The sequence below is a fragment of the Exiguobacterium sp. SH0S2 genome, assembly GCF_004337185.1.
GTDB classification, from domain to species: domain Bacteria; phylum Bacillota; class Bacilli; order Exiguobacteriales; family Exiguobacteriaceae; genus Exiguobacterium; species Exiguobacterium aurantiacum_A.
This window is the reverse complement of sequence record NZ_SJVB01000001.1, coordinates 56936-287621: the sequence shown is the minus strand read 5'-3', so window position 1 is coordinate 287621 and position 230686 is coordinate 56936. Positions and strand designations below refer to the sequence as shown.

The following is a 230686-nucleotide window of genomic DNA, read 5'->3' as shown; positions in this document are numbered from 1 at the left end:
AGCGCTTATTGCGTGCCGGGTACCGGGAGACACAGGCGCTACGGGCCATCGGCTATAAAGAAGTCGTGCCGTACTTAGACGGGAAACTGACGCGAGAGCGGATGACCGAGACGTTGAAACAACATACACGCCAGTTTGCAAAACGGCAATTAACGTGGTTCCGTCATCAATTTGATGGGATTTGGGTAGATATGGGAAAGAAATCATTTGAACTATCGTATAAAAATATCTATGATGAGGTTGAGGAGTTTTTTCGAAAATTCCGATTATTTGAACGAGACATAGACTAGGGGGAATGCAACATGAAGGCAAGCTATAACATCCAAGATCATTTTCTGAACCAATTGCGCAAAGAGATGGTTCCGACGACCGTGTTTTTAGTCAGTGGCTTCCAAATTCGCGGAGTCATCAAATCATTTGACAACTTCACAGTGATCGTCGAGTCGGAAGGGCGCCAACAGTTGATTTATAAACATGCGATTTCGACGTTCTCGCCAGCACGGAACGTCACGTTGTTCGAACCGGAAGCGGTCGAGATGACGGAAGGTTAATTGAAGCATAAGGAAAGAGCGGCCCGGGGACCGCTCTTTTCTTATGCCGTTTTTATGTTGCGGTCATCATGGAGCGCCTCGAGGACGCGATGGATGGCGCAGCCACCGAGCAACGAGTCGAGTTGCTCGCACATTTGGGCGGGACTCGACCGATACAAGTGCGTATACGTCCGTTTCCACGAGCGGTCGGCCGACTGGATGCGGACGAGCAGGTCGGCGTGACCGAGCTCTTTCAGCTTATCGATATTCATCCGGTTCGTCCGGGCGAAGGCAGATAAGACGACCGCTTTCGCGAGCGGTGTTTGCACCGGATACCCTGAGACGATTAAAGCGGCCATCGCTCCTTTCATCTCATGCGCGACGACCGAGTCGATGAGGTCGTCGTGCGTATATGGATTTCCAGCGTGACCGGCGACTGCCTGCTCAAGCTCATTGTCTGATACGGGACAGACCGCCCCTTCGAGGATACCGTCAATCGTTGGATGGACATCTGCATAACGTGCCGCTTCCCCTGTCGCGATCAACCGTTCATACGTGTCTAGTAGTGAAATCATCATCATTCCCCCTTTTTGTAACTACTTATATCGTAACAATATAGGTAAGCGCTTTCAATATATTCCTCACAAGTTTCTGACCAGTAACGAAAGTATGTTCGCCTCGAACGATAAAACACGATACAATGGGCAAAGAGAAGAAAAAGGGGGTCATATCATGAATTATTATCAACAGATCGACGCGGTCGCAGGTGGTGGTACGTTCGACCGGGCCAGGTTTCAAGTTCCGAAAGTCGAGAAGTCGACGCTTCGGCTAACGGATTTGTCGGACGGGACACCGATTCAGACGAATGCGCTCGTCAGTTCGGTCGAGGTGCGGGAAGGGAAGTCTGGCGCCAAATGGTTGCAACTTAATTTGACGACGTCTGGCGGGCTGATCCGGGCCAAACATTGGCTGCGGGGCAACGAAGATCAACTGCTACCGATTTACGAATCGGGCGTGATCGCCTTAGAAGGAAAGATTGACGTCTATCCGAAGCCGGACGGCGCCAAATCGATCACGATCGATCGTGTCCAACCGATGTCCCGGGACGAGGCGGTGTCGCTCTTACCTGGACTTCCAGGCGACGAGACGTTCGATCAGTATGCCGAAGAGCTGTTCGCGATTTTGTCGACGCTGTCTCCGGACTATGAGGCGATCGCGTTGGCGCTCCTCGATCAATATTGGGACGATTTCGTATTGGCCCCGGCTGCTCTCTACCATCACCACAACTACGTCGGTGGACTGTTAAAACATACGGTCTGCATGTTGCGACTCGGTTACCGCATCCAAGAGCAAGACGATTATTTGGCGACTGCGTTCCGGATCATCAAAGAAGCCGAGCAGTTGCACAAAGTAGACGTATGGAATACGATGAACGGTGTTAAAGTCGAGCAGGCGTTCCGTGGGACGTTTGAGTCGCTCTATACGGCGTGTGAGGCGATGGCAGAACTGAAAGAACCGCTCCGCTGGGACGAACTCGCGCTCGGTATCTTGTTCCATGACATCGGCAAGTTGTTCGAATACAGTCATCTGTTGTCGTCACCGAGACGGTTCGAGCAGCTGTTTTACGTCACCGGCACGAGTGAGACGACAGGGATCGCCATCAATCCGATGGGGAGTCTGGTCGGTCACATGCCATACGGAGGGCTGTTGTTCGAGAAGAGTCAACAAGCCGCCGGCATCACGTTGCCGCTTGACGTCCACCACCGGATTTGGCATATGATCTTGTCCCACCACGGAAAACGGGAATGGGGTTCTAGCGTCCTGCCGGCCACGACCGAAGGGTGGCTGCTTCATTTGATCGACTTGTTGGACGCTCGCTACGAGAAGTGGGCACGGGTCCACGAAAATTTATAAAGTGAGGTGCAAGGCATGATTCCCGTGCAATTAGTGACCGGCTTTTTAGGCGCCGGAAAAACGACATATATGAACCGTCTTTTAGAAGCGACGGACGAACGATTGCTCTTGATCGTCAACGAGCTCGGCTCGGTCAACATTGACGAACAATTGATCGTCAACATGGATCAAGAACAGATCGAACTGTCGAACGGTTGTATTTGTTGTTCAATCCAAAATGATTTGAGTAAGACGTTTTATCAACTCGCCTCGCGAGGCGAGTCGTTCGATCGCATCGTCATCGAGACGACAGGTGTTGCCGACCCGGCCCCAATCATCCAGACGATTTATTACGACGATTACTTACGATCGCGCTTTAAACTGACGGCGATTTTGACCGTCGTCGATGCGAGCCAGATGGACCGCGAACTGTTCATCGAAGGTATCCATCAAATCGCCTATGCCGATGTGATCTTGCTCAACAAAGTCGATCTCGTCAGCGAGGCCGAGCTCGAGCGTGCCCACGGCCGGATTCGTGAATTGAACCCGACCGTACGTGTCATCGAGACCGAGCAGACGGTCGGAGCGTATGAGTTACTCGAGAACACGTTCCAGCTCTCCCGCATCGATGAACGTCTGCTCGGCGAGCTGACAGCCGGACATACGTCCGTCTCGACGCTGCGGGCTATCACGATCACGACCGACGTGCCGTTAAACCGCGAGCGGGTCACGCGTTACGTCAGAGAAGTGCTCATGCACTATGAACAAGACGTCTATCGTCTCAAAGCGATTGTCCGTATTGAAGGCGAGTCTTCAAAATTTGTCGTCCAGGCGACGAACCAGTTGATGGGCGCGACGTTCGCCAATGAACCGAGCGACGATACCCGGTCTGTTTTTGTCTGGATCGGCAAAGAACTTGACCGGGAAGCGCTTGAACGCGGGATGAAAGCTTGTGAGGTGAATGAACGATGAGGTTGATGCTAGTAGATGGATTTAACTTATTATCGCGTTATTATTTTGCGACCGAACGGCGCCGGGCGCTCGACCCCGAAGTGACGTTGAAAGGTTTGCTCCGTAAAGTCGACGGCTGGACGAACGAGTTTACCCATATCGCTTTCTTTTGGGACGGACCAAGAGAGACGACCCATCGGTTCGCCTTGTTTCCCGACTATAAGGCGACCCGGACCGGTCTGCCGGAACCGTTGTTTCATGATTACGTCAAACTGCGGGCCGCGCTCACGGAACGCGGCATCTTTCAGTCCGAGCTGGCCGGGTACGAGGCGGACGATTTGATAGGGGCCGTCGCGACGGCGTTCCCCGGGGAATCGTACATGTACTCGTCCGACCGGGACTTGCATCAACTGTTATCTTCGAACGTGTTTCAAATTGTCCCTAAAAAAGGCGAGGAACTGTTGATGAGCCGGGAATTGTTCGAAGCGACGTACGGGGTGAGACCGTTACAGTTCGTCGATGTGAAGGCGCTCCAAGGCGATGCGTCGGACAACATTCCGGGCGTCAAAGGGATCGGTCCGAAGACGGCGACGATCCTCGTGCAGTCATACGATACCGTCGAACAATTATACGAGCTGTTGCGAACGGAACAGTTGCTTGAAGCACACCAAAAGTATGCGAAAAAATTGGACGGTCACGAAGAAGTCGCGTTGCTGTCGAAGCGTCTGTCACAAATCGATATCGACGCTCCGATCGAGACCGACTGGGAGGCGTACCGCTTTGGTTCACTTTTATTTTGACGCGGCCACGAATCAACAGACCGGGGAGAACGGGCTCGGTGTCTGGCTAAAGGCGTCCGATGGGACGGTCGTTACGTTCACAGAGAAGCGGACCGGGCTATCGAGCGTTCAAGCCGAGCTCGCGGCACTCGTCTTCGCGCTCAAACAAGCTGAAGCGCTCGAAGGGGAGTCGACGTTCCTGTTTTATTCAGACGCCGAGACAATCGTGCGTGCGCTCGAGCAACGCTTTATGAAAGACAAATCGGTCAAACCGCTATTTCTTGAGGCGTTGATCGCCTACGACGAACTGCCGGTCACGTTCATCAAGTGGATCCCACGGGCAGACAACCGGGCTGACTCGGTCGCAAAGGCAGCGCTGCTTGGCAGATGAAGAAGTCGAGACGTGTCTCGACTTTTTTTCGATTCTCATAAGCGCACGTTTCTTTTTTGCAAAAATTTCGCTAAAATGAAAGCGTAGTCAAAAAAAGAGGGGGAATTTTCATGGATTATCGGATCGAACGGGACACGATGGGGGAAATCAACGTCCCAGCTTCAGCAAAATGGGGAGCACAAACACAACGAAGCTTAGAGAACTTTAAAATCGGGACGGAGAAAATGCCGCTCGAAGTCGTTCATGCGTTCGCGATTCTGAAAAAAGGCGCGGCCTTGGCCAACGCTGAATTAGGGGTCCTCGAGCAGGGCAAGGCGGACATTATCGCCGAGGTCGCAGATGAGATTGTGGCGGGTGATCATGACGCCGAGTTCCCACTCGTCGTCTGGCAGACAGGATCAGGCACACAATCCAATATGAACGTCAACGAAGTGATCGCCCACTTGGCGAACGACAAGTTAAAAGCACGCGGGCAGACGCTGACGATTCATCCGAACGATGACGTCAACAAGTCACAAAGTTCAAACGACACGTATCCGACTGCGATGCATATCGCCGCCATCCTTGCCGTCGAGGATAAAGTCATTCCGGCGATTGAAGCGCTCCATGCGACGCTCGACAAGAAGGCCGAAACGTATATGGACGTCGTGAAGATCGGGCGCACCCACTTGCAGGACGCGACGCCGGTCACGCTCGGGCAAGAGATCAGCGGCTGGGTCCGCATGCTTGAACTATCGAAACAGATGATTGAACGGACGCTTGAACCGTTAACAGAACTCGCGCTCGGTGGGACAGCGGTCGGGACAGGCATCAACGCGCATCCGGATTTCGGTGAAGTTGTCGCTGCCAAAATTTCGACTGAGACCGGTAAACGTTTCGTGACGGCCGTGAACAAGTTCCACGCGCTCACGAGTCACGATCAACTCGTCTTCACGCACGGGGCGTTGAAGGCGCTCGCAATGGACGCGATGAAGATCGCCAACGACGTCCGCTGGCTCGCTTCTGGTCCTCGTGCCGGGATTGGCGAGATCACGATTCCTGAAAATGAACCGGGTAGCTCGATCATGCCTGGAAAAGTGAACCCGACGCAAAGTGAGGCGTTGACGATGGTCGCGGCCCAAGTTCTCGGCAACGATACGACGATCGGGTTCGGTGCGAGCCAAGGGAACTTCGAATTGAACGTCTTTAAGCCGGTCATCATGTACAACTTTTTACAGACGTGCCGTTTATTGACAGACAGCCTTCATTCGTTCGATGTGCACTGTGCCGTCGGGATTGAGCCGGATTTAGATGTGATCGCCCATAACGTCGAGCGCTCGCTTATGCTCGTCACGGCGTTGAATCCGCACATCGGCTATGAAAATGCTGCGAAGATTGCCAAGCATGCCCATAAAAAAGGCATCTCATTGAAAGAGTCAGCGCTCGAGACAGGTCTATTGACTGAAGAGCAGTTCGACCAGTGGATTCGTCCGGAAGAGATGACATCACCTAATCTAAAAGTTGGAAAATAACAGGAAGAGCGGTCGTTGAACCGCTTTTTTTTGATTTTATAGGACGTTTGAACTAGATTAATGTCAAACAATAGGAATTAAATGAGGAAATAGTTGTATTTTCGTGGGTGAAGTCGCATAATCAGAGACAGAAGCGAATATCGGGGAGAACGAAACTGGGGGGTCGGGCATGGAGCAACATCAACTCACAGATCGCGTATATGGAATTTTGGCGAAAATCACGGAAGCTAGACAGATTCAAAAAACCGAAATCGAATTTTTATTAGATTGGATGAAAACGGAAGTCAAAAACCGTCGACTCATGCATCTGCTTGAGATTTTTAGTCGGGTCGAGTCTGACGTGCGTGAACTACCGCCCGTCTTGACGCAGTCAGAAGCGATTGCGTTGATTGCGCCGGTCAAACGTTATATTCATACGGTTTTGGGAATCGAACAAGAAGATGAAGACTTAGTATTGATTTTATCGGGTAGTTTCTCTACGTTTAGTCGCTACAAACCGAGAGTTGAAAAATTAGGGGCGAGGCCGGTGTTTCTGCAGACGATCGCAGAAGCGGTCGAGTACGATTATGAAGACGTCCCGAAAGCGATCGTCATGGATGTCGAACTATGGTCTCACTTCCCAGAGCGAGACATTCAGTCGTTCGTCAGCAAAATGAAGAAACTCTATGTGCCGCTCATCGTCATCGGGACGAATGAGCATTATCGCTTGGCCGCTTATTCATACGGCTTTGATGATTACTGGGAATCGTGGATCCCGATGGAAGAACGGCTCGTCCGGCTCGGCTTACATATTGAAAAGGCACGGCTCGTCTCGAACGCGCTTCTCGTCGATGAATTGACGGGCGCTTTTAACCGTAAATACTTAAAAGCGACGTTCAGCCGGTTCGTCTCCCGCTTAGAACGTTCCGGAGAGAGCTTCACGCTCGCGCTTTTAGACATCGATCACTTTAAGCAGTTAAATGACACGTTTGGCCATGCGTATGGCGACGAAGTGTTGCATCGCATCGCCGAAGAGATCCGTCTAGCCATCCGCTCGAGCGATGAGTTGATTCGGTACGGCGGCGAAGAGTTTTTGGTCATCCTTAACGTTTCCGACCGGACCGTCGTCGACGCGGTACTTGAACGGGTCAGGACGCGGATCGAGCAGATGGAGTTTCCTTATGAGCACCATGTCACTGTGTCGATCGGTTATACGCGTGTCTGCCAGACCGGGATGACGCTCGGAGAGTGGTGCGCCTATGCCGACGAGGCCTTGTATAAAGCGAAGCGTGACGGGCGTAACCGCATCATCCGTTATTCGTCTGCAGTTCGAGAAGAGAAGCGTCTCGCTTATGTGACGATGAGCCCGCAAAAATACGCCTCACTAGCCGAACAGCTGCCGAAACAACATCGGCGCTACGAGGTCGTCTATCGACCGTACGACTTATACGCCTGTAACGATAACGTCGAGATGTTCATCTTAGACGAGTCGGGGTCGACCGCGACGAAAGGGACGCTATCGGCCGTGAAAGAACAACGCGGCAAGTATAGCCATATCCTTGCCGTCACGAAGCGAACGGCGACCGAGCTCGGGACGCTGTACGATGATTTGGCGGAGCAAGACCGTAACGACGTCATCACAGAAAAAATTGAGCAATGGCTTGAAAAATTACCGGATTGAAAAAGACATCGATCTCATTCGATGTCTTTTTTGTCGTATTGGCGGAACGTGAAACTATAATCATGCCGCTCATCTTTCGGATGGAACTGTTCGTCCGTGACGATGAGATTTTGCGGCGTGAGCGGGTAATACGTGTCCGCCTCGAACGTCCCGTCGACTTCGGTAATATAGAAGCGTTCGGTGACTGGCATCGTCTGTTCATAAAGCGTCGCCCCGCCGATGACCAAGAAGTCCTCGGTGTCGCGCGCGGTGAGGATGCGATCGAGGTCGTGCCAGACTTCGACGTCGGGTGCTGAAAATTCACGGTTCGACGTGACGACGATGTTGCGCCGGTTCGGAAGCGCCCGGCCGATCGATTCAAACGTCTTTCGACCCATGACGACCGTCTGACCCGTGGTGACGGCTTTGAAGTATTTCAAGTCGTCAGGCAGGCGCCAGAGCAAAGCGTTGTCTTTCCCGATTTCACGATTTGATCCACAAGCGACGACATGGATGATCATACGCTGACCGCTCCTTTAATGTGCGGGTGCGGGTCGTAACCGACGAGTTCAAAGTCCTCGAACCGGAAGTCCTCGATCGATGATACGTCACGCAAGATGTTCAGTTTCGGAAGCGGGCGCGTGTCACGCGTCAGCTGCAGCTTCACTTGCTCGAGGTGATTATGATAGATGTGCGCGTCACCGAGCGTGTGGACGAAATCGCCGACCTCAAGACCGGTCACGTGGGCGACCATGTGCGTCAGCAAGGCGTATGACGCGATATTGAACGGCACACCGAGGAACGTGTCGGCGCTGCGTTGATACAACTGGCATGATAGTTTGCCGTCGGCGACGTAAAACTGGAACAACAGATGGCACGGCGGGAGCGCCATGTCCTCGAGTTGACCAGGGTTCCAAGCAGACACGACGAGTCGACGAGAGTCGGGATTCGTCTTGATCTGTTCGATCACTTGGGCGAGTTGATCGACACTCGAGCCGTCTGGTTTCGGGAACGAGCGCCACTGGGCACCGTATACCGGGCCAAGATTGCCGTCCTCATCCGCCCATTCGTTCCAGATACGGACACCGTTGTCTTGCAGGTAACGGACGTTCGTGTCGCCAGAGATGAACCAAAGCAGTTCATGGATGATCGAGCGCGTATGTAATTTCTTTGTCGTGATGAGCGGGAACCCGTCCTGCAGGTTGAAGCGCATCTGATAGCCGAAAACGCTCGTCGTTCCGGTACCGGTCCGGTCTTCTTTGACGACGCCGTGGTCGAGAATATGGTTACATAAGTCGTGGTATTGTTTCATGGTAGGTGTTCCCCCTTTTCAATCATTCATTTCTAACGTTATCACATCTACCACAAGATGTAGATGATTTCTTGACTGTAAAATCGATATACAGCTACGAGACAGTGATTATTCGTTTTCGGGATGTCCGATTTCGGGTATACTAGGGAAAGACAATTAAAGGGAGGGATTCGATGAAATTACAAGGTATGAATATTTTGCAGATCGTCAGTGACGACTTTGAAGATTTAGAACTCTGGTATCCGGTCCACCGGTTACGTGAAGAAGGGGCGAACGTCATCCTCGCCGGCGAGAAAGCCGATCACGCTTATATTGGGAAGTATGGCGTCCCGGCCAAGTCGGACGTGGCGTTCGACGACGTCGACATCTCGTCGTATGATGCGTTGCTCGTCCCGGGTGGTTGGTCGCCCGACTTGTTGCGCCGTTTCGACTCGGTGAAAGGGTTCGTCCGCTACATGGATGAGCAAAAACGGCCGATCGGTCAAATCTGTCACGCGGGCTGGGTATTGATTTCAGCCAACATCCTTCAAGGCGTCAACGTGACGAGTACACCGGGCATTAAAGACGACATGGAAAACGCGGGCGCGATCTGGCACGATGAGCCGGTCGTCGTCGATGGCCATATCGTCTCGAGCCGTCGTCCGCCAGATCTGCCCGACTATATGCGTGAGTTTATCAAGGTCATGGCCAAAAACTGAAAAAAGAATAAAGGAGATTTCTACAGTTGAACTTAAAATCTAACCCAATTCTCCGTAAATCGATGGAGTCGACTGCTTATAGCACGGAGCCGATGACGAAAGCCGGTACGTGGTCGAAAGTGTTCACGTTGCTCTTGCTCGTGACGGCCGCGGCTGGTACGACATGGCTGCTCGTTCCGACGATCGGGGAAGCGCTCTTGTTCCCACTCATGATCGGCTCGCTCATTCTTGGCTTGATCATGGCGCTCATCATCACCTTCAAACCGAACACGGCGCCTGTCGTCGCACCACTCTACGGCATCGTCGAAGGGGTGTTCGTCGGTTCGATTTCGTACTTCTTTGAAGCGATGGCACCGGGCATCGTCGGTCGCGCCGTCTTGACGACGTTTATCGTCGCGTTCGCGATGTGGTTCGTCTATTCGACCGGGCTCGTCAAAGTGACGCAAAAGTTCCGGGCCGGTGTCACGGCCGCGATCTTCACGGTCATGCTATTGTATCTCGTCCAGATCGGCATGAGTTTCTTCGGTTCCGGACTTCCGTTCATGACGGGGTCGTCACCGCTCGCGATCGGTGTCCAGTTCGTCATCGTCATCATCGCCTCACTCGCGCTCGTCCTCGACTTCGACTATATCGCACGTCAAGTCGAAGCCCGGGCACCGAAGCAGTTGGAATGGGTGGCGGCGTTCGGATTGATTGTGACGCTCGTCTGGCTCTATATCGAATTGCTCGACTTATTGTACCGCCTCGCGATGCGAGACTGATCATCGGCCTTGGGCCGATGATTTTTTTAGGAAGACAGGAAAGGATGTGACCGCCCTCGCGATTAAAGGGGGCGAAACTTATGAAAAAAATTATTATCATCGGTTCGGGCATCGTCGGCATCTCGGCTGCCTATCATTTGGCCGGGAAAGCCGACGTCACCGTCATCGATCGAAAAGAAGTGGGCCGGGCGACCGACGCGGCCGCAGGCATCGTCTGTCCGTGGATCGCCCAACGCCGCAATAAAGCCTGGTACGCGCTCGCCAAAGGCGGTGCCCGCTATTATAGAGACGTCGTCGCCGAGTTAATGAATGAGGGTGAGCGTGATACCGGCTATAAACGCGTCGGGACGCTCGCGTTGCATGAAGACAAGAAGTTGAACGAGATGCTTGAGCGGACGACGCTGCGCCGGGAAGAGGCACCAGAGATCGGTGAGTTGACTCGACTGTCGGCTGAAGAGGCGAAAGTTCTTTTCCCACCGCTGTCAGATGAATACGATGCGCTCCTCGTCGAGGGCGGGGCCCGCGTCGATGGCGAGAAGTTGCGCGCGGCGCTCGAACGTGTCGCCGTCAAACGTGGCGTGAAACTTATCGACGGCTCTGCCGTTCTCGTCGAAGAAGACGGCTATCACGTCGAATGTGACGGCGTCCGCTACGACGCGGACGAAATCATTTTGGCGTGTGGGGCCTGGTTGCCTGAACTGCTCGAGCCGATCGGTTATACGGCACGCGTCTCGGGGGAGAAAGCGCAAATCGTCCACGTCCAGTTACCAAACGTCGATGCGTCAGATTGGCCGGTCGTCATGCCGCCGCGACGCCGGTATTTGCTCGGGTTCGAAGGGGGTCGGGTCGTCATCGGTTCGACGCATGAGCGGGGTAAGGCGTTCGACGCACGCCCGACGGCGGTCGGTGTCCATGAAGTGCTCGCAAAAGGTCTAGAGTCGGCGCCTGGCTTAGCAGAAGCCGAATTGATCGAGACGCGTGTCGGTTTCCGTCCGGTCACACCGAACTCGATCCCGATTCTCGGTCGTGTGCCGGGGGCAGAGAAATTACTCGTCGCCAACGGTCTCGGTTCATCGGGCTTGACGGTCGGCCCGTTTATCGGCAAAGTACTTGCAGACTTGGTGCTGACGGGAGACTGCGAACTTGATCTGTCGCTTTATCCGATAGAAGACCATGTCTACCGACAACTGCAGTGAACAAAACAGGCGACAATCCGCGGATTGTCGCCTGTTTTAACGGCTTCGTCGCATGATCCCGTGCAAGAAAAAATGAAAATACTCCTGCATCGTCTCGGTCATTTCGTGCGAAGTGAAATCTGGATCTGATAAAACTGCCTGTTGCATCAAGCGAACGTAACGAAGGTAAGCATCGGTCGATACGTCTGGGTCGATCGCCCCGGTCGTCTTGCCGTACTCGATCAAGCTTCGAAACGCGGCATAGCCACGGGCCGCGAGTTGTTGCCATGACGGGTCGGCCGTGACGATTGATAACACCGCGTCATCGAACAATGCCGCCGATTCAATTTTCCGTCTTAATATCTCAATCAGTAACTCCTCGAACGGGATGTGTTCCCCGATGCGCTCCTCGATCCAGCCCATCTCATCTTCGGTCAGACGCGTGAGCACTTGAAGGACGACTTGTTCCTTCGAGCCGAAGTAATTGTAAATTGAGACAGGTGAGACTGAGGCAGAGCGGGCAAGTTCACTGATCGTGAAGCGTGACTGCTTCTCGCTCATCAGCGACTTGGCGGCGTCAAGTATGGCCCGTTGTTTCGTCTCCGTCCGTTTCGTAAAACCGTCCACCTTCATCCCTCTTCTCCATTGTTTTGTAATCAATATACCATTTCCATTTCAAAAAATAACGTGATATACTAGTTTTGTAATCATATCATGTTTATATTTCAAAAAGGAGAGGGCGAAATGATCCAAATTGAGAAGTTGACGAAACGGTTTGACCAGACGCACGGTATTTTCGACGTCTCGTTCCGTGTCGAGCCCGGCACCGTTTTCGGCTTCATCGGTCCGAACGGGGCCGGGAAGTCGACGACGATTCGTCATTTGATGGGACTGCTCCACGCCGACTCAGGGAAAGCGACCGTGATGGGGCATGACTGCTGGAAGGAGACCGAGACGGTGAAGGCGCTCGTCGGCTATTTGCCAGGTGAGATCAACTATCCGCAAGACATGACCGGGGAAGAAGTCATTCGTCTGACGAGACGCCTTCACGTGACGAGTGCGGAGCGGGAGCGTCAATTGCTCGACGTGTTCGCTTTCGATACGGGTTTGAAAGTCCGGAAGATGTCGAAAGGGATGAAGCAAAAACTCGCCATCGTCACGTGTTTCATGAAAGACGTTCCTGTGTATGTCCTCGACGAGCCGACGAGCGGGCTCGACCCGCTCATGCAAGAGCGTCTCGTCGACTGGGTGCTCGCTGAAAAAGCAGCCGGGAAAGCGATTTTGATGAGCTCGCACCACTTCCCGGAAATGGAGAAGACGTGTGACCGGGCCGCCCTCATCCGCGACGGCCGGATGATCATCGAAGAAGAGATGGCGGAACTGAAACGGCGAAGCAAAAAGACGTATCGCATCGGCATGAAAGACGAGGCGGCGGCGATCAAATTGAGCGAACAGATCGGGACACGTGAACAGACATTCGTCACGGTATCGTTATCGACGTCAGAAGAGTTGAACGGCTTGATCGAGCTACTCGCCCGTCACGACATCGCGTCTTTGACGAGCGGCACCGACGAACTCGAGCACATGTTCATGCAATATTACGGGGAGGCGACTTAAATGGTACTCGTATCGTCACTGTTCAAGCAAAATCGGGGTTGGATATTAGGTTACGCGCTCGGGACGAGTGTGTACTTGTTCTTCTTGGCGGCCATCTTCCCATCGATTCAAGAGACCGGCCTGATCGAAGGGAAGCTCGATTCACTACCGCCAGAGCTGCTCGACGTGTTCAAGATCGACCCGAATCTCGCGATGGACAACGTCATCAACCTGCTCGCCGGGAACTATTATGGGCTCATCTTCTACGTGCTCGCCATCTTGTTCGCGTTGACGTTCGCGTCAAGGCTCATGGCCAAACCGGTCGACTCGGGCGAGGTCATGCTCTACATGGCGGCCCCGATCTCAAGAAGCGGCTACGTGACGGCGAGTATCGCCTTGCTGGTCATCGCGACCGTCTTGTTCGTCGGGTTGAACGGGCTCAGCCTCATGCTCGCGAACGTGTTGTTCGACTTAAACATCGATAGCGGTCTGTTGTGGACGTTGCAACTCAACGCCGGTCTCATCTTGCTCGTCCTCGGGTCGCTCGCTTACGTGCTCGCGAGCCTGTTCGATGACAGCACCCGGTCGTACATGGTCACAGGCGGCATCTTTTCAATCTTCTTGATTGCCAACATCTTCTCAGGCTTCAGCGATCAACTCGACTGGTTGCGAAACCTGTCGATCTTCTCTCTATTTGACGCAAACGCATTGATTCAAGGCGATTCGGTTTGGTTGTCGTTGTTTTGGCTGACAGCGCTGAACGTGTTGATCATCGTCTCCTGCTATGGCTGGTTCACACGGAAAGACTTGACGATTTAGTTTTTCGGAATAAGATGTCGGGTATGTTACAATCAGCTCGACAGATTAGAAAGGGGAATGATTTATGCAACTCGCAACGTTACGAAACGGCGTTCAAATCCCGATGATCGGATTTGGCGTCTGGCAAGTAGACAATGAGACCGAGGCGCCGCAAGCTGTCGCCGAGGCGTTGAAAGTCGGGTACCGTCACATCGATACGGCGGCCGTCTATAAAAACGAAGAAGGCGTCGCCAAAGGGATTATGACTTCAGGCGTCAACCGCGCCGACATCTTTTTGACGTCGAAGATTTGGAACGAGGACATCCGTCAAGGACGGACGAAGGATGCGTTCGACGAGTCGCTCGCTCGCCTCGAGACCGACTATTTGGACTTGTGCCTGCTTCACTGGCCGGTCGACGGTTTCGTCGCCGCTTGGAAAGATCTTGTCGACTTGTATGAGGCCGGAAAAATCAAAGCGATCGGCGTCTCGAACTTCAAAGAGCATCATCTTGAAGCGTTGAAAGAAGCGGGTCTGATGACGCCACTCATCAACCAAGTCGAACTTCATCCGCAACTCCCGCAACCGGACCTCGTCGAGTACTGCCAAGATGAAGGTATTCAAATCGAGGCGTGGAGCCCGCTCATGCAAGGAAAATTCCTCGATGTCCCGGTGTTTGCCGAAATCGCTGACAAGTATGGGAAGACACCGGCTCAAGTCGTCCTCCGTTGGCACTTAGAGACAGGGAACGTCGCCTTGCCGAAATCGGTCACACCACACCGGATCGAAGAAAACTTCAACGTCTTCGACTTCACACTCGATGCTGACGATATGGCGAAAATCGATGCGGTCGCGACACATGAACGCATCGGTCCAGACCCTGACACTATTGAATTTTAAACCGATTGAGACTCATTATTTGAGTCTCTTTTTCATTTCGCTTGTGTATGAGCAGAGACACACGGGTATAGAATACTATGTTAATAAAGGAGGTGTCAGGTCTTCTTCGGAAGATCCTATTTATGGACTTGTCAAAATGGCCTTTAGTCAACTGGCTGGCGTTTTTAGCGACAGTCGTCATCAACTACTTCGCGAGCGGTGATAACGCTGCCGTGTCAGACCGGATCGATATTTATTTCAAACCGGCTGGATACGCTTTCTCGATTTGGGGACTCATTTACGTCGCGCTCGCAGTATGGCTCGTACTCCAATTGAAGAAAGGGTCGGTCGCGAACCGACAGGCTAACCGGATGAAGGCAGGCTTCCTCGTGTCGTGTATTTTGAACGGTCTTTGGCTGCTCGCGTTCACAAACGAGTGGTTCATCGCCTCGCTCGTCGTCATGGCGGCGTTTTTAGCGACGCTCGCTTGGTTGTATTACATCGCCTTCCGCACGTCGACGAGCTGGCTTGACCGTTTCCCATTCTCGGTTTACCTCGGTTGGGTGTCGGTCGCGACGATCGTTAACGTCTTCATCGTCATGAAGACGGAACGGATTACGACGTTGCTCGGCTTAGATGAGTTGGCATGGACGTCACTCATGCTCATGGTCGGGGTCGTCCTCGCTTTGGTGTTTATGTGGTGGCACCGCGACTTCATCTACCCGCTCGTCTTCGCCTGGGCGTATGTGGGCATCTTCGCCCGAATCGACAACGGGACGCTTTACGTCGTCCTCGTGAGCGCGCTCATCGTGCTCGCGCTCGGTTACGTCGGCTTGATCATTTGGAAACGGCCGCGTTCGTTTTTGCATCACTCCAGAAAAACAGTATGACAAGCAAAAAGATAGCCTAAACGGGCTATCTTTTTCTTTGGGAATAACAAGTTCTGATGAACCTATACATAAATATATTTGATGGATAAATATTCATTATGGATTATAAGTTGTTTTTAAAAATCCCTTGATATCAAATATGTATCCGCTTTCAAAAAATATTCATTCCGTTACCGTTATGCAAAAATTCATTCAACATACTTGATTTTTCAGAATATTTAGAACAAAATAAAATTTACGAACAAGATGGATAGAGAGGGGCTGATTCGATGGAGCGAACAAGTTTGTACGATCCACGATTCGAAAAAGATGCATGCGGTATTGGGTTATATGTCAATTTAATGGGAGAAACAAAGCACGATATCGTCAGCAAATCGCTATCGATGCTCTGTAAGCTCGAACATAGAGGTGGGCAAGGCGTCATCGACGCTGGTGACGGGGCCGGCATCATGACCGAGCTGCCCCACGAGTTATTCACTCAGACGATGAACTTGCCAGCGCCGGGGGGCTATGCGGTCGGCATGGTGTTCTTCCAACCGAACGAGACAAAGCTGCGCGACAAGCAACAACAAATGGAGCGACTCGCCGATGAACTCGATTTCGCGACAATCGCCTGGCGGGAAGTACCGGTCGACAGTTTGGCGATCGGTGAACACGCTCGGGTGACACAACCGACGATTTATCAATGGTTCGTGTCGTGCCCGTTCGCGGACTACGATTCAAACGAACGCTCGCTCTATCAGCTTCGCCGGATGATCGAGAAAACAGACGAATTAAACCTTTATCTTCCGAGCCTGTCGACGAAGACGATCGTTTATAAAGGGATGTTGACGCCGATCCAGATTGAGCGGTTTTATCTCGATCTGCAATCGCCGGCTTATAAGAGCACGTTCGGGATCGTCCATTCACGGTTCTCGACGAACACGTTCCCGTCATGGGAGCGGGCCCATCCGAACCGGATGATCGTGCATAACGGTGAGATCAACACGTTACGCGGGAACATCGATGCGATGCGTGCCCGCGAAGGTGTGACCTCGACCGACCTGTTCGATGATGTGAACGAACTGTTCCCCGTGCTCCAAGAAACGGGCAGTGACTCCTCGATGCTCGACAACGCGTTCGAGTTCTTCACTCGGACCGGTCGTTCGATCGCACACACGGCGATGATGCTCATCCCTGAGCCGTTCGCCGAAGTATCGATGGATCCGTTCAAAAAAGACTTTTATCAGTACCATTCGTCGATTATGGAGCCGTGGGACGGACCGACGGGCGTCGTCTTCACGGACGGGCGTCAAATCGGGGCAATCTTGGACCGGAACGGCTTGCGGCCGATGCGTTATATCGAGACGATGGACGGGGAACTCATCCTGTCGTCTGAGAGCGGGGTCATCCCGGTCCATGCGGAGAACGTCAAGACGAAGCAGCGTCTCCGTCCCGGGCAGCTCCTCCTCATCGACTTGGAATCGAAACGTCTCATTCCAGACGCAGAGATCAAACAGACGATCGCCCGGGCCGAACCGTACGGGAAATGGTTGAAGCAGATGACGACGATTGCGGACCAGCCTGTGAATGAACCGGTCGTCGAACAGGTGCACCGTAAACAACGGGCGTTCGGATACACGAAAGAGGATATCGAGCAATATCTCGTGCCGCTCATCCTCGAGAAAAAAGATCCGATCGGCTCGATGGGCCATGACCAACCGGTCGCGGTCTTGTCAGAGCGACCGCGGTCGCTGTTCCATTACTTTAAGCAACACTTCGCCCAAGTGACAAACCCTCCGATCGACGCGTTGCGCGAGAAAATCGTCACGGCGACGTTCACTTGGCTCGGTCCTCAAGCGAATCCGGTTCATACCGGTCGGGGACACGCCCGCCGCGTCTGGCTCGAACATCCGATCATTGACGCGGCGACAGTCGAGGCGGTGAAGTTGAAAATGAACGTCGTCCGCATCACGACAACGTATGAAACAGACCTCGAACGTTCACTCGAGTCATTGTTTGAACGTGTCGATGCGGCCGTCCGAGATGGGGCTGAAGTCATCGTCTTGTCTGACCGTGACATGTCCGAGTCATCGCTCGCGATGCCGGCCCTGCTCGTCATGAGCGCGGTCCATCAACATTTGATTCGGTCGAACTTACGGGCGTCATGCAGTCTCATCGCTGAAAGCGGAGAAGTGAGAGAAGTGCACCAAGCCGCCGCTTTGATCGGATACGGGGCCGATGCGGTCTATCCGTATTTAGTGTACGCGACGATCGCCGAAGCGGTAGAAGCCGGATTGATTTCGTTCTCGGTCGAAGAAGCGATCCGCCGCTATCAAACGGCTGCAGTCGATGGAATCGTCAAAATTATGTCGAAGATGGGGATCTCGACCGTGCAAAGTTACCGGGGAGCACAAATTTTTGAGGCGGTCGGCATCGACCGCGCATTGATCGACCGTCATTTCCGCGGGACGACGTCACAACTGTCCGGGATCGGGTTCAAGGAGCTCGAAGCAGAATCACGGCGTCAGCACGAATCGGCATTTAGCCGTGACCGTCCGCTTGAAGCGGGAGCAGATTTCCAGTGGCGAGCCGACGGAGAAGAGCACGCCTTTAACCCTAAGTCGATTCACTTGTTGCAACGGGCATGCCGCGAGAACGAACGTCGTTACTATGACGCTTACGTCAAACAGCACGAAGCATCCGGTCAATTTTTAAGACAGTTGTTCGACTTTAAATCGCAAGAGCCTATCCCGATCGACGAGGTCGAATCGGTCGCCTCGATCGTCAGCCGTTTCAAGACGGGCGCGATGTCGTTCGGCTCCCTGTCGAAAGAGGCACATGAGACGCTCGCCATCGCCATGAACCGGATCGGCGGGAAGAGCAACTCAGGTGAAGGCGGCGAAAACCGTAACCGCTTCACTCCTGACGCGGACGGGAACGAGCGCATCAGTCGGATCAAACAAGTGGCAAGTGGACGATTTGGTGTCACGGCCGAATATTTGTATCATGCCGATGAGATCCAAATCAAGATGGCGCAAGGTGCGAAACCAGGGGAAGGTGGGCAGTTGCCGGGCAATAAAGTCTACCCGTGGGTCGCCGAAGTGCGCGGCTCAGTCCCAGGTGTCGGGCTCATCTCGCCGCCACCGCACCATGACATCTACTCGATCGAAGACTTGGCCCAGTTGATCTTTGACTTGAAGCACGTCAATCCGAAAGCAAAAGTGAGCGTCAAGCTCGTCTCGAAATCCGGTGTCGGAACGATTGCGGCCGGCGTCGCCAAAGCGAACGCCGACACGATCGTCATCAGCGGCTACGATGGCGGGACAGGGGCTTCGCCTCGGACGTCGATTAAGCATACGGGTCTTCCTTGGGAACTCGGATTGCTTGAGACACACCAGACGCTCGCATTGAACGGACTTCGCGGTCGCGTCACGCTCGAGACGGACGGCAAGCTCATGACCGGACGCGATATCGTCCTCGCCGCCATCTTTGGGGCGGAGGAATACGCGTTCGCGACGGCACCGCTCGTCGTGCTCGGCTGTATCATGATGCGGGCCTGTCATCTGGACACGTGTCCGGTCGGCGTCGCGACACAAGACCCGGCGCTTCGCCAAAAGTTCATGGGTAAACCGGAACACGTCGTCAATCTTATGACGTTCCTCGCCGAAGAAGTGCGCGAAATACTCGCCTCGCTCGGCGCGAAGACGATCGGTGAGGTCATCGGCCGAACGGACTTGCTAGAAGAGAGCGCCTGGAAACAGGAGCACACGAAAGCGAAAATGCTCGATTTGACACCGATGTTATCGGTCCCGACAGCGTTACCGGGGAAGGAAGAGTTAGCTCATCCGGCTTTTCAGTCGTACGACCATCGAAAATTGATCCCAGCCGTATCGCGTTCGATCAAATCGCTTCAACCGACGTTCTTCGTCGGGCGGGTCCGCAATACGGACCGGGCCGTCGGGACGATGCTCGGCTACGAAGTGACGAAAGTTCACGGTAACATCGGTTTGGCTGAAGATACGATCTCACTCCGACTGAGCGGATCGGCCGGACAAAGTTTAGGCGCATTTCTTCCTCATGGCATCACGATCTCTGTGATCGGGGATGCGAACGATTATGTCGGAAAAGGGTTGAGCGGCGGGAAACTCGCGGTCATCGCTGAGAAACATGCTCCGTTCGACGAGAGCGAACAAATCATCGCCGGCAACGTCTGCTTGTACGGGGCGACATCGGGGATGGCATTTTTCAACGGACACACGGGGGAACGGTTCGCGGTCCGAAACTCAGGTGCCGTCACCGTCACTGAAGGCGTCGGGGATCACGGGTGTGAATATATGACCGGTGGGACGGTCGTCGTCCTAGGAACGGTCGGCCGCAACTTCGCGGCCGGGATGTCCGGAGGTGTCGCCTTCCTATACGGCGACCAAGACTATGACCAACTCGTCAACACGGAACTCGTAGCGGTCGAACGCGAGTTGACCGATGAGGACACAGAACAGATTTACACGCTGCTCGAGATGCATCAATTCCACACGGATAGTGTGAAAGCGAGTCGTATCCTCGAGTCGTTCGATGACGAGCGGAAGCGCTTCGTCAAAATCGTACCTCGCGATTATGCGAACGTACTTGACGTCATGCGTCAAATTGAAGCCACTCGTCCGGAACTGAACGAGGCAGACCGTGCCCTCGAACTGTTCCGGGTCGTGACTGAAGGAGGCGTAGTATGAGACATAAATTTATCGATATCCCACGTGAGACGCTCCCTGAGCGTACAGTGCTCGAGCGGATACGTGACTATGATGAATATGCATCCCGGATGGACGATGAACCGATCGTCAAGCAGGCCGAGCGCTGCATGGATTGCGGGACCCCGTTTTGCCACGTTGGCGATATGATCGGGCAAGAGACGATCGGGTGCCCGATCCACAACTTGATTCCGGAATGGAACAAGCTCGTCTCGGACCAAGACTGGTATCGTGCTTACGAGCGGTTGATGGAAACGAACAACTTCCCAGAGTTCACGGGCCGCGTTTGTCCGGCCCCATGTGAAGGGTCGTGTACGCTCGGCATCAGCGAAGACCCGGTCGCCATCAAATCGATCGAACGGACGATCATCGACCGCGCGTTCGAAGAAGGGTGGGTCCAGCCGCGCCTCGTCCAGATGCGGACCGGACGCTCGGTCGCCATCATCGGCAGCGGTCCAGCGGGTCTCGCTGCGGCGGACCAGTTGAATCAAATCGGTCATCACGTCACTGTGTATGAAAAAGCTGACGAGGCGGGCGGGTTGTTGTTTTACGGGATCCCAAACATGAAGCTTGATAAAGACGTCGTCCGGCGCCGGATTCACTTGCTCGCGGCGGAAGGAATCCGCTTTAAGACAGGTGTCAACGTCGGTGTTGATGTGACGGTCGAGTCACTCCGCCACAAGTTTGATGCCGTCATCCTCGCGACGGGGGCACAGAAACAGCGGACGCTCGGGATCGAAGGGGACGACGCGACCGGCGTCGAACCGGCGATGGACTATTTGACCGAGTCGACACGGGTGCTCGGCGGAAAAATGATCGACGCACAGTATGACGCGGCCGGGAAAGACGTCATCGTCATCGGTGGCGGTGACACCGGGGCCGATTGTGTCGCCACAGCGATCCGGCAAGGTGCGAAATCGGTCACACAGTTCGGCAAACACCCGGAAAAAGGCATGTTCCGGGCGCCAGAACGTCCGTGGCCACTTCAACCAGACACGCTTTCGGTCGATTATGCTTACGCCGAGGCGATCGAACGTTATGAGCATGACCCGAGAACGTATTTGATCCGCTCAAACCGAGTTATTAGCCAAGACGGTCGCGTCGCCGGCATCGAGACGGAACGGATGGAAAAGATCGTCAAGCCGGACGGTCACGCGACGTTCTTCGTCGTCGAAGATTCAGTTAAGACGTATCCGGCCGACCTCGTCCTCGTCGCCATCGGTTTTGAACGTCCTGAATCCGAATTGCGCAAGCTCGGCGTCGAAGCGAAGCAAGACTACGTTTCGAACGTAGACGGCGTCTTCGTCGCCGGGGATGCGAGACGCGGACAAAGCTTGATCGTCTGGGCGATCCGCGAAGGGCGAGAAGTCGCCGAAACGGTCGACGCTTACTTGGAGGCTTGTCAATCTCGTCTAAAAACTTCATCATAAAAAGGAGCGACGATTTCGTCGCTCCTTTTTAGATTGATCAATAGGAGGAGTCAGAGATGCTAACAGAAGTCCTCATGTATACGGGTTTTTGGTTTTTACTCGTGCTCGTCTTGCTCGGCACGATTTACGCGCGGCGTAACCGGAAGTGATTATAATACCATCGCGGCAATCAAACCGAAGACGATGAGCGGGATGTTGTAGTGGAGGAACGTCGGCCAGACCGTCTCGCGCAAGTGGTCGTGTTGCCCGTCCGCGTTCAAACCGCTCGTCGGTCCGAGCGTCGAATCACTCGCCGGGCTACCGGCGTCACCGAGCGCTCCGGCCGTTCCGATGATGGCGATCGTCGCCTCGACCGAGAAACCGTACTGGATACATAACGGCACGAAGATGGCGGCGATGATCGGTATGGTCGAAAAGCTCGAGCCGATACCGAGTGTGATGACGAGACCGACGAGGAGCATGACGAGGGCGGCGAGGAACTGCGAGTCACCCATCAAGTTGCTTGCTCCGCTCACGAGCGGTTCAATCGCACCCGTTTCACGGATGACGGCGGCGAATCCGCTCGCAGCGATCATGACGAAACCGATGAAGGCCATCATGCGCATGCCGCTCGTAAAGATATCGTCCGCTTCTGACCAAGGGATGAGACGGAAGAGCGTCAACAGGATCAAACCAGTCACGGCCGAAGCGATCATCGATTCGGTCTGTAATTGAACGACCAAGACGACCAAGACGACGATCGCCGTCAACCAAATCTTCATGTTGCTCAACGTGCGGACCTCATAGTCGCTCGGACCGAGTTGGATCGTTTCATACGACCGCGGTTTCCGGTAGTGGAAGAAAGCGGTGATGAGTCCGACGAGCATCCCGAGTGCCGGGATGGCCATGATGCTGACGATATTGACGTCACCGACGGCCATCCCGTTCGTCTCGACGTTCGGGAGCAAAATCTCGTTCAAGTAGATGCCGCCGAAGCCGACCGGTAGCAACATGTACGGTGTGACAAGCCCGAACGTGAGGATCGTCGCGACGAGCCGGCGATCGAGTTTCAACTCATTGAACAAGACAAGTAACGGCGGTACGACGATCGGGATGAAGGCGATGTGGATCGGTAAGACGTTCTGTGAGCTGATAGCGAGTAAGAGCAGCAGCGACAGCAGTAACGCTTTGACGCGACCGACACTCTTGCCGGTCACATCACGGCCAGACATGCTGATCAACCGTTCAGCCAGGACATCAGGCAGGCCGGTCTTTGACAAGCCGACAGCGAACGCACCGAGCAGGGCGTAGCTGAGGGCGATCGTGGCACCGCCACCAAGCCCGTCGCTGAAAGCGGTCAACGTGTCGTTGAAACCGAGTCCTCCGACAAGTCCACCGACGATGGCGGCGAGGATGAGCGATAAGACGATATGGACACGACTGATCGCGAGAGCAAATAAGACAATGACAGCTAATAATACAGCATTCATGAGTTCCAACACCTTTCGAATCATAAGTTCTTTCTCTTGTTATCACTTTAATACGATAAAGACTTTTGAAATTTAACATACGTTTTATGACTTGTCAAATCATGAAAACAAAAAAAGCGACAACTTCGAAAAGTTATCGCTTCTTCATCATAGTTCGACGTTATGGTACACCTGACGAACGTCTTCTAAGTCTTCGAGTACGTCGAGTAGTTTCTCGAATTGCTCTTTCGACGCTTCGTCGAGTTCGACTTCGTTTTGCGGTAGCATCGTCAGCTCGGCGACTTCGAACGTCTCCACACCCGCCGCTTTGAACGCGGTCTGGACGGCATGGAATTCTTCCGGCTCGGCATAGACGATGACCGTCTCGTCTTCTTCGATGACGTCACGGACATCGAGGTCGTGCTCCATCATGAGTTCGAGCACGTCGTCTGCTGTCATCCCGCCGACACCGATGACGGCCGTCGCATCGAACATATACGCGACCGACCCGCTGACGCCCATGTTACCACCGTTCTTGCCGAACGCGGCCCGAACTTCAGAGGCGGTCCGGTTGACGTTGTTCGTGAGCGTGTCGACGATGAGCATCGACCCGCTCGGCCCAAAGCCCTCATAGCGGAGTTCGTCGAAGTTCTCTTCGTCGCCGCCTTTCGCTTTGTCGATGGCCCGGTCGATGATCGCTTTCGGGACGTTATACGTCTTCGCGCGCTCGACGACGAACTTGAGCGATTGGTTCAATTCCGGATCAGGTTCACCTTGGCGGGCGACGATGTAGATCTCGCGGCCGAACTTCGCGTAGATACGACTCGTATTGGCGTCTTTAGACGCCTTTTTCTCTTTAATGTTGTTCCATTTACGACCCATTACGTGTCATCTCACTTTCCATTGTTCGATAGATTCACTGTCGATTATATAAGAAGAAGCGAGCGTTGACGAGAGAAAATCATCCCTCGCTCTTGTCCATCTTCTCAACGATCTCGGTCAGCGTCTTTAAACTGTCGATCAAGCGGTCGGTCTCATCCTCATCGAGGAACGCTAACCGATCCTCGAACAGGCGCCGAAACGAGTCGCGCCGCTCGAGGAGCACGCGCTCTCCTTGGTCGGTCAATTGGTTCCAGATGACACGGCGGTCGCGCTCGTCAGGGACACGTGTAATATATCCTTCGTCGACGAGCTTCGTGATGAGCGGCGTCACGTTCGGCGGGGCAATCGATAACGTCTCACTAATTTGTCCGTTCGTGACCGCGCCTTCATCCTCGATCAACATCAATAGATGAAAGTGAGAGAAATTCAAGTTCGGGATTTGCGGGAGGTCGGAGCGGCGGAGCAGTTTTCTTCTGATTAACGGGATCAGTTTCACAAACTGATCGGCTGCATCTTGTCTTGGCATAGTCATAGTCACTTCCTAGTCAGGTTCTTTCTTCATTATACACGACCACAGGCGAGGTGGACGAGCAATCATCGGACTGTGAGCATTTACACACCGATTCCGCCAAACTAATGACACAAACAATGTAAGCGTTTACATATGGGTTTGTCCTTGTTTTCATGAAAACGCATACGATTTTACTGAGCTGATCTGTAAAAATCAAGACCTATCCTCAAACAGCAAAAAAATATTGTGAAAGAGTTCACATTGTTGTCACGCACAAATTGAATGAAACGGTGTATTCTATGAATGTGAAGGAAAGCACAAACTCTTATCAGGCAAACCGATTATCCCGTGCTCTCCATCAAGTCAGAAGATCAGCTCTCATTCATGAGGAGGAAACCAACATGGCAGTTAAAGAGAAAGCAGTAGTGGAAACATCAGCAGAACAGATGGTCGACACGCTCGTCAAGCAAGCGCACACGGCACTCGACACGTTGATGACGTTTGACCAAGAGAAAATCGACACGATCGTCCAAGCGATGGCGTTAGCCGGGCTCGAGCAACACGTCGTACTCGCTAAACATGCATATGAAGAAACAGGTCGCGGTGTGTTTGAAGACAAGATGATCAAAAACATCTTTGCGACAGAATATATTTTCAACTCACTTCGCGGTGAGAAAACAGTCGGCGTCATCGAAGACGATGAGCAAAACGGCATCACATACATCGCCGAGCCGGTCGGTGTCGTCGCCGGGGTCACACCGGTCACGAACCCGACATCAACGACGATGTTCAAAGCGATCATCGCCATCAAAACACGTAACCCGATCATTTTCGGCTTCCATCCGTCAGCACAACAATGTTCAAGTGCAGCGGCCCGTGTCCTTCGTGACGCAGCAATCGCAGCAGGTGCACCGGAACATTTGATCCAATGGGTCGAAAAACCGTCACTCGACGCGACGAAAGCACTCATGAACCACCCAGGCGTGGCCATGGTACTCGCAACAGGCGGCGCGGCAATGGTGAAGTCGGCTTACTCGACAGGTAAACCAGCGCTCGGCGTCGGACCTGGTAACGTCCCGGCTTATATCGACAAGACAGCGAAAGTAAAACGCGCCATCTCGGACGTCATCTTATCGAAAACGTTTGATAACGGCATGATCTGTGCGTCAGAACAAGCGATCATCGTCGACCAAGAAGTATATGAAGACGTGAAGCGTGAAATGACAGCGCTTGGCTGCTACTTCTGCTCACCTGAAGAAAAAGCTAAACTCGAAACACTCGTCATCAAGACAGACACATGTGCGGTCAACCCTGAGATCGTCGGGAAACCGGCAGCATGGATCGCCGAGAAAGCTGGACTCAGCGTCCCGGCCGACACGAAAATCTTGATCGCTGAACTCGAGACAGTCGGTGCAACAGAACTGCTCTCACACGAGAAGCTCAGCCCGGTGCTCGGCGCTTATAAAGTTCAATCACGAGAAGAAGGCTTCGCCATCGCTGAGAAAATGCTTGAAATCGGTGGTCTCGGCCATACGGCCGCAATCCACTCGACAGACGACGACGCGATCCTCGCGTTCGGACTTCGCATGAAAGCTTGCCGCATCATCGTCAACTCGCCAACGGCACACGGCGGTATCGGTGACCTTTACAACGAAATGACACCATCACTCACACTCGGTTGTGGGTCGTACGGTAAAAACTCCGTCTCTGAGAACGTGACGGCGAAACATCTACTCAACGTGAAAAAGGTGGCGAGACGTCGCGTGAATATGCAATGGTTTAAAGTCCCTGAAAAAATTTACTTCGAGAAAAACTCGGTTCAATACTTGCAGTCGCTCACGTCGAAAAAACGGGCAATGATCGTCACGGACGAAATGATGGTCAAACTCGGATTTGCTGACAAAGTCATCAAAAACTTGCCGGCTGGTGTTGACTACCGCATCTTCGACCAAGTCGAACCAGATCCATCGGTCGAGACGGTCATGGCAGGTGCTGAAGCGATGCGCCAATTCCAACCGGATATGATCATCGCGCTCGGTGGTGGATCACCGATGGATGCTGCGAAAGGAATGTGGCTCTTCTACGAACGTCCAGAAGAGAAGTTCTCAAACCTTCGCCAGAAGTTCATGGATATTCGCAAACGGACGTACAAGTTCCCGACGCTCGGCAACAAGTCGATGTTCGTCGCGATCCCGACAACGTCAGGTACAGGTTCAGAAGTGACACCGTTCACGGTCATCACTGATAAAAAACGGAACGTCAAATACCCGATCGCCGACTACGCGATCACACCAGACGTCGCCATCATCGACCCTGAGTTCGTTATGACGGTACCGGCTTCAATCACGGCTGACACAGGAATGGACGTCTTGACACACGCCATCGAAGCGTACGTATCGGTCATGGCGAACGACTATACAGACGGACTGGCCCTCCGTTCGATGAAGATGATCTTCGACTACCTCCCGAAAGCTTACGAAAACGGAAGCGACGCTGAAGCTCGTCAAAAAGTGCACAACGCCTCAACAATGGCCGGTATGGCATTCGCGAACGCGTTCCTCGGAATCAACCACTCGATCGCGCACAAAATCGGTGGCGAGTTCCACGTGCCGCACGGTCGGACGAACGCGATCCTCATGCCGCACGTCATCCGCTACAACGCGACACGCCCATCGAAACTTGCGGCGTTCCCGAAATATGAGTCATTCATCGCTGACGAGCGCTACGCTGAAATCGCACGCTTCCTCGGACTCCCGGCGAAGACGACTGAAGAAGGCGTCGAGTCACTCGTCCAAGCGATCATCGAGCTCGGACAGCGCTTGAACATCAAACTCTCGTTCAAAGCACAAGGCATCAAGAAAGCGGACCTCGATGCGAAGATCGACAAAATGGCGGTCGACGCGTTCGAAGACCAATGTACGACGGCGAACCCGAAAATGCCGCTCGTCGAAGAATTGAAAGAAATCATGTACGCGGCGTACGAAGGCGTATAATCAAAAAAAGGCGATCACTCCAACGAGTGGTCGCCTTTTGTCATGCAATTAAGGAAAGTCCCATGAACAGGAGGATGACGGATAAAGCGATGACGTTGAACCAGACGACAAACTTGATCGCGATCTCAGCCCACGCTTTATTTCTCAGCCCAAAATAAAGCAAGAATGCATAAAAAACTAGACCGCCGACGAGTCGGTACGGAGAAGATGCGTCAAAACCAATGTCGTATGCATGTTGTACTGTATTGAGCAAGGCGAGGAGGAGGAAAGCGCACAGGTAGCGCTTTTTCTTTATTTGTTGATTCGGATTGTAAACATTATTCATAGATTGCACCAACCGTCTTTGGGTTTTCGTATTTCTATCTTTCGACTTTGTAATATCTTTTCACTATACCATTTTTATGAAAGGTGAGATGGCGAAAACAGACAATTTCGTCTCCTGCGTTCATTCATCGCCAACGAGAGCGACCGTGTGAGACTGAAGCAAAGAAAAGCTAACCAAACCCCATGATTCCCGATGGAGGGGACGAGCAAGAAGGCCACAATCGTAAACACGATAAACGCATAGATGAGTGAGTTACGGACGGGCCGAGCGTCTCCGATGCCGGCAAAGACACCTTCATACAACATGGCCAAACCACCGATGAACGGATACAAAATAATCCACATATAATACGTCTCAATCGTCGAGCGGAGCGCTATATCTTCCGTGAAGAGGTGAATGATTCCATCCTGTGCCACTGACAGTAGTACGGTGATAATAACCGTTGACCACAAAATAAACCGAGAGCCGATCTGAACCGTGAGTCGATAGGTTTCATTCGATTTTTGCCCGATTGCGCGCCCAATCAATACGGTGGAAGCTTGACCGATGCCGCTGAACCAATAAGCGATCACATACTGCAATTGAAACAAGATGGCATTCGCACTCAATGCCTCGACGCCTTGTTTGGCTCCAAGTGCAGTGAACGAGCCCGTCATGAGAAGTAAGAAGACGGTACGGATGAACAAGTCACGGTTGACGGTCAAATAAGTAATATAAGCGCCCGTGTTCATCAAATCGCGGCTTATCTGTGCGGAAAACGTGATACGGCTTTGTACGAACAGCCAACCCAATCCAAACGTCATCACTTCTGACAAACTCGTCGCAAAAGCAATCCCGGCAACCGGATCGTAAAACACGTGGATAAACCAAACGTCTAAGATGATGTTCATCAGGTTGCCACCGACTTGGATGACTAAGGCGGTGCGCACGCTCCCATGCCCAATCAGCCAGCCGAGTAGGACGTACGTACCAAGCGCGAATGGAGCGGCGTAAAGTCGCGTCGTAATATAAGTCCGAACGGAGTCGGCCATGGATGCATCCGTTACAAGTAGATGAATGGCGGTTTCGCGAATCGGGATCAGGAACAAGAGAAAACTTGTTCCAAAAACAAACGCGATGACGAGCGGCCGGAACAAACTCATTTGAACGCGTGTTGCATCTTGTTTCCCGAGTGCTTGCGCTGTGAATCCGCTCGTACTAATCTTTAGAAAGCCGAACAGCCAATAAAGGGTGTTAAAGACGACCGCACCGACGGCGACTGCACCAATCGCGGTCAATTCGTCCGTGTTCGCGATTACAATCGTATCGACGACACCAAGCAGCGGCGTTGAGAAACCGGCGAGCACGAGCGGGTAAGCGATGAGCCAAAATGATTTAGTCGACACCATGCAAGAACCGACCCTTCTCGACGAAGGCGTCGCGCAATGCAATCGTGTACGGATGGCGCGAGTCATCAAACAATTCATTGCCGTTGAAAGAGTCCACGATCGTCCCTTCGGACAAGACAAGGATACGGTCACACAGTTTCGATACGACCGATAAATCGTGGGAGATGATTAAAAATGCCATCGACTGGTCGCGATGATAGGACTTTAGCATGTCGACGATGTGATGTTGCGTGATGGTGTCCAGTGCTGTCGTTGCCTCATCGAGAAGAATGAGTTGAGGATTCAGGCTAAGAGACCTGGCGATGGCGGCACGTTGTTTTTGCCCTCCGCTCAATTCACGAGGATACGAGGCCATGCATGTGTGCGGAAGTTGAACGATGTCAAACAAGTGTTCTAACTTGGCCCGTTCATCGTACGGTTCAATCAAACGAAAATGACGAAGCGGCTCCAAGATGGAATCTGCGAGCGTCCATCTCGGGTTGAACGATTCGGCGCTGTCTTGAAACACAGCTTGAATGCGTTGCCTCATCTGTGTGACTTCCCGACATGAAGCGGTCTGCCAAGACAGATTACATAGCTGAATCTGTCCTGCGTCAACCAGCTCAAGTCCGAGTATACAGCGAGACAAGGTGCTCTTTCCGCTACCGCTCGTCCCAATCAAGCCGACCGATTCGCCAGCCTGAACCGTGAACGTGACGTCACATAATACAGAGTGGCTACCATAGTTTTTCGAGACTTTTTCAACGTGTAATAACATGTTCGAGTCGTTCCTCTCGTTTTAAAATCGGTGCCGCTTGAAGCAAAGACTTGGTATACGGGTTCTCCGAGGCGATCAGGTGCTCACGATTTCCCGCGTCAACGATGCGCCCATCTTTCATGACGAGGATGTGATCGGCATAGGTCATCGCTTCGGCTAAATCGTGAGTGACCCACAGCATGCTCGATGTTTGACCGATCATCGACTTCAACCATTCGGTCACTTGCCGAGCCGTCAGCACGTCGAGCGCATTCGTGATCTCGTCCGCGATGATGAGTGTTGGTTGAAGAATGCTCGCAAGTAATAAGCAAAACCGCTGAAGTTGACCACCGCTCAGTTCGAGTGGATAGCGATTGAGGAGTTCTTCCGATAAATGAATCTCGGCCATGGCGGAGCGGATACGGTCTTTGTCGTATGCCTCGTCATGACTTTCGAACAAGTCCCGAATATGCTCATCCATCGTCAAAAATGGTGCGAACGACGTCGTGTAATGTTGTGGGATGTATCCAATCTCGCACCCATAAATGGAACACGTTTTACTCGCATCCCCAATCTCTTGGTCGTTCCAATAAATTGTACCTGTCGTCTGAAGCGTGTTGGGAAGCATCTGCAAAATCGATTTGACGAGAAGTGATTTGCCGCTTCCGCTCGCGCCGACGAGACAGACCCACTCATTTCGTTCGATGGCGAATGAGACGTCTTGTAAAAGTGGACGTTCGTCATGCTTGATAGAAAGTTGATCAATGACTAACATTACGTTGCCTCCTAACGCTTAAACTTGAAAATGACGTGTCAGTTTTGTCGAGAGTCTCGTCGACCCGATAATGGTTAACACGATACAGAACGCCGGCCAAAAAACGAGCGCCGGATTCGTTGCAAGGTAATGTCGTCCTTCACTGATCATCCCCCCCCATTCTGGTAACGGTAATTGAACACCTAGTCCAATGAAGGAGAAGGCGGAAATCAAGAGAATGACTTTTCCAAGGTCAAGACTCATGACGACAAGAATGTGCGGACAGACGGCAGGAAGGACGTGCCGGAGTGCGATTTTCGGTTTCGAAAGACCGTTCACGCGCGCAGCGAGGACGTGTCCCTTCGTGCTCTCTTGCAGGACGAGCGTGTGTACGAGGCGTGTATAGGACGTCCACTTAATCAAACTGATGGCGAGCACAAGGCTTTGAATGCTCGGACCTAGGACTCCAGCGAGGACGATGGCGAGCACCGTATCCGGAAAGATGATGGTCGCATCTGTCACTTTTGTGACGATTCGCTCCAATTTGCGATAGACGAACCCGCTGATCGTCCCAAGAATGATGCCGACCGTCGCTGTGATGAGAATGATGACGGTACTTAAACCGACCGTGATCCCGCCTGCAAGAAGGAGTCGTGACAAGACGTCTCGCCCTAGATGATCGGTGCCGAGCAGATGATGCAGCGATGGTGAGGCAAGTCGATTCGTCACGTTCGTCGCGAACGGGTCGACCATCGATGTCAATGCATACATCACGACGAAGATTGCCAAACCGCTTATGATGAATCGGCGCTGTTTCATCGGGACACATCCTTTCGATAGAGGTGAGGCTGCAGTAAACGTAACATCACGTTGGTCACGAGATTGATACTGACGACTAAACAAGTCGTAAAGACGAGATACCCTTGCAAGACGGGGAAATCACGGCGTAAAACAGAATCCACCATCAGTTTGCCGACCCCGGGATAAGCGAATAATACTTCGAGCACGACGACTCCTCCCATGAGGCTCGCCACGCTCACGCCGAACATCGAGATGACAGGGGGCAAGGCGGCCCGGGCGATATAGCGCGTCAGTAACTTTTTTGAACGGATTCCCCGAACTTTTGCTATCACGACGTAATCAGCCGCCATCACGTCGAGTAATGTCGAGCGGATGAGCCGGATATAGACGCCGCCAACGGCAATGCCTAACGTCAAAGACGGTAAGACGAGGCTGTCCCAGCCGTTTCGTCCCATTACAGGGAACCATTGGAGTGACACGGCGAATACATACATCAAAAACAAGCCGATTAAAAAACTAGGGACCGATGACCCGACAATCGACAATCCGGTTGCTAGCTTGGAAAAGACAGACATTGGTCGGAAAGCGCTGATGGTACCGAGCGGGACGGCGAGCACAATCGCCACGAGGAGACCTCCGGCCGCGAGTTCGAACGTCGCGGCATAGTTGTTTTTAAACAATTGTGTCACAGGCTGACCGGTGATGAGTGAATCGCCTAAGTTTAATCGAACGATTTCAGAGAGCCAATTCACGTATTGGACCCATACCGGATCCGTGAAGCCAAGCTCCTCGCGGAGGCGGTCAATCTCGGCGACATCGACTTGCAGTTCGTCGACCTTCAATAAGTATAGGACGGGATCTCCCGGGACGAGTCGGAGAAGCAAAAAACTGAAAAAAGTGAAGACTAGAAAAGCTAGTCCCCACTCAAGCGATTTACGTGCCACGAATCGCGTCATATCACAACACATCCAAATCTTTTGTGATCATATAGTATTCGCTCTTTTCAGTGACCCACCCATGCACGTTGTCTTTCAAAGCAACATTCGTCGAAGGGTGGACTAAAAATGAGTTGATGACACGTTCATCGACATATTGCGCAATTTCTTCGGTCATTCGGTCGCGTTCAGCACGGTCGACCGTCTGATTCAAGCGGTCGATTTTCTGCGTCAATGTCGCATCTTCTACGCCACTGAAATTCAACGCGCCGTTCGGATGGAACGTGGCGTTCAAGTAGTAGCCGCCGTCCCCACGTGGTGCGGTCAAATTGCTATACGTCGCAAGGTCCCAGTCTCGTTCGGCGGCCATATATTCTTCCGGTGTGTCAATCATTTGAATATCGATTTCTATCCCGACTTGCTTCGCATCCGATTGAATCAACTGTGCGATGAGTGGTAAGTCAGGTCGTGAGCTATACGTCAACAGATTGAGCCGAACCGGCTCACCGTCTTTCATCAACACGCCGTTGACTTGCTCGTAACCGTCTTGTTTGACCAGGTCCAGGACATCTTGTCCCTCGTCAGAAGGGTAGGACGGGGCGAACGGGAAAGACGGTAAGAATGGACCGACAGCAGGTGTGGCATAGCCATTCAAAATGCCGTCCACGATTTGTTCGCGATTGATGAGCGAGTCAATCAGGCGGCGCATCGCGAGTGACTGCATATGTTCACGTTCAAGGTTCATCGTCAACTGATGGACACGGAACGTCTCCGCCTTGTCGACGACGAACCCGTCCTGCTCCAACGTGTCGATCATCTCGATTTCTGGACGATAGACGATGTCTGCTTCGCCAGACCGGAGCGCCATCGTGCGCGACCCCGGGTCTTCGTTGAACGTGAACGTGACCGTATCGAGTTTCGGTTGACCGTCCCAGTATGCATCATGCCGTTCAAGTTGGATGTTCGAGCCGGGTTGGAACGACGTCACTTGATAAGGGCCGGTCCCGACAGGTATTTGATCGATGGCATCATCTGCAGTGACGTCAATGATGGATGTGTTCGGATGGACGAGTTCATTGACGAGTTCTGGATAAGGGACGGTCGTCTCGATTAGGAGGCTCGATGCTTCCGCTGTAATCGATTCGATACGCAATGCGCTGCGGATCCCTGTATTCTCTTCGAGAGAACGGTCGAGTGAACGTTTGACGGCCTGCGTGTCGAGCGGTTTCCCGTTATGGAACGTCACATCTTCTCGTATGTAAACGCGCCACGTCGTTTCGTTCACTTGTTCGAACGATTGTGCGAGCCATGGGTCGACCGATAACGTCTCATCGTTCAATTTAAAAAGCGTCTCTGTCACACCGGCCCGGAGCGGAACGTAACTTGAATCGCGGTGGGGGTCTAGCGACTGAGTTGAGAAGTTATAGACGAAATGTAAATGCCGATCGTCTTGATTGGAATCGTTGCAAGCCGTTAAAAAAAATAGAGCGATAGTACATATGAGCGGAACTACATATTTCATAGAGATGACATCCTTCTTTCAAATTGTAATGATTACGAATTACATCATAGCGTAATCATTACAATGTATCAACTGGTGAATTTTATGTTTAAATTAACAGGTAACACTGGTGGTGATTGAATGGTTATGTGTTGTTAAATATATTTAAACCTATAAAAAATTAAATGCAAAAGTACTAAAAGCCATTTATAATAATAATTTCCAAGTTATCCATTCTATCTTGATCATTGGTTGAAATTATTACTTAGTTATTGGAGACAACTCGTATGAACATTATGTTTAGCTTACTATCGGTACTATATGTCGTCTTTTTGTACGTCAGTCCGTTCACAAACGCCACCCCGTATGAGACGGCCGAATACTTTGCGTCGTTCGACCGAGACGTTAACAGTTGGGAGAACGTCGAGCTGTTCGAGTCGCTCGGGACCGAGCTCGATCTTGAGATGAACCGTTTCGTCCATTATGCCTCCGTACCGAGCCATTGGACGACGTTGACCATTGAAGATGACGAACGATTCGATGGTGTATCTCATTTCATCTTAGAAGCTGGATTTGACGGTGAAGTGATTCAAACGGATTGGAACGAACCGATTGATGATGTAGAAGGAAAAGTCGTCGTTTTGCCGATGACGGTCAAATCACTCGAGCTTGACGGGAGGGACACGTCGGCTGATCCATATGGAGAGGTCCTCATTGATGATGAGGCGAATCGCCACTTGCTCAACCTGTTGGAGGCAGGAGCCGAAGGGTACATTGTCACGCCCGATGAACAAGAAGAGGCTTATTACGGAACCATTTATACTTCGCCACGGACGCGGCTGCCCGGCATCGGCGTCGACGTTGTGACAGCAGATCGTTTGACGGACGGGACGCATGTCTCAGTCGAACCGTTCGTCGACGACGAGGTGCCGTATGTCGAATTTATTCAACCTGGTAAAACAGACGAGGAGATTGTGATCTTGGCTAGGCTTGACGGCACGAGTTACGGGGACCATGCGTTATGGAGCCTTGGTGGTTCATCGATATTGTACGCGCTCATCGAACAAATGGATGGCATTGATACGGATGCGACGATCCGATATGTCTTCTTGAACGGAAGTGGGGGTGGCTACGAGACCGCCATGGATTATTTAGAAACAGCGAAACAGGCTGAAACTTTGCCGTCTTTAGTACTGTCATTAGATATTCTTGGTACCGGGGAAGATGCACGTTTTGTAAGGACAAAAGGGATGACAAGACTGCCGGTCCTTGAGCAAGGAAGCTGGTCAACACTTGATGTGAAGCCACTCGGGACGTCGTATTTAGATGAATTTCATGCGGAAGGCGTACCGGTCATGTCATTAAGCGATTCATTGACGGCTGAGTTTGATGCTTTAACTGAAGCCGATACAATCGACCGTTTGTCGAACGAGGCGATGGAAGACCACGTCGCTTGGCTAACAGATTGGCTCGCCACACAATGATGTCTTGAACCGTCCCCGTGTGAGGGCGGTTCTTTCTTTTTGACTGAAACACTCGTCCTCTCTCGAATTGTTCGGTATGATGAAAGAGGAGGCGATACAATGGAACGAAACATGAACATTACAAGACATTACGGTGAACTGGCCGGTACGCTTTTATGGCATGACACGCCGCGGAAAACGGTCGTCATCTTGAGCGGGAGCGGGCCGAGTGACCGGAACGGCAATGTCGGACCTGTCCAGTTCAATACGTATAAAAAACTAGCCGACGCGCTATATGGCATGGGCGTCAACGTATTTCGGTACGACAAACAAGGGATTGGGGAGTCGGACGGTGACTTTAATAAAGTCGGACTCCATGACTTGGTCAACGATGCGATCGAAGTCGTGAAAACGATCCAACGGTTGCCTGAAACGGGCGATGTCTACGTGCTTGGCCATAGCGAAGGGGCGGTCATCGCCCCGGCCGTTCAACTCGAGACGAATGCGGCCGGATTGATCCTCCTCGCCGGATTCAACGACTCGTCGAAACAGATGTTCTTACATCAAGCCGACGCACTCGCGAGCGAGATCGGGCGCGTGAAAGGGTTGAAAGGGATGTTTTATCGGTTGACCGGCGTCCCGAAAAAAGTCAGACAACGACAAGACGATCTGCTCGAGCGCTCGCTCCGGACGAACGTCGCTGCGTTCAAATACCGAGGCCAAGTCGTCAACGCCAAATGGATTCGTGAACATGCGTCGTATGACGTCCGGGAACGGCTCGAGCTCGTGCGCGTCCCGCTGCTTGCCATCACCGGTGACCGTGACGTCCAAGTCCCGCCTGAACACGTCCATTCACTGCGGACGAAAGGCGATGTCGACAGCTATATCATTAAAGATATGAACCACCTGCTCGTCGAACGGACGAGCCCGCATTCACTTTTAACGTTGCACAAAGAATATCGTGAGGCGATCGAGGCCCCGCTTCATCCACAGCTGTTACAGAAATTGAACGATTGGTTAATCAAATAGTCAAAAACAGTCGAAAACGGTCACTAGTTGACCGTTTTTTATGTTATAATTGTGACAATAAGATAAAAAGTGAATGAATTTGAATGTTTTTGATTGTTTTTTTAATGTAAACGCTTTATATTAGAGATACGGAGGGAATACGATGTTAACGAAACAACGACATCAGATGATTTTGCAACGGTTGTCGGAACAAAAGATCGTCAAGCTGAAAGAGTTGGTCGAATGGATGGGGGCGTCAGAGTCGACGATCCGCCGTGATTTGACGGACCTTGAGGCCGAAGGCTACCTTGAACGGGTTCATGGCGGGGCGACGCTCGTCGTTCGCGCTGAAGACGAACCGACGTTCGAGGAAAAACGGGATCGGCACGTCGATGAGAAAGTCGCGATCGCACGGAAGGCCGCGACGTTCATCGAAGACGGGATGTCCGTCTATCTCGATGCCGGGACGACGACACAGGCGATGGTCCCTTACTTGACAGGTAAGAAAGTCATCGTCGTCACGAACAGCCTCCCGATTGCCAACGACTTGTTCGATCTCGATATTAAAACGTTCGTGATCGGCGGCGAGTTGAAACGTTCGACACAAGCGCTCGTCGGCTACAACGCTCGCGAGAGCATGATGAACTATCGGGTCGATGTCGCTTTTCTCGGTATCAACGGGGTCGACCTAGAAGCGGGCTATACGACGCCTGACCCAGAAGAAGCCCTCGTCAAAAAAACAGCGATTGAACTGGCTCGGGACGCCTACATCTTGGCGGACGATTCAAAATTCGGGAAACGTTCGTTCAGCCGAGTGGCGCCCCTCGAGGCGGCGACACTCATCACGATGAGCGGTGCACCGTACGTCAGTTCAGTCGAAACATTAACAAAGGTGGTGAACGCCCAATGATTTACACGTTAACACTTAACCCATCAATCGATTATTACGTCACATTGCCAGAAGTCGTCTTAGGTGAGGTCAACCGCATCCAAGAGACGACGCAACGGGCCGGAGGAAAAGGTATCAACGTCTCGTTCGTCTTACGTGAGTTTGACGCCGATACGGTCGCCCTAGGATTCATAGGCGGAACGACAGGTGAATTTATTAAGAAAGCGTTGACGGACAAGGGTGTCGAGACCGATTTCATCGAAGTCGATGGCGAGACCCGAATCAACGTCAAGATCCGGGCGAAAGAAGAGACGGAATTGAACGCGAGTGGTCCTGTCATCTCGGACACGGAACTTGAACAGTTGACAGCACAGTTCGAACACGTCCAAGCAGGTGATATCGTCGTCTTGGCCGGAAGTATCCCTGGCAATCTGCCGAGCACACTTTACCGGACGCTCGCTGAGAAAGTTCGAGCGAACGGAGCCGACTTCGTCGTCGATACAACAAAAGAGGCGATGCTCGAGGTGCTCTCGCTCGAACCACTCATGATCAAACCGAACCATCACGAACTCGGTGAACTGTTTGATGTCGATATCGAGACGTTTGACCAGGCGCTCCCTTACGCGGAACAGTTAGTCGAGCGTGGCGCCAAAAACGTCATCGTCTCGTTCGCAGGAGACGGCGCGATGCTCGTCAACGGTTCAGGCGCCTATACGGCTAACACGCCGAGCGGGAAACTCGTCAACTCGGTCGGAGCGGGTGATTCACTCGTCGCCGGCTTTGTCGCTAACATTTTAGACCACGACGCAACCAAGGCGTTCCGCTATGCGGTCACGACCGGCAGCGCGTCTGCTTATACGTTTGGCCTCTGTACGAAACAAGACGTGGACCGCTTGGTCGGCGAAGTCGACGTCACCCCACTATCCCGATTGGAGGAAACAACATGAACATCACGGACCTACTCAAAAAGGACACGATCCAACTGAATCTCCGCAGTCGTTCAAAAGCAGATGTCATCGATGAGCTCGTCGACGTGCTCGACCGGGCCGGTAAGCTATCGGACCGGAACGGTTATCGCGACGCCATCTTGGCCCGCGAAGCGCAAAGCACGACCGGACTCGGTGAAGGGATTGCCATCCCGCACGCGAAGACGAAAGCTGTCAAAGCACCCGCGATCGCCTTTGGTCGCTCGAGCGGGATCGACTATGAAGCGCTCGACGGCCAAGACAGCCGCCTGTTCTTCATGATCGCAGCAGGCGAACACGCCGACAACGAGCACTTAGAAACACTCTCGAAATTATCCGTCTTCCTTATGGATCCAAAATTCCAGGAACGTCTCTATGCGGCAACGTCAGAAGATGACGTCATTCGCGCGATCGAAGAGAAAGAAGCGGCCGAAGCGGCACCGGTTGCTGAAAAAACGGTCAAAAAGGATGCACCTTATATCCTTGCCGTCACAGCTTGCCCGACCGGCATCGCGCACACGTATATGGCAGCAGACAGCCTGAAACAAAAAGCAGAAGCGATGGGTGTCGACATCAAGGTCGAGACGAACGGTTCGACTGGCGTCAAAAACGAATTGACGGCAGCTGATATCGCCAAAGCGACAGCTATCATCGTCGCGGCCGATAAAGCCGTCGACATGGAGCGGTTCGCCGGGAAACACGTGATCGAAGTACCGGTCGCGCAAGGCATCCGCAAACCGGAAGAGTTGATCAACCGGGCTGTGAAACAAGATGCACCGGTTTACCGTTCGACAGGGACGTCAGGCGCTCCTAAAGAACAGCGCACCGGCATTTACAAACACTTGATGAGCGGGGTATCAGCCATGCTGCCACTCGTCGTCGCCGGTGGTCTGTTGATTGCCCTCAGCTTCTTCTGGGGCATCAACTCGGCAAACCCAGATGACCCGTCTTACAATGAATTTGCGGCTCAGCTCATGACGATCGGTGGCGCGGCGTTCGGTTTCCTCGTCCCAATCCTTGCCGGTTTCATCGCGATGTCGATCGCCGATCGTCCGGGTCTCGCACCTGGTCTCGTCGCCGGTGTGCTCGCGAGCGAAGGGAATGCCGGATTCCTCGGTGGACTCATCGCCGGTTTCTTAGCTGGTTACGTCGTCCTGTTCTTGAAAAAAGCACTCGCGAAATTGCCAGCGACGCTTGAAGGAATTAAACCAGTCCTCCTGTATCCGTTGCTCGGCTCGTTCATCTCAGGGATGATCATGCTACTTGTCGTCAACGAACCGATCGCAGCGTTCATGACATGGTTGATGGATACGCTCAACAGCATGAGTGGTGCTAACGCCATCTTGCTCGGTGTCATCGTCGGTGGCATGATGGCCGTCGATATGGGTGGCCCGATCAACAAAACGGCGTACGTGTTCGGTACGGCGGCACTCACAGCCGGTAACCAAGAAGTCATGGCGGCCGTCATGGCAGGTGGAATGGTGCCACCGCTTCTCGTCGCGCTCGCGTCAACCGTGTTCGCTCGTCAGAAGTTCTCGAAACAAGAACGTGAAGCTGGTAAGACGGCGTACATCATGGGCGCCTCGTTCATCACAGAAGCAGCCATCCCGTTCGCTGCGGCCGACCCGATCCGGGTATTACCGTCAGCGATCCTCGGGTCAGCACTCGCCGGTGGATTATCTGCCTTCTTCGCGATTCAATTGCCGGCGCCGCACGGTGGGATCTTCGTCTTCCCATTACTTGAAGGAGCTGGAAACGTCGCGATGAGCATGGGTCTCTACGCACTTGCGATTCTCGTAGGGGCACTCGTCGGAGCACTCCTCCTCTCGTTCTTGAAAAAACCGCTTACGACAGCGACGGCAGAGCCAACGCGTGATGTCGCTTAACAAACTCGACCGTAGGGATTCCTACGGTCGTTTTTTGTAAAATGATTGTCAGTCGTTTCTGGAAGAAGTGTGATTTCGATTCGGTGATTTGTGGTAAACTACTTGTAAAACTTAGGGTAGGAGGGGGTACGGATGCAAATACGGAAAGCTGAGCCGAAAGACGCTTACGGGATCGCGCGCGTCAGGGTCAACGGTTGGCGAACGACTTATCGGGGAATCGTTCCGACCGAGTTTTTATTAAAGCTTTCTTCTGGGTCGATCGAGTGGTCGGAAAAAGTCCGAAGTGCCCTTTCTAACCGCGAAGTCAGCGGATTCGTCGCCATAGTCGATGAGGAAATCGTTGGTTTCGTATTGTATGGGGACGAGCGGACGGGTGACTATCCGGACCATCCGAACGAGATTTACGCGATTTACATTTTAGAAAACCATCAACGGAACGGAATCGGCTCACTCTTACTCGAACGCGCGGTCCAAACGATGTCTAGCCGTGGTGTTCTCATCTGGGCGCTCGAGCTGAACCCGCATCGGGCGTTTTATGAACAGCGCCAAGGACGAGTCGTCGATGCGAAAGAGCGCTTGTTCGGCGAACTCGCGTTGCGCGAAGTCGCCTATGGCTGGACGGAAGCGACCCATGATGCGATCATCGGGGCATGAACGGACGCGACGAAACTGTCGCGTCCGTTTTATTTAGACAACACACAAATATATAGCAAAATAGGTGACTACATGAACATGTATAACATAACCAAATATCATCCTGAAACGAGAGGGAAGATTGACGAGTGGACGGAAATCTCGGACATCGATCAAACGTTTGAAGGTGTCGTCTTCACGTTGGAGGAATATCTCCGCATGGAGTCTAATTACGTTAAAGCGATTGAGCGAATCATGGGCTATTTAGGAGTGAAGACATTGACCGTCTCCTATCTTGAGCGACGTGACTATGCGTATCGAGCCTCTTCGAAATGCGCGTTCAATGCGCTCTATCCGATCCGGATGAGAGACCTTCGCAAAAAAGTGAAGCTAGGGAAGGTGCTGTCACGAGACCAAATCCCGAACATGCTTCGCCTCATGTTAAGGAATACGCTTTACGCCGAGTTAGAGTATAAAGTGAATGAGTCAGACGAAGAATATAGGTTCAAAGTGTTCTTTGGGTACGACTATATGATGGGCGTCCATTCGTTGAACGATTTGTCGCCGCTGCGAGACGAGTTGTTGCATTTGGATATGTATCTCGAAGATTGATGCAGAGGTGACACCTAAAAAACGATTACAAGGTAAGGGGAGGACGATGTTTATCTTTTCTCCTTATCCATTCCGTTAATAGGGTTTAAATGGTAAAATTTATAAAAATAAGAGTCGGAAGATTCCTGATTTTATAACGATATCTTACAAAAAGGTGCTGGCTAAATGCATAACTACACTCTACTGGAGAGAGCCCTATTTTTATCGCCTTCCCTCAATTTCGAGAAGATGAAAAAAGAGATGGATGGAAAGACTGTCCTGATTACTGGAGCGAGTTCAGGAATCGGCAAGGAGTTCGCCTATCTATTAGCGAATACAACTGCGCATCTGATTCTGGTGGCCCGCAGAGAAGCAAGCATGAACGTCATGAAAGTCGAAATCGAAAAGGCTACAGCCAGTGTAACGGTATTCCCGGCAGATTTGCGCAATGAAGAGGAACTAAAAGGATTGCTGGCATTTCTTCATCAATTAACGGACGGAGTGGATGTTGTCGTCAGCAATGCCGGAATCTCCATCAACCGTCCAATTGCCCAGTCGCTGGATCGTTACCATGACTTCACACGTACCATGGCGCTTAATTATTTTGCTCCGGTACAGTTGTTGCTATCGCTCATTCCGGTGCTTGAGAAAAAGAACGGGCACATCATCAATGTCTCCACCATAAATGCTTTGCTATTCCCTATACCTCACTGGGCTGCCTACCAGGCGTCGAAAACCGCTTTTGATACGTGGTTGCGCTCGGCGGAGCCGGAACTGAAAATCAAAAACATTTCCACCACTTCTATTTATCTGCCGCTCGTGAAAACACCCATGATAAAACCAACTATTGCTTATCAGACTTCCCCTGCCATGTCACCGGTTCACGTGGCGGAAATTATAGGACACGTCTTGTATACGAAAAGAAAAGTTTATAAACCCTGGTGGCTGATTCTAGGTCAATGGGCTTCAGTTATTTTCAGATCACCGTTATCGTTTATCGTCCTCAGGTTATTAAGAAAAAAGGAGCGTGAAAGAGGCAATGTTTAATTTGCTGAAAATATTGTCGCAACTCAATTTTCTTTCCCCATCAAACTTAGGACGTCTTTGCTTCGCTATCCATCAAAACGGTGTAAACCTTATGCTTCTTTTTTCATTGACGGAAAAGACGGGAGGCCAAAAAACTGCTTTGGTGGATAGTCGGGAAACACTCAATTATCTGGAGCTGCAGAAGCACTGTGAAAATCTCGCTCATCTTCTAGCGGAGAGGTATGGGATTTGTAAAGGGCATAAAGTGGCGTTCTTCTGTAAAAACCACGCGTCCTTCGTGCAGGGCATTTTTGCTGCTTCGCGGCTCGGCACAGATATATACTTGCTCAATTGTTCCATGAGTCAACTACAGTTCGATCGACTAGTGCAAGAACATCATTTCGACTTGCTGATTTACGACGAAGAGTTTAGCGGATTGATTGAAAAATCGTCTTACAAACATTCAAAAATCGTCAGTTATCATGAAAAAATTGAATCCATCAACAGTTTGTCGGATTCGGCTCTACATAGAAAAGAAAAATTGACGGCCTCTGCCAGCGGAAAGATTGTGCTGTTGACCGGTGGCACCACTGGAAAGCCTAAACAAGTGATTCACCGCCCATCCCTCTTTAATTTCCTGGATCCTTTTGCTGCTTTACTGAACCGACTGCAGCTGCCAACATACAGCACTGCCTATATTGCAACGCCGATTTACCATGGCTACGGCATCGCAGTACTGTTATCATTTCTTGCTTTGGGAAAGAAAGTTGTCATTCAGGAGAGCTTTGATGCGAAAGGAGCATGCGCCCTTATTCGGCAGCATCAAGTAGAAGTTGTCACGGTAGTTCCTTTGATGATTCATAAAATGTTGAAGCACGATAAAGAAGCGCTCAGTTCCCTAGCTTGCATTGCGTCTGGAGGTGCAAAACTAAATCCGGTTTTAGTGAATGAAGTAAACAATCATCTGGGGAATGTCTTATACAATCTATACGGAACTTCGGAAGCTGGCTTGAACATCATTGCTACACCCGAAGATTTAAATTTTCATGCAAACACGCTTGGAAAAGCAATTTCGGGAAGTCAATTGCAGGTAGTCGTGGACGGGAAAAAAGTTGAACCTGGCAGTATTGGACAATTTTGTATTCGGAATAAATGGACCATGAAAAACAGCCCAAGCCACTGGATTCAAACTGGCGATATGGGTTACCGGGACGAGAACGGCTATTATTTCCTGTGTGGACGAACAGACGACTTGATCATTTCAGCCGGCAACAATATCTATCCTTCGGAAATAGAAGTTGCTTTGTGCAATCATCCGAGTGTCGAAGACGTCGCTGTAATCGGTGTAGAGGATATCTACGCTGGCAACATTCTGAAGGCATTCGTACAGCTGTATTCTGATAAAAGAATGACTGAAGAAGCACTTTTGAGCTGGTTACGCACACGAGTGGCAGCATACCAAATCCCCCGAGAAATCGCTTTTGTTGAGGAGTTGCCTTATACACCTGTTGGAAAGCTGGACAGAAAACGAGTTCAAACAATTACCCGTATCGAGGGCTAAGTAATTTACGAATAGAGCTATAAAAGATGTTGAGAGTACTTTGATTGTGGGGTGAGGAAGTGGAATTGAACGAGGCAATCATCGAGTGGATGAAGTGTTGCGCTTAATTTGACAAACCGCCGAATGAAAAGGTTTTCAATTGACAAGAATAGAAAAACGGTGACGATTTTTTGTCTAGGTCATCAAAAAAGCCCCGATTCTAGCCGATACATAGGTTAACGTAGCGAGAGTTATTCTCGGGAATAGGGGTTATTTATGAAACGGACGAAACAACGAACCATCAGCATTAAACAAAAGTTGATCACGATGTCATTGCTCTTATTATTGATTCCATCGTTATTGATCGGCTTTGTCGCTTACTATCAGGCGAAACAAAAAATTACGGATCAAATCATGCAGTCGGCACACGCGGGTGTGGAGCGGATGAATGACGAGATCACGAATCTGATTGAACCGATTGAGCGCGACGTCGCCTTTTTTGCGGGGCGGATCGATGAGTCGCTCTACGAAGAAGGAGAAGACAACCTTGGGTTAGAGGAGAAGTTCGTCGAATATTTGGCGACCCATCCGAAAGTGACGAACATCTATTATGCGTCCACTGAAGGCACGATGACGATCTATCCGGTCCAAACGATGCCGGACGACTATGATCCCCGGACGCGTCCGTGGTATGAAGCGGCAGATGGTGCCGAAGGAAACGTCGTCATCACAGACCCTTACGTCGATGCGGCCTCGAACAAGATGATGGTCACGTTATCGCAGACAACGGATGACGGTCGTGGCGTCATCGCGGTCGACGTCGACGTTGATGATATCGCCGAAGTCGCGACTAGCATTCAAATCGGGAAAGAAGGCTACGTCACGATCCTTGATGCGAACCAGCAGTTCGTGACCCATCCGACGTTAGCCGCAGGCGAGAAGGCATCAGGCGATTGGGTCGAATCGCTTTACGACGGCAAAGACGGCAGCTTTTCATATGTGTTCGAAAATGAAGACAAACAAATGGACTTCATGACGAACGACTTGACGGGCTGGAAAGTGGCCGGGACGTTGTATGATAAAGAAATTACAGATGAGACGGTCGGTATCCTGTGGACGACATTAAGTGTCATCGCCGGGATGAGTTTGCTTGCTGCCGTCATCTTATACTTCATCTTACGCTCAATCATTCGACCGTTGAACCGTTTGACGACGGGCGCGGAACGGATTCAGGCGGGAGATTTGACGGAAGAAATCATCATCGATTCGAACGATGAGATCGGCCGGGTCGCTGAAAGTTTCAACGGCATGACGGCGTCACTCCGTTCGATCATCATCAACCTCGATCAATCGATCGGGCAAGTCGCCGCATCGTCGCAAGAACTGATGGCCAACTCGGCGCAAAATACAGCATCTTCAGAACAAATTGCCGGGGCGGTTCAACAAATGGCGGCCGGCGCCGACGATTCGAAACGTCAGCTCGACGACAACGCCGTCTCGCTCCAAGCAATCACGGCAGGCATCATGCGCATCGCTGAAAGCTCGACGGACGTATCGGAACTGTCTCGCGAGACGGCGATCGAAGCGGAAGACGGGACAGCTGCCGTCACCCATAACGTGACGCAAATGAAAGCGATCGACACATCGGTCGAGACGTTCGGCGCAGTCATCGAGTCGCTCGCAAAGCGTTCGAACGAAATTGGAAACATTGTCGATGTGATCAACGGGATCGCGACGCAGACGAACTTACTCGCTTTGAACGCTGCGATTGAAGCTGCCCGCGCCGGTGAGAACGGGAAAGGGTTTGCCGTCGTCGCGAGTGAGGTCCGGAAGCTAGCCGAACAGTCACAGGACTCGACGAAGCAAATTTCGCAGTTGATTGAGAACATCAAGCAAGAGACGGAGCGGTCTGTCACGTTGATGAAAGAAGTGTCGGCCCATACGAAAGCGGGTCTTGAGACGACCGAGAACACGGCGGAGCGCTTCAAGAAGATTATGTTACGGACGCAGGAGATGACGCCACGGATCGAGGACGTGACGGCCACTGTCGAAGAGATCGCGGCGAACGTCGAAGAAGTTTCAGCATCAGCGACGCAAATCGCTCACATCGCCGACGAGAATTCGAACGCCTCGAGACAAGTCGCGGCAACGACAGAAGACCAGCTCGGTTCGATGGAGGAAGTCTCGCAATCCGCGAAAGCACTCGCCGATATGGCGGAGGAGTTGCAAGAACTCGTATCACGATTCAATGTATAAACGAAAGGCAGAGCGGATCCGCTCTGCCTTTTTGGTACATTTCGATTCTTCTTAGAGTTCATATCATCGTTTGCTCGACACTTGGTTGCGGCCTGAGTTTTTTGCCACGTACAGCGCCTCGTCCGCGTCTTGAAGTGCTTGTTCGACGGTCTTTCCGCCATCAAGCGAACTGACGCCGAACGAACATGTGACGTGCGGGACCGGACCGAACGGTTCGTCGTTGATCTTTTGACGTAACTTGTCGGCCAACTGGATGCCATCAGTAAGTGTCGACTGCGGGGCGACGATTAAAAACTCCTCGCCGCCCCAGCGGCCGATCGAATCGGTCTTCCTTATATTTCGGCGGAGCAATTGAGCGATCGAACGTAACACGAGATCACCGGTCGGGTGACCGAACGTGTCGTTGACGAGCTTGAAGTAGTCGATATCGAGCATGATGACGGCGGCAGGTGCTTTCGTGTCGACCGTATCTTGGACAGCCGAGGTCAGGACGTCGCCGACTTTTTTACGGTTGAATAACTCGGTCAACGGGTCGAGTGACGACAGATGCTCCATCCGTTCTTCATAACGTCGCTGTTCGGTCATGTCTTCGATGACGCCGACCCCGCCGTCGATTCGGCCGTCAGCCTGAAAGCTGGGCGACATCGTCGTCCGGACGAAACGGGGATGTCGATTCGGAGGGGTATACCAACCGGCTAAGCGGACGGTCTCGCCTGCCAATACACGGGCGACGGCACCGTATAAGTCAAACGTTGAGGTCGTGCACTGTTCAAACGTCGAGCTTGTCATCGGGACGACCCCGAGTAAGTCGACGAATGAATCGTTGTAACTGATGATGCGTCCGAACGTATCGAATGCAAAGAGACCGATCGGTAACTGGTCCCACGAGGAAGGATCGGGTTTCATGGTGTGGGTGTCTTGGTGAATTCGTTCTTGATCAGCCATAGAATGACATATGCGCGAACGCATACTTCCTCCTTTCTTTAACGAAACGAGAGTTTAGGACGTTCGTACTGATACTTTATACCCTTATTTGGAAGAATATTAGCTAAAACATGATAAAAATAAGCTGAAATCTAGAATCTGTCGGCTGATGGACATAAAAAAGAGACCGCTGGCGCGATCTCACAACAGTCATAAGATTGGGCTGAGCAACCGTGACACACCTTCGCGCATCCGGACGCTCCACTTCCGGACCGCATAGTCGTCGACCGTATAGCGCCGACTGACGGCGACGTCCGACTCGAACAACGAGGCGAGCTCAAGAGCGACCCGCTCATCGTAGATGATGGCGTTCACTTCGAAGTTCAAGCGGAAGCTGCGGGCGTCCAAATTCGTCGTGCCGACGGTCGAAATTTCGTCATCGACGACGAGCGTCTTCGCGTGCAGGAAGCCTTCATCGTACATATAGACGTTCGCCCCGTAATCGAGCAGCTCACCGAGGAACGACAGTGACGCCCACATGACGAACGGATGGTCCGGTTTTCCAGGGATCATGATGTCCATCTCGACACCGGAGAGGAGCGCCATCTTGCAGGCGTCCATGAAGCTCGTATCCGGGATGAAGTAAGGCGTTTGGATGATGACTCGCTGCTTGGCCGACGCGATCATTTTGATCATCATATTTTTCAAGTGCTCGGTGTCCGAGTTCGGTCCGCTCGTCACGATCTGCATCGGTGACTGCTCTTTAATATCGTGGCGCGCGAAGCAGAACGAGTTTTCAGGGTCGTGATGCTTGCTCCCCGAAAAGTTCCAGTCCAAGATGAACCGGTGCTGCAGGTGATAGACGACGTCCCCCTCGACCCGGAGATGGGTGTCGCGCCAGTAACCGAACTTCTCGACGAGACCGAGATACTCGGTACCGACGTTGAAGCCGCCGACGTAGCCGATCTTGCCATCGATGATGACGACTTTCCGGTGGTTCCGGTTGTTCAACTTGAAGTTGATCAAGCCGAGCGTCGGCGGGAAAAAGACACGGACTTCGCCGTTATGCGCGATCAACTCCTTGAAGTCTGAATCGCGGAGGCTGCGCGATCCGACCGCGTCATACAACAGCCGGACTTTGACGCCCGCTTTGGCGCGCTCGATCAGTTCGTGGATCAAGGCCTTCCCGAGGGCATCACGTTGGATGATGTAATACTGGATGTTGATCTCGGTCTCGGCGCTACGGATATCGTCCATCAGCGCCTTGAACTTCTGTTCCCCGTCATGCATGATGGTCGACTTGTTGTGGACGCTGATGAGTGACTTCGATGAGCGCAAGTTCATCTCGAGCAACTGCTCGTACTTCTCAAATAGCGGTTGGGCGAGCATCGTCTCTTTACGGTGAATCTGCTCGATTTGACTCTCGACTTGCAACGAATGAAATGAGCGTTCCTCAACACTCAAGTTAAAGAAGTTATCTTTTTTCAGCTGTCTACCGAGGAACAAGTAGATGATAAATCCGAGGATCGGTAGGAAAAACAAGACGAGCAGCCAGGCCCAGGTGGCACCGACATCGCGGCGTTCCGCGAAGATAACGGCTAAAGCGAACAATAAATTTAACCCGAGGACGATATACAGCCCCCAACTGATCATGACCGACCACTCCATGCGACCCACTCCTAAACGACAAATTGTGCAACTAGCTTTATAATACCTCAATCGAGGGAATAGTATGCTAGTGAAAAAATAAGGGGGAGACTGAGATGAACTTGAAAGTGGATTGGCAACAAGGGATGGCGTTTCAAACAACGACTCCTTCCGGTCATAGCGTGACACTCGATGCGGCGCCGGATGTCGGGGGATTGGATACGGGGCCACGGCCGACCGAGATGTTGCTGCACGCCACGGCGGCCTGTACGGGCATCGATATCGTTTCGATTTTGCACAAGATGCGCCTGCCGCTCGAACGGTTCGGGATGGAAGTCGACGCGGTGCGGGCGACCGAGCACCCGATGCGGTTCACGACGATCCATATTTTATATGTACTCGAAGGGGAGATGCCGGAGGAACGGGTCCGCCGTGCCATCGAACTGTCCGTCGATCGCTATTGCTCAGTATCGCATAGCTTGAACGCGACTTTGACGTATAGTTATCAATTGAACGGGGGCGACGTCATCCCGTTCCGATGACATCGCTCAGGCAAGATGGTTGAAATCGGTCGAACGTCTCCGTTATATTGGTATTTCAAATACTGCATAAATAAAGGAGGACGTTATGATTCGACTCGCGACGAAACGCGATGCTAAACACATCGCGCACCTAATCGAACAACGAGCCGTAGCGCTTAATGAAACAGGAAGTGATCAGTGGACGGAATATTTGGAGCTAGATTTGTTAGAACGCGTGCGAACCGACATTGCGACGGGAAGTGTGTACGTGTATGAACAACATGGCTTTGTCTTGGCCTCGATCGCCTTGCTTCCTCCGGATGAATGGGATCACAATTTATGGGAAGATGGCGAGCGCGGTCAATACATCCATCGCATCGTCGTCAGTGAGCAATTGAAAGGCCGTGGCGTCGGTCAACAGCTGATGCAACATGTACTCCGCGAAGCCGATGGTAACGAGCCGATCCGTCTCGACTGTGTCGCCGACAACGAGTTTTTGAACGAGTATTATCCACGTTTTGGTTTCGTTTACGTCGATTCACGTAACGGATACAACACGTTTGAATATGGTTTGGATGAAAGTGTCAGTGCGTGAGGGGTCAATGTACCCCTTTTTTTGTTACAATGAATCATGAAGAAACAAAGGAGGAATAGATATGATCAACACTATATTGGTCGGTTTCGGCTTCTCGGCGACGACGTTCCACCTGCCATTTTTGACGACGCTCGAGGAATTCAACATCACTGGGGTCGTCTCCTCTAGACCGGATGACGTCCGTGCCGTGCTCCCTGATGTGGACGTATACGCGACGCTCGAAGAAGCGATCGCGACCGATGCGACGCTGTTCGTGATCACGACACCGTCGAACTTACATAAAGACATGGTAACGACGTGTCTCGACGCAAACAAAGACGTCCTCGTCGAGAAGCCTGCGTTCCTAACGTCTGAGGAAGGGGAGACGCTTATCGCCCTCGAGAAGACGCGTGACGGGATCGTCAACGTGTTCCACAACCGACGCATGGATGGAGATTTCTTGACGGTGGCGTCACTGCTCGAATCAAACCGAATCGGAGACTGGAAAGTGTATGAATCACGCTTTGACCGGTTCCGTCCGCATGTCCGGGACAGATGGCGTGAGAACGCAGGTCCTGGGTCTGGTATTTTGTTCGACCTCGGCAGTCATTTGATCGATCAGGCGCTCGTGTTGTTCGGCGAACCGGACCACGTCTCAGCAGACGTCATGGTCCAACGAGACGGCGGACAGTCCGACGACGGCTTCAACGTGACGCTGCACTACGGTGAGAAGCGCGTCTATTTACGATCGAACCCGTTCGTCGCCGTTGAAGCGCCTCGCTTTGAAGTCCACGGTACGGCAGGCAGCTTTATGAAATACGGTCTCGACCCGCAAGAAGCCGCGCTCCGAGACGGCACGATCGAAGCGGGTGTCAGTGAGACGGGGACGCTCGTTGTAAATGAGCCGCAAACGATTGAAATCGAACCGGGGCGTTATTTGGCATTTTATCGCCAGCTCGCTGACAGTTATTCGACGAGACGGCCGGTCGTTCCCCTCGAGGACGCTTTGTTGACTACGCGTGTGATCGAACTTGCACGGCAATCGTCTCGAACGCAAACAACATTATCGTTTGAATAACGAAAAAGCAGGAAGTCCGCGAATTGGACTTCCTGCTTTTTCATGCGGCTTCCTCTTCCGGATTTGCCATCTTTTCCGTATGCCGAACGATCGGGAAATTGCTGAACAGTTTGCTGCCGATGAGACCGGCGATGATGCCGACGGCGAACACGATGATTGCCGTCACCGTCACCGTCTGCCAGTCATTAAAGCCATACATGACGAGCAGTCCCGGGATACCGGCGGCAGACCCAGGTGCGTTGTTCACCATTCCGGTCATCGCGACGATGAGTCCGGCGATGGCACCACCGACAAAGTTGACGCTATAGATTGGGATCGGATTCGCCGAGATGAGGTCGGCTTGTGTGAGCGGTTCGATCGCGACCGAAAGTTGGTCTTTCTTCGAGCCGATGTTCAATCGCTTAAAGAGTAAATAGTTCATCGAAATCGACGCCGTCAAGGCAAGGGCAGCGATTGCCATCGGGACACCGGTCAGACCGAGCATCGCCGTGAGCGCCATCGAACTGAGCGGTGATGTCGAGACGACCGTGACGATTCCGCCAAGGACGAGTCCCATCACAATCGGATTTTGCGTCGCTGCGAGCTCGATGACCGCCCCGATTTGAGCGAGCGTGTTCGAGACGAGCGGATCGACACCGATGGCGACGAGACGGGCGAGCGGTGCCATGACGATGACGTAAAAAATCATGTCGACACCGGCCGGGAGGTGCCGGTCGAGCTTGCCGCCGAGTAAGGCGAGGACGTACCCTGCGAAAAAGCCGGGGAGAATCCCGAAGCCTGACACGGACAAACCGAGCATCAACGCGTAGACCGGGTTCATGCCGAGCGCAATCGCGACAAGTGCTGCTGCCGCAGGTCCCGACAGCGCACCGGCAGCTTGGCCGACTTCTTCATATAAAGGGAGCGGCAGTAACCCACCGATCGCGTAGGCGTTGAACGCTTCGACGAGGAAGCTCGCGATTGCGGCGCCGGCGAGTGCTCCCATCGCTTTCATCCCGAACGGTGCTTTGTAACTGAATAACGTGAACAAGGCGAGAATCAACAGCAACAGGGCGATCCCTTGAATAATGACCATACGTGTACCTCTTTCTCTCTGTTTTATTTTCTCTATAGTTAACCATTCAGACCGTTATGTAAAGCCATTTCATCCATCTGACACGACTTTTTTGGATGGGAGCGTTTCCAAATGAAAAACGAGGCAAATGTGAACGGTTTTTTTGAAAAAGTTGTGAAAATGTGTCGTCTGATGTGTCAGGAAGCCGTGGAGTGGGAACATAAAAGAGATAGATTTTCATATAGGATCGACCAAGGAGGAGTAGAGATGCAAATGGAGAACAAAAATTGGCACGCACTCGAACCGGAAGAGGTGAGGAGTAGTCTTGAGACAGACGTAGACAACGGGCTGTCGAAGCAAGAAGTGTCGAGTCGGCAAGAACAGTTCGGGAAGAACGTTCTGCCGGAAAAGGAAAAGACACCTGAAATCATAAAATTTTTGAGACAGTTCAATGACATTCTTGTGTACGTCCTGATCGGTGCGGCCGTCGTCACTGGCTTTTTAGGTGAGTATATCGATACGATCGTCATCGCGCTCGTCGTCACGATCATTGCCGTCGTCGGCTATTTGCAAGAAAACAAGGCTGAACAGGCGCTTGAAGGGATTAAAAAACTGCTCGAGACGAAAGCAAGCGTTATCCGAGACGGCAAACAGATTCAAATCGAATCGAGCGAACTCGTCGTCGGAGACCTTTTGGTGCTCGCCGCCGGTGACAAAGTGCCGGCCGATGCGCGAGTCATTCTAGCCGAGAAGTTCAAAGTCGAAGAATCGGCTTTGACAGGTGAAGCGACGACGGTCGAGAAGAAAATTCAAGTCGTGGCGGAAGATGCTGTCCTCGGTGACCGGAAAAACATGATTTATTCAGGAACGAGTATAGCGACGGGCAGCGCGAAAGCGATCGTCACGTCGATCGGTGAAGGGACGGAGCTCGGTCAAATCAACGCATCGATCGCTGAAGTCGAGACGGTGAAGACACCGCTCATCCGTCAGACGACGAAATTCGGTCAAACGGTCTCGATTGCGATCCTTGTGATCTCGGTCATCATTTACGCGTTCGGCTACTTTGTACGTGATTTCGATCCAATCGAACTGATGCTGACAACGATCGGGTTAGCGGTCGCAGCGATTCCGGAAGGTCTCCCTGCCGTCATCTCGATTATTCTCGCACTTGGTGTTCGTAACATGGCCGAGAAGAAAGCGATCGTTCGTAGTCTACCGTCCGTCGAGACGTTAGGGGCGGTCTCTGTCATCTGTACCGATAAGACAGGTACGCTGACGAAAAACGAGATGACCGTCAAGCAAGTCGTCACGGCGAAGCACGATATCGAAGTGTCAGGCGGCGGATACGCTCCAGATGGTGACCTCGAACAAAACGGTCAACCGTTCGACCTCGATGACGACGAGTCGATGATCGATCTGCTCACGGTCGGGAAGACGTGTAATGATGCCCAATTGTATGAAGAAAACGGCGAATGGGTCATCAATGGCGACCCGACAGAAGCTTGCTTGCTCACGCTCGCCGAAAAAGCGGAGCGACCGATTGAACGGCTGAAAGTCATCTCGAAAATCCCGTTCGATTCGGAGTATAAGTACATGGCGACGCTCGTCGACTATAAAGATGAGCGGATGATCTTCATCAAAGGGGCGCCAGACCGCCTGTTCGATATGGCTGAAGATACGGAATTTGACCGCACCTATTGGGATGAGAAACGTAAAGAGATCGCCGACCGCGGACAACGTGTCCTCGGTGGCGGATTCAAACGGGTCGATCGCTCGAAAGAGACGGTCGACCATGAGGACGTCCAATCCGGTATCACGTTCCTTGGTTTGTACGGAATCGTCGATCCACCACGTCCAGAGGCGATTGAAGCCGTCGCGGCGTGCCGTGACGCCGGTATCCGCATCAAGATGATCACGGGTGACCATAAAGACACAGCCGTCGCCATCGCCCGTGAACTCGGCATGGAAGTCGAAGGCGCACTTGAAGGGAAAGAATTGACGAACATGTCGGACGAGGAGATCAAAGAAGCGTCGGTTCATAACGATGTGTTCGCACGGACGAGCCCAAATGATAAGCTGCGTCTCGTCAAAGGATTGCAGCAAAACGGGCTCATCACATCGATGACCGGTGACGGTGTCAACGATGCCCCGGCCTTGAAACGGGCCGACATCGGTGTCGCGATGGGTATCAAAGGGACCGAAGTCGCAAAAGAGGCGTCGCAGATGGTCCTCGTCGACGACAACTTCAAAACGATTTACAACGCGGTGCGTGAAGGCCGCCGTGTATACGACAACTTGAAGAAGACGATCTTGTTCTTGCTCCCGACGAACGGTGGACAAGCGCTCCTCGTCGCGATGAGCATCTTGCTCGGTGCCGCGGCACCGCTCAGCCCGGTCCAAATCCTTTGGGTCAACATGGTCGTTGCCATCACGCTGTCGCTCGCGATCGCCTTCGAACCGCTCGAAGAGAGCACGATGAAACGTCCGCCGCGTCCGGCGAACGTCCCGCTGTTGAGTCGCTATTACGTGTTTCGGATCATCTTCGTCTCGATCTTGATCGGGGGAGGCAGCTTGATCATCAACTACATGTTAGCCGACTTTGATTTCTCGACTGCGAAGCTGCAGACGATCACACTCAATACGATCGTCATGGCCCAGTTGTTCCACTTGTATAACTGTCGGACCGAACTCGCTCCGGCGTTTAACCGCCACTTTTTCGATAACAAGATTGCGTTTATCGTATCGGCACTATTGATTGCACTTCAACTGTTCATCACGTACGTGCCGTTTATGCACACGTTGTTCGGGACAGCGGCACTTGATTTGAATGATTGGATCTATCCGGTCGTCTTCGGTGCCATCGTCTTCGTCATCGTCGAGATTGAAAAAGCGATCTCACGTCGTGTCATCGGCAATAAAGACATACACTGATGTTTCGACTCTTGATCGATGTGGAATTAGTCCACTATGACAGAGGAGGGATGCTCAATGAAACGTGACGAATCGCAACCTGGGGTTCACCCAGACCCGATGCCAGACGATGAGTCTGATCCGGCGAAAAAACCGGCTCCGACGCAACATCCAGATCCGGACCCGGAAGAAGATAACGAGGAGTCATAACGCACGTCGATGACTCGAACGATAAAAAGGCGACTTTCCCATTCAATCGGGAAGGTCGCCTTTGCTGTGGGTCACTTTTTCGGTGCGACCACACGATACTCGTTCATTTTATCAAACTCTTTTTCATTGAAGTATTCGACGACGACGAAGTCACCGACCGGGCATTCCCACCGGTCTTTCGCGACTTGGCACTCTTTGAGCGTCACTTTCTCGTCGAACATGTCGAGCTCTAACGTATCTTTGAGGAATTGTTCAGCCTGTTTGTCGGCGATTTTGAAATACTCGCTTAGGATGACGTCTTCTCCCTTGTCGTTCGTGTGTGTCATTACTTTAAAAAATCTCATTGGATTTGACCCTTCTTTCTCTAGATAAACTCTCGCTCTAGTATAAAGGAAAGAGTAGGTTTTGGGAAACCCACTCTCAAGTACAACATCAAACCACTTTCGGCCGTCGCGGCGGCGCCTCGTTGAACGGTTGCTTATGACGAATGATGAGCCAAAACAATAGACCGAATAACGGGATGTACGGGAGCGGCCACAAGCTCATCTTATAGCGCTTCGCATCCCGGGTCATCAATGTCATTTGGACGAAGGCGAGCAAAAAGAAATCGACCGTCATCGTGCGGACGAATTGATTCTGTTCGACGTATGACCAATACTGTGCGACATTCCCAGTCATCGCGGCAGCGATGAATAAACCGATCGTGACGAGGAGCAACACGACCCCGAGCAGTCTCGTCGGCAACGGCTTGATTGGCGTCGGGTAGGGCGACTGCCGTGCGAACGCGAGATACGGAGCGATGATGAATCCTCCGACGACGAAACCGGTTGCTGCCGGTAGGAGTGGATTCGGCCGCAGTTGGTTCACTTCCGACCAAAGCAGCGGGAACAGCGCGAGCGGGTAGACGCCTAGCACGCTAAAGAGGGATAAAGAATATCCTTCATAGGCATCGGTATTGTACGTCAGGAAGTCGAGCAAGAACCGGCTCGAGAACGGGGTGTTGGGACCAAGTAGCGCGATCGCGATCGCGGCGGCCCAAGGAATCAATAAAAATTTTCTAGTCATGGCTACACCTCTAATCTGTCTCTGTTGTCATTAGTATACCCTGTTATCGGACGAACAAAAAATGAGAAGTGTCTGACGACACGTTCTCATTGGTTCTCTCTTGCATAAGCTTTGATCATCGTCACGAGCTGTTGGGCTTCTTCTGAATTCGCTTCAAGACGGATCCCGTAATCGTACATGCTTCCTATTTGACTGCGGTGACGGACGTGACCAGTCAACTCGATTGACTGGATGAGCGGGACGAGGTCGAGCACGACCTGAACTTTCAGCCCTTCCGACAGCGGGAACAAGTAGTCGCAGCGCAACTTCAAGCCGTGGGCACTAATGTTGAGCAGCATGCCTTCACCGTCATGCAACTCCTTATCTTCCCATACGAGGCGGTAGGGGATGAAACGGGGGTTCGGTAAAATGTAGCGGAACGTTTCTTGTCGGCGATAACGCATCGGTTCACCTCATTTCTCTTCTAGATTATCGGTTCGATTCCACCATTTTTGAAGCGTTGGACCGCCAAATTTTCGGGAAGCACGGTTTACAGAATCGTAAGCGCTTTCTATAATGAGGATAAAGGTTTGGTTTAAGGAGGGGATCGCGTGAACGTGTCTGATTTACTCCGACGTTACTCGATTGACGAACCAATCATCTATGTGAAGAACCTGCACGGGCAGTGGGTCAAGCTCGAACATCTGCCGCCCTACACCATACTTGAGGTCGAGACGACGGACGAGACCATCGAAGCGCTCGCTATCGACGCTTACATGGCGCTCACTGTTTGTCGGGAGACGTCGTCGCTCGAAGATGCGCGGCCTTACGCGGTGCGTCTGCAAATTCGAGAAAAAACCGCAACCTGTTGAGGTTGCGGTTTTTTTATTAGGCTGCTTTTTCCGTCTCGTCGTCTTGTGGTTCGGTCCGTTTCGCATAATACATAAAAGGCGTGGCCATCCAAGCGATGATGAACTTGGCGACATACGTCGTGACGAAGATGTTCCACCAGATGTCCCATTCCATTCCCCAAAAGGCGATCGTGCAGAACGTGAGCGTATCGATCAACTGTGAGACGACCGTCGAACCAGTCGTCCGGAGCCACAGTTTCTTCTCACCCGTTTTCGCCCGAATCTTCGAATAGATGAAGACGTCGAACAGTTGCGAGACGAGGTACGCCGCGAGACTGCCGAGCGTGATGAGCGGGAGCATCGAGAACAACGCCTTGAAGCTCTCATGCATGTAGAGCGCTTCTTCGAACGGTTCGTAAAGCAAGGCGAACTGCATGAGTACCGTCGAGACGATCAAGATGAAGAAGCCGAGCCAGACGCCTTTGCGGGCGGCGTGACGGCCATGTTTCTCGTTCAAGATGTCTGTCGCTAAATAAAGGGAACCGTAGACGATGTTCCCGAGTGTGAAGATGAAACCACCAATCACAATCTGCTGCGTCACTTGGATGTTGGCGACGACCGAGGCCATCGCGATCCAGGCGTACAGTCCGACCCGTCCGAACAGTTTATAGCTGAGGACGAGCAGACCGAGCGTGAGCAGGGCAGAAGGGATCCATAACCATTCATTCAGCATCTGTCATGCTCCTTCCAAAAAAATCATTCAATTCAACTTTTCAAGTTTATAGAGGAACCGGAGACGTGTCAAGACAGTTTCCATGACTGTAAGAAAAAAGCCCTCACCCGAGTTTGGATGAGAGCAGCCTATGTAGTTGATATAATGTCACACACCACTTAGATAAATAGCGATGCCTTTTATGGTCGATGACATGCTATTCAATTGGGTCCGGGCTTCTTCCCAAAATGACCAATCGTCAGCTTCTAAAAAATGCGTCAACGCCTCACTCACGGATGTGAATTCGTTCAATACGTTGGTCAGTCCTTCACGGTCGATTCCTGATACGTCAGATGACACAAGGTGGTCAAGCGCCGGAAGAATTTCATCAATATCGGCACGGATTGATTCAAGCTCTTCCCGGTTACTGTCGATTTGAGTAGAGATTTCTTCGAGCGGACGGTCTTCACAAGACGTCCCACAGGCGAAGGTGGATTGCTCGGATTGACGCAGCGCACCGAGCGTATCACTGCTCAATGACTGGAGATAGCCTAAAAATATCGAGACTTCTTTTTCGGTCGGGACAGGTTCAGAGAAGGGTTGCGTCTCGGATACATCGATTACGACATTTTCATTCTTTGGTGGTGAGTCAATCGGACGATCCGTTGTCTCTTGGGTACAAGAGGCCAACAAGGCGACGGCAGCTAGTAGTGTGATGAAACGTTTCATATCTAGTCTCCTTTAGGTATGTATCTGCTCATTATACCATTTATTGGAATATCAAATCGGATTAGATACAATAAAAAGCACTTTCTCTATTTTTCGAGAAAGTGCTTTTTATCGCTCCGTAAAACGGATTCAGTTGATGCCTCCGACGAGAATCGAACTCGTGCTGCAGCATTACCATTGCTGAGGTCTGCCACTAACCTACAGAGGCGTTACAACTAGTATGTTACACAGTCTCGATTGAAAATTCAAGCTTTTTTAGAATAATAAGACCCCCGTTCTTCTCTTGATGAGAAGAGCGAGGGTCAAACAAATCATGCTTACTTCGTCCGGACCCAAACAGCTCCAGCCGAATTGTCTTTCGCTTCGCCGACGACGTCGACGACGAGTCCGTATTGTGGAAGCTTACGGCCCGCATCCGGGATGAGCGAGTTGATGTACGTATTGGCGTCATTGAACTGTTTCACGCCAGATTGCGCCTTGTAGTCGTAAATTCCGCGGCTCGGAGAATCGAGGTACCAAGCGAGCGTTTTGTCTAAACTGAACGCGGCGTCCGCGATTTGGTAACGCGTGCTGCCTGAAACCGTTTCTTTGCCGTTCAAGTTACCGACAATTGCCTCTGGATGTGAGTCGACGACTCCGAGGAAACCTTCGCCCGGGTGGATACCGACCCAGTTGTCCGAGAACGAGTCGTCGGCATACCAGACAACGAGACCGGTGTTGTACTTGACGCCACGGCCGTTCAAGAGACCCGTGTCAGCGCCTGCGTGGTTACGCCATTCGAGGTAGTAGTAGTGCGGTTTCGTGTCATAACCGTCCGACTTGACGAAGCCGTCGAGCGTGACCGCCTCAGCACCTTCCGCGTCATCTGCGAGAAGCGTCTGTCCGCCTGACGTGATCGCCAAGTTGTCGAGGGCGAATCCTTCAAGGGCGAGACCGCCGTCTGTCACGTATTCGAACACGATCTGGACGTCTTGACCGGCGAACTGTGACAAGTCGTACGATTTGTTCACCCAAGCGCCGTTTGTTGACTCGGCGTCATTTCCGGTGTTGTCGTCACCGTAGACGTCAAGGGCGACTTCTTTGCCGCCGCTCAGTGCTTTGACGTACAAGTAGTCGTAATCATATTCGATCTCGAACCGTGTATCGAAGGCGAGTGTGCCGTCAGCACCGAGCTTGACGCTTGGTGTCACGAGTTCAGTGTGCAAGTTATCACCTTTTGTCGAGTAGTAGTAGTACTGTCCGAACTCAGGTTCAATACCTTTCACTTTCTTGTCCGGAAGGTTCACTTTCAACAACCCTGGGTTGTTCGATTTCGTCACCGATTGATCGAGTTTCGAGACGAAACCTTGCTGGGTGATGTCTTCAAGATCGACTTCCGTGATGTTGGCCCAGTTGCCGCCCATCAATTTTTGGAAGTATTCCTTGTTTTGTGGCGAGAAGCTCGTCGGCTCCGTTCCTGCCACTTTACCAGCCCAGCTGCCGCCGCTCATGATCGACCATGATTGGACCGGCTCGCCTTGGCCTGTGTACTGCGTGTCATATTCGTCAGGAAGACCGAGGTCATGACCGAATTCGTGGGCGAATACGCCGACCGCTCCGTCTTCAGGTTGGATCGTGTAATCGTATGCGGCCATTTTACCGCCCCAATATGGGACGTCAGCCGTCGTGTTCTCCACGCCATATACGCCATCTAGTACCCAACGGTGTGACCAGACCGCGTCGTCACCGAGGACACCGCCGCCCGCTTCTTGGCCGGTACCAGCATGAATGATCATCAAGTGATCGACCAAGCCGTCCGGTTCGTTGAAGTCGCCGTCGCCGTCGAGGTCATACAAGTCATACTCATCGTATTCGGCGAGGTCCATTCCTGAAGCGACCGCCGCATTCAACGTGTCTTTGACGAGTTGACGGGGACCTGGACCAATGTTGTCATTCCCGCCGGCCGGATTGTCACCGCCGTAGTCTTTCGCCGTACCTGGTACGGTCAACCATTCAGAGACGGTACCGTCGACCGTGTAGCTGCCGCCAGACTGTTCTTCATAATACTGTTTGAACGTCTGAACTTTCTCACCGTTGAACAGTTCGAACGACTTATCACCGAACATATACTGCTCGTAGTGTTCTTTGCTGAAATTGTCGCTATACATATAACCGGGATCTTGGACAATGTTGTTATGTTTGAAGTCGCTGTACTCGACGAGGAGGACGAGCACTTTGTCTTCACGAACCGCACCGTTATAGCCCGTTGCTTTGGCCGGATCAACTTTGATTTGGCCATTCGGTTTGCCTTTTCGATAATTGCCTTGACCTTTTTTCGCTTTGTCGAGGAGACGTTTCGATTCTTTTTCGAATTGGTTATGTATCTTCTCTTTCGCTTTCGCCGCTTTGTCATTCAATTTGTCATCATGTTTGTGATCGTGGGCATCTTGCGCTGTACCTTGCTTCTTTTTAATATACGCGTCGACGGCTTTCTGTCGCTCTTTCGTTGAAAGCCCTTTTTTGATGACGCCACGCTTTTCGAGCGCTTTGGCGAGTCGATCCTCATCGATGATGTTGTGATCGAATGGGGCAGTATTTGTTGCGGTTGGTAACGGTGAAGCGGCAAGTGGAGCGGCACCGACGGCCGGGATCGCACTGACGCTCATGACCGATGTCAGCGCGACGGCGAGCGTCGTACGACGGATGGAACGTTTTTTCATTTGGACTGACCTCCTGTAAAAATAATGGGAAATTGTGTGAGCTTGATGTAAACGTTAAACTTGTGTCTGATTAATGTCAATATTCAGAAAATAATAATTATGAAAAATAAGAAAAAAGAGACTTTCGTCCCGATTAAGTCAAAATACCTAATCCGAACGAGTCTCTCAGTCGATATATCCATAATGGAACTTCGAAGTTTTGCGTGAAAGTCGCTTAAATCCATACTTTTCGAATGCCGGGCTCTCAAAATGTGCTTTTAGGACAATTCTGTTTTTCGCAACGCGTTTGGCTTCTGAAATCAGTTCATCTGACAACTGCGCTTCGTTTGCCAACGCTCGTAACGGGTTCAGATGAACTGATTCTGAAATCGTTTTTTCGAACATCGGATCGAAATAGACGACCTCAAATTCGTCATCCGCACAATTTTTCAAATAAGTGAGGGCGTCGGTCCAAACGACCTCGATGCGTCGCATCGCTTCATTCAAAGCGTTCTCTTTCTCTTCCCAGACCGACATGCCTTCTTTGACGAGTGTCGCTGTGATGAATTCGCTCTCGAGGCCGACGACGCGACCGCTCGGGCCGACGGCGTGGCTCATGACGATACTGTCGGAACCGAGTCCGAGTGTACAATCGAGCACGCGGTCTCCGAGTTGAAGGTCGGCCGCATCGATCAGTGGGTCGTTGCCATCACGAAGCAGTTGCTTGACACGGAAGACCGAGCTTGATGGATGGAAGAAGAACGGCTCTTTGGCGCCGAGCGGCGTATACTCAACGCGGCGCTTATCGAAAACGAGGACGGCGGCACCGTGCCGGCTCATCAACGTCTCGATTGAATGCTTTCGCCGCGAGACGAACGGCACATCGTGTAGCAATGAGTGCTCGTTTGCTTTATGAATGATTGCTTCAGTCGGCCGTAGACAAGTTGTGACGATATACATCATTTAATCTCCTTACTTAAAAAATGAGACGCGGTGGCGTCTCATTTTTTCTTACTGAGTAGATCTGACAACTCGTCGATGAGCGCCTTGTTCGAGGCGAGTTCTTTCTTTTTCTCATCGTTCGGGTTGATCGGGCGTTTCGAGCGGGTTTGGAGCGCTTCGAGCGTCTCATCGATCGACGTTTTGAGCGTATCACGATCTTCTGGCTTAAGTGACGCTTCTTGTGGGCTCTCACCACTCGCATCAAGTTCGCGTAAGCGTACCATCAATTGTTTCGCTTCACGATTCAAATCGGATAACAATCTGTCAATTTGTTCCAAACGAAGTTTAATACCATCACGTTCTGTGAACATATCTTTCACCTCTTTTACGGTTTAACCACAAGGGTCTCTTCTTGTTTACTTTACCATAATTTTCGGAAGACGAAACTACCGGGAATATATTCCATTTATTTTGACTTCGGGAAACACTGTTTCTCTATGCCCACACGAAGAACAACTGGTATACTAACTTAGCTAAAAAGGAGGTGGGCGGATGCATTCGACAAATCATCCACCAAAAGCGCTCAAAGGAGCCATTTTATCAATCACGACTTATTTGATTTTATCTGTTCTCAAAGTCGTCTTCGGCTATATTTACAATTCGGAAGCCGTGCTCGCCGACGGTTTCAACAATACGACCGACGTCATCGCATCAATTGCCGTCTATATCGGGATTCGTGTGGCGGCAACGCCGCGGGATGCTGAACATAAGTATGGCCATGCGAAGATGGAGACGATTGCCGCGCTCGTCGCTTCGCTCATCATGGTCGCGGTCGGGTTGTTCGTGTTATTGAACAGCATCGCCAATCTGCTCGCCGGTGTCTACGTCGAGCCGAACCCGCTCGCCGCCGTCGTCGCGTTCTTTAGTGCGATCGTCATGTACGGTGTCCATCGCTACAATTTGAACTTGGCGAAACAGACCAAATCACTCGCGCTGAAAGCGGCCGCGAAAGACAATTTGGCCGACGCCTTGATCTCGATCGGTGCGACGCTCGGCGTCTTGTTCGCTTACTTTAAGCTGCCGTGGATGGATACAGTGCTCGCGGTCGTCATCGCGGGGCTCATCATCCGGACGGCCATCCAAATCTTTCTCGATGCGACGCATCAACTGTCTGACGGGTTCCCGCCTGATCTCGTCGAGTCTTATGAAGAGACGATCCAACATTTTGATACCGTCAAAGAAGTTCGAGAGATCAAAGGCCGGCATCTCGGTAACCACGTCATGCTCGACGTGACGATCGCCGTTGACGGTGGTTTGACCGTCGACGAGGCTCATGTGCTTTGTGACGATATCGAACGGGAACTCGATAAACACCACGCCGTCGATTCGGTCCACATTCATATCGAACCGGTCTGATTTAGGTTATCTTTTGCGCTTCATGATGCGCTTCGTATATAATGAGTTTGGAAAGACGTTGGAATAACTGTTAAGGAGGGCACGGGATGAAAATCGTGCGTCAACCTATTCGCCAGATCGATGAGATCGAATATGAACATTTTCAGAAATATGGTCAAAGCTCATACGGCATGTCGGCCGAAGAACTAAAAGGTATTTTTGTCGAGATGGGGGCCGAGCATGTGTACATGGCTGACGAACATAGTTATGGCGAGGATTTTTACTACGACCTCGTTCAAGACGGACAAATCGTCGGTAAAGTACTGCTTTTCAAGCTAGCTCGCGTCTATCAGCTCGATTTGATGGTGTTTGACCCGTATAAAGATAAAGGCTATGCGACAGAAGGATTACGCCTTGCACTCGAACAGTCCGATTTAAAAGACGGTCACACCGTCCGCGCCGGCATCCCGCCGACGAGTCCGCATCAAGAAGCGATGCGTCGCGTCCTCGAACAGAACGGCTTCGAGAAACGCAACGGACTTTACTATTTAAACTTTAAAAAACGATATGTGATGAACCACTGAACTGACGGCGTCTAGCGCGTCAGTTTTTTCGTATGGAGGGTTTTTGGATGAAACAAGTGACGATCAACGACATCGCTAAACTCGCCGGTGTTGCCAAAAGTACTGTCTCCCGTTATTTGAATGGGGGATCGGTCGGGAAGGCGACTCGTGAGAAAATCGAGCGAGTCATCCGTGAGACGAAATATGAACCGAACCAGTTCGCCCAAAGTTTGAAGTCGAAGCAGACGAAGATGATCGGCGTCATCGTCCCACGTCTCGATTCGTATGCGGCTTCAAGGACGATGATGGGGATTGATGAACGCTTGACCGAGCATGGTTATCAGATGCTCGTCGTCAACACGGCCCAACAGACCGAGCGTGAGATCGAGCAACTGTATAACTTGGCCAAGCAAAAAGTGGCCGGCATCATTTGGCTCGGGACGACCGTGACGCCAGCGCATCTACAGGCGATCGAAGCGATTCAAATCCCGGTCCTGTTGATTGGTCAGCAGCACGATGATGTGCATAGCCTCGTCTACCCGGACAATGAGTCGGCTTATGCGCTCGGGCGACAGTTCATGGAGTGGGGGCACCGGGACATCATCTATGTCGGGGTGGCAGAGGATGATATCGCCGTCGGACAAGCCCGTCGTGACGGATTTTTGAGAGCGTTCAATGAAGCTGGCGCCATCGTCCGTTCGATGACGACGACGTTCAGAATCGACGACGCCATCCCGATCGGTGAGCAGCTCGCGACCGACGTGACGGACGCGACGCTCGTCGTTTGTGCGACTGACAACATCGCGCTCGGTGTCTTGAAAGGGTTAGCGAACGGCGGCAAACGAGTGCCGGACGACATCTCGGTCAGCGGTTTCGGTGGGTACGATTTCACAGAAGTATTGCATCCATCGCTGACGACGGTCCACCTTCCATATCGGCGGACTGGTTCTCGTGCGGCTGACATGATCCTCCAGTTGCTGACAGGTGAAGCCACCCCGATGAAAACGTTCACAAATTTCGAATTAAAATTGCGAGAAAGCGTTGACATGTTGAATTAAATCGTTTACATTTGTGTTGCGGAACCGGTTCCGCAACATTTTTTATTCGCTTTTGGAACCGGTTCGATAAATGATACGAAGCAATACATTCAAACATGGAGGTGGACGGATGAACACCGTACATTGCATTGGTGAACTATTGATTGATTGGGTTTGTGAAGACGCGTCGAGCGATCTCGTCAATGGGACGACGTTCGTGAAGAAAGCAGGCGGCGCACCGGCGAACGTGGCCGCCGTCGTCAGCAAGCATGGGGGACGCTCAAGTTTTCTCGGGCAGGTCGGAGCCGACCCGTTCGGACAATTTTTAAAACAGACGCTCGTCGACAACGGCGTCGGCGTCGAGAATCTAGTCGAACAGGGCGACACGACGTTCGCCTTCGTCTCGATCCAAGCGGACGGGGAGCGCGACTTCACGTTCCGGCGCGGAAGTGACGGCGACTATGCGTTCGAAGCGATCGACTTGACCGCGTTCAAGCCAGGTGACATCGTTCATTTCGGTTCAGCGACGGCATTGCTCGACGGTGAGTTGAAAAATGCTTACTTCAAACTGTTACAGTTCGCCAAGCGTGACGGCCTGTTCGTCTCGTTCGACCCGAACTACCGGGACGCGCTCGTCACAGACATCGACGCGTTCAAACAAGACTCGCTTCACTTTATCGCAGAAGCCGATTTTGTGAAGTTGAGCGAAGAGGAAGCGCAACTTTTGACCGGGCATGACGATTTAAATCAAGCGGTCGCGTCACTTCTCGAAACGGGTGCGTCACGGATTGCCATCACGCTCGGCTCGCGCGGGACGTTGATCGCCACGAAAGACGGCAACAATGTGATTTCGTCGGTGAAAATTGACAGCGTCGATTCGACGGGAGCTGGTGACGCCTTCGTCGGTGCTTACTTGTATCGATTAGCGACACTCGGGGTCGATGACGCTCGTTTACTAAAGGATATCGAATATGCGAACGTGACCGGCGCGCTTACGTGCACCGCTTACGGCGCGATTCCAGCCATACCATCACAACAACGTGTGCTTGAAGCACTAGGAGGGAAACCAGTATGAACTACAGACAAGAAGCAGAAGCGATTTTAGAGGCGGTCGGCGGGAAAGACAACGTTGCAGCAGCGGCCCACTGTGCGACCCGGCTCCGCCTCGTCTTGAACGACGAATCGAAAGTCGACGAGAAGAAACTCGACGCACTTGACGTCGTCAAAGGGACGTTCTCAACGGGCGGGCAGTATCAGGTCATCATCGGTCAAGGTACAGTCAACAAAGTGTACGCCGAATTCGCCGAATTGACAGGTCTCGGTGACATGTCGACGACCGACGTCAAGTCGGCCGGTGCGAAGAAAGGTAACCCGCTCCAACAGTTCGTGAAGATGCTATCTGATATTTTCGTACCGATCATCCCGGCCATCGTCGCCGGTGGTCTCTTGATGGGGATCAACAACTTGCTCACAGCACCTGATTTGTTCTTCGACGGCAGCTCGCTGATCGACCAGTACCCTGGTATCGCCGATCTTGCCGCGATGATCAACACGTTCGCCAACGCCGCCTTCGTCTTCCTACCCGTCCTGATCGGGTTCTCCGCCGCCAAGCGGTTTGGGGGTAATCCATACCTCGGCGCCGCGCTCGGGATGATCATGGTCCACCCGGATCTCGTCAACGCCTACGCACAAGCGACGGTCGGCGACATCCCGGTTTGGAACATTCTCGGCTTTGAGATTGAGAAGCTCGGTTACCAAGGACAAGTGTTACCGGTCCTCGTATCCGCCTATATCTTATCGAAACTTGAAATCAACATCCGTAAGTTCATGCCAGCATCACTCGACATCTTGCTCACACCGTTGCTCTCGCTCCTCATCACGGCGTTCGTCACGTTCGCCTTCGTCGGACCGATCACGCGTGAAGCAGGTAACTTGATCATCGATTCGCTCGTTTGGACGTATGATTCGCTCGGATTCTTCGGTGGTCTCGTCATGGGTCTCTTGTACGCCCCGATCGTCATCACAGGGATGCACCACAGCTTCATCGCCATCGAGACGCAACTTCTCGCAGACATCGCGCGCACAGGTGGTTCGTTCATCTTCCCGATCGCGGCCATGTCAAACGTCGCCCAAGGTGCGGCTACGCTTGCCGTCTTCTTCTTGACACGCGATAAGAAGATGAAAGGTGTCGCTTCGGCATCTGGTATCTCGGCACTACTCGGTATCACTGAGCCCGCCATGTTCGGGGTCAACTTGAAACTACGCTATCCGTTCATCGCGGCCATCATCGGTTCAGGGATCGCCTCGGCGTTCATCGTCGGTCGTGAAGTCCTCGCTGTCGCCCTCGGCGCGGCAGGTCTTCCAGGGATCATCTCGATTGCACCGGCATCAATTGTCTCGTATATCATCGGTATGGCCATCGCCTTCGCGGTCGCCTTCGGATTGACGTTCGTCCTTGCGAAACGCCAAACGAAAAAAGAAGCAGTTAAACAAGCAGCATAAGAAAGAAAAAGGAAGTGATTGTATGAGTTGGACGAAGGCAGAGCGTTACCGCTCGTTAAGTGACGTGAGTGCCCTCGAGATGGAGACGCTCCGTGCGAAGACGGCGGCTTCCCCGTGGCGGTTCGGATACCATATCCAACCGCCGACGGGCCTCCTGAACGACCCGAACGGATTCACGTATTACAACGGGGAGTATCACATGTTTTATCAATGGTTCCCGCTCGGACCGGTACACGGTCTGAAGCATTGGTACCATGTCACATCACCCGATCTCGTCACGTGGACGGACCGCGGGGTGGCGTTAGTCCCGGAGACGACCGAAGACTCACACGGTGCCTATTCGGGCAGCGGCTTCGTGAAGGACGGTGAACTCCACGTCATGTACACCGGCAACCACCGGACGGACGACTGGACGCGTCACGCCTCGCAAATCATCGGCGTGCTACGAGACGGAAAAATCGAACGCCGGAACGTCGCCATCCCGGACGTACCGGCCGGGTACACGGAACATTTCCGTGACCCGAAAGTGTGGCTCGAGAACGATGTCTATTACGCCATCGTCGGAGCGCAGCGTGATAATGATACGGGCTGTGTCGTCTTGTATCGGTCGACTGATTTGAACGACTGGACGTTTATCGGTGAAGTCAAAACGGGTCTCGACCCGTTCGGCTACATGTGGGAATGCCCAGACGTGTTCGAACTGAACGGTCAACACGTCCTCGTCTTCTCGCCACAAGGCATCGAGCCGGAAGGCCACCGTTATCACAACATCTATCAGTCTGGATTCTTGATCGGCAAACTCGACGTCGAGACGTTGACGTTCACACACGGCGCGTTCGAAGAGCTCGATTTCGGGTTCGACTTCTACGCACCACAGACGACCGAACATGAAGGCCGCCGTGTACTTGTCGGTTGGATGGGTTTGCCGGAGATTGACTACCCGACGGACCGCTACGGCTGGGCCCACGCCTTGACGTTGCCGCGTGAACTCTCGCTCGAGGACGGATTGCTTAAACAGCGTCCGGTGCAAGCGATGACGAAGCTGCGCCAAGACGAATTCGTCAACGCATCCGGTACGGTGATTGAAACTTCGACACCGGACCGTTACGAGCTTGAGCTGAAAACGGACGGATCTGACTTCACGCTCGACCTGCTTCAAGTCGGGAATGAGTCACTCGTCATTCGTTATGATGCAGCGACGCATGAATTGACGATCGACCGGACGAACGCCGGTGAGCCGTTCGCGACCGAGTTCGGAACGACCCGGACGAAAACGATCACCGTCGAATCACTTCACGTGTTCGTCGACTCGTCGAGCGTCGAATGTTTCGTCAATGACGGCGAGGCCGTCGCCACGCTCCGCGTGTTCCCGAGCGAGCTCGAGAAGCAGTTGCGCTACGTGGGTGCGGTCGCAAGTCTGACAGGTTGGACGTATCAATAAGGAAGAGCTGGGCTTCGGCCCGGCTTTTTTGTTGTCCGAAAAATCCGACTGTTTCATTCCTTGCGTGTGTTATTCTGGGAATAGGTAATAACTTACATATCGAAAAATAGGAGACGATAGGACAATGTGGATGATTTTTGGAATATTGGCGATTGGGGCGACGTTATTTAATTTATATACGTTCAGTGTCGGGAGAGACTACAAGCTGCCGATGGCGATTGCTTTATCGCTGACCGCGTTAACGGTGTGCGCGGATTATAGCTATTTATCTGTCTGGGTCGAAGCGGAGGATTGGAGTGCGTTGGCAGATGTCGTACCGGGCATGGGACGAGCGTGGTGGGTGCTGACGAGCATTTCGATTGGATTGAACATGTTGCCAATCTTTTTAGAACGAAGCATGAAGAAACGAAGATTATAATTCCGAAATGCAAGTGAAACCAAGCGCTCACTTTTTGCGTATGAAAGGATAATCATAAACTTGGGAGTGATGTAATTGTGGACCGACTGTTTGATTTTATGAAAGAAGTAAGGCGGATCACGTTGCCATATGGATATGGCAGAGAAGGACTCAAGGCGATTGACGCTGAAGAGATGGATCAGGTGAAAATCGCTGAGTCCTCAGGGCGGACGCGATTCAGTGAACAATTTTTAGTCGAGTTGAATCGATTAAATGACATTAAAGTATTCGCGGACATGCTTCGAAATGCTGATGAGTTTACGGGCGAAACGATTCACAATGAACCGGATTTTGATCTCGAAATCCGTTACAAGGGCGATGACGTGGAACGCTATCATCTTTGGCTCGGTCGAGTCGGGTCACCGAGTGTACTGATGAACGTCTCGCAAACGCATCTCGTATACAAAGTGCCGGCTGACGTCACAGACCGTTTGATTCGTACGCTCGGGATTGACGACTAAAGAAGTTAATTGTGTTCATCCTTGAAACCAATCACAAGCGTCTCTCGTATAGATACAAGACAACATGTGGAGGTGGGACTAGATGAAACGTCGGGATAAATGGATGACAGGTATAGCTGCACTGACCGTAGGGTTAATGGGAGGATGCGAGACGAGCGAGCTCGTCGCGGAAGACATCGTGCAAGTCCGTATCGCTGAATCGGTCGACTTTGGTCGGTTCCAGGAGCGAGAAGTCGTCACATACGACAGACTCGAAGACGTCAAAGTATTTGCGGACATGATTCGAAATGCTGACGAACAACCAGGAATCGTGAATATGGCGACACCTGAATACGATGTGGAAGTTCGATTTAAGAGTGACGAGACAGACCGCTATTACGTCTGGATTGGGGAATCCGGTAAACCGACTAGCCTGATGAACGTGAATGATACGAACACGGTGTACCTCGTCCCGGCTGACGTGACGGACGAGTTGATTGAACTGCTTGAGACGGATTGAAAAAAGACACCTGACTAAAGGTGTCTCACGAGTTGAAGCGGATGAAGCGTTCGATCTGTTGTTCGCTCTTCCGGGCGTGGCGGCCGATCCAAATCAAGTGGCCGGGGCTGTTCAAGATGATAAGTTGAGCGTGCGAGATGAGCCGCTTCGCATAATAGGCGTGACGGATCGGGACGGCCTTGTCGTTTTTAGAGTGTACGATGTACGTCGGACAAGTCACCCCGAGCAACGCCTCGGCGGCGACACGTTGCCTAAGATCGAACTGGGCGCCAAGCCCGAACGTCATCTGACTCGCGACCCGCTTCAATAAGAAGATATCGTACGGCGTCACTTCGTCGCGAACGGCGTCTAGTGCGAGCAGACTCGTCGATTCGATCATCCGTGCCGTCGCCTCGAACGGTTGTTTTTGAATCGCTTTAAAGACGAAGTACTTCATCGCATATTGTGCCAGGATGAACGCGGGCTGAGCGACGTTTCGGCTGACGTAGTCTCGGTACGGGAAGTCGACCGCGCTCGTCACGGCGGCGGCGAGCGTCAAACTCGACGCCCGCTCATTGTCAGAAGCGAGCTCGATCGCCGTCGGTCCACCTGCCGAGATGCCGTAGATGTGATAGCGATCGATGGCCATGACTTCCATCAAGCGCTGTAAGTGTCCTGCGAACTGTTGGGGCGTGGCCGAAAATGAGTACGGAGTCTCACCGTATCCAGGTCGCGATGGGACAATGACCCGGAATCCGGACAAGACGAGACGGTCCACATGGTACGGTTCTAGACTCGACGATTGGGTCCCATGAATCAAGATGACGACCGGACCATGACCGCGGTCCATATATTCGATTTTCGTGCCGTTGACATGGGCATAGTGTTTCACAGCGGCGTGCGCCTCCTTAAATGAATTGTAATGGAAAATAACTTTATTTCATGGAAATTACATGATAATGTCTGTTTATACATCATACATATAGAGAACTGAAAGGGGATTAAACCGTGAACAACCGAGAACGGTTACTCGAGGTGAGACGGTTTTTCGAACGCCACACAGATGACAATCATCCAAAGACGTTAGAAGACTTGCTCGAATATTTATCGACAATTGGAGATACTTCTAAGTTAGCAAAAAAATCGGTGAAAGACGACATTCAAGCATTGACCGATTCGGGGTTCGAGGTGCAGGATGAGCTTGAAAAGAACGGTCTCGCCAAAAAATACTGGCATTCGGCCCGTCTATTTGAAATTCACGAGCTTCGCATGATGGTCGATGCGATCGTCGCGGCCAAGTTCATCTCGGAAGATGTGACGGAAAGTATCGTCGAGAAGCTCCAGAAGCTGACGAGCATCCCGGAAGCGGAGACGCTCCAGTCGATCATCAAGACACCGAAGAAAAAGCATGGACAGATCCCGTACCATATCGACCGCATCCAACGGGCGATCCAAGAACAGAAGGCGATCTCGTTCCAATACACGGACGTCGTCGGCTTTGACGTCACGAAACGCACGTTCCCGCTCCGCCGTGACGGCGAGCGCTACGTCGTCAATCCGATCGACCTGCACTGGAACCATGAGCAGTACTATTTGATCGGCATCGACGAATCGATCGGGGAGATTCGCAACTATCGTGTCGACCGCATCGTCAATTCGGAAATCGTCGAGGACGACACGCCGCGCCTGAAGCATCATCTGGCGGACGATTACTTCCAAAAATCGTTTAACATGTATAACGGGCTCGATGAGGAGATCATTCTTGCCGTCGATGAGCGGGTGCTCCCGGTCATCTTCGACAAGCTCGGGGAAGATGTATCGATCACACGTGAAGAGGAACGCTTCCTCATCCGCTTCGACGCGGCCGTATCAGACGGTTTCGTCTTCTGGCTCCTGTCGCTCGGCACGCAAGTCGAGGTGCTCGAACCGGTCACGCTGCGCGACCATATGCGTGAAACGATTGAGTCGATGGCAGGCCGTTACGCCAAGGCGAGCATCCACTAAAACGATTGATTTGAAACTGTGATATACTGCTTGCGACACTTGTAGAAGGGGGACAGGCGGATGTTGAATTGGATGCCTTTGATCATTCCGATTGTCGCTGTCATTTTTGTCGCCGTCGTCGCAAGACGCGCCATGAAAATGGACCAAGAGAAATAAAGCACGGACGGACATCCGCCTCGCGATGAGGGGGATGTCTTTTCAAAACAGAAAGAAGGTGTTGCATGGATACGATCACACATACGTTGTTCGGTTTGACGTTGTACGGGGCGGCCGACAAACGTGAACTACAAAAAAATGAAAAGCGGGCGCTGTTCGTGACGACGCTTGTCGGGAGTCAAATCCCGGACAGTGACGTCATCTCGCGGTTATGGGACACGGAAGGGATGTATCAGATGTGGCATCGCGGCATCACCCACTCGATTTTCCTCGTGCCGCTGTTCGCGTTACTGATTTACATACTCGTCCGCGTGCTGTTCAACGTGACCGATATCCGCTATTTCTGGTGGGCGCTCTTATCTGTGTTCATCCACAATACGGCCGATTTGTTCAACGCCTGGGGGACCGGTTATTTCGAACCGTTGTCCGACGTCCGGGTCACGTTCGGCGTCATCCCGATCGTCGACTTCGTCTATTGGGGGATTTTCCTCGTCGCTTGGCTCGTCGCGCGTCGGGCGGACGTCCGGCACACGGTGTACCGCTACGCCTGGGCCGCCATCGTTGTCCACGTCTTGATTCAAAGTGCGCAGGGTGCGTACTTGTATCAGACGTACGCCGCCGAGCACGATGAAGTGGCACTATCGGCCTCGTTCATCCCGACCCAGTTCACGGTCGTTACGAAAACGGACGAAAGCGTCTCGATCTTCAGTGACTCGATCTATCAGACACCTGAGCTCGAATACGAGCTGACGAGCGCGGACGATGCCGACTTGACGCCGCTGTTTGATGAGAATAAAGAAGCGATCACGCTCAAACAGTGGTCCCCGTTCGTTGTCGTCGTCGAAGAGGATGAACGTCTCGGTCTATACGATCCGCGTTTCTTTGACGGCGAGTCGTCATTCCTCTATGAATACATCGAATTGTAGGTGACATCATGCGACGGCTACGTTATTTGTTCATTTTCGGTTACGAGCAGGCGCTCAGTTGCATCTTCCCGGTTGCGATCTTCGGCGCGCTCGCGCTGACGAAATGGCTCGACTTTCCGCTGCCACGCTATGACGTGCTGCTCATTTGGTGTCTGCTCGTCCAAGTCGTGCTCGTCAAGACAGGGCTCGAGACGATGGAAGAACTGAAAGTCATCAGTTGGTTCCACGTCATCGGTCTCGGCCTCGAACTGTTCAAAGTACAGATGGGGTCGTGGAGCTATCCCGACGAGGCGCTGACGAAACTTTTTGGCGTCCCACTTTACGCCGGCTTCATGTATGCGAGCGTCGGCAGTTACGTCGTCCAGTCGTGGCGCCGGCTCGACCTCGAGTTTTTGAAGATGCCCCCACCGCTGATCGCTTTCGGGCTCGGTATTGCCATCTACTTCAACTTCTTTTGGCACCATATTTGGCTCGATCTACGTTGGGTGTTGATCGGACTCGTCTTTCTCACGTTCGGTCGGGCCATCGTCACGTACCGGCTTGACGACCGCCGTTTCACGATGCCGGTCGTCGTCGCTTTCTTTTTGATCGCCTGCTTCATCTGGTTCGCCGAGAATATCGTCACGTTCTATAACGGTTGGGCGTATCCGAATCAGTTGAGCGGCTGGGCACTCGTCGACCTCGGCAAGTTGTCATCGTGGTTCTTGCTCGTCATCATCAGCATCTTGCTCGTGGCGTGGCAGAAGCGACGCCAGGAACTCTCGTAAAAAACGTGTGCAACCGGAATCGGTCGCGCACGTTTTTTTTAGGTCGTTTGTTGTTTGGAGCGGGCCCACATATGGATGATGAATATATATAGTGGGAACGTGAGCGTGAGGGCGATGATCAATAGCCCGAAGGCGGGACTCGGCCAGGCTGCTTCGTTAGGAGGAGGGATGATACGCGTCCAGCCGTATGTGAACAGCGCCAAATAAGGGAGCCACAGGACATAGAGGAACAGGTTAAATGGTGAAGGTGCAAGGTGCTTTAAGCGTTTGATGATCAGACGTGCGAACAAAATGAGTGAAGCGAGACCAGTAATCGCTATGATAATCAAAGAAGCGTCACCCATAAGTAGGGATACTCGTCCGCTATTGGCGAGCAGTTGGATATTTATAAGTGAGGTGAGTGCCAGTAAGATTGATATTGATTGTAACTTGAGGAAGTGGGTCATAAAATACTCCTTAATCTGATAGGATGATGAAACATTGTTCAGCAGTGCTCGTATAATTATGAAAGAGGTGATCAAATTGGCGCAATTAATTGCGGCTTGGTTTGTCGGGTTTATGTGTGTGCTCTCGACGTTTGTATATGTATCAAAATGGCGGAGCGAGCGTAAACTAATGAAATTGTTAGGTGCCGTATTCAGTGTTTTTTTAGCCGTCGTTTGTTTTATGATTGCCGTACCAGATACATACGATCGGGCCTTCGACCGTTATGAAACGGCGAGCGGAAATTGCTACGTCGTCGACAATCAGTCAAAACAAGGTGGCGTGACGCTCTGGTTCGAAGAGGAGTCCTACGATTTTCCAGAGATACCGGAAGACGTCGCATATGGCCCAGGCACGTTGTTTGCTTGCAACGTCACGTTGACGAAAGTGAACTCGACTGGAGTTGACTATATGTTAAAATCTGAAGATGGCAAAACTCTCTTTTCAACATACTAAAGTATTCTTCTGATGAGAAGGATACTTTTTTTAAACGATTTTCTGCCATTCATCTTACTAAATTCAATTATCATCTGGAATCTATTTTTCCAATAAAGATATAGTGGGAATGGAATGGATGTCGCTGAGTTATAAAGAGCATTTATTTAATGCGAAAACTGTCGAATCAAATGACTAGTTAAATTCCTGAAATTTTCCGAATATTGTTTTTATTCATAAATAATTATGATAAAATCATAACAGTGTAAATGGAGAATTTTTACTTTAAGGTGAGTGATATGCTCTATTTTGGAATTGGTTCTTAAATCTATATGTAAAATCGAAACGGTTATGAGATTGTACTTTTTTTGAAAGGAGAGAATCGGATGAATTTGCTTGCTCGAAAATCGGCTCAGTTTTTCATCACACTGTTTGTGTTGATTGCGATCAGTGCTTTGCCGTCACTCGTCGTGCAGCTCGAGTTCGTGCCATCGAATTACTGGAACGGGCTGCAACAACAATTTAGTCAGTTGGCGAAACTTGATGAGATTACATACTTCAACGTAACCGCGCAACGAGAATTACCGTTATTGCCTGCACTCGGTCCGCTCATGAAAGAGACGGTCATCATCTTTATGACGTCGCTTGTCGTTTCGGTCGGGTTCGCTCTTCTGTACGCTTATTTCTTTTATCGAAGCGGGAAGCGCGTGCGCACGGTGCTCCAACAATCGAGCCAGACGCTCGAGATGATCCCGGATTTATTTTGGCTCATCTTCTCGCAATACCTCGCCATCACGATTTACAAGAAGACGGGGTTTGATCGGATTGAAGTCGCAGGCGGGTTTGCCGAATACATACGCTTTTTGCCGATTGTGACGTTGACGCTCACCATCCTGTTCTTCTTTCTCAAATGGTTGACGAAACACATCCTTGAGGAGGAAGCGACGCTGTTTCTCGAGCTAGTGCGGGCCAAAGGCGTCCGACCGGCCGCCCTGTTCTGGAGACACTTGCTCCCGAATTTGGTGTATCGCTTCTATCTCTTTTTCCGCTCGAACCTAATTACGGTATTATCAAGTCTTTTAATCATCGAATATTTATTTAACGTTCAAGGGATTTTCCGTTTCGTCGTCTATAATCCTGTCATGCCGATCCTACTTGTCATTTTGTTGGTCGTCTATATCCCGATCTTTATATTGGATTTACTGGCGGAATGGCTCATCCCGAACGCCTGGAAAGGAGGTATTTGATGCGTCGTACGCTACTGCGTGACCCGATTTTCATCATAGGGTTCGTGATTTTTGCCAGCTTGCTGTTACTCAGTATCGGCAATACCGTATTCCGCGATGGCCAAGTCGATCAATTCCTGAACCGTTACTCCGACGAAGGTCGATTGATTGGCATCCCGCCACTCGAACCGTCGAAAGATCAATGGCTCGGAACCGACCGGGCCGGGAACGACTTGTTCCAGATGATGATTGAAGGCTTTAAATGGACGGTCGGCATTTGTGCGACCGTCGCACTCGTACGGATGGCGCTCGGCCTATTGGTCGGGATCCCACTCGCATTTCGCGGGGCACGCTTGAACCGAATCTTCAAAATGGTGTTAGATGGATTCTTGATTCTGCCTATCTCGTTGTTGGCCATGATGATGTTATTCCCGTCCTTTTTCTTCGCGGACTCGACGATGGTGCCGCCGTTATTAGACCGCGTAACCCTACAGTTGACGGTGTTCGTGTTGCTCGGTTTGCCTGCCGTCACGCTTTATCTGATAACAGAAGTCCGGCAGTTGCTCAAACAAGAGTTTATGATCGTCGCTGAGACGTTAGGAGGCAGCGTCTGGCATCGGACGAGGCGGCACCTGTGGCCGCACCTCGTCCCGACGTTGGTCATTGTCTTCATGCAGCAATTCGTGCAAACACTGATGTTGCTCATTCATCTATCCTTATTCGGTGTCTTTTTCGGGGGAACCGTCTTCCTGTTTGAAGGGGTCAGACCGACACTGTTTGAATGGTCGTCGATGTTCGGTTTCTATTTCACGCAGTTCACGGCAATGACTTGGATGACGAACCATATGTTCCTCGTTCCAGCCCTCGGGCTGTCCATGCTCGTCTTTCTCAGTAACTTGTTGACGAGTCGACTCGAGCGGGCATTCCGATTACGACGTCAAAAATCAGTCGTCACCGATGACACGACGTCTCAAGCCGAGGCGGCAGCAGCAACGCTTGCGGATCCGTTCACGCTCGTTCATGCGAATGCCTCGTTTCAACAGATGAATCAAAAGAAAGCGGATGACATCAAGTACTGATGCCATCCGCTTTCTTAATTAATGTCTGATTATCGTAAGAAAACATAGGGAGGTTGAAGATGATGAGCACGAAATCGCTTACGCTCATTTTTATCTCAGTGTACATACTAATGAGCCTTCCTGCCATGTTAGGGATTGGCTATGTGATTGATTGGATTCCAGAAACAACGCTATTAGAAAAAATAAAGGGACACGTGATTGAAGGTCTTGTGAATAACTATCTTTTCAAAATGGTTGTTTCAGGAGTTGTCAGTGTATACAGCCACTCCCACTTCTATATAGGTTGTGAACGGTGAGGATATACGATTCACAATGAAGTATTGTATTTGATTAAAGAGTAGAAACGATCGAATTCAAAAACGGTCTTCCGCTAGAAAAGATTTATCTTTCGGGACCACCAACAGATTTTGTTTTGCCATCCCAAAAATCATTTAAATGATTCCACCATTTGAGTGATTCTCGGTGCAAATAGGGATGAAAAACACTCGTATCTCTTCCACTGTATAATAATTTATTTTGTAAATCTTCTAATAACCCAATTGTCACAGCTTCCTTAACGTAAGCATCGCCAGTTGTATGCAGCAATTCAATTACATCAAACACAGCTGATAACTCATTCAACTCATTTCGTTTGTACAAGTCAACGACGTGCGTAGCGAAATCAGCAAAATCGATATATAGTAATTGTTCATCTCCAGTCTCGTAATTGTCCTGAATATACGAATCCCATCGTTTTTTATAAGAAGGACATGCTTGGAGAAACAGTTCCATGACTTCGCCTTTAGACACTTCTTCTTTCATTTTCACACCCTCCTTTTTAAGACACAATTAAAACAGACATTGTCGATGCGTCATCACCCTCACAGGTGATTGTCACAATGATTGTTTACTCATCATAATGCGTTTTAAATTGTGCCATCCATTTATCGAGTGTGTCATAGTCTATGTTTCCTGACTTTGCCGTGTGAAAGAAACCGTGGTACCTGAGCGTCGTCTCGCTATTGATGATGAATTCATCGAGCTCGTCCCCGTCCTCATCGTATAATGTGACACGGTACGAGTACCCCATATAGCCGAAGCTAGGTTTTCCTTTTTGAAACGTGATGTCATTCAGATTACGCATGATGGAGTCGATGTCACGCCGCTCGCTTAGTGAGACCTCATAGCCGCTCTGACCGTCAAACACATGGATACGGGACACATCCGACGGGGACGTCGTGATGACCCGCTGCGGGATATACGTCGTCGCGTACAGCAGCCCGAGTACGAGACAAGCGATTGCAAGGCGTTGGCGTTTCGTGTGTGGTTTCTTTAAAGGATTTTCCCACATGTTCAATCGTCAATCACATCTTCTCCAGCTTGCCGCAGTTTCTCAAGCGAGACGAGCATATGCGCGATCACTTCGTCAGGATGTCGCTCCCAAGCACCGAGTTCGGCAACGACTTTGAGCGGGGCGCTCGAGCGGTACGACCGTGTCGGGTTTCCTGAAAAGCGCTTGTCGGTCAGGTTCGGGTCGTTCTCGAAGTCACCGGTCGGTTCGACGAGATAAATGCGCTCACGGGCATCTCCGCTCGCCAGCTCGGCTCCCCATTTGGCGGCATCGAGCGTCGCCGTGAAATAGATATAGTTCGACTGTTTGTCTTGATAGTTCGAATCGCGTCGGGGCTCAAGTACCTCCCCAAGCTTCAGTTCGGCTTTTGTCCCGTGGAAGAACGGGCCCGTATCGGGCGGTTTTGATTCATTCGTCATGAGGCATCTCTCCTTTTGTCATGTATCCAAAGTATAGTGGTTGAAATTAGGAGAAGGTAGTCTGTTTTTGGTTACGGAATCACGATACAATGAGGCTAGGAAGAGCGGATCGCTCTTCCCTTTTCCATATCTACAATTGTTTCCGGAACGAATAGCTGGTGATGGCGTAGCCCATCTTGTCCGTATAAAAGCGGTGCGCATCGGTCCGGGCGAGCCCAGACTCGAGCGCGACACATGTCGCGCCACAATCATGAGCGTACTCGTGAACGAAATGAAGCAACATCTCGCCGTATCCGTTTGAACGATGCGCGGCACTCGTGACGAGGTCATATATGTAGACGTGCTTCCCGAGATACAGGTTGACGCGTACCTCGATGCCGGCTAATGACACGATGTCGTCGTCAGCATATAATGCATGCAACTCATACCCTTGTGGCCGCATTTTGGCGACGAGGTCTCGATACGACGCGAGGGTCAGGTCGGGCCGGAGCTGGTTCATGACAGCGAACGATTGGTCGAGTGCGAACGGCGTCTCGATCGGTTTGATCGAATAGATGGTAGATTGAATTGGAATCAGTCCTCCTTGACTTGAGGTGAGTGCTATCGTTCAGTTCGCTTTTATAATCCACTATTCCTGTTCGAACGTGGAAAACGAAATGAATCGAGAGGAAGGGAAACAATGAAGCATGCGTTGGTTATTGGCGGCAGTGGGATGCTAAGAGAGACGGTCCTTTGGTTAGCTGACGTTGGGTACCACGTGTCGGTGATCGGCAGGGATGAGGCGAAGATGGGGCAATTGATTCCTCGCCGCCCTGACCGCTTGTCCGCCATATATGTGGATTACCATGACAGCGTCCAAATGGCAGATTCGGTGCGACAAGCGATTGCCGAACGAGGGGCGATCGACCTCGTCGTCGCCTGGATTCATTCGGACGCGCCTGACGCCTTGCCATGTGTCTTGAGAGAAGTTAGACATGATGCACAGCTGTTCCACGTCCTCGGAAGTCGAGCCCATCTTGAGGACGTGAAGAGCCGTTTGGTGCTACCGGACAAACTCCGCTACCACCAAGTGCAGCTCGGTCACATTACCGAGCATGGCGCAAGACGTTGGTTGACGCACGAGGAGATTGCCGGTGGCGTGATCATGGCGATTCAGGAGAACAAGTTGTGTCACATTGTAGGAGTTGTAGACTAACAAAACGAGTTATTCGTCATTTGATACAGCTAGGGATGTGGCAATATGGAAATTCTTATTGGTCAACCGAAGCTTGAACAACATCTACAGCAATTCATTCACCTCAAATGAATAGAACGTGCGATTACATATAAAAAACCTTGAATGACCACTTGTACCCAGTGATGATCATTCAAGGTCTTATAGTCTTATACGTCTAGGCTAGTTGCTGATGCTTTAGAGAGGATTTGCTCAACGACCGCATTGCAATTCTCTCGGCTCACTTCATAAAATGTATCCTCATACGTCAATCCAACGTGTTCGCCGCTCTGCAGTTCATATTGTTCAAGCAGCGGACGGATACGGTCATGGACGACTTGTGCCGCCGCAGGTGACGTATACGGGAAAATGATGGCGAACGTATCGTGTGCGACCCGGTATTTTTGATCGGTTCGTCTTGTCGCCATGTGGAGCTCATCACTGAAGTAATTCAAAAACCATTCATATTCGGTCCGTCCATAACGTTCCTCGAAATGCGTGAACTCGTGCAGCTGGATAAACGAGACCGCGAAAGATCCACCGTGGCGGATGAGACGGTCTCGTTCTGAGTTGACGTCCATCCGAAACCGTTCGGCGTTGTCGAGCCACGTCTCGGGATCGACGGCGATCAGTTGCCGGGCCCGTTCTTCTAGCTCATGTCGTGACAACTGGACCTTCTTCACGAGTTGATGAATGAGGCCGGACAAGATAGACATGGTGAGGAGGAGAGCTGTATAGCTAAGCCCTTTCCAGTTGAAAAACTGAACTTCTCCTTCTTGATAGATAGGAGCGAACCACAAGAAGTAGACAAACAAGAATGCCAGCAAGGCGACAGAAAACGTCAATCCTGCCCGCATCCCAAAGGCGAGAGAGGCAATGACGATGATTGGTAAGATGACTAATCCGATGACTCCGACGTCACTCATCAAGAGTAGCGACACGTATAGGATGGTGCCGATGATGAGGCAAGAGATGAGCCCGAATAGTTTAATTGATTCTTGAGTCCATTGATTCATGATCATTCCTCTTTCTGTGTTCGTGTTGTCCCCAATTTTACATGAAGTATCAAGTATAGACTATACAGTTCGTTTTTGAGTGAACAACAGAAGCAGACAGACGATATTTCGAAATGGAGCGAGTGTGTTATTCGGCAGTTTTTAGACTTGATTGAGACGTTTAGGGCAAACCTGCTTAAACACCCGGTGACGCAAAGCTTGTCCTCGGATGTTTTGTCGTTTATTCCACGAAGACGGTGAGTCCGTCGTGGATTAGCGTACCAATCTTCTCACCCAAGCAGATTCGCTTCATCGCGTCCGTCTCTTTAAAATCGAAGACGTGCACCGGGAGTTGATTGTCTCGAGCAAGTAAGAGCGCCGATTGATCCATCACTTTCAAGTCATGGCGCCACACATCGTTGTAGTGCAGCGACGCATATTGTTTTGCCTCGCTCGTTTGATTCGGGTCTTGGTTGTAGACTCCGGAGATCCCATTCTTGGCGACGAAGATGGCGTCACAATTCATCTCGATTGCGCGTTGCACGGCCGGATAATCGGTCGACACGAACGGCTGTCCGTTCCCACCTGCAAAAATGAGAACGTAACCTTTCTGCAGATGGTTGAGTGCCTTCAGACGAATATACGGTTCGGCCATACTCGGAATCGGCATGGCCGTCATCACGCGAACTTCACGATTTGTCTTACTTTTTAAGACGCCTCGCAACATCAAACTGTTGATGACGGTCCCGAGTGTACCGATGTTGTCTGCCTCGACATGGTCGATGCCCCATACGTCCGCCTGGTTACCACGAAAGATGTTGCCGCCACCAATCATGAGCGAGACGTTGATGCCGAGATCGACCAACGACAGGACTTCGACCGCAATCTGGTCTAGCTTATGTTGATTGAAATTCGAGTTATCCTCGCCCGCTATTGCGGCTCCGCTTAACTTGATCAAAACATTTTGATAGTTGTTCATCTAGACACTCCCTTTCTGAATCCAAATCTTCAAAATTGTATAGTGTTTTCAATTATTTAGCAATACTTTTCGCTAATGAATGCTGTAAAGTTGATGGAAGGGTACTGAGTGGTGAATACGGTTTTGGGGGAGGGGACAGATGAGAACATGGATCGGGGCTGCGGCGATTTGTTTTGATCATCAAAAAGTGTTGCTCGTGAGAAATAAGGATGTGTTGGGATGGAGCGTTCCTTCCGGCGGCTTGGAGACAGGGGAAACACTCGACGAATGCTGTATCCGAGAGGTAAAAGAAGAAACGGGCTATTCGGTAGACACGGTAAAGAAATTATTGGTGAAAGAAAAAGAAAGTGACGGCTATCAAATTCAAACTCACTATTATCTTGTCGGACTTACAGATACGTTGGCGTCGAGCCAGATTGATCAAGATATTTCAGCTGTGCAGTGGGTGTCGATTGATTCAATGCATACAATCAGTCACCTCTACCAAGAAGATGTTCAAATTATTTTGGATACGTATGAGCGATTTCAAAATAAACTTGAAATCTATAAAATAAAAGCGAGGTGACTGATGAAGCGATTCGTAAACGTGTTCGGGAAGGAACTTGAAGTGATGACAAAAGGTGAGCACGGGTTTCCGATTGTCATCTTAACTGGGATGGGGTGCGCATTTGACGAATGGCACGAGGTCTCGGAAAAATTGAGTAAGGCGAACCGAGTGATTCTATATCATCGACCAGGAATCGGAAGAAGTGAGCTGAACGAAGGCAAACGTAACACGGAAGCAACCGTACGAGAACTAAGGGAACTTTTGGACGTCTTACAAATTACTGAGCCCTTCGTTTTATTGGGACATTCATATGGCGGATTGTGTGCGCAGCATTTCGCAAAACGTTATCCAAATGATGTGGCTGCACTTATTCTCATTGATTCCACATCACATGACCTGGACAGACTCGACACGTTAGATTTACCTGTCATGAACGATTTATCTTCAGACGAAGATTGGCTGAAACAATGCCAGGATTATGCGGAACGAACCGAAACCGAATTGACCGAATTGATACAGCCAACGCTAGCACCGAACCAATCAAAGTTGCCAGTGGACGTCCAAGCCGAATTAAAGGGATTTGTCTGTCGACCAAACTTGTACAAAGCGATGCTGGCCGAAGTCGAGAGTTGGTATGACGATGCCCGTCTGATCAAACGATTAGGTAACCTGTCAACTACACCTCTTTACGTGATTGGGCGCGACGCTGACTTCGAGGTAGACAGAGGGAAGGCGGACGGTCTGCCTGAATCAGAGTTACGAATTTTAGAAGGAACTTGGGGTCAACTCATTCGCGAACAGACGATTCTCTCTGCGGACAGCCGACTCGTGATTGCGGAGCAGGCGTCACACGCAATCCATTTAGATCGTCCAGACGTCATCATTTCGGTCGTGGAGGAATGCTTGTCTCGTTTGAAACCGAGTAGACAGTTTGAATAAGGACTTATTCAGTATAATTTGAGATTCAAATAAAAACCGGGTGATCGAGAAACAACTATCGATCACCCGGTTTTTCTATTCTAAATGTAAACGAAGTACGATTCTTGCAAACCCGTTTCATAAAATCTCACGATACTTTTTTTTCATCTGTGTTCATTACATACAGCGCACGTTTAGACCGTTCCCGGACAACGCGAATGGTGATGAAGCCGACGAGTAAGAAAGCGAGCGAGAAGGTGATATACGTCGAACGAATCCCGACATATTCAGCGAGTAGACCGATGCCGAACGTCAACCCGATAATCAAGATCGATTCCGCTACATTGATCACTCCGGAGAAACGGCCCATCAGGTCGGTCGGGACGTTGTTTTGATAAAACGTCAAGAAACCGGTGTTCGCGAACGACAGGGCAAACGTGAGCAAGAAGAATCCAACAGCTGCGAGCACGAACGATTCGGAGAAGGCGAAGACGAGATAGCCGACGGGTGTCATGATGGCACCGAAACTGATTAAGAACGGTAACGTCATCCGAGCACTGAACGTCGCATTGATAATGGAGCCGGCGATAATCCCGGCTCCGGCGACACTGACGAGAAAGCCATAACGACTCTCCGAGAAGTCGAGCATTTGCGTCGCGAACGACGCCTCGAGCGAGTCGAGTCCAGACATGAAAATCGTCATGACGCAGAACAGACTGTAGACGAGCGTGACGTAACGCCGCGTCGACGCAAAACGGACGACTGCTTTCCAGTCCTCGATAATCATGCGAAGACTGAACACTCCGACTTCATCTTTCGGGGTGAATAATGTCGGCAGGAGGGACAAGATACCGACAGAAACGAGGAGCGCTGCTGCATTCAACTGAATGGCGAGCGTCGGTGTGCCGATCATGAACAGGATTCCGGCGATGGCCGGTCCTAAAATGAAGCCTGCCGACTGGACGAAGTTTTTCAAAGCGTTGAACCGTTGGCGGTCGCCGCTCGACACGAGCTTCGTCATATAGACGAGTGAAGCCGATTCAAAGATTGAACTCGCAACGTTCAACGCGAAGACGAGCACGTAGATGATTGCGAGCGAGTCGATGAAGGCGAGGCTGAACACGACTGCTGCGCGGAGTGTGTCGAGCAAAATCATCAAGCGGCGCGTGTCGGCACGGTCAATGACCGTACCTGACCAAAAGTTCGCGCAAAGGGCCGCGAGCGGGACGAGGATGTATAACACAGACACGGCGAACGGTGACTGCGTCATGTCGAGGACGATCAAATTGAGGGCGATGAAATACACCCAAGCGCCCAAATTCGAGATGCCGACGCCGGTCAGTAAGAGTAGCGGATGTTTCCAAGTGTGCATACAGATCGTCCCCGTTCAAATAAGATTTTGAACAGTATGTCACAAAAATGATTGTCATGCTAGAAAAATCAAATATTTTCTTTTTAATGGTTTGTATACTTTTGAATGCGTTGCATTAATTTTGGTTGTTGAGTAATTCGATTTTAAATACGCTCGTCATCCCCGATCGATCTTTCATCAGGATGACTGAGATTAAATCCTCTTCAGACAAGTCAGAGAGTTGGATGATTTTATCCTGTCGATAGATGCTTACGTGCTCTTTCACAATTTCATATCGAATCGTGCCTTGATCAGTTGCGTCATCGAACGACATCTTTTGCACTTCAATGGCATCGTCTTCAACTTCTCGTACCTCAGCATAAAATGTTTCAATGTCAGACGGTGAAAGGACCCAGACATCTTGTTCATACGCTTTGTAGGCGTCGGTGTATCCTGCAACATAACTAATCAAGACACTCACGACTATAGTGACGATGAATAAGACAATCGCAAGTTTATCAGGCGGTGCGATGGCGGCACCTTGGCCTGAATTTGATTGTACAGCGTCAGTTCGACGTCGTTTGTACACTTTGATATAAATAGTGGTAGCAGTTGCGACCAGAACCAAAATGACAAACCCTGTGACTAAATAAATCGGGAACATCATAAACTATCCTGCTTTACATATGACGTTACGTAATGGGCGGCGATACATGAAGGAATGTCCTCGAGCGGTCCCGTCAACTTGATGACGTGGGGGAGATGATAAAACGTGCTCGTCGTCTCGAAGTCATCGAAACGATTTGCTGCGTCATGGATGAACAGTGGTACGTCCGCGCCGAGGGCGATCCCGAGTTCGACGTGGCTGCTCTTCCCGGCCGGTAGCAAGATGACGACAAAATCAGATGTACGAATCGCTTCGTATTCTTTGGCGCCGATGTCTCGCAAGTCCTCGATTGTCGCTGCTCGTTCATTCATGGTCCAATCGTATGTATGGGTGTGGCCTTGTTCGATGAAATGGTCCCGCAATTGCCGGACGTGATCGACGTTGTAAAAACCGGACCCGATGTAAAACTTCATAAGTAGCCTCCTAAATCGTGTTCATGTTGTATGCGACGACTCGCCATAATAGAAATAGAAACGCGAGAGCATAGGCTGTAAGCAAGCCGATCCCGAAAGTAATGCCTTGTCGTCGCGTCCACTTTCGACTGTGAAGCATGTGAAAGCTGAAACCGATGGCCGAAATGATGAGCAAGATGACTGTACCGCCTATCCAGACGAATTCAGCATGCGTCCAGTTCGGAGCGAGTAGAAAGTAGGGAATGGCAATCAGCAGGCTTGAAGATCCGATGAGTTGCGCTCTTGTCATAGCCGTTCGCGTGAAGCCGTGATTGCGACCTCGTGGATGATGAGTAACAGAATCGCGATGAAGAAAGTGATCAATGAGACGTATTCCGCTCCGACGTTCAAAAAGAAGTTGAGGCCGAACAACGGAGACACGAATAGAATGTAGAGCGGATATTGGATTGAAAACAAAGCGTCCAAAAGAAGGATGTCACGCATATATGTCTCGAAGCTGTTCAATGTAAAAACGGTGACACTCGCGAACAGGAGTGCCGTGATATATAGCTTGGCAACCTGGTTTCGTAATAAACAAGTTCCTAGTAGACAGAACAGGAGCGCGACCGAGGCTGCGGCATGCAGGGGACGAATCGTTGCGTCGGGGAAGGTGGCCGACGGGATAATGTTCACTATCAACGCGATGACATAAACGACTGACAACGTCACGATGCATCTTTTATTAGTTTTCACGATCTGACTCCTTTCATACGTCTTGCGCTAGTTTGGCCAACACGAGTGTGGCTTCTTCTACGTCGAACGAGCTGTGCCAGCGGACGTTTTGACGATCTGAAATCCGGTAATGCCCGCTGATCAGGTTTTGTTGCAACACATAATCTCCTTCTGTTGCGGTTTGCTTCCACCATACACGACCACCGAGTGTCTTTGACTTCGGTTCGTACGAGACGTCTTTGGCGATCAGTCTGACGAACTCGACTGGGTCGTCCCCGATTTCGCTCAAAAGAATCTCGCTGTCATTAAACAGGGCGCACAATGTGACGACCGTGCTCCAGTTGGCGATGGTCCGCTCTTTTTCGATTTGAATGAGCGTCTTTTTGGATAATCCTAAGATGTCAGCCATCTCTTCTTGAGAATATTGTCGTTCCAGACGAACCGTTTTTACTTGTTTCGATACGAGTTGGATGAAATCCGATTTGTTCATCGAGCACCTCTTTGCTTGAAAGCATTAACCCTTTTCTAGGTGTTTTATTTACAATTAGTTACAAGTGTAATTTTACACTAAGCATGAACAGTGTCAATGTGATTTCTCATTTTATGTATATAATTCGGAATCATCCTTGCTATAAAATAGATGAAGTTGGAAAGGGGAATGAGTATGACGAAAGAACAGGTGATGGCGCTGTTGCCGACTTCCGAGATAGAAATTAAACTTGAGGATGCAGAAGGGCTAAAGCGTTTCGCATTTTTAAATGAACGCGATCGCTTCGACGAGGTTCAATTAGAGGTTTTCGACGAGGAAGAGCCGTGGCCAAACCATCTCCCTATCATCGGGTACGAAGACTTCCTCGGTGACCTCGTCTGTGTCGACTTGAAGACGAACGAAGTCGTCATTGTCGACCATGAGACGTTTGAAGTAGAGGAGACATTGTCGACCTCAGTCAATGATTGGTTACGGTAAGGTGGGCGGGTGGTTGTTAGAGAAACGAGTCATCTTATCGTCCTTGCGTGACGAGGAAATTGAACGTCATCTGTTTACGACAGACGAAGTCTGAAAAAAGCCAGGCTGTTGACGAGGGATGACGCCGCGCAACTTCGTGTTTTACAAGCAAACAACTTAAGATACATCCGGATTGGTTACCATAGGGAAGGGAATTGGCTGGCTGTCGACTTAACCAATGTGGAGCTTATTTCGTGTGACGACGAATTTAATCCGATTGATGTGAGTCGGACACCATTCGAAACGGTTTTGAACTGGGTAACGACGTCAGAGAGATTACTGCTCTTGACGCAACGTTTAATTCGCGGGGTGCTGTCTAAGGAAGAACTTCCTGGAAAGCGCAATACTCCTACGTTAGAAGAGATGATCGAATGGATTTTGTACATGAAGGCGGGCATTGTGACACGAGAGAACGTTTCTGATTGAACAGGACGTGCGCTTTGGCAATCGGAGGACGAGATGACTGAAGGACCGATGATTGATGCACTAAATTTATTGAGCGTGATGGATATACCAGATCAGAAGGGTTCATACTTCTGTAATGAAGAGGACTGGGATGAATGGATCGAGCAATGGCAGAGAAAACCGCATGAATTTGTCACATCACTCTCCACGTCCTATCGCTTGTCTCTTCAATTGTACCGACAGCGCTGGGAGACGCTGTATACAGTAGGTGTCATCGGAAGGTTTGGTGATTGTTTTCGGTATCATATCTATCCAAAACAAGATGGTCGTTGGAATTCCATGCTGATCAGCTCGAGCAAAGACGGTCAGAGCGCTAAAATCGTTTCATTGCTATATCGCGGTACGGTTAACCGGAGATAAAGGACCAAATGTACCAACATAAATGAATCGTCGTAATCGAATAGAGCGCAGTGAGTGAAACGAGCAGGCGAGGGTTGTCTCGTTTTTTGAAGTAGCGAATCGTATATTCTGAAATAATCGCGCTACACAGTGGGATCACGGACATCATCATGAGGAATGGCAAAAATAAAAAGGTCTCAAATCCGATCAGCTCAATGATGAAATGGTCTTGATCGATTAAGACACCTTCTACATAAAAGTACTGACGACCGAGAATGTAATTCCATGCGACAAAAGATAAGATGCCAAGTATTCGGATATACAAATGACAATCTCCTTTGCTATAAAATGGATACGGATTACAATTATTATAATTCAAGATGAATCGATTAACAATTTGAATCAAACGTTATTCTGTATAGGATGTATCGCTGAAGGTATGCGGATGATTTGGCGATTTATCACTTTGTTTGCGACCTGATCCAAAGTGAAGAGACTGCTGAATGGGAAGAGATTGCCTCATTATTATTGAGCCAACCATTCTGTCACTATCCTCACGTCTATGAACGGGCCTTCGAACACGCGAAACGCGCTGCTGAGCTTGATGCTAGTAGTATAGATGTAAAGGAATACTTGCTGTTTTTCAATACGATTCCAGACAAATTGATGACGGATGCCGATGCGGACGAATTAGCGGTCGAGATTTTGAAACTGCGACCGACAAGTCAGGTGGCAAAGATGCATCTTCTATGAACGATGGTTATGCCAAATCTAAGGGTCCGGTGATGAAATAAGAACTAAGAACATAGAGGCGGCGGCGATATGTGTTGGATGATTCGGTTTGGATTGACAGCAGCACTGGCGCTGTCCTCATCACCTTCAATCACGCATTGCCGCTGAGGCAGAAATGGCTGCCGACGGGGACTGTATTGCAGTGGGCTCGGCGTATCGGCTTGAAGAATATCGATTCAAATTATACATGGACATACGCTATAGAACGGTAGTCACGATGACACCGAAAGAGGTTGACCGGTTCCGTGAGACGTTTGAGCAGTATCGAAACCGTCTAACTCGTTGAGCAAACTAACAAACGATTCAGCGCATCCTGTTTAGCAACAAGACGGATATGAATATAGGAGGTGAAATCAGATGGAAGTATATGTTGAGTCATTGTTTCAAACGGACGGGTCTAGCATATTTGATGCCGATTTATTAGGTGACGAACTGATTATTCTAGTCGACAAGGAATTTCCCGTCGTCTATTGGAACGAGCGGACGCTAAGACTGCCGGTTCAATTGAGTTCTCCCTTTATCCGTCTCCTTAATTCAGAAACGTTTCTCCTCGTCGATGTGACAATGGAGGAGACTCCCGTCAACGCCTGGGTCATCGATGAGCGAGGAACGTTTCTTCATGCGTTCCATGCGGGAAACGCCATCGGAGCGGTCGCCGTCAACGAGTCTGGTATTTGGATTGGCTATGTCGACGAGGGGGTGTTCGGGGAAGGCATCTCCACCGAGGCACTCGTCTGTTTCTCACGGACAGGCGAAGTTTTACAGCGCTATCAGTCCGATTTTGTACGTCCGCCGACCATTGTCGACTGTGAATTGTTGCAAGCGGATCGAACCGGGGTCTGGCTCTGTCCGTCGATTTGGTATGAGTTAATTCATATCGATGTGACCGGTCGACTCAAAAAGTATAAAACGCCGAAGAGGCTTCACGACAGTTCGGCGCTGACGATTCAAGGACAAGTTGGCTATTTCGTGAAGGATGGATTGCTTTACAGCTGGCCGTTCGGCGAGCGGAAACGCCCTGACGTCGTGACTGAGTTTTCGGGAAGAGTTAGAGGTTTAGGGGAGGGCGAGAGGTTCCACTTCATTTTAATCGGTGACCATGAAGTGAGCGGCATTCAGCTGGTCGACGAGTAATGACAATTCTTTAGTTCATCATAGGATTGAAAAATGGGAGCGTAACAGATGAAGCTAGATTTACCGAAGCAAATCAAGACGTTCTATTGGCATGTTTTTTCATTCCCTTTTGTATTGATTGCCTATCATCATCTCGTTCACGAATGGCAATTGGAGCAGTACGGTTTTGATGAGCTCGAAGATGTCGGGACATTGTTCTTTATTTTTGGGTTCAGCGCATGCGAGGTTACGTTAGTGACAGTGTTCCTTTGGTCCGTAGTCGACTCAGTAACGAAGTTGCTGCATTTATCCAAATAATTACTCAATTCGATGGACCTGGTGTACAGGTTCTTTTTTACGTTTTTGAACGTCTGGTCATACAAAATCGTATTGATCATTGAATCAACTTGTCAGAATCAATTCCCTCTTTTTTGTAAATTCAGTATACTCATGTTATTGATATGAGAAAGAGGGCGATAATATGAGACTTGAGACGAATCTTCCAGGGTTTACGGTTGAAGCGATTGTACAGGTCGAGCAAAAGTTTGGGGCACGCTTCCCGGATGGATTGCGTGACGCTCTCAACGAATGAAACTGGTGACGAGTTCGGTTTTTTAAAAGACGATCGGGAGACGATTTATGTCTGGTGGCACGAGATGAATGAACTCGAGGTGGCGGCATCGTTTGAGGCGTTCGTCGAAGTGAAACAGATGGAAGGTGATGTGATTGAGGCGTTTTGTGAACGAGTCGAGGCAAACGGTCTCGTCTTCGGTCTATCTGCGAAACAAGACGAAGGGTGGGCGTACGCACCATCGCACGTCGAAGCGACAGACGTCTTGTTATTCTTTTCGTCCAGAAAGTTTGCGCTCGCTTGCCGGACTGAAGAATGGACCGACTATCATGTGATTGAGTTGCCGGTCGAGCTGTTTCTTAAACGCTGGCTGCCGAACGTGTCGGAAGATGAACTGCTGTGCGGCCTCGATTGGTCGAGCGGACTGGTTGGGTTGGAGGATGATTCAGAAACCATGCTAGAGTTTCTAGAGTGATTATATTTCACATACCATATATATAATTTCCAAAAATAAAAGAAAGTAGCGAATATGATAAATCCTCTTTCTCAAAAACGAGATCATATCGACAATTGTTTATGTTCTGTCTGCCACCAGGAACTCGGAACCCCACTCTGTCATGCCAGCAAGCATTGAAGGCTACACGAAGAAACAGTTGAAGCGCCGCGTTCAATTTGAAGACGAATGTCCATATCCGAGAGGTCGGGATGCGGCCGTTTATCGAATTAGAGCCGACTGATCATCCGCTCGCCGCCGAGCAGCGGGAAGGCATCACACGTGAACGGATTGAAGAACTAGCGCGTATTGTGGAAAGCGACGTGTGAGAGGAGAGCCCAATTTGAATGATTACACGGTAGGGAATATTTTTGAGCTGTACTCAGGAAACGAGGTTCTTTCGGCGGAGCAACAAGCGATGATGGATTGCATCAATGCATACGTTGAGGCAAAACAGTTCAAACAGCTCGAGTATTACCTTCAACAGACCCGCGGCATCGAACAGCTGTTGATTGACCACGTGATGATGGACCCGACCGATAAAAGCCGATGGGACTGGCTCATTGGGTATGAGTTAATTGATACAATCGAAGATTTTGCACGGGTGAACAGCTTTGGTCTCACCGCCTATACATATCATCCGAATGATACGTTCTATTATGCGCTCGCCTTATATTGGACGGGATGGAATGACTTTGTCATCACGGATGAGGACGTCGCCTTGGCAGAGTCGCTCATCGAACAAGGACCGGAAGAAGTGAGTGGCTTGCTTTGCATTGCGTTGGCGAAAGAGTTCAGTCATCTGAAGCAGCACTATTATCAACTCGCCATCGAACGCTGTCCTTGGACACCAGAACCTTACTTATGGCTCGGGAAGCGCCACCTTTATTTTAATTCTGCAGAAGGAAAGATGCTCATCCAGCAAGGACTTGACCGAGTGAAGGATACATGGGGATTCGATCAAAAGGGGCGCTGGTTCAATACGGGATCACAATATTTCAATCCCACCACGTGGCGACAAGACACCATCGCTGAGCTACTCGGTCTAAGCATGTCCCATGACGAGTATAAAAAATATGAGCGGATGATCAATAAAAAATAGTCACTTTTAAGAATGGAGCATTGGAATGACCACAATCTCTTTAGCCAAACCATCAGATGTGAATGCAATCGAACAACTGTATCTCGCCTGTAAAGACGATTTGCTCCACAGACAGATTTTCCAATGGGACGACACGTACCCGAACCGCGCCTATTTCGAGGATTGTATCAAAGAAGGCTCTGTCTATATCATGAAAGACGGTGAGCAGTTGCTCGGAGTCGTCGTAATCGATGAATGGCAGTCGCCGGAATGGAGAGAAATCGACTGGCGTCACGATAACCCGCTTGTCATCCATTCCTTGATGGTACATCCTGAGGGGCAAGGCAAAGGTCTCGGAAGAAACGTGCTCGAGTTCTCGGAACGATTGGCTGTCGAGCGAGGCTATGCCAGTATCCGGCTCGACAGCTTCACAGGGAATGAAGCAGCTTGCAACTTTTATAAGCGGCACGGTTACGTCGAATGCGGAAACGTCCATTTTGATTCGAAACCGAAAGGGCATGAACGGTATGTCTGTTTTGAAAAGGAGCTTGTCTAAATCAGGCAATGGTCTGCCGTCACGGTTTGGCTTGAACGAAGTCCAAAATATGTTTCTATGAAAAGGAAATGGGCTACTATACCGATGTAAGAGAACTGAGCCGGAGCAACTCAAAGGGGCTACATACACGAGGGGACGTCGAACAGTCATCAACATGACAAGAAGGGGAGATTCAACGATGTGGGATCAAACAACGAAGTTACTGATGAAAAAGGCAAAGAAACATAAAAAATGGACCGAAGGCGTTTTTGTCAATCCAGTCTATTGGATGGTAAACGGAACGCCATACTACATGGCAGGCTTTACGCGAAACAATCAATCGGTGGCAAGCGCCTACTTTACAATCGGGGATGAGAAAGTAGACGAAGTACTGATTGCGCAGCCAAACCTGTCTTATTTTGCCGATTTAAGCGGCAACCTATCTCAGATGGCGACGGAACGCTTAAACATTCCGATTACTTTTTACACGAAACCGTTAAGCATACCGGTTGTTAATGCGAGTCCACAAGTTCAGCAGGGGAGAGACGCATTTGAAGATTTTTGGGAGGTTCAACAAGCGTATAACCAGGTGCTTCGTGACTATACGGCGTACTATAACGATGACGTATTGATCCGAAAACACATTACGGACACGGATTTGACTAAGATTAAAGAATTCGCCGTGCTAGCAGACATCTATCAACATCAAACGTTGAAGATTTTAACGAGCCAGGGTGAAGCCATTCAAGCGTTCGCGGCGTTTCTTGAAAACACACAAGAGTGGTCAAGCCTGTCTCGAGAAGAAAAGAAATTCATCAAAGGGATTGCGGTCGGCAAAGAAAATATGCAGAAGAACATGGACGCTTTAAACGTGCTCGAAGCCAATGATTTTGACCAAATGGTTAAGTTGAATTATGACCACTTAATTAATAAAAATAAAGCAATCATCGAGGGGCAACGACAGTATATCCGTTATCCGAAAGGGATTTCTTAAGGGGGATTTGAGGTGAAACAACTTGAAGTAGCTACATACCACATGACAATTGACGCACCAATCGACCATGTTTTCTCCTGCCTCGCAGAAGATGAACATATCGTCAAATGGAACGACCATTTGATTGAAAACATTTATGAGGATGGGGACGCGTCACTCGTGACGGGGAAACGGTTCATCTCGGTCCAACAGTTCGAGAAGAAAGAGATTCGGGTCGAATCCGAATTGACGTATGTGAATCGCCCTTATGAGTGTGAAGTGCTAGCGATGACGAATCAGGGAATATCGACGTCTACTTATGTGCTGACCGAGACACCGAATGGGACGGACGTAATAATTCGCCTCACACTCATCCCATCATCATGGCTGTACTCCTTGTACGTGAAAGGCTTTGCTTGGGCGATTCGGCTCATTTACGACGATCAGTTCAAACAATTTCGGATCTATACGGAAGCGAGCGCACCGAAGCAGCCTTCCGTTCAGGGGGCGGAGTGACAATGATTCGACCTATTATTCCGACGCTACGTGAGCCGGTGCGTGACGTCTTTATCGCTGAGTGGGGATCACCTCAAATGGTCATCTCGACCGGGACGTATGACTGCGCTACGCTCGACGGTTTCGTCGCGATGGAAGAAGCGACAATCATCGGGCTGATCACGTATGTCATTAGAGAAGAGGAACTTGAAATCATCTCGCTCGATAGCTTACGAGAAAACCGCGGCATCGGGTCGTCACTACTCGATGAAGTGGAGCGCTTGGCCCGACTTCATCGAATCAAGCGTATGTCGCTCATCACGACGAACGATAACTTACGAGCGCTCGCTTTTTATCAAAAGCGGGGTTGGCGCCTCGCAGGCATCATCCCTGGTGCGGTTGATGCGGCCCGCCTACAAAAACCGTCGATTCCAATGATCGGCGAGCACGGCATCCCGCTCCATGACGAGATCATCCTACGCAAAGCCATCACCAACTAAAGAAACGAGGTACATCCTTATGATTCGATTCGGTATCATCGGCACGAACTTTATCACCCATTCATTTTTAGAAGCCGTCCACGAAGTCGAAGGTGCGACCGTTGCGGCCGTCTATTCACGGACAGCGGAGCGGGCGACCGATTTCGCAAAAGAGTATGGGATCGTCCATACGTTCACATCGCTTGACGATATGGCGACGAGCGACGTCATCGACGCAGTCTATATCGCAAGCCCGAACTCGCTCCATGCCGAGCAGGGCATCTTGTTCATGCGACATGGCAAACACGTCCTCTGCGAGAAACCGTTCGCCTCGAACGTCGACGAGGTCAAGCTGATGCTCGAGACGGCGCGCGAGCACGACGTCGTCCTCCTTGAGGCGCTCCGCAACATGTTCATGCCGAACTTCCGAATATTGCGTCAAACGCTGCCTCGCGTCGGTCCCGTCCGGCGCGTCATCTTGAACAAGTCGCAATATTCGTCGCGCTACGACTTGTATAAGCGCGGGGACAACCCGAATACGTTCAATCCCGCTTTCTCTAATGGTTCGCTCATGGACCTCGGCGTCTATTGCCTCGGTCCCGCCTTGAAACTGTTCGGTCGACCGGACGCCGTGCAAGCGAACGCCGTCAAACTCGAGTCGGGCGTCGACGGGAGTGGTTCGGCCATCTTGTCGTATGACGGCATGGACATCATCGTGCTTCATTCGAAGATTCACGGCACGGACGCACCGTCCGAAATCATCGGGGAAGCGGGGCGTATCGTCATCGACGATATCGCCTCACTCGACCGCTTGACGTTCGTCGGGCGCGACGGGACGACCGAGGAACTCGCCACGGAACAGACGACACACATGAAGTACGAGATTGAAGCGTTCGTGCTTATGATTCTAGCAGGCGAGAGGGAGACCGAGATCCACTCATTTGACGACATGCAGTTGCTTGCTGACGTCATGACCGATATCCGGCGCCGCATCGACGTCCGTTATCCGGCAGATGTATAAAAACAAGCCTCGAGCGCGCGCTCGAGGCTTGTTTTATGATTCTTTATTGAGATACAAATGGCGGATAAACAAACCTAGTGCGACCGTCATGATGACGGCCGGGATCAGGCCGACGAGCAGTAATGAACCCATGCGTTCAATCCTTTCTGAGCGCATCGAGGCGCTGTTTCATGTCATCGAACGACTGCCCGTCCGTCAGTACGCTCAGCTCACCGGCGACGAGGTCGTTCACTTCACGGTTCCAAGCAGTGCTGAGCGTCGTCTCGAGCAATTGTAAGTGCGAAGCGGTCCGTTCGGCTTGAGCGGCACCGACTGCTTCGAGCTGTTCCCGGACGGCGGCTTTTAAGCGCGCGCTCAAGTCGTCGCGCAGCTTCGTCCGACCGTCGGCTTCGAAGAATTGATTCGCGTTCTTATAGTGCTTCAACACGGGACGGAACGGGTCCGCTTCGAACGTGACCGGATCGACGGCGTCGCGGAGCCAGTCGATGTCGATGTCTTCTTCGTATGATAACGTCGGCAAGACGGGGCGCAGTTTGAGCGTCTCACGCTCGATCAACCGTTCTGTCTCTTGCTTCAAGAAGCGCTCGAGCCGATATTGGAACACTTGCAGCTCTTGGTGAATGTCATACGCATACTTGTCGAGCGTGCGTGTCAGGGCGCGCTCGAGACTCGCCTTCGAGCCGTCGACTTCGACCGGATGGAACGTCTCCTTGACGAAGTCCGAGAGCCGGAAGAGGGAGCGCGTCTCGAGGTGGGCGAGCAGTTCGTTCACTTCGCGCGTGAACGGGTCGACGAGCGTCGTGACGCTTAATCGGTTGTCGGACTCACGCAACTGTTCGAGTTGTGTGCGATGTGTTTCTTTAACAGTCGCATCTGCTTCGGCTTCGCGTAAGACGTCCTCGAACGCGGTGACGAGAGCGCTCGTCTCGTCTTTGATGCGGACGGCGTTCGCTTGGCGCAGGTCATGGTCGACGAACTGCTCGAGCTTGGCCGAGAAGCGGTCGAAACCATTGTCTCTGCCTTGGATGGCGTTCCGGCTTGAGATTGGCAGGACGGTCGGATTGCGGACGCCGAGCTTCGTCAACTGGTTCGACACGTAATCGGTCACGGCATCGCGTTCCGCGTCATCGGTCGCCAAATCGGACGCGTTGACGAGGAAGAACATGTCATGGCCGCCCGTCCCTTGGACCCGCCCGAGCTGGATGACGAGCTCGCGGTCGGCCTCGGTGAAGGCATGGTTGTAGTACGTCACGAACAGGACGGCGTCGGCGTCGCGCATATAGCCGAACTGTACCTCGCTGTGGCGGTTGAACTGGGAGTCGGCGCCCGGCGTGTCGACGAAGATGATACCGCGCTCGGCCCAAGGGGAGTCGACATATAGCTCGATCTCCTTGACGATGCAACTCTTCTCTTCCTCGGTGACGAACGAGCAGAACGTGTCGTAGTCGACCGACTGCTCACTGCCGAGATAGGACAGGGGAGCGTTCTTGACGGCGTTGACGAACGGGTGGTCGATGCTGAGCGCTTCAAGCGAAGCGCCGTAGCCGTTCAGTTCCGCCTCGAGCTCGTCGCGTGTCTTGAACGTGATCGAGGCGCTCTTATGGGCTTGACCGTTCGGGGGCACGATCTTTGTGATCGAGGCCGTCAACGGGTTCGGCGACGTCGGGAGCACCGTTTCGCCGAGCAACGCGTTCAGCGTCGACGACTTTCCGGACGAGAACGCACCAAAGATGGCGAGCGTGTAACGCTCGGACTCGGCCCGGGCCAACTTATGACGCAACGACTTCACGCGTGACTTGAATAACGGATGTTTCTCTAATATTTCACATACCGCATATTCATACAAAAAATCAAATGAAAAAGCTGTTACATCATCGCCCAAAAGCGAGGTCGACGCAACTTCTTGTTGCTGGTGTTCGACTTGTTTTTTCGGTAACTGGCCGGCCTCTACGTAATGGCGGGTCTCGAGGTCGCCCAATCGGTCTTCCGAGATGTCACGTATGGCGTAAGTAGAGAGCAGCGCTTGCTTTTCAGCAAGCCGGCGTTGGAGCGCCCGCGTATCGAGCATGTCATATAAGTCGTCTTGCTCGGCCTTGATTTGGTCGATCCGTTTTTTTCCTTCAGCCTCGAGATACGTCTCGACTGAGGTGACCCACGGGTCGGACACTTTCGTCACCCAAGCGGCGAGGGCAGACTCGATGTCACGGCTGAACTGGAGGACCGTGTCGCCACTGAGTGACGCCCCGGCCTTCACTTGCTCGCTGATGAGCGTCTTCGGTGCGGACGGCAATGTGTCGGGACGAGACAAGATCGCTTCTGGCAGCTTCAAGTCACGGACGATGTCCTCGGCGTATTTGATCAAGTGGGGCCGCAAGTTCGTATCAATCAATCGGTTGAACTCTTTGGCGGCGACGTCTTCACGCCGCACACGTTCCTGGCGCGTCTTTTCTTTTGAGAAGAACAGGCCGACTTTGAACTCAGGTGCACAACTCTCCAGATAATCCCGCAACAGTTCACGGAACTCATAGTTCATGATCGGCGCACTGGCGACGATCGGGGACTGGTGTTTAAAGAACTCACGACGGAACAACTGCAGCCACGTCGATTTCTTCTCGAGTCGCTGGAGCCGGGATTGGATCTCCGCCGTCTGCTTCTCGACGACCGGAAGCTGTTCGAGCGCTGTCTCGATTGACCGCACAGACCGGTCGAGCAACGTGTCGACGAGGAGACTTGCTCGCGCCTCACTCTGCTCTCGGGCCGTCTCGATGACGGCTTGGACGTGGGTCCGGAGCCGTTCGACCTCGTTCTCTGGGTGATCGAATTCACGGAGCGAGATGTAGAACATATCGTCCGGATTGATGGCATGACGCATAAACGCCGTCTCGAGCGAGCGTTTGAACGCGTCAAACGGAAGTTCCGTCTCATCGTGCTTGTCGATCTGATTGATGATGATCGAGTAGGGGCGGGCTTCAGCGCTGAACTGTTTCATCAACTGGATGTTCTGTTCCGATTGGACGTGATTGTAGTCCATCATGAAGAACAAATGGTCGGCGAGGAAGAGCGAACGTTCCGTCGCTTGGCGGTGACGCTCATCGGTCGAGTCGATACCGGGGGTGTCCATCAAGACGACGTCACTTCCGAACGGGAAGCGCGGTAGCGCGTATTCGACTTCTTTGATCTCTTCGATTTTGCAGTAGTCGCCTAAATGTTCGAGCTCATCGGTCCCGAGTCGGATCCAGTCCGTGTCATTGATGGCGACCGAGGCACTTGCGTCACCGTTACGGAGCGTGACGATGTTCGCGCTCGTCGGGATCGGGCTCGTCGGTAATACCCCGTCGCCGAGCCAGTTGTTGAGCAGCGTCGATTTACCGGCCGAGAAGTGACCGCAGACGGCGATCCAAATCTCGTCACGCGTCACTTTCCGGAGTGCGGTCCGGGCGAGCCGAGCCGACTCGGTCTCGTCTTGTGTTTCAAATACGTCAGTCAATTGCGCCAGGCGCATGCGTTGTTCGTTCATAATCCCCATCCCCTAATCATGATTCCGTCGTGATCCCGACGCGGTGTCTGATGTATGTTCTGTCTTTCCAGGCGCGAAGCACGAGCTCGGCGACGTCATCCCGTGCGATCGGACCTGAGTTCACCGTGCCCAACACGTCGGCCGTGATGACAATCTCACCGACAGATTCGCCTTCGATCAATTGCGTCGGACAGACGATCGTGTAGTCGAGGTCGGATGCTTCGAACAGCTCATAGGCTCGGGCGTGGTCCTCGGCTGCGGTCGTCATCGACCGTTTCGACTCACGCGTCTCGAAGCGATAGTTGTCCGAGTCGTGTGCCCGTAAAATGCCGGCTGTGCCGACGATCAAGATGCGTTTGAGTCCTGCCTGTTGCATCGCCGCGATGACGAGCGGGGTGAAGCGCGACAAGACGTTTTGTTTGTCGGTGCCGAGCGCTGACATGACGACGTCAGCACGTTGTATCGTTTCAATGACAGCTTCCTGGTCGGTGGCGTCGCCGATGATGACGTCAAGACCGTCCCTCGGTTGAAGCGGTCGTCTCGTTAATAGGCGGACGTGATGTCCGTCCTCCAGTAATCGTTCAAGCATCCGCATCCCCGTGCGGCCGCTTCCTCCAAATAAAGCAATGGTTGACAAGTAAACCCCTCCCCATCAAGATTAAAGAAAATATCCAACGCCATCATACCACGGAAGCGCTCTCGAATCGGGCAAAATGACCTGACTTCGACCGGTTCGAAGGGCAAATGTTTCACGCACGCCGAAGTCGGCTAAAAAAATTGCATGACGTGTACAAAGGGGGAAGACACTCCGGTGTCGAGAACGCATGAGATTTGGAGCTAGAACGATCAAAACCGGGATTTCTGTCGCCCTGGTGTTACTTATTGCCGAAGCGTTTCAATTTGAACAAATCGTCGTCCCGGCACTCGCGGCCTCACTCGCCTTACTGCCGTCGGTGTATCAGACGGGTGTCCGGCTTTTAGAGGAGATGAAAGGGAACTTGATCGGTGCCTTACTGGCCGTGTTCTCGTTGATGCTGACACCGAACCCGACACCGATCGCGATCGGCGTCGTCATCATCATCGCCATCTCGATCCTGCTCTTCTTGAACCTCGAGTCGACGACGCGGACCGTCATCTTGACGACGATCTTGATCATGGAAGGGGCGAGCCAGTCCGACTTGTCGATTTGGATGTTCGCCGGCGAACGTTACTTGCTCATCATGATGGGGATCACCGTCGCGCTGCTCGTCAACGCGTTATTGTTCCCGCCGCGCTATGAACGGAAGCTCGAAGATGAGATCACTACCGTCTTTCAAATGGCGGTCCGAATCGCTCGCTTGTTCTCCGAGACGGAAGGCGGCCGCTCGTCGTTCGAATCGCTCGACGAGACGAAAAAGAAACATCGCGGTTCGAAGACGACGTATGATTACTTCGAAGAAGAGATCAAAGCCAACCGCTGGCTCGAGAAGAAGACGCCGATCTACCGTCGGGCCGTCCTCAAGTCGAAGATGATCGACACGAACAGTGCCGCCATCCACGTGCTCGACAAGTTGTACGACGATTATTTGACGGTCGAACATCTGCCGCCACAACTCGAAGAAGAACTGTTGCGCCATATGCGGCACTTGCTGCGTCGGCATGAGCGTTTGTTCTCGGCGTATGAACTCGAGAACGAACACATCATCGACCGCGAGGAAGACTTGATCCACGAGAACTTCGACTTCGCCAAGCTGATGATCGAGAAGATGCGCGACGAAGAGGAAGAACTCATCTTGACCGTCGTCCCGCTCGTCGCGGCGATGACGAACTGGGTCAAGGCGATGAACGAACTCGAACGCTACCTCATCACCGAGATGAAGAAGCATAGCGACAATTTGAAAGTGGAACCGCGCAAGAAGTGGTTCTTTGAAGACTAAAAACCGCTCTCGTGAACTGAACCAAAAAGTTAGACACTAAATAATTTGTCAGGCGACTTCGAGAACCTGGGTCCGGTATTCCACCGGGCTCAGTTTTTTTGTCGTTTTTTGATGCGGCGGTGATAGTAGGAGTCGACATAACGCTCGATCTCTTGTTTGAAATGAGTCATGTCATAAAGAAAGCGTTAGTGAAGTTACAGATGTACCATAATCAGCTGGTAGAACTGCTTTTTGAATAAAAAAAAGCATCAGCTAACTTGGCTTTTAAAAAGTCAGTTAGTTGATGCGATTTTTATGAGCTGAGCTTGTTTATTTTTTATTTTCGTCACGTAAGGGGAGAAACGGGTTGAACCCATATAGTAATCTTGTTCCGATAGACTAGAGAGTAAGGCAAGGATGTTTTTAAGCTGCTTCGCCCCTTCTTGGATGCTCAAGTGATTGACGTGCCCCTTTTGATCTAATCGGTTCACAAACAGCTCGACCTTCCCGCCGCTTTCAATCAATTCCCGACTGACCAATGCCGTATCCTCTATCAGTTCCTCAAACTTATGATGTAGGCCGATCCCGTTCGAAGCCGACAAGTCGAGGTACACCGTGAACATGTCTTGATTGACCGGCTGGTACAGTTTCGTTTGCAGAGTAGATTTCTTCGCCGTCGCATACCAGTCGATTTGTCTGGACGGTTCATCCTCATAGGGCTTCGAGGAGATTTGTAATAACCGATCTTTAATTGGAGAATATTTAGAGACGCGCTCACCAAGCTTCAGGTGTGACCGGATACGTTGCGCATGAGTACTTGAAATCGATGGATAGACCGTCCAACGTAAAGGGGGAGCCAAATAGAGTGTCAGCGTCCCTAACGATAGAGGCAAGCTAATCGTGATAGAGATTTCAGCTACTTCGATGGGTCCCCTTCGATTACCTGTAAGTTCGAAGACGAAATCAGACGGCAGCTCGTCCAATTCGATGATGGATTCCGTATGCCCCTCTAAGTTCACGACATAATGTCCATCCTTCGGCGTACGTATATATGTTTTCGTGCTCATTTCGTTTAACAGGTGCACGTTCGTCAGGTCGAGGGTGAACTTACACCTGTCGTCTTTGAACAGAATCGAGTCGAACTGTCTCCAGGTGACGTCCATTTGTGAAGTCAATCGTTTCGTGTAACGCTCGATGTAAAGACTTGCCGCCAAAAAAACAGCGAGAACGAATGAAAGGATCGAGAGGTACGGCACGAACAATAAGATGAGCATCACTGAAAACAAGACGATTTGGATGCGCTTCTCAAGCAAGAAGAATACATTGGTTGAGATGTTCATCCCGGTCACATGCCCATCTCGACCGGGACCGGGACGGACTCCAAGATTTCTTCCACAACCATTGCCTTCGAGGACTTGATCTCGCCTTCGAGCGTCAGTGTCAACCGATGAGCGAAAACGTATGGGGCCAAGAACTTGATGTCCTCTGGTGTGACATAGTCACGATTGTGGATATAGGCATAACTTTGCGCGGCTTTCGAGAGCGCAATCGTCGCACGGGGGCTGATTCCCGTCTGAACGTTCCGGTGACTGCGTGACGCGGTCGCGATCGAGACGATATAACGTAACACGTCTTTCGAGATGTGAATTTTCATGGCATCTGCTCGATATTGTAAGAGTTGCTCGAAGTCGACATTCGCTAAAACCGTCTTACGGGTCTCGGTGACGGATTCCTCTAGCAATTGAAGTTCGAATTCCTCAGTCGGATACCCTGTATGTAGACACATCATGAAGCGGTCAAGCTGCGCATCAGGCAAAGAGAATGTGCCGGATGATTCAATCGGATTTTGCGTCGCGATGACGAAGAAAGGGGTAGGTAGATGATATGTCTTGCCCCCGACCGTCACCTGTCGTTCTTCCATCGCTTCGAGCAACGCGGACTGCGTACGTGGGACGGCCCGGTTGATTTCATCGATGAGCACGATGTTGGAGAAGATCGGGCCTTGCTTATTTTCAAACTCTTGCGTCTTCAGGTTAAAAAAATCCGAACCGATAATGTCAGATGGTAATAAGTCGGCTGTGAACTGGATCCTTGAAAAGTCGCCATGGAAACTCGTCGCCAATGTCTTTGCCAGCATCGTCTTCCCGGTACCAGGGACATCTTCCAAGAGCACATGTCCGTTCGCCAGCAGCGACGTCACACACAGTTCGACCACTTTCGGGTTGCCCAAATAAACTTGGTTGATTTCATCGATCATCGCACGAATGTTCATCAAGATTTCTCTCCTTTATGGTGTTGTATGTACTGTCTGACAGATACTTTGAAGTCATGAAGTGAGCGCTCGTCGATCACGTCCAGTTCTCCATATCGCACATCGGCATAAGGTTTCACAGATTGTTCGAATCGAATGCGTGCAAACCACTCTGAGACGGTCTCATGTGGTTTTCGTTTTTGAGCGTCGCTCAAGGCGTCATTCAACGCCACGAGTAGTTTTCCAAGTTCGGTATCAGAGGCATAGAAAACGGTTGGTGTGGTCGTGGACACTGTGTTCATGTTGGCTTGCGCTGATAATGGTCTCTCGTCATCTGAGGACAGAGTCGCTTTGCGGCGCCGCTTATCCCACCAATCCCGTACTCGCTTGTAGTACTTGAGAAATAAAATGATCAAGAAAGCTATAACGGCCCATTTCAGGACGTCTGAAGCAGTATTTTGATTCTCACCGGTAATTTTTTTCTCAAAGCGTTCTTTCGACAAAAGGTTATGCCATTTCGGTATATCATTAGTGTCCTCAAGATTCTCTGTTTTTTCCTTAAAGGTTGCCGGCTCACCGTCAATATACCTTGGCTTCCCAGACATGTCTTGTTGGGTGGGACGATCTACAATCATTCCATATAGGAAAGTGCCCCCGATCTTAACTAAAGCGACGATGATCAAGGTCGATATGATGAAATAATACATTCTTCTTTTCTGCATAAACCCTCCTTCATTTTATTCTTCGAAAAGGTAAAAGCATAAATCAATCTTTCAAACGAGTTCAGTAGAGTAAGTTAATTTATACTTAAATATTCCATTATAAAAAAATAATGTCAATAATTGAATTTAAATACATTTAGAGGCTGTTAACCACCAACTTTTTAATTCGTCGTATAATAAAGAAATCTTAAGCGATGCGGAGAGAAGCGAATGCAGACTCATTTACAGCATATGATGAAGTTCTGGAACATCCGCGTCAGGTCCGACGAGTCAGACATCGATTGGGACAGGTTGAACAGTTTCACAGTATCAAGGTGAAACTTTTTTGAGGGATGAGCCGTATACTAGAAGGAGAACGGACAACGCGTCCGAACGGATAGGGGGAAACACCAATGTCAGACATAGAAACAGTACCAGCATCACTCAGCGGCAAATTACCGATCGAGGCACGAACCGTGTTCCGGTTGTCTAGCGCCATCTTTTACTTGATCGGGCTCGTCATCACCGGCGGTCTCGTCGTCGCCTCGCTCTATTTCGACTGGCCGACATGGCTCCAATATACGATGTACGCCTTACTCGCCATCGATCTTATCTATAGCGTGATCGACATCGTCGTGTTCCAAAAGTGGAAGCAAGAACGCTTCACGTATGACGTAAAACCGCTCGAGATACGATTACATCATGGCATCATCACGACACATGACGTGTTGATCCCGATGACGAAAGTACAGTACGTCCACGCCCAACAAGGACCGCTGCTCCGGAAGTATGGTTTACAGACGATCACGATCGGCACTGCGGCCGGGTCACATGAGATCTATGCGATCGAGGAGTCGTTCGCGAAGACGCTTCGTGAACAGATCGCGGTCTATGCCCGCATCGAGGAGGAGGATGTCGTATGACGGAAGCGACGCTCACTTGGCATCGTCTACCGACTCGCGTTTTACTGTTACGTGTATTAGAGGTCATCAAGTCATTTATCATCCCGCTCGTACTGCTATTTGTGATCAATAACGATTGGAGCACGACGTTCGGCATCATCTTGCGCGTCGGGATCTTGCTCTTCCTCTTGCTCGACGTGATCCAAAAGTTCTTCGGCTGGCGCAATTTCCGTTACGCCTTGGACGACAAGACGATGTATATCATCGACGGGAACTGGATCAAAAAAGAGAAGTCGCTCCCGCTCTATAAAATCCAAAGCGTTCATTCGAACAGCCCGTTCCTTTACCGTCTGCTCAGTGTCGTCGAGTTGACGTTCGATACGAACGCGAACAGCGACGACGCCTCGTTCAAACTGGCCGGCGTCTTCCCGAACGAGGCGAAGCGGCTCGAGGACATCCTCGACCAGGTCCGTCATCGGAAGACTGAAACGGACTTACCCGTGGAAGAGGAGACAGACACGACATCTGAACCGGTGGCGATTGAAAAACCGGCGAGCCGTTTGTTGTATGCCATCTCGACCCGCGAGATCATCATCGCCTCGCTGACGTCACTGTCGGTATTCGCCATCTTCCCGGTCGCCTCGACGGTCGTGTCCTCGATCGATGACTTCATCAACCTTGATGGGACGTTCGACCAAGTCGGGGAGTGGGTCATCAGCGCCTCGATCATCGCCATCGGCGTACTTGTCCTTACTGTCTTGTTCCTGTCTGTCATCATCGGCATGGTCATCAACTTCTTGAAATATGGGAACTTCCAACTCGAACGAAGAGGCGATCGGATCCGTGTCGAGAAAGGGCTCTTGAACCGTTCGGCGAAAGAGATCCCGTACGAGAAGATTCAAGCGATCCGCATCAAAGAGACGTTCATCCGGCGCTGGTTCAACATCGTCGGCGTCGAGCTCGTCGCTGCGGGCACGATGGACGAGTTGAAAGACGAGTCATCGACCATCCTCCCGTTCGTCAAACGGGACAAGGCGATGGCCGTGCTGAACGAGCACTTCAACCAGTTCACATGGGCCGACACGCTCCATCGTTTACCGAAACGGTCGCTTTGGATCAAGCTGATGCGGATCAGTTGGTTCGGTCTCATCATCAGTGGCGTCGTCCTCTATTTCTTCCGCGATTATGCCTGGTGGCTCGTCCTGTTGTGGGCCATCATCATTGGCGGCCGCCTGTTGAGCTATATGACGACGCGCTACGCTCAGAACGGTCGCTTCGTCGAGCTCCGGACCGGTGCGTTCAACGTCCACTCATTTTTGACGGACAAGCCACGGATCGAACAGGTCCAAGTGACACAGACGCCGCTTCAGCGCCGTTTCGATGTATGCAACGTCCTGTTCTCGACTCGTGGTGTCTTATCGAATGAAATGATCGAGGATATCCCGAAACAAGAGGCGGATGCCATGTTGAAATGGTTCTCCCGCTACACGGTAGAAGAAGATATGAAAACACCGGGTTAAATCACCCGGTGTTCGTCACGTCAAATTCATCGTTTTCGTGTTTCTAATACTGAAAACCGGGAACAGATATGGTATGATGCAAGTAGAAAGAGACCGGTGCTCGATACACCGGCCTCTGGCTTACAGGCTACCACTTTAAGAGTGGCCCAGCCGCCACAATGGTTAGTGAATCAGAAAGTGACCCATCTCATTGCGCCGAGGGGGTCATTTTTTTGTGCGTTCAGACTTTGCACGATCGGATGATTGGTAGATTACCAAGTGAACAATGATCGGAGCGAGGATCGGGACGATTACGTAATCGCCGACCCAGGTCCATAGTTGTTCCATCCGCACCACCGCCTTCCTCCATTGCGGAATTGGCGGCTGACCCCACTATTGCTGTGTTAACCTGCCTCTTCATTATAGCAGATTCCGACTAAAATAGATGCTGAAAATAAGAACGTTTGTTCTTATTTTATAAAATGAACCTTTAGATGGAGTCGTCTCAACACTGGGTCCAAAGGTGGAATTGAACTACGATAGTGTTGCATGTCTGAAGTCAGACAGGATATAATGAGTCTCGTGTGTAACCACATGGGTGGGTGAGGGTGCCAACAAAGGATTGATTCCTATGGCAAAACAAACAGAATGGAAAACAGAAACATACGGGGGCGTGCTGAACTTTCTGGCGACAGCATACATCCCGGCCGTACATGCGGCAATCTTGACACAAGCCGGACTCCCGTTCGAGGGAGCGCTCGTCGGAGCGATTTTGACAAGCATCATCGGGACGTTCATCGCGGGACTGTTCAACTTACCGTTGTTGCTCCTACCTGGTATGGGCATCAATGCGTTGTTCACGTACACGCTCGTCCTGCAGATGGGACTGAGCTGGCAGAGTGCGCTCGCCGTCTCGCTCGTCTCGGGGGCGATTGTCGTCCTCATGACGGTGACGAAAGTGGCGAGGAAACTCGCGAACGCGTTCCCGCCGATCATTCATGACGGACTGACGGTCGGGCTCGGCCTGTTCCTCATCTTGATCGGGCTCGAAGCGGCAGGGATCGTCTCGGGCGGTGGTGGGGCACTGCTCCACATCGGAGACCTCGGGGAGCGACCGGTGCAGGTCGCGTTCCTGACGCTATTCGTCGCGATTCTTTTGTTCTTGAAGATGGGACCGAGCAGCTTCCTCTGGACGATCGCGTTCGGTGTCGGTTTGAGCGCTGTCACGGGCACGCTCGACTGGACAGGTGAGTTCGCGCTCACACCGTTCTTCGAGTCGTTCGGGACCGTGTTCGGCAACGTGTCGTTCGCGCAATCGACATCACCGATCTTCCTGATCGCGGTCGGCGTGTTGACGCTCGTCTTGTTGATCGAGAACATCAGCCTGATCCAGAATCAGACGCGGGCGATCGGCAAGGACGATCAAGCCCCGAAAGGTTTGATCGCCCAAGGGTTGTCGACGATGGCCGGGGCCATGTTCGGATCAAGCCCGACCGTCTCGACGGTCGAGGTCGCGGCCGGCATCTCGGTCGGCGCACGCGGCGGCATCTCGTCGTTCGTGACGTCAGGACTATACGTCGTCTCGCTCTTGCTGTTGCCGCTGTTCGCGATCATTCCGGTGACGGCGATCGCGCCGGTCTTGATCATCATCGGCATGATGATGTTCCAGAACGTGAAGCATCTCCCGCTCGACAATTGGGAGCAGGCCTTCCCGGCGATCCTCGTCATTATCATGATCCCGTTCACGTATTCCATCGTCGATGGCATCGGGCTCGGCTTCATCGCCTACACGATGATCGTCTTGTTCAAGAAGGGCTATCGCTCGCTCAGTCCGGTCGTCGGTGTCTTGACCGTATTGTTCTTGGTTTTCTTTTCTTTACCAGTCTGGCTGTAAACATGCTGAACGGTCCCGTTCAGCATGTGCTCTCCAATCGACAGTGGAAACTTGTTCCTAACGATTGGGGAGATAATCACGAGAAGAGGAGCGTCGTCCCGGGAGGATGATGCTCCTCTTCTTTCGTGTAATCAACTTCATTCTTTACTAATCGTTCTAGAAAGGATATAGTGAGGGTGTAGTTAGAACGTTCATTCTAAAACTGTGTGGTGACCGAAGGAGGATCGAGATGGCTAGAAGTAAAGAGTTTGACGAAACGATTGTATTAAAGAAAGCGATGGAATTGTTTTGGGAACAAGGGTATGAGAAAACATCGATGCAAGACTTGGTCGACCACATGGGCATTCATCGACGAAGCATTTACGACACGTTCGGTGACAAACGCTCGTTGTTCTTAGCATCGCTCGGCGAGTATGAAAAATTCATCACGCATGAGATGGAGACGATTATTCGTCAACATGAATCCGTGAAGTCAGCCATCGGGGACGTATTTCGATTCATTCTGAGGTCTTCTGAAACCTATCCAACAGGGTGCCTATCCGTCAATGCAGCCGTCGAATTGTCGCTCTTGGACCAAGAGGTAGACCGGATGGCGACGACGATGTTCCATCGGACCGAGGACATGTTCCAACAGTTGATTCAACAAGGAAAAATCAGTGGCGAGCTGTCAACCGACATCGATTCGGAACAGATGGCGCGTTTCTTGCACAACAACTTGATCGGTCTTCGTGTCTTGATCAAAACGAACTACACGCAAAAAGAATTAGAAAGCATCATCGCGCTGGCACTCAGCGTGTTGGACTGACTTTCTTTTTTTACCTATTTTAGAACGTTCATTCTAAAAAACGTCAACAGGTTTTTATCATACTTAGGGTGCACAGTTACAAGCCGTTGCGAAATGGGCGCAACAAAAGCCGGACGAAGACTATGCATGGCTACATGCGATCGAACAACCTGTCCTCGTGACAAATGGGATTAAAGATGTCATGGTGCTGACTGAAAATAGTTACATTTTGGCCGAAAAAATACCGAACGCACAATTGATCGTCTATCCGGATTCTGGACACGGTCATCTGTTCCAGTTCCCCGAACGATTTGCCGCACACGTCAACCTATTCCTCGATTCAGATGCGATTTGATCATCTGTCGAGACAAACAAAGGAGAGTCAATCATGAACAAAATGATGAAAGCAGCTCAAATCAGTCGATATTCGAAAGTAATCGAAGCGCAAGTGAACGAGGTACGTGTTCCGGACATCGGGGACAATGATGTGTTGATCAAGGTAAAGACCGCCGCCATCAATCCACTCGAGATGTTGATCATGACCGGTAGCGTAAAACTGATTCAAGATTATGCTTTCCCGCTGACAATCGGGAACGAACTGGCGGGTGTCGTCGAACAGGTCGGGAAACATGTGACCGGTTATTCCGTCGGGGATGACGTCTACACGCGTCTGCCGATCGAAAAAATCGGGGCCATCGCTGAATATGTAGCAGTCGATGCATCTGCCATCGCAAGGATGCCAAAAAACTTATCTTACGAAGAGGCAGCAGCTGTCGCTTTAACGGGACTCACAGCCTACCAAGGACTACATGAAGAATTAAACGTCCAGTCTGGACAATCTGTGTTCATTCCGGGAGGATCGGGTAGTTTCGGTCAAATGGCCGTTCCGCTCGCGAAGTCGTTAGGTCTGACAGTGATCGTCAGTGGAAATGCGGAGTCACGCGAACGGACGCTGAAGCTCGGTGCCGATCAATATTTGGATTATACGACGCAAAACTATGAGGATGTCCTGAAAAACGTGGATTATGTCATCGATACGTTAGGGCCGACAGAATTCAAGAAAGAGCTGAGAATCCTCAAACGAGGCGGACGACTCCTGTCTTTGCGGACAGGACCGAATAAACGTTTCGCAAAAGACCGACAGCTCCCGTTCTGGAAACAAACGATCTTTTCGATGGCGGGTGCGAAATATGACCGGATGGCCAAAAAACATGACGTCGAATACCGCTTCATCTTCGTACGTGCGAATGGGGTACAACTCAAAGAAATCACGAGCGTCGTGGAGGCGAACCAAGTCGTTCCTGCCCTTCATCCGAAACGATTTACGATTGATGAAGTGAACGAAGCACTACAGTTAGTTGCGACGGGTCGGCCGAAAGGAAAGGTCATCATTACGTTCTGAAGTATGTGAGACTACTGCTTGTAGCAGAAAAAGAGGGAGAGACTGCCATGAAAAAAACGGTTCTCATCACAGGCGTGTCAGGTGGGATCGGCAAAGAATTGGCCGATCGCTTTGCCCGAGATGGACATGAGATGGTACTCGTGTCACGGAATGAAGCGAAACTGTTAGAAATCGCTAAAGATTATCGGATCAATCATGGTGTCGGCGTCACCGTCATCGCCAAAGACATCGCGTCACCGGGAGTGCCAGAAGCGATTTACAAGGAGCTCCAGGAGAAGGGGATCCACGTGGACTACTTGGTCAACAATGCCGGGTTCGGTCTGTACGGGACGTTCTTAGAGACAGATATGAACCAAGAGGTGAATATGATTGACGTCAACATCAAGGCGTTGACGGTGATGACCAAATTGTTTTTACCCGGTATGGTTGAACGGAATCAAGGGGGCATCATGAATGTGTCTTCCATGGTCGGTTTTTTCCCGGGACCGTTGATGTCGGTGTACCACGCGACGAAGTCATACGTGTTGTCGTTCTCAGAAGCGCTCGAAAATGAAGTGAGCGGGACGAACGTGACGGTGACCGCTTTATGTCCAGGGTTAACATCGACTGGTTTCGTCGACCGCTCCGGGATGCAGGCGTCAAAACTGATTCAAACGGGCACGATCATGGAAGCAGGACGGGTCGCGGATATCGGGTATCGTGGCTTTATGAACGGAAAGACCTTGATCATCCCAGGGAGACGGAATCGGCTCGTTGCCTTCCTGCCCCGACTGCTGTCGCGTAAGCGAATCACTCGCATGATACGAACGATGCAGGATGGATCGAAGCAGTGAAGAAAACAAATGAATAGGACGTCATTAGCATAAACATCTGAGGCTCAAACATAGCGCGGTACCGTTCCTAACGGTGCCGTTTTTTGTATGATTGAAAAAGGAGGTGTTCGAATGGATCAAGCAGGCGGATTCATTTCCATCGGGATGGCTTATCCGAGCCATTATCCGTTACCTAAACTTGCTCAAAATGTATGTGAGGAACTGTTAAGTAGCGGTGGAGAAATCATAAACGTGACATTCAGTCAGGATGAAGCGGGGAACGATTGGACGACAACGACAGATACCGACTTTGCTCGGATCGGGCATTACGGATCTATCCATTTACGAAGCAACTATTTTAGAGGCGTGGATATGGTGATGACCGTGTCCCTTCAAGTGATGGACACTTATGTCGGGATTCTCATCGATTTGAACTGGGGGGATGTCGTTTCACATCCTGCATCGAGATCCGCGTTCACACAGCAAATCGAACGACTGCTCGTCGACGTGTATCGTCATGTGCCATTCTCCTACGCGATTGCTGGGCACGAACTTGAACTGGATTGGGCCCCTGGGGTATTTCCGACGTCAGCGGACTGGCTAAATGCGTTTTCCCTTTCTATTGTCCCGACGCCAGAAGGCTTAACGGTCACTTACGGTTCGATTTCAATCGACGGGATAACTCCACAATTCAAAAAGAAAGTGTCCATCTCGCTAGATGTATAAGTCATCATTGTGAGAATCAATCGCTTCCGTCAAGCGTTGCTTGATTGACCAAGGATAGAAAAATATGACCGGAACAGAAGTAATCGAACATGATACAATTTCCTTACCTTATGAATTGAGGAGGGACAGATTCATGACTAATCGTTCAAACGTCATCGACGAATTTGCATCCTATACAGATTGGCTAAACACGCTAGAGAGATTGGATGAATCGATGTGGGAAAAGCCAATTGCGACCGACAAATGGTCAATCAAAGCAGTCGTCCTTCACATCGCCCATTGGGACAACCATCTGTTGAACGTCATCATCCCAGCCGTGAAGAACGGAGAAGGGATGATCTTCCCTGAGTTCGACTCGTTTAACGCGCGGGCGACCCAAAAAGCGAAACGTCTCTCGGGAGAAAACGTTCTCCAATTAGCCAAAACGAGTCGGAGTTCACTCATAGAAGTACTGCGGTCATTGCGTCAAGAGACGCTGACTTCGCACACGACGGCGAACGGGGTGACCCATTGCCCGCATCAGGGTGTTCCGTATACGCTTACTTATATCGTCACCGAGTTCATCGGACATGACCGGCATCACCAGCAGCAAGTCGACGCCATATTGGGAAGAACATCATGAAGAGACGGGCGAAAGTACGCGGTGTCAGACGAAGACTGAAACGGTTGCGCATGTATGTCGACGAACAGACCCATTCGTTCCCGACGACGTTTCACGACGGGTATTGGCACAACAAAATCCCAATCGATCAACCGTTCTTACTATCGGTACAGGAGAACAGCCGGATTCAATATGCGGTCATCGAGGCGATGATGGAGGGGGCCTCCCGTCTCGTGCGTCTCCGAGAAGAGGAGCGGAACCGGGTCGTCGTCTTGTTGGACCTTCCGACGCTTTGGCAGTCCGAACTCCTCGTGTTTGAAAATGATGCACGATTGAAGGTGTTTATGAAACGTGACTCACCGGATCAGACATGGACGCCCTTGCCCTTAGATGATGTGTTTCAACAAAAGCTCGTAGCCTCAGCGGATGTCGAGGTGCATCGGTTCCACGAGCGGATTCAAGATGAGGATGATATTTATACAGGAGAAGTCTGGTTGCTCGTTCAATGAACGGGCAATTTTTTTGTATGACGAATAATAGGAAGTTAAGCACAACGTCTCAACGTAAACCCAAAAAACAACAGTGATATTTACAAGTTGATTAAAATGTCGAAAGGTAATTTGATAGAAAATATGGTACAATTTAACATGTAAAAGGAAGGTGACTCATAATCTTTACTACACAGTCTTTCGAAGAGAAAAAACATCATCATGATAAAAGCTCACGATAAATGCTTGATGGTTTAAAAAGAGACGGAGGTCGTTCAGTTGAAAAGATTCACACTTCTTCTACTTTGTATTCCTTTGATTCTGTTATCGGCATGCATTGGTGACAAAGAAAATGTCGAAGCTATAAAAGAGAACGTTAACGTGCAGCCTAAGACTATAAAAATAAGCGACGATAGTGAATTAAAAATCGTGCCACTTTACACACAGTATCAAAAGTATTTGGAGGCATCTCTAGAGACGAATGATTCAGAACAGAAAAAGAAATTTTTTAGAGAATTTGTTCTCGATTACATAGGGAAGATTGGAGAAGAGGAGAAGTTCGGAACAGCGGATTTGAAAGGCAACTTTTTGATGAAATCGACATCCTATGAGCAACAACTCCTAAATCGAATCGATGTGCTGATGAGCAAACATGGTGAGATTGAAGAAACGATTATAAAAACTTACATCGCTTCCCATCAGGCACTTCCTAAAAAGAAAAGTACGATTTTTCTCGTACCAATCAATTCAGAATTTGCATTTATCGGTGAGTCACTGGGTGGGATTAGTGGAAATGCATATAAAGATACTTTTGTCTTTTATCTGAATGAAGACTTCGATAAAGATATCCTTGCTTATGCGACTGCACATGAATATCATCACTTGATTCTTCGCGACACACCAAACTTTATGGTTAGTTCGGTTTTAAATTCTGTCATATTAGAAGGGAAAGCAGATGCTTTTGCAGATCGAATTGTCAAAGGCGTCTCACCTCCTTGGCATGAACCAATGGATGAGAAGACGAAGGAGCATGTAGCCAACCTTGTTAATGATTATGAAACAACATTTAACGATTTTGTTATCGGTAATGAGCAAAAGAATCTTCCTCGCTGGAGTAACTATATTTTAGGAAAAGATATTCTCAACCATTACTTAGAATCAAATCCAAAGCTTTCGATTCAAGATTGGACATTCAAAGAAGATCATGAAATCTTAGAGGGCTACAAATATCAAGAGATTCTTCAGCAATGACGAAACAAGTCACATGATTTTCCAGTATCGCAGTCGTGATACCCGGTCCCCAATCAGTTCGCTCTATTGATTGGGGGCTTTTGTTTAAAGGAAGGATTACTGAGCTGTGATTATGAAGGGTGATGTTTGACGAAAATCAGCGCGTGCATTCCCTACAACTTCGTGACGAAGCGACCTATCTACTTCCGATTCACGCCTGGTAAGGATGGGGGATCGACTCGTCAAACATTCACCGCTCCACGACCCGTTGATGATCCAAAGCTCAAAACAATATGAGCAAGAGCCGGTGAAACAAATTGACTGGGTCGCTACAGCCAAGACAGGGAAGCTACAGGCGAAAGTATATGAGCGCCAAAACCTCGATACGTTCACATTGATGCTTGACTTGAGCGGTCCGCTCGGGAATGGTCTCCACGCCCGTTACGAAGAGTTGACTCAACAGGCCGCTTATCTGGTATCCTATTTGGTGAAGGAAGAGTGTAAAGTCGAGCTGTTCATCAATCGCCTAGATGCTGATAATAAAGTCGATCACCTTCGGATGAGTGACGGTCGTAAGCAGTTGCGCCTCGCACTCGTGCGCCTGGCGTGGATTCACGAGTCGAATCGATTCGTCGCCTCAAAACGGTTTGGCCGAATCATCGAGCGCCAAAAACATCCACATGCGGAACTGATTCGGATTGATGCGTCATTCCTAAAACAAATGTCTGTCGGTTGAAAGGAGAAAGAAACATGTTCCGCCTGATCACAACATTCGCTTTAGCCGGGGTCTTCACGCTCGGTGCTACGTCGGCAGCTGCGGCGCCGACAGAACGATCCGCGGAGCGTTTCGCTGAAGAACATTTCGAGTCAATCGTCCTCGACCATATCGAAGGAGACGACCCGAGTAACTATCACTTGACGGAAAGTCGCACCGTCTCGTTCGGTCCGCTCCATGAAGTATTGATTGCCGCGCAATCCTGTTATTCGTTGAACGAGATGTGTACGTTCGTCTCGAGCAAGGAGTACGTATCAGCCGTCCTACAAGATGGGGAGCCGAGAAACGTCATCGGTACGTGGGAGCAAGAACCGGGCATTTTCGCCTTCTCCACGTTCGGGTATGGCGACGAGTTGGCCATTGCCTTAGCTGATGTGTCCGGCTCACTCGTCCATTCTGCTCAAGAGAATGTCTGGTTTGACTTAAACGGGGAGACGTTGACCGCCATGACGACCGATGCGAAACGGTTCATCAGCGGAGACACGATCACGCTCGAGATGTATCAGAAACTCTTGGTCGAGACACGTTCAAACGATCAAGGTTCCGCGGAGGATGCCCTCACTAGTGGTTCAGGTGATGTTCAGACGACAGAGCCGACATCGTATCGGATGCTTGGCCTCGCGTTGTTGGCGGGGCTCCCGATCGGTTATCTTTTGTACCGGAGGCGAGGGAAAAGATGAATGTGAAACGTCCGTGGTTGCATGAAGTCGATGCGGCCACGGCTTTATCAAAATTAGGCGAGAATACGCCCACTTCTAAACGTGGCGGGCGAAGCCCTCGTGAAAGTGGGCGATGAATCGCTGACCTCTCCTTTGGGTATAAATACCTAAAAGAGGTGAATACCATGTTGAAGCATAAAGCGTATAAATTCCGGATCTATCCGACAACGGAACAGGAGATCCTGATTGCCAAGACGATCGGTTGTTCACGCTTCGTCTTCAACCACTTCCTGGCGAAATGGGAAGAAACCTACAAGGTGACCGGAAAAGGACTGTCCTACGGCTCTTGTTCGAAAGAAATCCCTGTACTCAAGCAAGAGCTTGACTGGTTGAAGGAAGTCGATAGCACGTCTGTGCAAAATAGCGTCAAACATCTGGCCGAGGCGTACGACCGCTTCTTCAAGAGGTATACCGAACGTCCACGGTTCAAGTCGAAGCGGAACCCCGTCCAATCCTACACGACGAACGTCCAAGGCAAGTCTCAACTTCCCGAGGTGTCGATCGTCGGCAACAAGCTCAAACTCCCGAAGGTGAAGTGGGTCCGGTTCGCCAACTCGAGACGGGTCGAGGGCCGCATCTTGAACGCCACGATCCGACGGAACGCCTCGGGCAAATACTTCGTCTCCCTGTGTGTCGAGCAGGAGATCGACGAGCTGCCGAAGACCGGTTCCTCGGTCGGCGTCGACGTCGGGCTCAAGCACTTCGCCGTCCTGTCCGACGGCACGGTGTACCAAAACGATCGGTACTTCCGTTCGCTCGAGAAGAGGCTGGCGCGCGAGCAGCGCAAGCTGTCCCGTCGTCAGCTCATCGCCCTAGGCAAGAATATCAAGCTGTCCGAGGCGAGGAACTACCAGAAGCAGAAGCGCAAGGTCGCCCGCATCCATGAGAAGATCGCCAACAAGCGTACCGACTTCCTGCACAAGGTTTCGACCGAGATCGTCAAAAACCACGACGTCATCGGCATCGAGACGCTGCAGGTGAAGGACATGCAGCAGAACCGCACGCTCAGCAAAGCGATCTCCGATGTCAGTTGGTCGGAGTTCTTCCGCATGCTCGAATACAAGGCGGACTGGTACGGGAAGACCGTCGTGAAGGTCGGGAAGACCTTCGCCTCGAGCCAGCTCTGTTCGAGTTGCGGCCATCGACACAAGGACGTGAAGCATCTTGGTCTGCGTGAGTGGACATGCCCGGGTTGCGGGGTCCATCATGACCGAGATATCAACGCAGGAATGAACTTGAAATTAGAAGCTGAACGTATCTTGGCTTCTTCAACCGTCGGGACGACGGGGTTAGCCTGGCCAGGTTCCGGTCGTTAGACCGGATGACCCAGGAATCCTCCACCTCTTAGCGAAGCGTAGGTGGAGGTAGTTCAATTGTGCGTCGACATGCGGTGCACACGGATGAATTTGAACAAAAGACGGAGAGTTTATCACGTTCAAACGATGTGACGTTATGGAGAGTGGCTCGTTATGAATTTGACCAAGTTTATGACCAAGCGCTTGATGACGTGTATCGCTCGATTCGTCGACAAGCTGCTTCCCAAGATCAGCATTCCGAAAGCAAACTCCCTCTCATCCCCTACATCTGTACAGACACTTGAAACGTTCATGGGAGAGTATTATCCTCATATCTTCGGAAACTTCGTACTGGCGCATGATGCGCACGACGTGTATCACTTTCTCGACCATGTGAACGGAGTGATTAAGCGGTTTTGAAGTATTGAATGTGAGTTACTTGATTTAAAGCGAAAACAGATCGTCTGAACCACACAAAAACACCGCTCCACGCAAATCGCGTAGAGCGGTGTTTTCACATGTACGGCCCGTTCGCCTGGACGACGAACTGGGAGTGTTCGTAATGATAGGTGATGCGTGAATAGTCGAACGGCTTCCCGTTCGTAAGGTGAAAGATCGTCTCGATGCGAAGCGTCGGGTCGTCTTCCTGCAGGCCGAGGTATCCGGCTTCCGTCGCGTTCAACCGACCGACCTGCATGTACATGTCGGAGAAGCCGATCGTGACGCCGAGCGCGCTCTGGACATAATCGAAGATCGAGTCGGCAACGATCTCCCGGTTCAAATACGGGACGATTTGCTTCACGTAATACGACTCCTCGTGACAAAGCACCTCGCCATCGACGAAGCGGACCCGTTCGACGTGATAGACGTCGTCCGTCACGTCGATCCCGAGGTTCTGCGCAACTGTCTCGTCAGGTTTTGTGACCGAGACGTCGAGCACGTCCGACGTCAAGACGCGGTCGCCGAGATTGCTCTTGAACCCTTGCGTCGAGAACAGGCTCATGTAGCCCGGGCGGTTATGACGCCGGACGAAGATGCCGCTCCCGCGAAGTTGGAAGACCACCCCACGCCGTTCGAGCAGTTCGAGCGCTTTCGTCACCGTGCTCTTACTGACGGCATATTGGCTCATCAACTGTTCGAGCACGGGCAGTTTATCGCCTTGTTTCAAATCATGTTGATTGATGTACTGTTCGATCTCTGCTGCAATCTGTTGGTATTTTAGCACGTTCATCCCTCATCTACTTGAAAATGTTGTCTTCATTATACCACACACATGTTTGCTAAACGTTCACAAACTTTTTTATTGTATCGCTATTGATTAATTGTACCGGTACAATTATAGTAAGAGTGTACAAAATGTAAGCGTTATGAAAAAAGGAGGGTATTCACTTGAGTAAAGTTCGGGATTATTCAAAACTCGCCAAGGACATCTTGGAGGCTGTCGGCGGGGAAGACAACATCATCAACGCAGCCCGGTGTGCGACACGGCTTCGTCTCGTCTTGAAGCGGTCAAACCCGCAGGCGAAAGAGCGTGTCATGGCGATGCCAGGCGTCATCACGGTCGTCGAGACGGGCGGACAGTTCCAAGTCGTTATCGGACAGCACGTCGGAGAAGTGTTCGAGGAGTTCACGCAGCTCGTAAAAATCGAAGGCACTGAAACGGAGGCGGACCAAAAAGGAACGATACTCAACCGGATCATCGCGACGATGTCCGCGGTGTTCGCGCCGTTCATCTATATTTTAGCGGCAGCCGGGATTTTGCAAGGTGTACTCATTCTAACGACATTGGTATTTGAAGGTTTCGCCGAGACGGGGACGTACGAAGTGTTCAGCTTCATCTCATGGGCACCGTTCACGTTCTTACCAATCTTTATCGCCATCACGGCATCAAAACACTTCAAGACGAACACGTTCATTTCCGTCGCGGCAAGTGCGGCCTTGGTCAGTCCGACATGGGCCGAGATGGCGGCACGCATCACGTCAGGGGAGGCGATCAGCTTCCTTGGGATTGCCTTGTCCGGTACGACGTACACGTCTTCCGTCTTGCCACCGCTCTTCCTCGTCTGGATCTTATCTTACGTCGAGCGGTTCTTGAACCGGCATATGAACGAGGTCATTCGTCCTTTGTTCGTCCCATTCTTCAGTTTAGTGCTCATGGTGCCGCTCACGATCCTCGTCATCGGACCAATCACGACGATGGGTGCGGTCGGGATCGCCAACGGCTATAACTTCCTAGCTGAAAACGCGCCGTTGCTCGCTGGCGCCATCATCGGTGGACTCTGGCAAGTCGTCGTCATCTTCGGGGTCCATTGGGGCGTGACGCCGATGGTGCTCGCAAACTTCGACCTATACGGCCGTGACTCGTTCCAAGCCTATCAGACGATCGCCGTCATCGCCCAAGTCGGCGCCGTCCTCGGTGTCATCTTGAAAGCGAAGAGCCAAGAAATCAAAAAAGTCGGAGTCTCGGCAGGAATCACCGGTCTGTTCGGGATCACCGAGCCTGCGATCTACGGGGTGACGCTACGCTTCAAGAAACCATTCATCTTCGGATGTATCTCGGGTGCGGTCGGTGCCATCGTCGCAAGTTTCTTCACCCCATACTACTTTGCCTACGCCGGACTCCCGGGCCCACTCACTCTTGTGAACGGAATCAGTGAAGACGTGCCGACATCGATTTGGGGACTGTTAATCGGGACGGCGATTGCCATCATCCTCCCGGTCATCTTGATTCAAATCTTCGGCTTCGGGGAAGACACTGCCAAACAGGCAAATGAAGAATTGGCGACGCCAGCGACAGCGGAAGCGAGCGCGACGGTCGTCCAAGAAGAAACGATTACGTCACCGCTATCAGGGAAAGTCATCGCCTTGAGTGATGTCCCGGACGACGTGTTCGGCTCTGGGGCAATGGGGAAAGGTTACGCCGTAGAACCAAACGGGAATAACATTGTGGCGCCATTCGATGGGACGGTCGTCATGGTCGCACCGACAAAACATGCGATTGGACTGCGTTCGAACTCAGGGATCGAGCTCTTGATTCACGTCGGGCTCGACACAGTGACACTTGACGGGAAACCGTTCACTGTCCACGTCAAAGATGGGGACAGCTTCAAAGCGGGCGATGTATTGATGACGTTCGATCGCGACATGATCGCCGCCCATAACTTATCAAGTATCACACCAGTCATCGTGACGAACAGCTCGACTTACGCCGATGTACTCGTTCAACCAAGCGATGAGACAGACACAACGAAGCCGATGCTCACGATTGTTCATCAATAAGGAGGAATAAACATGAAGACATTACCGAAAGATTTTCTATGGGGTGGCGCCCTCGCCGCCCATCAATTTGAAGGCGGCTGGGACGCCGACGGCAAAGGCCCGAGCGTCGTCGACGTCTTGACAGCAGGCGCCCATGGCGTCGCACGCCGGATCACGGACAAGGTCGAGCCGGACGAGTTTTATCCGAACCATGAGGCAATCGACTTCTACCACCGCTATAAAGAAGACGTCGCCTTGTTCGCCGAGATGGGTTTGAAGTGTCTCCGGACGTCGATCGGCTGGAGCCGCATCTTCCCGAACGGTGACGACGCCGAACCGAACGAGGCCGGGCTCAAGTTTTACGATGACTTGTTCGATGAGCTGTTGAAGCACGGCATCGAGCCGATCATCACGTTGTCCCACTTCGAGATGCCGCTCCACCTCGCCCGTGAGTACGGCGGGTTCCGCAACCGGAAAGTCGTCGACCATTTCGTACGCTTCGCCGAGGCCTGTTTCGACCGTTACAAAGACAAGGTCAAATATTGGATGACGTTCAACGAGATCAACAACAAGATGGACGTCAACAACCCGCTCTTCCTCTGGACGAACTCAGGCGTCATCGTCGAGGAAGGCGAGAACGCCCGTGAGGTCATGTATCAGACGGGGCACCATGAGTTGATCGCGAGTGCGCTCGCCGTCGCCAAAGGGAAAGCGATCAACCCGGACTTCGAGATCGGGGCGATGGTATCGCACGTGCCGATCTATCCGTATTCGTCGAACCCGGACGACGTCATGCTCGCCGAGGAGATGATGCGCCAGCGCTACTTCTTCCCGGACGTGCAAGTACGCGGGTTCTATCCGCGCTACGCTTTGAACGAGTTCGAGCGTGAAGGCTACAACATCCCGTTCCTGGACGGGGACGACGACATCTTGAAGAACGGGACTGTCGACTACCTCGGTTTCAGCTACTACATGTCGACGACCGTGAAGAGCGACGTCGTCGCCGACAACAGCGGCGACATCGTCAACGGCGGTCTGCCGAACGGTGTCGAGAACCCATATATCAAGTCGAGCGACTGGGGTTGGGCGATCGATCCGGTCGGTCTTCGCTACGTGCTCAATCGGTTGTACGACCGCTATCAGATCCCGCTCTTTATCGTCGAGAACGGTTTTGGCGCCGTCGATGAGATCATCGACGGAAAGATTCACGACGCGGCCCGCATCGATTACTTGAAGGCCCACATCGAGCAGCTGAAACAAGCGGTCGTTTATGACGGCGTCGACTTGATCGGCTACACGCCGTGGGGCATCATCGACATCGTCTCGTTCACGACGGGCGAGATGAAGAAGCGGTATGGCATGATTTACGTCGACCGTGACAATGAAGGCAATGGCTCGATGGAGCGGATGAAGAAAGACTCGTTCGATTGGTATAAGCACGTCATCGAGACGAACGGGGAAGCGTTGGAATACGAAGCGACAAAATAATTTTCCATGAATAAACCCACCTCTTTCAAAAAAAAGAGGTGGGTTTATTCCTTCTACAGATGTTGCGGCAATAGGAATTTGCAAAAGTCACTGATTATAGCCGACGAATAACGTAAATGTGATGAGCATGACGGATGAAATCATGAGAATCACAGCGAGTGAGCTGGCGAACAGCAAAAAAAGTTTTGAGAAGTTGATCCGTTTCTTCCAAACCCCTATTAGGAATGCAAGATTCAGTACCAAGAAAAATGTGAGCACGAGCAGAGGTACCGCGCGCTCTTGCATTAAAATAAACAAATCCATAATAAAACACGTTCCTTTCTGTCTTTACCATATTTGCAAAAGAGGTATATTTCTCGTAATCAACCGTATAATGATGAAAACTACTAGACGTATCGTCTGCTAATTTGGAGGAAATAAGAATGAAGAAACTGCTTCGTGCAACTGTGGCCTGTCTCGCTTTGTTTACGCTGAGCCTCGCTCCTGCGAATCCGGCTGATGCCGCTGCCAAAAAGTTTAAAAACTGTACCGAGCTCAACAAAACCTACAAGGGTGGTGTCGCGAAAAACAAGACCATCAAAAACAAAGGCGGCAAGACGCAGTATAAGCCGCTCGTCAACGCGGCACTCTACCAAGCAAACATTGGGAAAGACCGTGATAGAGACGGAATCGCCTGTGAACGTTAAGAGATTTGGGGACTACTCCCCGAATCTCTTTTTTCATTGAGGATAGCGATACACGACGTCACCCGAGGCGTCATAACCCGTGATGGCGTCAATCGATTCGATTTGGTCGACGACGACGAACCAGACGTCATTCCCGGCTTTCGTCTTCATTAATTCCGGCTCGAAGCGGTCCCCGTCCAACTCGACGACGACACGTGTCGTCGTCCCATGATTCATCCCATATAAGATATCAAACGGAACACAGTCTGGCTCATCCCCGCACGTCCGTCCGTCGACCGACCAGGTGAGACCATCATCTGACAGCGAGCGGGACGTGACCGATTCGACACGGTCGTCGATGGTAATCTCTAAGCCGATGCCTTCGATGAACAGTTCATCGCTCAGCTCGTCCGTTGAGTAGCGTTCTGTGAAGAAACGGATTGTCATCTCAGGGTCAGCGACCTGATGGACCAGGATGGGCTCGGCCGTCGCTGATAATTCGGGTTGCCCGGTTGATTCCACTTGCCAGACAATCCCGGCAGAGAGTAGCAACACAACGACGATGATGAGCACAATCTGTTGATTACGCTTCATAAGAACTCGCTCCTTGTGTTGATAATAAAAACTGACGCACCCGCTCGAGCGGGAACTCCGGACTCCAATGAACGAAGTGACCTCCGGGAACGGACTGATAGGTGACTGGAGGTCGATCTTGCTGAAGACTCGAAACGGCAGACTTCGTCAATTCAGCTTCTTTCGTGTCCACGCCGATAAAGTCGGCGTAGACGAGAAGCGTCGGTACGCGGAGCATCCTCATGAGCTGGCTCATGTCCAAGTTATAGTAGCCGAACAGTAAGTTCATTCCACCGGGACCTAGTTTGGCAGGAGCATCCAAGGCCCGGCGTACTTCGTCCCGCTCAGGTAACCCCGTCTGCGTGCAGAACGCTTTGAACTGTTCCTCTGAAATCGATTCTGCCGCTTTGTCCGTTATGAATTTCGCCTCGATTTTCCGGACGGCTGTCGGCTTAAGCATGCGGTAGATCACGTTCAAGAGCGGCACGACGAGTCCAAACGCGCCATATTCTTGCAGCGGGACTCGCGGGAACGGCTTATGTCCGGCGTCGAGCAAGACGAGCCGTTCCAGCTTTTCAGGGTAATGGGCGGCAAACGCGAGGGCGACCGCGCCCCCGAGCGAGTGACCGCTCACATGGACAAGGCCGAGTCCTGCTTCCACGATATAGCCGTTCACCCAATCCGCTAATTCCAAAGAAGTGACTCTCCCTTTGAGTCCTTCGCTGCGACCGAACCCTGGCAGATCGAGCAGATGGACCTCGAAGTCGTCGGCAAGCGCCTCGGCGAGCGTCAGTCCCTCGTTCCCCGAGAACCCCCCAGCCGGTAGAAACAACAGCGGAGACCCGCTACCGATCACTTCAGCATCATATCGTCCCAAGTCATCAATCCTTCCTCAAATCCCAATATATGTATTCCTTTCATTGTAAAGGAGATATCGTACGAAAAGAAGAACATTCTTCCATCAACAGCATGCAGGTCACTTAAAATTCGGGTATAGATTACTGACACGTGTCCAGTCCGCACTTGTCGTTTTGCTGTGTCGTCTTCTACTTAGCCAAGGAGGAATGCTGTGTGAAACTATCAGGCAAGACAGCGCTCGTGACCGGTGCCGGTTCTGGAATGGGGCGGGCCATCGCCAAGCTATACGCCGCGGAAGGTGCTCGCATCGTCGCCGTCGATATGAACGGGGATACGGTCGAGGCGGTCGCAAGTGAGATCAAGTCGTCCGGCGGGGAAGCGGTCGGTATCGCCGCGAACGTGACGAAGCAAGCGGACATTGACAACATGGTCGCGACGGCGACGGGCCAGTTCGGCTCACTCGATATTTTGGTGAACAACGCCGGCATCATGGACAACTTCATGACGGTCGGTGAAGTGACCGACGACGTGTGGGACCGTGTCATCGCCGTCAACTTGACCGGTCCGATGAAGATCGCCCGGGCCGCCATCAACGTGATGGAGAAACAGGAGTCGGGTGGGGTCATCATCAACATCGCCTCGGTCGGCGGTTTGTTCGGGACACGAGGCGGGGCCGCGTACGTCGCATCAAAACACGCGCTCATCGGCCTTACGAAAAACATCGCCGCGACGTATGGCACATTCGGCAAGATTCGGGCCAACGCCATCGCACCAGGCGGGGTCAATACGAACATCGGGGCGACGATCACGGCGCCGAGCGAGCTCGGGATGCGTGCCATCCAAGCGGCAGGGGAAGCACCGATGGGGGAACCGGACCAAATCGCAAGCGCCGCGCTGTTCCTCGCTTCAAGTGACTCAAGCTTCGTCAACGGGGACGTCTTGAAAGTAGACGGTGGTTGGACCGCCCGCTAAAAGACAAGCGACTTGTGAGGAGGTACACGATGAGAGCAGTGATTTGTACCGCATATGGTCCGCCGGATGTGTTACAGCTTCAAGAGATCGAAAAGCCTGTGCCGAAAGCAACCGAACTGCTGATTAAAGTACACGCATCAGCCGTTCAATCCGGGGACCGCCGGCTTCGTGCGTTAGATGTACCGGCAGCAGGCAAGTTGCCGATGCGGGTCGTCGTCGGCTTTAAAGCGCCGAGACAGCCTATCTTAGGTGTCGTCCTAGCAGGTGAAGTGGTGGAGACGGGGCGACGTGTGCAACACTTCAAGGTGGGAGATCGTGTCTATGCGCTGACCGGGATGCGCTTTGGCGGCTATGCCGAATATGCATGCATCAAAGAGACGAAATGTGTCGAACTCATGCCTCACCACGCAAGCTTTGCAGAAGCAGCCAGTCTTCCGTTCGGTGGAACGACAGCCCTTCATTTTTTGCGTAAAGTGAACATCGAACAGGCGAAGACCGTGTTGATTTACGGAGCTTCCGGGGCAGTCGGCTCCATCGCGGTACAGATCGCGAAACATTTCGGTGCCCACGTGACAGCCGTCTGTCGGGAACGAAACTTCGGATTGGTCAAACGCCTTGGCGCAGACGTCGTCGTCGATTATACAAACGAGGGCTATGACAGCGAACTGACAACGTACGACGCTGTGTTTGACGCGGCAGGGAAAATCGATAAGCGGATGGCTCGTAAACATGTCGGGGAAACAGGCCGGTTCAGTTCGGTTGCCGGACAGGGAGTAGCGAGTGAACGAAAAGAAGATCTGACCCTGTTGAATCAGATGTTTGAAGCCGGAGATCTGAAAGCCGTCATCGATTCGATTTATCCGATGGAGGAAATCGTCGCAGCGCACCGCTATGTGGACGCCGGCCAGAAAGTTGGAAATGTCATCGTATCGGTCGTGCATGAGGAATGACATCGTCTCTCGTCCATCGAGAACGCAAAAAGAAGGAGTCTAGCCATCAGATTTCGATGGCCAGACTCTTTCTTTAGTTGGTCTTCTTGCCCTTGCGGTAGACGAGCGGGGTGACCTTATGTACTTTCTTGAACGTCTGGACGAAGTGACTGACGCTCGTGTAGCCGAAGCGACTCGCTATTGCAGCGACCGACTCCGTCGTCTCTTGTAACTGATGCGCCGCCGCTTCCATGCGGACGTCACACGCATAGGCGAGCGGGCTCGTGGCGGTCCACTTCGTGAAATAACGGCAACATTCCGCCCGGCTCAAGCCACCGGCCTTGGCAATCTGTTCGAGCGTCACACGCTCCGTCACATGTTCATGGATATAAGCGAGCATCGCCTTCATCCGGTCTTGACCGACCAATCGCGGTTGCTCGTTTGTCTGTTGAATCCAGTAACGCCAGACGACCGTCATCTGGAGCGTGGCATCTAAGAGGGCGAACGATGAGTCGCCATGTAAACTTCGGGATACCTTGTCGATCGTGTCTAACACGGCCTTCTCTGCGCGCTCGGTCGGCGTGAGGAGTTTTAGGGGCAACGTCGCCCCCGTCATGAACGGTGTGACGAACCTTTCGGCAAGCAACGGTGCGAACAAGTCGTATGGATCGACACCGACGTCGACGAACCGAGTCGCTTCTTCGGACGAAACGACTTGATACAGTTGCCCCGGCGCTAACAAAAGGCCCGACCCGGTGCGGAGACTATGACGGTTCCCGTTGACCATCAAGTCGACGCGACCTGCCCTCACTATAAAGGCGTGGAAGTGATCGGTCACGTGGATCATAGCTGTCATGACCGCGCCTGTTGTCGATTCCACGCTCTGAAGTGAACTTTGTTCCAACATCTTCATCTCACCTCAATATTTGAACATTTGTTTCGGGATTACACCGGGCTGACAGTCTTGAACCCGATGAATTCATGATCAATCCGACATTTATATATCTATTGTCACGAGACGTCTTATCACGTTCCTTCTATATAATGGAGCAGAAAAGATAGCCGGCTCCACTCAGAAGATGAAAAGTGACGTGATCCCGGCGTGAACGAGAATCGCGACCGGGACCCCGATCCGAAACTTCGGCTTCAACGTCTTGTGACGGAAGAGGCGCATCGCGACATAAGCCCCAAACGCTCCCCCGATCCAGACGAGAATGAGCAACGTTTGTTCCGAAATACGCCAAGCCCCGGATTTTGCACGTCGTTTATCGAGGAAAAATGACATAAACGCTAGTAAATTAGTCACAATGTAATACAGCAGTAATAGTTCCAAAGACTAAAACCTCCTTTCTCACCTTATCAGTATAGCTGAAAACGGCTCAACAAAGCCATTTTTATCTAGATTGTAAGAATTCAGACTCCTCTCATCTCCCTGAAAGCTTCTGTAACTGAACTGATATCACTCTCATATCAGCCTGTAACGGCAGTGAAATATAGAGGTGTTACAGTAAGGGAGCGTTAGAAAAGGGAGGAATATTCTTATGAAAAAACCACTATTGACACTAACGGCACTCGCTGGCCTTAGTTTAGGAGTCGCTGCTCCAGCTTCGGCAGCATCAACACACACGGTTCAGTCTGGAGATACTTTGTACCGTATCGCCGTGAACAACGGTGTATCTGTGAACGACATCAAACAAGCAAATAGCTTAAACTCGAATATGATTTATCCTAACCAAGTGTTGAAGCTTGCGAAGTCGGAAGCAAAAGCGACAGCTTCTTCAAACACTTATACAGTTAAATCAGGCGACACGTTGTATCGGATCGCGACAAACAACGGTGTCTCTGTCAATCAATTGATGACATGGAACGGTCTTAAATCAGATCTCATTTTCCCTGGTCAACAATTTGCTGTGAAAGGTGCCAAAGCAGCATCGGTTGCGAACAGTGCACCAGCAGCTAAACCAAAAGCATCAACGTCTGCACCGGTGACAAAACAGTCTACGTCTACAACGCAAACTCAAGCTCCGGCTTCGGGTAAGACGATGACAGTTGAAGCAACGGCGTACACGCCATATTGTGCAGGTTGCTCTGGTATCACGGCAACAGGTATCGACGTTCGTTCGAACCCGAACCAAAAAGTCATCGCGGTTGACCCTTCAGTCATCCCGCTCGGCTCTAAAGTATGGGTTGAAGGCTACGGCGAAGCAATCGCTGGAGACACTGGCGGCGCTATCAAAGGGAACAAAATTGACCTCTTGATGCCGACACAACAGCAAGCGCTCAACTTCGGTCGTAAATCAATCACAATCAAAGTCTTAAACTAATCGATCGACCCCAAAAACACCGCAGGCGCGGTGTTTTTTTGCGTTCTATTCGCTCAAACCTGCAAGCTCGTATACCTTTCTCCTTCGAAATCAGGCAAACTAGATATATCAGGTCTTGTCTGGTCAGAAAAACCGGGTATGTACCAAATCGTAAAAGGGGGGAGAACCTGATGCTCACGACAGAAATCATCATCAGCGTGTTCGGCATCCTGCTCGTCATCTTGAACATGACGTTCGCCATCACGATCATCTTCTTTGAACGGCGCGACATCGGCTCGACATGGGCCTGGCTGCTCGTCCTCTTCTTTTTGCCGCTCATCGGCTTCTTCATCTATATCTTCTTCGGTCGTTTGATCAAGTCGAACAACTTCTATCAAGTCGATGAAGAGCGGCGTAGTGAGTATGCGTTGCACGTCCAACAACAGCTCGATGAGTTGGATGGGAACCAGCTGATCTTCAAGCAAGACCCGTTGTTAGCAAAATACCGGCGTCTCGCCCGGTTGAACCTGTCGTCGACGAACGCGCTTGTCACGTATCATAACGACATCCAAGTCATCCATGACGGGAAACAGAAGTTCGCGGCCTTGTTCGACGATATCGAGGCGGCCAAACAAGAAATCAATATCCAATACTACATCATCCAGAACGATTCGCTCGGCCAGGCGTTGATTGCGGCGCTGACCAAACGGGCCCAAGCCGGTGTCCGGGTCCGGTTGCTCTATGACGCCGTCGGCTCGAGAGGGCTGAGACGTAAACATTTCAAAGAGCTGCTTGAAAGCGGAGGCGAGGTCAAGTCGTTCTTCCCGTCGAGCCTCGGCATCAACTTCCGCGTCAACAATCGCAATCACCGCAAGCTGTGTGTCATCGACGGGGACATCGGCTATATCGGCGGCTTCAACGTCGGCGACGAGTACATGGGGACGAACCAGCATTTCGGCTATTGGCGTGACGTCCATCTGCGGATGAACGGGGAGGCGGTCCAAGAGTTGCTTGAACGGTTCTTGCTCGATTGGAACCGTTCCGTACCGACGAAACGAAAAGCGTTGAAAGAAGAGTTCATTTGGCCAAGCAAGACACTCGAGGCGTTCAAGTCACCCGTCCAGATCGTCACCTCCGGTCCGAACTCGACGACGGAGCATTTAAAGAACATGCTCGTCAAGATGATCGGGGAAGCGAAAGAGACGATCTACATTCAGACGCCATACTTCATCCCGGACGCGAGTTTCCTTGACGCTTGCCGGATCGCGCTCATGTCAGGGACGAAGATTCAACTGATGATCCCGAACAAACCGGATCACATGTTTGTCTACTGGGCGACATACGCCAATGCGGCCGAGCTCGTCCGGTACGGGGCCGAGGTGTATACGTACGAGGGCGGTTTCTTGCATGCGAAGACGCTCGTCATCGACGGCGAGGTCGCTTCGATCGGGACGACGAACATCGACGCCCGCAGCTTCCACCTCAACTTCGAGATTTCAGCCCTTGTCTATGATGAGGCTGTCGCCCGGTCCGTCATCGACGCGTTCGACCGTGACAAATCGTGCGCTGAGCTGTTGACGCTCGAACGTTATGAGACACGGACGAAATGGATTCGCTTCAAAGAGAGCGTGGCGCGTCTGTTGAGTCCGATCCTATAAAAAAACCAGTCAAGACGCCCGGGTTCAATCCCGAACATCTTGGCTGGTTTTATTTTTTCAACACGTGTTTGACGTGTCGTTCAAACGCCTCGACGACCGTGGTCGGCGCTTCTTTCTCACCGTACTCGGCCGCCTCGAGCCAACTTGCGAACAAGCTTCCATCGGTAAAGTCGATCCGTTCCAACCACTCGTGCGCGGTCTCCTCGCGATGGCGAGGGTGCACCTGTTCAAGCCGGCGTCCGGCCTCGAGCAAGCGGACATCACGTGGCGTCCGCGTCAAGCGACGTTCCGTCCGTGCAGTCTGATGGGCCTTTTTCGGGACCGACAGCACTTCTTGGATGTCTTTTCGTTTTTGTAAATAGAAGAACAACAGGACACCGCCGACGAGCAGGACGATGAAGAAGATGACTAGCGCGGAAGACTGATTCTTCGCCGATTCGAGCAACGTCTCGTTCGCGATCGTCTCGGCATCGAGGTTCGGGTTGTCCGGTATCATGAATCGGTTGACCCGGTCGGACGGGTCGAGCGTGATCCCATCGAACCAGCCGCCGATCCAAAGCAGGAACGGTCGGATCCAGGTGATGAGGTCGCCGAACAACAGCTCTTTGACCGTCCGGATGACAAAAGCCAGTCCGAGACCGACCGCTAAGCCGACGACGAGCGTCGACAACATCCGTTTATAGTCGCGACGGTAATATAGGCTCCGTTGCCAAAACAAAAACAGGAACGGGAACACGATCATGAGGAGCGGTTGCTCGGCCGGCGGGAACAGCCAATCCGTGATCAAGAACAACACGCTCGCAATCGCGTAACGGTCGGTCCAATCGAGCGTGCGGATGAAGGCGTGCACATACGTGAACAACAGCAACGTGATGCTCATCTCATACGAGAACCAGAGCGCACCGATACTGAGCAAAGTCTGGATGCCGAGCTGCCAGTTCCGCGGCAGACGGAGCGTCAACAGGAAGACGAGCGGATAGACGTGACCGACATAAAATGCCGCAAACAACCACCAGAGCCAGTTCATTTGCCGTCACCTCCGAGCCGAAGAATCGATTGGCTGCCGCCGTATTTGGCGACTTTCCGTTCGAATAACGACCGGGCCATCGGGAAGTCTCGTTCCGACAGACAAGCGAGCGTCGTCATGACCTTGCGGAAATGGGTCTCGCCGCTCCCGGGTGCGAGGTCGTACGTGATCCCGTCTTTCGTCAGCGTCGGGACGATCAGTCCGTAGCTCGCGTTCTCTTTCTCGAAGTCACGGCACAGCGCCGCCGCTTGCGAGATCACGCGTTCCATCTGATGGGTGAGGGAGCGCCCGTCTTTCGTCAACAAGTCCAAGACGACGACGTACTCGTTCGCCTGGACGGGCTGTTCGGTCCGGGCCAGCAGTTCGCCCGTCTTCGCATAAGCCGACCAGTACAGTTGACGCATCGGTTGACCGTGATACGGGGCGACCGACTGGAACGTCTCCGGGTCACGATAGGCGCTATGACGGACCATCTCCTCGCCCGGTAGCGTCGGCGGGCGTTTCGGGATCGGATAAGGCAGGAACTCCGGGAAGACGTACCCGATCCTTGCGAGCGGTTCCTCTTTATAGAGCGAGAACATGCGGAGCGGGTCACGGATCTCCATGCCGATCGCCTCGACACGGATCGGACCTCGCTTGATGGCTTTGAGCGGTAGGTCGTAAGAGACGACCGCCTCGCCACCGACATAATTCTCCTGGCGCCAGAAGGCGTGGTTTTCCACTTCGACGGTCGGGTGGAGATAACCCGACAAGCGGACGACACCGAGCGGGACTTTCGCAGTCGAGATGAGGCGGATGACGTACGACTCTTCGTCACCCGGGAACAGTTTCAGTTCGTCCGTCACTTCGACACGGACGTGTTCGGCCAGGCGGAACAACAGCTCGGGCATGACGAGCGCGTAGATGCTGACGCCGAGCAAGGCGCTCGCGAGGAACACGTTCCCGTAAAGCGCCGTGAAGACCCCGACGACGAACAAGAGCCACATGTAGGCGGATTCTAGATAGCGCGGGCTGACGAGTTGCATGTCACACCTCGGATGGGACCGCGATGGTCTCTAACACAGATTTGATCAGTTTCGACGGTTTCGTCTTGAGCGATGCCTCGACCGTCAAGACGATGCGGTGCCCGAGAATCGGCAAGGCGAGCGCCCGGATGTCTTCCGGTGCGACGTAGTCCCGTCCGTCCATGTAGGCGTGGGCCCGGGCCGCCATCGTGTAGGCGAGCGTCGCCCGCGGGCTCGGCCCGACCTCGATGTCCCGGTGGTGCCGGAGCGCCTCGACGAAGTCGAGCAGATAGTCTTCCATCGCCTCGTGCAGCGTCACGTCACGGACGGCTTGCTGCATCACGGCGAGCTCTTCATGTTTCAACGTGAACGGAGCGGCGCTCAAATGCTCGTTCCGGAGCAGTCGGCGCTCTGACTCCCGCGACAGCGGGGCGAGCGAGAGCTTGAATAAGAACCGGTCAAGCTGTGCCTGCGGAAGCGGGAACGTCCCTTGTCCGTCGAACGGGTTCTGCGTCGCGATGACGAAGAACGGGTCCGGCAAACGGAGCGACACCTCACCGAGCGTCACTTGACGCTCTTGCATCGCCTCTAAGAGCGCCGACTGTGTCCGTGGTGTCGTCCGGTTGATCTCATCGACGAGTAAGATCGATGTGAAGATCGGTCCGGTCCGACGTTCGAACGCACCTGTCGTCGGATTGAACAGTTCCATCCCTAAAATGTCACTCGGCAGCGTGTCCGGCGTACATTGCACGCGCTGGAAAGCGGCCGATACGGAAGAGGCAAGGCTTCGGGCGAGCGTCGTCTTGCCCGTCCCCGGCCGGTCCTCGAGTAAGACATGTCCCCCTGAAAGCAAGGCGATCGTCGACAGCTTGATCGCTTTCGATTGCCCGATCACTAAACCGTTTAAATGTGTTGTCCATTGTTGCACCATAATAAAATTCCCCCGTCTGTTTTCTGATAATTAAGAAAATCATAGCACACTCGACGCTTACACAAAAAGGAAAACAAAAAACGATGACCGCAAAGTCATCGTTTCGGTGTATCCAAATAGCGTTCGAAATGCCGCTCGAGCCAGTCCTGGAAGAACGACATGAACGTACAGATGCCCCAGTAGATCAGAGCGACGACCAAGTAGACGGTCATATAGTCGAACTCACGACCTCCGACGATCTTCGCCTTGTTGAAGATCTCGGGGACGGTGATCATCGCAGCGAGCGAGCTCGCCTTGATCAGATCGAGGAACACGTTCGAGAGCGGGGGCAGGGCGATCCGCGTCGCTTGAGGCAACGTGACTCCTTTCAACGTCAGCCACTTGTTCATGCCGAGCGACCGGGCCGCTTCAATCTGTCCCTGATCGACGGCACGGATCGAGGCGCGGATGATCTCCGCGATATAGGCGGCCGAGTTCAAGCTGAAGCCGATGATCGCTGCCGTCAACGCCGCGAACTCGATCCCGATGAACGGGAACCCCGAGTAGAGAATGAACAAGATGATCAAGATCGGGACGCCGCGCATGAACGAGACGTAAAACGTCGACGGATAACGCACTAGCCTTGACGGAGACAGCTTCCCGAGCGCGAGCACGAGCCCTAACACTAACCCGAAGAACATGCTGAGGAAGGAGATCCAGAGCGTGTTCGGCAGCCCACCTAGCAAGTATGGGAACGAGCGGATGGCGAGGTCGGCGTCAAAGATCGCTTCCCACTTCACACCTTCGAACATATCGCCTTAGTCCAATTCGACGATTGTCGCGTCGACGTCCGGTTCGACGGAGACGTCAGCACCGTTATAGAACTGTTCGGACAGCTGCTTCACCGTACCGTCCTCGAGCATCTCTTCAAGGACGCGGTCGATGTTCTCTTGCAAGTCGACGTTGTCTTGATTCATCAAGAGTGCGACGTCTTGCGGGTTATAGGCGATATCCGGATGGATCGCGATATCGAATTCCGGGAAGAAGGCGAGGGCGAGCGTCTGGAGGTAGTAGTCGTTCAAGATGACGTCGGTCCGACCTGTCGACACGTCGCGAAGATATTGGTCGTTCGTCGCGTTGTCGTAGATGACTTCTTCAGCCCCATACTGGCGCGCCACGTCCATGAAGACGGTCGTCGCTTCACCAGCTGCCTTTTTACCTTTCAAGTCTTCGAGCGACTTGATGCCTGAAAGATCGCTCTTCCGGACGATTGCCGTCCCGTACGTGTGCTTATACGGTACGGAGAAGGCGAACTTCTCTTTGCGGTCTTCCGTCACCGAGATGTCGTTCGCCACGACATCGACTTGTCCGTTTTGGACGCTCGTCAACATGTTGTCGAACGCCATTTCTTTGAACTGGACCTCGAGGTCGAGACGTTTTCCGATCTCTTTCATGACCTCGACGTCAAACCCCGTCAAATCGTCACTTTCTTCTTCACGGAACGAGGCGGGATAGAGTGTCCCAGCCGTACCGACCGTGAGCGTACCTTCTTCTTTGATCTCATCCCAGCGTGTCGTATCGGCCTGATCGGTGCTAGAATCACCACACGCCGCGAGCGGGACAGCGAGCAAGATAACTGCTGCTAAACCTTTTGTCATACGTTTCATTCATGTTCCTCCTTAAAGTATCATCTGTCTAAAAATAGCATGATGAACGCCTAGAGGCAACTGCGAAGAACATAGAAACAGCAGGTAAGATATTTTTGAAACGTTTATTCTAAAAGCGCTATCATGTCATTGAATCAGGGTTTCATACAGGTAATACAGATAAGAATAATTTATGAAACAGCATGCGATTCACCAACCTTCAACCTCTAGAGAATCGACAGGTGCGCAAGTGGGAGATAGAGGCAAGATGAGTCCACAGCTTTTTAAATCAGGTGAGAGGACTGTGCTAGGTCCCGAGAGGAAGGCCTATGCTACCCTGTCCAAGAACAGGCGAGGACAGTTAGGTTCTTTGCCATCGTTTAAGGGTATTTCCTCTGTAGATAGAGGGAGGGAAAGTTAAAAACGATGGAAGGAGTGACGTAATGAAGAATAGTAGCTTGATTGTATATTACTCATGGATCGGCAGTACAGAAGTAGTCGCGAAAGAAATTCAAAGGCTTACAGAGTTTGACATTCAAAGAATCGAAGATAAAAAGCAGCGAAAACTTGGTAACATCGCCGGTGCAGCAATGGGAGCGTTTTTTGGTCTGAGAGGCGTTATCATGCCAATGGACTTTGCATTAAAAGAATATGAGCATCTATTCCTAGGAACCCCAGTCTGGGCAGGAAAGACGCCCCCGGCCATCAATAAATACTTAAAAGAGACTTCCTTTAAGAACAAGAAAGTTTGGCTGTGCATAACTAAAGGTGATGAAAAAGTTCCCCAACAGGTTATCGACTCAATTACAAAAAGGATTGAGAAGAAAGGCGGAAAAGTGATGGGCAGTATTTCGATAACGACAAAATGGGATCCCAAGACGAACATTCCTATTGCACTTGAGGATGTCCAGAAACCGATCTATGACTGGCTGAAAAGAGGAGGCATTTTATAAAATCTGAACGAAATCAAGCTGTGCCAACGTCTGAGCGAGGAAAAACAAAACGAATCGGTGGCTAAGGGAAGCACGACCTGCCGACATAACTGATCACGTGAACGTGGGAAGCAGGTGAGTCCTGAAAACTACCGAGGAATCGGTTCAAATTTTACTAGTTTACATAACATATATTATCAGTAAAAATAAAACTCTGTCTCAATCCTTTAGTATACTTAAAGTAGTGAGACAGAATCTGAAATTATGAGATCGGGATCAAATTCGCGTAAACCGGATCAATGTGACACCTGGTTCCGGTTCGAACTCGGCGTTCGGCTCGAAGCCAAGCTTCGAATACAATCGTTTGGCCGGACCGTTATGTTTGCCGGTATGCACGTAGACAAGTTTGTCCTCGTGTAGACTGAGCACGTGTTCTAACAACGTCGTCGCGAGCCGCGCCCTGAAGTATGTCGGATCGATGCACAGCTTCGTGATCTCGACCGTGTTCTCGGCCGCCTCGATCGTCACAAACCCGATCATCCGCTCCTCGTTGTATAAGCCGTAGCTCAGACCCGGCAAGTTTTGAATGACCTCGACCGTCTCATATCGGGCCGGGATCTCGTCAAATCCGATCAGTTCGGCCTCGACCGCATAGGCGTTCCGTTGAATCTCGAGCATTTGCTCGGCTTGCCGGTAATCCGTCGTCCGAATCTCCCGTAACTCCATCTGTCATACCCCCAAAGATTATCGTGAAAAGCGACGGGCTTGCTTACGCTTAGCTCGTTTCAGTGCCAAATAGAGCCGATGTGTGCCTTCAAGCGCTTTGCCGTGGCCGACGAACGTATGACGCGGCGCCAAGTCAAGCAACCGCTCGGCATGGTCGACCGCGGCCCGCTTGTCCCATGTCGCCAGACCCGGGAGCGGGAACAACGGACGCGTGTCCCCTGCCACTGCGACTCCCCCATGTGATTGGAACGCGTCACCGGCGAACAACAGGCGATGCTGTTCATCGAAATAAGCGATCGAGCCCGGGGTGTGGCCGGCGGCGGCATAGACGCGAAGACCGAACAGCCGCTCACCCGGGTCGAGCAGCTTGTCCGGTAGCGACCGGATCGGCGGCAACGAGCCTCTTATGTTGAGTGGCCGCTCACCTGAGTCCGTCGTTCGGTCCCCTGCTAACAAGCGGGCGTCACGGCGTGAGACGTAAAGCTCGGCGTGTGGATGCGCCTTCAGGATCGTATCGACCCCACCGACGTGGTCCCCGTGGGCGTGGGTGAGCAGAATCGCGAGGAGGGGGCGGTCTTGTGCCTCGATATACGCTAAAATGTCAGCGGCGTTCTGCTTCAACCCGGTATCGATCAAGACGAGGCCGAGCTCTTTCTCGATCAATTGGACGTTGATCGGCAAGACGGGTGAATAGAACGTCAGCTGGTGGACATCTTCAATCCGTGTGACTTTCATAAGACCTCCCCTTTCCTAGTCGAACAGTGTGACCCAATCGTCCTGCCACCGGGCGTCAAAGCACATATGGAGCTGTTCGAGCGTGTTGCGGGCGAGCGACAACGGCGGCAAGGCGTCACGCGAGAAGAAGCCGATCTCGCTCGTCTCATGGCTGACTTGAGCTTCCCCGCCGATCAGCTCACACTCGATGAACAGTTTATAATAATGTTGTGACAACGGCGGGTGCGGGTGACGGTGCATATCGAACAAGGCGACGAGGCGCATCGGGGCGACATCAAAGCCTGCCTCTTCCCCGATTTCCTTGATGATATTGTCTGACGGTGACAGCCCGACCTCACAGAAGCCGCCTGGCAGCGTCCACAGCCCGTCCGACCGCTCACGCACGAGCAGCAACTCGTCGTCTCGGAAGACGACACCGCGTACGTCGAGCTTCGGTGTCGGGTAGCCGTTGACGTGCGTCAGTTCAGTGATCTCATGCAAGGCGAGGTTCGACTGTCGTTCGAACATATCGGTCGCAATCTCCTGGAGCTCGAGATAACGCTCGCGGTCGAACTCGTCCTTCGTGAACGTCAAGCCCGCTTGCGACAGTGCTTGTAGCCGTTTGGCCCAAGTGAGCCAGTCTGACATAGAAATCCCTCCATCGTTTGTCCTGCTTATCCCATTCGCCATCGGGCTTGATTGTTCCTTTTCATAATACCCGCTCCCGCAAGAAAGTATTTGTCGCGCCAGTCTGGAGTTTACGACACCCGGCTCATGGTATACTCGACGGAAACATCCGTAGCAGTAGAAGGAGGAGGCATATGACCGCTATCGAACTATTGTCCCGATTCAAGCAAGACCTCGACCAATACTCATCTAATCAACTCCGCTATAAGGAGAAGACGGATGTTTGGTCGATCGGGCAGATGTATGACCATATCATCATCGTCGCCCATGAGTATCTAGACGAGATGGAAGCGTGTCTGACGAATGCTGAGCACCAACCGCTCGGGAAGACCGAGTTTGGGGAGCTGTTGTTTAGCGACGGTGGATTCCCCCCTATTAAAATCAAACTACCGGACGAAATGAACGCCCCGCCCGACAATACCGATAGCCGTGAAGCTTTGAAACGCCGTCTTGACGACCTCATCACACGGTTGGAGAAGTGTGAGCCGATGATTCACGCGGCCGACCCGAACTGTAAAGCGTTACATGGCGGCTTCGGCTGGTTGAACGCGCAAGAGTGGTACAAGCTCATCGAGATGCACACCAGACATCATCTACGGCAACAGGCGGAATTGGAACGGTATCTTAGAGCGTTCCATGACTGACAAAGACGAATAGAGACAAAAAAAGCCTGCACACGCGACAGTATATGTCATGTGTGCAGGCTTTTGCTGAATCAATCGAGATAGACGTCCTCGATGTCACCGAACGTCTCCTCGTCGAAGACGAACGAGCCGTTGGCGTAGCGGTCGAGCAGTGTCAGTTGTTTCGCGTTGACCGTCTTCGCGGTCTCTTTGCCGACGATGTGGATCGTCTCATCCCCATGCACCGGCAGCACGCGGCGGATCTGGTGCGGTTTTGATTTGACCTCACGGATGAGCATCGTGCCACGCAGGTTGCGGTTCGTGCAGTCGAACTGGTCTTCGAGCTTCATCTTCTTGACCGCTCCGCGTTGCGTCACGAGGACGAACAGCGGCGGTGTGAAGAAGGCGAACGCGTCGGCGACGACGTCACCGTCTTTCAAGTTCATCGCTTTGACACCGGCGGCACGCTGTCCGACGACCGGGACGTCGTCTTCTTTGAACCAAAGCCCGTATCCACGCTCAGAGACGAGGAAGAGTTGGCCTGGACCGTCACTGATGCCGGCGAATACGACCTCGTCGTCCCCTTTCAGTTTCAGCGCCATGAGCGCCTTCGACTTGCGCTGGGCGTCATAGTCACGGAGCGGCGTCCGTTTGACCATGCCGTCTTTCGTGACGAACAGGCAGTGTGCGTCCGTCTCGAACGTCGAGACGACGTCGGCCGAGACGACTTGCTCGCCTTCGATCGGCACGAGGTTGGCCACGTGTTGGCCCGCGTCTTTCCATTTCGTCTCCGGGATCTGGTGGACCGGGATGAGCAGATAGCTGCCTTTGTTCGTCCAGACGAGCAAGTGGTCGGTCGTCATCGCCTGTGTGAGGAGGACGGGCCGGTCTTTTTGTTTCATCTCCGGCATATCCTCGCTCGAGGCGCCGTATGAGCGCATCGACGAACGTTTCACGTAGCCGTCACGGCTGACGAACACCATCGTCTCTTCGACGGCGATCATGACCTCGGTCTTCAGTTTCAATTCTTCGACTTCGGCCTCGATGACCGAACGCCGCTCATCACCGAACTCGTCGCGGAGCGCCGTCAACTCTTTTGAGATGAGTTTCCGCTTCGTCGCGTCGACGTTCAAGATGTTGGCGAGACGCGCGATCTCTTTTTGCAACACTTTCGCTTCTTTTTGGAGCTCGACGATGTCTGTGTTCGTCAAACGATACAATTGAAGCATGACGACCGCTTCGGCTTGACGGTCCGTGAACGAGAAGCGATCCATGAGCTTCTGCTTCGCCTCGGACTTGTCCTTGGCCGAACGGATCAGTTCGAGCGTCTCGTCAAGCACTGAGATGGCTTGTTCGAGCGCGTCGACGATCTCGGCGCGTTTCTTCGCCTGTTCGAGCTCGAACGTCGTCCGGCGGGTGACGACTTCCTCGACATGTTTCAAATACGCATCGATGATCGGTAACAGACCGAGCTGTTTCGGTGTCCGCTGCACGATCGCGACCATGTTGTAGTTATAGGCGAGCTGCAGGTCGGTATGCTTCAAGAAGAAGTGGAGCACACCTTCCGCGTCCGCTTCTTTCTTCAATTCGATGACGACACGGACCCCGGTCCGGTCGGTCTCGTCACGGACTTCGGCGACGCCTTCGACTTTCTTGTCGAGACGGAGCTCTTCCATCTTCTTGACGAGGTTGGCCTTGTTCACCTCATACGGGAGCTCGGTGATCGTGATCTGTTCACGGCCGCCCTTGAGCGGCTCGATGACCGATTTGGCGCGGATGATGATCTTGCCTTTACCGGTCTCGAACGCTTTCAAGATGCCGTCTTTGCCCATGACCGTGCCACCGGACGGGAAGTCGGGACCTTGCATGTAACGGAAGGCGTCATTCGGTGTCTCGACTTCGCCGGCGAGTCGGGCGATGGCGAGATTGAGCACTTCGGTCAAGTTGTGCGGGGGGATCTCGGTCGCATACCCCGCCGAGATCCCGGTCGTCCCGTTCATGAGCAGGTTCGGTAGGAGTGACGGCAAGACGAGCGGTTCCTCGGTCGAATCGTCAAAGTTCGGCGTGTAGTCGACCGTGTTCTTGGCAATCGACGTCAGCATGACACCGGCGATCTTCGACAGCCGGGCCTCGGTATACCGCATCGCGGCAGCCGAGTCGCCGTCCATCGAGCCGTTGTTCCCGTGCATGTCGATGAGCGGGTAGCGGAGCTTCCAGTCTTGCGACAGGCGCACCATCGCCTCATAGACAGAAGAGTCACCGTGCGGGTGGTAGTTCCCGATGACGTTCCCGACCGTCTTGGCCGATTTCCGGTACGCCTTGTCGTTCGTGTTGCCTTCATGGTGCATCGCATACAAGATCCGGCGCTGAACGGGCTTGAGCCCGTCGCGCGCGTCCGGGAGCGCCCGGTCTTGAATGATATATTTCGAGTAACGCCCGAAACGGTCTCCGACGACCTGTTCGAGCGACAAGTTTAAAATGTGTTGAATCGTCGACATCGTTACATCACTTCCTCAATCGCTTTAGTCACATGTTCATTGGCGATGATCGAATCATCTTCTTGGAGACCGAAGGCGACGTTCTCCTCGATCCATTCGCGGCGATGGGCAACGTTGTCCCCCATTAGCACCGAGACGCGCTTGTCGGCGACGGCAGCGTCATCGATCGTCACGCGGATGAGTGTCCGTGTGTCCGGGTTCATCGTCGTCTCCCACAGTTGATCGGCGTTCATCTCACCGAGACCTTTGTAGCGCTGGATGATATAGCCTTTTTTGTACACTTTGACGAGTTTCTCGAGCGCTTCCTCGTCCCAGGCGTATTCGAACTGCTCCGACTTGCCTTTCCCTTTCGAGATGCGATAGAGCGGCGGCAAGGCGACGAACACTTTGCCCGCCTCGACGAGTGGTCGCATGTAACGGAAGAAGAACGTCAACAAGAGCACTTGGATGTGGGCCCCGTCCGTATCGGCATCGGTCATGATGATGACTTTGTCGAAGTTGCAGTCACTGAGATCGAAATCGTGTCCGACCCCGGCGCCGATCGCGTGGATGATCGTGTTGATCTCCTCGTTTTTCATGATGTCATTGAGTTTCGACTTCTCCGAGTTGATGACCTTCCCGCGGAGCGGCAAGATCGCCTGGATCGTCCGGTCACGGCCTTGTTTGGCCGAACCGCCGGCCGAGTCCCCCTCGACGAGGAACAGCTCGTTCTTGGCGGCGTTTTTTGATGTCGCCGGCGTCAGTTTCCCGTTCAGAATGCTCGAACGTTTCTTTTTCTTGCCGTTACGCGCCTCTTCACGCGCTTTTCGGGCCGCTTCGCGGGCCTGGGCCGCGCGGATCGCTTTCTTGATGAGCATCGTCGCCATCTGCGGGTTTTCCTCGAGGAAGATCGTCAGCTGCTTGGCCATGACGGCGTCTGCGCTGGCACGGGCTTCAGGCGAGCCGAGTTTCGACTTCGTCTGTCCCTCGAACTGGAGGAACTCCTCCGGGATCCGGACCGAGACGATGAGCGTCAAGCCTTCACGGACGTCGCCGCCGTCGAGGTTCTTGTCTTTTTCTTTCAACAAGCCGTTTTTGCGGGCGTACTCGTTCATGATCCGGGTCATCGCCGTCTTGGCGCCGACTTCATGCGTCCCGCCGTCCCGGGTGCGGACGTTGTTGACGAACGACAACACGTTCTCCGAGTAGGCGTCCGTGAACTGGAAGGCGAGTTCGAGCTCGATGTCGTTCTCGGTCCCTTCGAAGTAGACGGTCGGGTGGAGCGTCGCCTTGTCGTCATTCAAATAGTGGACGAACTCGGCGATCCCGTTCTCGTAATGGAACGTCTCTTGCTTGTCCGAGCGTTCGTCGGTCAACGTGATCGTCAACCCTTTCAATAGGAAAGCCGACTCCCGGAGCCGTTCGGCGAGCGTGTCGTAGTTATACGTCGTCGTCGAGAAGATGGTCGTGTCCGGCTTGAAGTAGACGCTCGTCCCGGTCTGGCGGGCTTTCCCCGTCTCGAGGAGCGTCGTCTGTGGCACACCGCCGTCAGCGAACGTCTGCTCGAACACCTTGCCGTCGCGATAGATCGTGACGAGCAGCTTGCTCGAGAGCGCGTTGACGACCGAGGCGCCGACCCCGTGCAGTCCGCCAGACGTCTTGTAGCCGCCTTGGCCGAACTTTCCGCCGGCATGGAGGACCGTGAAGATGACCTCTGGCGTCGGTTTTCCCGAGGCGTGCATCCCGGTCGGCATACCACGCCCGTGGTCACGGACCGTGATGGCATCGTCTTTATGGATCGTCACATCGATCTGGTCACCGAAACCGCCGAGCGCCTCGTCGATCGCGTTGTCGACGATCTCGTAGACGAGATGGTGCAGCCCGCGATGGTCGGTCGAGCCGATATACATCCCTGGTCGTTTCCGAACGGCAGCGAGCCCTTCGAGCACTTGGATGGCGTCTTCATTATAATTAAATAGTTTTGTTGACATGTCAGTCACCTCATCTTCGAACACATGTTCGTTTTTCATACCTAATTGTATAGCTGTTTCAGGATTCTGGCAAGCCTTCCTCTCCGCGCCGTCGACGCGTGAAAAAAAGTAGACCTGCCGCAGGGGCAGGTCTCAGCCGAGGAGTCGAGCGTGCTCGACGTAAATACACCGGTTCTCGATGTAGTCAAGTCCGGCAGCATGAACGATTCGTTCGGCGTCCTTGCTCGACAGACCGAGCTGGTTAAAGACGAGTCCGACATCCCCATGACGGACCGCGTCCTCGGCAACGCCGGCCAAATATTCGTTCCGGCGAAACACGTCGACGATATCGATTCGTCCCGGGATGCTCTCGACCGTCGGATACACCTTGCGGCCGTTCCACGTCTCGAGCGTCGGATTGACAGGGATGACCGTATACCCTTGCAGGAGCAAATACTCCGCAATCTGGTTGGCGGTCTTGTTCGGGTTCGATGACACACCGACGACAGCGATCGTCTTCGCTTCAGCGAGATGTTGTTTCAAACGTTGGTCGTCCATCCTGAAATCCCCCTTTTGTTTACGTTCTCAGTGTAACGTTACCTCGTTCCCCGTTTCAAGCTTTATTTTCGCTTAACGGATGAACGGCTGTCGAAACAAAAGTTTATATCCCTCATAGTGGTTTACATAATAATGTATTGTCACCCTGTTGATTCGCTCTTAAATCGGAAGATGCCACCACGTCTGTTTTAACGAATCAAACGACGCTTCTATAAACCTTGCGTGAAATATCTATTTCACGCAATTATAACGTCCTGAAATCAACGTTTACAGAGAGTGGATTGACTCGATTCTCGAACAGGCGTAGGCAAATCCTTACAGTTTCGGTATACTGGAACGAGGAGGTGTTCACGTGGGGACTGCCTATGAGGAACGTCGCGGTACACTGTATAATTACCGCATCACTTTTTACGGGAACGCGCTCGCATGGCTCATCCATGTCGTGTTCTTGGTCACGTTTTGGCGTCTCGACGTCACGGTGCTCGCCTGGTCGAACGTGTTCAGCGTTCTTTATTACACGCTCTCATTTTATTTCGTACATAAACGGTACTACCGGACGTTCTTTATCGGACTGTTCGTCGAAGTCGTCTATAACGCCATCATCTCGACGATCGTCCTCGGGTGGGGCGCAAACGTCCATTACTTCATCATCATGGTGGCGTACGGTGTGTTCTTCATGCCGAACGTCAGCCGCTTGGTCCGCGTCATGTCGACCGGGCTCGCGATGGCGATCTACGGGTTCCTCTACTGGAACGTCACGGTCGGGACACAGCCGCTCGCCCCCATGATCGAGCAAGTGATCGGGCTGACTTGTCTGCTGTCGACGATCGCACTCATCGCCGGGCTGACGTTCGTGTTCGAGAACTCGGTCGTCGAGGTGACGACCGAGTTAGAACGGTCGAACGAACGCTTGAACGTCCTCGCTTCACGGGACGGATTGACCGGGCTGTATAACCGGATGACCGGCTATCAACGAATCGAGCAAGCCATCGCAGAAGCGGTCGCAGACGGCCGCCCATATGCCGTCGCACTCGCCGATATTGACCACTTCAAAGCGTTCAACGAGCGCCACGGCCATGATTGTGGCGACCTCGTCCTCAAACAAGTCGCCGCCGCCCTCGAGCGGACCGACGGGATCTGTGTCCGTTGGGGTGGAGAAGAGTTCTTGCTGTTTTTGAGCAATCAGACAGCAGATGAGGTCGCAGAGACGCTCGACTGTCTCCGGGAACGGATCAAGACGACCGAGACGATCTATGACGGGCGTCGCCTCAGTGTCACGATGACGTTCGGCGTCTCGTGCCGTGACGGATTAGAGGCCGTCGACACACTTGTCAAAGAAGCAGACGACCGCCTCAGGGCCGGGAAACAGGCCGGTAAGGACCGGATCGTCACATCGATCAGTTAACAAAAGGAGAGATTTTTTGAGTATATTCCGCCAGCTCGGGCAAGCGCCGGCACGTGTCACGACGCAGCGTTTCAAGCTGAACGGATACGAGCGCATGCCCGGCTTCATCCAACGTTTCTTGAACCATTTGGCCGCGAAACACTATTCAGAACAGACCGCGCAGCGGTACTTATACGATTTCTTCGACTTCTTCCGGTGGGTCGAGGCCGCTAGCGCATCCGAGGTCGACCCAACCACGGTCGACCTCGCCTCGTTCGTCGAACTCGATTATGCGGGCGCGGATGCCTATGCGTCCTATCTCGCCCTCGAGCTCGATAACGCCCCGAGCGTCATCAACCGAAAGTTGTCGACGATGCAGTCGTTGTTCAACTTCTTGATCGAGTCCGGGATCGCGTCACACAACCCGTTCCAAGCGGTCGAGCGTCCAAAGCGCGCCAAACGGAACCCGGTCTATTTGACGGAACACGAGTGGCTCGACTTCTCGACGCTCGTCCGCAGCAACGTCGGCATGTCCGACCGCGAGGCGAGCTGGTACGAACGGAACCGCGACCGTGATTTTCTGATCATCCAGCTGCTCGGACTGACCGGGATGCGCGTCTCCGAACTCGTCGGGCTCGACTGGAGCGACATCGACCTCGCGACCGGGACGATCCGTGTCATCGGGAAGGGGAACAAAGAGCGGGTCATCCCGCTCGCCTCCCCGCTCGAGCCGTTGCTGCTTGACCATCGTCAAGATGGGACCGGGCCGCTGTTCCGTTCCGAGAAAGGAAGACGCATCTCGGTCAGGACGGTGCAACACCTGCTCAAAGGACATATCGACCGGTTGAAACCGTATCTCCCGTTCTTGACCCACAAGCAGGTCACGCCCCACAAACTTCGCCACACGTTCGCTTCCCGGTTGGCGATGAGCGGGGTCGACGTCTTGACGATCCAACAACTGCTCGGTCACGAGTCGGTGGCGACGACGCAAGTCTATGCCCATATCGGTGACGAGAAGAAAAAACAAGCGTTATCCGGTTTACGATAATATATTATGTAAACCATACTGTAAAAGCACGGCCCTCGATTCGTAGAGGGCCGTGCTTTTACAGTTGTTTCGTCGACAAGATGACGATCGTCTCGTCGAGTACCGTATAATAAGCGTCTTCGAACGCCTGTCGCTCGTTCGCCTCCAAGTTGAAGATGCTGACCCCGCCGTTGCGCCCATCGGCCGATTCGTGGATGAAGTAGTTCGCGTCGAGCACCCGTTCGAACGGTGACGTGTCCAAAAATCTCGCCCCGGTCGTCGCATCGATCAACTCCGTATGCTCCATCGATTCTTCGACCTTGATGAAGATGGTCGAACTGACGTCGTCATACGTGAAATCGATCGGCTCATAGGCACCCCAGTCGACGACGGCGAGCTCGTGCAGGACGTCCGGTGCCGCCAGTTCGTACACCGTCTCCTCATTGGCTGCGTCGATGAACGCCGCAAACCGGAGTTTTTTGTCACGCTCCCCGAGATACTGGACCGTGTCCCCCTCCCCTTGCAACCGGATCAAATCATCGAACGGGATCTCGTCCGCTTTCGACCAAACGGCCTCGACCGCCTCGTCGAGCGGACAGATGAGAATCGCTTCGGAATGGTCGATCGGGTCATCGGGTGAGATGCGTCCCGATTCGAGCGCGTCATAGTAATCAAACTCGTCCAACCGTGCGTTACATACAATGTAAGACACGCCTTCGAGCTCCGTCGTGAACAAATACAGTTCACGGAAGCGCCCGGCATGGCCGACGAGCCGCTCGTCACGAATACGTTCTTCGCGGGACGTCTCGGCGTCGAACAGCCACGCCTCGTCCGTAGCCTCGAAACTCGTCAAAAAGAGGAAGTAACGGTCGGCGAGCACCCAGTATAACGTGCTGTTGCCCCGTTTCTCGAACGTCGTCAGCACTTCTTCATCACCTGTACGGTAGTCGAACGCGATTAGTTCCGTGCTCACGACCCCCGTCCGGTCCGGGGTTTCGTTCAAAAAGTAGACACGGTCGGCGCTGATGAACAGTTTTGATATGCCATAGTCTTCGAAGACGCGGCGATTGATTTGCGTGATGGTGCCATCCGCTTCATCGTATCGAAAGATGGAAAAGCTCGTCTCCCCCGTCTTCTCACGGTAGTACACGGACGACTCGGTGACGGCGATCAAGTCTTCGTGGCTGATTGACATGGCACGTGCATCGACGATTCTCATAGAGCACCTCTTTCATAAGTGGATTCGATCGGTTCGACTGTGACGATACCGGGAGGACGTTTCGGGAACGAGATCCGAAGGTGGGCGTACTCGATGATCGACTGGTGAGAGTCTGCCTTCTCGACCCAGCGGATCCGTTGCTGGTTCGCGAGCGCGTGGCCGATCTTCTCTTCGATTTGAAACTTGGAGATGCCGCGATAAGCGACTTCTTGAATATAGGTCGACTCATCGGACTCGAACTGCTGCCACACTCCCATGACGAGCTGTCCGAGGGCCGAGACCCGGTTCTCGGGTAAACGGACCGTGCGCAACGTCTGCTCGACTTCTTTCAGACAGACGACCGGGTCGTCGGCGACCGCGAACAGCCGCTTCGCCGAGTTGTTCATGACCCGATAACGGCGCTTCCCGCTCTCGAGCCGAAGCACTTGGGCGTACGGTTCGACCGGTACGCCGTGGAAGAACGTGTCCGTCCCGCCCCAGGCGAACCCGAACGACGGGTCGAACTTCCGGATCGTTCGCATGAACGCGAGCATGAAGTCTTCGACTTCCCTGCGCTCGAGCCGGAGCCATTCGGCGAGCGCCAACGGTCCGTGCTGTTTCGAGATCCGGTCGACCGGAAAGAACAGGTCCCCTTCGGCGAGACGGTGGGGGCGCAATTCGACCCCATCGGCCCGGTAGTCGGTCGCTTGACGGCCGCTGCGCCCCGCGTAGATGATCCACTCGTCGTCCGTGCTCTCGATGGCGTACGCCTGATGCGCCCAAGGCGGCGTCACATATAGCGCCGGGAACTCCTCATACGTCTCGAGATGCAAGTACGAGCGGTCGTTCCAGATTTGGGCGAGCAACCGGACGATCTCCCCCGTATCCGAGTCTTTCGGGGCGATATAGTTGCCGGTGTTCCCGATATAGGTCAAGACGTGGAAGTCGTAGGCGTGGTAGAGATGCCGGACGATCCGTTCGAACACCGCTGCGATCATCCGCTCGAACAACGGGTGGTCCTCGCTCCGGTCGACCGTCGTCGCATCGACGGTACACATGAGCCAGCCCATGCGCACATACAGCCGGATGCGGAGCGGATAAGAGATCAACGGCGACGAGGACGCGTGGATCTCCGTCATTCCGATGTTGGCCATATTCTCAACCTCTAGCGTAAACCCGCTACGCCTCAGCTGCTCCTCCATCTTCTTCTTCCAATTGATCGTCTCCATCTGCCTCACTCGCTTTCTGTCGCCACGTCATCTTGACTGACTCGTTCTGAAATTTTTCCCGTTTCTCGTTTCATACAAACGCTTTTCCATCGGAATGGGTCTTGATCCGTCCGAGCGCCTCGTCAACGATCGTCCGGGATGTACCGAAGTTGAGACGCTCGAACGTCGACGCCGCCCCCCCGAACGGAACACCCGGTGACAAGAAGACCCGCACCTCCTCGTGGAGCCATTTCTTCCGAGCTTCGGGCTCAAGGCCGAGCGCGGCGAAATCGATCCATAACAAGTAACTCGCCTCCGGCATGAAGCACGTCAGCCGGGGTAACTCGGCATTCAGGCGCTCGACGACATAGGTGGCTTGTTCCTCGAGCTCGGCCGTCAGCTGGTCGAGCCATCGTTCCGCCCGGACGTCTGTGTAGGCGGCGATGATGGCCGTATTGGCGAACGGTGTCGGTAGGACGTGGTGTTTGTTTTGGACTTGGATGATCCGTTTGCGCCAGGCGTCATCCGGACAGATGATGTACGACGCGAACAAACCGGCGATGTTGAACGCCTTCGACGGGGCGCTCACCGTGATGACCCGGTCGTCGAGTCGATTGATCGCCGTATGGTGCTGCGACGGATATGTCAGATCGGCATGGATCTCGTCGGCGACGATGATAACGTCGTACGTTCTCGCCAACTCGACGACACGAGCGAGCTCGGACTCTGTCCAGACGCGACCGACCGGATTATGCGGTGAACAGAGCAAAAACAGTTTCGCCTGTCGCATTGCGTGTTCGAGGGCGTCAAAATCCATCTCATACTTGCCATCGACTTGTTTGAGCGGGGCGTCACGCACAACGCGTTTCAACCCGGTCACGAGTTCATGGAATGGTGGATAGACCGGTGATTGGATGACGATCCCGTCCCCTTCCTTCGTCAACGCCTCGACGATGTGGGTCAGTCCGGGCACGACCCCGCTCGAGAACAACACATGTTCGGGGGTGACGTCGAGTCCGTGTCTCCGCCCGTACCAAGAGCTGACGGCTTCCTGGGCTTCTTTCGCGAACATCGTATAGCCGAACTCTCCGGTCGCCGCACGCGCCGCGAGCGCTTCCGAGATCGAAGGTGCCGTCCGGATATCGATATCGGCCACCCAGAGCGGCAGTACGTCAGACTTCACATGGAACCAGCGCTCGAGGCCGTCCCATTTCACCGAGTCGGTGCCGACTCGGTCAAGCGGTTGATGTAAGATTGATTTCATAGTGATCCCTCCTGTCCCTACTGTAACAAAAATTGAAGCAACTGGTCGTCAAAAGCGTGGCGGATTTTCGAGACGTCGGCTATAATCGACCGAGAACAGTGTTTGGAGGTGACAACGATGAGCGTAAGTATCATCCGCCATAAACGGCGAAAGAAAGCGGCTTTCTACATAACGGCCGAAGGGATCGAGCTCCGCATCCCGGCCCGACTGTCGAACCGGGTCGTCGAGACGATCTTACGCGAGCATGCGGACTGGATAAACGACCGGCTCGCGGCATTACCTAAAGCCCCGTCATTGCCGAACGACCGGCTCCGTTATCGAGGTGAGACCGTGCCGCTCGTGCGCACGAACACCGTTGACGCCTTCGACTACGACGGGACAGCTTTCCGTTGCCCGGACCGGTGGGACGAGTCCAGGATAGGGGCCGCATACGAGGCGTGGCTCCGCGACGAGGCGCTCACTTATGTCACCGGGCGGGCGCCCCACTATGAACGTCTGCTCGGGGTGAGCGCCGCGCGCATCCGCATCGGCCATCAAAAGACGCGCTGGGGCTCGTGCAGCTCGCGCGGAACGATCTCGATCAACGTCCGGCTCATGCTCGCCCCGGTTGAGGTGATGGATTACGTCATCGCCCATGAGTGGACGCATCTCGTCCATTTCGACCACTCCAAATCGTTTTGGTCGACTTTATCCTCTGTTTATCCGGACGTCGATGGTGCGATGGCCTGGTTGAAACAACACGGTCATACGCTCGTCGTCAAAAAAACCAATTGAGCGGACTCGCCACCGACGACGGTGGCGGTTCCTTCAATTGGTTTTTTCGTCAGATCGCCGAAGTGAACTGTTCGGCCGTCCCGTTCAATGACTGGGCCGACTGCTCGATCTTCCCGAAGCGTTCGAGCGTCGCTTCCATGATGTTGACACTCGCATTAATGTCTTCGTTCGATCGTGAGACGCCGTCGACGATCGAGGCGAGCTCTTTGTTCATCCCCTCGGTGTTGGCCCGGACCTCGATGACGGCGCGCTCGACGAGACGAGACAAGTTACGGACCTCGGTCGCGACGACGTTGAAGCCGAGGCCGTGTTCACCTGCCCGCGCCGCCTCGATGGCGGCGTTCAGTGACAACAGGTTCGTCTGGGCCGCGATCTCTTTGATCGTGCTGGCGATTTTCGTGATCTCTGCCGCTTGGTCTTGAAGGTTGCCGAGCGTCTTCAAGTTTACCGATGCGTCCGACTCGAGCCGCTCGATCGTCCGCTTCAAATGTAGGCTCTCCTCCATGCCACGGCGGGCCCGGTCATCAAGATTCTCGGCCATATCACGGAACGTGCGGGCGTATCGTTCGATCGTCTGTTGCCGCTCGGTGATGTCCGAGGCGATCTTGACGACACCGATGACGTCATCCCCTCATAGATTGGCATATACGTCGCCTCGAGCCAAATCGAGTCGCCCCGGGCGTCGACGCGCTCGATCTTGTCGGCCGAGCTGAACCCGTCGAACAACTTGTTCCAAAACGCTTGATAGTCCGTACTGTTGACGAAGTTCGGCGTACAGAACAGATGGTGCTGCATCCCGATCATCTCGTCGCGTTTGTATTTCATCGCCTTGGCGAAGGCGTCGTTCACATCGACGACACGGCGCTGGCGGTCAAATCGAATCATCGCCATGTTCGCTTCGATGGCGCGAAGCACGTCTGGTGACGATAGGCTGACATCTCTCGTTTCAATCATTCCGATAATTCCCACCTTTATAATTTGAGTTATTTCAGGACATTTTTCCTTTGTTAGTACAATCGAGTTCAAGTGTAACTTGTGATAAAAGTCCTGACTAGCGCCGTTTTTAACAGTAAGTCAATATCTTGAGTTTGAAGTATTTACCAACTTCATCACAGGTTATCAGACAATGAATCGCAAAAAAAGAACTCCTCGTTTACAGGAGTCCCATTCGACCTTTTCGTGAAAATGACGGTGCTGATCTTGTAAAAAGATTTGCTTCTACATAGTTGTCGATTCTTCGGTCAGTTGCGTGCGACTGTCGGATTCATCGACACCGCCAATCGTCGCTGCAGCCGAAGTCTCATCAAACCAAACGCTCTGCTTACTCCACTGCACTGGGGAAAATTTCATGGAATATTTTCGCACCTTCACTCGACAACTTGAACTGTTCGTCCGTGTTCATATCTTTCACGAAGACATCAACTTTCTGCGAACGTTTGTGGTAACTCAACTCGAACTGTTGACCACGATTTCCTTTCAGCAGCGTCAAATACATGTACTCTCCCGCTTCCCCATTCTTGGTCGAAGGTGTCCCCGTCTCGAGCGCCTCGGTCAATCGTTCATAGCCTTGCCCCTCGGTGCTGACTGCGTCCGGATAGTAAAACGGGACACTGGGATGGTACGGGTATTTATGGACATAACCGATCGAGACGGCATCGGTATCGGTCGGCTCCGTGATGAATGGATTCGGTTTGAATCGAATCGAGATCGTCTTCGTCATCTTTTGACCGTTTGACTCGTAGGTTAATTCGTATAACGGAAACGGTTCGAGCGGTTCGAGCGTACCGCCTTCAAGAAGCGTCCGGACACTTAAGTTGTCGACTCCGTCCAGTAATTCGCCATCGTTCAACGAATGCTGTCCATAGTGAATCCCGTCACTCGACATTAACATGTATGGCGTCTTCGTCTTCGTGCCATATCCTAACGCAACATGAGTGTCCTCCCTGACCACGTAAGGAGCAAAATCTAAATACGGTGTGAAGACCCCGTCGTCCCCGATTCCAAACTCGATGGACCCGTTGAAACCGGGCGAGATCGTATAAAGACTATCCAAGAATGGACGAATGGTGAGGTCTTGCCCGTAAGGATGGATCGCTTCTTCCCGTGATAACCTTTCCCGAATTTCTTCTGTCCCGCTTACTACGCTAGGTAGCAATGGAATCTCTCGCGCGGTCTCGTCTTTCAAAAACTCCGGCCTTGCCTCCAGCTTGACCGCCCGGTATCCCTCAACGTGGTCCGACTTACACAGCGCGTAAACGGAATCACCTTCGACGAACGATGTCTCATTGAAGGCGTATGTTTCAGTATCGGGCTCAGTGAACGGCATTCGGCTTGCAAACGTCACGCCAAGTAAGGATAGATGGTCCTCCTCGATATCGTTGAGTAACTCGCCTTGTTCACAATAGGTCAACATGTCCTTGGCCTTGATTGCCTGCACTTCAAGGTCATGTGTGATGTGCTCTGCCGTCCAATGGGCCTCGACAACATCATATCGGACTACTTCTTGGTCCCGGGCGCATCCTGCAGCCAAAACGAATAGCGATAGACAGATTCCTAATCCGAACTTTTTCATCAGTTCACCTCAATTCTTCGGTTTCTTCTTCAAGTCGGGGAAGTAGGACAAGAACGTCTCGGCCCCTTCGCTCGTCAGTTTGTACGTCTCACCGGTCAGTTTATCCGTCAAGAAGATATCTATCTTTTTTGAGCGCTGTTTATACGTCACTTCAAACTCTTGGCCTTTCAGCCCATCGAGAATCGTCAACTGATGATACTCGCCCGCATCCCCACTGCGATTGACCGATTCTGCCGCGTCTATGGCGTCGATCAAGTCGGTCATGTCGGTCCCGGCTGCCTTGAGGACATCCGGATAAGCAAGAGGCTGTTCATGGCTGAACGGTTTCTTATGTAAATAGACGAACGGTTCATCAGATTGCCACATGGACTGCATGTCGGTATGCTCCTGCTGAAGATCACGTTCTTCTTCCGTGATGAACGTCTCTTCCCGATACGTGATTGTCACCGTGTCCGTGATCGGCGCTCCGTCTTTCATGTACGTGAACGTAAAGATCGGGTAGCTCTTGCCGGACTCAAGTACCTGTTCGGTGAGCGGAATCCGTTCAATTTTTAATGATTCATATCTCGGGGCCGCCTCGGTCGCGTCAAACGTGACTTCAATCGGTTGAGACGAGAAAGAACCGTTCTGATGCCCCATCAACACGTACGGAAGCTTCTCTTCTGGACTGAAAGCCATCATCATTTGGACGTCACCCATCGACGACGTCGCCGGTTCGAACGTATTGATCGGGAACAGCGTCGGCCAACCTTCGACAGCGATCTCCATCTCCCCATACAGCGCCTGTGAGAAGCTGAATAACGAATCTGGAAACAATTCAAGTTCATGGTCATATCCGCTCTTTACCTCTGATTGCAGGAACATCGCTCCGTCCGAGGCTTTCGTCTGTAACACGGCAGGAGCACGGCCGATCGAAGTTCCTGTCGACGCGCTTATCTCTTCTGGGAAAGAGGGAATCACTTCCGCTTGGAGACGATGAGAGACCATATCGCGGCAGATTGCATAAGATTTATCCCCTTTGACGTATGTCACACTTTTGAACATGTAATCTTCCCCTGAGTTCGTCAAGGGGGACCGGCTCGCCACGACCGTGTCGAAGACCGTTAACTCCCCGTCTAGCGACGTCGTCAAGTCACCCGTGCACGCCGCTAACGTCTCATCGATATCGGTGACCGGCTCTGCCTCAAGCGAATATTTATTCACGGTCCAATGGTGATCGATATAATCCAATTTCAACGCGCTCGTCTCGTCTTTTCCGCATCCGGAAAGTAAAACCGCGCTCAACAGCATCCATTTGACAGATTGTTTCAACGTTTCCGCCCCTCGTCTTCTTGATGACCCAATTTTACCATTATCTTATTTATTAAAGAACATAAAAAAACCCGCCTTTGTCGGCGGGTGTCATCTCTTATATACTGCGGTCGATGGCGCGTGTCAGTCTAGTCTCGACATCCAGTGCGATGGACTGGAGCGACTCGTCCTCGATCAATTCGATCAGTTTCGTCGGTTTCGGCATGCCGACGTGGGTCGCCCCGTCTTTCGTGAAGACGGCGAGCTTGCACGGCAGGAAGTAGCCGCCCTCACGGTGCGCCGTGATGACTTTCTTGGCCTCTTTCGGGTTGCACACTTCGAGGATACGATAGTCCCCGTCGATGGCTTCACCTTTCTCTTTGAGCGTATCACTCAAGTCGAAATCCCACAGCACGCCGAACGCTTCGTCCTTGAGCGTCGCTTTCAACTTTTCGACCACTGCTTCGACCGACTGATCCGTCTTCACCGTATAATCAAACATGTAAGCCCCTCCTTGTTTGTTGTCTCTCTCGTCATGTACCCGAACTCGCTTGAAACGAATCGTTCCGACGATTTCGAAAAAAGTATATGTGATTTGAAACATATTCTACGCCGAACCCGTATAATCGAGAGACAATAAAGTAATCCAACCTTAGGAAAAGGAGAAGTGGTTGTCGTGACGGTCACCGTATTCACGCATACAAGCTGCAGTTCTTCCCGCAAGACGCTCGATTGGTTACGCGAACAGAATATCCCGTTCATCGAGAAGAAATTGACCGACCAAGGAATGTCGTTCACCGAGTTCAAGGAGATGCTCCGGCTCACCGAAAACGGGACGACCGATCTCTTGTCTGTCCAAAAAAGTGTCTACAAACAAGCGGCCGACCAGCTCGACGAGATGTCGCTCCGCGAACTGTACAGTTTTGTCGCGACGCATCCGCAGATCTTGAAGAGTCCGATCGTCGTCGATGACAACCGGATCCAGATCGGGTTCAGCGAGAAAGAGATCCGGACGTTCATCCCGCGGCATAACCGGATCGCCGACTTGAAACGACTATTAGACAAACAGTAAGAGCGCCGCAAATTTTGCGACGCTCTTTTGTCAGGCTTTCTTTAGACGGGCCGCCAAGCGGTTGCCGAATGATTGGATCGACTGCACGAGCAGGATCAAGACGAAGATCGTCACGTACATGACTCCCGGCTCGAACCGGAGATGCCCGTACTGATAGGCGATATCGCCGAGTCCACCCGCACCGACGAGACCCGCCATCGCCGTCGCACCGATCAGACCGATCGTCGCGATCGTCAGACCGAGCACGATCGACGACCGCGCCTCACGGATCAATACGTACCAGATGATCTTACGCGTCGAGATGCCCATCGCCTCGTACGCCTCGACGACGCCGCGATCGACTTCGAGCAGTGCCGACTCCATCAAACGGGCGATGTATGGCGCCGTGAAGACGATGAGCGGCAACAGCACGCCTTGGACGCCGATCGTCGTCCCCATGATGAAACGGGTGAACGGCAAGATGAAGAATAGCAGAATGATGAACGGGATCGAGCGGACGACGTTGATCACGCTCGACAATGCCCCGTAAAAGTAACGGTTCGCGAGCCGTCCATTCGGCCGCGTCAAGACGAGGAGCGTCCCGAGCGGCAAGCCGATCAGTGTCGAGATGACGAGCGCGATGCCGGTCATCGTCAGCGTCTGGATCGTGCCCGTCCAAATCAAGTCACCCCAATTTCCCCAAAACTGCAGCATGGTTCGTCACCTCCTTCACTTTGACGCCGCTCGCTTCAAGGTAGCGGACGGCTTGGTCGGTCTGTGCCTGGTCCCCGTCGAGATGGACGAGCAAGTTGCCGACGAGACCGCCTTTCAGCTTTTTGATCCCGCCCCCGATGATGTTCGGCAGCAGGCCGAACCGTTTCGTCAACTCGGCGAGGACGGCCTGTTCGGTCTGGTGACCGATGAACGACAAGTTGACGAGCGTCCCGTGCGAGCTCAACACGTCGACGACTTCTTTCGGCACGTCGAGGTTCGCTTTCAAGAAGCGGCGCGTCGTCGGATGTTTCGGGTCCGAGAAGACGTCGAGGACGTCCCCTTCCTCGACGATCTTGCCGGCGTCGATGACGGCGACCCGGTCACAGATGCGCTCGATGACTTCCATCTCATGGGTGATCAAGAAGATCGTCAGCCCGAGCTCGCGGTTGATCTCGAGCAACAGATCGAGGATCGACTCGGTCGTCTCCGGGTCGAGCGCGCTCGTCGCCTCGTCACTGAGCAGGATGTCCGGCTCGTGGGCCAAGGCCCGAGCGATGGCGACGCGCTGTTTCTGGCCGCCGGAGAGTTGCTCCGGGTAATGTTTACGGTGATCGGTCAGTCCGACGATATCGAGATACTTGTCGACCCGCTCGCTGATCGAGCGTTTATCGAGTCCTTCTAGGCGGAGCGGGATGGCGACGTTGTCTTCGACGGTCGCAGTCTTCAGCAGGTTATAGTGCTGGAAGATCATCCCGATGCGGTGACGGAGCTTTGATAACCCTTTTTTGTCGAGCGTCGTGATGTCTTGCCCTTCGATCTCGACTTGACCTGACGTCGGCCGTTCGAGCAGATTGATCATGCGGATGAGCGTGCTCTTGCCGGCGCCGCTCCGACCGATGATGCCGAAGATCTCACCCTTTTCAATCGTCAGCGAGACATCGTCGAGCGCAGTGACGGTCCCTTTGTTTACCGTGAACGTTTTTGAGATCTGTTTGAGTGCGATCATAGTGCCTCCTTAAAACGCCGGGACGATCGAGCCGTCGAACGTCTCTTCGATGAACGTCCGGACCTCGTCCGAGTGGTAGTAAGATTTGAGTGTCTCGACGACTTCATCGTCTTTGTTGTCGGTACGGACGACGACGTAGTTCGGGTACGGGTTGTCGACCGTGTCTTCATGGAACAAGGCGTCCTCATTGATCGATAGGCCGGCACCCATCGCGAAGTTCGTGTTGATGGCCGCGAGCGCGACTTCCGGGAGCTGGGTCGGGAGTTGTGACGCCTCGAGCTCGATGAATTCGAGGTTGAGCGGGTTCTCGGCGATGTCACGTTTCGTCGCCTTGTCCGTCAATCCTTCTTTCAAGGTGATGAGTCCGGCCGTCTCATACAGGCGCAGCGCCCGAAGTTCGTTCGCCGGGTCGTTCGGGACGGCGACTTTATCGCCCTCCTTCAACTCCTTGATGTCCGTCAGCTTGTCCGAATAGAGCCCCATCGGGAAAGCGACCGTCTTGAACACGTCGTCGATCTTATAGCCTTTGTCCGCCTTCTGTAGCTCGAGGAACGACAGCGTCTGGTAACTGTTCACGTCGAGACTGCCTTCGTCGAGTGCGGTGTTCGGCGTGTTGTAGTCGTTGAACACCTTGATGTCGAGCTCGAGGCCATCCTCGGCCGCGAGTTCTTTTACTTTCTCGGCGATCTGCTGGTGCGGTCCGCCTGTCACGCCGATCGTGAGGGCTTCTGTGCTGAGCGCTTCGCTCGCGTCCGATTGGCCGCACGCCGACAAGGCGATGGCCGCGAGTAGAGATGTTCCTGCGAGTACTGTTTTCTGTTTGATGTTCATGAATGATTCCTCCTCCAAAATAAAAGCCCGCTACTCATAAAGAGTGGCGGGCACGACAAGTCAAAGACAGTCGGACACGCTCATCTCCCAGACGTTTCGTCTGTTGGAATTAGCACCATGATCATTACGATCTGGTTGCCGGGTTTCATAGGGCCAGTCCCTCCACCACTCTTGATAAGCTATCGGTCTTATTTAATTGTTATCATCTTACTTTTAATTCTTTTATTTGTAAACAGAAAATACTAAATTTTCAAAAATTATTTTCAAATAGTCAATATCGAGCGGGACGGGTGAACGTTGCAATTCGGTCTCGACCCGGACCGCCTCGACCAGTTGCGGGATGTCGGCCGGCACGAGTCCGAGCGTCTCAAGTGACGTCGGCGCGCCGATCCTGGCGAGCCACGCCTCTAAATATGGGGCGTCAGACGAGCCACGCAACCGTTCTTGGACAAGGAGGCCGAAGCCGACCTTGTCGCCATGTAAGAACGGATGGGTCGACTCGAAGCGGCTGAGCGCGTTGTGGACAGCGTGGGCGACGGCAACGCGTGTCCCGGCGTCCCCGAAACCACCGACGGCACCGCCGACGGCAAGGATGTGATCGACCGCGAACCGGGTCTCTGGCCCATACGCGGTGAAACTGGACTCACTCAAGTCGAGTTCGACGAGCCGGCCGCATTGCTCGGCCAAGGCGAGACCGGTATTGACGCCGGCATCAGGCGAACTGTCGCCGCTCAAATAGCGGGCCTCGTAAAACTTGGCGACCGTGTCGATGACGCCGGCCCGGAAGTAGTCGTACGGCGAGTCGGTCACGACCCTTGCGTCGACGATGACCCGCTCGATGACGACGCGAAACACGTCGTAGCGGTCATAGGTGCCGTGCTCGTCATAGATGACGCTGAGCGGTGTGAAGGCGGCACAGTTCGAGGCGAGCGTCGGGATGACGATCAGCGGGACACCTTGCCGGTAAGCGACGAGTTTCGCCGTGTCGACGAGCTTGCCCCCACCGACGGCAAGGAGGACGTCCGCATCCTTCAAACGGAGCCGTTCGACCTCGGCGTCCGTGCATTCGCCACGGAACAGCGATGTCGGATAGGCAGTGATCGCTGGCAGGACACGCTTGACGACGTCAAAACCGTTCTGCCCGCGCAGCACGTGAGCACGACGGCCAGCGATCAATTCATCGAGCCGCTCGAGCCCGTCATCCGCATGGTCGTACTCGAGCACGGCTTGGCGGATCATGCCCGGACCTCTTCATACGTCGCGAACAGTTTCTCGATCCGCTCGACGGCCTCGTCGATCTTCGGCTCGGCGGAGACGAGCCCGAACCGGACGTACCGCTCGCCTTCTGAGCCGAAGAAATAGCCCGGCGTCACGGCGACCCCTGCCTCGTGGAGCAGCTTATGCGAGAACGATTTTGCGTCCCCGTCCGGCACTTTCGCCCAGACGAAGAACGAGCCACTCGGGGCCGTGATGTCCCATCCGGCCTGACGTAACCCGTCGACGAGCCGGTCGCGGCGGGCCTCATACAACCGTGACAAGTCGTCCCGGAGCGAACGTGGCGACTCGAGCGCGGCGATGGCCGCCTCTTGGATGGCCGAGAACACACTCACATGGACGTGGTCTTGATACGTGTTGATCGCCTCGATGATGTCGCGGTTGCCGACGGCGAAAGCGACCCGCCAGCCGGACATGTTGAACGCCTTCGACATCGTATACACCTCGATGCCGATGTCTTTCGCACCCGGCGTCTGCAGGAAGCTCGGCGGGACGTGCCCGTCGAAACCGATGCTGCCGTACGCGAAGTCGTGGACGACCATGAGGTCATGCTTATTCGCGAACCGGACCGTGTCGTCAAAGAACGCGGGCGACGCGACGGCGCCGGTCGGATTGCTCGGGTAGTTCAAATACATGAGTCGCGCTCCCTGCGGATCGAGCGTCTCGTAATCAGGAAGATAGCCGTTCTCTTCCCGGAGGACGAGGTCGTGGACGACCGCACCGGCGAGACGCGCCCCCGAGATGTAGTCCGGGTAGCCCGGGTTCGGGAGCAACATGCCGTCACCTGGCTCGAGCACACATTGCGGGAGCGTGATGAGTCCCGACTTGCTGCCGATCAAGATGGCCACTTCGGTCTCGGCATCGAGCGCGACGCCGTATTCGGTCTGGTAGAACGTCGCGACCGCTTGCTTCAGGCGCGTCTGTCCCCGGAACGGTCCGTATTGGTGTGTCGCCGGGTCGAGCAGGGCCGTCTGCAACGCCTCACAGATCGGGGCCGGTGTCGGCAAGTCGGGCGTTCCTTGGCCGAGCCGGATGACGTCGCGGCCTGAACGCTCGAGTGCGGCGACTTCAGCGGCGAGTCCGACGAAATGCTGGGGTGGTAACGTTTTAAGTAACTTCGAGCGTCTGTCTGTCATGAATAGTCCTCCTATGCAAAAACACCCCTTTCCGAGGAAAGGGGTGTCGAGATACGGACGTATTCAAACAACCACCTTTCCATCTCTCAAGGTCACCTTGCTGGAATTAGCACAGTATTGAAACAATCTGTTGCTGAAGCTTCATCGGGCCAGTCCCTCCGCTTCTCTTGATAGAAAGTGTTTTTATATGCAATTGATAATTTCTGTAATATGTCATTTAGTAAACCAAACGTTACCAACCTTGTCAATCCTTATTTCAAAAATTCCTTACCGCTATTGAATCCCGGTAAAAAAACGTTCATAGTAAAAGGTGAACGTTATTCTGCAAAATTTACAGCATGAGGGGATAGACCATTGGAACTAAACCGTCAATTGATATGGAAGTTAAGCGTGATCGGGCTGATTCTGCTCGTCCTATGGAAAGTCATCAGCGAGCCGGACACGATCTCTCGGGTCATGCAGTATGCGTTTCAGCTGTTGACGCCGATCATCATGGGGATCGCCATCGCGCTGCTCCTCAACACCGTCCTATCCTATATAGAAGAGCGGTTCCACTTGAAGCGCTACCAAGGCTTGTTGATCGTCTACGTCACGTTCATCGGGATCCTTGTCGTGTCAGCGGTGACGCTGTTCCCTCGCATCTATTCGAGCGTCGCGTCTCTCATCGAGGAGCTCCCGTTTTATATTCGCCAAATCGATGGCTTTCTCGGGCAGCTGAAAACGTATGTCGAGGAGTATAATGCGACGATCGCCCAAGCGATCGATTTTAACCGGTTCGAGGAACGGTATTCCGGATGGGTCGAGACGGCCGTCGTGTCTTCGGTCGGTTACGTGTCGAGCTTCACGATGACGTTGATCAACTTGTTGATCGGGATCGTCATCTCGATCTACTTGTTGAAAGACAAGGAAGTGTTCGCCCGGATGTTCAAGCGTCTACTGTACGCGATGTTCCCGGTCGCCTCGGCGAAGACGACGATCGACATCTTCCAAGAGATGGACTATATCTTTAAACGCTACATCATCGGAAAGTCGCTCGACTGTCTCATCATCGGCGTGATGGCCGTCATCGGGCTCTTGATCATCGGCGCGCCGTACGCGCTCTTGCTCGGTGTCATCATCGGGGTGCTGAACTTCATCCCATACGTCGGGCCGCTCTTAGGGATGATCCCGGCGTTCATCATCACCTACTTCTACGACCCGTTCACGGCCCTGCTCGTCTTGTTGTTCATCTTCTTGCTGCAACAGTTCGACGGACTTTGGCTCGGCCCGAAAATTCTCGGCGACAGCGTCGGGATCACCCCGTTCTGGGTCATCACATCGATCATCATCGGGGGGAGCCTGTTCGGCCTCGTCGGGATGTTCATCAGCGTACCCGTGACCGCGATGATTCAAGTCGTCTTGTCCCGGTTGATCGATTATCGGCTCACCCGCAAGAATTTAAATGAACTGTTATGACGCAAGTCAAAATATGTTGACACATTTCAAGAATCTGTCATACAGTTGAAACGAAGAGTAAACTTTCAGAAAGGAGGACCCGCCATGTCAGTCATGACGCAGCCACATCGTATCCAATTTCATACTGACAGGTCGGGGTCTTCCGTTTCATGAACTGAAGTCACCCGCCTGTCTTCCGAGGCGTGCATAAGCAAGTAGGGACGAGTATGCCTCCGTGCATCCTTCGTCCCTTTTATTTTGTAGAAGCAGGTGAAACGCATGATTCAATCACTCAAACGGCTCGACCGTAACATTTGGATTCGCTTCCTCGGCGAGACGATCACCGGTGTCATGATGTTCATGATCGCCCCGTTCCTCGTCCTCTATTACAGCGACAAGCTCGACAGCTACGTCCAAGTCGGCGTCATCTTAGCGACCGGACCGATCATGGCGCTCATCGGCTCGGTCGTCGGCGGACGTCTCGCCGACTTATACGGTCGAAAACCGGTCATGATGACCGCCATCCTCGGTGATGCGGTCGCGCTCATCGGTTTCGCTTTCGCGGAAACGTTTTGGCCGCTGCTCCTTTTGAACGCCATGCTCGGTTTGACGAACTCGCTGTTCCACCCGGCAGCGAGCGCGATGGTCGCCGACGTGACCGAGCCGGAACAGATGAACGAGGCGTTCGGTCTCTTACGGATGGGGCATAATATCGGGGCGGCGTTCGGTCCCCTGCTCGGCAGTGCCGTCTTGTTCATCGACCGACAGTACATCTTCTTCACGGCAGCGTTCGTCTTCGCCTTGTACGCGCTCGTTCTCGGACGTTTCATCCGCGAGTCGCTCCCAGAGACGACCGAAGCGGAGACACCGTCGAACCGTGACGTCTTACGCGTCTTTTACAACGACAAAGTCTTTCTCGTCTTCATCTTCGCCGGCGTCTTCATCTCGATGGGCTTCTCGCTGATCGAGAGCATGTTGCCGCTGTTCTTGAAAGAGTCGATGCCGTCGTTCACCGACCGCGAGAACCCGTTCGCCTATCTGCTCGCCTTGAACGGCATCATGGTCGTCTTGTTCCAATTCCCGATCGCCTCAAAACTCGGGCGCAAACCGTTCGGCAACGTCATGCTGGTCGGGGCGACGATTTTCGGGATCGGGATGATGTTGATTGCGGTCGTGCCGCGGCTCCTCTATACGCTCGGTACCCCGTACCTCGTCCTCGTCGGTATCCTGCTCGCCGTATACGCGTTCTATACGCTCGGCGAGATGATCATGTCGCCCGTCCAACAGACGTTCATCGCCATGATCGCCCCCGAGAACATGCGCGGTGCCTATAACGGGGCCGCCAGCATCCAATGGTTGATCGGCGGCGTGACCGCACCGCTCATGGCCAGCCTGTTCCTCGACCAACGCGCCGGGCACATCGCCCTCATCCTTGTCGGGGCGGCAAGTTGTTTGTCGGGTCTCATCTATTGGCGTCTCGGGAGATATGTTAGCGCTGAAGAAGCCAGGCAAAAGACCGCTTAATTGTTCAATCCACCTAAAACAACTTGGTTTAGGTGGATTTTTGTTTCGTTTCAAATCTGTTAAAATTTGAACTTCACTTTCATTTTTCCTTTACAAACATAATGATTCTTCTTATGATAATACGGTCAAGGAGGGATCTTTCATGGAAAGGATCGATAAACAGAAAATTGTGGACAGTGTGCCACAAAAAGGATTTTTCGGACAGCCGAAAGGCTTGTTCACGTTGTTCTTCACTGAATTTTGGGAGCGTTTCTCGTACTACGGCATGCGGGCCATCCTCGTCTTCTACATGTATTACGAGGTATCGGAAGGCGGTCTCGGTCTCGACCAGAACGTCGCCCTGTCGATCATGTCCGTGTACGGCGCGCTCGTCTACATGTCAGGAGTCATCGGGGGATGGCTCGCCGACCGCGTCTTCGGGACGTCCCGGGCCGTATTTTTTGGTGGTGTGTTCATCATGCTCGGTCATATCGTCTTGTCGATCCCGGGCAGCCTCACGTTCTTGTTCATCTCGATGGGTCTCATCGTCATCGGGACCGGACTGTTGAAGCCGAACGTGTCGAGTATCGTCGGTGACCTGTATCACGAGACGGACCGTCGCCGTGACGCCGGGTTCAGTATCTTCTACATGGGGATCAACCTCGGGGCCTTCATCTCGCCGTTGATCGTCGGCGGCGTCCAAAAGAGCTACGGCTTCCATTGGGGCTTCGCTCTCGCCGCGGTCGGGATGTTCATCGGTCTCGTCGTCTTCGTCCTCACGAAAAAAGGCAACCTCGGCCTCGCCGGGTCTTACGTGCCGAACCCGTTGACGGCGTCTGAAAAGAAGAATGCGATCAAGTACACGACATTGGCCGTCATCCTCATCGGAGGATTACTGGCCATCCTGATCCCACAAGGCTTGTTCACGATCAACACGTTCATCGGTCTCGTCGGTGTGTTCGGGATCTTCATCCCGACGATCTACTTCATCGTCATGTACCGGAGCCCGAAAACGACAGAAGTCGAGCGGTCACGCATCATCGCCTACATCCCGCTCTTCATCGCCTCGGTCATGTTCTGGGCGATTCAAGAACAGGGCGCGACGATTTTGGCAAGCTATGCCGATAAGCGGACCGATCTTGAATTTTTAGGGTTCACGCTGTCGCCGGCCTGGTTCCAATCACTGAATCCGTTGTTCATCATCCTGCTCGCCCCTGTGTTCGCCTGGTTATGGGTGCGGCTCGGTGATCGTGAGCCGAGCATCCCGACGAAGTTCGCTTTCGGGATCTTGTTCGCCGGTTTGAGCTTCCTCGTGATCTTGCTGCCGGCCTACTTCGGTGGACCGGACACGCTCGTCAATCCGCTCTGGCTCGTCCTCAGTTACTTCATCATCGTCCTCGGTGAGCTCAGTCTGTCTCCGGTCGGTCTGTCGGCGACGACGAAACTCGCCCCGGCCGCCTTCTCGGCCCAGACGATGTCGCTTTGGTTCTTGTCGAACGCGGCGGCACAAGGGATCAACGCCCAGCTCGTCCGGTTCTACTCGCCAGAGAACGAGATGCTCTACTTCGGGATCATCGGCGGAGTAGCGATCGTGCTCAGCATGATCTTGTTCGCGCTGGCCCCGGTCATTAAAAAGTATATGCGCGGTATCCATTAAGTCAAAAAAACGCCATTCCTCGCGCGAGGAATGGCGTTTTTTATTTATCGGATTACTTACGGACTTGGATGAGCGACAAGTAACGATCGATCATGTCGTGGTTGAAGTAGTCGTGGAAACGGTCTTGCTTCAATGCTTGGATCGACTCATGGAACGTCGCCGGGAGCGACGAGATGCCTTGGCTCTCGATCTGTTTCGCCGAGTACTCGAACAAGTCGTCCTCGTTCGGTGCCGACGGCTCGATCTTATGCTCGATCCCTTCAAGACCGGCGTAGATGAGCGCCGCAAGTGCCAAGTACGGGTTCGCGCTCGGGTCTGGGTTACGGACCTCGACGCGTGTCGCGCTGCCGCGTGAAGCCGGGATGCGGATCATCGAGCTACGGTTCGACGGGCTCCAACAAATGTTGACCGGTGCCTCGAACCCTGGGACGAGGCGCTCGTATGATTCTGGGAGCGGGTTCGTGAAGATGGCCGTCGCCCGGGCATGCTTCAAGATCCCTTCGATGAAGTGGCGGGCCGTGTGCGAGAGACCGTAGTCAGACTCCGGCTCTTCAAAGGCGTTATCGACCGGATTGCCGTCTTTGTCGTTGTTCCAGACCGAGATGTTCAAGTGCATCCCTGAACCGTTGACGTCACGGAGCGGTTTTGGCAAGAACGATACTTTAGCCCCTTTTTCCTGTGCCGCGAGCTGGACGACTTCCTTGAAGAACTGGATGTTGTCCGCCGTGTGCAAGGCGGTGTCGTACTTGATGCCGATCTCGTGTTGAGCCGGTGCGACCTCGTGGTGGACCGCTTCGATGTTGAATCCGACCTCGCTCAAGCGGTTGGCGATATGTTGACGTACTTCGTAGCCTTTATCTTCTGAACGTGTCGAGAAGTAACCGGCCTCGTCATAAAACTCGCCGTTTTCGTCAAAAATGAAGAATTCTGGTTCGGCCCCTACGAAGATGGAGTAACCGTCACGGGCAGCGCGCTCTAACGCGTCTTTCAACACGTTGCGCGGGTCGAACTCGTAACGTTCGCCGTCTGGTGTACAGACGTCACAGAAGAAAGCGAGGATGCTCTCGTCACCGTCTTGTTCGTAGCGTGGTCGATCTAAATCCGGTCTCAAGAATAGGTCTGAGTTTTTGATAGAAGAAAAACCGGCGATTGACGAGCCGTCGAACATCGTCTTCCCTTCAAAAACTTCCGGCAACAACTTTGCAGAAAGAGTCAACAGCTTCAAGTCTCCGATCACGTCAGAGAAATACATGTGGATTTGTGTAATACCTTTCTCTTGGACCGTTTTTTCAATCTCTTCTTGCTTCTTCCTATTGCCGTCCTTATCAGTTCCGAATAGATTTGCCATGATTCTTAAAAACCTCACTTAATTTATTTGACAGGTCATCACTGTCATGACGTACCATACGTACGCTTCTCCTTAAGTCATAACCTACTTTTTAAAAAGTTAAACCCCTATTCTTTCGATTTTGGCGGCTCGGCATCGATGAGCATGCTGATTGGGAAGGAAGTTCGCGGTCCTGCTCGCGCGTTTGTTTTACTCGCGGCGGATCGCGTAGACCGTTGATGCTGCTATAAAAATCTGAGTTCGAAGTGGCTCATTCTCGTGACGCTTGGTATGATGGGTAGAGACTGAACAGAGAGGAAGAACGCTGTGAATATATTTATGACCGGTGCGACCGGATTTTTAGGAGGGCGGCTCGCCCGCGAACTGATTGCCCGAGGACATCGACTTTGCGTCTTGGCCCGAACGCCACAGAAAGTGACGGCGATGTTTACGAAGAGTGAACTTCGTTCGATTGACGTGCTCGCCGGTGATTTGACGGCTCCGCTCCTTGGAGCGGACGAGGCGTTTATCCAATCAAACGTTGATCAATTCGATTTGGTGCTCCACATGGCGGCGCTCGTCAAATTCGACGAAGAATTGCGCGAGGAGCTGTTCGATACGAACTTGACGGGGACGAGACAGGCCCTCGCTTTAACGAAGGCGTTGCACTGCCCCCGCTTCTTCCATGTCAGCACGGCCTACACGCTCGGGGCTCGTGAAGCAGGGGATGAGACGCTATATGCGACGGACCAGCCGTTCCATAATCCGTATGAGGAGAGCAAGGCCCATGCCGAACGCGAAGTCTGGGCGGCCCGACACGACCTCGCCGTCTCCATTTTCCGGCCGGCCATCATCGTCGGCGACTCGAAAACCGGGGAAGCCGACTCGAAGTTCACGATGTACGGTTACATGCGCGCCCTCGAGGTGTTCAAGCGCCGCCTCGAGCGTCGAGGTGCCCCGGCCGAACCGATCCGTCTGCTCGGCTCGGAGACCGGTACGTCTAACCTCGTCCCGGTCGATTACGTGGCCGACGTGTTGCTCGCCGCCATCGAGCACGCCCGCCCGAACACGATTTACAACGTGACGAACGATGCCCCGCCTCGGAACGAGACGATGCTCGAGTATATGAAGCAGGCACTCGCGTTCCCGCATCTCAAGATCACCGAGACTCAATCCTCAAAGCTCAGCAACGTTGAGCACACGTTCAACGAGATGGTGAAAGTGTTCAATCCTTATTTGAATCGTAATATCGTCTTCAACGATCAAAATACGAAGCAACTTTTAGCCGATGCCGGCTATAAGCCGCTTGATTTGGATGAACGGTCGCTCCGCCGGATCGTCGATGCCTACTACGATACGAAGTGACATCAAAAAACGGACCTGACAAATTTGTCAGGTCCGTTTTAAAATGATTACTCAACTCTTGTCGCAAACGAGAACGATTTTACCGTCCTGAATCTCACTTTCAAGTGATTCGACCATCTGCTTCGTCAGCCCGAGGCTCTCGAGCTGGTCAAGACGGTCATCCGAGTTTTTCGTGAATTTTGACACGAGTGATTCCCACATGCCTTTCTCGGTGATGCGGTAAGGCTGCACACCCGCTTCGGCAGCGAGTCGAATCGTCAATTCTTCATCTTTGGCAAATAAGTAAATGCTCTCATTGACGCATCCGCCCGACACCATTCCGTTCACTTCATGGTCGACCGAAGTCATATCTGGCACAATTCTCGTTTCTAACATCTTTCATCCTCCTAAACGTTCGCTTTCTAAAATCGAATAATATACTATTCCCGAAAAGTGAGTCATAAAACCCGATTGGACGAATCGTTTTATTAACAAGAGGTCAATGTATCGTGTAAGACCAATACTCGATCTCGAAGTGGTCGACGAGCCCTTGGATGCGCTGCCGCTCCTCGGCTTCGGTCTCCACCCCTTCCCGTCCGACTTTTATCCGGAACAGTTCGGGTTGCGAACTGGGCTTCGAGACTTTGTAACCGGCCTGTTGCAACAGGCCCGAAACGATTTCAAGTTTCTCGCGCTCAGGCGATTTGAACGTATGCGACACTTTCATAACATTCTCCCTTCCCCTTTTTCTCTGACGTATTGTATCATATCAACCGGGAAGTACCGCCGTGCTATCAAGTTTTCATTGATGATATAATAAGAACAATGAGACAAGGAGTGATTGAGATGCCGAGACAGGATATGAACACAATCATGCTCGACTATATGAATGAGAAAGAGGACTATGAGGCGTTCGCCGCCAAGCTGAAGTCGCTGCTGAGCGAACTGTTGGACGATGCCGGGATCCAGTTCCACTCGATCGTCGCCCGAGCGAAAGAAGCCGAGAGCCTATATGCGAAACTGTCCCGCAAGCCGTACCAGTACCGGTCGCTGCGTGACGTCCAAGATTTGGCCGGGATCCGGATCGTCACTTATTTTCATGATGACGTCCGCGCCGTCGCCCATATTCTTGAAGAAGAATTTCGAATCGACCGCGAGCAGTCGATCGACAAGTCGACGTTGCTCGACCCGAACGAGTTCGGATACCTGTCCGTCCATTACGTCGTCGGATTGAGCGATAAACGGCTCGCCCTCGGTGAATATCGCCGTTTTGAGGAGAAAGAGGCCGAGATCCAAGTCCGCTCGATCCTCCAGCACGCCTGGGCCGAGATCGAGCACGATTTAGGTTATAAGAATCCGAACGCGGTCCCACCGGAGATCAAGCGCAGCTTCAGCCGTGTCGCCGGACTGCTCGAGATCGCGGACTCGGAGTTCGTCAATATTCGCAAACAGTTGCGCACGTTCGAACAAGAGACGGTCGAACGGATCGTCGAGTCACCGGAGAAAGTCACGATCACCCGCGATAACTTGAACTACTATATCGCCAACGACGTCACCGTCGAGAAGCTTGATAACGCCATCTTCCAAAGCGACTGGTTGCTCGAGACCGACTTGTCGACCATCGTCGAGCTGACGCGCATGTTCCATTATGCCGAGATCCGAACGTTTCAAGATTTGAGGGATACGCTCGATCGTTACTTCAATCGAGCCGTTCAATGTGCGACGCTACTGCCGTCCTCGTTACTGCCGCGTCAAGGGATGGGTGTCGTCTATGCCGTTCTCGCCAAACTGCTCGCGGAAGGCGATGATCAACAGATCGAATTCTTCTTCCGTCGGTTTTATCCGGACTTGAAGCATTACGACGAAATCATTCAAGAATTGCGTATCCACGAAGAGCCATCATAACTTTACAGACTTCATGTTTTTGTTGTAGAATGTTTTTATGTACTGAAATATATGCAAATAATGATTTTTTATAGAAGGGACTTTCGAGGATGACAACACCTGTACACACGGCATCCCGTCGCCAGCTCGTCGCAGACGCTGAGCGTGGGATTCGCATGAACTACCGCGGAGTGAAAAAGAACCTCCGCTCGATGTTTTCGCAATACTTGACGCGTAACGAATTCTTCATCCTCCGATCGCTCTGTCAAAATAGTCCACAAATCGCCTCGGCTTTGTCGAATGAGTTTCAATTCTCGGCCTCGATGATCACGGCCCTTGCTGATGAGTTGACGAAAAAAGGCTTGATCTCGCGCGAACGCAGCGATCGCGACCGTCGTGTCGTCGAACTTCAAGCGACAGAGGAAGGCCGTGTCTTGTTCGAAACGCTCGAACACATGAAAATCGAGTACTTGATGGACGTGTTCGGCGATTTTTCAGACGAAGAATTGGTCCTTCTCTCGAAGTTGCTCGACCGCATGGACGCCTAAGGCGAACCAGACTTTATAGTGAATACGACTTAAAACAAGCAACAGGTCCCGAATCATCGGGACCTGTTGCTTGTTTTAGATATCAGATTCATTCACCTAGCCGCGTCTGATCGGCTGCCTGTTCACGCGCCCTCATCTTTTCATTCCATCTTCGGTGCTCTTCAAAAAACAAGTCTTGCTCATTATGGAGACGCATTTCTCTCATTTTCTTACTCAGTTCCCGTTTCTCTTTCACTGAGTCACGACCTAACACGAACTGCCAAGTCAAATATATGCCGATCGCAAGTAGGAAACTGCCGCTGCCAGTCCCAACTCTCTCATAACTGATTAACCAAAAAATAATGAACAGTCCTACATTTGCGATGTGTTTTCTTTTTAGCACGCTCTATTAAATCCCCCGTCAATTTATTCAATCAATTTTCCGACAGTTTATAATATATCAAAAAAACTCGGGATGATTTTCATCCCGAGTTGAAAAATTGTGCTATTGCTTAACAATCGCCGTGACGACAATCCGGTCTCGATACCCATGTTCTGGGTCATAAGGACCCGCACACGTGATGAGTTGAAGACGAACCGATTGTGTCGCCGCGAAAATCGAGGCGAGCGGAACATCTTCGACCCGGTACCGTTCGACTGACACGACCTCATATTCGATCACTTGCTTGTTACGTTGGAGCGTCACCTGCTCTCCAAGTCGTATCTGATCAAGATTAGCGAAAATGGCCGGGCCTTGTAAATCGTCTAAATGTCCGGATAAGACGACGTTGCCTTTCGCTCCTGCTTTCGCCCCGTAACGATACCAGCCGACCTCGTCTGCTTCAGCCGGTGTGTCCATCCGGTCGTATCGGTCTTTACCGACCGGTTGGATGACAGTATCGACTTCAATAGACGGGATCTTCAGTCGTTTTGGAACGAACGTCTCGGTGTGAAAGGACTGACGATCGATTTCAGTAGCGGCCAACACGAGCGGTTCTGCGAATCCGACAGTTGAAAGTTTCGCATCCACGCCCGGGGCATCCGCTACTGGTGCTACCATGAGGAACGAGAACGTTCCGATCAAAAGTAGCTTAAGCGTCTTGTTTCTGACGACGAAAGACGTAGAAGCCAGCTGCTGCTGCGCCAAGTACTGCTGCTGCGAGCAACCAGTTCATTGAAGCTGTCTGAGCGAGACCGCCTTGACCTGTCTCAGGAGCTTCGGCCATTTCTCCACCATCAGCTGCGAGGAGTACTTCGAAAGCAGGTTCCCCTTCAAGAAGGCCGATTGCGAATGCCGTATAGTTTTTACCGCCTTCGAGGGCGACGCCGTCAAGCGCTTTTACGACGTCAGTCGCGCCAGCTGGGCGAACTTCAAGATCGTACGTTCCAGCATCGAGTGTACCGTAGTCACTGACTGCTTTGAACTCGAGGTTTGAGAAGAGTGGGTCTCCACCTTTTGGAGCTACATCGACTGCAGGTGCGTCAGGTGCGAAGTGAGCGACGCGGACTTTCGATTTGCCATCTTCAAAGTTGGCGTCATCTTCCATCGCTGCGATCTCGATGTTTGCAAGTTGACCGATCGCTGCCGCTGTGTAGAATTTACCAGCTTCGATTGAAAGATCGGCTGCGACGACGACTGTCTCAGTGTCGCCTGCTGGTTTGATTTCGACGTTGTAGTCACCAGCCGGTAGTGTCAAGTAATCCGTAAGCGCTTTGAACTCCGCGCCTTCGACTGCGACTTCACCGTTGACATAGACGTCCACCGCAGGGGCGTCAGGCGAAGCGTGGAGCACACGGACCATCGCGTTCTCGTGTCCATCTGCACTGACTGGCAGGATGAACGCGAACGCTAGAGCAAGTGTACCAAGTAAAGACATCAATTTCTTCATGTGAAATTTCCTCCTTTTTTTCCTTGGGTTGACCGATCGACTGCATACGACAAGTTTGATGCGATGCTGCATAGTGTGCTACATCTGATTGCTATGTAGCTGGTGACATCTTAAACTTAAGACAACAGGACGACGGCGTAAAGATGACGGTGTGCTTTGAATATGCCGGTCGGCACATTTGGTTGTTACCGTTTTCTTTACATAGTCTTCCTTCCCGTTTCCATAAATTTAAAAACCCCGTAACGACCTGTTACGGGGTTGAATGTGCTCGAGCCCACTCGATATCGTTGACGAAAATCGCATCGACACCGAGCAGTTGGAACCGTTTCAGCTGTTCGATCGTCTTGACCGTGTACGGACGGACCTTGACACCGTTCTGTTGAATGAGCTTGATCTCGTCATCGGTCATCGTTCGGACACTTGGATGCACGCCTGTCGCCCCGAGCTCGTTCAAGTAACCGGCCAAGTCGAACAACGGTTGGGAGATGAGCGCGGCAGACTCGTACTCGGGTGCTAACCGCTTCAACCGGTAGAGCGTCTCATGATTGAAGGAAGAGAACAGGACGCGGTCGGCCGGGAATCGATGGGCTCGCAGCGTCTCGACGAGCCGGTCTTCGATCCCCTCGTACCGGTCGATGTCGGTCTTCACTTCAAGGTTGAGACAGACGCCCGTTCCTTTTACTAAGTTTAACAGGTCGTCTAGTGACGGGATGCGCTCCTCGAGGTCGAATAAGACACCGGCGTTGTATCGTCCGAGCTCGGACAACGTCATCTCGGCAATACGGCCCGACCCGTCTGTCGTCCGATCGATCGTCTCGTCGTGAATCAAGACGAGGCGACCGTCTTTCGTCAAATGGACGTCCGTTTCAATCCCGTCGGCATGGGCGGCGAGCGCTGCGCGAAACGCCGCCATCGTGTTCTCCGGGAACTGGTTCATCACCCCGCGGTGCGCGAATAGCTTCATCGGAAGACTCCTTACTCGGTGACGTATTTTTTCGTCAAATAGCGGACGAGCGGACGGACCGAGATATCGCCTCCGGTCACTTGCTTGATCAGCTCGTTCGGGGTGAGCGACTTACCGTGGCGATGGACGTTCGTCTCGAGCCACTGTTTGATCGGACCGAACTCGCCTTCATGCACTAACGTCTCAAAGTCGGACCGTTCCGATTTGAGCGTCTCGGTCAACTGCGCCGCATAAATCAATCCGAGCGCATAGCTTGGGAAGTAGCCGAATGAACCGCCGGCCCAATGGACGTCTTGCAATACGCCTTTCGCATCATTCGGCACCTCGACGCCTAAGTACTCTCGATATTTCTCGTTCCAAGCGTTCGGCAGCTCGGCGACGGTCAAATCACCTTGGATGAGTGCCTTCTCAAGCTCGTAGCGAATGATGATATGGAGGCTATACGTCAGTTCATCCGCCTCGATCCGGATGAGCGATGGCTTCGCCTCGTTCACGCCTGCGTAGAACGTATCGAAGTCGATATCTTGAAACGCCGGATGCCGTTCTTGTAGCCGTGGATAGACGCTGCGTAAAAATGCTTCGCTGCGCCCGACGAAGTTTTCAAAGAAGAGCGACTGTGACTCGTGGATACCCATCGATGCGCCTCCTCCGAGTCCGACCTCATCGAGCGCCTCGTCGATCTGTTGCTCGTAAGTCGCGTGGCCCGCCTCGTGCATCGTCCCGAACAGGGCGTTGCGGAAGTCCGACTCATCATACTTCGTCGTGATCCGCACGTCGCGGCGGTTGATCGTGATCTCGAACGGATGCACGGTCGCGTCGAGACGACCGCGGGACAAGTCATAATCGACGACCCGCATCCAATCGTGACAGATCTGTTCTTGCACCGCCGCCTCCATCGACCAGTCGAGTTCATGCTTGCTCGACTTCAACTGACGGATCAACGGGACGAGCTCGTCCCGTAGCGTCTGGAACAATTCGTCGAGTTGTTCGACGGTCATACCCGGTTCGTAATCATAGAGCAACGCATCGTACGGATGCGTCTTATATCCGAAATAATCCGCGAACTTACGCTGGAACGCGACGATTTTTTCTAAATACGGGGCGAATGTGCCCCAATCGTTCTTGTCTTTCGCTTTTTCCCATGCCGTCTCGGCTTCAGAGACAAGTGTGACGTAGGCCTGATACTCCGCCGGAGGGATTTTGGCGTTCCGTTCATATTGCGTCTTCGCCACGGCGACCGAGCGGACCTCGGTCGGTGTCAACTCTTCGGTCGCTGTCATCTCGGCGAGCAGTTCCGCGAACGAATCGCTCGTCTGACGTTTGAACGCCTCTGTCGACAAGTAACCGATCGTCTCGGCACGAAGCGGGGCCGACTGTTCCGGCATCTGTGTCCGCATGTCCCAATATAGTAGCGAGATCGCCTCATCGAACGCACGTAACTGTTTGAAATGTTCACGCCATTGCTTTGTAATTTCCATCTGATTCCCACCCCTATGACAGTTGTTTCCTTACCTCTCTACTTTAATCGATGTGACGAAAAATGCCTATTCTTTCGACACATCCGCTTTTTTCTCATAGTGGAGCGGCTTCGTCGCCGGACCTTCAAGGACGTTTCCTTGCGTGTCAAAGCGCGATCCATGGCATGGACAGTCCCAAGACCGCTCCGCGTTGTTCCAATTGACGCCACAACCCATGTGCGTGCAACGGGTCGATACGAGATGACAGTTGTTATCGAGATCCCGATAAGCGCCGACTTTCTTGCCATCGACGTGAACGACCCCACCTTCGTCGAGTTGGAGGTCGTCGAGCGAGCCCGGCTTCTCGAGCGTTCCTTTGACGAATTGGGCAGCCGTGTCTATATTCGTCTTCAAGAACTGACCGACATCCGCCGGTTTGAACTTCGAACGGAGCGGATCCAACAGTTCGGTAAACCGGTTCTCGTGACCGGTCAGTAGGTCGGCGAGCAACAGTCCGGATGCGATCCCGTTCGTCATCCCCCATTTGGCGAATCCGGTAGCGACGAAGATGTCCGGTTCACGACTGAACATTTGACCGACGTAAGGAAGATGGTCCAACGTGATCAAGTCTTGGGACGACCAACGGAAACTTGATTTTTTAGCGCGGAACGCCTCATTCGCGAACTGCTCCAACCGGTCGTAGCGCGTCCGCGTCTCCGTCACGTGACCGCTCAGATGCCCCTCCCCTCCGACGAGGACGTACGAGCGATCGCCGTCATCGAACGTCCGGAACGAGCGACTCGGCGAATCGACGCTCAAATACATGCCGTCCGGCACGGGACCGTTCGTCTCGCAAGCGACGATGTAGGACCGTTCGACCTCAAATTTCGAGAAGTATAGTCCACGGATGTCGTTGAACGGATAATGCGTCGCGACCACGACTTGATCGGCTTGGACACGGCGCCCGGTCGATGTCGTGACGATCGGACGCGGGCTTTGGCTGATCTCCGTCGCCCGTGTTTTCTCATAAAGCTTCCCGCCCGCTTCGACAAAGCGACGCGCCAGTTCGTTCAAATATTTCACCGGATGAATCTGGGCTTGGTCGCGGATGACGGCTGCTTGTTGTACCGGAAATGGAAAGACTGCGTTGACCTCGTTCGTCGCATCCCCACCATTCAACCCGATTTTTTGATACGCCTCGATCTCGGAGGCGAGCTGACTCGAGCTGTCGATCGTATAAAGATATGAATCTTTCACTTCGTAATCGATGTCAAACCCGGTTTCGACTTGACGTCTCAAATAGTCGAGCGCCTCATCGTTGAACTCATAGTAAAGACGTGCCATCTCTTCATTGAACGTCTGCATCAATTTCGAATAGATGGCGCCATGCTGGACGGAACATTTGGCCGTCGTGTGCCCGGTCGTGCCGCGGCCGACTTCCATCGCTTCGAGCAGGACGACCTGCTTGCCCCGGTTTTGAAGCTCATAGGCGGTGACGAGTCCGGCGATCCCCGCCCCGATGACGACGATGTCACAAGAAACGGAACTCTCGAGTCGTGGATACTGTAGGGTGCGATCGTGTTGTCTCCACAATGAATTCGTGAATGGATAGCGATGCATGATGATACCTCCTTTAGGAATGAACGTGTCTGCTTATGTGTATACCCATTCCCTTCTGTTTCATCACTCGATAAATATTGACCTGTTTCTCGATTTTGAAGACGATTTCATTGCCCGACATCCATTATGGTAGAAAAGTAAACTATGAAGGAGCGATTGCAAAGTGAAACGTACCCGTAGACATCGTAGACACACCTATATAATGAGACGCTTGACCGTCGGCTTGATGCTCGTCGGAATGATCGCGATCATTCCGGCACTCATCGGCTTCAAGCAAGAAACACCGGTGAAACCTGATCCGAAGGCGCCGGTGGCCGAACCGGTCAAACAAGGACCGTCTTTCCCGGATATCCCAATCCAAGAATGGGTAGAAGATTCCACTCTGACCGCCGACCCGGAACAGGTTCTTGTCGGGGCGATGACGTTCGTTGATTTGACGGACGGTGTCGTCTTGTTGGACAAACACGGGGAGGAGCGTGTATACCCGGCCAGTACGACCAAGCTGATGACGGCATTGCTCGCCTATGAGAAAGCGGCGGTCTCCGGCGAACTGGACCGCCCCGTCGTCGAAGTGCACGCGACGACGCTCGACATCCCCTGGGACAGTCACATCGTCCATCTCGCTGTCGGCGACCGCCTAACCGTCCGGCAAGCGCTCTACGCGACACTGCTCGAATCGGGCAACGATGCCGCCAATAGCTTGGCGGAGTATGTGAGCGGCTCGACGGCGGAATTCGTTGAACTGATGAATGAACGGGCCCGCGTCCTAGGCTTGACTGGAACAAACTTCAAAAATGCCCACGGCTATTCGGACCCGGACCACTATACGACGGCACGCGACATGGCTAAAATCACTTACGCGTTCGGGACGTATCCCGAACTCGTCGAAATCGCCGGAACGTATGAGTACGAGGCGAAGTTCGAAGACAAAGATGGATTGATGAAGCGACGGTGGTGGTATCACCTCGGGTCGGCGATCAACAGCCGCAGCATCCACTACTCGGACCTCGTCAAGGCGACGAAGACCGGCTATACCGACGAATCGGGCTACACGATGGTGTTCTTGATGGAGCATCAAGGCAAGCAGTACGCGCTCGTGACGATGCAGGCGCGTTCCGGACAGACGTTCCCGACGATGCGGCTCGTCGAACAACTCGCATTTGGACGTCAGGCTGAATAAACGTTACATATAAAGAAGACCTGAACCGATCGGTTCAGGTCTTCTTTATGGCATATTCGTCTTAAAACAGTCACTTATGTTACAAGGAGATTACAGAGGCGTTGCCTCAATATTTCTAATTGTCATAATATTTAAACTTTTAGGGTGAAAAATAGCCTGTTTATCCGTTGGTATAATAGGCTTTAGAGCCGTTTTTATGAAAAGATGACAGTTTGCAATCATTCTGAAGGTCCGTTAAGGTTAGTGACAAGTTCGTAAAATCAGTTGGGTTCGTCATCTTTATGGGAGACTTCCCACATTTCAAACCAAAACTGTTGAACAACATTGAAAGCGTACAGGAGGTAATCAAATGTTATGGCAAGAATGGGTATCCATCGCGCTTTACCTCGTGATGATGCTAACTATCGGTTACGTCGCTTATAAGCGAACGACCGACTCATCAGATTATATGTTAGGCGGCCGCAAAATGGGGCCGGGTGTTACCGCCATGTCAGCCGGAGCTTCGGATATGAGTGGTTGGATGTTAATGGGTCTTCCGGGGGCAATGTATGCCACAGGATTATCAGCGATTTGGTTAGCCGTTGGATTGGTCATCGGAGCTTACTTGAACTACTTGTTAGTCGCTCCCCGTCTACGTGTCTTCACGGAGATGGCAAATGACTCGATCACGATTCCTGACTTTTTAGAGAATCGGTTCCGAGATCACTCGAACTGGCTACGGATCCTATCAGCTTCCGTTATCATCATCTTCTTCACGTTCTATACGTCAGCTGGACTTGTGTCTGGCGGGAAGTTGTTCGAAAGCTCGTTCGGGATCAACTATCAGACCGGTGTCATCGCCACGATCAGCGTCGTCATTCTTTACACGCTCTTCGGTGGGTTCACTGCTGTTAGTTGGACAGACTTTGCACAAGGAATTATCATGTTCATCGCACTCGTACTCGTACCGGTCGTCGCTTTGACAGACGTCGGTGGGATGACGAACGCCGTCAACACGGCGACAGCGATCAACACCGATCTTTTCGACTTGTTTAAAGGGACGACAACGCTAGGGATCATCGGTCTCCTCGCTTGGGGACTCGGTTACTTTGGCCAACCGCACATCATCGTTCGTTTTATGGCGATCAGAGATGTGAAATCATTGAAGGCGGCACGCCGAATCGGTATGGGCTGGATGACCGTCTCGATCATCGGTGCGGTCATGACCGGCCTCGTCGGTATCGCCTACTTCCGTGGTCAAGGCAATCCGCTAGCAGACCCGGAGACGGTGTTCATCCGTTTCTCTGACGTCTTGTTCCACCCGTTCATCACCGGATTCTTGCTCGCAGCGATCCTCGCAGCCGTCATGTCGACTGTATCGTCGCAATTGCTCGTCACGTCGTCGGCGTTGACTGAAGACTTCTATCGTAAGTTCTTCAACAAAGATGCAAGCGATAAAACGATGGTACTCGCCGGTCGAATCGGCGTATTGACGGTCGGTGTCGTGGCGACACTCATTTCGCTCAGCCCATCGAACACGATCTTGACGCTCGTCGGCTATGCTTGGGCCGGATTCGGCTCGGCCTTCGGTCCAACGATCCTCTTGTCGCTCTATTGGACGAAGATGACGCGCCAAGGCGCACTCGCCGGTATTCTCGTCGGTGCCATCACGGTCATCCTTTGGATCATCACGGGACTCTCGAGCGTCATCTATGAGATGGTGCCAGGCTTCTTCTTGAGTATGCTTGCCATCGTTCTCGTCAGCACGTTCACGAGCCAACGCGAACAAAAACGGATCAGCCGTGAGTTCAGTGAAATGGAAACAGAACTTGCTGCCGCTAGAAAAGATTAAGTCATACAAAACGCTCGACCCAATTCACGGGTCGAGCGTTTTTTGTCGGTTGTACTTCTTTAGTACATCGTCCCCGCCATCACCCAAAGTTGGAGGAAGAACGTGGCGAGCACGAGTGCGAGCATGGCATTTCTCATCCATCGATTTCGGTTCCAATAATACGCCATTAAGACGAACGGATGAAGCGCGGTCAATTCGTAGGGATTGAACCAAAACCAAGTGAGGATCAAGACGAGCAGGAAGTAGAGCACCGATTTCTGTTTCGTGGCACGATACTCCCGCCACATGTCGTAAGCCCCTTTAAAAAAAGCGACGAACGTGACAACCCAAAACACGATAACAATTATATTATTCAATCACCTTACCACCTTCATGAGACGTTTTCGAAATAGAAGCCACCCCAGTAAATATGTCGATACGTGAACTCCTTGCCGCTCTCGGCCGTGATCACGATCTCATCTTCGGTCAAGACGAGCACGTGAACGGGGACCTCCCCTTCCCGTAGCATCGGGCTGAACAGCTGGAACTGCTTGTTCAACCACTTCCGTTCCGTGAAGTCACGATAGTGGTGCAGTGCCAACGACGGGTGGACCAAGAACACTCCGACGATCAAAGCGATAGCACCAGGAGAAGCGGAGAGCTCGATCAGTAAAAACAGGACGAGCACGAGCGACAAGACCGCATAGCCGAATTCTAACAGCTCCATCAAGGAAGCCCGGCTGGCGACCACGTATTGGATGACACGAAACGTGACGTACAGCAGGAGGCTGACCATCAAGTATTGCGAAAATGGAGCGGTGCTCATTGAGATATCCAAATAAAAGAGTACCGGTAATAACATGACCCACTTCCATAATTGTAAGGCGAGGTAAAACAATGTTTGATCGATGAAACGACGATTGTGTACGAGCCGTTGCATATCCATGTTTCCCACCTCCGATTAAAAGATGTGTCTTAACGGTATCATTCCCTCAATCGTTGAATGATAACAAGCATTTGCAGGTCAATCGGAAATTTCTTTTCGTTCAATGAGCGTCGCGTTCAATAGCCCTCCAAGGAGGATGACGGAAGCCGCCAAATAAAACCAAACCAACAAGATAATAAACGCACCGAGCTGACCGTAAAACTGTTCGTAGTTGGCATATTGAGAATAGTAGCTGAAGACGTTGGAAACTGTCAATATGCCGATAGTAGCGAGTGTTGCCCCGGCCCAACTGTCACGGAACGTCCCGCGATGGCTCGGCAGCCATTTATAGACGAGCAGGAAGACACCAAACATGACGAGCGTCCCGACGACCCAGCGGAAGTAAAACCATATTTGTGCATATCCCGCGACGATGTCGTCGACAAAAATGATCCGCGTCGACAGTTCGCGCAACGCGGTCTCGGCCACAGGGATGACCAATGAGAACGGCAGAACGAACATGAGTGCCAGCGTGACGGCGATGTCCTGGAGAGCCCCTCTTAAGAACGACTTGTTCCGGATGAGGCGATACGCATCATTCAATGACCGGACGAGCGACTGGACCGCCATTGACGAAATCCACAGCGCCGGCAAAATGCTGAGCGACGCCAGACGCAGCCTCGAGTCATCAAATATCGCCTCGATGTTCCCTTCTAGCAGTCGGTAGCTCGCTTCCGGCATGACGAGAGACAGCGCCGAGATGACGTCCCCGCTCGTGAACGGGAGCCATCCAACAATGCCGAGGACGAACAATAAGAACGGAAACGTCGACAAGATGAAATAATAAGCCAACATCGCGGCTTGATCGAAAAAACGTTCGGCAAAAAAGCGCTTGAATAAAACTTTAAACGTCTGTATCATGCTGTCTACTCTTTTCTTAATTTATTTAGTATAAATGCGGTATTTGAAATAATAATAATGTTGCTTGAAAGGCAAGAATACGACAGTCGTTGCCTATTCTTGCCTCGTCCTTAACTGATGTGTTCTCGTTTCGATTCCCACGCCTCGAGATGTTCTTTGCCCGGCAGATCGACGTCATCGCGCGAGAACACCGGATCCCGTCCGGACCGTTTTTGGGCGACGTAATCGTCGAGCAACAGTTTGGCGACTTTGCTGAGACGGAAGATGGCGTACATGTTGACGAGCGCCATCAATCCCATGAAGATGTCGGCGATCGACCAGACGAGTCCGGCCGAGCGGACCGAGCCGAACATGATCATCCCTAGCACGGCGATACGATAGATGACAACATACACTTTCCGTTCCGAGATGAACTCGATGTTCGTCTCTCCATAGTAATAGTTCGCTAAAATCGAGCTGAAGGCGAACAGCAGGATGGCGATCGTCATGAGCGTCGTCGCGACCGGTCCGATCTCCGTCAACAGCGCCTCTTGCGCGAGCTCGATACCTTGGAAGTCTTCAGAACCAGGAACCCCGGAGATCAAGACGATCATCGCGGTCGCCGTACAGATGAACAGCGTATCGACGAAGACACTGAGCGATTGGATCAACCCTTGCTTCACCGGGTGGCTGACCTCAGCGGTCGCGGCGGCGTTCGGCGCCGACCCCATCCCCGCCTCGTTCGAGAACAAGCCGCGCCGTATACCTTGAAGCACCATCGCTCCGACGGCCCCGCCGAACAATTCTTGGAAGCCTAGCACACCTTCTGAGAAGATGGCCGAGAACACGGCCGGAACGACGTCGAGATTCGTCAGCACGACCCAGAGCGCGAGCAAGATATATCCACCCGCCATGATCGGGACGATGATCCCGGACAACGTCGAGATCGACCGGATCCCGCCGAAGATGACGATCCCCGTCGCAACGGCCAAAATAACACCAACCCAGACCGTATCGATGGCGAAGACGTTATTGACAGAAAGCGCGATCGTGTTCGCCTGCACGGAGTTAAAGGCAAAGCCAAACGCGAACGTGATGAGGATCGCAAAGACGATCCCGAGCCAACGTTGACCGAGCGCCCGCTCGATGTAATAGGCCGGTCCGCCGCGCCACGCCTTGCCGTCATGCACTTTGTACACTTGGGCGAGCGTGCTCTCGACGAAAGCCGAGGCCGAGCCGATCAAGGCGATGAGCCACATCCAAAACACGGCCCCAGGTCCCCCGAGCGCGATCGCAGTCGAGACACCGGCGATATTTCCGGTGCCGACCCGTGCCGCCGTCCCGATGGCGAACGCCTGGAACGAAGACACTTGCCCTTTCTCGTGTTTGATTCCTTTGACGAACAATAACTTGAACATTTCCGGCAACATTCTAAACTGCACGAATCCCATCCGGATCGTGAAGAAAATCCCACCGGCAATCAATACAAAAATAAGAACGTACGTCCATAACAGGTCGTTCGCTTGCATGACCAATTCGCGGACATCCACTGCGCATCCCCTCCTTTTATGGAGTTCTTACCCGGTCTAGCCCCGCCAGAAACGATTCCGTCACCGCGTTGCCGCGTCCAGTATTTGTTCACAAAGGGCATGGGTCGTCAAGCTGTCCTCGGCGCGAACACAACCGTTCGGCTCCCCGTTCAACAGTTTGAGAAACGCGTCGATCATCGTCGTAAAGCCGCGCCGTGTCAAATTCGACTCCCACGGGCTCAAGGCGCGCTCGAGCATGCCGTCGGGCGTATAGTCGTAGACGCGCTCGACGTCTCGAGAGACGCGTTTTAGACCCGGTGACATCACTTCCATCACTTCTTCGGTGCAGCCGTTGTCCCGGTTCATGATGCCGACCGCCTCGACGCCGCCGGCCGTGAAATTGATCTGGAGCTGTTTGAGCGTATCCCCTTCATAACGCGTCCGAACAGACAAGTCCTCGACCGGATTGAGACCGGTCAAGTAACGGAGCGTATCGACGACGTGGACGAAGTCCTCGATGATGAACTCACGCAGCGTCGCCGGCTGATATGTACGATTCTTTTGGATCAAGACGAGGTTCGGGTTCTCGACTTCTTTGAGCGCCGCCATCGCCGTCGCAAAACGACGGTTGAAGCCAGTGACGAGTTCGACCTCGTGCTCGTCTGCGAGCCGGACGAGACGTTCGGTCTCCTCGAGCGTGAACGTGACCGGTTTATCAATGAAGACGTGGACGCCTTGCCGAAGGGCGTACTCGGCTTGTCCGGCATGCGCTGACGTCGTCGAATGGATCAACACCGCATCCATCTCACCGAGCGGGACGTCCTCAAGCGCTCTGAAGTGACCGCTGAATCGATATTGACGGACGAGTTGTTCCGCTTTCCCCTGATCCCGCGAGACAAGATAAACGTCTATCCCGTCTAGCCCGGCATAGACCGGTAAGTACGCTTTCTTGGCAACATCACCTAAACCAACAACGACTAATTTCATTTCAACATCACTCCTCTTTCGATTGACTGAACAAAACCCCAAAGCGTCGGCCCGGGGTCGATGGTTCATTTAATGGACCGCTAAAATTTCAAAACTTGTGATTGGCTTACGAATGGCGTCCGATACGATTTGATAAAGATCAGCGAGTTGCTCGTTATCGTTCAAGTCCGGCGTTCGATCAAGCTCGACTTCACACGTTCGTGTCGTCTGCTCCTTGTCTTGAAACGCATATTCAATCGTGTATAGTTGCATGAGACGTCTCCTCTCCACTATGTATACGTATGTATTACCTGTAACTGAACGATTGAAACGCTTCAAGTACACCTAGTCAAATCGTTCATGTTATATATATTCAGAAATCCTACAATTTCCAATCATAAGCCTTGTATAATCATTCAAAGATTCCTAGAATGAACAAGTATGTACCAAGTGATTAAAGGAGTTTTTTAATGAAAGCACGATTTACTTATTTAGCCTTACCGCTGGCGATGTTTCTACTGGCCGGATGTAGCACCGAAGAAGAGACGTCTCCTATCGATGATACGATTGAAGTGACCGATTCGCAAGAAGAATCGTCCGATGTGGCTGAGTCTCAAGCGGAATCCGTTGAAGTGACCGATTCACAAGAAGGACCCGCTGTCGAGACGGAAGAGGAGGAACAACAACCGACTAGCGATCGCTTCTCTGGTTATGAACGTGTCGAAGTCGACGGTGGTGATTTATCCGGACATCGCGAGGCGAATGTTGTCGTCGACGTCGGTTTCGGAGACCGTGAATATTGGGCGTTCACGAACGATCATGGGCAACTCGTGAAAGTAACAGCTGACGAGATCATCCTACAAGATGATGAGAGCGAGGACGTCACCTCGTCAGGACGCTACTACTGGGACGAGGCGAAAGTCCCCGGCGTTGAACATCAATCTTTAGATGAAGGACATGTCATCGCTGATTCACTTGGGGGCGTCTCTAACGCCTTCAATATCACCCCGCAAGACAGCACGCTCAATCGTCACGGGGACCAGGCTTATATGGAAAGTGTGATCCGTAGTGCAGGCGGGGCGACCGATTTCGAGGCCATCATCACGTATCCGGATACCGAGACGCAAATCCCGTCGAGCTATCAATACACATACACGTTGAAAGGTAATGTCATCGTCGACAAGTTTGATAATGTGAACCCGGACGAGGTCAATGCCGGCCTCGGTCTGACCGAGAGCGAACCAAAACCGGAGGCTACTCCCGCTCCCGCTGCAGAGCCGGTTGGCGACGTATCAAGCGTCGATGCGAACGGGAACGGGCAAGTGACGATCCAGGAAGCGAAAGACGCCGGCTTCAGCATGCCGATCACGAGCGACCACTGGCTCTACCCGCATATGCGGGATAATGACGGGGATGGAATGGTCGGCGAATAACACGTAACCTCCCCGCGTGAGTCAACTTTTTTAACGCCGATTTCACAGTATACGTGACGACGCTCTTTCTAGTTAAAGGAAGAGCGTTTCTTTTTGTTGAATAAGATATGCAGTCGAATGTTTCACGTTTCTCTTGAATGATGGTGAATCGGGATGGAACACAAATTTTCAAATTTTTAACCCCGCCTTATTAGGAGTTATTGCTGTCAGTACGGCATACATATAGTTTAGGAGGTTCAAATATGAAACGCTTGGTGGGTTTGCTGATCATTACGCAAACAATTTTGTTTGGCATGTTAATCTTTCAATTGAATGAATTAGCTGATTCTGTCTTACAGGCTGCATCTTACGTAGCAACACAAGAAGGATCGCTTGCATGGGGTGGAAACATCTCGCCTTGGTTTTTGTTTTTACTTCTCGGATTGACATTGCTAGGCGCCTATTTAACGTTTTCTAAAGAATAAGAAGCATTTTTGTCGTCCGAACAGAAAAAAGACCATAGACATGTGTCTACGGTCTGAAGTCGCTCTAGAAGCGTTTCTTTGTATCTACGAGCAATGACGACTTACTTACCTTCTGAAGTCGGCTCGACAGCACGTCTCGGCGGACGTTTGCCGAAGAACTGGTAGTACTGCGTCTCGATATTCCCGTTATACAGCTTGCGGCGCTTCGTCGCCGGGCGGCCGTAGGCTTTCTCGAAGTCTTCGTAACTCGTCAACATATAGACGCTATAACCCGGATATTTGGCATATTGCTGCCCGATCCGCTCGTACAGCTCGATGATCTCATCTTCCGTCTGCAACCGCTCACCGTAAGGCGGGTTGCCGATGATGATCCCGTAATCCTCGGTCGGCTTGAGCGCCGCCGCATCGGTGTGGACGAACGTGATCGCGTCACGGACGTCGGCGAGGTCGGCGTTGTCTTTGGCGAGTTTGACCATGCGCGGGTCGAGGTCGATGCCGTAAATCTTGAGCGGCTTGTCCCACTCAGCTTTTTCGTTCGCTTCATTGATTGCCTCGTACCAAGCTTTCTTCGGTACACATGGCCAATCTTGCGAACAGAATTCACGGTTTAATCCCGGTGCGATATTGCGACCGATGAGTGCGGCCTCGATCGCGAGCGTACCAGAGCCTGTGAACACATCATAGAACGGCATGTCCGGCTTCCAGTTCGTCAGTTTGATCATCGCTGCGGCCATCGTCTCTTTGAGCGGTGCCTGCGAATGGAGCTCGCGGTAGCCGCGACGATGGAGCGCGTCACCCGACGTGTCGATCGTGATCGTCGCCACGTCTTTCAAGAGTGCGACTTCAATTGGATAGATCGCACCCGTCTTCGGAAGCCATTCATCCGGTTTGTTGTAGCCGCGTTGCATCGCATCGACGATCGCTTTCTCGGTGATTTTTTGGCAGTCGCGGATCGAGAACAGTTGCGACTTGACCGAACGTCCGTCGACGGTGAAACGGGCGTCCCACGGCATCAGCTCCGTCCAAGGCAAGTCGACGACACCGTCGAATAGTTCCGTGAACGTCGTCGCCTTGAACTCGGCGACGACGAGTTTGACGCGGTCGGCCGTTCTGAGCCAAATGTTCAAACGGGGAATATCCTCCATCTCGGCGTCGATGTAGACGCGTCCATTCTCGATTTCACACGTGTAACCGAGGTCACGTACTTCTTTAGCGACGAGCGCTTCGATGCCCATCGCTGCAGTTGCGATCAGTTTTCGTTTTGCCATATGATCCCTACTTTCCTAATTCGTAATTGTTAAGCGTAAAATGGTCAAGTAAAAAGGAGCTCAAGTAAGATTGCTTGAACTCCTTGTCAATGTAAGTTGAGACTATGCTGCCCTGTAAGCCATGTTCTGTACTCCGGTGCTCGTAGCGGTTTCCCTGGCACGATGGAGTGACAATCATCTATCTGCGCCGCTTGGCGCCTTCCGTCCCGTTCGATTCCAGTCAGGAAGTTCCCCTACCATAGTTTGGGTTTCTCGCTCGTGGGGTTTACCTCGTTCCACTCTGAACGTTTCCGAACAGACTCCGTCACTGTGGCACTTTCAAGAAGCTTGCACCGTATCCGAAGACTTAGGTGCTTCTTCTGCCGTCAACTTGCGTTGCCTACACTTATCTTTTCGTGTAGCACGATCACTACAGCCATCACAGGCTGTGCGAGCATGGACTTTCCTCAAGACTTGCGTCCCGCGATTGTCCAGACTTCATAGTCACTTAATCATTGTAGCGGATATTGCCAAATATGACAACTAAGAAACCGAACTTGATTTTCATTGGCGTCAGCGCTAAAATAAGGCGTGTTCCATTGAACAAGGAGGGATTTTGATGCGTCAAGATGCAAAGAAAGGTTGGATCCAACGACTGACCTATGTGATCGAGATCGATGACATTAAAGCGCTCCACCCGAACAACGGCGTATTCGCCTTCTACCGTAAAAATCGACTCGTCCGAGGATTTGAGCCGTTTGACATTAAAGGACCGAATGAATTGTCTAAACGCGCTTATCACTTCGATCACCATAACTTGGCCCATTTACAGGAACGTTTTCCTGAATCGATTCCTTTATTCGACGCGTCGAAACAGACGCGACGCGTTTGGAGCGACGCCGTTCGCGTCGGTCTATGTGAAATCATCATCGACGGGAAGCTAAGTTTTGAACACATCGACGACAACGGCAACGTCTTAGAAGCGAATATCCGCTGGAGCGGTGAAGCTATCACAATCGATTAACGAATTAAAAACGCCCGCATCTTTCGACTCGTCTGTCGGAGATGCGGGCGTTTTTTTATATCGCTTCAGTCGTGTCCGTCGTTTCTTCGACGACAGGTAATGCCGGGGCATACTTCGTCGAGACGACTTTTTCGGAGATGTCGGTCGGTTTCAAGAGGACGGTAAGGCCTTCGGCGGTACTTTTACGGACCGGAAACGTTCCCGGTATATGCAGTGCCTCATAGACGACTTGATTGTCTTTATCGAGCACGGTGACGGTCCCTTTGCGCGTCGTCGTCAGTTCGAACGTCTGCGCATCGGCCACTTTGATCGCCACGGACGGTTTGACCGGGTTCACGTACGTGAACGAACGACTGGCTGAACGTTTAAATTTCCCGTCCGTCACGACCGCGGTTAGACGGTACTGCCCGCTCGGGAGCCAGTCCCCACCGGCGAACATGGTAAAAGCCGGATTGTTTGCGGTCAACGTCTTCACTTTGCGCGTTCCCTGATAGAGGTAATAAGACGTCTTCAAGTTCGGTTTGTTCGAAAGAGCCAGCTTCGCCTCCGTCACATAACGGTTCCGTAGCGTCGCTGGTGACGTGATCGTGACCGGACGCGGCGTCGCGTCAAGCAACCGCTTCGTGTTCAGTTCGGTGTACGTCTTCCCGCTGACGCGAGGCATTTTTTGAAGCAGTCCCTCGATCTCAGCCGGTGTCAAATACGGATTGACCGACTTGACGAGCGCAAGCCCAGACGAGACCATCGGCGCCGCCATCGATGTCCCATCCATGTAGATAAAACTGTTCTTGACGCCGAGCGATAAAATGTTCACGCCCGGTGCGACGATTTTCACTTGGCTATCCATGTTGCTAAACGAGGCGACACGGCGATTCGCATCGACCGCTCCGACGGCGATGACTTCTTTCATATTGGCGGGGAAAGAAGTCTTCGCGCCGTCATTTCCAGACGAGGCGACGATGACGACACCTTTCGCCCGGGCCCGGCGGATCGAGTCGGCGAGCACTTTATCGTAATCCTGTCCCCCGAGTGACAAATTGATGATGTTCGCACCTTTGGCAACGGCCGTGTCGACGGCTCTGGCGACCGTCCACGAATCCGTGAACTCTGAGTTCTTCCCGTAGAAGACGTTATAGAAATGATAGCGGACGTTCGGTGCGAGACCGGCCATCCCAAATTTATTGTGCAGTCCCGACATGATTCCGGCCGTGTGCGTGCCGTGATAGTCGACACTGTATGGCCCTTTAATCGAATTGACGACTCGTGGTACGTTATAGAGCTCTTTATGGCTCCGGTCTGCAGATGAATCGATCAAGGCGACGACAATGTCTGACGCCCCACGGGTCGTGTTCCACGCTAAATCGGTACCGGTCTGCTTGATGTAATATTGGTTACCGACCCGCGGCTCTGTCACAACGTACCCATGCTTCTCTAACAACACCGGCTTAGACGCCCCGGCAGTCGAAGGCACGAGTAACGTCAAAGCCGTCAGTAGAAGAATTTTTTTCATCGCCTTACGCTCCATTCCAAACTTCCTAAGATTTACCCATTATCTCAAATTTCACGACGGATTTCCCTTTTTTCTTAAAAAAAGGTTGTGACATTTTTCTGACGGTTTACCAGTAGTCCGGCTCATCAGGATGTTCCATCTCAAAATCGATAATTTTACCGATCGTCAAGTACGTATAATACCGGGCCAACTCCGTCCGGTAAGGGTCCGGTGTAAAACCTTCTAAATCTTCACCGAGCGGCGAACCGTCAATCGTTTCGAACTGTTGACAGAAGAATGACTCCGTCTCTTTATTCCAGACGATATTGTCACCGATATAGCCACTTCCAAAGCGGATATAGTCGATGATCGAAGGGACGATCACTTCAGCCGGGAGCCGTTCACTCATCCGTCCGACCAATTCATAGCGATCCCGGTCCGCATAATCAGCTTGCTCAAGCGACGTACATTTCAACACTTCTTTATTGATCTCGATCAACACGACATAATCCCCAGACTCAATCGACAGCTTCATCTCTTCACCTCATCTCAATCTCCACTAATCCGTCTATGTTAACAACTATTCGGAATAAAATGCCGAAATCCTGTATACCTGTACAAATTTTCCAACGGCTCGATTCGCACAACATGATGAAATCTGTTTTTGTTATACTAAGGATATGAATCAAGAGAGGAAGTGCACTATGGCCAAACGCCCTTTGACCCCTCGTGAAAGCGAATTGATCGCCACCGCCCTGTTTGTCGTCGGTAGCGTCCCTTACGCCGGACATATCGACCGGCTCGAATCGCTGACACTTCGCGACATCGCAGACGACTACTTGTCCGGAAAACGTCCTGCCGCGGACGCCGTCGAGGCGCTCGACCAGTACATTTTCGTACGCCGCCATCGCTTTAAAAATGTTACGCCTCATAACCTATGGACGCTCGACGACCGGACCGAGCAGGAAGCGCTCCGTTATATCGTCAGACGTCCGGAATTGAAGAAAGGTGAGACGTTAAACAAGCAAAACTCGCCGTTCACGATCGGACAAGATGTCGAATTCAAAGTCGACAAACAACTCGACCGCGGGCAATTCCGCATCTATATCGGGAAATTGAACGGGTACACGATCAAAGCCCAGTCGAAAGAAAAAGACAAGCTTAAATCCGTCAAAGGCTGGATCACCCATCTCGACCGCAAAGACCGGCTCGTTTTCGTCAATATTTCCGAGTTCGGGCGCGAACCGATTGACGCCGACATGTTGGTCCAGTTCGAGGCGATGAGCGCGGGACTGCTCGGCTGGTTCGATACGGCCACCCTGCCGACCGAAGACGAAGCGAAGACGGCCAAACAAATGATCGCCACGCTACAACGACGCGACCAGCCGTATTGGTTCACACTGACCCAAGCGTTGAACCATCCTCGACCTGAACATGTGAAACGCTGGAATACGGTCGTCAACTTGCTCGTCAAAGCAAGCGCCGGTGACGCGGCCGCCGTCGAGACGCTAGAAGTCAAAGAAGACAAATACTTTAAAGACGCCTTTTTACGGGCGCTGCGATCACTTCACGCCGAGTTGACGAAACCGACGTGACCGTGTCTTGACAGGTGGCTTCGGATTACCCGAGGTCACCTGTTTTCACCGTGGTCGCCATATGGAAAGGAAGAGGGATATGCACGTATTGATCGTAGAAGACGACCCGGCCATCTTGCGCCTCATTGAAGGGACGCTGCGGCAAGCCGGACATCACGTGTCGGTCGCCATGGACGGACACGTGGCCGAGCAATTGTTTTTATCGAACCCGGCCGACGCCGCCGTCATCGACATCATGTTGCCCGGGATGGACGGGCGACAGTTGTGTCATCGCTTGAAGGAGCTCGTGGACATCCCCGTCATTTTGCTGACGGCGCTCGGGGAATGGGAAGACAAACGGAGCGGGTTCGAGCATGGCGCCGATGACTACATGACAAAACCGTTCATTCCGGAAGAACTATTATTCCGGCTTCAAGCCGTGGCCAAACGGTATGAAAAAGTCGCCGCCTCATTGATCAAGGCCGGGCCGCTCACGTTAAATCTCCGGGAATATCGCCTCACCTTCAATCAAGAGACGATTCACCTGCCAAAACGCGAATTTGAGCTGTTGTACCAGCTCGCTGCCTTTCCGGGACGCGTGTTCAGTCGCGACGAGCTGATCGAGAACGTGTGGGGGTTAGAGTTTGACGGCGACGACCGGACGATCGACGTCCACATCAAACGGCTCCGTAGCCGCCTACCTGATGAGACCGTCATGATCCGAACCGTCCGGGGCATCGGCTACACGCTCGAGGTGAAGCCATGAGATCGCTCTATTCGCGAATCGTCGTGACCGTGTTCATGATTTTACTCTTGTCGGGTGCCATCGCCCTGCTCGTCAGTAACGTCGCCTATTACACGTGGTGGCAGCCATCGTACAGCGCGAAGACTGAACAGATGGCAAGTTCCGCGCGCGGCTACTTTGACAATCATACCGATCAGGACGAGACCGCATTTTATTCGTTGCTCGCTCAAAGCGGCTACCAACTGTTCGTCGTCAAACCTGACGATCGCATCATGCGTTACGGTGGAACGTTCCGAGACGAGACGATCGATGACGAAACGATCGATGCGGTCCGCTCGGGCATCGCCTATGAAGGGATGCGCGATTACCCGTTCCACTTGTTTTTGCTCGGTCTGTTCGATAACGAGGTCATCAATACGTACGGCTTCAACGTCGCAGGGGCTGACGGGGATGATGCCGTCTTCCTACGTCCGGACTTGAGTGCCCAAATTCGTGAGCTTCATCTGTTCGTCGGACTATTTTTCGCCGTTCTGACCGCTTCGGCTTTCATCTTGATCGCCTTGGCGACCACGCTGCTCGTCCGGCCGCTTAAGATCCTCACGGCTGCGACGAGCTCTGTCGCCTCCGGAGAGCGCCCGAGCTCGCTCCCGCTCAATCGTCATGATGAGATCGGTACGCTCGCACGTCGTTTCGCCCTCATGGTCGATTCACTCGAAAAGTCAGAAGGTGAACGGCGACGGTTCGTCTCGAACGTATCGCACGAATTTCAATCACCGCTCACTTCGCTCACAGGCTACGCGAGTATTCTGGCCGATCAGTCGACAGGCGAGGCGAAAGAATATGCGACGATCATCCGGAATGAGACGGAACGTCTGTCAGGGTTGACCAAACAGCTGTTGATGCTCGCCCGTCTAGATGAGGCCAACGTGTCTCTCCAGACCGAGGTCGCGATTAGCCGCTCCATCGAAGACGTGATTCGCATGCACGCGTTCGAACTCGATCAAAAAGGAGTCGCCGTCACGACGGATCTCGATGCGTCGCTCGTCGTCACGGGTGACCCCGTCTTGTTGTCGCAAGTTTGGTCCAACTTGTTGTCCAATGCGATTCATGCCTCACATGAGGGCGGGATGATCACGATCCGGGCCTACGAGGAGACACGTCCGACCGTCTCGATCCAAGACGAAGGTGTCGGTATGGACGATGCGACAAAGGCTCGCTTGTTCGAACGCTTCTATAAAGCCGATCTGTCCCGGACGAGTCGCGGCACCGGACTCGGGCTCGCGATCGCGAATGACATCGTCCGCTTGCACGGCGGGGAGCTCCTCGTCACTTCAGAGCTCGGGCGTGGCAGCGTCTTTATCGTTCGCTTGTAGGTTTGTTCATATTCCGTTCATGTTCGTCAGCTATGCTTCCTTCATCGACATGAAGGAGGTTTTTTTATGGAGTTAGGACTGAAAGAAATGTGGCGTCAAAAACGGAGGTTCTCGCTCATTTTTGTGATCACGCTGCTCATCGTCTTGTTGACGACGCTGATCACCGGACTCGCCGATGGGCTCGCTTACGATAACGGTGCGACCGTACGTGAACTTGATACAGACACGTTTCACTTGTCCGCTGACGCGGAAGGTCAATTGACGCGATCGTTCATCGAACAAGCGCCAACGGACGGTTTGACACCCCTTGCAGTCAAACCGCTCACGTTCGTGAACGAGACGAAAGTCGATGCGACCGTTTTCGCCTTGCCGGCCGATTCGTCGATTGGACCGTCACTCGACCTCGAAGTCGGGGAAGTGCTCGTCGACCCGAGTTTTCTTGAGACATTTGTCGTTGGAGATACGGTCGAAGATTTCACGAGTGGGTATCGCTTCACCATCGCCGGCGTGACGGATGGACGGTTCAGCCACGCCCCGGTCGTCTGGACGACGATGGAGACATGGGCCGCCTATCAACAGGCGGCCGGTGGTCCGACTTACGTATCTGCTTTACTTGGAGAAGGCGACACGTCCCTCTCCGCGTACACGAAACAAGAAATCATCGAGTCCGTTCCTGGCTATTCGGCCGAACAAGGCACGTTCGATATGATGCGCGGTTTTCTATTAGTAATCGGCGCATTCATCTTGACAGCATTCTTCTATATGGTGACGCTACAAAAGTTGCCAGAGCTCGGGATTTTAAAAGCAATCGGCATTCGGACACGTTCGATCGGCACAGCGCTCGTCAGCCAAGTGTTCGTCACCGTCGTCTTCGCGAGCGGCGTCGCGTCACTGATCACATGGCTGTCGACACGTATCGTCCCAGAAGCGATTCCATTTCAATTTGAGCTTGCGAACGTGATGCTCTTTAGCGCACTCTTCGTCCTCATCTCGCTCCTTGGGACGATCTTGCCACTACAAACACTACGCCGGCTCGACGCAGCTGACGCCTTAGGAGGTCGAATGACATGAAACTGACTGGCATTTATCACGCATATGAACAACCGATTTTGTCTGGGATCGACTTGACCGTCTCTCCCGGTGAGTGCATCGGGATCGTCGGACCGAGCGGTAGCGGGAAGAGTACGCTCCTGCAAATTCTCGGGTTATTGAAACAGCCGGATGCCGGGACACTCTATCTCGATACGGTCGATGTATTTACACTCGACGAAGAAGCGAGACGGAAGTTACGCCTCAATGAGATCGGGTTCGTCTTTCAAGACGCCCACCTCGTCCCGTATTTGACGGTCATTGAACAACTTGCACTCATTCAGGCGGAAAGTGACACAGACGGCGACGCGAAACAGCTGTTGACAGATTTTGGACTCGGCCATCGATTGAACGAGTTGCCGAATCGCCTCTCCGGCGGCGAACGGCAACGGGTCGCTGTGGCCCGCGCGCTCATCAATGACCCAAAACTCCTGTTGGCTGATGAACCAACAGCAAGTCTCGATTATACGAACGGCCGCCTCGTTATGGAGCGTCTCGCCGCAGCGGCGCATGAACGGAACAAACGAGTGATCGTCATCACCCACGATGAGCGCATGCTTGATGTGTGCGACCGAGTGCTCCGTCTACGAGACGGTCAGCTCGAAACGCTGTAACATGTATGTCGCATGCTTGCACACTACTCGCTTAATCGGGGGCGCTAGCATCGGGACATCCCGCTTCTGATTGAGGAGACTATAGAACTTTAACTGATTATGAGAAGAGGAGCGCCGACCCGGAGGGGATGACGCTCCTCTTCTTTCAGTATCTATGGCAGCGTGTTGAAGTTTTCATCAACCGACCCGATGCCTTTCCGGATGACGGATGAGGTCGAGATGATAGGACAACCAGGCGCTGAACGTGATATGAACGGATAACGTCCGCATCACATCGATGTCAATCTGTTGAATCTTCAGAAGCCTCTCTTCGATATGGTGTGAGACGAGGAAGACGTCGGATAACGCCAGGAGCGCCCGCATCGCCTCATCTGGTTTGACGCCCGCGGTTATCGCGAGCGTATGTAGCGACAGATGAATGCTGCGAGTTGTCCCGGTCAAGTAACATTCGATCAACGCATCGAGTACAGGCGACAAATGTGTGGTCTCGTGCGTCCCCCGCTGATAGATGCTGATCCCCTCTTCGGTCACGTAATCCGTCCGCCCCATTAAACAAGCTTGAATCATCCGATACATCGCTTTACGCGTCACGTTCATCCGCCTCCTTCATTTCTGCCGTTTCAGCATAATGTCAAACGACTCACGGGGCAAATATCCTTGTTCACACTTCCATAGACAATTCGGTCACATATGCTCGGACATCAGTAACTCGAACGTGAACGAAACGATTCGTTTCGGGTACAATAATGGAGAAGGGAGCGGTTTTATATGCAGAAAAAATGGAAGTACGGTCTCGCGACTTTGTTCACAGGCTATTACGCCGTCAGTTATTACGCGTTCAAGCGGATGACTCGCGGAAAACGTAAGACGCCCGAGATGCTCTTAGCACCCTATACGAAAGAAGATCAATCCTTTTATCACGACGTGCCGTTCGAGCACGTCTCCCTCCGTTCCCGTGACGGCTACCGTCTGTATGGCCGGGTCTATCGGAACAATAATCATAAAAAGTGGATTGTTTTTGTCCACGGTTATACGGCCTCCCACAGCTTTATGGCACCGCACTTGGCGATGTTCCACCGGCTCGGCTATAACTTGCTTGCGGTCGACTTGCGCTCACACGGAGAGTCGGAAGGGGTGTACGCCTCGTACGGATACCACGAGAAACATGACATCGTCGACTGGGTCGAGTGGTTACGCGACCATGAGACGGTCGATCAAGTCGGGCTCCACGGCGTATCGATGGGCGCCGCGACGATTCTTCAGGCCGGCCCGCTCACTGATGTGGATTTTTTGATCGCCGAGTGCCCGTTCGATGACATGAGGCAACTCATGCGTCACCAATTGAACGTGCTACATCGCTTACCGGGGGACTTGTTGTTGCCCGGCATCAATTACTTCTTGTGGAGTCGGGCCCGGTTCACGATGCGGCAAGTCCGACCGAAAGTAGCGCTCGCATCAATCACTGCACCGGTGCTGTTCATCCATGGCACGAAAGACGACTTTGTCCCGACCTGGATGTCCGTCGAGATGAACGCACTCAACCGCCAGAACGCGCTCGCACTCATTCACGGCGCCGAGCATACGAATTGTATCTTAAAAGACCAACCTGCCTACGAGAACGCTGTCAGTCAGTTTTTGCGTCGGTGACGTGAATCGGCCCGGCGATCAAGTCGAGCAACGTATGGATGAGGATCAACGGCCACAGCATTCCCATCGCCAAATATAAATAGCCGAACAGGAAACCGACAAGGCCCGTCGTGACAACCCCTTTCGGACCCTGGTACGCATGGGCCAGACCGAACAGCCCGCCCCCGATGATGGCGAGCGTCGCATCCGGGACGTTCGTGTATAAAGAAATCGTATACAAGAGGACGCCGCGGAATATGAACTCTTCGGTCGCCCCGGCCGTGAACGATACTGCGCCCCACGCTCTCGCTTCGTCGGTCGTGCGCGGAAGGAGCAATCGTTCAATCTCAAGCCCGTAAAACGGCCGAAGCTTTGTCCGTAACGCGGCCGACGTCTTGACGAGCAAATAGAACGCGATGAGACCTGAGATGACTATGGTCGAAAAGAAGAAATACTGCCAGGCGCGCCCGTCCCCATCCGGCGGCGCGAACCCGAGACCGACCGCTTCCGGCGGGACTTGGAACAAGAAGACGAGCGCTAGTAAGAGCAGGCTCAGCCCCCATGCCGACTTGATCGTCTCTTCATAGACACGGGTTCTCCCGAGCGCCTCGATCATCGGCTTCACGAGCCGGGCGTTGAATAGTTGTACGATCAATAAATACGCAAGAATAATCGTAAAGACGACCTGTTCAAGCATCTATATCCTCTCCTGTCCTTCCTGTTAGCTATATGCTACACTATTCGGGTATTGTCTAGAAAGCTAGGAGGCGGAATCTTGAAACGAATGATGCTGCGACTGACCGGCGTAATGCTTGTGATCGTGCTGTGCCTCGGCGCAATCGGCTGGTTTGGTCAACATGATAAAGTGAACAACGCCCTCTACCGGGCCTATTACGGTGACCACGGTATCCCGGCGGTCCACCAAGACGTCTACAAGGAAGCCGCGGCCACCTATGACGTCGATTGGCGGCTACTCGCCGCCGTCCACCGTGTCGAGACGATCTTCTCGCACAGTTCATCGATGCGCTCTTCGGTCGGCGCGATCGGACCGTTCCAATTTATGCCGCGGACGTGGCTCGGTTGGCAGTACGATACGGATGACCAAAAAGGTGATGTCCCGGAAGACGAAGTCGATTTGACCGACTTGACGCTGATTGAGCAGTACGGCGGCTTAGGCCGAGACGGGGATGATGACGGCAAGGCCGACCCTCATAGTTTGGTCGACTCGGCCCATGCCGCCGCTTACTATTTGAGCGAGCACGGCGGGCAGACGACTGATTCAGTCGACTCGATTCAAAACGCCATCTTTGAATACAACCGGAGTGACCAGTACGTGTCAGACGTCATGTCCTTTTATGAGCAGTATCAGGACGAGCTGTCTTTACTGCCTGGTGACGCGACGACGACGACGCAGCAGGTCGCCCGGTATACGATCCGGTATCTCGATTGGTTCGCAGGCTGGGCATGACCCGGCACTACTTGGTTAAAGTGAGGAAACGACATGAACACGCATATCGAGGAAGTGACGATTCGAGTCAAATCGATATTTAACGAAGACAAGACAAAGCGTTACATGCGAACGTATGAATTCACCGACGTCGTCGATGGGGTGATTTGTGCCGTCATCATCTATTCTCCACGGATGAGCGATGCATTTTTATCTGGTACGACGACTCAACGCGCCTACATGCTCATGCGGAACCATTTGGACAAACCGATCCGCGAGATGCGCGTCATCAGTCTCGTCCCGACGCTCGCCATCAATGACAACCTACCCTACGTCGAGTCTCAACTCGACGAAGTGAACTTTCATTACGTGGAAGAGACGCTCGACGAGGTCGAGACGAGCGGCGGCATGATCATCGTCGGTTGGGGTTCGCCTGGGCGCCTCATGCACCATTCCACACTGTACAAGACGTTATTCGCCGAGCACGAGGCGAGCATGTATTGTATCGGTACGACGTCAAAAGGCGAACCGCAACAAATTCGCATGGCCAATGAAAATACGGTACTCGAAGCGTTCAATAACGAATCGATCAAACCGAAATTTAAGATCTTGAAAGAGACAAAACAGGACGACTCGAAATGAGTCGTCCTGTTTTTTATCGCACGCCGATCCATACACTTACTCCGAACAGCGTGAACAAGAGTGACGCCAACAGAAAATCGTTTCGCGTGACCGGAATCACCTCGTACGTGGAACGATGTTCACCCGTAAATCCCCGAGCCTCCATCGAGAACGCGATCCGCTCGGCTTGACGGATAGCGCCGGCAAGAAGCGGGATTAGGAGTTTCGGGATGTGCCGCACGTGATCGATCCGGGTGTCGAGGCGCACGCCACGTAAGGCATGCGTTTCATAGAGCTGCATCAGTTCGATCTTTAAAATCGGGAAAAAGCGAAAGCCGACGAAGACGCTATAGGCGATGTTCGGAGACAATCTCGCCTGCTGCATCAGACTGTAGACGAACCGCTTCGGGTCCGTCGTCAGCGTGAACAGAAGCGACAGGACCGTAAAGGCGAGGACCCGAAGCGAAAGTGTCGCCGCCAACAACACGTTCTCCTCGGTGACATCATTGCCGAAGAGCGAGAACACGACTTGCCCGCTCGCCTCTCTGCCGAAGACGAGCGTCGTCCAAAGCGTCCCGAGCGCGGTCAGTAAAAATGGGATCATGAACAGTCCCCATCGCTTCCAGCTCACGTCGGAAAAGATGAATTGGAGGGCGATTGTGCCGAAGAAGACGACGAGCGGAGTCCACGGGTTGTACACGAAGGCGAGACCGAACATGAGACACGTCACGGTCAAGAACTTGATTGTCGGGTTCATCTCGTGAAACGTCATCAAAACGCCTCCGTCAACAGTCCGTGGGCCCGCAATAAGTCCGAGTCGTCCCAAATCGACGCATCGTACGGCCCACTCAAGTTCCCGTCACTCATCAAATAATACGTGCTCGCGGCACGGGCGAAACTGAGATCGTGCGTTACGAACAAGACCGTCTGCCCCGCACGGACTCGTTCAGCCATCAATGCATGGAGCGCTCGAAGTGATGCCTCGTCTTGACCGGCCGTCGGTTCATCAAACGCGAGCAGTTGTTTACCCGACAGAAGCATCACCCCGATGGCGAGTCTCCGTTTTTGACCGTGACTGAGTGAGAGTGGATGGGCGTCACGCAGACGTTCAAGCCCGAGGCGTGCCAACATGTCCTCGATTGAACGGTTATGTCCATATGCTAGTTCCCGCGACACGTCACTCGTCACAAACAAATGCGCCGGGGATTGCGGGACGAGCCCGACTTCACGGTGATGCCGCGCCAGGCTTTTTAGCCACGTCGATTTGCCGCTGCCGTTCCGACCGAGGATGGCGATCACATCCCCGGGGGCCACTGCGATTTTGCTCGCTGCAAGTTGAAACTTTTTGTAATTCACTTTCGGTATCTGAAATAATGTGTTTGTGCCCCGTGTCGTTTCAATCGGCGTAAATGTATAATCCGGTTGAACGACGAACGATCCATCGCCTGCGATCCTTCCGTTCACGAGTTCCAGGTGCCGGTCAAAGAAGTCGCCCCACATGTACGGACGATGCTCGATGACGACGATATTGACGTTCCGTGCGGACTTGTCGAGCCAGCGAACGAACCGACGTGCCGTCGCCGGGTCGAGGTGTGAGAGCGGCTCGTCGAGTAAGAGCCATTCCGGACATCCGATCAAGGCACAGGCGACGGCGATTTGCTGCTTCTCGCCCCCTGATAAATCATGGATGGTGCGGTGGCGATAATCGGACAAATGTAACTCGTGCAAAATCGCTGAGACACGGTCCATCATCTCGCTTCGGGCGACCGAAAAGTTTTCGAGCGTGAAAATCAGCTCTTCCTCTACCGTCTGCATGACGAACTGGCTGTCCGGGTCTTGAAACACCGTCCCGACGCGGCGATTCACCTCGCCAGGCCGATACGTGGCATAGGACCGACCGAATAGATGCAATCGCCCCGTCACAATCCCATCACAGTTGTCCGGGTAGAGCCGATTGAACAAGGCGAACAAAGTCGACTTCCCCGACCCGCTCGCCCCGGTGATGAGCGTCCTGCCGTCCTTAAGACGAAGTGTGATATCTGTCAATACGTCGCGTTCTTCTCCCGGGAAACGAAACGCCAGACGCTCGGTCTCAACCATGTGCCTTCCTCTGCCGGGTGACGGCATACCCTTCTAGCGCACCCGTTCGAAGCAACAAGTCGCTCAAAATCTTCCCGCCGATCCCTGCGATGAGCATCCCGCTCGTCGCCCGTAGTGCGAACATCAAAGCCACGTACGTCGGACTGAGCGCGCTGAGACCTCCCATGACGTACGTATATGCGAAACTCGTCACTGCCGCACCGAATCCGGCGAGCATGAGCACCCACAAGTCATACCGCTTATACCCGGTTAGTGCGAACGCCGCTTCGGCGCCGAGTCCTTGAATGATGCCGACGAGGATGATGCGCGGACCGATCGCATTGCCGATCATCATCTCGATCGACGCTGCGAGCACTTCCGACAAAAAGGCGGCGCCTGGCTTTCGAATGATGTAGGCGGTAATAATCGAGACGATGAACCAAATCCCAAAAATCCATTCATATGCGATCGGCCCGATCAAGCCGGCCCACAAGTTCCCCACATGGACGAACGCCAAATAGACGACGGCAAAGACGACCGATAAAATCGACAACAAGACGATTTCTTTCAACTTCCATGAGTTAAGCATCGATGCGTCCCTCGTGTGACGGACTGTTCACACTGAACGTGACCGACATGACGACGTGGCTCGACTTCTCGCGAACACGGTTGAACGTCGCCTCATAAAACGCGAACACCGGCTCGATGTCTCCGTGAATTCCTGAGGCATAATGCATCGCGTCATTGAACACACCCCGTTCTTTCGCGAAATCGATCTCTTCATAGATGATGTCCATGTAATCATCATCACCGAGCGGGTAGAGCGCGAACTGTGAAGAGACGTATTGCGCACCTACCCGCCCGTTCACAGGTTCACTCGATACGTCGAGCAGATTGTCCCCGGCTGTGTCACCCGGACAGCCAACCGAGAACGTTCCACTCATCGAGACGTGGGTCCCTGTCTTCGTTGCGTGTGACAAGACTGCTTTCGCGACGTCAAACACGTGCTCGGCCCGACCGCGAATCACGGTCGACACATCGTCCGTGTGCCTCCAGACGTTGCTTAAATCAGTTTCTTTGAGTGCTCCTTTGATGACCGGTATGAACTCTGACGTCATCGGGCTTAGCGTAAAGCGGAACCCGACGATCGGGCTCGTTCCACATTGTTGATTCATGATGATTCCCCCTTTATTTGGTTACACAAAAAAGCCGCATCCATGAGAATGCGGCCACTTATCCAATCATCAATCCATCAGAAAAAGTGCCACACTTCCTCACGCCAGTATTACCTGGATCGAGTTATAAGGGATTGGAGCCATGCTCACATCTCAGCCGAAGCACCCCTAGTGTAGTCCAATGTATGCGGTTGTTCATGCAAGCAAAAGTATAGCCGTTCGATTCTGAATTGTAAACGTTTAAATCATGAAAACGTCGCGATTCCGTTTCCTGGAAGCGTATCCCGTAACGTTGTCCAGTCTGACGCCATCTCTTCGTCTGACAGTAGACAGGCGTCAAGTTCAAGCTCGACGCGCACTCGGTCCATTCGGTGACCGATCAAGACGAGCTCCGTCTGGCGGTCGCCGTACGGTTCGATGTAATCGGCCTCAAGCTCTGGTTCGGCGGCAAACATCTGCTTTCGTTCCGCGTCAGGAAGCGTCGCGAGCCAACGGCCGGCATGTTCGAGCGTCGACGCGTACCCCGCTTGGGAGAACAGGCAAGCGATGTCGTTCCGTGAGGCGATCCATAAAAAACCTTTCGCCCGGACGACTTCTTCCGGGAACTGTTCGATCCACGCATGTAAACGCTCCGGGTGGAACGGACGGCGGCGGCGATAGACGAACGAACTGATGCCGTACTCTTCGGTTTCAGGGGTATGGTCGTCTGTCTCGAGCTCTTGGATCCATCCGGCGGCGTGCATCGCCTGGTCGAAGTCGAACAAGTTCACGTCTAACAAGTCGGACAACAACACGTTCCCGTATGTGCTTGTCAAAAGTCGCGCCGCCGGGTTTAACGCGCGTAACAGACTTTCGATCTCGTGCAGTTCCGGTTCCGTGACCCGGTCTGCCTTGTTAAGGACGATGATGTCGGCAAATTCGACTTGATCGACGAGCAAGTCGACGACTTCCCGGACATCACCCGTGTCGACAGCCTGTTTCCGTTCATGCAGCGATTCGCCCGAGTTGAAGTCTTTTAAAAATCGATACGCATCGACGACCGTCACCATCGCGTCAACATACACACGGCTCGTCAAGTCGATACCCAAGGCGTCATCCGCATATGTAAACGTCTGCGCGACCGGGATCGGTTCCGAGATACCTGACGACTCGATGATGATGCCGTCGAGCTGTCGGTCGTTCGCAATCTCGCTGACCGCCTCGAGTAAATCTTCTCGCAACGTGCAGCAGATGCAGCCGTTAGACAGCTCCACCAACTTCTCGTCCGTCCGTGAAAAACCTGCCCCGTCAATCAATCGCTCATCGATGTTCAGCTCGCTCATATCGTTGACGATGACGGCATATTTTTTACCATCCCGATTGTTCAACATATGATTGAGCAACGTCGTCTTGCCACTTCCTAAATATCCGGACAAGACTGTGATCGGAATTCGTTTCATGATGTATACCACCTTTAAATCGTAATCATTACTTTTTAGATAATGAACGAGATCACGTCCGTTGTCAACAAAAAAACACGCTCAAAAGGAGCGTGTTTTCTTGTTGACTAACATGATTGTTATCGCTCGTCCTTCCAGCGCCCACGCTTTCCGCAGGCAATCCCGGAGCCGCATCGCGACTCACGTCGCTGCTGGGTCTCCGTTGGTTTGCTTTCCTGCAGGAGTCGGGGCGCCATCGAACGAGCAACGCAAACGGTCGCCATCTAGCGGCCATTTGTCTTTTTCTGAGGCCCCGACGGCCGAAGAAAAAGCTCTGGATATGTTCTTCGTACCAGTTATTCTTCTAACGCTTTCCGTTCCGCCTCGGAGCGAGGATACGTGTTCGCCTGCCACTCGGCCCGGTAAATCGAATCGAGTTGCGTCAATCCGACCTCGTCATCATCCTTATCGGCATCCACACTCGGCGTCTCGTCCCACTTTGGTTCAAGATACGTATGGTCTTCTTTCCGGGCCCGGTCGTCCAATAACTTTTGAATCCCGACCCGAGCCACCGCCGCTAGTGCCAATCCGATTCCCGCTCGCACGAGCAATCGCTTCACCATAGCCGTCCCTCCTTAACGTCCAAACCGATAAAGTGGCATCCCTTTCACGTCCGTATCGATCTTGAAGACCGAACCCGCATCCGGATGAGCGGCGAGCGCCTCGTCGTCCATGCCTTCCCGTGCCGTCGTGATCGCCAATTGTTTTAAGTCATCCCCGATAAAACTACACGACGTGACGTTCGGCGCCGGGACGATGACTTCAAGCACTTTTTCACCCGTCTCCGGATTCCACCGCGTGACGCGCCCGCCTGCAAAGTGGGCAATCCATAAAAAGCCGTCTTCATCCGACGTCATGCCGTCCGGGAACCCGTCCTCATTCTTGAAATCAATGACGACCTCACCTTCCCCGAGCGTGCCCGTTTTCAAATCGAACGGGAACTTGCGAACCGTCTCGGTCGGCGTATCGATATGGTAAAACGACGTATGGTCAGGTGACCACGTCAACCCGTTCGATAACGTCAATCCGCTCAACATGACCTCGGTCGTGCCGTCGCGGTTCAAGCGGAACAACGTCGCCTGCTCAGACTCGTCTTTTAAGTGGAGCGTCCCGGCGAAGACACGACCGTACGGGTCGGCTTTCCCATCGTTGAAGCGAAGGACACCTTCCGGGTCATCAAGTTCGACGAGTTTATCGAGTTGTTTCGACGTTTCATCCCACTCATAGATACCATCCTTCAATCCGACGATCACGCCGTCGGTCACTTTAGGGACGACAAACCCGACCTGCTGTCCCATATCAAACGAAGATAATTCATCTTCTTTCTCATCGTACCACCAGAGCGCGTGCCCTTCGATATCGACCCAGTAGAACCGCTTCAGTTCAGCGTCCCAGCAAGGCCCTTCCCCGAGCGTGTTTCTGACTCGAATCCATAACGTAGCGTTTACTGTCTCCATTGAATTGCCTCCACTCTCTGCTTTGATATCAAAAGACTATTCCCTGAGGGGGTAAGGACTATTCATCATTCACAAAAATGTTTAAAGATATTTCTCATCTGACGCATTATACGCCCGGGCACGATAAAAACGCTCCGAATCGGTTTCGATTCGGAGCGTTCGTTTATTTGGCGCCTTCGACGTTCATTTGTTTACTGCGTAATTGGCCGCACGCCGCATCGATATCGGTCCCGTGCTCGAGACGCACGCCCGTATTGATGCCCCGTTTTTTCAAAACGTCGTAAAACGCCATGATGTCCTCGGTCGTACTCCGTTCGTACTGGATGTGCTCGTTGACCGGGTTGTATGGGATCAAGTTGACGTAAGACTTGTCTTTGATGTCATCGATCAACGCCGCGAGTTCTTCGGCATGTTCCGGCAAATCGTTCACTTTCGAGAGCAAGATGTACTCGAACGTGATCCGTTTATTCGTCTTCTCAACGTAGTAGCGGATTGCCGGCATCAGTTTATCGAGCGGGAACGCCCGGTTGATCTTCATGATTCTCGTCCGCAGCGCATCGTTCGGCGCGTGCAGAGAGAGGGCCAAGTTGATGCGCAGGTCAAGGTCAGCGAACTTGTAGATCTTGTCGGCGAGCCCACTCGTCGAGACGTTGATTTTACGAGGAGCGATCGCGAGACCGCGCTCGTCTTTGACGACACGGAGGAAGTCGACCAAGTTATCAAAGTTATCGAACGGCTCCCCGATTCCCATGACGACGATGTGGCTGACGCGGTCATCTTCACCGACCTCGTCTAAATAGTGTTGAACGGTCATGATCTGTTCGACGACCTCGCCCGCCGTCAAGTCGCGTGTTTTTTTCAAGAGGCCGCTCGCACAGAAACTACAGCCGATGTTGCACCCGACTTGTGTCGTCACACAGACGGAACGTCCATACTTATGGCGCATGAGCACCGTTTCGATATAATGCCCGTCGTGCAGTTTAAGTAAGAATTTGACCGTGCCGTCACCCGCTTCTTGTTTGACGAACAGTTCTTGTGTCGTCAGCGCATAGTTCGCCTCAAGCTGTTCGCGCACTTCGGGACGAACCGCGATTTCGTCGAGCCGTCTGACACGGTCGATGTAAAGCGAGTCCCATATTTGTCTGGCGTGGTAGGCACTGTATCCCCAAGATACGCAAGCGTCCGACAGCTGATCAAATGTCAGCCCATATATAGATGATTTCATTGTAATCTGTCCTTTCTTCAATCCGCATACGTACCATTGTAGCGGACGTGAGCGACAGGTGCAACGTTCTTACATAGGCGGGATCGGACGCGTCACGTGGCGTTCGAACGCGTAGGCGATACGGATGAGGTCTCGTTCCGCATAGCTCGTACCCGTGAATGACAGCCCGAACGGTGCCCCGCTCTGTTTGAGCTTGTATGGGATCGTGACCGTCGGGTGCCCTGCCTTCGCCGCCATATCGTAATTCAAGTCGTGTGGCAACGCCAGGGCGTGAAGCGTTTGTTCCATCAATAAACGATCGAGGCCGTCCGTTTTCGCGTGCCTTACGTCGGCTAAGCGTCGCTCGAGGTAGCTCGACTCGGTCAAACGCCCTGATAACTGATTCGCTTTCTCGAACGTAACTTGTCCGTGCGGGATCGTTTCCGGGTGAAGCTTGTTCCAGTCCATCAAGTCCTTGAGCGTTTCATACGGGAGCGCTGTCGTCGCCAAATACGCCTCGATCCCGAGCTTGAACTCATGGTAGAGGACGTCGCCTTGGTCAAGTCCGTCGTTTGACGGCAGGTCGACTTCGACGAGCTCGACCCCGCTCGCTTTGAGTAACGCCAGCGCCGCTTGATAGAGCGTCTGTTCTTCATCCGACAGTTCAGCCTTCACGAAACCGACGCGCATGCCGACGGCTTGACGTTCGTCGAGACACGTCCGGTACGGTGGACCGGCCGGTAGATGTGTCGTCGCCGGGTCCGAGTCGTCTTCCCCGCACATCGCTTCTAGTGCGAGCACCGCGTCGCGGAGCGTCCGCGCCATCGGACCGGCCGTATCTTGCGACCGCGAAATCGGGATGATCCCACTCCGGCTGATGAGCCCGACCGTCGGTTTGATGCCGACGATGCCGTTATGGACGCTCGGGTGGATGATCGACCCGCTCGTCTCGCTGCCGACAGCGAGCATCGTCAAGTTCGCAGCGACCGCTGACGCCGAACCAGAACTCGAACCGCCGACGTCGAGATTGTCACCATACGGATTGAGCGTCTGGCCACCGACCCCGCTCCATCCGTTCGGCATGTCCTCCGTCAAAAAATTGGCCCATTCCGATAAATTGGCTTTGCCGAGAATGACCGCCCCGTGCTCACGGAGGCGACGGACGAGTTCAGCGTCACGACCGGCAAAGTGATGCTCGAGCGCCACGGCGCCGGCAGTAGTCCTCATGAGTCCCGCCGTCTCGATGTTGTCCTTGAGTAAAACGGGAATACCGAGGAGTGGCAGCCGGTCTCCGCGTCGGTAGGCACGGTCAGCCGCCTCAGCCTCGAACAACGCGTCCGGGTTCACTTGGATGACCGCTTTCAGTTTATCGTTCAAGCTAGCGATCCGTGTCAAATAGTAGGCCGTCACGTCCCGGGCCGTGAACGTCCCTTCTTTATATCCGCGCTGTGCGGTCTCGATGTCTAGTTCAAATAAGTCTTGCATCCAATTCCCTCCTTATAGGCAATGTTATTCGGTATTCGCTGAATGCATCGAATCTCCTTGTTTTTATCGCCATTGGATGTGCAACTTGTTACACTAGAAGAAACGTTATTGGAGGTAGCCATGTCCCGCTCTTACATCCTTGTTTTACTGTCCGTGTTCGCCCTGTTCTTTCTACAATTGTTCGGGGATGATTTGCCGTGGGCATTCCCTGCGTCCATCGCCCTCATTATCTTGATTGTTGGTGCCACGCTATTTCAACTTCGGCGCACACCAAATCGTTGACGTTTAAACGAGACAGATGATATGATGCTGTCACCAACTACATATCGATATCTTGAGTGAACGAGAGACCTGGCTCTACGACTTCACAGCAACCTGCTTCGGCAAGGTGCTACTTCCAGCAAGGCATCGCCTTGGACGATATGACAAAACGCTCATGTCGATGACATGGGCGTTTTTTTGGAATGAACATGAGGGGGATTTTATTTTGGAAAAAGCTACATTCGCAGGTGGTTGTTTTTGGTGCATGGTGACACCGTTCGAGGAACAGCCAGGAATCGAAGGAATCGTATCCGGTTATACAGGCGGACACGTTAACAATCCGACGTATAAAGACGTCAAGACAGGCACGAGTGGTCACTACGAGGTCGTCGAGATCACGTTCGATCCTTCTCAATTCTCATATGAGCGCCTGCTCGAATTGTATTGGATTCAGACTGATCCGACCGACGACGGCGGCCAGTTCCAAGACCGCGGGCAACAATACGCGCCCGCCATCTTCTATCATACGGAAGAGCAACGCGTGGCGGCAGAACAGAGTCGCGACGCGCTCGCCGCGAGCGGAAAGTTCAAACAACCGATCGTGACGAAAATCTTACCGGCTGACGTCTTTTACCCGGCCGAAGACTATCATCAAGATTATCATAAAAAAAATCCGGCCCACTATAAAGCGGACCGGAAACAATCTGGCCGTGACGAGTTCATCGACCAGACGTGGACAAGCTGACAACGACGGGCCCCATGCCCGTCGTTTTTTTAGCTCTTGGCGAGCCCGAGCATGAATCCAGCGACCACGATCAGACCGATCCCCATAAAGACGAAGACACGTTCTTTCGACGTCTTTTCTTCTTTTAACAAGTAAATGCCACCGAGTGTCGCGACGACGACGTTCAGTTGAGACAGTGCGAACGACGTGGCGATGCCGACTTCTCCGCTCGAGACGAACAACCCGAAGTTCCCGATCCCCCAGGCAAGCCCGGCGAAGATGTTCTTGAACGTTTTCGGATCAAACTTTTTCACATTTTTTTCACGAAGGCTGAACAAGAGCGCGGCGATGAACATCCCGAGTGACTGCGGTAGGATGGCGGTGATGCCGTCGACTTCAAAGTAGTTGGTCAGGACGGCGTACGTCACGTAACCGATGCTCGAAACGAGGAGCACGAGTAGCCCTTTTTTCAAAGCACTACTGCTGTCCGATTCTTTATTTTGTTGATATGACGTCATGACGGCCCCGATGATGATCAAAACGAGGGCCGAGAAGCCGAGCCATAGCTCGGTCGATGTCTTCCAGTCCCCGAGAACGATGACTCCGAACAGTGATGTCCCGACAAGCTGCATCCCTGTACTGATCGGCATCGCTTTCGAGACGCTTAAAATTTGGAACGACTGGAACTGAAGGTACTGTCCGAGCGCCCAGAACACACCCGAAATGAAACCAGTCACGATCGCGAGCGTCGTGAACTCTGGTTTGAAGACGAGCGCGATGACAACCGCCATCACCATCGCGCCGATCGTCGTGCCGATCAATTGTTGAATCGGCTTGCCGCCGACAATAGATACGATAAGCGGGATACTCCCCCACATGAGTGCGGGCAGTAGCGCTAGCAAAATCATCTCCATACGTTGCACCTGCTTTCTTAATATAACATTCTGTCTATTCTTCCCGGCTCTAGCGCTCATTAAACTTCAAAAAAATGATTTTCAAACTTCTTTCGTTTTTCTTGTTGCCAAATCATTTATTAGAATGATATAATAATTTCCAACGGGGCATTAGCTCAGCTGGGAGAGCGCCACGCTGGCAGCGTGGAGGTCAGCGGTTCGAGCCCGCTATGCTCCATTCCTTAAGTCGGTCCACTGATGTGGGCCGGCTTTTTTGTGTCCCCGCCTCGGTTTAAGTCGACACGAACCGGGTAATGATTGTAAGACATCATTTATCTTAAGGGGGACTTCCAATGAACCGAGCCTCTGTCGAAGAGACGATTTTGGCCGTGATCGATTGTATCCGGGCGAGCAACCATTGCTTCTCGAAATGTTTACAAGAAGAAGACCTGCTGATGGTCTCGGAATGTATCCGGTTGACGAAAGAATGTGCCGAAGTCGCCACACTCACCTTGAACGCGCTCGAAACTGACTCTGCGTTCACAAGACCGATCGCGGCGCTCTGCGCGCAAGTGTGTGATACGTGTGCCGTCGAATGCGGGCGTCACTTATACGACCATTGCCAACGTTGCTCTGAGGCGTGCTTGCGCTGCGCCGAGGCGTGTAGGCACCTCTCGGCCGCATGATCGCTTTCCAGTCTAACCTTGTGTTAGACTTTTTTTGTACAGATTTTTAACGAAGAGAGGAACTTTTATGCCACATTCTATTCTAGCAATCGACGTCGAGACGGCCAATCGCGACAGTCGGAGCATCTGCTCTGTCGGTTGGAGTTTACTTACAGACGGTGAAGTCGTCGAGACGAACCAATTGCTCGTCAATCCTGAGGAAGACTTTGACCAAGGCAACATTCGCGTCCACGGGATTCGCCCGAGCGACGTCTGGGACGCCCCGGCATTGCCCGAAGTGCTCGAACAGCTCTATCCGACACTGAACGCCGTCGACGTCGTCATAGCCCATAACGCCGCGTTTGACATGGGTGCGCTCCGCAAAGCGATCGCCAAGTACGACTTGTTCACTTTCCCGACGATTGAATACGGCTGCACCGTCAAGTTGTCCCGCAAGCTATACCCGGGGCTACCGAACCATAAGTTGAACACGATGGCCGAGCATTTGAACGTCCCGTTCATCCACCACGATGCCGCCGAGGACGCCCGCGTCTGCGCCCTGCTCATGCGCGACATGATGATCAAGACCGGGATCACCGACGTGCGCGAGTTGCACCGCTACACGTCGGTCAAACTCGGAACGCTCGCTTATTGACGAAAGGCCCGACAGCTGTCGGGCCTTTTAGCGTTTGAAGATCCATCTTTTTTGGACGTAGTAACTCAATACGAACAACACACTGTCGACGGCGACCTTGAGGATGACCTCGCCGTCCCGGAACAGCAGGAACAACACGTAGACGAGACTCGCCGACAGCGCCATCTGCACAGCGACCAGCCCAAAGTATTTCAACATCGAGCGCTTCGCTTTCGATTTGAAGACGACTTTCCGGTTGACGTAATAATTGAATAACGAAGACACGATTCGCGCCAAAACCGTCGCCACGATGACATGGACTGATTCGAACCATGGATTCAATAAGAAAATCAACAACGCGTAAACGCCGATGTCCATTAAGAATGAAGCGACTGATGATAAAGAATAGGCCAAAAACATGCGATAAATGAGAATCGAATCGATGACTGGACGAAAATGTGAAGACGCGTTCTCGTCAACGTATACCGTTTCGATCGGTGTTTGATGAATCGGTACTTGCAATCGTTTCGTGAACGTCAACATGTTCATCTCGAACTCATAGCGGTTGCCCGGAATATCGATCAGTTGCTTGGCATAGCGGAGCGGAATCGCCCGCAGTCCGGTCTGTGTGTCGTTCAGACGGAGACCGCTGCCGAGCAACATGACAAATCTCGTCATTTGATTGCCGAACCGGCTCCGGAACGGAATCGCAGGCGACGAGAAATCACGACAACCCATGATCAGATGATGCGGCCACTTCACCCCTTCATCGTACAGGTTACGGACGTCCGCCGGCAGATGTTGTCCGTCCGCATCGACGGTGATCACGCCGGTCGTCTCAGGGTACGCATCGACGATGTGGCGGAGCCCGGTCTTTAGCGCTGCGCCTTTACCGGCATTTTGTTCATGCTCGAGCACAGCGGAGACGTCCGCCTTTACGTCATCAAACACGGCACGGCACGTATCGGCACTGCCGTCGTTCACGACGATGACATGGACGAACCCTTTGTCCTTCAACTCCTGGACCAGTGTGACGAGCGCTTGATCAGGGTTATAGGCCGGTATCAATACGACATAGTCGTCTAAACGTTCCACGGCATGCATTTGCATCGCCACCCCTCCTTCTTTCCTCTTATACCCCAGTCAGACGAAAGTGATACCGAGACAAGAAAAAAAACGTGATGGCTTTGCGCCATCACGTCACACAGACGAGCTGATGATTCATCCGGTAAAGATGAGATATGAAGAAACGGCGTAGACGAAGACGACGAGAATCGAAGGAAGGGCGTATCTGACTTTCGATGTCACTTCTTTGCGAAGGACGCTGTACATGACCAAGATCGACAGAATCGTGATCCCGATCGCCGTGACCAAGTGTGATGCCGACACATCCGCTAAAATCGACCCGTTCTGATAAAATACGTCCGACATGGCGATGATGAGCATGTTGAAGATGTTGCTCCCTAAGATCGAACCGAACGCCAAGTTGACGTTACCGAGTTTCAAGGCGACGAATACCGCGACCGCTTCAGGCAGCGACGTCGACGCCGCAATCAAGAAACTACCGACGAAGCTTGAACCGAGCCCTGTGACGACAGCGATCTGGTCACCCGTGATCGACAGCGCCGTCCCGGCCGCCATGATGACGAGTGCCGCGATAACAAACCCGACGCCGGCTTGTTTCACTGAAATCGTATCAGTCACGCTCGCACCGACTTCTTGCTCGACTTCTCGTTCGGCCGTCGGTTCTTGAGGCCGCTTCCCGATATAGTAAATCCCAATCGCATACAAGACGGCAATTAATATCGCGTCAATGCCAATGCCTAGTACCGTATAATCAATCCGGACGATGAGCGCGATCATCGTGACGAGCGTCAACATCAATCCGAGACTGGCCGTATATAGGTGGTCTCGACTTGCGTCATTGAACAGTCGCTTTTGACGATAAAATAGATCGAACATCGCCAAAATGAAGATGTTGAACAAGTTCGAACCGAGCATGTTCCCGATCGCGATATCCGGGTTGTTGATCAAGACGGCGGATACGCTCGTCGTCACTTCCGGAAGTGACGTCGCACCTGCAAGCAAGACCGTCCCGACGAGCATCCCGCTCATCGTCGACTTCTCACTGATGACATCAGCGTACGTCGATAATTTTATGGCAGCATACACTGTAATCGCAGCGGCCAAAATAAAGTAAATAAATACCATGTAAATTTTTCTCCCCTTTTCATGAATTCAAAAAGACCTTTTTATGGACGCCGAAAACGCATCCATAAAAAGGTCTTGCGGACTTGGTAAGAAGCTCGATGGACCGAGTGCATACGCACCGTAATGACGACCCATCGACCACGTTCGTGGTCGCTACTCCCCTTCTCATGTTCATGACGAATATAACACGTTCAAGGTCACTTGACAATCATTTCACTTCAACAACGTGATGACGTCCTCAGACCGGAGCGCGGCCCGGTAAGATAATTCGTTGATTGCTTGCAAGACGGGAATTGACAAGTCTTGTCTAAGACCGCTGTCTTGCAGTTGGTCTTTCAGCGTTTCGAGTTCAAGCCTTTCCGCTTCAGAGCCGTGACGATAGCCTTCCCGCATCGACTCGTTCAACTCGTAAGCAGTTTGACAAAGCGTCGACGACTCTTGGAGCCAATCGTCTTCGTGGAACCCATGCCCGATCACATCGAACAGTTTGTTCAACTTCTCGTCACGGTCTTCTTCGACACCGTAGAACAGCAAATTCAACTCGATCTCAAATTCATCGATCAAACTCGTCGTCTGACTGAAAGGCTGAAGCGCGTGGAGCAGCTCATGATAGTACCAAGACTGATCACGAAGTGGCCGCTTGAATCGTCCCCACACCTGCTTTCCTTCACGCTCAATGTCGAGTCGGATTGAGCGCAGATTATGTAACTTGTCTGCCGCTAGAAGCGCGACTTCATCATACTGGAGAGTGTGCACTTTCTGAATCGTCATCCGCTTACGTTCTTCCCACGAGTGATGCTTCCCCGGTTCCGAAACGGCTTGGACTAACCGGGCGACTTCTCGTCCGAACTCCTGTTCAATCTCCTCGGCCGTCGTCAGCGTGTCTTCTAGTAAGTCATGGAGCAGTCCGGCCGCTACGACCGGAATCGGCTGCCGGTCTTCGACGAGCAACATCGAGACGGCGACCGGGTGGGTCACATACGGAATGTTCGTCCCTTTGCGAAACTGTCCGTCATGACGGACGGCCGCAAAGCGTAAAGCCTCTTCGATCAGCTGGTGCACGACGCTTCCCCCTTCAAATTTGTTTACTCACTCCTTCCTGTTATACCCATGACTAGGACTTATCACTCACATCCGCATTTAAAATATAGGGTAATGGTCCTACCGGCAGACTTCATCAAGACTCGTAAATCATTTTCTTTGTCATTCCACCATCGACGACGAGGTTATGTCCGTTCACGAAATCGTTCATCGGATCGATCAAGTACGTAACGGCACGGACGATATCTGTCGTCGTACCGACCCGGCCCGACGGATGTTGACGATGGTCGACGTCTCGCAACGGTTCGTCGGACGTATGGATCCAACCTGGGCTGATCGCGTTCACCGTAACCGGTCGAGACGCGAGCGAGACGGCCATCGAATTGGTCAATGCGACAATCCCGCCTTTTGACGCTCCGTACGCTTCCCAGTCCGGCTCGTTTTGGTGCGCGCGCGTCGAGGCGAGATTGATGATGCGTCCATACTCCGCCCCTTCATTTAGCGTCAAAAATGCTTTTGAACAAGCAAACGTCCCGACAAGGTTGACATCGATGACATGTTTAAACGTCTCGACGTCCAACTCTTCAATCGGGGTCTCAAGTGACGACACGCCCCCATTATTGATTAGAATATGTACGACACCGAAGTCTTGTCCAATCTTCTTGAAAGTGTTGGACACGTCCTCATGGTTGCCTAAATCCATCTGTATGAACGTCACATCACGAAGCAACGGGTCCTCTCCGATGTCGAGTCCGATGACGTGATAAGACTCCGCAAAATGATGCGCGAGCGCGTAACCGATCCCTTGACTGACTCCTGTAATGATCATTGTCTGTTTCATCGTCTATCCCCCCTCGAAATCATTTACCCGGAATGTGCTTACTTAAGTCCTGCCGTACGCCAAAGCGTTTGATCGGACGTCGTCACGACCGTCGCTCCGGCCGCGAGTGCTTGCTCAACTTCGTCTAGCGACGTAATCAATCCGCCCGCGAACACGGGGATACCCGTCTGTTCTTTGACGAGCCGGATGTATTTAGGGACGAGCCCCGGCAAGACCTCGATGTAATCAGGTTGCGTCCGATTGATTAACCGATAGCTTTTTTCGAGCGAGCTCGAATCGATCAAAAATAGGCGTTGCACGGTCTTGACTTGTTTTTGTTTCGCCTTTAGGATCACATTCCCTTTCGTCGAGATGATGCCGTACGGTTTATACGACTGACAAATATATTCGGTCGCGAACTCGTCGGCCTTCAATCCTTGGATCAAATCGAGATGGACGAAGACCTGCTTACCGTGCGTCTCAAGCAACCGAAAGACCGCATCGAGACGCGATATGTGGATCTCAAGCAAGACGCCGATGGCGAATTCACTTTCCAGAAAAATTTCTACATCCCGCATATCACGAAGCGCGGGCAAAATCGATTGGTTCTCAAACATTTGGCCGCCACACCCTTTCCATTTTCTTTCATTATTCGGACAAAGGCTTTATGAAATCAAGGTTTATGAATTCAATATAGCGGGAAAACAATTACAACTTGTGTGGAGGGGGACTCATCTTATGGTAAATGAAGTCGAGGTACGGATTGAAACACCGACACCGGAGCAACATCAACAGCTCAGGGTCAAGGCCGGAATGCCAAAGCGTTCAGACAAAGGAACGATTAAAGGACTGGCCAACACGCTATTCGGTGTGTGCCTATATAGAAACGATGAGATGGTCGGCATGGGTCGCGTCGTCGGGGACGGGGGGATGGTATTCCATCTGGCCGATATCGTCGTCGACCCGGATTGCCAAGGCCTTGGGCTCGGGAAGCTGATCATGGAACATTTGATGGACTGGATCTTGAAAGAAGCGGACGAGACGGCCATCATCAGCTTGATTGCCGACATCCCGGCCGACGGGCTGTACAAGCATTTCGGTTTTGACTATTCGCGGCCAGAATCGGTCGGCATGGAGTACCAGTGGAATCAAGACTAGTCGCTGTGGACGGCGACTCGTCACAAAGGGGTGACGTATGGAACTATTGAATATTATCGTTTTACTCGGTTTAGGACTGACCGTCATCTCCGTTCTTAGCCTCATCATCGAGCGACTCTTCTTCCCGAGTATATTGGCATTTATCGCGATCGGGGTCGCCGTCGGCTTCTTCTGGGATGGGAACGAAGTGTTCAAGGTCGCCGGTGAGATTGGGATCATCTTATTGTTTTTCTTGCTCGGACTGAAGTTCCCGTTAACAGAGCTCGTCAAGCGAATGAAACAAGTTTGGAAAGCAGGCGTTTTAGACATCGTGCTCGCGTTTGGTGTCACGATCGGCATCGCTTTGCTGTTCGGGCTCGATTTTCCGCAAGCTTTCTTGATCGGGGCCGTCCTTTATGCGACGAGCTCGTCCATCTCGGCCCGGTTGCTCGAACGGAACCCGGACAAGCACGAAGATATTAAAGAATTCGTGCTCGCCTTGCTCATCTTTGAAGACATCTTCGCACCACTCATTTTGACCGTCGCTCCGTTCATCATTCAAGACGAACCGATTGCTTTCTCTGACATCGGCAAAGTGTTCGTCGGTTTCCTCGTGTTCGGGGTATTATTGTTTGTCGGATCACGCTTCGTCACGAAACAACCGAAGATCGCGAAGCACCTGCTACGTCAGGACGATGCGAGCATCGGCTTGATCGGCTTGATCTTATTCTTCGCGGGCATCGGCATGATATTCGGGTTATCGGAGATACTCGGAGCGTTCATCGCGGGGATCATGTTGGCCGGCATTCACGACGTCAGACCGTTGAAACGTCTGACCGTACCGGTCCGTGATTTGTTCTTACCGATTTTTTTCATCTCATTCGGAATCTCGATCAACCTCGAGCAAGGAGTGATCATCAACACGCTCTTCTTCGTCTTGATCGTCTGGGGCGTGCTGTCGAAGTGGATCGTCGGCCGTGTCGGCGGCAGGCTGTACGGGTTGACGCGGGTTCAAGCGAACGAGGCCGGTTTCTCGCTCGCACCTCGAGGCGAGTTCTCGATTCTTTTCACCGCGCTCTCGAACGGTGCCATCAACTTGTTCGTCGGATTATACATTTTCGTTTCCGCCATCATTGGCATCGTCTTGTTCCGCTTCTCTGAAAGTTTAGCGGCGAAGACGGAGCAGACGCTCAAAAGAGTCTTACCCGAGGAAACTGATAGAAAACCTGACCAAACCGATAAAGGAGACTGAAAACTCATGGTTGAAGTTGCCTTCGTATGTATTCATAACTCATGCCGCTCTCAAATGGCAGAGGCGATCGGACGCGATGTGCTCGGAGATATCGCCCGCGTCCACTCAGCCGGCACGGAAGATTATCCGGAAGTAAAGCCGCTCGCGCTCGAGGCCGTCCGGGAGATCGGTCTTGATCCGTCGGGTCAACACCCGAAACGGCTTGACGAGATTCCGGACCGGCTCGACTATTTGATTACGATGGGTTGCGGGGTCGAGTGTCCGTACGTACCGACGACATATCGGGACGACTGGGGGCTCGACGACCCTTCCGGTCAGCCGCTCGAAGCGTTCCGGGAGACGCGTTCGCAAATCATCACGAAGATGAAGCAGTTGCGCGAACAGATTTTGAACGACCATCCTGAACTCCAAAAATAACGGGCCCTCTTAGGAGGACCCGTTTTTTAGTCGCCATCAAACCGACGACGCTTTGTTCGACTGTTTCCGTTTCCGCCGCTTCCGCCACAAGACGAAAGCGATGATCGCGATGACGAGAAGCGCGTACATCACGTATGAATACACGTCGAGATAGCCTAAGATCGATTCCCAGTTCTCCCCGACCCGAATTCCAATATAAATCAGAATCGAATTCCAGATCACCGTTCCGGCTGTGCTCAACAGCAAAAATTTAAGGAACGGCATGTTCGACATACCGGCCGGCAGCGAGATCAAACTCCGAACGACCGGCATGAGCCGACCAAAAAAGACCATCCAGCCGCCATAGCGGTCAAACCACGCGTCCGCTTTTCGGACGTCATCGATATCGAGTCGAATCCACTTCCCGTGTCGTTTCGTCCACCGCTCGATTTGTTCGACGTCTAAATATAATCCGATGCCATACAACAAGACCGCTCCTAAAATGGCACCCGCTGTCGCCGCCAAGACGACGACCCAGACAATCAAGTTTGTTTTGACCGCAAAGAACCCACCGAACAGCAAGACGACTTCTGACGGGATCGGCGGGAACACGTTCTCGATAAAGATCATGAACGCGATGCCGAAATAACCGTACTGTTCAATGATACTGATCATCCAATCTCGCATAAATCCATCAACCTCCAATATGACGTATTATACCCGTCCATGAACGTCGGCAATCGTTCCGACGTGCTAAAATGAATCGACAACGAAAAGGAGATGAAAGCAACATGGAAGAGACGTCACGCTGCCCTTGGTGCGGCACAGACCCGGACTACGTTCGGTATCATGACGAGGAATGGGGCAAGCCGGTCCACGATGACAAGAAACATTTCGAATGTTTGACGCTCGAGAGCGCGCAGGCAGGGCTCAGCTGGATCACCATCTTACGGAAGCGTGAGAACTATCGGCGTGCGTATGCCGATTTCGATGTCACGCGTGTCGCCGACTATACCGATGTCGACATCGAACGGCTGCTGTCAAACGATGGCATCGTCCGTAATCGCCGCAAGATTGAAGCGTCGATCAACAACGCCAAACGGTTTCTCGAGATCCAGCACGAGTTCGGTACATTCGATGCGTACATCTGGTCGTTCGTCGACGGAAGGGTCATCAACAACGACTGGACGTCGGTCGAAGAGGTTCCGGTGACGACGGAGCTATCGCATCGCTTGAGCACAGACTTGAAACGACGCGGCTTTAAATTTCTCGGTCCGACGACCGTTTACGCCCATCTGCAAGCGACCGGTCTCGTCAACGACCATCTGATCGACTGCCCCGCCAAATGATTTTTTGTTATTTTAGTCAATGATGAAAAATAAACGTGCAGCCGATTCAATTTTGTGACAAAATCTTGTCAAGGTATAAGATATAGATTTTGAAAACGTTTTCACAACTGAATGAGGGGGCTGTTACATGAATGGGATTTTAGTTTCCATCACGATTTACATGGTGCTCATGGTCGTACTTGGCGTCGTCGCCTATCGCCGTACAGAGAGCATCGGCGACTATATGCTCGGAGGAAGAGGGCTCGGTCCAGGCGTAGCCGCCTTGTCGGCCGGGGCATCTGACATGAGCGGTTGGCTACTGATGGGCTTGCCGGGCGCCATGTTCGCGACCGGTCTCTCGAGTGGGTGGATCGTCATCGGGTTGACGATCGGCGCCTACTTGAACTGGCTCCTCGTCGCCCCGCGTTTACGCACGTATTCGTATTTGTCAGAAGATGCGATCACGATTCCAGACTTCTTCGAAAAGCGGTTCAAAGATTCTCGGGGCACGCTGCGGACGTTCTCAGCCGCCGTCACCTTGATTTTCTTCACACTGTACGCGACGAGCGGATTCGTGGCCGGCGGCCGGTTGTTCAACGCCGTCTTCGGCATCGAATTTGTGACGGGCGTCTTGATTTTAGCGTCGATCATCATCCTGTATACGTTCATCGGCGGGTTCCTCGCTGTCAGTTGGACGGACTTCGTCCAAGGACTGATCATGTTGTTCGCGCTCATTTTCGTTCCGGCGATCGCGATCACGGCGACTGATGGCGTCTCGAACGCGCTCCAAACGATTGGTGATATCGATTCGGCGCTGCTCGATCCGTGGACGGGCCAATCGTTCATCGGGATCGTGTCTCTATTCGCCTGGGGGCTCGGTTACTTCGGACAACCACATATCATCGTCCGCTTTATGGCCATCGAAAAATTACAAGATATTAAGACCGCCCGCCGGATCGGTATCTCGTGGATGCTCTTCACCGTCGTCGGGGCGATGGCGACCGGATTGATCGGTCTCGCCTACTACACGCAGCAAGGACTTGAGATCGACAATCCAGAAAATATTTTCATCAATCTATCAGACCTATTATTCATCGACTTGATCACGGGCGTGTTACTCGCGGCACTGCTTGCCGCCATCATGTCGACCATCTCGTCGCAGTTGCTCGTCTCGTCTAGTGCGGCGACGACCGATTTCTATCAGAAGTTTTTCCGCAAACAGGCAGGTGACCGTGAACTCGTCATGGTCGGCCGGATCACCGTCATTCTCGTCTCGGTCGTCTCGATTTGGCTCGCCTTCGGTGCTGATGATACGATCTTGAACCTCGTCGGCTACGCTTGGGCCGGTTTTGGTTCCTCGTTCGGCCCGCTCATCTTGTTCAGCTTGTTTTGGAAGCGGACGACGCGCCAAGGCGCACTCGCGGGCATGTTGACGGGTGCATTTATCGTCATCGTCTGGAAGAACTTCGCCAGCGACTGGTTCGGGACCGTCGGTGAACTGTATGAGATGATTCCAGCGTTCTTCTTGTCGGCGCTTGCCATCTATGTCGTCAGTTTGATGACACCGCCACCAAGCACGACAATCACGAACGAGTTTGAACAGATGGAGCACATATTGAAAAAAGAAGGCATCTGAACCGCACAAAGTACCGGGATCCACTACCCCGGTACTTTTTTGTCTGTCGTGACAAAAGGAGATTTAGCGCTTTTGCCGAACTCCTCTATATACACGTTCGATTTCAAACGAAAGGAAGTGACCACTCACTTGAAACGAGTGATCTTGCTAAAACAACCTGCCCTGCTTTTGTCCCTCCTTTTCCTGTTCGGCTGCACCTCAGCCGATGTCGAAACTACGCAACCCGAGCAAACTGAGAATCCGCCGGTCGAGACGGAACAACCGGTTGATACCGTGCCCGAAGAACCGGAACCGGTCGTGACGACGACGTCCATTTACGCGATCGGCGATATTTTATTGCACGACTCCGTCTACAACGCCGCCAAGAGCGGTGACGGCTATGACTTCACCCCCGCGTTTGAAAAAGTTGCGCCCGCTTTGGCCGAAGCCGACATTACCGTTGCCAACCAAGAGAGCATGATCGGCGGCAGTGACATCGGGTTGTCGAGTTACCCTGCCTTCAATAGCCCCTACGAGATCGGTGATGCGTTGCAAGAAGCAGGCATCGACCTCGTGACGACAGCGAACAATCACACGCTCGACCGCGGCGTGAAAGCGATTGAGAATTCAATCGCCTACTGGAACTCGATCGATATGCCGTATACCGGTTCGTTCTTATCCGAAGCAGATAAAGCCAACGTCCGGACGCTGACCGCGAACGACATCTCGTTTGCGTTCCTCGCCTACACGTATGGGACGAACGGTGTCGTGCCGAAGCAGCCGTATCACGTCAATTACATTGACGTCGAAGCGATGAAACGAGATATCGAGGCGGCCGAACAAACCGCCGAGCTGACCGTCGTCGCACTCCACTTCGGGAATGAGTACGAGCCGCTCCCGAACGAAACGCAAGAAACACTCGTCCAACAACTGTCCGATCTTGGTGTCGATATCATCATCGGCCATCATCCGCACGTCCTGCAGCCGACGGCCTGGGTCGACGGCGCTGCAGGCAATCGAACGTTCGTCGCCTACTCACTCGGAAACTTCTTGTCTGGCCAGCAAGGCGATGAGCGGAATACGGGCGGCATCGTCGGTATCGACATCGTCAAGACAACCATCGACGGCGAATCGACGTTTGAGCTCACGAACCCGATGTTCTATCCGACGTTCACACGGCAATCGAGCGCGGGCCATTTCGAGGTCGTCCCTCTCCAGTCCGCCAAACCTGAGCTATTCAACGAGACGAGCGAGCATATGAAACAATGGATGCCAGAACTCGAGATCATTCAGTGACGAACCACTTTTCATAAGTGGTTCTTTTTTTTTTTAGGAAAACCATTGCTTTCCACCCCAGCATCCTTTAATGTAAGTTGTATATTTATAAAAACAGATGAATAATTATGTATAAGGGGTGCAACGAAATGAAACAAAAACTCGTATTAGCTTATTCAGGTGGATTGGATACTTCGGTCGCCATCAAATGGTTGAACGAACAAGGGTATGACGTCATCGCTTGTTGTTTGAACGTCGGGGAAGGCAAAAATTTGGAGCATATCCAACAGAAAGCGCTCAAGGTCGGCGCCGTCAAATCAGTCGTCATCGATGCCGTTGATGAGTTCGTCAATGACTTCGCTCGTTACTCGATGCAGGCTCACACGATGTACGAAGGTGTCTATCCGCTCGTCTCCGCCTTATCACGGCCGCTCATCTCGAAAAAGCTAGTCGAGGTCGCACAAGCCGAAGGAGCCGTCGCTGTCGCTCACGGCTGTACCGGCAAAGGCAACGATCAAGTCCGGTTCGAAGTATCGATCCACGCGCTCGACCCGTCGCTCGAAATCATCGCACCGGTCCGGGAATGGAAATGGTCGCGGGAGGAAGAAATCGCCTACGCCGCCAAACACGATATCCCGATTCCGATCGTGCAAGCAGAACCGTTCTCGATCGACCAAAATATTTGGGGTCGTGCCGTCGAGTGTGGCATCCTCGAAGACCCGTGGGCCGCTCCGCCAGCAAGCGCCTATGAATTGACGGCGCCGCTCGAGGATACGCCGCATGAACCAACGTACGTCGAGATTGAATTCAAACAAGGCGTCCCGGTCGCCCTCGATGGGAAACCAGCGACGTTCACGTCGATCCTTGAACAATTAAACATCGCCGCCGGCGCCCACGGGATCGGCAAGATCGATCATATCGAGAACCGGGTCGTCGGTATCAAGTCGCGTGAAGTGTATGAGGCACCTGGGGCGATGACGTTGATCACGGCACACCACGCGCTCGAGGCGTTGACGCTCGTTCGTGAAGTCGCCCATTTCAAACCGATTGTCGAACAAAAATTGACCGAGACGATCTATAATGGCCTGTGGTATTCACCGCTCACGAAAGCACTCCTCGCCTTCATCGATGAGACACAACAGACGGTGACCGGAACGGTGCGGATGAAACTGTTCAAAGGTCAAGCCATCGTCGACGGACGGAAGTCGCCGATCTCGCTCTATGATGAACAACTTGCCACGTACACGTCAGCCGATACGTTCGACCAACAGGCTGCCGTCGGCTTCATCAAACTTTGGGGCCTACCGACAAAAGTCCAGGCCGAAGTGTTAGCCGAGAAAGGATTGATGCCCCATGAGTAAACTATGGGGGGGACGGTTCGAGCAGACAGCGAGCGAATGGGTCGATGAGTTTGGTGCCTCGATCCATTTCGACGCCCAGCTCGTGCTAGAAGATATCGAAGGGAGCATCGCCCATGTGACGATGCTCGGGGACCAGCACATTTTAACCGCTGACGAGTCCGAACAGATCATCGGCGGTCTGAACACCCTCGCTGAGAAAGCACAAGCCGGCGAGCTGTCGTTCAGCGTGTTCCATGAAGACATCCACATGAACCTCGAGTCGTTACTTCGCGAGGAAATCGGTCCGGTCGCCGGGAAGATGCATACGGCACGCAGTCGAAACGACCAAGTTGCGACCGACATGCACCTGTATTTGAAGCGTCGCGTCGGTGAGACGATCGAAGGCATTGAAGCACTACAGACGGCGCTCTATAACCATGCGGCAAACAACGTCGAGACAATCATGCCAGGCTACACGCACTTGCAACGGGCACAACCGGTCTCGCTCGCCCACCATTTGCTCGCATATTTTTGGATGCTCGACCGTGACAAGGAACGCTTCAGTGACAGTTTGAAACGGATCGATATGAGTCCGCTCGGTGCCGGTGCGCTCGCCGGGACGACGTTCCCGATCGACCGTCATCGGTCGGCCGAGCTGCTCGGTTTCAGTCGGGTCTATCCGAACAGCCTCGACGCGGTCAGCGACCGTGATTTCATCTTAGAATATTTATCAAACGCATCACTCCTGATGATGCACTTGTCACGGTTTTGCGAGGAACTTATTTTGTGGAGCAGCGAAGAATTTAAATTCATCACGATCTCAGACGTGTTCTCGACCGGTTCGAGCATGATGCCGCAAAAGAAAAACCCCGACATGGCCGAGCTCGTCCGCGGCAAATCGGGTCGTGTCATCGGTAACCTGATGGGTCTACTCACGATCATGAAAGGTCTACCGCTCGCTTACAACAAGGACTTGCAAGAAGATAAGGAAGGTATGTTCGACACGGTCAAGACACTTCAAGGTAGTTTGAGCATCATGACCGGCATGATTCAAGACATGACGTTCCACGCCGACACGATGAAACAAGCGACCGAGCGCGATTTTTCGAACGCGACCGAGCTCGCCGACTACTTGACCGCGAAAGGACTGCCGTTCCGCGAGGCCCACGAAGTGACGGGTACGCTCGTCCGCTACTGTATCGAGCAGCGCCTCTACTTGTCAGAGCTTCCTTTAGAGACGTATCAAACTCACTCCACTTTGATCGGGACTGACGTCTACGAGGCACTCTCACCGGTCACGGCCGTCAAACGCCGGAATAGCTACGGCGGGACCGGCTTCGATGCGGTACGGACGCAACTTACGGAAGCGGCCACCAAACTTCATCAACCAACGAGTTGACACGAAAGCACCTGGCCAATCATGACCAGGTGCTCATTTTATGCTTGCCAACGTAAATCACTAGATGTTAACCTATATGTAGTCAACGTTAACAGAAATGAGGTTTACATATGAAAATTCATGATTTGACACAAGTGGCCATCGGTGCCGCATTGCTAGCTAGTATCGGTTCTGTCGCCATCCCGATCGGACCCGTCCCGATCACGCTACAAATGCTCGGCATCATGACGATCGGCGCCATTCTCGGTGCCAAAAAAGGCGGACTCGCCGTCGTCGTCTATCTACTTCTCGGAATGATCGGTCTCCCGGTGCTCAGCGGTTCCGGCGGCTTGGCTCCGTTCGTCGGCCCGACGGTCGGTTATTTGATCGCGTTCCCAATTGCTGCTTACTTGATCGGGTGGTTGTCGGAGCGATATCGCTCTTTCCCCGCCCTCGTTGCCTACAACTTGTTGATTGGTCTCGGTTTCGTCTATCTCGTCGGCAGCCTTGGCCTCCAAGCCGTATTCGGTCTATCGTTTATCGATGCGCTTAAAGTGAACATCCCGTTCATCTTCGGCGACGTCATTAAAGCGGTGCTCGCCGCAGCCATCGCCGTCAAAGTCTCGGCAAATTCGCAAGTCCGACGTTTACTTGCTTCGTGAGTGTTCAAACGTTTCGCCTTCTTCCTTATGTGGAACTTATATAGTATGGAAGGGGGGTGTCCTTATGAGCGATTCAACGTTTAAAAAACGCTTGATGAAAGCGACCCATCTCCATCGCTCCACAAAAGGACCAAAGCGCGGCAAAGATGAATCGCGTGATGAGAAACGCGACACAGAGGCGTTCGAACGACGACTCCGTGAAGCGAAGAGCAAAGTCGGCGAAATCCAAGAAAACATTGATCATATTTCTAGACGCTAAAAACCCCGTCCACGGACGGGGTTTTGTTGTCATTTCTTTCGTCGCGGCCGGATGAACAGTGCGACGATGAACGAAAGCGCCAGGACGACGAGCAGTCCGAGCGAGATGTCATTGAAGCCGAGCAGGTTAAGGGTGACGCTGATGGCGACGGCGACGTAAAATCCGCCGAGCGCTTTCTTGACGAGCTGCGAACTGAACCGTTGTAACTGCTTCGCCCCGATCGGCGAACCGATCATCGCACCGGCAATAAGCGCCAAACCGTGCCAATAGTTCGTATCAGCACCGGCGACCGCGTAATTGATCACGCCCGAGACGACGATGAGGAACGCCGCGGCGATACTCGTCCCGACAGCCCGTTTCATCTCGGTGTTGAGCAGTTTGACTTGGAGCGGGGTCAATACGAACCCGCCGCTGACGCCCATGAGTGACGAGATGAATCCGCCGAACAGACCGATAAAACCGAGTCGTGGCACCGATTCCGATCCGATACTTCCCTCCTCATGTTGCTTCGAACGGAAAAACGAGACGGCGAAGTATGTGAGTAGCGCGATGTAGGCGAGCGAGATAACGGGCTTCGCACCGTCGAGCGTCTCTAAGTAAAAGACGAGCGGCGTCGCCACCCACGTCCCGACGACCCCGAACGCCCCGATCAAGAGGGCGTGTTTTGGATTGACGTTTTTCAGTTTGAGATGTGAAATCGTCCCGGCCGTCGTCGACCCGAGCGTCAGCATCAAGCTGAGCGCGATGGCCGCACTCGCCTCATATCCGAAGACGAGTAAGAGCGGCGTGAGTAAGATACCGCCCCCGATGCCGAAGAATCCGCTCAAAATCCCGATGAGCGTTCCGAGCAGTAAAAATGATAGTAACGCAGTGACATCCATATAGAACCCTTCTTTCATTCATTCTCGTTAGCAATCATATCAAAAAGGAGCGCAAGATGCGCCCCCACTCATAACGACCGCTCTAAAAAGTCGAACAGTTTTTGACGGTACTCCGTCTGGAATGATTCGTGTGACGCCACGTGTCCGTCATTGTCGGTCACCCAGAGCTCGATCCCGTCATTTTTCTCCACCAACTGCTCACTTTCAGACACTGGGATGGCGTCGTCGCCTTTCCCGTGAATGAGCAGGATCGGGGCCTCAATTTGAGCGACATCGTCAATCGGCTTCACGATATCCGCGTCAAGGCCAGTGAACCACGGCGTCACGGTCATGATGACCGGTGTGAACGGGAAGTTCGGCAAATCGCTCCATATCGGCAGATTCGTCTCGAGATAACCGCGAAGATCGCTAAACGGACTGTCGGCGATGACGGCCGCGACATCCATCTCATCGGCTGTCGCGAGTGCCGTCGCCGCTCCCATCGATACGCCGTATAAGACGATCGGTCCATCCGTCCGCTCATTCGCAAAATCGATGGCCGCCATCAGGTCCGTCTGTTCTTTCGCCCCGACCGTCACGCGATCGCCTTCCGAGATGCCCGAGCCACGAAAATCAAACGTCAAAAACTGGTAGCCTTGCTCATGGAACTCAGGGATGAGTTCTTTCAGCGGCAAGTCGGACTGCTCGCGGTTTTTTCCATAACCATGGGCGAAGACGATCGTCGCCCGTGGCGTCGGATGAGGGATCCACCAGCCGTACAGGTCGCTGTCGTCCTCTGCCTGGATCGTCACGTTCTCATATTTGATGCCGAGCGCCTTTGGCGTGAACGTCAACGTCTCCCGCACCGGTGACGTCAATTGGTCGCCGATATGGGCCGAGATGCCGACGACGGCCAACATGGCGACGATCACCACGACACTTACCGCAATTCCTATATATTTTCCCCATCGACTCATCGCCCGACTCTCCTTCATCTTCAAAATATTGCCCGATCGTTTCATCGGAGCCAGCTCCGTAACGCGATCAAGGCGTGTTGCACCGGCTCCCATGTCGACGCCGGGATCAAGTAACACGTTGCTTCATGGATCACGAACGTCTTGACGTCCGCCCGCTTGACGATGTTCTCCCCGATGGCACCGAACGGGTCGCTGTTGACGTCCGTATGTTCGAACGTCTTCCACACCCGCTCGCCATTCTCGTATAAGGCGCAACCGAACTGCTTCACCGGTCCGTCGATCCCATATTCGGCATAATGCCATAACGTCGTCGCATCGAGCGGCGACCCGAGATGGAGGATACGAGCGTCTCGTTCAATCATTTTTTCGATCGGTGACCCTGGTCCGAATCCGATATCGGTCGTGTGATTCGCGACCAGTTGCTCGGCGTCACGACCCCAGGCCGCGACCGACCACATCGGATGCTCGCTCCGGTGTACGTCCGGATACGTCCGGAACAGCTCGGGGACGCGGCCCATGCCGCGAGTCGCCGTTTTCCGTTGATCAAAAGCAGGCATCTCGGCTCGGATTTCGTCCCACCACTCGCTTGGGACGGGCGGCGCCTCCCATTCGGCCGGGTCGGAGTTGTCCCCACTTTGAGTCGCCATCATGATGAGCCCGGTCGGCCCGACGACGTCTTGTAACGCTTCGATCACCGCCTCCGGTCCGCCGCAAACCCATCCGAGCTTGGATAATGCACTATGGACGAATAAGGAATCTCCTGTCTGAATGCCCACTGCACGCAACTGGTCAGCCAAACTTGAACTTGTTACCATATGTTTCATCGGTTTCACTCCACAACGAGCTGGATCGTCGACCCGCTTCTTGATTTTTTCACTTCGATCCGCGCATCGACGCGGTCTTTCAACTCTTGGACGTGGCTGATGACACCGACGAGCCGTCCGCTCGATTGGAGCGACATGAGCAACTCGATCGCCTGGTCGAGCGATTCGGCGTCGAGCGTCCCGAAGCCTTCGTCGATGAGCATCGTCTCGAGGCTGACACCACCGCTCAGTTGCTGGACGACCTCGGCCAACCCGAGCGCGAGGGCGAGCGAGGCTTTGAACCCTTCCCCGCCCGACAAGTTTTGGACGCGCCGGGATTGTCCCGTATAGGCGTCAAAGACCAATAGTTCGAGTCCAGATTTTGCGTTCCCTTTCGCCGTCTCGACTTTCCGCTCGAGTTGGAACTGCCCACTCGTCATCAGATCAAGATGAATGTTGGCCGCATGTAAAATCTGATCGAAGAACGCCGTCTGCACATACGTCTCGAACGTCAGTTTCTGTGGGTTCAAACCACGACCCGTGTCGGCGATCAGTTTGACCGTCTCGAGATTACGTTGCTCGTCTGCGGTCTGGTCTCGAAGCCGGTCCCATTCCGAAATGACATGGCGATGGCGCTTCAATTGGCTGTCCGCATTGACGAGTTGTTCCGCCAATGCGTCGAGACTTGCCTGCGCTGTCGTCAATCGGTCGTTTAACAGAACGAGATCCGGTTTGACCGCATCACCGATCTTGTCGGTCAATGCGTTGAAGCCATGTTCGAGGCGGATCCCGTCTGCCTGTTCTTCCGCGAGTTGTTCTTGCAGCGACGACAACGTGTCGATCTGTTCGACGTGTGTCAAAAAGACGTCACGGCTCAATTCGTTTTTCGCTAGCGACTCCTCGAGCTCGGTCTCGATCTGGTCAAAACGTTTCTGCTCGAGGTCGAGCCGTTCGTTCAGAAGCCGCAAACGTTCTGCTTCGGTCCACTTCAAGCGTGTCACGTCTTCGAGTTCGCGTTCATACTGCGCGATAACTTGCTGCAGTCGTTCGAGCCGCGTCGATTGCGCGTCACGTTCGGCTTGCAGGTGTTGCAGCGAGGCCGCGTCCGGTTGCCGCATCGCTTGCAGCCGTTCTTGGACGGCTTGCAACCGCTCGAGCAATTGCTGCCGTCGCTCCGTCAGTTCGCGTTTCTCTTTCTCTAATCGTTTTAGTTCTGTCATGACCGTGCGGTACGTGCGTTCCGCTTGAGCACGCGCCCGCTCTTCATCTCGAAGCGAACGGATGAGTCGCTCTTGCAGAGCGGTCGCCTCTTGAACCGACCCGGACAAGTCGAGTGCCTGTCGTGACGATTCGAGTTCGCCTCGGACTTCTTCGGCCTGTTGCTTCAACGCCCGGTAGTCCGCTCTCGCCTCGTGCAAGGCCGCCTCATATTGTTTCAGCGCCTCCGTCGCGGCGACGAGCTCGCCTTGGTCACTCGTCACCTCGTGCGACGCGACCGTCCCATGGGTCCGCGATCCACATACGGGACAAGGCTCACCGTCGACGAGCGTCGCACTGAGCTTCTGTGCCCATAACGCCTGCTCTTCATGCATGAATTGCTCGACGATATCCGACTGGGCCTTGTGACGCCGTTGTGCTTCCTTGCCGTTGCGCTCGCACGATGCGAGCCGCTCCGTTACAGCTTGAAATCTTGCCTCGAGTTGCGCGTGTGCCGTGAGCCGGTCATACTTCCGTTCAGCTTCGACAAGACGGTTCGGTGTCGTTTCCTGTGCGAGCTCTGCTGACAACACCTCTTCCTGCCGTCTCAGTTCGGTTAAACGAGAATCGTCCTTGAAGACGGCGAGTTGGTCGGTCAAGCGTTTCAACTCGTCTCGCTCTGTCACGGCGGTCTGCCATTCGTCCACGAACGGAAGCATGTCATCGATGGCTTTCAGACGGGCGGTGATCGTCTCGACTTCTTGCTTCGAAGTCGCGATGCGCTCCGTCTTGGCGTGGAGCTCGTCTAGTTTGCTCGCGTATTGTGTCAACCGTGTTTGAACACCGTCGATGTCATGATTTAGCCGTTCAATATCTTGTCGATTCGCCAAGTAGCGATCGTATAACGGTCGGACACGGCTTGATGCCTCCAACCGTTCAATCAATCGGCGGCGCTCCACCCGGTCAGCTTCACCCGATTTGTAGCGTTCAAGGGCGCGTGCCTGCTCGTCACGTTCGACGAACAAACGGACGAGCGCGTTCGCCTGTTCGAGTTCGCTCCGTATCGCATCGACCCGTTTCGATTGTACGTCCCGTTCGCCTCGTAACGACTCGGTCGCCGTCAGCAGACGCTCTTCTCTGGCCTCGAGCCAGTCCTGAATCTCCGGCAAGTTACGCTCGGCGACGGTTTCGATGTCATCGTCTTCAAGTTCGAGCAGCTTCAAGCGTGTCGTCTCGGTCGCCCACTCAACTTGTTTCCGGTACTTGCCATACCGCTCGACCCAATTCTCTTGAAACGCTCGATACGCCTCGGTCTTAAAGATCGACTGGAGGATCTGTTGTTTTTTCATCGAGTCCGAGTCGAGTAGTTGGCGGAACTGGTTTTGCGGGAGCAGCAGGATTTGGCTGAACTGCTCATAATCAAGTTGCAGCAACGATTCGATCTGCTGCTCGACATCCCCGACTTTCGTCGCTAGCGGTTTCCAGCTGTCCGCCCATTCATAGAGGACGGCCTCATGCGGGATCGGTGTCTTATTTTTCG

General features: G+C 52.5%; 238 protein-coding genes, 2 tRNA genes, 1 other RNA gene, 2 pseudogenes and 4 riboswitches (2 of these 247 cut by a window edge). Of the genes and pseudogenes, 128 read left to right on the top strand and 115 right to left on the bottom strand.

Annotated elements, in window-relative coordinates; genetic code table 11:
• Positions 1-290 carry the 3' portion of a tRNA (adenosine(37)-N6)-dimethylallyltransferase MiaA gene (miaA, locus tag EVJ21_RS01490; protein ID WP_070327357.1) on the top strand. It extends 661 nt beyond the left edge of the window, so the window shows 290 of its 951 coding nt (coding positions 662-951); its start codon lies off the left edge, out of view; the stop codon is at positions 288-290.
• A 12-nt stretch (positions 291-302) separates the two neighbouring features.
• Positions 303-551, top strand: a complete 249-nt coding sequence (hfq, locus tag EVJ21_RS01485) for an RNA chaperone Hfq (RefSeq protein ID WP_016509830.1) — start codon at positions 303-305, stop codon at positions 549-551.
• Between the two features lie 41 nt (positions 552-592).
• Here hfq and EVJ21_RS01480 read toward each other — a convergent pair whose 3' ends face one another.
• Positions 593-1105, bottom strand: coding sequence for a hypothetical protein (locus tag EVJ21_RS01480; RefSeq protein WP_236633493.1), 513 nt, complete (start codon positions 1103-1105; stop codon positions 593-595).
• 157 nt (positions 1106-1262) lie between these two features.
• Here EVJ21_RS01480 and EVJ21_RS01475 point away from each other — a divergent pair, with 157 nt between their 5' ends.
• The 6 genes from EVJ21_RS01475 to EVJ21_RS01450 all read left to right on the top strand — a co-directional run bounded on the left by EVJ21_RS01475 (position 1263) and on the right by EVJ21_RS01450 (position 7715).
• Positions 1263-2444 carry a DNA-binding protein gene (locus EVJ21_RS01475; protein WP_236633494.1) on the top strand — a complete coding sequence of 394 codons (1182 nt, stop codon included), beginning with the start codon at positions 1263-1265 and terminating at the stop codon, positions 2442-2444.
• A gap of 15 nt (positions 2445-2459) precedes the next feature.
• Positions 2460-3395: a CobW family GTP-binding protein gene (locus EVJ21_RS01470; protein WP_131465164.1), complete on the top strand. Its 936-nt coding sequence runs from the start codon at positions 2460-2462 to the stop codon at positions 3393-3395.
• Positions 3392-4174, top strand: coding sequence for a 5'-3' exonuclease (locus EVJ21_RS01465; RefSeq protein WP_131489804.1), 783 nt, complete (start codon positions 3392-3394; stop codon positions 4172-4174). Before EVJ21_RS01470 ends, EVJ21_RS01465 begins: the two co-directional genes overlap by 4 nt.
• A complete protein-coding gene (locus EVJ21_RS01460) occupies positions 4155-4544 on the top strand; it encodes a reverse transcriptase-like protein (RefSeq protein WP_131489803.1) in 390 nt (129 codons plus the stop codon). The genes EVJ21_RS01465 and EVJ21_RS01460 overlap by 20 nt, the downstream gene beginning before the upstream one ends.
• 110 nt (positions 4545-4654) lie before the next feature.
• The gene (fumC, locus tag EVJ21_RS01455; RefSeq protein WP_070327351.1) at positions 4655-6055 is read left to right on the top strand and encodes a class II fumarate hydratase; all 1401 of its coding nucleotides are present in this window, start codon (positions 4655-4657) and stop codon (positions 6053-6055) included.
• A 169-nt stretch (positions 6056-6224) separates the two neighbouring features.
• Positions 6225-7715: a GGDEF domain-containing protein gene (locus EVJ21_RS01450; RefSeq protein ID WP_131465158.1), complete on the top strand. Its 1491-nt coding sequence runs from the start codon at positions 6225-6227 to the stop codon at positions 7713-7715.
• A gap of 14 nt (positions 7716-7729) precedes the next feature.
• Here the strand turns inward: EVJ21_RS01450 and EVJ21_RS01445 are convergent, their stop codons facing one another.
• Both EVJ21_RS01445 and EVJ21_RS01440 read right to left on the bottom strand, forming a co-directional pair.
• Positions 7730-8215, bottom strand: coding sequence for a dihydrofolate reductase (locus EVJ21_RS01445; RefSeq protein WP_131465156.1), 486 nt, complete (start codon positions 8213-8215; stop codon positions 7730-7732).
• On the bottom strand, positions 8212-9006 hold the full coding sequence (locus EVJ21_RS01440; protein WP_131465154.1) for a thymidylate synthase: 795 nt from the start codon (positions 9004-9006) through the stop codon (positions 8212-8214). The genes EVJ21_RS01445 and EVJ21_RS01440 overlap by 4 nt, the downstream gene beginning before the upstream one ends.
• A gap of 173 nt (positions 9007-9179) precedes the next feature.
• On the opposite strand from EVJ21_RS01440, the gene EVJ21_RS01435 reads away from it, so the two are divergent.
• The 3 genes from EVJ21_RS01435 (at position 9180) to EVJ21_RS01425 (ending at position 11661) form a co-directional block, all read left to right on the top strand.
• Positions 9180-9704, top strand: a complete 525-nt coding sequence (locus EVJ21_RS01435) for a type 1 glutamine amidotransferase domain-containing protein (protein WP_070327347.1) — start codon at positions 9180-9182, stop codon at positions 9702-9704.
• Positions 9705-9730: 26 nt separating this feature from the next.
• Complete coding sequence (locus EVJ21_RS01430) at positions 9731-10465, top strand: Bax inhibitor-1/YccA family protein (RefSeq protein WP_084812878.1); 735 nt, start codon at positions 9731-9733, stop codon at positions 10463-10465.
• A gap of 80 nt (positions 10466-10545) precedes the next feature.
• A complete protein-coding gene (locus EVJ21_RS01425; protein ID WP_131465150.1) occupies positions 10546-11661 on the top strand; it encodes an NAD(P)/FAD-dependent oxidoreductase in 1116 nt (371 codons plus the stop codon).
• A gap of 36 nt (positions 11662-11697) precedes the next feature.
• Here EVJ21_RS01425 and EVJ21_RS01420 read toward each other — a convergent pair whose 3' ends face one another.
• A complete protein-coding gene (locus tag EVJ21_RS01420) occupies positions 11698-12273 on the bottom strand; it encodes a TetR/AcrR family transcriptional regulator (RefSeq protein ID WP_236633495.1) in 576 nt (191 codons plus the stop codon).
• A 111-nt stretch (positions 12274-12384) separates the two neighbouring features.
• On the opposite strand from EVJ21_RS01420, the gene EVJ21_RS01415 reads away from it, so the two are divergent.
• The 6 genes from EVJ21_RS01415 to EVJ21_RS01390 all read left to right on the top strand — a co-directional run bounded on the left by EVJ21_RS01415 (position 12385) and on the right by EVJ21_RS01390 (position 21958).
• Entirely contained in the window at positions 12385-13257 is an 873-nt protein-coding gene (locus EVJ21_RS01415; protein ID WP_201740699.1) for an ABC transporter ATP-binding protein, read from the top strand.
• The gene (locus EVJ21_RS01410) at positions 13258-14055 is read left to right on the top strand and encodes an ABC transporter permease subunit (protein ID WP_071397415.1); all 798 of its coding nucleotides are present in this window, start codon (positions 13258-13260) and stop codon (positions 14053-14055) included.
• Between the two features lie 64 nt (positions 14056-14119).
• A complete protein-coding gene (locus EVJ21_RS01405) occupies positions 14120-14932 on the top strand; it encodes an aldo/keto reductase (protein WP_131465142.1) in 813 nt (270 codons plus the stop codon).
• A 122-nt stretch (positions 14933-15054) separates the two neighbouring features.
• Positions 15055-15801: a TspO/MBR family protein gene (locus EVJ21_RS01400; protein ID WP_131440548.1), complete on the top strand. Its 747-nt coding sequence runs from the start codon at positions 15055-15057 to the stop codon at positions 15799-15801.
• A 269-nt stretch (positions 15802-16070) separates the two neighbouring features.
• Positions 16071-20510 carry a glutamate synthase large subunit gene (gene gltB, locus EVJ21_RS01395; protein WP_131489801.1) on the top strand — a complete coding sequence of 1480 codons (4440 nt, stop codon included), beginning with the start codon at positions 16071-16073 and terminating at the stop codon, positions 20508-20510.
• Positions 20507-21958: a glutamate synthase subunit beta gene (locus tag EVJ21_RS01390; RefSeq protein WP_131443846.1), complete on the top strand. Its 1452-nt coding sequence runs from the start codon at positions 20507-20509 to the stop codon at positions 21956-21958. The genes gltB and EVJ21_RS01390 overlap by 4 nt, the downstream gene beginning before the upstream one ends.
• A 149-nt stretch (positions 21959-22107) precedes the next feature.
• Here EVJ21_RS01390 and EVJ21_RS01385 read toward each other — a convergent pair whose 3' ends face one another.
• The 3 genes from EVJ21_RS01385 to EVJ21_RS01375 form a co-directional block, all read right to left on the bottom strand.
• Positions 22108-23427 carry a Na+/H+ antiporter family protein gene (locus EVJ21_RS01385; protein ID WP_131443845.1) on the bottom strand — a complete coding sequence of 440 codons (1320 nt, stop codon included), beginning with the start codon at positions 23425-23427 and terminating at the stop codon, positions 22108-22110.
• Positions 23428-23574: 147 nt separating this feature from the next.
• Positions 23575-24288 (bottom strand): YebC/PmpR family DNA-binding transcriptional regulator, encoded by a 714-nt coding sequence (locus tag EVJ21_RS01380; RefSeq protein WP_070327338.1) that lies wholly within the window; start codon positions 24286-24288, stop codon positions 23575-23577.
• Positions 24289-24367: 79 nt separating this feature from the next.
• Positions 24368-24814, bottom strand: a complete 447-nt coding sequence (locus tag EVJ21_RS01375) for a MarR family winged helix-turn-helix transcriptional regulator (protein WP_070327337.1) — start codon at positions 24812-24814, stop codon at positions 24368-24370.
• A 386-nt stretch (positions 24815-25200) separates the two neighbouring features.
• On the opposite strand from EVJ21_RS01375, the gene adhE reads away from it, so the two are divergent.
• Positions 25201-27792 (top strand): bifunctional acetaldehyde-CoA/alcohol dehydrogenase, encoded by a 2592-nt coding sequence (adhE, locus tag EVJ21_RS01370; protein ID WP_131443844.1) that lies wholly within the window; start codon positions 25201-25203, stop codon positions 27790-27792.
• Positions 27793-27832: 40 nt separating this feature from the next.
• On the opposite strand, the gene EVJ21_RS01365 is transcribed toward adhE, so the two are convergent.
• The 7 genes from EVJ21_RS01365 to nikA form a co-directional block, all read right to left on the bottom strand.
• Positions 27833-28117 (bottom strand): hypothetical protein, encoded by a 285-nt coding sequence (locus EVJ21_RS01365; RefSeq protein ID WP_141737213.1) that lies wholly within the window; start codon positions 28115-28117, stop codon positions 27833-27835.
• Positions 28118-28191: 74 nt separating this feature from the next.
• Entirely contained in the window at positions 28192-29505 is a 1314-nt protein-coding gene (locus EVJ21_RS01360; protein ID WP_161568082.1) for an MATE family efflux transporter, read from the bottom strand.
• On the bottom strand, positions 29492-30262 hold the full coding sequence (locus EVJ21_RS01355; RefSeq protein ID WP_131489799.1) for an ABC transporter ATP-binding protein: 771 nt from the start codon (positions 30260-30262) through the stop codon (positions 29492-29494). The genes EVJ21_RS01360 and EVJ21_RS01355 overlap by 14 nt, the downstream gene beginning before the upstream one ends.
• Positions 30246-31016: an ABC transporter ATP-binding protein gene (locus tag EVJ21_RS01350; protein WP_070327334.1), complete on the bottom strand. Its 771-nt coding sequence runs from the start codon at positions 31014-31016 to the stop codon at positions 30246-30248. Before EVJ21_RS01350 ends, EVJ21_RS01355 begins: the two co-directional genes overlap by 17 nt.
• An 18-nt stretch (positions 31017-31034) precedes the next feature.
• Positions 31035-31814, bottom strand: a complete 780-nt coding sequence (locus tag EVJ21_RS01345) for an ABC transporter permease (protein ID WP_070327333.1) — start codon at positions 31812-31814, stop codon at positions 31035-31037.
• Entirely contained in the window at positions 31811-32752 is a 942-nt protein-coding gene (locus tag EVJ21_RS01340) for an ABC transporter permease (protein WP_070327332.1), read from the bottom strand. Before EVJ21_RS01340 ends, EVJ21_RS01345 begins: the two co-directional genes overlap by 4 nt.
• Before the next feature lies 1 nt (position 32753).
• Positions 32754-34253 carry a nickel ABC transporter substrate-binding protein gene (gene nikA, locus EVJ21_RS01335; protein ID WP_070327331.1) on the bottom strand — a complete coding sequence of 500 codons (1500 nt, stop codon included), beginning with the start codon at positions 34251-34253 and terminating at the stop codon, positions 32754-32756.
• Between the two features lie 266 nt (positions 34254-34519).
• On the opposite strand from nikA, the gene EVJ21_RS01330 reads away from it, so the two are divergent.
• The 10 genes from EVJ21_RS01330 to EVJ21_RS01285 all read left to right on the top strand — a co-directional run bounded on the left by EVJ21_RS01330 (position 34520) and on the right by EVJ21_RS01285 (position 46489).
• Complete coding sequence (locus EVJ21_RS01330) at positions 34520-35716, top strand: zinc-binding metallopeptidase family protein (RefSeq protein ID WP_131489798.1); 1197 nt, start codon at positions 34520-34522, stop codon at positions 35714-35716.
• Positions 35717-35815: 99 nt separating this feature from the next.
• A complete protein-coding gene (locus EVJ21_RS01325) occupies positions 35816-36724 on the top strand; it encodes an alpha/beta hydrolase (RefSeq protein WP_131489797.1) in 909 nt (302 codons plus the stop codon).
• Positions 36725-36866: 142 nt separating this feature from the next.
• Positions 36867-37613: a DeoR/GlpR family DNA-binding transcription regulator gene (locus tag EVJ21_RS01320; RefSeq protein WP_070327328.1), complete on the top strand. Its 747-nt coding sequence runs from the start codon at positions 36867-36869 to the stop codon at positions 37611-37613.
• Positions 37610-38539, top strand: a complete 930-nt coding sequence (gene pfkB, locus EVJ21_RS01315; protein ID WP_070327327.1) for a 1-phosphofructokinase — start codon at positions 37610-37612, stop codon at positions 38537-38539. Before EVJ21_RS01320 ends, pfkB begins: the two co-directional genes overlap by 4 nt.
• Complete coding sequence (locus tag EVJ21_RS01310; protein ID WP_131489796.1) at positions 38536-40443, top strand: PTS fructose transporter subunit IIABC; 1908 nt, start codon at positions 38536-38538, stop codon at positions 40441-40443. Before pfkB ends, EVJ21_RS01310 begins: the two co-directional genes overlap by 4 nt.
• Positions 40444-40575: 132 nt before the next feature.
• Positions 40576-41097, top strand: coding sequence for a GNAT family N-acetyltransferase (locus EVJ21_RS01305; RefSeq protein WP_131489795.1), 522 nt, complete (start codon positions 40576-40578; stop codon positions 41095-41097).
• Between the two features lie 78 nt (positions 41098-41175).
• Positions 41176-41688, top strand: coding sequence for a hypothetical protein (locus EVJ21_RS01300; RefSeq protein WP_131440576.1), 513 nt, complete (start codon positions 41176-41178; stop codon positions 41686-41688).
• Between the two features lie 165 nt (positions 41689-41853).
• Positions 41854-42714, top strand: a complete 861-nt coding sequence (locus tag EVJ21_RS01295) for an SDR family NAD(P)-dependent oxidoreductase (protein ID WP_131489794.1) — start codon at positions 41854-41856, stop codon at positions 42712-42714.
• The gene (locus tag EVJ21_RS01290) at positions 42695-44254 is read left to right on the top strand and encodes a class I adenylate-forming enzyme family protein (RefSeq protein WP_236636546.1); all 1560 of its coding nucleotides are present in this window, start codon (positions 42695-42697) and stop codon (positions 44252-44254) included. Before EVJ21_RS01295 ends, EVJ21_RS01290 begins: the two co-directional genes overlap by 20 nt.
• A gap of 255 nt (positions 44255-44509) precedes the next feature.
• Complete coding sequence (locus tag EVJ21_RS01285) at positions 44510-46489, top strand: methyl-accepting chemotaxis protein (RefSeq protein ID WP_131489793.1); 1980 nt, start codon at positions 44510-44512, stop codon at positions 46487-46489.
• Between the two features lie 63 nt (positions 46490-46552).
• On the opposite strand, the gene EVJ21_RS01280 is transcribed toward EVJ21_RS01285, so the two are convergent.
• Positions 46553-47395: a sensor domain-containing diguanylate cyclase gene (locus tag EVJ21_RS01280; RefSeq protein WP_161567030.1), complete on the bottom strand. Its 843-nt coding sequence runs from the start codon at positions 47393-47395 to the stop codon at positions 46553-46555.
• Between the two features lie 228 nt (positions 47396-47623).
• Positions 47624-49081: a cardiolipin synthase gene (gene cls / locus EVJ21_RS01275; protein WP_131465114.1), complete on the bottom strand. Its 1458-nt coding sequence runs from the start codon at positions 49079-49081 to the stop codon at positions 47624-47626.
• 125 nt (positions 49082-49206) lie between these two features.
• Between cls (EVJ21_RS01275) and EVJ21_RS01270 the strand changes: the two genes are divergently transcribed.
• The 3 genes from EVJ21_RS01270 (at position 49207) to EVJ21_RS01260 (ending at position 51233) form a co-directional block, all read left to right on the top strand.
• Entirely contained in the window at positions 49207-49602 is a 396-nt protein-coding gene (locus EVJ21_RS01270) for an OsmC family protein (protein ID WP_370252266.1), read from the top strand.
• Between the two features lie 85 nt (positions 49603-49687).
• Entirely contained in the window at positions 49688-50176 is a 489-nt protein-coding gene (locus EVJ21_RS01265) for a GNAT family N-acetyltransferase (protein WP_071397441.1), read from the top strand.
• A gap of 61 nt (positions 50177-50237) precedes the next feature.
• Entirely contained in the window at positions 50238-51233 is a 996-nt protein-coding gene (locus EVJ21_RS01260; protein ID WP_131489792.1) for a Gfo/Idh/MocA family oxidoreductase, read from the top strand.
• 40 nt (positions 51234-51273) lie between these two features.
• Here EVJ21_RS01260 and EVJ21_RS01255 read toward each other — a convergent pair whose 3' ends face one another.
• On the bottom strand, positions 51274-52308 hold the full coding sequence (locus tag EVJ21_RS01255; protein WP_131489791.1) for a PTS sugar transporter subunit IIC: 1035 nt from the start codon (positions 52306-52308) through the stop codon (positions 51274-51276).
• Positions 52309-52554: 246 nt separating this feature from the next.
• Between EVJ21_RS01255 and EVJ21_RS01250 the strand changes: the two genes are divergently transcribed.
• Together EVJ21_RS01250 and EVJ21_RS15535 are read left to right on the top strand one after the other, a co-directional pair.
• Positions 52555-55218, top strand: coding sequence for a cation-transporting P-type ATPase (locus EVJ21_RS01250; RefSeq protein WP_071397444.1), 2664 nt, complete (start codon positions 52555-52557; stop codon positions 55216-55218).
• Between the two features lie 57 nt (positions 55219-55275).
• Positions 55276-55407 carry a hypothetical protein gene (locus EVJ21_RS15535; RefSeq protein WP_016509559.1) on the top strand — a complete coding sequence of 44 codons (132 nt, stop codon included), beginning with the start codon at positions 55276-55278 and terminating at the stop codon, positions 55405-55407.
• Positions 55408-55478: 71 nt separating this feature from the next.
• Here EVJ21_RS15535 and EVJ21_RS01245 read toward each other — a convergent pair whose 3' ends face one another.
• The 3 genes from EVJ21_RS01245 to EVJ21_RS01235 all read right to left on the bottom strand — a co-directional run bounded on the left by EVJ21_RS01245 (position 55479) and on the right by EVJ21_RS01235 (position 56915).
• A complete protein-coding gene (locus EVJ21_RS01245) occupies positions 55479-55751 on the bottom strand; it encodes a hypothetical protein (RefSeq protein WP_236633769.1) in 273 nt (90 codons plus the stop codon).
• A gap of 88 nt (positions 55752-55839) precedes the next feature.
• Positions 55840-56472 (bottom strand): hypothetical protein, encoded by a 633-nt coding sequence (locus EVJ21_RS01240; protein WP_016509573.1) that lies wholly within the window; start codon positions 56470-56472, stop codon positions 55840-55842.
• A gap of 86 nt (positions 56473-56558) precedes the next feature.
• Positions 56559-56915: a PilZ domain-containing protein gene (locus EVJ21_RS01235; protein WP_071397445.1), complete on the bottom strand. Its 357-nt coding sequence runs from the start codon at positions 56913-56915 to the stop codon at positions 56559-56561.
• Positions 56916-57062: 147 nt separating this feature from the next.
• On the opposite strand from EVJ21_RS01235, the gene EVJ21_RS01230 reads away from it, so the two are divergent.
• Positions 57063-57323, top strand: a complete 261-nt coding sequence (locus tag EVJ21_RS01230; RefSeq protein WP_236636545.1) for a hypothetical protein — start codon at positions 57063-57065, stop codon at positions 57321-57323.
• Positions 57324-57339: 16 nt separating this feature from the next.
• Here the strand turns inward: EVJ21_RS01230 and EVJ21_RS01225 are convergent, their stop codons facing one another.
• The 6 genes from EVJ21_RS01225 to EVJ21_RS01200 form a co-directional block, all read right to left on the bottom strand.
• Complete coding sequence (locus EVJ21_RS01225; protein WP_070327311.1) at positions 57340-58035, bottom strand: queuosine precursor transporter; 696 nt, start codon at positions 58033-58035, stop codon at positions 57340-57342.
• A 147-nt stretch (positions 58036-58182) separates the two neighbouring features.
• The gene (locus tag EVJ21_RS01220) at positions 58183-58743 is read right to left on the bottom strand and encodes a hypothetical protein (protein ID WP_131489790.1); all 561 of its coding nucleotides are present in this window, start codon (positions 58741-58743) and stop codon (positions 58183-58185) included.
• A gap of 137 nt (positions 58744-58880) precedes the next feature.
• Positions 58881-58951: transfer RNA gene (locus tag EVJ21_RS01215), tRNA-Thr, on the bottom strand.
• Between the two features lie 109 nt (positions 58952-59060).
• Positions 59061-61442 carry an immune inhibitor A domain-containing protein gene (locus EVJ21_RS01210; RefSeq protein WP_131489789.1) on the bottom strand — a complete coding sequence of 794 codons (2382 nt, stop codon included), beginning with the start codon at positions 61440-61442 and terminating at the stop codon, positions 59061-59063.
• 165 nt (positions 61443-61607) lie between these two features.
• Positions 61608-62381, bottom strand: coding sequence for a class I SAM-dependent methyltransferase (locus EVJ21_RS01205; protein WP_236633497.1), 774 nt, complete (start codon positions 62379-62381; stop codon positions 61608-61610).
• A gap of 41 nt (positions 62382-62422) precedes the next feature.
• On the bottom strand, positions 62423-62734 hold the full coding sequence (locus EVJ21_RS01200) for a hypothetical protein (RefSeq protein WP_070327307.1): 312 nt from the start codon (positions 62732-62734) through the stop codon (positions 62423-62425).
• Between the two features lie 181 nt (positions 62735-62915).
• Here EVJ21_RS01200 and EVJ21_RS01195 point away from each other — a divergent pair, with 181 nt between their 5' ends.
• The 9 genes from EVJ21_RS01195 (at position 62916) to EVJ21_RS01155 (ending at position 70718) form a co-directional block, all read left to right on the top strand.
• Positions 62916-63779, top strand: coding sequence for a cation diffusion facilitator family transporter (locus EVJ21_RS01195; RefSeq protein WP_131465099.1), 864 nt, complete (start codon positions 62916-62918; stop codon positions 63777-63779).
• Positions 63780-63865: 86 nt separating this feature from the next.
• Positions 63866-64342 carry a GNAT family N-acetyltransferase gene (locus tag EVJ21_RS01190; RefSeq protein WP_071397451.1) on the top strand — a complete coding sequence of 159 codons (477 nt, stop codon included), beginning with the start codon at positions 63866-63868 and terminating at the stop codon, positions 64340-64342.
• A 47-nt stretch (positions 64343-64389) separates the two neighbouring features.
• Entirely contained in the window at positions 64390-65379 is a 990-nt protein-coding gene (locus tag EVJ21_RS01185) for a LacI family DNA-binding transcriptional regulator (RefSeq protein WP_131465097.1), read from the top strand.
• A 109-nt stretch (positions 65380-65488) separates the two neighbouring features.
• Positions 65489-66433 (top strand): carbohydrate kinase family protein, encoded by a 945-nt coding sequence (locus EVJ21_RS01180; protein ID WP_131489787.1) that lies wholly within the window; start codon positions 65489-65491, stop codon positions 66431-66433.
• The gene (locus EVJ21_RS01175; RefSeq protein ID WP_131465094.1) at positions 66430-67860 is read left to right on the top strand and encodes a sucrose-specific PTS transporter subunit IIBC; all 1431 of its coding nucleotides are present in this window, start codon (positions 66430-66432) and stop codon (positions 67858-67860) included. Before EVJ21_RS01180 ends, EVJ21_RS01175 begins: the two co-directional genes overlap by 4 nt.
• Positions 67861-67882: 22 nt before the next feature.
• On the top strand, positions 67883-69301 hold the full coding sequence (locus EVJ21_RS01170) for a glycoside hydrolase family 32 protein (protein WP_131489786.1): 1419 nt from the start codon (positions 67883-67885) through the stop codon (positions 69299-69301).
• Between the two features lie 124 nt (positions 69302-69425).
• A complete protein-coding gene (locus tag EVJ21_RS01165; RefSeq protein ID WP_131489785.1) occupies positions 69426-69719 on the top strand; it encodes a hypothetical protein in 294 nt (97 codons plus the stop codon).
• A gap of 77 nt (positions 69720-69796) precedes the next feature.
• The gene (locus tag EVJ21_RS01160; protein ID WP_131489784.1) at positions 69797-70219 is read left to right on the top strand and encodes a YhfM domain-containing protein; all 423 of its coding nucleotides are present in this window, start codon (positions 69797-69799) and stop codon (positions 70217-70219) included.
• A gap of 82 nt (positions 70220-70301) precedes the next feature.
• Positions 70302-70718: a YhfM domain-containing protein gene (locus EVJ21_RS01155; protein WP_236633498.1), complete on the top strand. Its 417-nt coding sequence runs from the start codon at positions 70302-70304 to the stop codon at positions 70716-70718.
• 25 nt (positions 70719-70743) lie between these two features.
• On the opposite strand, the gene EVJ21_RS01150 is transcribed toward EVJ21_RS01155, so the two are convergent.
• Positions 70744-71589, bottom strand: a complete 846-nt coding sequence (locus EVJ21_RS01150; RefSeq protein ID WP_131465086.1) for an alpha/beta fold hydrolase — start codon at positions 71587-71589, stop codon at positions 70744-70746.
• A 116-nt stretch (positions 71590-71705) separates the two neighbouring features.
• Here EVJ21_RS01150 and EVJ21_RS01145 point away from each other — a divergent pair, with 116 nt between their 5' ends.
• From EVJ21_RS01145 to EVJ21_RS01135, 3 genes are all read left to right on the top strand, one after another.
• Complete coding sequence (locus tag EVJ21_RS01145) at positions 71706-72701, top strand: helix-turn-helix transcriptional regulator (RefSeq protein ID WP_071397464.1); 996 nt, start codon at positions 71706-71708, stop codon at positions 72699-72701.
• A gap of 221 nt (positions 72702-72922) precedes the next feature.
• Positions 72923-73783 (top strand): metal-dependent hydrolase, encoded by an 861-nt coding sequence (locus EVJ21_RS01140; RefSeq protein ID WP_131489783.1) that lies wholly within the window; start codon positions 72923-72925, stop codon positions 73781-73783.
• Between the two features lie 8 nt (positions 73784-73791).
• Positions 73792-74550: a DUF817 domain-containing protein gene (locus EVJ21_RS01135; protein ID WP_131489782.1), complete on the top strand. Its 759-nt coding sequence runs from the start codon at positions 73792-73794 to the stop codon at positions 74548-74550.
• A 38-nt stretch (positions 74551-74588) separates the two neighbouring features.
• Here EVJ21_RS01135 and EVJ21_RS01130 read toward each other — a convergent pair whose 3' ends face one another.
• Positions 74589-74996 (bottom strand): hypothetical protein, encoded by a 408-nt coding sequence (locus EVJ21_RS01130; protein WP_131489781.1) that lies wholly within the window; start codon positions 74994-74996, stop codon positions 74589-74591.
• Positions 74997-75072: 76 nt separating this feature from the next.
• Between EVJ21_RS01130 and EVJ21_RS01125 the strand changes: the two genes are divergently transcribed.
• The 4 genes from EVJ21_RS01125 to EVJ21_RS01110 all read left to right on the top strand — a co-directional run bounded on the left by EVJ21_RS01125 (position 75073) and on the right by EVJ21_RS01110 (position 78069).
• The gene (locus tag EVJ21_RS01125) at positions 75073-75489 is read left to right on the top strand and encodes a hypothetical protein (RefSeq protein WP_131489780.1); all 417 of its coding nucleotides are present in this window, start codon (positions 75073-75075) and stop codon (positions 75487-75489) included.
• Positions 75490-75854: 365 nt separating this feature from the next.
• A complete protein-coding gene (locus EVJ21_RS01120) occupies positions 75855-76715 on the top strand; it encodes an ABC transporter permease subunit (RefSeq protein ID WP_201739972.1) in 861 nt (286 codons plus the stop codon).
• Positions 76715-77773, top strand: a complete 1059-nt coding sequence (locus tag EVJ21_RS01115) for an ABC transporter permease (RefSeq protein ID WP_131465076.1) — start codon at positions 76715-76717, stop codon at positions 77771-77773. Before EVJ21_RS01120 ends, EVJ21_RS01115 begins: the two co-directional genes overlap by 1 nt.
• 59 nt (positions 77774-77832) lie before the next feature.
• A complete protein-coding gene (locus EVJ21_RS01110; RefSeq protein ID WP_236633766.1) occupies positions 77833-78069 on the top strand; it encodes a hypothetical protein in 237 nt (78 codons plus the stop codon).
• A gap of 85 nt (positions 78070-78154) precedes the next feature.
• Here EVJ21_RS01110 and EVJ21_RS01105 read toward each other — a convergent pair whose 3' ends face one another.
• The 4 genes from EVJ21_RS01105 to EVJ21_RS01090 form a co-directional block, all read right to left on the bottom strand.
• Entirely contained in the window at positions 78155-78574 is a 420-nt protein-coding gene (locus tag EVJ21_RS01105; protein WP_131489779.1) for a DUF7674 family protein, read from the bottom strand.
• An 85-nt stretch (positions 78575-78659) separates the two neighbouring features.
• Complete coding sequence (locus EVJ21_RS01100; RefSeq protein ID WP_131489778.1) at positions 78660-79103, bottom strand: hypothetical protein; 444 nt, start codon at positions 79101-79103, stop codon at positions 78660-78662.
• 2 nt (positions 79104-79105) lie between these two features.
• Positions 79106-79522: an NAD(+)--rifampin ADP-ribosyltransferase gene (arr, locus tag EVJ21_RS01095; RefSeq protein ID WP_131489777.1), complete on the bottom strand. Its 417-nt coding sequence runs from the start codon at positions 79520-79522 to the stop codon at positions 79106-79108.
• Between the two features lie 130 nt (positions 79523-79652).
• Complete coding sequence (locus tag EVJ21_RS01090) at positions 79653-80021, bottom strand: GNAT family N-acetyltransferase (protein WP_131489776.1); 369 nt, start codon at positions 80019-80021, stop codon at positions 79653-79655.
• 180 nt (positions 80022-80201) lie between these two features.
• Between EVJ21_RS01090 and EVJ21_RS01085 the strand changes: the two genes are divergently transcribed.
• Positions 80202-80717 (top strand): Rossmann-fold NAD(P)-binding domain-containing protein, encoded by a 516-nt coding sequence (locus tag EVJ21_RS01085; protein WP_131489775.1) that lies wholly within the window; start codon positions 80202-80204, stop codon positions 80715-80717.
• Positions 80718-80905: 188 nt separating this feature from the next.
• Here the strand turns inward: EVJ21_RS01085 and EVJ21_RS01080 are convergent, their stop codons facing one another.
• Positions 80906-81751, bottom strand: coding sequence for a GGDEF domain-containing protein (locus tag EVJ21_RS01080; RefSeq protein WP_161568936.1), 846 nt, complete (start codon positions 81749-81751; stop codon positions 80906-80908).
• A 220-nt stretch (positions 81752-81971) separates the two neighbouring features.
• On the bottom strand, positions 81972-82709 hold the full coding sequence (pyrH, locus tag EVJ21_RS01075) for a UMP kinase (RefSeq protein WP_131489773.1): 738 nt from the start codon (positions 82707-82709) through the stop codon (positions 81972-81974).
• A 139-nt stretch (positions 82710-82848) separates the two neighbouring features.
• On the opposite strand from pyrH, the gene EVJ21_RS01070 reads away from it, so the two are divergent.
• Both EVJ21_RS01070 and EVJ21_RS01065 read left to right on the top strand, forming a co-directional pair.
• Complete coding sequence (locus EVJ21_RS01070; protein ID WP_071397479.1) at positions 82849-83274, top strand: NUDIX hydrolase; 426 nt, start codon at positions 82849-82851, stop codon at positions 83272-83274.
• Positions 83275-83277: 3 nt separating this feature from the next.
• Positions 83278-84195 carry an alpha/beta fold hydrolase gene (locus EVJ21_RS01065; protein ID WP_131489772.1) on the top strand — a complete coding sequence of 306 codons (918 nt, stop codon included), beginning with the start codon at positions 83278-83280 and terminating at the stop codon, positions 84193-84195.
• A gap of 127 nt (positions 84196-84322) precedes the next feature.
• On the opposite strand, the gene EVJ21_RS01060 is transcribed toward EVJ21_RS01065, so the two are convergent.
• From EVJ21_RS01060 to EVJ21_RS01035, 6 genes are all read right to left on the bottom strand, one after another.
• The gene (locus EVJ21_RS01060; RefSeq protein WP_131489771.1) at positions 84323-85546 is read right to left on the bottom strand and encodes an MFS transporter; all 1224 of its coding nucleotides are present in this window, start codon (positions 85544-85546) and stop codon (positions 84323-84325) included.
• A 115-nt stretch (positions 85547-85661) separates the two neighbouring features.
• Positions 85662-86192 (bottom strand): hypothetical protein, encoded by a 531-nt coding sequence (locus EVJ21_RS01055; protein WP_071397482.1) that lies wholly within the window; start codon positions 86190-86192, stop codon positions 85662-85664.
• The gene (locus EVJ21_RS01050) at positions 86189-86605 is read right to left on the bottom strand and encodes a group-specific protein (RefSeq protein ID WP_131489770.1); all 417 of its coding nucleotides are present in this window, start codon (positions 86603-86605) and stop codon (positions 86189-86191) included. The genes EVJ21_RS01055 and EVJ21_RS01050 overlap by 4 nt, the downstream gene beginning before the upstream one ends.
• 10 nt (positions 86606-86615) lie before the next feature.
• A complete protein-coding gene (locus EVJ21_RS01045; RefSeq protein WP_131489769.1) occupies positions 86616-86894 on the bottom strand; it encodes a hypothetical protein in 279 nt (92 codons plus the stop codon).
• Positions 86891-87337: a hypothetical protein gene (locus tag EVJ21_RS01040; RefSeq protein WP_131489768.1), complete on the bottom strand. Its 447-nt coding sequence runs from the start codon at positions 87335-87337 to the stop codon at positions 86891-86893. Before EVJ21_RS01040 ends, EVJ21_RS01045 begins: the two co-directional genes overlap by 4 nt.
• Before the next feature lie 13 nt (positions 87338-87350).
• Entirely contained in the window at positions 87351-87806 is a 456-nt protein-coding gene (locus EVJ21_RS01035) for a helix-turn-helix transcriptional regulator (RefSeq protein ID WP_131489767.1), read from the bottom strand.
• Between the two features lie 174 nt (positions 87807-87980).
• On the opposite strand from EVJ21_RS01035, the gene EVJ21_RS01030 reads away from it, so the two are divergent.
• The gene (locus tag EVJ21_RS01030) at positions 87981-88283 is read left to right on the top strand and encodes a hypothetical protein (protein WP_131489766.1); all 303 of its coding nucleotides are present in this window, start codon (positions 87981-87983) and stop codon (positions 88281-88283) included.
• Between the two features lie 498 nt (positions 88284-88781).
• Entirely contained in the window at positions 88782-89147 is a 366-nt protein-coding gene (locus tag EVJ21_RS01025) for a hypothetical protein (protein ID WP_131507059.1), read from the top strand.
• Here the strand turns inward: EVJ21_RS01025 and EVJ21_RS01020 are convergent.
• Complete coding sequence (locus tag EVJ21_RS01020; RefSeq protein WP_131489764.1) at positions 89134-89451, bottom strand: hypothetical protein; 318 nt, start codon at positions 89449-89451, stop codon at positions 89134-89136. The genes EVJ21_RS01025 and EVJ21_RS01020 overlap by 14 nt on opposite strands.
• A 125-nt stretch (positions 89452-89576) precedes the next feature.
• Here EVJ21_RS01020 and EVJ21_RS01015 point away from each other — a divergent pair, with 125 nt between their 5' ends.
• From EVJ21_RS01015 to EVJ21_RS00965, 11 genes and pseudogenes are all read left to right on the top strand, one after another.
• On the top strand, positions 89577-89879 hold the full coding sequence (locus EVJ21_RS01015; protein ID WP_131489763.1) for a hypothetical protein: 303 nt from the start codon (positions 89577-89579) through the stop codon (positions 89877-89879).
• Positions 89880-90275: 396 nt separating this feature from the next.
• Positions 90276-91052: a hypothetical protein gene (locus EVJ21_RS01010; RefSeq protein ID WP_131489762.1), complete on the top strand. Its 777-nt coding sequence runs from the start codon at positions 90276-90278 to the stop codon at positions 91050-91052.
• 48 nt (positions 91053-91100) lie between these two features.
• Positions 91101-91349 carry a hypothetical protein gene (locus EVJ21_RS01005; RefSeq protein WP_131489761.1) on the top strand — a complete coding sequence of 83 codons (249 nt, stop codon included), beginning with the start codon at positions 91101-91103 and terminating at the stop codon, positions 91347-91349.
• Positions 91350-91603: 254 nt separating this feature from the next.
• Positions 91604-92077 (top strand): DUF2750 domain-containing protein, encoded by a 474-nt coding sequence (locus EVJ21_RS01000; protein WP_161568935.1) that lies wholly within the window; start codon positions 91604-91606, stop codon positions 92075-92077.
• Positions 92078-92271: 194 nt separating this feature from the next.
• A pseudogene (locus EVJ21_RS00995) lies at positions 92272-92424 on the top strand (DUF2199 domain-containing protein); the annotation flags it as partial.
• Between the two features lie 14 nt (positions 92425-92438).
• Positions 92439-93197: a hypothetical protein gene (locus tag EVJ21_RS00990; protein WP_131489759.1), complete on the top strand. Its 759-nt coding sequence runs from the start codon at positions 92439-92441 to the stop codon at positions 93195-93197.
• 25 nt (positions 93198-93222) lie between these two features.
• Positions 93223-93732: a GNAT family N-acetyltransferase gene (locus tag EVJ21_RS00985; RefSeq protein ID WP_131489758.1), complete on the top strand. Its 510-nt coding sequence runs from the start codon at positions 93223-93225 to the stop codon at positions 93730-93732.
• Between the two features lie 178 nt (positions 93733-93910).
• Positions 93911-94705: a hypothetical protein gene (locus EVJ21_RS00980; protein WP_131440655.1), complete on the top strand. Its 795-nt coding sequence runs from the start codon at positions 93911-93913 to the stop codon at positions 94703-94705.
• A gap of 12 nt (positions 94706-94717) precedes the next feature.
• Positions 94718-95200 carry an SRPBCC family protein gene (locus EVJ21_RS00975; RefSeq protein WP_131489757.1) on the top strand — a complete coding sequence of 161 codons (483 nt, stop codon included), beginning with the start codon at positions 94718-94720 and terminating at the stop codon, positions 95198-95200.
• Positions 95201-95202: 2 nt separating this feature from the next.
• The gene (locus tag EVJ21_RS00970; RefSeq protein WP_131489756.1) at positions 95203-95679 is read left to right on the top strand and encodes a GNAT family N-acetyltransferase; all 477 of its coding nucleotides are present in this window, start codon (positions 95203-95205) and stop codon (positions 95677-95679) included.
• Between the two features lie 19 nt (positions 95680-95698).
• Positions 95699-96679: a Gfo/Idh/MocA family protein gene (locus EVJ21_RS00965; protein ID WP_131489755.1), complete on the top strand. Its 981-nt coding sequence runs from the start codon at positions 95699-95701 to the stop codon at positions 96677-96679.
• Positions 96680-96815: 136 nt separating this feature from the next.
• On the opposite strand, the gene EVJ21_RS00960 is transcribed toward EVJ21_RS00965, so the two are convergent.
• Both EVJ21_RS00960 and EVJ21_RS00955 read right to left on the bottom strand, forming a co-directional pair.
• Positions 96816-100196, bottom strand: a complete 3381-nt coding sequence (locus tag EVJ21_RS00960) for a dynamin family protein (RefSeq protein WP_236636544.1) — start codon at positions 100194-100196, stop codon at positions 96816-96818.
• A 16-nt stretch (positions 100197-100212) separates the two neighbouring features.
• Entirely contained in the window at positions 100213-100833 is a 621-nt protein-coding gene (locus EVJ21_RS00955; protein WP_131443810.1) for an NAD(P)-dependent oxidoreductase, read from the bottom strand.
• Positions 100834-101020: 187 nt separating this feature from the next.
• On the opposite strand from EVJ21_RS00955, the gene EVJ21_RS00950 reads away from it, so the two are divergent.
• A complete protein-coding gene (locus EVJ21_RS00950; RefSeq protein WP_071397493.1) occupies positions 101021-102112 on the top strand; it encodes an FUSC family protein in 1092 nt (363 codons plus the stop codon).
• A 272-nt stretch (positions 102113-102384) separates the two neighbouring features.
• Here EVJ21_RS00950 and EVJ21_RS00945 read toward each other — a convergent pair whose 3' ends face one another.
• The 3 genes from EVJ21_RS00945 to EVJ21_RS00935 are packed head-to-tail and all read right to left on the bottom strand — an operon-like array spanning position 102385 to position 105064.
• Entirely contained in the window at positions 102385-103431 is a 1047-nt protein-coding gene (locus EVJ21_RS00945; protein WP_131489753.1) for a DUF58 domain-containing protein, read from the bottom strand.
• Positions 103432-103436: 5 nt separating this feature from the next.
• A complete protein-coding gene (locus EVJ21_RS00940) occupies positions 103437-104363 on the bottom strand; it encodes an AAA family ATPase (RefSeq protein WP_131440667.1) in 927 nt (308 codons plus the stop codon).
• On the bottom strand, positions 104363-105064 hold the full coding sequence (locus EVJ21_RS00935) for a hypothetical protein (RefSeq protein WP_131440669.1): 702 nt from the start codon (positions 105062-105064) through the stop codon (positions 104363-104365). The genes EVJ21_RS00940 and EVJ21_RS00935 overlap by 1 nt, the downstream gene beginning before the upstream one ends.
• Before the next feature lie 392 nt (positions 105065-105456).
• Here EVJ21_RS00935 and EVJ21_RS00930 point away from each other — a divergent pair, with 392 nt between their 5' ends.
• From EVJ21_RS00930 to tnpB, 14 genes and pseudogenes are all read left to right on the top strand, one after another.
• Complete coding sequence (locus EVJ21_RS00930; protein ID WP_131489752.1) at positions 105457-105966, top strand: PH domain-containing protein; 510 nt, start codon at positions 105457-105459, stop codon at positions 105964-105966.
• Complete coding sequence (locus EVJ21_RS00925; RefSeq protein WP_131489751.1) at positions 105963-107465, top strand: PH domain-containing protein; 1503 nt, start codon at positions 105963-105965, stop codon at positions 107463-107465. Before EVJ21_RS00930 ends, EVJ21_RS00925 begins: the two co-directional genes overlap by 4 nt.
• Positions 107466-108075: 610 nt before the next feature.
• Positions 108076-109338 carry an NCS2 family permease gene (locus tag EVJ21_RS00920; protein ID WP_131489750.1) on the top strand — a complete coding sequence of 421 codons (1263 nt, stop codon included), beginning with the start codon at positions 108076-108078 and terminating at the stop codon, positions 109336-109338.
• A 229-nt stretch (positions 109339-109567) separates the two neighbouring features.
• The gene (locus EVJ21_RS00915) at positions 109568-110143 is read left to right on the top strand and encodes a TetR/AcrR family transcriptional regulator (protein WP_131489749.1); all 576 of its coding nucleotides are present in this window, start codon (positions 109568-109570) and stop codon (positions 110141-110143) included.
• Positions 110144-110243: 100 nt separating this feature from the next.
• Positions 110244-110477: pseudogene (locus EVJ21_RS00910) on the top strand (alpha/beta fold hydrolase); the annotation flags it as partial.
• A 33-nt stretch (positions 110478-110510) separates the two neighbouring features.
• Positions 110511-111524, top strand: a complete 1014-nt coding sequence (locus EVJ21_RS00905; protein WP_131489747.1) for an NADP-dependent oxidoreductase — start codon at positions 110511-110513, stop codon at positions 111522-111524.
• 47 nt (positions 111525-111571) lie between these two features.
• The gene (locus EVJ21_RS00900; RefSeq protein ID WP_131489746.1) at positions 111572-112357 is read left to right on the top strand and encodes an SDR family NAD(P)-dependent oxidoreductase; all 786 of its coding nucleotides are present in this window, start codon (positions 111572-111574) and stop codon (positions 112355-112357) included.
• A 111-nt stretch (positions 112358-112468) separates the two neighbouring features.
• On the top strand, positions 112469-113062 hold the full coding sequence (locus tag EVJ21_RS00895) for an Imm64 family immunity protein (RefSeq protein ID WP_161567029.1): 594 nt from the start codon (positions 112469-112471) through the stop codon (positions 113060-113062).
• Positions 113063-113195: 133 nt separating this feature from the next.
• Positions 113196-113684, top strand: coding sequence for a DinB family protein (locus EVJ21_RS00890; RefSeq protein ID WP_131465016.1), 489 nt, complete (start codon positions 113196-113198; stop codon positions 113682-113684).
• A complete protein-coding gene (locus EVJ21_RS00885; protein ID WP_131465014.1) occupies positions 113681-114172 on the top strand; it encodes a DUF3916 domain-containing protein in 492 nt (163 codons plus the stop codon). The genes EVJ21_RS00890 and EVJ21_RS00885 overlap by 4 nt, the downstream gene beginning before the upstream one ends.
• Before the next feature lie 258 nt (positions 114173-114430).
• Positions 114431-115402, top strand: coding sequence for a DUF2268 domain-containing putative Zn-dependent protease (locus tag EVJ21_RS00880; RefSeq protein ID WP_131440684.1), 972 nt, complete (start codon positions 114431-114433; stop codon positions 115400-115402).
• Between the two features lie 205 nt (positions 115403-115607).
• A complete protein-coding gene (locus EVJ21_RS00875; RefSeq protein ID WP_071397509.1) occupies positions 115608-116117 on the top strand; it encodes a DUF58 domain-containing protein in 510 nt (169 codons plus the stop codon).
• A gap of 14 nt (positions 116118-116131) precedes the next feature.
• A complete protein-coding gene (locus tag EVJ21_RS00870; RefSeq protein WP_131489745.1) occupies positions 116132-116836 on the top strand; it encodes a hypothetical protein in 705 nt (234 codons plus the stop codon).
• Between the two features lie 164 nt (positions 116837-117000).
• The gene (gene tnpB / locus EVJ21_RS00865) at positions 117001-118191 is read left to right on the top strand and encodes an IS200/IS605 family element RNA-guided endonuclease TnpB (RefSeq protein ID WP_131489744.1); all 1191 of its coding nucleotides are present in this window, start codon (positions 117001-117003) and stop codon (positions 118189-118191) included.
• A gap of 493 nt (positions 118192-118684) precedes the next feature.
• Here tnpB and EVJ21_RS00860 read toward each other — a convergent pair whose 3' ends face one another.
• On the bottom strand, positions 118685-119395 hold the full coding sequence (locus EVJ21_RS00860) for a GntR family transcriptional regulator (protein WP_201739971.1): 711 nt from the start codon (positions 119393-119395) through the stop codon (positions 118685-118687).
• Between the two features lie 164 nt (positions 119396-119559).
• Between EVJ21_RS00860 and EVJ21_RS00855 the strand changes: the two genes are divergently transcribed.
• The 3 genes from EVJ21_RS00855 (at position 119560) to EVJ21_RS00845 (ending at position 123602) form a co-directional block, all read left to right on the top strand.
• On the top strand, positions 119560-121449 hold the full coding sequence (locus EVJ21_RS00855) for a beta-glucoside-specific PTS transporter subunit IIABC (protein WP_131489742.1): 1890 nt from the start codon (positions 119560-119562) through the stop codon (positions 121447-121449).
• A gap of 12 nt (positions 121450-121461) precedes the next feature.
• The gene (gene bglA / locus EVJ21_RS00850; protein WP_131489741.1) at positions 121462-122916 is read left to right on the top strand and encodes a 6-phospho-beta-glucosidase BglA; all 1455 of its coding nucleotides are present in this window, start codon (positions 121462-121464) and stop codon (positions 122914-122916) included.
• Between the two features lie 422 nt (positions 122917-123338).
• Positions 123339-123602 carry an excalibur calcium-binding domain-containing protein gene (locus EVJ21_RS00845; RefSeq protein ID WP_016508727.1) on the top strand — a complete coding sequence of 88 codons (264 nt, stop codon included), beginning with the start codon at positions 123339-123341 and terminating at the stop codon, positions 123600-123602.
• Positions 123603-123635: 33 nt separating this feature from the next.
• On the opposite strand, the gene EVJ21_RS00840 is transcribed toward EVJ21_RS00845, so the two are convergent.
• Both EVJ21_RS00840 and EVJ21_RS00835 read right to left on the bottom strand, forming a co-directional pair.
• Positions 123636-124175: a hypothetical protein gene (locus EVJ21_RS00840; RefSeq protein WP_131489740.1), complete on the bottom strand. Its 540-nt coding sequence runs from the start codon at positions 124173-124175 to the stop codon at positions 123636-123638.
• On the bottom strand, positions 124165-125031 hold the full coding sequence (locus EVJ21_RS00835) for an alpha/beta fold hydrolase (protein WP_161568934.1): 867 nt from the start codon (positions 125029-125031) through the stop codon (positions 124165-124167). Before EVJ21_RS00835 ends, EVJ21_RS00840 begins: the two co-directional genes overlap by 11 nt.
• Before the next feature lie 194 nt (positions 125032-125225).
• On the opposite strand from EVJ21_RS00835, the gene EVJ21_RS00830 reads away from it, so the two are divergent.
• Positions 125226-125984, top strand: coding sequence for a glucose 1-dehydrogenase (locus EVJ21_RS00830; RefSeq protein WP_131489738.1), 759 nt, complete (start codon positions 125226-125228; stop codon positions 125982-125984).
• Between the two features lie 29 nt (positions 125985-126013).
• Positions 126014-126934: an NAD(P)-dependent alcohol dehydrogenase gene (locus EVJ21_RS00825; RefSeq protein WP_131489737.1), complete on the top strand. Its 921-nt coding sequence runs from the start codon at positions 126014-126016 to the stop codon at positions 126932-126934.
• A 73-nt stretch (positions 126935-127007) separates the two neighbouring features.
• Here the strand turns inward: EVJ21_RS00825 and EVJ21_RS00820 are convergent, their stop codons facing one another.
• Together EVJ21_RS00820 and EVJ21_RS00815 are read right to left on the bottom strand one after the other, a co-directional pair.
• Positions 127008-127820, bottom strand: a complete 813-nt coding sequence (locus tag EVJ21_RS00820) for a helix-turn-helix domain-containing protein (protein ID WP_161568933.1) — start codon at positions 127818-127820, stop codon at positions 127008-127010.
• Positions 127821-127985: 165 nt separating this feature from the next.
• On the bottom strand, positions 127986-128246 hold the full coding sequence (locus tag EVJ21_RS00815; RefSeq protein ID WP_071397523.1) for a DUF1294 domain-containing protein: 261 nt from the start codon (positions 128244-128246) through the stop codon (positions 127986-127988).
• 208 nt (positions 128247-128454) lie between these two features.
• Between EVJ21_RS00815 and EVJ21_RS00810 the strand changes: the two genes are divergently transcribed.
• Positions 128455-129237, top strand: a complete 783-nt coding sequence (locus EVJ21_RS00810) for a LysM peptidoglycan-binding and 3D domain-containing protein (protein ID WP_035386025.1) — start codon at positions 128455-128457, stop codon at positions 129235-129237.
• Positions 129238-129407: 170 nt separating this feature from the next.
• A complete protein-coding gene (gene cls / locus EVJ21_RS00805; RefSeq protein ID WP_131489735.1) occupies positions 129408-130874 on the top strand; it encodes a cardiolipin synthase in 1467 nt (488 codons plus the stop codon).
• Positions 130875-130923: 49 nt separating this feature from the next.
• On the opposite strand, the gene EVJ21_RS00800 is transcribed toward cls (EVJ21_RS00805), so the two are convergent.
• The 5 genes from EVJ21_RS00800 to EVJ21_RS00780 all read right to left on the bottom strand — a co-directional run bounded on the left by EVJ21_RS00800 (position 130924) and on the right by EVJ21_RS00780 (position 135482).
• The gene (locus tag EVJ21_RS00800; RefSeq protein WP_131489734.1) at positions 130924-131901 is read right to left on the bottom strand and encodes a hypothetical protein; all 978 of its coding nucleotides are present in this window, start codon (positions 131899-131901) and stop codon (positions 130924-130926) included.
• Complete coding sequence (locus EVJ21_RS00795) at positions 131898-132926, bottom strand: DUF58 domain-containing protein (protein WP_131489733.1); 1029 nt, start codon at positions 132924-132926, stop codon at positions 131898-131900. The genes EVJ21_RS00800 and EVJ21_RS00795 overlap by 4 nt, the downstream gene beginning before the upstream one ends.
• A gap of 1 nt (position 132927) precedes the next feature.
• A complete protein-coding gene (locus tag EVJ21_RS00790) occupies positions 132928-133836 on the bottom strand; it encodes an AAA family ATPase (protein WP_070327249.1) in 909 nt (302 codons plus the stop codon).
• A 95-nt stretch (positions 133837-133931) separates the two neighbouring features.
• The gene (locus EVJ21_RS00785; protein WP_016508715.1) at positions 133932-134627 is read right to left on the bottom strand and encodes an amino acid ABC transporter permease; all 696 of its coding nucleotides are present in this window, start codon (positions 134625-134627) and stop codon (positions 133932-133934) included.
• A 6-nt stretch (positions 134628-134633) separates the two neighbouring features.
• A complete protein-coding gene (locus EVJ21_RS00780; RefSeq protein WP_131489732.1) occupies positions 134634-135482 on the bottom strand; it encodes a transporter substrate-binding domain-containing protein in 849 nt (282 codons plus the stop codon).
• Between the two features lie 422 nt (positions 135483-135904).
• Here EVJ21_RS00780 and EVJ21_RS00775 point away from each other — a divergent pair, with 422 nt between their 5' ends.
• Positions 135905-136414: a flavodoxin family protein gene (locus EVJ21_RS00775; RefSeq protein ID WP_131489731.1), complete on the top strand. Its 510-nt coding sequence runs from the start codon at positions 135905-135907 to the stop codon at positions 136412-136414.
• 255 nt (positions 136415-136669) lie between these two features.
• On the opposite strand, the gene EVJ21_RS00770 is transcribed toward EVJ21_RS00775, so the two are convergent.
• From EVJ21_RS00770 to EVJ21_RS00760, 3 genes are read right to left on the bottom strand one after another with little or no spacing between them, the layout of a single operon-like run.
• Positions 136670-137119 carry a GNAT family N-acetyltransferase gene (locus tag EVJ21_RS00770; RefSeq protein ID WP_131489730.1) on the bottom strand — a complete coding sequence of 150 codons (450 nt, stop codon included), beginning with the start codon at positions 137117-137119 and terminating at the stop codon, positions 136670-136672.
• Between the two features lie 18 nt (positions 137120-137137).
• Positions 137138-137854 carry an MBL fold metallo-hydrolase gene (locus EVJ21_RS00765; protein ID WP_131489729.1) on the bottom strand — a complete coding sequence of 239 codons (717 nt, stop codon included), beginning with the start codon at positions 137852-137854 and terminating at the stop codon, positions 137138-137140.
• Positions 137855-137869: 15 nt separating this feature from the next.
• Complete coding sequence (locus EVJ21_RS00760; RefSeq protein WP_071397532.1) at positions 137870-138481, bottom strand: NUDIX hydrolase; 612 nt, start codon at positions 138479-138481, stop codon at positions 137870-137872.
• Between the two features lie 173 nt (positions 138482-138654).
• Here EVJ21_RS00760 and EVJ21_RS00755 point away from each other — a divergent pair, with 173 nt between their 5' ends.
• Positions 138655-139164, top strand: coding sequence for a DinB family protein (locus EVJ21_RS00755; RefSeq protein ID WP_131489728.1), 510 nt, complete (start codon positions 138655-138657; stop codon positions 139162-139164).
• 71 nt (positions 139165-139235) lie between these two features.
• Here the strand turns inward: EVJ21_RS00755 and parC are convergent, their stop codons facing one another.
• From parC to EVJ21_RS00740, 3 genes are all read right to left on the bottom strand, one after another.
• Complete coding sequence (gene parC, locus EVJ21_RS00750; RefSeq protein WP_131470650.1) at positions 139236-141641, bottom strand: DNA topoisomerase IV subunit A; 2406 nt, start codon at positions 141639-141641, stop codon at positions 139236-139238.
• A 2-nt stretch (positions 141642-141643) separates the two neighbouring features.
• A complete protein-coding gene (parE, locus tag EVJ21_RS00745; RefSeq protein ID WP_071397535.1) occupies positions 141644-143611 on the bottom strand; it encodes a DNA topoisomerase IV subunit B in 1968 nt (655 codons plus the stop codon).
• Positions 143612-143743: 132 nt separating this feature from the next.
• Positions 143744-144148: a CoA-binding protein gene (locus tag EVJ21_RS00740; protein WP_016508698.1), complete on the bottom strand. Its 405-nt coding sequence runs from the start codon at positions 144146-144148 to the stop codon at positions 143744-143746.
• Positions 144149-144500: 352 nt separating this feature from the next.
• On the opposite strand from EVJ21_RS00740, the gene EVJ21_RS00735 reads away from it, so the two are divergent.
• Together EVJ21_RS00735 and EVJ21_RS00730 are read left to right on the top strand one after the other, a co-directional pair.
• Positions 144501-145553, top strand: coding sequence for a GGDEF domain-containing protein (locus EVJ21_RS00735; RefSeq protein ID WP_131489727.1), 1053 nt, complete (start codon positions 144501-144503; stop codon positions 145551-145553).
• A 16-nt stretch (positions 145554-145569) separates the two neighbouring features.
• Positions 145570-146580, top strand: coding sequence for a tyrosine-type recombinase/integrase (locus EVJ21_RS00730; protein WP_070327241.1), 1011 nt, complete (start codon positions 145570-145572; stop codon positions 146578-146580).
• Positions 146581-146638: 58 nt separating this feature from the next.
• Here EVJ21_RS00730 and EVJ21_RS00725 read toward each other — a convergent pair whose 3' ends face one another.
• The 3 genes from EVJ21_RS00725 to EVJ21_RS00715 all read right to left on the bottom strand — a co-directional run bounded on the left by EVJ21_RS00725 (position 146639) and on the right by EVJ21_RS00715 (position 150229).
• Entirely contained in the window at positions 146639-147778 is a 1140-nt protein-coding gene (locus EVJ21_RS00725) for a hypothetical protein (protein ID WP_131464976.1), read from the bottom strand.
• Positions 147775-148986 carry a hypothetical protein gene (locus EVJ21_RS00720; protein ID WP_131464974.1) on the bottom strand — a complete coding sequence of 404 codons (1212 nt, stop codon included), beginning with the start codon at positions 148984-148986 and terminating at the stop codon, positions 147775-147777. The genes EVJ21_RS00725 and EVJ21_RS00720 overlap by 4 nt, the downstream gene beginning before the upstream one ends.
• A 70-nt stretch (positions 148987-149056) precedes the next feature.
• Complete coding sequence (locus EVJ21_RS00715) at positions 149057-150229, bottom strand: MalY/PatB family protein (RefSeq protein ID WP_131469297.1); 1173 nt, start codon at positions 150227-150229, stop codon at positions 149057-149059.
• 117 nt (positions 150230-150346) lie between these two features.
• Between EVJ21_RS00715 and EVJ21_RS00710 the strand changes: the two genes are divergently transcribed.
• Positions 150347-151003 carry a M48 family metallopeptidase gene (locus EVJ21_RS00710; protein WP_131464970.1) on the top strand — a complete coding sequence of 219 codons (657 nt, stop codon included), beginning with the start codon at positions 150347-150349 and terminating at the stop codon, positions 151001-151003.
• Between the two features lie 49 nt (positions 151004-151052).
• Here EVJ21_RS00710 and EVJ21_RS15485 read toward each other — a convergent pair whose 3' ends face one another.
• The 5 genes from EVJ21_RS15485 to EVJ21_RS00690 all read right to left on the bottom strand — a co-directional run bounded on the left by EVJ21_RS15485 (position 151053) and on the right by EVJ21_RS00690 (position 155367).
• Positions 151053-151490 (bottom strand): methyl-accepting chemotaxis protein, encoded by a 438-nt coding sequence (locus EVJ21_RS15485; protein ID WP_236636542.1) that lies wholly within the window; start codon positions 151488-151490, stop codon positions 151053-151055.
• Positions 151487-151957, bottom strand: a complete 471-nt coding sequence (locus EVJ21_RS15480; RefSeq protein WP_236636541.1) for a PAS domain-containing protein — start codon at positions 151955-151957, stop codon at positions 151487-151489. The genes EVJ21_RS15485 and EVJ21_RS15480 overlap by 4 nt, the downstream gene beginning before the upstream one ends.
• A gap of 367 nt (positions 151958-152324) precedes the next feature.
• The gene (locus tag EVJ21_RS00700) at positions 152325-153575 is read right to left on the bottom strand and encodes a hypothetical protein (RefSeq protein ID WP_131489726.1); all 1251 of its coding nucleotides are present in this window, start codon (positions 153573-153575) and stop codon (positions 152325-152327) included.
• Positions 153576-153584: 9 nt separating this feature from the next.
• Positions 153585-154886: a hypothetical protein gene (locus EVJ21_RS00695; protein WP_131489725.1), complete on the bottom strand. Its 1302-nt coding sequence runs from the start codon at positions 154884-154886 to the stop codon at positions 153585-153587.
• 97 nt (positions 154887-154983) lie between these two features.
• Positions 154984-155367, bottom strand: a complete 384-nt coding sequence (locus EVJ21_RS00690) for a DUF302 domain-containing protein (RefSeq protein WP_131489724.1) — start codon at positions 155365-155367, stop codon at positions 154984-154986.
• Between the two features lie 174 nt (positions 155368-155541).
• On the opposite strand from EVJ21_RS00690, the gene EVJ21_RS00685 reads away from it, so the two are divergent.
• Positions 155542-155937, top strand: coding sequence for a Spx/MgsR family RNA polymerase-binding regulatory protein (locus tag EVJ21_RS00685; protein WP_070327923.1), 396 nt, complete (start codon positions 155542-155544; stop codon positions 155935-155937).
• A 30-nt stretch (positions 155938-155967) separates the two neighbouring features.
• Here EVJ21_RS00685 and EVJ21_RS00680 read toward each other — a convergent pair whose 3' ends face one another.
• From EVJ21_RS00680 to EVJ21_RS00660, 5 genes are all read right to left on the bottom strand, one after another.
• Entirely contained in the window at positions 155968-156630 is a 663-nt protein-coding gene (locus EVJ21_RS00680; protein ID WP_131489723.1) for a methionine ABC transporter permease, read from the bottom strand.
• Entirely contained in the window at positions 156602-157636 is a 1035-nt protein-coding gene (locus EVJ21_RS00675) for a methionine ABC transporter ATP-binding protein (RefSeq protein ID WP_131489722.1), read from the bottom strand. The genes EVJ21_RS00680 and EVJ21_RS00675 overlap by 29 nt, the downstream gene beginning before the upstream one ends.
• A gap of 9 nt (positions 157637-157645) precedes the next feature.
• On the bottom strand, positions 157646-158467 hold the full coding sequence (locus EVJ21_RS00670) for a MetQ/NlpA family ABC transporter substrate-binding protein (protein ID WP_131463527.1): 822 nt from the start codon (positions 158465-158467) through the stop codon (positions 157646-157648).
• A gap of 77 nt (positions 158468-158544) precedes the next feature.
• Positions 158545-158648: riboswitch (SAM riboswitch) on the bottom strand.
• A 41-nt stretch (positions 158649-158689) separates the two neighbouring features.
• Positions 158690-159706 (bottom strand): iron-containing alcohol dehydrogenase, encoded by a 1017-nt coding sequence (locus tag EVJ21_RS00665; protein WP_131489721.1) that lies wholly within the window; start codon positions 159704-159706, stop codon positions 158690-158692.
• Positions 159703-160878: an aminotransferase class I/II-fold pyridoxal phosphate-dependent enzyme gene (locus tag EVJ21_RS00660; protein WP_131458874.1), complete on the bottom strand. Its 1176-nt coding sequence runs from the start codon at positions 160876-160878 to the stop codon at positions 159703-159705. The genes EVJ21_RS00665 and EVJ21_RS00660 overlap by 4 nt, the downstream gene beginning before the upstream one ends.
• 76 nt (positions 160879-160954) lie before the next feature.
• Positions 160955-161055: riboswitch (SAM riboswitch) on the bottom strand.
• Positions 161056-161232: 177 nt separating this feature from the next.
• Here EVJ21_RS00660 and EVJ21_RS00655 point away from each other — a divergent pair.
• The 3 genes from EVJ21_RS00655 to EVJ21_RS00645 all read left to right on the top strand — a co-directional run bounded on the left by EVJ21_RS00655 (position 161233) and on the right by EVJ21_RS00645 (position 165472).
• Complete coding sequence (locus tag EVJ21_RS00655; protein WP_131463531.1) at positions 161233-162333, top strand: AI-2E family transporter; 1101 nt, start codon at positions 161233-161235, stop codon at positions 162331-162333.
• Between the two features lie 258 nt (positions 162334-162591).
• On the top strand, positions 162592-163836 hold the full coding sequence (locus EVJ21_RS00650) for an MDR family MFS transporter (protein ID WP_131489720.1): 1245 nt from the start codon (positions 162592-162594) through the stop codon (positions 163834-163836).
• 142 nt (positions 163837-163978) lie between these two features.
• Positions 163979-165472 carry a peptide MFS transporter gene (locus EVJ21_RS00645; protein ID WP_131489719.1) on the top strand — a complete coding sequence of 498 codons (1494 nt, stop codon included), beginning with the start codon at positions 163979-163981 and terminating at the stop codon, positions 165470-165472.
• Positions 165473-165524: 52 nt separating this feature from the next.
• Here the strand turns inward: EVJ21_RS00645 and EVJ21_RS00640 are convergent, their stop codons facing one another.
• Positions 165525-166820: a glutamine synthetase family protein gene (locus EVJ21_RS00640; protein ID WP_131440764.1), complete on the bottom strand. Its 1296-nt coding sequence runs from the start codon at positions 166818-166820 to the stop codon at positions 165525-165527.
• A 306-nt stretch (positions 166821-167126) separates the two neighbouring features.
• Here EVJ21_RS00640 and EVJ21_RS00635 point away from each other — a divergent pair, with 306 nt between their 5' ends.
• Positions 167127-168164, top strand: coding sequence for an SDR family oxidoreductase (locus EVJ21_RS00635; RefSeq protein ID WP_070327226.1), 1038 nt, complete (start codon positions 167127-167129; stop codon positions 168162-168164).
• A 51-nt stretch (positions 168165-168215) separates the two neighbouring features.
• Here the strand turns inward: EVJ21_RS00635 and EVJ21_RS00630 are convergent, their stop codons facing one another.
• Both EVJ21_RS00630 and EVJ21_RS00625 read right to left on the bottom strand, forming a co-directional pair.
• Positions 168216-168539 carry a YflT domain-containing protein gene (locus EVJ21_RS00630; protein ID WP_035386614.1) on the bottom strand — a complete coding sequence of 108 codons (324 nt, stop codon included), beginning with the start codon at positions 168537-168539 and terminating at the stop codon, positions 168216-168218.
• Between the two features lie 103 nt (positions 168540-168642).
• A complete protein-coding gene (locus EVJ21_RS00625; protein WP_070327225.1) occupies positions 168643-168870 on the bottom strand; it encodes a hypothetical protein in 228 nt (75 codons plus the stop codon).
• A gap of 119 nt (positions 168871-168989) precedes the next feature.
• Here EVJ21_RS00625 and EVJ21_RS00620 point away from each other — a divergent pair, with 119 nt between their 5' ends.
• Together EVJ21_RS00620 and EVJ21_RS00615 are read left to right on the top strand one after the other, a co-directional pair.
• Positions 168990-170048, top strand: coding sequence for a GTP pyrophosphokinase (locus EVJ21_RS00620; protein WP_236633674.1), 1059 nt, complete (start codon positions 168990-168992; stop codon positions 170046-170048).
• Between the two features lie 89 nt (positions 170049-170137).
• Complete coding sequence (locus tag EVJ21_RS00615) at positions 170138-170575, top strand: MarR family winged helix-turn-helix transcriptional regulator (protein ID WP_071397555.1); 438 nt, start codon at positions 170138-170140, stop codon at positions 170573-170575.
• A gap of 484 nt (positions 170576-171059) precedes the next feature.
• Here the strand turns inward: EVJ21_RS00615 and EVJ21_RS00610 are convergent, their stop codons facing one another.
• The 5 genes from EVJ21_RS00610 to EVJ21_RS00590 all read right to left on the bottom strand — a co-directional run bounded on the left by EVJ21_RS00610 (position 171060) and on the right by EVJ21_RS00590 (position 176484).
• Positions 171060-171614: a class F sortase gene (locus EVJ21_RS00610; RefSeq protein WP_236636540.1), complete on the bottom strand. Its 555-nt coding sequence runs from the start codon at positions 171612-171614 to the stop codon at positions 171060-171062.
• A 31-nt stretch (positions 171615-171645) separates the two neighbouring features.
• Positions 171646-172443: a DUF4397 domain-containing protein gene (locus tag EVJ21_RS00605; protein ID WP_070327221.1), complete on the bottom strand. Its 798-nt coding sequence runs from the start codon at positions 172441-172443 to the stop codon at positions 171646-171648.
• 250 nt (positions 172444-172693) lie between these two features.
• Positions 172694-173407, bottom strand: coding sequence for a glycerophosphodiester phosphodiesterase (locus EVJ21_RS00600; RefSeq protein ID WP_131489717.1), 714 nt, complete (start codon positions 173405-173407; stop codon positions 172694-172696).
• Between the two features lie 11 nt (positions 173408-173418).
• Positions 173419-174885, bottom strand: coding sequence for a carboxypeptidase M32 (locus EVJ21_RS00595; RefSeq protein WP_131489716.1), 1467 nt, complete (start codon positions 174883-174885; stop codon positions 173419-173421).
• Positions 174886-174951: 66 nt separating this feature from the next.
• On the bottom strand, positions 174952-176484 hold the full coding sequence (locus EVJ21_RS00590; protein WP_131489715.1) for an FAD-dependent oxidoreductase: 1533 nt from the start codon (positions 176482-176484) through the stop codon (positions 174952-174954).
• A 202-nt stretch (positions 176485-176686) separates the two neighbouring features.
• Here EVJ21_RS00590 and EVJ21_RS00585 point away from each other — a divergent pair, with 202 nt between their 5' ends.
• Together EVJ21_RS00585 and putP (EVJ21_RS00580) are read left to right on the top strand one after the other, a co-directional pair.
• Positions 176687-177664: a D-alanyl-D-alanine carboxypeptidase family protein gene (locus EVJ21_RS00585; RefSeq protein ID WP_131489714.1), complete on the top strand. Its 978-nt coding sequence runs from the start codon at positions 176687-176689 to the stop codon at positions 177662-177664.
• 349 nt (positions 177665-178013) lie between these two features.
• Positions 178014-179495 (top strand): sodium/proline symporter PutP, encoded by a 1482-nt coding sequence (gene putP / locus EVJ21_RS00580; RefSeq protein ID WP_131463546.1) that lies wholly within the window; start codon positions 178014-178016, stop codon positions 179493-179495.
• A gap of 59 nt (positions 179496-179554) precedes the next feature.
• On the opposite strand, the gene EVJ21_RS00575 is transcribed toward putP (EVJ21_RS00580), so the two are convergent.
• The 6 genes from EVJ21_RS00575 to EVJ21_RS00550 all read right to left on the bottom strand — a co-directional run bounded on the left by EVJ21_RS00575 (position 179555) and on the right by EVJ21_RS00550 (position 184067).
• Positions 179555-179851, bottom strand: a complete 297-nt coding sequence (locus EVJ21_RS00575) for a hypothetical protein (RefSeq protein ID WP_236636158.1) — start codon at positions 179849-179851, stop codon at positions 179555-179557.
• Positions 179852-179865: 14 nt separating this feature from the next.
• The gene (locus tag EVJ21_RS00570) at positions 179866-180420 is read right to left on the bottom strand and encodes a hypothetical protein (RefSeq protein WP_070327215.1); all 555 of its coding nucleotides are present in this window, start codon (positions 180418-180420) and stop codon (positions 179866-179868) included.
• 78 nt (positions 180421-180498) lie between these two features.
• Positions 180499-181320 (bottom strand): YihY/virulence factor BrkB family protein, encoded by an 822-nt coding sequence (locus EVJ21_RS00565; protein WP_070327214.1) that lies wholly within the window; start codon positions 181318-181320, stop codon positions 180499-180501.
• A 110-nt stretch (positions 181321-181430) separates the two neighbouring features.
• Positions 181431-182849 carry an alanine/glycine:cation symporter family protein gene (locus EVJ21_RS00560; RefSeq protein WP_201739970.1) on the bottom strand — a complete coding sequence of 473 codons (1419 nt, stop codon included), beginning with the start codon at positions 182847-182849 and terminating at the stop codon, positions 181431-181433.
• A 60-nt stretch (positions 182850-182909) separates the two neighbouring features.
• Positions 182910-183815 carry a Gfo/Idh/MocA family protein gene (locus tag EVJ21_RS00555; protein WP_131489713.1) on the bottom strand — a complete coding sequence of 302 codons (906 nt, stop codon included), beginning with the start codon at positions 183813-183815 and terminating at the stop codon, positions 182910-182912.
• 69 nt (positions 183816-183884) lie between these two features.
• Positions 183885-184067: a hypothetical protein gene (locus tag EVJ21_RS00550; RefSeq protein WP_016509062.1), complete on the bottom strand. Its 183-nt coding sequence runs from the start codon at positions 184065-184067 to the stop codon at positions 183885-183887.
• Between the two features lie 197 nt (positions 184068-184264).
• Here EVJ21_RS00550 and EVJ21_RS00545 point away from each other — a divergent pair, with 197 nt between their 5' ends.
• Both EVJ21_RS00545 and EVJ21_RS00540 read left to right on the top strand, forming a co-directional pair.
• A complete protein-coding gene (locus tag EVJ21_RS00545; protein WP_131489712.1) occupies positions 184265-185227 on the top strand; it encodes a DNA/RNA non-specific endonuclease in 963 nt (320 codons plus the stop codon).
• Positions 185228-185469: 242 nt separating this feature from the next.
• Complete coding sequence (locus EVJ21_RS00540; RefSeq protein WP_131458076.1) at positions 185470-185691, top strand: hypothetical protein; 222 nt, start codon at positions 185470-185472, stop codon at positions 185689-185691.
• A 101-nt stretch (positions 185692-185792) separates the two neighbouring features.
• On the opposite strand, the gene EVJ21_RS00535 is transcribed toward EVJ21_RS00540, so the two are convergent.
• Both EVJ21_RS00535 and rnpB read right to left on the bottom strand, forming a co-directional pair.
• The gene (locus EVJ21_RS00535) at positions 185793-186959 is read right to left on the bottom strand and encodes a THUMP domain-containing class I SAM-dependent RNA methyltransferase (RefSeq protein WP_070327211.1); all 1167 of its coding nucleotides are present in this window, start codon (positions 186957-186959) and stop codon (positions 185793-185795) included.
• A gap of 110 nt (positions 186960-187069) precedes the next feature.
• Positions 187070-187437, bottom strand: an RNA gene (gene rnpB, locus EVJ21_RS00530) — RNase P RNA component class B.
• Between the two features lie 120 nt (positions 187438-187557).
• Here rnpB and EVJ21_RS00525 point away from each other — a divergent pair.
• Complete coding sequence (locus tag EVJ21_RS00525) at positions 187558-187962, top strand: hypothetical protein (RefSeq protein ID WP_070327210.1); 405 nt, start codon at positions 187558-187560, stop codon at positions 187960-187962.
• 55 nt (positions 187963-188017) lie between these two features.
• Here the strand turns inward: EVJ21_RS00525 and EVJ21_RS00520 are convergent, their stop codons facing one another.
• Both EVJ21_RS00520 and EVJ21_RS00515 read right to left on the bottom strand, forming a co-directional pair.
• The gene (locus EVJ21_RS00520) at positions 188018-189472 is read right to left on the bottom strand and encodes a S8 family peptidase (protein WP_236636539.1); all 1455 of its coding nucleotides are present in this window, start codon (positions 189470-189472) and stop codon (positions 188018-188020) included.
• Between the two features lie 106 nt (positions 189473-189578).
• Positions 189579-189986 carry a hypothetical protein gene (locus EVJ21_RS00515; RefSeq protein WP_131440802.1) on the bottom strand — a complete coding sequence of 136 codons (408 nt, stop codon included), beginning with the start codon at positions 189984-189986 and terminating at the stop codon, positions 189579-189581.
• A 169-nt stretch (positions 189987-190155) separates the two neighbouring features.
• Here EVJ21_RS00515 and EVJ21_RS00510 point away from each other — a divergent pair, with 169 nt between their 5' ends.
• The 5 genes from EVJ21_RS00510 (at position 190156) to EVJ21_RS00490 (ending at position 194846) form a co-directional block, all read left to right on the top strand.
• The gene (locus EVJ21_RS00510) at positions 190156-191046 is read left to right on the top strand and encodes a hypothetical protein (RefSeq protein WP_131489710.1); all 891 of its coding nucleotides are present in this window, start codon (positions 190156-190158) and stop codon (positions 191044-191046) included.
• Between the two features lie 79 nt (positions 191047-191125).
• Positions 191126-191791 (top strand): response regulator transcription factor, encoded by a 666-nt coding sequence (locus EVJ21_RS00505; protein ID WP_131489709.1) that lies wholly within the window; start codon positions 191126-191128, stop codon positions 191789-191791.
• On the top strand, positions 191788-193143 hold the full coding sequence (locus EVJ21_RS00500) for a sensor histidine kinase (protein ID WP_131489708.1): 1356 nt from the start codon (positions 191788-191790) through the stop codon (positions 193141-193143). Before EVJ21_RS00505 ends, EVJ21_RS00500 begins: the two co-directional genes overlap by 4 nt.
• A gap of 66 nt (positions 193144-193209) precedes the next feature.
• Entirely contained in the window at positions 193210-194214 is a 1005-nt protein-coding gene (locus EVJ21_RS00495) for an ABC transporter permease (protein WP_131463560.1), read from the top strand.
• Positions 194211-194846 (top strand): ABC transporter ATP-binding protein, encoded by a 636-nt coding sequence (locus EVJ21_RS00490; protein ID WP_131463562.1) that lies wholly within the window; start codon positions 194211-194213, stop codon positions 194844-194846. The genes EVJ21_RS00495 and EVJ21_RS00490 overlap by 4 nt, the downstream gene beginning before the upstream one ends.
• Before the next feature lie 177 nt (positions 194847-195023).
• Here the strand turns inward: EVJ21_RS00490 and EVJ21_RS00485 are convergent, their stop codons facing one another.
• Entirely contained in the window at positions 195024-195437 is a 414-nt protein-coding gene (locus EVJ21_RS00485) for a hypothetical protein (RefSeq protein ID WP_131489707.1), read from the bottom strand.
• A 177-nt stretch (positions 195438-195614) separates the two neighbouring features.
• Between EVJ21_RS00485 and EVJ21_RS00480 the strand changes: the two genes are divergently transcribed.
• Positions 195615-196493 carry an alpha/beta hydrolase gene (locus EVJ21_RS00480; RefSeq protein ID WP_070327201.1) on the top strand — a complete coding sequence of 293 codons (879 nt, stop codon included), beginning with the start codon at positions 195615-195617 and terminating at the stop codon, positions 196491-196493.
• Here the strand turns inward: EVJ21_RS00480 and EVJ21_RS00475 are convergent.
• A complete protein-coding gene (locus EVJ21_RS00475) occupies positions 196471-197169 on the bottom strand; it encodes a CPBP family intramembrane glutamic endopeptidase (RefSeq protein ID WP_131489706.1) in 699 nt (232 codons plus the stop codon). The two genes, EVJ21_RS00480 and EVJ21_RS00475, sit on opposite strands and share 23 nt — an antisense overlap.
• Before the next feature lie 87 nt (positions 197170-197256).
• Here EVJ21_RS00475 and EVJ21_RS00470 point away from each other — a divergent pair, with 87 nt between their 5' ends.
• Positions 197257-197940, top strand: a complete 684-nt coding sequence (locus tag EVJ21_RS00470) for a lysozyme family protein (RefSeq protein ID WP_236633385.1) — start codon at positions 197257-197259, stop codon at positions 197938-197940.
• Between the two features lie 33 nt (positions 197941-197973).
• Entirely contained in the window at positions 197974-198561 is a 588-nt protein-coding gene (locus EVJ21_RS00465) for a DUF1643 domain-containing protein (protein ID WP_131463566.1), read from the top strand.
• Between the two features lie 13 nt (positions 198562-198574).
• Here EVJ21_RS00465 and EVJ21_RS00460 read toward each other — a convergent pair whose 3' ends face one another.
• From EVJ21_RS00460 to EVJ21_RS00415, 9 genes are all read right to left on the bottom strand, one after another.
• A complete protein-coding gene (locus EVJ21_RS00460) occupies positions 198575-199312 on the bottom strand; it encodes an energy-coupling factor transporter transmembrane component T family protein (RefSeq protein ID WP_131489705.1) in 738 nt (245 codons plus the stop codon).
• Positions 199312-200640: an ABC transporter ATP-binding protein gene (locus EVJ21_RS00455; RefSeq protein ID WP_161568932.1), complete on the bottom strand. Its 1329-nt coding sequence runs from the start codon at positions 200638-200640 to the stop codon at positions 199312-199314. Before EVJ21_RS00455 ends, EVJ21_RS00460 begins: the two co-directional genes overlap by 1 nt.
• Positions 200633-201208 carry an ECF transporter S component gene (locus tag EVJ21_RS00450; RefSeq protein WP_070327197.1) on the bottom strand — a complete coding sequence of 192 codons (576 nt, stop codon included), beginning with the start codon at positions 201206-201208 and terminating at the stop codon, positions 200633-200635. The genes EVJ21_RS00455 and EVJ21_RS00450 overlap by 8 nt, the downstream gene beginning before the upstream one ends.
• Positions 201201-201794 (bottom strand): YkoF family thiamine/hydroxymethylpyrimidine-binding protein, encoded by a 594-nt coding sequence (locus EVJ21_RS00445; protein ID WP_201739969.1) that lies wholly within the window; start codon positions 201792-201794, stop codon positions 201201-201203. Before EVJ21_RS00445 ends, EVJ21_RS00450 begins: the two co-directional genes overlap by 8 nt.
• A 79-nt stretch (positions 201795-201873) precedes the next feature.
• A riboswitch (TPP riboswitch) is annotated at positions 201874-201974 on the bottom strand.
• A 65-nt stretch (positions 201975-202039) separates the two neighbouring features.
• On the bottom strand, positions 202040-203233 hold the full coding sequence (locus tag EVJ21_RS00440; RefSeq protein ID WP_070327195.1) for a GTP-binding protein: 1194 nt from the start codon (positions 203231-203233) through the stop codon (positions 202040-202042).
• A gap of 335 nt (positions 203234-203568) precedes the next feature.
• A complete protein-coding gene (locus EVJ21_RS00430) occupies positions 203569-203835 on the bottom strand; it encodes a hypothetical protein (protein ID WP_131463576.1) in 267 nt (88 codons plus the stop codon).
• 12 nt (positions 203836-203847) lie between these two features.
• On the bottom strand, positions 203848-204729 hold the full coding sequence (locus tag EVJ21_RS00425) for an SMP-30/gluconolactonase/LRE family protein (RefSeq protein ID WP_070327194.1): 882 nt from the start codon (positions 204727-204729) through the stop codon (positions 203848-203850).
• A gap of 163 nt (positions 204730-204892) precedes the next feature.
• The gene (rlmN, locus tag EVJ21_RS00420) at positions 204893-205954 is read right to left on the bottom strand and encodes a dual-specificity RNA methyltransferase RlmN (RefSeq protein ID WP_016509033.1); all 1062 of its coding nucleotides are present in this window, start codon (positions 205952-205954) and stop codon (positions 204893-204895) included.
• Between the two features lie 69 nt (positions 205955-206023).
• Positions 206024-207418, bottom strand: coding sequence for an amidase family protein (locus EVJ21_RS00415; protein WP_131463578.1), 1395 nt, complete (start codon positions 207416-207418; stop codon positions 206024-206026).
• A 120-nt stretch (positions 207419-207538) separates the two neighbouring features.
• Between EVJ21_RS00415 and EVJ21_RS15405 the strand changes: the two genes are divergently transcribed.
• Positions 207539-207700 carry a hypothetical protein gene (locus EVJ21_RS15405; RefSeq protein WP_173647367.1) on the top strand — a complete coding sequence of 54 codons (162 nt, stop codon included), beginning with the start codon at positions 207539-207541 and terminating at the stop codon, positions 207698-207700.
• Between the two features lie 44 nt (positions 207701-207744).
• Positions 207745-207844: riboswitch (SAM riboswitch) on the top strand.
• A 61-nt stretch (positions 207845-207905) separates the two neighbouring features.
• Positions 207906-208424 carry a peptide-methionine (S)-S-oxide reductase MsrA gene (gene msrA / locus EVJ21_RS00410; RefSeq protein WP_131463580.1) on the top strand — a complete coding sequence of 173 codons (519 nt, stop codon included), beginning with the start codon at positions 207906-207908 and terminating at the stop codon, positions 208422-208424.
• 29 nt (positions 208425-208453) lie between these two features.
• Here msrA and EVJ21_RS00405 read toward each other — a convergent pair whose 3' ends face one another.
• Positions 208454-209317: a GRP family sugar transporter gene (locus EVJ21_RS00405; protein ID WP_131489702.1), complete on the bottom strand. Its 864-nt coding sequence runs from the start codon at positions 209315-209317 to the stop codon at positions 208454-208456.
• Positions 209318-209461: 144 nt separating this feature from the next.
• Between EVJ21_RS00405 and EVJ21_RS00400 the strand changes: the two genes are divergently transcribed.
• From EVJ21_RS00400 to EVJ21_RS00390, 3 genes are all read left to right on the top strand, one after another.
• Positions 209462-209534: transfer RNA gene (locus tag EVJ21_RS00400), tRNA-Ala, on the top strand.
• A 115-nt stretch (positions 209535-209649) separates the two neighbouring features.
• Positions 209650-209982 carry a four-helix bundle copper-binding protein gene (locus EVJ21_RS00395; protein ID WP_131463583.1) on the top strand — a complete coding sequence of 111 codons (333 nt, stop codon included), beginning with the start codon at positions 209650-209652 and terminating at the stop codon, positions 209980-209982.
• Positions 209983-210049: 67 nt separating this feature from the next.
• The gene (locus tag EVJ21_RS00390) at positions 210050-210616 is read left to right on the top strand and encodes a 3'-5' exonuclease (RefSeq protein WP_131463585.1); all 567 of its coding nucleotides are present in this window, start codon (positions 210050-210052) and stop codon (positions 210614-210616) included.
• Between the two features lie 27 nt (positions 210617-210643).
• Here EVJ21_RS00390 and EVJ21_RS00385 read toward each other — a convergent pair whose 3' ends face one another.
• The 5 genes from EVJ21_RS00385 to EVJ21_RS00365 form a co-directional block, all read right to left on the bottom strand.
• Positions 210644-211705 carry a bifunctional glycosyltransferase family 2/GtrA family protein gene (locus EVJ21_RS00385; RefSeq protein ID WP_131463586.1) on the bottom strand — a complete coding sequence of 354 codons (1062 nt, stop codon included), beginning with the start codon at positions 211703-211705 and terminating at the stop codon, positions 210644-210646.
• A gap of 111 nt (positions 211706-211816) precedes the next feature.
• Positions 211817-212806, bottom strand: a complete 990-nt coding sequence (locus EVJ21_RS00380) for a sodium:calcium antiporter (protein ID WP_131489701.1) — start codon at positions 212804-212806, stop codon at positions 211817-211819.
• Positions 212807-213019: 213 nt separating this feature from the next.
• Positions 213020-213868 carry an HD domain-containing protein gene (locus tag EVJ21_RS00375; RefSeq protein ID WP_131463588.1) on the bottom strand — a complete coding sequence of 283 codons (849 nt, stop codon included), beginning with the start codon at positions 213866-213868 and terminating at the stop codon, positions 213020-213022.
• 115 nt (positions 213869-213983) lie between these two features.
• Positions 213984-214688, bottom strand: a complete 705-nt coding sequence (locus tag EVJ21_RS00370; protein ID WP_131463590.1) for an SDR family NAD(P)-dependent oxidoreductase — start codon at positions 214686-214688, stop codon at positions 213984-213986.
• A 38-nt stretch (positions 214689-214726) separates the two neighbouring features.
• Entirely contained in the window at positions 214727-215284 is a 558-nt protein-coding gene (locus tag EVJ21_RS00365; protein WP_131463592.1) for a glycerol-3-phosphate responsive antiterminator, read from the bottom strand.
• Between the two features lie 121 nt (positions 215285-215405).
• On the opposite strand from EVJ21_RS00365, the gene EVJ21_RS00360 reads away from it, so the two are divergent.
• Genes EVJ21_RS00360 through EVJ21_RS00350 form a run of 3 tightly spaced genes read left to right on the top strand, consistent with a single transcriptional unit; the run spans position 215406 to position 217473 of the window.
• Entirely contained in the window at positions 215406-215825 is a 420-nt protein-coding gene (locus EVJ21_RS00360) for a GNAT family N-acetyltransferase (RefSeq protein ID WP_070327182.1), read from the top strand.
• A 37-nt stretch (positions 215826-215862) separates the two neighbouring features.
• Positions 215863-217056: a cation:proton antiporter gene (locus EVJ21_RS00355; protein WP_131463594.1), complete on the top strand. Its 1194-nt coding sequence runs from the start codon at positions 215863-215865 to the stop codon at positions 217054-217056.
• A 6-nt stretch (positions 217057-217062) separates the two neighbouring features.
• Positions 217063-217473: an arsenate reductase ArsC gene (locus EVJ21_RS00350; RefSeq protein ID WP_131489700.1), complete on the top strand. Its 411-nt coding sequence runs from the start codon at positions 217063-217065 to the stop codon at positions 217471-217473.
• Between the two features lie 36 nt (positions 217474-217509).
• On the opposite strand, the gene EVJ21_RS00345 is transcribed toward EVJ21_RS00350, so the two are convergent.
• Entirely contained in the window at positions 217510-218139 is a 630-nt protein-coding gene (locus tag EVJ21_RS00345; RefSeq protein WP_131463598.1) for a DedA family protein, read from the bottom strand.
• 104 nt (positions 218140-218243) lie between these two features.
• Here EVJ21_RS00345 and EVJ21_RS00340 point away from each other — a divergent pair, with 104 nt between their 5' ends.
• From EVJ21_RS00340 to EVJ21_RS00310, 7 genes are all read left to right on the top strand, one after another.
• On the top strand, positions 218244-218801 hold the full coding sequence (locus tag EVJ21_RS00340) for a DNA-3-methyladenine glycosylase I (protein WP_131489699.1): 558 nt from the start codon (positions 218244-218246) through the stop codon (positions 218799-218801).
• 127 nt (positions 218802-218928) lie between these two features.
• The gene (gene putP, locus EVJ21_RS00335) at positions 218929-220416 is read left to right on the top strand and encodes a sodium/proline symporter PutP (protein WP_131489698.1); all 1488 of its coding nucleotides are present in this window, start codon (positions 218929-218931) and stop codon (positions 220414-220416) included.
• A gap of 138 nt (positions 220417-220554) precedes the next feature.
• On the top strand, positions 220555-221691 hold the full coding sequence (locus tag EVJ21_RS00330) for a CapA family protein (RefSeq protein WP_236633716.1): 1137 nt from the start codon (positions 220555-220557) through the stop codon (positions 221689-221691).
• Between the two features lie 128 nt (positions 221692-221819).
• Entirely contained in the window at positions 221820-223031 is a 1212-nt protein-coding gene (locus EVJ21_RS00325) for an argininosuccinate synthase (RefSeq protein WP_070327175.1), read from the top strand.
• On the top strand, positions 223024-224409 hold the full coding sequence (gene argH / locus EVJ21_RS00320; protein WP_070327174.1) for an argininosuccinate lyase: 1386 nt from the start codon (positions 223024-223026) through the stop codon (positions 224407-224409). Before EVJ21_RS00325 ends, argH begins: the two co-directional genes overlap by 8 nt.
• A gap of 110 nt (positions 224410-224519) precedes the next feature.
• On the top strand, positions 224520-225050 hold the full coding sequence (locus EVJ21_RS00315; protein WP_016510846.1) for a biotin transporter BioY: 531 nt from the start codon (positions 224520-224522) through the stop codon (positions 225048-225050).
• A 64-nt stretch (positions 225051-225114) separates the two neighbouring features.
• Positions 225115-225309: a hypothetical protein gene (locus EVJ21_RS00310; protein ID WP_016510851.1), complete on the top strand. Its 195-nt coding sequence runs from the start codon at positions 225115-225117 to the stop codon at positions 225307-225309.
• Between the two features lie 29 nt (positions 225310-225338).
• On the opposite strand, the gene EVJ21_RS00305 is transcribed toward EVJ21_RS00310, so the two are convergent.
• From EVJ21_RS00305 to EVJ21_RS00290, 4 genes are all read right to left on the bottom strand, one after another.
• Positions 225339-226190, bottom strand: a complete 852-nt coding sequence (locus EVJ21_RS00305; protein WP_131463605.1) for a sulfite exporter TauE/SafE family protein — start codon at positions 226188-226190, stop codon at positions 225339-225341.
• 68 nt (positions 226191-226258) lie between these two features.
• Entirely contained in the window at positions 226259-227146 is an 888-nt protein-coding gene (locus EVJ21_RS00300) for an alpha/beta hydrolase (protein WP_131463607.1), read from the bottom strand.
• 41 nt (positions 227147-227187) lie between these two features.
• The gene (locus EVJ21_RS00295) at positions 227188-227970 is read right to left on the bottom strand and encodes an AAC(3) family N-acetyltransferase (protein WP_070327169.1); all 783 of its coding nucleotides are present in this window, start codon (positions 227968-227970) and stop codon (positions 227188-227190) included.
• Positions 227971-227975: 5 nt separating this feature from the next.
• Positions 227976-230686 carry the 3' portion of an AAA family ATPase gene (locus EVJ21_RS00290; protein ID WP_131489697.1) on the bottom strand. It continues 301 nt past the right edge of the window, so only the last 2711 of its 3012 coding nucleotides appear in the window; its start codon lies beyond the right edge, outside the window; it ends in the stop codon at positions 227976-227978.

Coding starts and splice junctions, on each gene's coding strand:
- hfq (WP_016509830.1), top strand. CDS start 303: ATGAAGGCAAGCTATAACATCCAAGATCATTTTCTGAACCAATTGCGC.
- EVJ21_RS01480 (WP_236633493.1), bottom strand. CDS start 1,105: ATGATTTCACTACTAGACACGTATGAACGGTTGATCGCGACAGGGGAA.
- EVJ21_RS01475 (WP_236633494.1), top strand. CDS start 1,263: ATGAATTATTATCAACAGATCGACGCGGTCGCAGGTGGTGGTACGTTC.
- EVJ21_RS01470 (WP_131465164.1), top strand. CDS start 2,460: ATGATTCCCGTGCAATTAGTGACCGGCTTTTTAGGCGCCGGAAAAACG.
- EVJ21_RS01465 (WP_131489804.1), top strand. CDS start 3,392: ATGAGGTTGATGCTAGTAGATGGATTTAACTTATTATCGCGTTATTAT.
- fumC (WP_070327351.1), top strand. CDS start 4,655: ATGGATTATCGGATCGAACGGGACACGATGGGGGAAATCAACGTCCCA.
- EVJ21_RS01450 (WP_131465158.1), top strand. CDS start 6,225: ATGGAGCAACATCAACTCACAGATCGCGTATATGGAATTTTGGCGAAA.
- EVJ21_RS01445 (WP_131465156.1), bottom strand. CDS start 8,215: ATGATCATCCATGTCGTCGCTTGTGGATCAAATCGTGAAATCGGGAAA.
- EVJ21_RS01440 (WP_131465154.1), bottom strand. CDS start 9,006: ATGAAACAATACCACGACTTATGTAACCATATTCTCGACCACGGCGTC.
- EVJ21_RS01435 (WP_070327347.1), top strand. CDS start 9,180: ATGAAATTACAAGGTATGAATATTTTGCAGATCGTCAGTGACGACTTT.
- EVJ21_RS01425 (WP_131465150.1), top strand. CDS start 10,546: ATGAAAAAAATTATTATCATCGGTTCGGGCATCGTCGGCATCTCGGCT.
- EVJ21_RS01420 (WP_236633495.1), bottom strand. CDS start 12,273: ATGAAGGTGGACGGTTTTACGAAACGGACGGAGACGAAACAACGGGCC.
- EVJ21_RS01415 (WP_201740699.1), top strand. CDS start 12,385: ATGATCCAAATTGAGAAGTTGACGAAACGGTTTGACCAGACGCACGGT.
- EVJ21_RS01410 (WP_071397415.1), top strand. CDS start 13,258: ATGGTACTCGTATCGTCACTGTTCAAGCAAAATCGGGGTTGGATATTA.
- EVJ21_RS01405 (WP_131465142.1), top strand. CDS start 14,120: ATGCAACTCGCAACGTTACGAAACGGCGTTCAAATCCCGATGATCGGA.
- EVJ21_RS01400 (WP_131440548.1), top strand. CDS start 15,055: ATGGACTTGTCAAAATGGCCTTTAGTCAACTGGCTGGCGTTTTTAGCG.
- gltB (WP_131489801.1), top strand. CDS start 16,071: ATGGAGCGAACAAGTTTGTACGATCCACGATTCGAAAAAGATGCATGC.
- EVJ21_RS01390 (WP_131443846.1), top strand. CDS start 20,507: ATGAGACATAAATTTATCGATATCCCACGTGAGACGCTCCCTGAGCGT.
- EVJ21_RS01385 (WP_131443845.1), bottom strand. CDS start 23,427: ATGAATGCTGTATTATTAGCTGTCATTGTCTTATTTGCTCTCGCGATC.
- EVJ21_RS01380 (WP_070327338.1), bottom strand. CDS start 24,288: ATGGGTCGTAAATGGAACAACATTAAAGAGAAAAAGGCGTCTAAAGAC.
- EVJ21_RS01375 (WP_070327337.1), bottom strand. CDS start 24,814: ATGCCAAGACAAGATGCAGCCGATCAGTTTGTGAAACTGATCCCGTTA.
- adhE (WP_131443844.1), top strand. CDS start 25,201: ATGGCAGTTAAAGAGAAAGCAGTAGTGGAAACATCAGCAGAACAGATG.
- EVJ21_RS01365 (WP_141737213.1), bottom strand. CDS start 28,117: ATGAATAATGTTTACAATCCGAATCAACAAATAAAGAAAAAGCGCTAC.
- EVJ21_RS01360 (WP_161568082.1), bottom strand. CDS start 29,505: ATGGTGTCGACTAAATCATTTTGGCTCATCGCTTACCCGCTCGTGCTC.
- EVJ21_RS01355 (WP_131489799.1), bottom strand. CDS start 30,262: ATGTTATTACACGTTGAAAAAGTCTCGAAAAACTATGGTAGCCACTCT.
- EVJ21_RS01350 (WP_070327334.1), bottom strand. CDS start 31,016: ATGTTAGTCATTGATCAACTTTCTATCAAGCATGACGAACGTCCACTT.
- EVJ21_RS01345 (WP_070327333.1), bottom strand. CDS start 31,814: ATGAAACAGCGCCGATTCATCATAAGCGGTTTGGCAATCTTCGTCGTG.
- EVJ21_RS01340 (WP_070327332.1), bottom strand. CDS start 32,752: ATGACGCGATTCGTGGCACGTAAATCGCTTGAGTGGGGACTAGCTTTT.
- nikA (WP_070327331.1), bottom strand. CDS start 34,253: ATGAAATATGTAGTTCCGCTCATATGTACTATCGCTCTATTTTTTTTA.
- EVJ21_RS01330 (WP_131489798.1), top strand. CDS start 34,520: ATGAACATTATGTTTAGCTTACTATCGGTACTATATGTCGTCTTTTTG.
- EVJ21_RS01325 (WP_131489797.1), top strand. CDS start 35,816: ATGGAACGAAACATGAACATTACAAGACATTACGGTGAACTGGCCGGT.
- EVJ21_RS01320 (WP_070327328.1), top strand. CDS start 36,867: ATGTTAACGAAACAACGACATCAGATGATTTTGCAACGGTTGTCGGAA.
- pfkB (WP_070327327.1), top strand. CDS start 37,610: ATGATTTACACGTTAACACTTAACCCATCAATCGATTATTACGTCACA.
- EVJ21_RS01310 (WP_131489796.1), top strand. CDS start 38,536: ATGAACATCACGGACCTACTCAAAAAGGACACGATCCAACTGAATCTC.
- EVJ21_RS01305 (WP_131489795.1), top strand. CDS start 40,576: ATGCAAATACGGAAAGCTGAGCCGAAAGACGCTTACGGGATCGCGCGC.
- EVJ21_RS01300 (WP_131440576.1), top strand. CDS start 41,176: ATGTATAACATAACCAAATATCATCCTGAAACGAGAGGGAAGATTGAC.
- EVJ21_RS01295 (WP_131489794.1), top strand. CDS start 41,854: ATGCATAACTACACTCTACTGGAGAGAGCCCTATTTTTATCGCCTTCC.
- EVJ21_RS01285 (WP_131489793.1), top strand. CDS start 44,510: ATGAAACGGACGAAACAACGAACCATCAGCATTAAACAAAAGTTGATC.
- EVJ21_RS01280 (WP_161567030.1), bottom strand. CDS start 47,395: ATGAAACCCGATCCTTCCTCGTGGGACCAGTTACCGATCGGTCTCTTT.
- cls (WP_131465114.1), bottom strand. CDS start 49,081: ATGGAGTGGTCGGTCATGATCAGTTGGGGGCTGTATATCGTCCTCGGG.
- EVJ21_RS01270 (WP_370252266.1), top strand. CDS start 49,207: ATGGCGTTTCAAACAACGACTCCTTCCGGTCATAGCGTGACACTCGAT.
- EVJ21_RS01265 (WP_071397441.1), top strand. CDS start 49,688: ATGATTCGACTCGCGACGAAACGCGATGCTAAACACATCGCGCACCTA.
- EVJ21_RS01260 (WP_131489792.1), top strand. CDS start 50,238: ATGATCAACACTATATTGGTCGGTTTCGGCTTCTCGGCGACGACGTTC.
- EVJ21_RS01255 (WP_131489791.1), bottom strand. CDS start 52,308: ATGGTCATTATTCAAGGGATCGCCCTGTTGCTGTTGATTCTCGCCTTG.
- EVJ21_RS01250 (WP_071397444.1), top strand. CDS start 52,555: ATGCAAATGGAGAACAAAAATTGGCACGCACTCGAACCGGAAGAGGTG.
- EVJ21_RS15535 (WP_016509559.1), top strand. CDS start 55,276: ATGAAACGTGACGAATCGCAACCTGGGGTTCACCCAGACCCGATGCCA.
- EVJ21_RS01245 (WP_236633769.1), bottom strand. CDS start 55,751: ATGAGATTTTTTAAAGTAATGACACACACGAACGACAAGGGAGAAGAC.
- EVJ21_RS01240 (WP_016509573.1), bottom strand. CDS start 56,472: ATGACTAGAAAATTTTTATTGATTCCTTGGGCCGCCGCGATCGCGATC.
- EVJ21_RS01235 (WP_071397445.1), bottom strand. CDS start 56,915: ATGCGTTATCGCCGACAAGAAACGTTCCGCTACATTTTACCGAACCCC.
- EVJ21_RS01225 (WP_070327311.1), bottom strand. CDS start 58,035: ATGCTGAATGAATGGTTATGGATCCCTTCTGCCCTGCTCACGCTCGGT.
- EVJ21_RS01220 (WP_131489790.1), bottom strand. CDS start 58,743: ATGAAACGTTTCATCACACTACTAGCTGCCGTCGCCTTGTTGGCCTCT.
- EVJ21_RS01210 (WP_131489789.1), bottom strand. CDS start 61,442: ATGAAAAAACGTTCCATCCGTCGTACGACGCTCGCCGTCGCGCTGACA.
- EVJ21_RS01205 (WP_236633497.1), bottom strand. CDS start 62,381: ATGTATATCGTCACAACTTGTCTACGGCCGACTGAAGCAATCATTCAT.
- EVJ21_RS01200 (WP_070327307.1), bottom strand. CDS start 62,734: ATGTTCACAGAACGTGATGGTATTAAACTTCGTTTGGAACAAATTGAC.
- EVJ21_RS01195 (WP_131465099.1), top strand. CDS start 62,916: ATGCATTCGACAAATCATCCACCAAAAGCGCTCAAAGGAGCCATTTTA.
- EVJ21_RS01190 (WP_071397451.1), top strand. CDS start 63,866: ATGAAAATCGTGCGTCAACCTATTCGCCAGATCGATGAGATCGAATAT.
- EVJ21_RS01185 (WP_131465097.1), top strand. CDS start 64,390: ATGAAACAAGTGACGATCAACGACATCGCTAAACTCGCCGGTGTTGCC.
- EVJ21_RS01180 (WP_131489787.1), top strand. CDS start 65,489: ATGAACACCGTACATTGCATTGGTGAACTATTGATTGATTGGGTTTGT.
- EVJ21_RS01175 (WP_131465094.1), top strand. CDS start 66,430: ATGAACTACAGACAAGAAGCAGAAGCGATTTTAGAGGCGGTCGGCGGG.
- EVJ21_RS01170 (WP_131489786.1), top strand. CDS start 67,883: ATGAGTTGGACGAAGGCAGAGCGTTACCGCTCGTTAAGTGACGTGAGT.
- EVJ21_RS01165 (WP_131489785.1), top strand. CDS start 69,426: ATGTGGATGATTTTTGGAATATTGGCGATTGGGGCGACGTTATTTAAT.
- EVJ21_RS01155 (WP_236633498.1), top strand. CDS start 70,302: ATGAAACGTCGGGATAAATGGATGACAGGTATAGCTGCACTGACCGTA.
- EVJ21_RS01140 (WP_131489783.1), top strand. CDS start 72,923: ATGGATACGATCACACATACGTTGTTCGGTTTGACGTTGTACGGGGCG.
- EVJ21_RS01135 (WP_131489782.1), top strand. CDS start 73,792: ATGCGACGGCTACGTTATTTGTTCATTTTCGGTTACGAGCAGGCGCTC.
- EVJ21_RS01130 (WP_131489781.1), bottom strand. CDS start 74,996: ATGACCCACTTCCTCAAGTTACAATCAATATCAATCTTACTGGCACTC.
- EVJ21_RS01120 (WP_201739972.1), top strand. CDS start 75,855: ATGAATTTGCTTGCTCGAAAATCGGCTCAGTTTTTCATCACACTGTTT.
- EVJ21_RS01115 (WP_131465076.1), top strand. CDS start 76,715: ATGCGTCGTACGCTACTGCGTGACCCGATTTTCATCATAGGGTTCGTG.
- EVJ21_RS01110 (WP_236633766.1), top strand. CDS start 77,833: ATGATGAGCACGAAATCGCTTACGCTCATTTTTATCTCAGTGTACATA.
- EVJ21_RS01105 (WP_131489779.1), bottom strand. CDS start 78,574: ATGAAAGAAGAAGTGTCTAAAGGCGAAGTCATGGAACTGTTTCTCCAA.
- EVJ21_RS01100 (WP_131489778.1), bottom strand. CDS start 79,103: ATGTGGGAAAATCCTTTAAAGAAACCACACACGAAACGCCAACGCCTT.
- arr (WP_131489777.1), bottom strand. CDS start 79,522: ATGACGAATGAATCAAAACCGCCCGATACGGGCCCGTTCTTCCACGGG.
- EVJ21_RS01090 (WP_131489776.1), bottom strand. CDS start 80,021: ATGAACCAGCTCCGGCCCGACCTGACCCTCGCGTCGTATCGAGACCTC.
- EVJ21_RS01085 (WP_131489775.1), top strand. CDS start 80,202: ATGAAGCATGCGTTGGTTATTGGCGGCAGTGGGATGCTAAGAGAGACG.
- EVJ21_RS01080 (WP_161568936.1), bottom strand. CDS start 81,751: ATGAATCAATGGACTCAAGAATCAATTAAACTATTCGGGCTCATCTCT.
- pyrH (WP_131489773.1), bottom strand. CDS start 82,709: ATGAACAACTATCAAAATGTTTTGATCAAGTTAAGCGGAGCCGCAATA.
- EVJ21_RS01070 (WP_071397479.1), top strand. CDS start 82,849: ATGAGAACATGGATCGGGGCTGCGGCGATTTGTTTTGATCATCAAAAA.
- EVJ21_RS01065 (WP_131489772.1), top strand. CDS start 83,278: ATGAAGCGATTCGTAAACGTGTTCGGGAAGGAACTTGAAGTGATGACA.
- EVJ21_RS01060 (WP_131489771.1), bottom strand. CDS start 85,546: ATGCACACTTGGAAACATCCGCTACTCTTACTGACCGGCGTCGGCATC.
- EVJ21_RS01055 (WP_071397482.1), bottom strand. CDS start 86,192: ATGATGTTCCCGATTTATTTAGTCACAGGGTTTGTCATTTTGGTTCTG.
- EVJ21_RS01050 (WP_131489770.1), bottom strand. CDS start 86,605: ATGAAGTTTTACATCGGGTCCGGTTTTTACAACGTCGATCACGTCCGG.
- EVJ21_RS01045 (WP_131489769.1), bottom strand. CDS start 86,894: ATGACAAGAGCGCAACTCATCGGATCTTCAAGCCTGCTGATTGCCATT.
- EVJ21_RS01035 (WP_131489767.1), bottom strand. CDS start 87,806: ATGAACAAATCGGATTTCATCCAACTCGTATCGAAACAAGTAAAAACG.
- EVJ21_RS01030 (WP_131489766.1), top strand. CDS start 87,981: ATGACGAAAGAACAGGTGATGGCGCTGTTGCCGACTTCCGAGATAGAA.
- EVJ21_RS01025 (WP_131507059.1), top strand. CDS start 88,782: ATGACTGAAGGACCGATGATTGATGCACTAAATTTATTGAGCGTGATG.
- EVJ21_RS01010 (WP_131489762.1), top strand. CDS start 90,276: ATGGAAGTATATGTTGAGTCATTGTTTCAAACGGACGGGTCTAGCATA.
- EVJ21_RS01005 (WP_131489761.1), top strand. CDS start 91,101: ATGAAGCTAGATTTACCGAAGCAAATCAAGACGTTCTATTGGCATGTT.
- EVJ21_RS00985 (WP_131489758.1), top strand. CDS start 93,223: ATGACCACAATCTCTTTAGCCAAACCATCAGATGTGAATGCAATCGAA.
- EVJ21_RS00980 (WP_131440655.1), top strand. CDS start 93,911: ATGTGGGATCAAACAACGAAGTTACTGATGAAAAAGGCAAAGAAACAT.
- EVJ21_RS00970 (WP_131489756.1), top strand. CDS start 95,203: ATGATTCGACCTATTATTCCGACGCTACGTGAGCCGGTGCGTGACGTC.
- EVJ21_RS00965 (WP_131489755.1), top strand. CDS start 95,699: ATGATTCGATTCGGTATCATCGGCACGAACTTTATCACCCATTCATTT.
- EVJ21_RS00960 (WP_236636544.1), bottom strand. CDS start 100,196: ATGAACGAACAACGCATGCGCCTGGCGCAATTGACTGACGTATTTGAA.
- EVJ21_RS00950 (WP_071397493.1), top strand. CDS start 101,021: ATGAGATTTGGAGCTAGAACGATCAAAACCGGGATTTCTGTCGCCCTG.
- EVJ21_RS00945 (WP_131489753.1), bottom strand. CDS start 103,431: ATGAACATCTCAACCAATGTATTCTTCTTGCTTGAGAAGCGCATCCAA.
- EVJ21_RS00940 (WP_131440667.1), bottom strand. CDS start 104,363: ATGAACATTCGTGCGATGATCGATGAAATCAACCAAGTTTATTTGGGC.
- EVJ21_RS00935 (WP_131440669.1), bottom strand. CDS start 105,064: ATGCAGAAAAGAAGAATGTATTATTTCATCATATCGACCTTGATCATC.
- EVJ21_RS00930 (WP_131489752.1), top strand. CDS start 105,457: ATGTCAGACATAGAAACAGTACCAGCATCACTCAGCGGCAAATTACCG.
- EVJ21_RS00925 (WP_131489751.1), top strand. CDS start 105,963: ATGACGGAAGCGACGCTCACTTGGCATCGTCTACCGACTCGCGTTTTA.
- EVJ21_RS00920 (WP_131489750.1), top strand. CDS start 108,076: ATGGCAAAACAAACAGAATGGAAAACAGAAACATACGGGGGCGTGCTG.
- EVJ21_RS00915 (WP_131489749.1), top strand. CDS start 109,568: ATGGCTAGAAGTAAAGAGTTTGACGAAACGATTGTATTAAAGAAAGCG.
- EVJ21_RS00905 (WP_131489747.1), top strand. CDS start 110,511: ATGAACAAAATGATGAAAGCAGCTCAAATCAGTCGATATTCGAAAGTA.
- EVJ21_RS00900 (WP_131489746.1), top strand. CDS start 111,572: ATGAAAAAAACGGTTCTCATCACAGGCGTGTCAGGTGGGATCGGCAAA.
- EVJ21_RS00895 (WP_161567029.1), top strand. CDS start 112,469: ATGGATCAAGCAGGCGGATTCATTTCCATCGGGATGGCTTATCCGAGC.
- EVJ21_RS00890 (WP_131465016.1), top strand. CDS start 113,196: ATGACTAATCGTTCAAACGTCATCGACGAATTTGCATCCTATACAGAT.
- EVJ21_RS00885 (WP_131465014.1), top strand. CDS start 113,681: ATGAAGAGACGGGCGAAAGTACGCGGTGTCAGACGAAGACTGAAACGG.
- EVJ21_RS00875 (WP_071397509.1), top strand. CDS start 115,608: ATGGGGGATCGACTCGTCAAACATTCACCGCTCCACGACCCGTTGATG.
- EVJ21_RS00870 (WP_131489745.1), top strand. CDS start 116,132: ATGTTCCGCCTGATCACAACATTCGCTTTAGCCGGGGTCTTCACGCTC.
- tnpB (WP_131489744.1), top strand. CDS start 117,001: ATGTTGAAGCATAAAGCGTATAAATTCCGGATCTATCCGACAACGGAA.
- bglA (WP_131489741.1), top strand. CDS start 121,462: ATGAAGACATTACCGAAAGATTTTCTATGGGGTGGCGCCCTCGCCGCC.
- EVJ21_RS00845 (WP_016508727.1), top strand. CDS start 123,339: ATGAAGAAACTGCTTCGTGCAACTGTGGCCTGTCTCGCTTTGTTTACG.
- EVJ21_RS00840 (WP_131489740.1), bottom strand. CDS start 124,175: ATGAAGCGTAATCAACAGATTGTGCTCATCATCGTCGTTGTGTTGCTA.
- EVJ21_RS00825 (WP_131489737.1), top strand. CDS start 126,014: ATGAGAGCAGTGATTTGTACCGCATATGGTCCGCCGGATGTGTTACAG.
- EVJ21_RS00820 (WP_161568933.1), bottom strand. CDS start 127,820: ATGTTGGAACAAAGTTCACTTCAGAGCGTGGAATCGACAACAGGCGCG.
- EVJ21_RS00810 (WP_035386025.1), top strand. CDS start 128,455: ATGAAAAAACCACTATTGACACTAACGGCACTCGCTGGCCTTAGTTTA.
- cls (WP_131489735.1), top strand. CDS start 129,408: ATGCTCACGACAGAAATCATCATCAGCGTGTTCGGCATCCTGCTCGTC.
- EVJ21_RS00800 (WP_131489734.1), bottom strand. CDS start 131,901: ATGAACTGGCTCTGGTGGTTGTTTGCGGCATTTTATGTCGGTCACGTC.
- EVJ21_RS00795 (WP_131489733.1), bottom strand. CDS start 132,926: ATGCAACTCGTCAGCCCGCGCTATCTAGAATCCGCCTACATGTGGCTC.
- EVJ21_RS00790 (WP_070327249.1), bottom strand. CDS start 133,836: ATGGTGCAACAATGGACAACACATTTAAACGGTTTAGTGATCGGGCAA.
- EVJ21_RS00785 (WP_016508715.1), bottom strand. CDS start 134,627: ATGTTCGAAGGTGTGAAGTGGGAAGCGATCTTTGACGCCGACCTCGCC.
- EVJ21_RS00780 (WP_131489732.1), bottom strand. CDS start 135,482: ATGAAACGTATGACAAAAGGTTTAGCAGCAGTTATCTTGCTCGCTGTC.
- EVJ21_RS00775 (WP_131489731.1), top strand. CDS start 135,905: ATGAAGAATAGTAGCTTGATTGTATATTACTCATGGATCGGCAGTACA.
- EVJ21_RS00770 (WP_131489730.1), bottom strand. CDS start 137,119: ATGGAGTTACGGGAGATTCGGACGACGGATTACCGGCAAGCCGAGCAA.
- EVJ21_RS00765 (WP_131489729.1), bottom strand. CDS start 137,854: ATGAAAGTCACACGGATTGAAGATGTCCACCAGCTGACGTTCTATTCA.
- EVJ21_RS00760 (WP_071397532.1), bottom strand. CDS start 138,481: ATGTCAGACTGGCTCACTTGGGCCAAACGGCTACAAGCACTGTCGCAA.
- EVJ21_RS00755 (WP_131489728.1), top strand. CDS start 138,655: ATGACCGCTATCGAACTATTGTCCCGATTCAAGCAAGACCTCGACCAA.
- parC (WP_131470650.1), bottom strand. CDS start 141,641: ATGTCGACGATTCAACACATTTTAAACTTGTCGCTCGAACAGGTCGTC.
- parE (WP_071397535.1), bottom strand. CDS start 143,611: ATGTCAACAAAACTATTTAATTATAATGAAGACGCCATCCAAGTGCTC.
- EVJ21_RS00740 (WP_016508698.1), bottom strand. CDS start 144,148: ATGGACGACCAACGTTTGAAACAACATCTCGCTGAAGCGAAGACGATC.
- EVJ21_RS00725 (WP_131464976.1), bottom strand. CDS start 147,778: ATGAGAATCGTCGATGCACGTGCCATGTCAATCAGCCACGAAGACTTG.
- EVJ21_RS00720 (WP_131464974.1), bottom strand. CDS start 148,986: ATGGAGACGATCAATTGGAAGAAGAAGATGGAGGAGCAGCTGAGGCGT.
- EVJ21_RS00715 (WP_131469297.1), bottom strand. CDS start 150,229: ATGAAATCAATCTTACATCAACCGCTTGACCGAGTCGGCACCGACTCG.
- EVJ21_RS00710 (WP_131464970.1), top strand. CDS start 150,347: ATGAGCGTAAGTATCATCCGCCATAAACGGCGAAAGAAAGCGGCTTTC.
- EVJ21_RS15480 (WP_236636541.1), bottom strand. CDS start 151,957: ATGATTGAAACGAGAGATGTCAGCCTATCGTCACCAGACGTGCTTCGC.
- EVJ21_RS00700 (WP_131489726.1), bottom strand. CDS start 153,575: ATGAAAAAGTTCGGATTAGGAATCTGTCTATCGCTATTCGTTTTGGCT.
- EVJ21_RS00690 (WP_131489724.1), bottom strand. CDS start 155,367: ATGTTTGATTATACGGTGAAGACGGATCAGTCGGTCGAAGCAGTGGTC.
- EVJ21_RS00680 (WP_131489723.1), bottom strand. CDS start 156,630: ATGCTGCAGTTTTGGGGAAATTGGGGTGACTTGATTTGGACGGGCACG.
- EVJ21_RS00675 (WP_131489722.1), bottom strand. CDS start 157,636: ATGATCGCACTCAAACAGATCTCAAAAACGTTCACGGTAAACAAAGGG.
- EVJ21_RS00670 (WP_131463527.1), bottom strand. CDS start 158,467: ATGAACATCAAACAGAAAACAGTACTCGCAGGAACATCTCTACTCGCG.
- EVJ21_RS00665 (WP_131489721.1), bottom strand. CDS start 159,706: ATGATCCGCCAAGCCGTGCTCGAGTACGACCATGCGGATGACGGGCTC.
- EVJ21_RS00660 (WP_131458874.1), bottom strand. CDS start 160,878: ATGACAGACAGACGCTCGAAGTTACTTAAAACGTTACCACCCCAGCAT.
- EVJ21_RS00650 (WP_131489720.1), top strand. CDS start 162,592: ATGATTCAATCACTCAAACGGCTCGACCGTAACATTTGGATTCGCTTC.
- EVJ21_RS00645 (WP_131489719.1), top strand. CDS start 163,979: ATGGAAAGGATCGATAAACAGAAAATTGTGGACAGTGTGCCACAAAAA.
- EVJ21_RS00640 (WP_131440764.1), bottom strand. CDS start 166,820: ATGGCAAATCTATTCGGAACTGATAAGGACGGCAATAGGAAGAAGCAA.
- EVJ21_RS00630 (WP_035386614.1), bottom strand. CDS start 168,539: ATGTTAGAAACGAGAATTGTGCCAGATATGACTTCGGTCGACCATGAA.
- EVJ21_RS00625 (WP_070327225.1), bottom strand. CDS start 168,870: ATGAAAGTGTCGCATACGTTCAAATCGCCTGAGCGCGAGAAACTTGAA.
- EVJ21_RS00620 (WP_236633674.1), top strand. CDS start 168,990: ATGCCGAGACAGGATATGAACACAATCATGCTCGACTATATGAATGAG.
- EVJ21_RS00615 (WP_071397555.1), top strand. CDS start 170,138: ATGACAACACCTGTACACACGGCATCCCGTCGCCAGCTCGTCGCAGAC.
- EVJ21_RS00610 (WP_236636540.1), bottom strand. CDS start 171,614: ATGGTAGCACCAGTAGCGGATGCCCCGGGCGTGGATGCGAAACTTTCA.
- EVJ21_RS00605 (WP_070327221.1), bottom strand. CDS start 172,443: ATGAAGAAATTGATGTCTTTACTTGGTACACTTGCTCTAGCGTTCGCG.
- EVJ21_RS00600 (WP_131489717.1), bottom strand. CDS start 173,407: ATGAAGCTATTCGCGCACCGCGGGGTGATGAACCAGTTCCCGGAGAAC.
- EVJ21_RS00595 (WP_131489716.1), bottom strand. CDS start 174,885: ATGGAAATTACAAAGCAATGGCGTGAACATTTCAAACAGTTACGTGCG.
- EVJ21_RS00590 (WP_131489715.1), bottom strand. CDS start 176,484: ATGCATCGCTATCCATTCACGAATTCATTGTGGAGACAACACGATCGC.
- EVJ21_RS00585 (WP_131489714.1), top strand. CDS start 176,687: ATGAGACGCTTGACCGTCGGCTTGATGCTCGTCGGAATGATCGCGATC.
- putP (WP_131463546.1), top strand. CDS start 178,014: ATGTTATGGCAAGAATGGGTATCCATCGCGCTTTACCTCGTGATGATG.
- EVJ21_RS00570 (WP_070327215.1), bottom strand. CDS start 180,420: ATGGATATGCAACGGCTCGTACACAATCGTCGTTTCATCGATCAAACA.
- EVJ21_RS00565 (WP_070327214.1), bottom strand. CDS start 181,320: ATGATACAGACGTTTAAAGTTTTATTCAAGCGCTTTTTTGCCGAACGT.
- EVJ21_RS00555 (WP_131489713.1), bottom strand. CDS start 183,815: ATGAAATTAGTCGTTGTTGGTTTAGGTGATGTTGCCAAGAAAGCGTAC.
- EVJ21_RS00550 (WP_016509062.1), bottom strand. CDS start 184,067: ATGCAACTATACACGATTGAATATGCGTTTCAAGACAAGGAGCAGACG.
- EVJ21_RS00545 (WP_131489712.1), top strand. CDS start 184,265: ATGAAAGCACGATTTACTTATTTAGCCTTACCGCTGGCGATGTTTCTA.
- EVJ21_RS00540 (WP_131458076.1), top strand. CDS start 185,470: ATGAAACGCTTGGTGGGTTTGCTGATCATTACGCAAACAATTTTGTTT.
- EVJ21_RS00535 (WP_070327211.1), bottom strand. CDS start 186,959: ATGGCAAAACGAAAACTGATCGCAACTGCAGCGATGGGCATCGAAGCG.
- EVJ21_RS00525 (WP_070327210.1), top strand. CDS start 187,558: ATGCGTCAAGATGCAAAGAAAGGTTGGATCCAACGACTGACCTATGTG.
- EVJ21_RS00520 (WP_236636539.1), bottom strand. CDS start 189,472: ATGAAAAAAATTCTTCTACTGACGGCTTTGACGTTACTCGTGCCTTCG.
- EVJ21_RS00515 (WP_131440802.1), bottom strand. CDS start 189,986: ATGAAGCTGTCGATTGAGTCTGGGGATTATGTCGTGTTGATCGAGATC.
- EVJ21_RS00510 (WP_131489710.1), top strand. CDS start 190,156: ATGGCCAAACGCCCTTTGACCCCTCGTGAAAGCGAATTGATCGCCACC.
- EVJ21_RS00505 (WP_131489709.1), top strand. CDS start 191,126: ATGCACGTATTGATCGTAGAAGACGACCCGGCCATCTTGCGCCTCATT.
- EVJ21_RS00500 (WP_131489708.1), top strand. CDS start 191,788: ATGAGATCGCTCTATTCGCGAATCGTCGTGACCGTGTTCATGATTTTA.
- EVJ21_RS00495 (WP_131463560.1), top strand. CDS start 193,210: ATGGAGTTAGGACTGAAAGAAATGTGGCGTCAAAAACGGAGGTTCTCG.
- EVJ21_RS00490 (WP_131463562.1), top strand. CDS start 194,211: ATGAAACTGACTGGCATTTATCACGCATATGAACAACCGATTTTGTCT.
- EVJ21_RS00480 (WP_070327201.1), top strand. CDS start 195,615: ATGCAGAAAAAATGGAAGTACGGTCTCGCGACTTTGTTCACAGGCTAT.
- EVJ21_RS00475 (WP_131489706.1), bottom strand. CDS start 197,169: ATGCTTGAACAGGTCGTCTTTACGATTATTCTTGCGTATTTATTGATC.
- EVJ21_RS00470 (WP_236633385.1), top strand. CDS start 197,257: ATGATGCTGCGACTGACCGGCGTAATGCTTGTGATCGTGCTGTGCCTC.
- EVJ21_RS00465 (WP_131463566.1), top strand. CDS start 197,974: ATGAACACGCATATCGAGGAAGTGACGATTCGAGTCAAATCGATATTT.
- EVJ21_RS00460 (WP_131489705.1), bottom strand. CDS start 199,312: ATGACGTTTCACGAGATGAACCCGACAATCAAGTTCTTGACCGTGACG.
- EVJ21_RS00455 (WP_161568932.1), bottom strand. CDS start 200,640: ATGGTTGAGACCGAGCGTCTGGCGTTTCGTTTCCCGGGAGAAGAACGC.
- EVJ21_RS00450 (WP_070327197.1), bottom strand. CDS start 201,208: ATGCTTAACTCATGGAAGTTGAAAGAAATCGTCTTGTTGTCGATTTTA.
- EVJ21_RS00445 (WP_201739969.1), bottom strand. CDS start 201,794: ATGAATCAACAATGTGGAACGAGCCCGATCGTCGGGTTCCGCTTTACG.
- EVJ21_RS00440 (WP_070327195.1), bottom strand. CDS start 203,233: ATGAAACGAATTCCGATCACAGTCTTGTCCGGATATTTAGGAAGTGGC.
- EVJ21_RS00430 (WP_131463576.1), bottom strand. CDS start 203,835: ATGGTGAAGCGATTGCTCGTGCGAGCGGGAATCGGATTGGCACTAGCG.
- EVJ21_RS00425 (WP_070327194.1), bottom strand. CDS start 204,729: ATGGAGACAGTAAACGCTACGTTATGGATTCGAGTCAGAAACACGCTC.
- rlmN (WP_016509033.1), bottom strand. CDS start 205,954: ATGAAATCATCTATATATGGGCTGACATTTGATCAGCTGTCGGACGCT.
- EVJ21_RS00415 (WP_131463578.1), bottom strand. CDS start 207,418: ATGCAAGACTTATTTGAACTAGACATCGAGACCGCACAGCGCGGATAT.
- EVJ21_RS15405 (WP_173647367.1), top strand. CDS start 207,539: ATGTCCCGCTCTTACATCCTTGTTTTACTGTCCGTGTTCGCCCTGTTC.
- EVJ21_RS00405 (WP_131489702.1), bottom strand. CDS start 209,317: ATGGAGATGATTTTGCTAGCGCTACTGCCCGCACTCATGTGGGGGAGT.
- EVJ21_RS00395 (WP_131463583.1), top strand. CDS start 209,650: ATGAACCGAGCCTCTGTCGAAGAGACGATTTTGGCCGTGATCGATTGT.
- EVJ21_RS00390 (WP_131463585.1), top strand. CDS start 210,050: ATGCCACATTCTATTCTAGCAATCGACGTCGAGACGGCCAATCGCGAC.
- EVJ21_RS00385 (WP_131463586.1), bottom strand. CDS start 211,705: ATGCAAATGCATGCCGTGGAACGTTTAGACGACTATGTCGTATTGATA.
- EVJ21_RS00380 (WP_131489701.1), bottom strand. CDS start 212,806: ATGGTATTTATTTACTTTATTTTGGCCGCTGCGATTACAGTGTATGCT.
- EVJ21_RS00370 (WP_131463590.1), bottom strand. CDS start 214,688: ATGAAACAGACAATGATCATTACAGGAGTCAGTCAAGGGATCGGTTAC.
- EVJ21_RS00365 (WP_131463592.1), bottom strand. CDS start 215,284: ATGTTTGAGAACCAATCGATTTTGCCCGCGCTTCGTGATATGCGGGAT.
- EVJ21_RS00360 (WP_070327182.1), top strand. CDS start 215,406: ATGGTAAATGAAGTCGAGGTACGGATTGAAACACCGACACCGGAGCAA.
- EVJ21_RS00355 (WP_131463594.1), top strand. CDS start 215,863: ATGGAACTATTGAATATTATCGTTTTACTCGGTTTAGGACTGACCGTC.
- EVJ21_RS00350 (WP_131489700.1), top strand. CDS start 217,063: ATGGTTGAAGTTGCCTTCGTATGTATTCATAACTCATGCCGCTCTCAA.
- EVJ21_RS00345 (WP_131463598.1), bottom strand. CDS start 218,139: ATGCGAGATTGGATGATCAGTATCATTGAACAGTACGGTTATTTCGGC.
- EVJ21_RS00340 (WP_131489699.1), top strand. CDS start 218,244: ATGGAAGAGACGTCACGCTGCCCTTGGTGCGGCACAGACCCGGACTAC.
- putP (WP_131489698.1), top strand. CDS start 218,929: ATGAATGGGATTTTAGTTTCCATCACGATTTACATGGTGCTCATGGTC.
- EVJ21_RS00325 (WP_070327175.1), top strand. CDS start 221,820: ATGAAACAAAAACTCGTATTAGCTTATTCAGGTGGATTGGATACTTCG.
- argH (WP_070327174.1), top strand. CDS start 223,024: ATGAGTAAACTATGGGGGGGACGGTTCGAGCAGACAGCGAGCGAATGG.
- EVJ21_RS00315 (WP_016510846.1), top strand. CDS start 224,520: ATGAAAATTCATGATTTGACACAAGTGGCCATCGGTGCCGCATTGCTA.
- EVJ21_RS00310 (WP_016510851.1), top strand. CDS start 225,115: ATGAGCGATTCAACGTTTAAAAAACGCTTGATGAAAGCGACCCATCTC.
- EVJ21_RS00305 (WP_131463605.1), bottom strand. CDS start 226,190: ATGGATGTCACTGCGTTACTATCATTTTTACTGCTCGGAACGCTCATC.
- EVJ21_RS00300 (WP_131463607.1), bottom strand. CDS start 227,146: ATGAGTCGATGGGGAAAATATATAGGAATTGCGGTAAGTGTCGTGGTG.
- EVJ21_RS00295 (WP_070327169.1), bottom strand. CDS start 227,970: ATGAAACATATGGTAACAAGTTCAAGTTTGGCTGACCAGTTGCGTGCA.